Here is a 222,792-nt window from a genome sequence, read left to right on the forward strand (position 1 = left end):
GCCCTGATCCCCCTCTCACCTCGCCGCGGCCGGCCTGCGCCCCGGGTGGCGGGCGGTCCACGGCGGCCGTGACCGGTCCCGGACCTTGACGTATCCGTTAAGAGTCCTTACTTTTCCTTCAAGTTAGGAAACTTTCCTAATTTGGAGGAGCCGCCGTGTCCGTGCCCGTCCCCGGAACGCCCAGCCTGCTGCGGGCGATCAACGACCGCGCGGCCCTGGAGGCGCTGCTGGCCCGGGGGCCGCTGACCCGCCCGCAGATCTCCGGCCTCACCGGCATCTCCAAGCCGACCGCCTCGCAGCTGCTCGCCCGGCTGGAGCAGGGCGGGCTCGTCGTCCGCGACGGCGTCCGCGAAGGCCTGCCCGGCCGCACCGCCGAGCTGTACCGGATCAACGGCGCCGCCGCCCACGTGGCGGGCGCCGACGTCACCCCCGCGCGGATCCGCGCCAGCGTCGCCGACCTCGCCGGGACGGTCGTCGGCGAGCACACGCTGCCGACCCCCGGACGCACCGGCGTGGACGTCGTCGCCCGGATGGCCGCCGCGCTCGACGGGGCCGCCGCCGCGGCCGGGCTCACCCGGGACCGCCTCGACCGGGCCGTCGTCGGCATCCAGGGCGCCGTCGACCCCGCCACCGGCCGCCTCGGGTACGCCTCGCACATCCCCGGCTGGCACATCCCCGACCTGGTGGAGACGCTGAGCGGCGGGCTCGGCGTCCGCGTCGCGATCGAGAACGACGTCAACCTCGCCGCGCTCGCCGAGCGGTCCGGCGGGCGGGCCGCGGGCGCGGCGGACTTCGTCCTGCTGTGGGTCGCCGACGGTGTCGGGATGGCCGTCGTGCTGAACGGGACGCTCCATCGGGGCGCGACCGGCGGCGCCGGCGAGATCGGCTACATGCCCGCCGCGGGCGCCCCGCTCATGCGGGACGTGCGCCGCACCCGCACCGGCGGCGTGCACAGCCTCACCGGCGGCGCGGCCGTGCTGAGGCTGATGCGCGAGCACGGCTTCCGCGGCCGGGACGCCGCCGCCGCGCTCGGCCGCGCCGCCGCCGACGTGGAGACCGAGGGGAGGCGCACCGCCACCGGCGCGGGCGCCCGCGCGGAACGCGCCCTCACCGAGCTCGCCACCAGGCTCGGCGCCACGCTCGCCACCGTCGTCGCGGTCGTCGACCCCGCGCTCGTCGTCCTCACCGGCGACGTCCTGCTCGCCGGCGGGGAACCGCTCCGCGCGCGCGTCGAACAGCACCTGCACAGCCTCACGATCCCGCGCCCCGAGGTGCGGCTCAGCGCCGTCCAGGGCAACCCCGTCCTGGCCGGGGCGCTCCAGCAGGCGCTCCGGGAGACCCGCGACGAGGTCTTCACCACCACCGTCCCCTGACCCGCCGGCCCGGACCGCGCCTCCCCCTACCACGCCGTTCCCCACCCCTAAGGAGAACCGGAGTGCCCCCCACCACTACGCGCCGGCTCGCGGCGGCCACGGCCGCCGCCGGGCTCGGTCTCGCGACCGCGTGCACGGCCGGCGGCGACCCGTCGGGCAAGGGCCCGGCGTCCGACGAGAGGCAGACCATCGAGGTCTGGCACGGCTGGAGCGCCCCGCACGAGGTGAAGGCCTTCCAGGACGCCGTGGCCGGCTTCAACAAGGCCCACCCCAACATCACCGTCAAGCTCGTCAACGGCCAGACCGACGACCGCATCACCAACGCCATCCGCGGCGGGAACCCCCCGGACGTGGTGTCGTCCTTCACCACCGACGGCGTCGGGCAGTGGTGCCGGAGCGGCGCCTGGCAGAACCTCGCGCCCTACATCGCCGAGTCCAGGCTGGACCTGGGCCAGTTCCCGCCGGCGGTGCGGAGCTACACCGAGTACAAGGGCACCCGCTGCGCGATGCCGCTGCTGGCCGACGCCTACGGCCTCTACTACAACAAGAAGCTCATGAAGGGCGAGCAGCCGCCCAGGACGATGGGCGAGCTGACCCGCCTGGCCAAGAAGCTCACCGTCCGCGACCCCGACGGGACCATCAAGGTCGCGGGCTTCATACCGTCCGTCCAGTACTACGAGCACCAGGTCCAGCATCTGGCGCCCCAGTTCGGCGTCACATGGCTGACCCGTGAGGGCAGGGCCGACTTCTCCGGCGACCCCGCCTTCCAGGCCTACCTGAAGTGGAACAAGAGCCTCATCGACTGGTACGGCTACGGCAACGTCAAGAAGTTCCTGCGCTCGATGGGCCAGGAGTTCGAGTCGTCCAACCCGTTCCAGAAGGGGAGGACGGCGATGGCCGTGGACGGCGAGTGGCGCACCAGGTTCATCCAGGAGGAGGCGCCGAGGCTCGACTACGGCACGGCGCCCGTCCCCGTCTCCGACGAGCGCGCGAGCGCCTATGGCGGCGGGTTCGTCACCGGAACCGTCATCGGCGTCCCGCGCGGCGCCAGGCACGCCCCGGCCGCATGGGAGTTCGTCCGGTACCTCACCACGGACACCGGCGCTCTGGTCACGTTCGCCAACGCGCTCGGCAACGTGCCCTCCACGATCCCGGCGCTGTCGTCGCCGGGGCTGAGGCTGCCGCCGCAGTTCCGGACGTTCCTCGACGTCTTCCGGAACCCGCACAGCTCCACCACGCCGCCGACCCCGAACGGCAACGACTACGTCGTCCGGTTCGAGAAGTTCGTCCAGGACGAGTGGGAGCCCGGCAAGGTGAAGGACCTCGGCGCGGCGCTGGAGAGGCTCGACGGCGAGGTCGACGACTCCCTCGAACTCGCCGGAGGCTGACCGTGGCATCCGGATCACTCCGCCTCCCGCTCACCGGGGCGCGGGGCGGGACGGCGGCGCGGGCGCGGCTGCGCCGGCGGCTCCGGGTCCTGGCGTTCCTGTCCCCCTGGCTCGCCGGATTCGGCCTGTTCTTCGCCTACCCCCTCACCGCCACCGTCTACTTCTCCTTCACCCGCTACAACCTGTTCACCCTGGAGTACGCGGGGCTGGACAACTACACCTACCTGCTGCACGACCGCGACGCCCGCACGGCGATGCGCAACACGCTGTGGCTGGTCGCCGTGCTCGTCCCGCTGCGGGTGCTGTTCGGCCTCGGCGCCGCCCAGCTGCTCACCGGGATCAAGCGGGGCGCAGGCGTGCTGCGCTCGATCCTCTACCTGCCCTACCTCGTGCCGCCGGTCTCGGCCACGGTCGCGTTCGTGTTCCTGCTGAACCCCGGCACCGGCCCCTTCCACACGGTCTCGGCGCGGCTCGGGATCCCGCTGCCCGACTTCTTCAACGACCCCGGCTGGGCCAAGCCCGGCCTGACCCTGCTCGGGCTGTGGGCGGCCGGCGACGTCATGATCATCATGCTGGCCGCGCTGCTGAACGTGCCCGCGTCGCTGTACGAGGCGGCCGCGATCGACGGCGCCGGCGCCTGGGCCCGGTTCCGGCACATCACGCTGCCGACCGTGTCCCCCGTCCTGGCGTTCTCCGCCGTCACCGGCGTCATCGAGACGCTGCAGTACTTCACGCAGCCGATGGTGGCGGGCAAGGTCGCCTCCGGGCGCGCCGACCTGCCCGGCGTCCAGTACTCCCCCGGCTACCCCGACGGCTCCACTCTGACGTTCCCGCAGTGGCTGTACGACCAGGGGTTCCGCCAGTTCAACATGGGCTACGCGTGCGTGCTGGCGCTCGTCATGTTCGCCACCGCGATGGCGTTCACCGTGGTCCTGCTCCGAAGGTTCCGCGCGTTCGCCGGAGAGGAGGCGGGATGACCCGGGAAGGGCGCGCCCGCCGGGCGCTGCTGTGGCTCGCCGTGCACGCCACCGCCGTCGCGATCGGCGTGATGTTCCTGGCACCGCCGGCGTTCATCGCGCTGACCGCCGTGATGACCGACCGGCAGGCGCTCGGCGGCGACCTGTGGCCGCGCGACTGGCGGTTCGGCAACTTCGCCGAGGTGTTCGGCGGCGACATGGTCCGCTGGACCGTCAACAGCACCGTGTACGCGGGGCTGTCGACGCTGTTCATGCTCGTCTCCAGCGTCCCGGTCGCCTACGCGCTGGCCCGCTTCCGGTTCCGCGGCCGGGGCCTCGCGCTCGTCGTGGTGGTCTCGGCGATGATGCTGCCGCCGCAGGTCACCATGGTGCCGCTGTACATCGTCTGGGCCCGCCTCGGGCTGACCGGCACCCTGTGGCCGCTGATCATCCCGCAGCTGTTCGGGGACGCGTTCTCCATCTTCCTGCTCCGCCAGTTCCTGGTGACGATCCCCCGCGAATACGCCGACGCCGCCCGCGTCGACGGCTGCGGCGAGCTGCGCACGATGCTGCGGGTCGTCCTGCCCATGGCGAAGCCCGCCCTGGCCGCGGTGGCGCTGTTCCAGTTCTTCTACTGCTGGAACGACTACTTCCGGCCGCTGGTCTACGCCGACCCCGACCACTGGACGCTGGCCATCGGCGTCGCCACGTTCCGCGCCGCCCACCACGTCGAGTGGAACCTCACCATGGCCGCGACGCTGCTGACGATCCTGCCGGTGCTGGTGGTGTTCTTCCTCGCCCAGCGCGTGTTCGTCCAGGGCGTGACCCTGACGGGGGTGAAGGGGTGAAGCTGACGGTCATCGGAGGCGGGTCCACCTACACGCCGGAGCTGGTGGACGGGCTCGCGCGGGCGCACGCGTCCCTGCCGGTGTCGGAGCTGGTGCTGGCCGACCCCGACGCCCGGCGGCTGGAGCTCCTCGGCGGGCTCGCCGCGCGGATGCTCTCCCGCGCCGGCCACCCCGCCCGGGTCGTCACCACCGGCGACCTGGACGAGGCGGTCACGGACGCGACGATCGTCCTGCTCCAGCTGCGCGTCGGCGGGCAGGCGGCCCGCCACCTCGACGAGACCCTGCCGCTGGCCTGCGGCTGCGTCGGGCAGGAGACGACCGGCGCCGGCGGCCTCGCCAAGGCGCTGCGCACCGTCCCGGTCGTGCTGGACATCGCCGCGCGCGTCGCCGCCCGCGCCCCGCGCGCCTGGATCATCGACTTCACCAACCCGGTCGGCATCGTCACCCGCGCCCTGCTGGACGCCGGGCACCGCGCGGTCGGCCTGTGCAACGTCGCGATCGGGTTCCAGCGGCGCGCCGCGGCGCTGCTGGACGTCCCGCCGGACCGGGTGGGCCTCGGCCACGCCGGCCTCAACCACCTCACGTGGGTGCGGTCGGTCCTGCTCGACGGGCGCGACGTCCTGCCGGACCTGCTCGACCGGCACCCCGCCGAGCTCGCCGCGGTCTCCGGACTTCCCGGCCCCTTCCTGCGGGCCCTCGGCGCCGTCCCGTCCTACTACCTGCGCTACTTCTACGAGCACGACCGCGTCGTCCGGGAGCAGCGCGGCGCGCCGTCGCGGGCCGAGGAGGTCGCCGCGCTCGAACGCGACCTCCTGGAGGCCTACGCCGACCCCGCCCTGGACACCAAGCCCGCCCGGCTCGCCGAGCGCGGCGGCGCGTTCTACTCCGAGGCCGCCGTGCGGCTGGCCGCGTCGCTGCTGGGCGGGCGCGGCGACGCACAGGTCGTCAACGTGCGCAACCACCGCACGCTGCCGTTCCTGGACGACCGCGCGGTCGTCGAGGTCCCGGCGCGGATCACCGCCTCCGGGGCGGTGCCGCTTCCCGTCCCGCCCATGGAGCCGCTTTTCGCCGGGCTGATCGCGCACGTGGCCGCGTATGAGGAACTGGCCCTGGACGCCGCCCTGCGCGGCGGCCTCGACCGCGTCACCACCGCGCTGCTCGCGCACCCGCTCGTGGGGCGGATCGGGACGGCCGAGCGCCTCGCCCGCGACCTCGTCGCCGCCAACCGCGCCCACCTGCCGTGGGCCGCCTGATGGGGACGGGCGTCCTCGTCGCCGTCGACGGCGGCAACAGCAAGACCGACGCGGCCGTCGCCACCACCGCCGGGGAGTTGCTCGCCACCGCGCGCGGCGCGGGCTTCCGCCCGCAGACCGCGGGTCTCGACGCCGCGCTGGACGCGTTGACGGCGGACCTCGGCGGCGCGCTCCGGAAGGCCGGGGTCCCGGCCGGCGACGTCGTCCACCTCGCCGCCTACATGGCCAACGTCGACCTGCCGGGCGAGGAGGAGCGCCTGGAGAAGCTCCTGCTCGCCCGGGATGCCGCGCCGAGCGTGACCGTCGGAAACGACACGTTCGCGCTGCTGCGCAGCGCAGCCACCGAGGGCTGGGGCGTCGCGGTGGTCTGCGGCGCCGGCATCAACTGCGCAGGTGTCGCCCCCGACGGGCGCACCGCCCGGTTCCCGTCCCTCGGCCCCCACACCGGCGACTGGGGCGGCGGCGCGGAACTGGGCCGCGCGGCCCTGTGGCACGCCGTCCGCGGCGAGGACGGACGGGGACCGGAGACGGCGCTGACCGCCGCTGTCGCCGCCCACTTCGGCGTGACCCGCGCCGTCGACGTCGGCCTCGCCCTCCACCTCGGCGAGATCGACCAGGGCCGCCTCACCGGCCTCGCCCCCGTCCTGCTCGACGCCGCCGAGGCCGGCGACGCGGCGGCGCGCGGCACGGTGCTCCGGCTCGCCGAGGAGGTGGCGGTCCTCGGCTCGGTCGCCCTGCGCCGCCTGGACCTGCTGCACTCCCCCGCCGACGTCGTCCTCGGCGGCGGCGTCCTGGCCGCCCGCCGGCCCCTGCTGATGGACGCGGTCGCGGACCGCTACGCCGCCCTCGCCCCCCGCGCGCGCCTGCTCGTCCCCGAGGACCCTCCGCTCCTCGGCGCCGCGCTCCTCGCCCTCGACCACGTCGGCGCCCCGCCGTCCGCTCATGAGGCCCTGCGCGTCGCCTTCCGCCGCCGCCCTTGACGTTGTAAGGTCACGCCGGAGCGGGTAAGGGGGACGCCGTGGAGATCGGGTTCGCGGTTCCGGGGTCGGGCGCGTGGGCGACCCCGCGCAACCAGGTCGCGGTGGCGCGGCGGGCCGAGGAGCTCGGCTACCGCTCGCTGTGGACGCTCCAGCGGGTCCTCAACCCCGCCGGGTCGCGGGACCTCACCTACCGGAACGTCCCCGACCCCCTGATCACCCTGGCCTACCTCGCCGCCCACACCGCCCGCGCCCGCCTGGGCGTCGCGGTCGTGAACCTGCCGTTCTACGCGCCGCCGATCCTCGCCAAGCAGGCCGCCACCCTCGACCACGTCAGCGGCGGGCGCCTGGACCTCGGCCTCGGGATCGGCTGGATGCCCGAGGAGTTCGCCGCGGTCGGCGCCCCCATGGAGCGGCGCGGCGCCCGCGCGGAGGAGTTCATCGGCGCGCTGCGCGCCCTGTGGGCGGGCGGGCCCGGGGACGCGGCGCGGTTCCATGGCGAGTTCTACGACATCCCGCCGGTGACCATGGACCCGCGGCCGCTCCAGCCGTCCGGTCCGCCGATCCTGCTGGGCGGCGGCGCCGAGCCCGCGCTGCGGCGCGCCGGCCGGCTGGCGGAGGGCTGGGTCAGCTCCAGCCGCGCCGACCTCGCCGCGATCGGGCGCTCCATCGACATCGTGCGGGAGGCCGCCGAGGGCGCCGGGCGGGACGCGTCCGCGCTGCGGTTCGTGTGCCGGGGCGCGGTTCGGGTCCGGCCCGCGGGACGGGAGGGCAGGCGCCCGCTCACCGGCTCCTACGAGGAGATCCGCGGCGACTTCGGGGCGCTCGCGCGGCAGGGCGTCACCGAGCTGTTCGTCGACCTGAACTTCGATCCCGAGATCACCGGGCCGGACGCCGACCCGGAGGCGTCGCTGGAGCGCGCCCAGGAGGCGCTGGACGCGTTCGCGCCCGGCACCTGACTACAGGGGCGGGCGCCGCGCCTCCCAGGGGGTGCTGAGGACGACCGTGGTGCGCGTCGCGACGTTCGCGGCGGCGCGGATCTTCTGGAGCAGGTCCTCCAGCTCGTTCGGGGAGGCGACCCGGACCTTCAGGATGTAGCTCTCGTCCCCCGCCACCGAGTGGCACGCCTCGATCGCCTGGAGGTGCGCCAGCCGCTCGGGGGCGTCGTCGGGGGCGGCCGGGTCGATCGGTTTGATCGACACGAACGCGGTCAGCGGCAGGCCGATCTGCCGGGTGTCGAGCTGCGCGGCGAAGCCGGTGATGACGCCGCGCTTCTGCAGCCGCCGGACGCGCTGGTGCACCGCCGACACCGACAGCCCCGTCTCCTTGGCCAGGTCGGTGAAACTCATCCGCCCGTCGTCGGCCAGCAGCGCCATGATCTGACGATCGATCTCCTCCACGCGGGAAATCTAGCGCGCCGGAGCCGGTGCGCGGGCCCGCACGGGATCACGGATCGGCCTTGCCCGCCGGGGCCGAGGCCCGCGCGGGGCCCCGGTGGGGGCGTAGATCAGCGGCGCACGGCGCGCAGCGGTCCGCAGCTGCCGCGCACCACCAGCTCCGTCGGCAGCAGGACCGGGCCTCCCCGGCCGCGCCGGGCGGGCTCGCGCAGCAGCAGCTCGCAGGCGCGGTAGCCGATGTCGTGGCCGGGCCTGGCCACGGCGGTGAGCGGCGGATCGCACAGCTCGGCCCACGCGACGTCGTCCACCATCGCGATGGACACGTCGGCGGGCACCCGCAGGTCCAGCTCGCGGGCGACCAGGACGGCGGCCTCGCCGAGCAGGTGGCCGGCGGCCAGCACGGCGGTGGCGTCCGCGCGGCGCTGCAGCAGCCCGGCGGCGGCGGCGTAGGCGGCGTCGCGGGCGGGCCGGGCGGCCACGATCAGATCCTCCTCCACGGGCACCCCGAGCTGGGCCAGCGTCTCGCGGAACGCGCGCTCGCGCACCCCCGAGGGGCGGCCCGGCGCCCCGCCGAGGAACCCGATGCGGCGGTGCCCGAGCCCGACGAGGTACTCGGCGAGGGACCGGACGCCGCCCGCGTCGTCGGCGAGGACGGACGGGACGTCCGGCAGCCCGGGCAGGACGCGGTCGGCGAACACGACGCTGGAGCACACCCGGGCCGCGGCGCGCCAGTCGGCCTCGTCCCCGGCGGGCAGCGCGATGATCCCGTCGACCCGCTGCTCGACGAGCCGGTCGACGATCTCGGCCTCGCGGGCCGGGTCGCCGTGCGCGGCGTCCACGATGACGTGCTCGCCGAGGGTGCGGGCGCAGGCCAGCACGCCCGCGACCAGCTCGGCGCAGAACGGGTCGGTGACGTCGGGGACGACCAGGCCGATGCCGCCGCTGCGGCGCAGCTTCAGCCCCCGGCCGAGTGCGCTCGGCCGGTAGTCCAGCTCGCGGGCCGCCGCCAGCACCCGCTCGCGGGTCGCGGCGCTCGCCGAGCCCGTCCCGGAGAACACCCGCGAGACGGTGGCGATGCCGACGCCCGCCGCCGCGGCCACGTCCTTGATCGTCGCCGACCGCCGCTCCGCCATGACCCGCCGCCCCTGTCGCCCGTTTCGATCATCTTCTCACGATGAGTCTCCCCTGGAAACGATTCCATGATGTTTACTCCAGCCATTACGACATATCCCCTGCTCGGCAGGGGAACGGCGGAAACGTTTCCACAAGGGGTTCGGATGGCCAAGATCGTGCTGGACCGGGTCGACAAGGTGTACGGCGGCGGCGTCAAAGCCGTCGACGGGCTCGACCTGGAGATCCGCGACGGGGAGTTCATGGTGCTGGTCGGGCCGTCCGGCTGCGGCAAGTCCACCGCGCTGCGGATGATCGCCGGCCTGGAGGAGATCAGCGGCGGGAAGATCTCCATCGGCGACCAGGTCGTCAACGACCTCGCGCCGAAGGACCGCGACATCGCGATGGTCTTCCAGAACTACGCCCTGTACCCGCACATGACGGTGGAGCAGAACCTCGCGTTCGGCCTCAAGCTGCGCGGCACGCCGAAGGCGGAGATCAAGCAGAAGGTCCGCGACGCCGCCAAGATGCTCGGGCTCGAGCAGTACCTGTCCCGCAAGCCGGCCGCACTGTCGGGCGGCCAGCGCCAGCGCGTCGCGATGGGCCGCGCCATCGTCCGCCAGCCGCAGGCGTTCCTGATGGACGAGCCGCTGTCCAACCTCGACGCCAAGCTCCGCGTGTCCATGCGCGCCTCCCTCAGTCAACTGCACGAGCGGCTCGGCGTCACCACCGTGTACGTCACCCACGACCAGGTCGAGGCGATGACGCTGGGGTCGCGGGTGTGCGTGCTGCGCGAGGGCAAGCTGCAGCAGGTCGACACCCCGCAGCGGCTGTTCGACAACCCCGTCAACCTGTTCGTGGCCGGGTTCATCGGCTCGCCGGCGATGAACTTCGTGCTCGCCGACCTCGACACCGGCGACGGCGGGGCGCGGGTCTCCTTCGCCGGCTACACGCTGCCCGTCCCGGCCGCCGTCCTGGACGGCAGGCCGGGCCTGCGCGACTACCTCGGCCGCAAGATCATCCTCGGCGTCCGCCCGTCGGACTTCGAGGACGCCGCGCACGCCCAGACCGGCTGGGCGCCGATGGCGGTGCGCAGCAGCGTCACCGAGGAGCTCGGCAGCGAGATCAACGTGATCTTCACGATCGACGCGCCGCCGGTCGAGCACAAGGACACCGCCGACCTCGCCGAGGACGCCGCCGAGGGCGAGGGCGACATGGCGATCCCGCTGATCGAGAACAAGGCGCTGTGGACGGCCCGCGTCAACTCCCGCTCGCACGTGCGCCCGGGGCAGGACGTGGACCTCGCCGTCGACACGCGCCGCCTGCACTTCTTCGACCCGTCCAGCGGCCTGGCCATCGGGCACCCCGACGTCGCCGGAGCGCACGGCGCCGCGGACCTGAGCAAGTCCGGCTGACCCTGCTCCTACCGGAACAGATCGGTGCCCACGGCCTCGGAGAGGCCGTGGGCACCGACGCGTGAGGGGATCGTCTCGTCCCCCGAGGTCACTTCACCGAGCCCGCGAGGACTCCCTGGACGAAGTAGCGCTGGAAGGCGAAGAAGACCGCCAGCGGGACGACCAGCGACAGGAACGCGCCGGGCGCGAGGATGTCGATGTTGCCGGTGAACTGCCGCATCTGCGACTGCAGCCACTTGGTCATCGGCTGCGACTCGGTGTCGGCGAACACCAGCGCGACCAGCAGGTCGTTCCACACCCACAGGAACTGGAAGATGCCCAGCGAGGCGATCGCCGGCCCGCCCAGCGGGAAGATCACCCGGCGGAAGATCGTCCACTCCGAGCCGCCGTCCATCCGCGCCGCCTCGAGCAGGTCCCGGGGGATCGCCGCGAAGAAGTTGCGGAGCAGGAAGATGGCGAACGGCAGCCCGAACGCGACGTGGAACAGCACCACGCCGGTGACCGAGCCGAACATCTGGAACCCGCCGAACTCGATCTTGCCGTAGAGCTTGGCGACCGGGATCAGCGCGACCTGGATCGGCACCACCAGCAGCGCCACGACGAGCAGGAACAGCCAGTCCCGCCCGGGGAACTCCATCCAGGCGAACGCGTAGGCGGCCAGCGAGGCGATCGCGACCACCAGCAGCGTCGCCGGAACGGTGATCAGCACCGTGTTCCAGAACGAGTCGACGAAGTCGCCCTTGTCCAGCAGCGCGCTGTAGGACTCGGTCGTCAGCTGCGCCGGCTTGGCGAACACGTTCCACCAGCCGTCGGCGTTGTTGTCCTCGTTGGAGCGCAGCGAGGCGACCAGCAGGCCGAGGGTCGGCACCAGCCAGAACACCGCGATGAGGACCAGCAGCGCCTGGGCGGCGGTCCCACCGACCTTCCCTACGACGCGGGCGGCCACACCCCGGCGCGGCGCTCCCGCCGCGCCGTTGCCGCCGCCGGCCCCGGCCCCGGAGGGCGCCGGGGCGTCCTTCTCCGCGGTGCTCATTTGCGCTCCTGCCGCATTCGCCGGACGTTGAACAGCATGGCGGGCAGCACGAGCAGGAACAGCAGCACGGCGATGGCGCTGCCGGAGCCCTGGTCGTTGCCGCCGCCGAACGACTCGGTCCACATCTGCAGGGCCAGCACGCTGGCGTTCGGATCGCCGCCGCCGATGATGTAGACGAGGTCGAAGACCTTCAGGACGTTGATGACGAGCGTCACCAGCACCACCATCAGCACGGGCGCGAGCAGCGGGATCGTCACCCGCCGGAACACCTGCCACTCGGTGGCGCCGTCCACCCGCGCCGCCTCCAGCGCGTCGCGCGGAATGGCGGCGAGCCCCGCGGCGATCAGCACCATCGCGAAGCCCGACCACACCCACAGGTACGACACGATGATCGCCGGGGTGATGAGCGTGTCGCCCAGCCACTCGGCGCCCTGGTAGGCGGTGGTGAAGTTGTCCTTGGGCAGCCGGATCGTGTACGTCCCGGCCGGCACCTTCTTCATGGTGAAGGTGCCGTCGGCGTTCGTGGTCGCCTTGGCGACCACCTTGCCGCCCTGGACCGCCTCGACCCGGATGCCCGGCAGACCGGACTCCCCGGAGTTCGGGGCGTTCTGCTGCCCGCCGCCGCCCCGGGTGAAGTCGAACCAGACCGTGCCGGTCAGCTGGCCCGGCCTGGCGGCCGGGGGCTGCGCCGCGGGCTCGGCGGACTTCGGCAGGTACTCGGGCTTGACCCTCAGCAGCGGGACGAGCGCGCTCTGCCCGGCCGAGACGGGCTGCACCGTGACCACGGCGCCGCCCTCCTGGCGGACCGGGGCGCTCCCGCCGCCGCGGGGCGCGGCGCCCGGGTAGGTGGTGTCCTGCCGGAACATGTCGTGCACCGCGACCATCGCCGCGTTCGCCACGCCCTTGTCCGGGTCCTGCTGGTACACCAGCCGGAAGATCACGCCGGAGGCGAGGAAGGAGATCGCCATCGGCATGAACACCACGAGCTTGAACACCGTCGCCCACCGGATCCGCTCGGTGAGGACGGCGAACAGCAGGCCGACGATGGTCACCACGGTCGGCGCCACGACGACCCAGATCGCGGTGTTGCGCACCGCCACGAGGTTGTCGTGCCCCTTGAAGATCCCGGTGTAGTTGTCGACGCCGACGAACGAGCCGCCCGAGGCGTCGAAGAAACTGCGGATCACCGAGTAGACGATCGGGTAGACGACCAGGAAGCCGAGCAGCAGCAGCGCCGGCAGCAGGAACATCAGGGCCAGCCACGAGGGCGGGGTCAGCCGCTCGCGCGCCCCGCGGCGGCCCTGGGGGGCGGCCGGAGCGGCGACGGCGGCGGCGCCGCCGGCCGTCGCGGCCGGCGGCACCTCCTCATTCGGAGCCTTCATTCAGGGGTTCCCTACTTGTGGGCCCTACTTGTACGCCTTGGCCGCCTCGGCCTCGAGCTTGGCCTGCGTGCCCTTGACGTCGGTCGGGTTCTGCACGAACTGGCGCAGCGCCTCCCACTCGCCCTTGCCGGGGGTCGCGCCGAACGCGGCGGGCGCCAGGTCGGACATGTCGTAGCGGGCGGCGTCGCCGGACTGCTGGAGCTGGGTGACCAGCTGCTTGGCGATCGGGTCGGAGTAGGCGTCGGGCTTGACGTTCTTGTTCGGCGTCAGGTAGCCGCCGAGCCCGGCCCACACCGTGCCCGCCTCGGGCGAGGCGAGGTACTTCATGAGCTCCTGCGCGCCCTTGCCGTCCTTCAGCGCGACCGCGACGTCGCCGCCGAGGATCGCCGGGGCGGTGTCGCCGGCCTTCGGGAACGCGAACACCTTGGCGTCCGTGCCGACCTTGGCCTTGGTGGTGGCGATGTTGGCGGCGGCGAAGTCGCCGCCGTACACCATGGCGGCCTTCTGCTGGCCGAACACCTGGGTGACCGACTCGTCGAACTTGGTCTTGGTCGCGGTCGCGACGCCGCCGTTCAGGTAGTCGCCCTTGCCCCAGATCTCGGCGAGCGCCTCCAGCGCCTTGCCCACGCTGGGGTCGGTCCACTTGATCTCGTGCTTGGCGAGCTTGTCGTAGTTCTCGGGCCCGGCCTGCGACAGGTAGACGTTCTCGAACCAGTCGGTCAGCGTCCAGGAGTCCTGCGGCCCCGCGGCGAGCGTGAACGGGGTGGTGCCCGCGTCCTGCAGCGTGCCCGCCGCCTTGGTCAGGTCGGCCCACGCCGCGGGCGGCTGGACGCCGGCCTCGTCGAGCGCCTCCGGCCGGTACCAGAGGATCGACTTGTAGGCGGCCTTGACGATGACGCCGTAGGTCTTGCCGTCGGAGGAGCCGAGCTCCTTCCAGTACGGCGCGAAGTTCTGGCCGACCTGCGTCACCACGTCGTCGCCGAGGGGCTTCAGCGCGCCCTTGCCGGCGTACTGCTGCATCAGGCCCGGCTGCGGCAGGATCGCCACGTCCGGCGGGTTCTTGGCCTCGATGCGCGGGCCGAGGTAGGCGTCGGTGTTCTCACCGGTGGAGGCGTAGTTGACCTTCGCCCCGGTCTTCTTCTCGAACGCCTGCAGGACCTTGCGGAAGTTCGCCTCCTCCGGACCGGTCCACTTGGCCGCGACCTCGATGGTGGTGCCCTTCAGCTCACCCCCGCCCGCGGGCCCGGAGTCGTCGCCCTTGTCGTCGCCGCCGCACGCGGCGGCCGCCGACAGCAGCAGGCCCGCCGCGACGGCGGCTCCCGTCACCCGCCTGCCGAAGCCGGACCGGGGTGTGCGGGGGGAGGTCCCCCCGCCGGCAAAGCTGACCGTCATTCCTCATCCTCCCTGGCCGGAGCGGCGTCGCCTGGTCCCCAGATCGACGCGCCCGTCTCGATATCGAAGAAGTGCAGGCGGCCGGTGTCGACGCGGATCGTCACCGGGTCGCCCACCTTCACGCGGGTGCGCGGGCTGAACCGCGCGACCAGGTCCGTGCGGGGCTTCTCCAGGTGCCCCAGCACGTCGGTCCCCGCGTCGCGCGCGAGCTCCTTGGTGTCCTCGGTGACGACCTGGGACGCCTCGATCGCGAAGTGCACCAGCACGTCCGAGCCCATCGCCTCCACGAGGTCGGCGGTGGAGGTCAGCCCGGACCCCTCGGGCGTCTCCACGAGCTCGGAGTCCTCCATGTCCTCGGGGCGGATGCCGACGACGACATCGCTCCCGAGGTGGGACGCCAGGGCCGGGCGCTCGGTCAGCACCTCGGCCGGGAGCGTCAGGGTCTGGCCGCCGATCTCCAGGCGCGGGTTCGCCGCGTCGCCGGACAGCGTGCCCTGGATCAGGTTCATGGCCGGTGAGCCGATGAAGCCGGCGACGAACAGGTTCGCCGGCCGGTCGTAGAGCTCCTGCGGCGCGGCGACCTGCTGCAGCCGCCCCTTCTTCATCACCGCGACCCGGTCGCCGAGCGTCATCGCCTCGGTCTGGTCGTGGGTGACGTAGATGGTGGTGACGCCGAGGTCGCGCTGGATGCGCGCGATCTCGGCGCGCATCTGGACGCGCAGCTTGGCGTCGAGGTTGGACAGCGGCTCGTCCATCAGGAACGCCTGCGGCTCGCGGACGATCGCGCGGCCCATCGCGACGCGCTGCCGCTGCCCGCCCGAGAGGTTGCGGGGCTTCTTGTCCAGGTAGTCGGTCAGGCCGAGGGTCCGCGCGGCCTTGTCGACCTTCTCCCGGATCTCGGACTTCGGCAGCTTGCGCAGCGACAGCCCGAAGCCGATGTTGTCGCGCACCGACAGGTGCGGGTAGAGGGCGTAGCTCTGGAACACCATCGCGACGTCGCGGTCCCGGGACGGCACCCGGTTGACGACCCGGCCGCCGATCGTGACCTCGCCCTCGGAGATCTCCTCCAGCCCGGCGACCATCCGCAGCGCGGTCGTCTTGCCGCAGCCCGACGGGCCCACCAGGACGAGGAACTCCCCGTCGGCGATGTGGAGGTTCAGGTCGGTCACGGCCCGCGTGCCGTCGGGATAGACCTTCCCGACGCTGGTCAGGTCGACCTCTGCCACGGCGTCTCCTCTTCGTCACGGCACGTTGATGCGGAGGAAGTTCGTTTACCCCCGCGTAACAGTGCAACAAGGAGGTACAGGGCCGGACGCCCGGACCGCAACCGGCAGCGTACGGTCCGGAGCATTTGGTGCAGAGATCGTTACCGTGCCGTTTCCGCCTCAATTTGAGACGTCCAAAAACGGCACGTGGGCATGAACCAAAAACCGTTCATGCCCACGTGCCCGTCGAGGCGTCCCGGCGCGTCCGGGACCGGTGTCAGTCCACGACCACCAGCCCGCGCTCGGTGGTGTTCATCGGCTCGTAGCCGTCCTCGGTGCACACGACGATGTCCTCGATGCGGGCGCCGTGCGGCCCCGGGTAAATGCCGGGCTCGATCGAGAACGCCATTCCCGGCTCCAGCGGCTCGCGGTTGCCGGCGACGATGTAGGGGTCCTCGTGCGACTCCAGTCCGATGCCGTGGCCGGTGCGGTGGAAGAAGTGCTCGCCGTGCCCGGCGGCGGCGATGATGTCGCGGCCCGCCGCGTCCACCGCCTCCGGCGTGGCCCCCGGGCGCACGGCCTCGCACGAGGCCCGCTGCGCCGCCAGCAGCACCGCGAAGTACGCCTGGTAGTCGGCGGGCGGCTCGCCCACGCAGTAGTTGCGGGTCGAGTCCGAGCAGTAGCCGCTCGGCATCGTCCCGCCGATGTCGACCACGACGGGCTCGCCGGGCCGGATGACCCGGTCCGACAGCTCGGCGTGCGGGTTCGCGCCGTTCGGCCCCGAGCCGACGATGACGAAGTCGACCTGGGCGTGCCCCTCGGCGATGATCGCGTCGGCGATGTCGCGGCCGACCTCGCGCTCGGTCCGGCCGGCCTTCAGGAAGCCGGGGACCAGGCGGTGCACGCGGTCGATCGCCTCCCCCGCCTCCCGCAGCGCCGCGACCTCGGCCGCGCTCTTGCGCATCCGCAGCTCCCGCAGCACGGCCCCGGCCGCGGTCTGCTCGGCGCCGGGCATCGCGCCGCGGAACCGCAGCGCCATCACCGCCCACATCCGGTCGGCCAGACCGACGGTCCCCACGTCCCGCGGGAGGCGGTCGGCCACCAGCGCGTACGGGTCGTCGGTCTCGTCCCACGGCACCAGCTCCAGCCCGAGCGAGCCCGCCGGCGACTCCTGCGCGGCGGGCAGCTCCAGCCTCGGGACGACCAGGAACGGCTCGCCGGCGGCCGGGACCACCAGGCAGGTGAGCCGCTCCAGCTGCTTGGCGTCGTACCCGGTGACGTACCGCAGGTCCGGGCCGGGTGTCAGCAGCACGGCCCCGAGGCCCGCCTTCGCCGTCGCCTCGCGCACCAGGCCGACGCGCTCGCGCGGATACAACTCCGTTGTCACATCCGTCTCCATATGTTCGTTCCTCTCCAGTGGCCGGTACCAGGATCCCAGGGGCGTCCGGGCGCCGCCGACCCGGCCCGCGTGGCAGCATGTGGCCCATGAGCGGGCTGATGCTGCTGGACACGCCGTCGTTGTACTTCCGCGCCTTCTTCGGGGTCCCCGAGTCGGTGACGGCGCCGGACGGGACGCCGGTGAACGCCGTGCGCGGGCTGATCGACATGATCGCCCGGCTCGTCCAGGACCGGCGCCCGGACCGGCTCGTCTGCTGCATGGACGCCGACTGGCGGCCGGCGTTCCGGGTGGAGGCGCTGCCCTCCTACAAGGCGCACCGGGTCGCCGAGGACGGCGGCGACCAGACGCCCGACGCGCTGGAGGCCCAGCTCCCGCTCATCGACCGGGTCCTGGACGCCGTCGGGCTGGCCCGCGCGGGAGTTCCCGGCTACGAGGCCGACGACGTGATCGGCACGCTCGCGGTGCGGGGCGCGAAGGACGGGCCGGTCGACATCGTGACGGGCGACCGCGACCTGTTCCAGCTCGTGGACGACCGCGGCCCCGTCACCGTCCTGTACACCGCCCGGGGGATCCGGAACCTGCAGGTGATGGGCGAGAAGGAGGTCGCGGCCAAGTACGGCATCCCGGGCCGCGGCTACGGCGACTACGCCACGCTCCGCGGCGACCCGAGCGACGGGCTGCCCGGCGTGCCCGGCGTCGGCGACAAGACCGCCGCCGCGCTCGTCACCCGGTTCGGGTCGGTCGACGGCATCCTCGCGGCGCTGGACGCGGGCACCGACGAGGGCTTCCCGGCGGGCGCGCGCCGCCGGATGGAGGCGGCCCGCGACTACCTGGCCGCCGCCGAGACGGTGGTGCGGGTCGTCACCGACATCGACGCCCCCGAGCTGGCGGGCCTGGACGACCGGCTGCCCGCCGAGCCGCGCGACGCCGAGGCCCTCGTGGAACTGGCCGACACCTGGAACCTGTCCAGCCCCGTCAACCGCCTGCTGAACGCGCTCTCCCGCTGAACCGCCCCTTTCTCGCTGCAATTTGCGCCGAGAGTGTCAGATGACACAGACGGCGCGGTCTCCGGCGTGCAGCATGCGGAACAGTGAGGGGTTCTCATTGGCACATGCAGGCGACCGGTACCCGCGGCACTTGGGCCTCAACGCCCCACTCCCCCCAGTCGCCGTGGGTACCGGTTCATCCGGGCCCCGGACCTGAGACGGACGTGCCGTGAGCGAGCGGACCGGAACCCGCGGCGGCCTCGCCGCCGACCCCGGCGGCGGATTCTGGGACGCCCTGGACGCACCGGAGCGCGCGGCGCTGCGGAACGCCGGGCGGACCCGGAGCTACCAGCCGAGGGCGCCCCTGTGCTACCAGGGCGACGACTCCGACCACATCATCGTCATCGAGTCGGGCTGGGCGAAGGTCACCTGCGCCGGCGAGGACGGCCGCGCGGTCGTGCTCGCCGTGCGCGGGCCCGGCGACCTGGTCTGCGAGAGCGCGGTGCTCGGCCGCCGCGAGCGGTCGGCGACCGTGCAGGCGCTCGACCACGTCCGGGCGCTGATCGTCCCGGCGACCCGGTTCACCGCCTTCCTGGACGCCCATCCGCGCGTGTGGCGGCTGGTCAGCGGCACGTTCGTGCGGCGGCTCGACGACGCGGACCGCAGGCTGCGGGCGCACGTGTCGGCGCAGGGCGCGCGGCGGCTGGCGATCCTGCTGGCGGACCTGGCCGACCTGTCGGCCCGGCACGCCCCGCCGGCCGGCGGCGGGCCGATCGCGATCGCGCCGCCGCTGTCCCAGGAGGAGCTCGGCAGCTGGATGGACGCCTCCCGGGAGACCGTGGCGCGGGCGCTGTCCGCGCTGCGGCGCGAGGGGCTGGTCAGCACCGGCTGGCGCAGGATCACCGTGGAGGACCCGGCGGGGCTGCGCGCGTTCGCGGACTCCCCCGAGGAGTGAGCGCCCGGCGGCCGGACCGCCGGCGGCCGGCCGATGCCTTTACATTGTAGATTCACAGAGAGATCGACGGATTCGTCCCGTACGCTCGGTTGTGTGCCGCGCCGACCGCTGCGACTGCGTACCGCCCAGGCCGACGCCGAGGTCCGCGCGGGGCTCGACCGGATCCGCGCCGAGTTCTCGGTGCCCGGCGCGTTCCCGCCCGCCGCCCTCGCCGAGGCCGCCGCGTCCGCGCCCCCGTCCAACGGCCGCGTCGACCTGCGCGACGTCCCCTTCTTCACCCTCGACCCGCCCGGCTCGCTCGACCTCGACCAGGCGATGCACCTGGAGCGGCGCGGACCGGGGCACCGGGTGCGGTACGCGATCGCGGACGTGGCCGGGTTCGTCCGCCCGGGCGGCGCGCTCGACACCGAGGCCCGCGCCCGGGGCGTGACGCTGTACCTGCCGGACGCGAACGCGCCGCTGCACCCCCGCCCGCTCTCGGAGGGCAGCGCGAGCCTGCTGCCCGGCCGGGAGCGCCCGGCCGTGGCCTGGACGATCGACATCGACGACGCCGGGCGGATCACCGGCGTCGACGTGCGGCGCGCCGTCGTCCGCAGCCGCGCCCGGCTCGACTACGCCACCGCCCGGCGCGACGGCGGCGACCCGCGGATCGCGCTGCTCGGCGAGATCGGCGAGCGGCTCATCGCGGCGGAGGCCGCGCGCGGCGGCGTGAGCCTGCCGCTGCCCGAGCAGGAGGTCGTGCACGCGGGCGGCGGCTGGGCGCTGAAGCTGCGCGGCGACCTCGCGACCGAGGCGTGGAACGCGCAGATCTCGCTGCTGACCGGGCGGGCCGCGGCCCGGCTGATGCTGGACGGCGGCGTCGGACTGCTGCGCACCATGGCGCCCGCGCCCGCCGAGGCCGTCGAGCGGCTGCGGCTGGCCGCCCGCGCGCTCGGCGTCTCCTGGCCGGGGGACGCCTCGTACGGCGACATCGTCCGCGCCCTGGACCCGGCGCTGCCCCGGCACGCGGCGTTCCTGCACGACGCGGCCGGGCTGATGCGCGGCGCCGGCTACACCGCGTTCGACGGGACGCCGCCCGAGCAGGCCGTGCACGCCGCCGTCGCCGCCCCGTACGCGCACGTCACCGCGCCGATCCGGCGGCTGGCCGACCGGTACGCCACGGAGGTGTGCCTGGCCCTGGCGGCCGGCCGCCCCGTCCCGGGCTGGGCGCGGGAGGCGCTGCCGGAGCTGCCCGAGGCGATGCAGCGGGCGCTGCGCCGGGGCGCGGACATCGACCACGCCTGCGTCGACCTGGTCGAGGCGCTCCTCCTGCGCGACCACGTCGGGGACGTGTTCGACGCGGTGGTCGTGGACGTCAACGGCGACCGCACGGGCGGGCGCGTCCAGCTGGTGGCGCCGCCGGTGTTCGGCCGCTGCGACGGGGAGGGGCTGCCGCTCGGCGAGCAGGTCAAGGTGCGGCTGGAGGAGGCGGACCCGGCGCGCCGCCGGGTCCGCTTCTCCCGCGCTGAGTGAGTCCCGCGCCGCCGTCAGCGGCGGGCGCGGCGGCGCGGCCGCCAGCCCGCCGAGGTGCCGGTGCCGACGCCGCCGAGGTGCAGGGCGAGCAGCAGCAGGCCGAGGACGGTCAGGGTGCCGTTGTTGATGGCGTCCGAGGTGATGTCGGCCAGGTCGAACAGCAGGGCAAGGGCGAAGACGATCGCGGCGACGATCGCGAGCATGTCGGCCTCCGTGGGGGTCGGGGGCCCACCGCGGGCCCCTCGGGTGCCTACCGGATCTCCTCCAGCCCGCCCCCGAAACCGGGCTCCCTTTCCGGCTGTCCGATATCCGGATTAGCACCACAGAACAGCCCGTGCCGGTCACGCCGCGTCGCGGCGCGGCTGCTCACCGGGTTCCCCGGTGGGCGCGGCGCCGGCCCGGCACCCGGCCCGCCGGCCGCCTTACGGGCCGTCCGGAACGTCCCGGCGCTCGGCGAGCGCGGCACGGGCCCGCTCGGTCATGCGGACGACCTCGCGGCGCACCTGGGCGCGCTCGGTGAGCCGCTCGCCGAACGGGATCCGGACGGTGTGCTCGACCCCGCCGTCCGCGACGGCGAACTCGATGCCCTCCGCGTCCAGGCCGGTCATCCGGGCCGCGGTCGCCCCAGGGCGGCCGCCGAGCGCGCGGCAGATCGTCAGGCAGTCGGCGGCGTGGTCCTCGTTCATGTGGCGCGCGATCTGCCCCGCGACCTCGTCGGTGAAGGGGTCGGCGTCGGTCATGGGTGGTCCTTTCGCGTGGGCGCCGGCGGGAGGGCCAGGTCCTTGTAGATCCGGAGGGCGTTGCCGCCGAGGACGAGCCCGAGGGTCTCCTCGTCCAGGTCGAGGGCGGCGCCGACGGCGCGGGCGTTGCGGGCGACGCCGGGCACGCCCGGCCAGTCGGTGCCGAAGACGAACTTGCGGGCCAGGCGCCGCAGGTCGTGCCGGGCGTAGTACTCGGGGAGCCGCCGGGGCGGCAGCCCCGACAGCTCGATCCACACCTCCTCGCGCGACAGCGCGAGGAACGCGGCGGCGTCGTACCACCAGCCGCGGCCGCCGTGGGCGAGGACGAAGGTGAGGCCGGGGAACAGCCGCAGCACGTCGTCGACCGGCGTCGGGTCGGCGTACCGGTTGGCCGAGCCGGGGAACGAGCTCGTCCCGCAGTGCACGACGACGGGGACCCCGGCGTCACGGCACACCTGGTAGGCGGGGTAGAGCTCGGGGTCGGCGACGCTGAACCCGCCGTGCACCGGGTGGAGCTTGAGCGCGGCGGCGCCGAACCCGAGCTGCCGCTCGACCTCGGCGTCGACCGGGTAGTGCAGGTGCGGGTTCACGTTGGCGATCGGCCTGAAGCGCCGCGGGTTGTGCTCCAGGAGCGGCCGCAGGTCCTCGATGGGCTGCGTGCCGGTGGTCCGCGGGCTGTACTCGCACAGCAGCAGGGCGATGTCGACGCCCTCGGCCTCGAAGTAGGCGTCGACCCGCTCGGGGACGAGGGCGCCCTCGTCGTCGTAGAGGTCCTGCCACGGGTGGGACGAGCCGAACTCCTCGGCCCAGCGCCGCCAGGCCGGGCGGAGCGTGGGCAGCCGGGCGGCGTGCACGTGCGCGTCGATCAGCGGGCGTCCGTCGAGCATGCGGCGGAGCCTACCCGCCGCCCCTCACGCGGCGCCGACGGTGTCCTGCTCGTCCAGCCAGGCGAGGATGCCCTCCACGGCGGAGCGGCAGCTCCCGCAGCCGGTGCTCGCCCGGGTCTCCCGCGCGACGGCGTCGGCCGTGCGGGCGCCGCCCTGCCAGCAGGCGCGGATCCGGCCCTTGCTGACGTTGTTGCACTGGCAGACGGTCGCCGCGTCCGGCATCCGCAGCGGCGACTCGGCCTCGGCGGCGCCGCCGGCGCCGGGGAACAGCAGGCCGAGGCGCTCGGCGGGCAGCGGCGCGGCCCGGTCGTAGAGCTGGGTGAGCGTCCCGGCGGTGGAGGTCTCCCCGAGCAGGATCGCGCCGATCAGGCGCCCGTCCCTGATCACCGCCTTCTTGTAGGTGCCGCGCGCGGCGTCGGTGAATCGCACGACCTCCACGTCCTCGTCGTCGTCGCCGAAGTGCGTCTCGCCCATCGACGCCAGCTCGATCCCGGCGGCCTTTAGCCGGGTGATCTGGCGGGCGCCGGTGAACCGCGCCGCGGGCTCGGTGCCGGCGAGCAGGCCCGCGAGCACCGCCGCCTGCTCCCACGCGGGCGCCACCAGCCCGTACACCTCGTCGCGGTGCTCGGAGCACTCGCCGATGGCGCGCACGGACGGGTCGGTGACCGACCGCAGCTCGTCGTCGACGACCACGGCCCGGCCGACCGCCAGGCCCGCCTCCCGGGCGAGCGACACCTCGGGCCGCACGCCGCAGGCCAGGATGACCAGGTCGGTGTCGATGACCTCCGTCCCGCCGCCGGGCAGGCCCAGCTCGACGCCGGTCACCGCGCCGCCGGCGGTGCGCAGCCCCGCCACCTCGGCCTGCAGCCGGGTGCCGATGCCGAGGGCCGCCAGCGTGCGGGCCAGGACCTTCCCGGCGGCGGGGTCGAGCTGGCGCTCCATGAGGTGCCCGGCCAGGTGCAGGACGGTCACCTCCAGCCCGCGCCCCATGAGCCCGCGCGCGGCCTCGATGCCGAGCAGGCCGCCGCCGATGACGACCGCCCGGCGCGCCGACTCGGCCAGCTCGGAGATGCGGCGGCAGTCCTCCAGGGTGCGGAAGACCTGCGCGCCGCGCGGCAGGCCGTCCCGCAGGCCCGGCATCGGCGGGATGAACGCGGTGCTGCCGGTCGCGAGGACGAGCGTCCCGTAGGGGGTGACGGTCCCGTCCGAGGCGTGGACGGTCCGCGCCTCGCGGTCGATGCGGGTGACCTCGACGCCGAGCCGGGCGTCCACGCCGTGGGAGGCGTACCAGGCGGCGTCGACCAGGCTGATGTGGTCGGGCCGCGTCATCCCGGCCAGGACGTTCGACAGCAGGATCCGGTTGTAGGGGCGCTGCGCCTCCGCGCCGAACACCGTCACCGGCGTGGCGGCGTCCCGGGCCCGCAGCTCGTCCACGAACCGCGAGCCGGCCATGCCGTTGCCGACGACGACGATGCCGGCGGCGTCTGCGGGACTCACCGCTTCACCTCCAGGGGCAGGGGTCGGATCTGGTCGCGCTCGGTCCCGAAGGCGATGCTCGGGTCGGGGGTCTGCGGCGCGTTCACGAACGAGACGAACCGGCGGAGCCGCTCGGGGTCGTCGAGGGTGTCGCGCCACTCGTCGGAGTAGGACGCGACGTGGCGGGCCATGGCGGCGTCGAGGTCGGCGCAGATGCCGAGCCGGTCGTCCACGATGACCTCGCGCAGGTAGTCCAGGCCGCCGTCGAGGGACTCCAGCCAGGTCGCGGTGCGCTGCAGCCGGTCGGCGGTGCGGATGTAGAACATCAGGAACCGGTCGATGAGGGTGATCAGCTCGTCGTCGGCGAGGTCGGTGGCGAACAGGTCGGCGTGCCGGGGCCGCATGCCGCCGTTCCCGCCGAGGTAGAGGTTCCAGCCGTTCTCGGTGGCGATGACGCCGAAGTCCTTGCTCTGCGCCTCGGCGCACTCGCGGGCGCAGCCGGACACGGCCGACTTCAGCTTGTGCGGGGCGCGCAGCCCCCGGTACCGCAGCTCCAGCCGGATCGCCATCGCGGCCGAGTCCTGGACGCCGTAGCGGCACCAGGTTGACCCGACGCACGACTTCACCGTGCGCAGCGCCTTGCCGTAGGCGTGGCCGGACTCGAACCCGGCCTCGACGAGCCGCCGCCAGATCTCGGGCAGCTGCTCGACGCGGGCGCCGAACAGGTCGATCCGCTGCCCGCCGGTGATCTTGGTGTAGAGGCCGAAGTCGCGCGCCACCTCCCCGATCACGATGAGCCGCTCGGGGGTGATCTCCCCGCCGGGGACCCGCGGGACCACCGAGTAGGTGCCGTTCTTCTGCAGGTTGGCGAGGAAGTGGTCGTTGGTGTCCTGCAGCGCCGCCTGCTCGCCCTCCAGGATGTGGCCGTTGCCGAGGCTGGCGAGGATGGAGGCGACGACGGGCCTGCAGATGTCGCAGCCGCGGCCCGTCCCGTGCTCCTCGACGAGCTGCGTGAAGCTCGTGACCCGCCCCGCCCGGACGATGTCGAACAGCTCGGCGCGGCTGTAGGCGAAGTGCTCGCAGAGCGCCTTGCTGACCTCGATCCCGGCGGCGGTCAGCTCGGCGTCCAGGATCCGCTTCACCAGCGGGACGCAGCTGCCGCAGCTCGTCCCGGCCCGGGTGCAGTCCTTCACGCCCGGCACGTCGGTGAGGGAGTGCTCGGCGATCGCGCAGCGGATGCCCTCGGCGGTGACGTTGTTGCAGGAGCAGATGACGGTCGCGCCGGGCAGGTCGCCGCCCGCGGCCTCGGTCCCGCCGAACAGCATCTGCTCGGGCGCGCCCGGAAGGCTCCCGCCGACGTGGGCGCGCAGCGTTCCGTAGGACTCGGCGTCGCCGACGAGGACGCCGCCGAGCAGGGTCCGCGCGTCGTCGCTGACGACGAGCCTCTTGTAGACGCCGGCGACGGGGTCGGTGTAGGTGACGCCGAGGGCGCCCTGCTCGGGGCCGGCGAACGGGTCGCCGAAGCTGGCGACGTCGACGCCCATCAGCTTGAGCTTGGTCGACATGTCGGCGCCCTCGAACACCGCGGTGCTCGCCTCGGACAGCAGCCGGTCGGCGACCACCTCGGCCATGGAGAAGCAGGGCCCGACCAGCCCGTACACCGCGCCGCCGACCAGGGCGCACTCGCCGATCGCGAAGACGGCGGGGTCCTCGGTGCGGCAGGAGGCGTCCACCACGATCCCGCCGCGCTCCCCCACCGGCAGGCCGCAGCCGCGTGCCAGCTCGTCGCGCGGGCGGATCCCGGCGGAGAACACCACGACCTCCGCGTCGACCACCGTGCCGTCCTCCAGGACGACGCGGCGGACGGAGCCGTCCTCCCCCGCCTCCAGGGCGCGCATCGGGGTGCCCGCGTGCACGGCCATGCCGAGCGCCTCGATGTGGCGGCGCAGCATCGCGCCGCCGCCCTCGTCCAGCTGGCGCGGCATCAGCCAGGGCGCCACCTCAACGACGCCGCTGCGCAGGCCGAGGCCCTGGATCGCGCGGGCCGCCTCCAGGCCCAGCAGTCCGCCGCCGACGACGGCCCCGGTCTCCTTGCCGCGCGCGTAGGCGCGGATCGCGTCCAGGTCGTCGATCGTTCGGTAGACGAACACCCCCGGCAGGTCCCTGCCCTCGACCGGGGGCACGAACGGCGACGACCCGGTGGCCAGGACGAGCGCGTCGTAGGCGACGGCGCCCCCCGCCGAGGTCGTGACGGTCCGGGCGGCGCGGTCGATCCCGGTGACCCGTTCGCCCGTCCGCACGGTGACCGCGCCGTCGTGCGCCGGGTAGGCGAGGTCGGCGCCCTCCAGATGCGTCGTCAACGCCACCCGGTCGTAGGCGGTCCTGGGCTCCTCGCCGATCACCGTGATCGTCCACGTGCCGGCGGTGTCGCGCTCGCGCACCGCCTCCACCAGGCGGTGCGCGGCCGGCCCGTGGCCGGCGACGACCAGGCGCTTGTCCGGTCTGCTGTCGGCTCCCATGGCCCCGATCGTCGGCGGCCCGTATTTCCCGGAGGCATCGCCGCCGTCATCCCCGCGTTAACTGGGCCTCACAACCGACATGCCCGGCATGTGGGGACGCGGGAACGGGCGCGCTCCTCCCCGCCGCCGCTTCGCCCCCGGGGGGCGCACCGTGCCGCACCCGTCCCGGTCGTGCACCATGGAAGGGTGACGGAGGCTGTGGAGAGCGGGACGCGGACCGGACTGCGGATGCTGGCCGACCTCGTCTCGGACGGCGACGTGGTGGTGCTGAGCGGGGCGGGCCTGTCGACCGAGTCGGGCATCCCCGACTACCGCGGGGAGACGGGCCGCCGGCGGCGCGCGGCGCCGATGACCTACCAGGCCTTCACCGGGAGCGAGGCGGCGCGCCGCCGCTACTGGGCGCGCAGCCACATCGGCTGGCGGCACATCGCGCGGGCCCGCCCGAACGCGGGGCACCGCGCGGTCGCCGAACTGCAGCGGCGCGGCCTGCTGGCCGGGATCATCACCCAGAACGTCGACGGGCTCCAGCAGGCCGCCGGGGCGCGCGAGGTGATCGAGCTGCACGGCGCGCTGGACCGCGTCCTCTGCCTGGCCTGCGGGGAGCGGTCCGCGCGCGAGCGGCTGGACGAGCGGCTGCGCGAGGCCAACCCCGGCTGGGCGGCCGGCGCCGAGGCGGTCAACCCCGACGGCGACGCCGTCCTGCCCGACGAGGCCGTCGAGGCGTTCCGGATCGTGGGCTGCGAGCGGTGCGGCGGCGCACTCAAGCCCGACGTGATCTTCTTCGGGGAGAACGTGCCGCCGGCCCGCGTCCGGGACTGCTACGCGCTGACCGAGCGGGCGGGCGCGCTGGTGGTGCTCGGGTCGTCGCTGACCGTGCTGTCGGGCTACCGGTTCGTCCGGCACGCGGCGCGGCACGGCGTGCCGGTGGCCATCGTCAACCGGGGCGCGACCCGCGGCGACCCGCACGCCCTGGTCACCCTGGACGCCCCGCTCGGCGCGACCCTGGACGAGCTGCTCGCCGAGCTGCCCGCCTGACCGGGGCGCCCTCGCACGGCTCCCCGGCCCGGCCTACTGCCCGCCGCCGAGCAGCGAGGTCGCGGGCGGAGCCGGGCTGTGCGGCTGGCCCGGGCTCCCGGCGGGGGGCGCTCCCGTGGCCTGCGGCGGATCGGGCAGCATGTCGCCGGTGACGAAGCCCGTGCCCTCCAGCAGCCGCATGTGAGTGCGCACGAACGTCTCGCACTGCTCGGAGAAGTCCCGCACGAGAGTGTTGCGGGTGCTGCCGCGGACCGCTCCGATCGCCGGGTAGATCTGCCCGTGCGCCATCCGCAGCCGGGCGACGGCGGTCCGGTCGTAGTCGTTGCCGGACTTGCCGGTGATCTCCGACATCCAGCTCTGCTGGTCGGGGGTGGGCTGGTTCGGCAGCGGTACGTTCAGCTTCGCGGCGACGGCCCGGTCCAGCGCGTCCAGGCGCACGTGCTGGCGGGCGATCTCGCCGAGGTTGCGCCGGGTCGCGGCCCGGGCGGCGCGGCGCTCGGCCTCCCGGCCGACGGGGATCTCCCACAGCCCCGCCTGCCGGACCTTCACGATCAGCTCGCGGTCGGCGGGGCCGAGCGGCCCCCACGGGGTGTCGACGGTCGACTGCGCCGCGTCCGCGGCGCCCGCCTGCGGCGCCACGGCGCCGCCGTCGGAGGCCTGGCGGCCGATCGGCGCGCAGGCGCCGAGCAGCAGCGCCGCGGCGAGGCCGCACAGCGCCGCGACGACCGGTCGGGGTTCTCGCATCCGCCGCCGCCTTTCGGTCTGGGGGGAAGGGGCGTCGATGCGCAGTACGCGCGTCCGGGCGCGGCGGTTCGACGGGATCTCGGCCGGACGCGGACCGGTTCGGCCCCGCGCTCAGGTCCAGCCGAGCTGCGACAGCGAGGTCAGCGGCGGCTCGCCGCCGGCCTCGGTGAAGGCGCGCAGGGCGTCGACGAGGGCGCGCCGCTGCCCGGCCGGCATCCGGGACACCACCGCGGCGATGTCGGCGCGGCGGCGGGCGGTCACGTCGTCGACGATGCCGCGCCCGGCCGGGGTGAGCTGGATGCGGACCTCGCGGCCGCTGTCGGGGCTCGCCTGCCGGTCCACCAGCCCGGCGGCGGCCAGCCGGTCCACCATGCGCAGCGCCGTCGAGGGGTTGACCTCCAGGAGGCCGGCGAGCGTCACGAGCTTGGCCGGCCCCTGCGAGGACAGCACCACCAGGAGACGGAACTGCGGCAGCGTGACGGCGCCCTCCGCGGCCGCCAGGGAGCGCACCGAGACCGCCACCAGCAGCCGGGACGCCGTCAGGAGCGCCGAGGTCACCGCGTCGACGCCGTCGTCGTCCAGCGCGTTCATGACGACTTTCTACAGGGGCCGGTCACGCGCGCGCCAACGCGGCCCGGGACCGCTCCACCGCCGGTCACGGACCGTCGTCCTGGGGTAGCAGATCGGCGAGGAGTTCGGCGAGATGGCGCGGCCGGGCGCCGGTCCCCGCCTCGATCTGCGTCCGGCAGGAGAACCCGTCGGCCAGGACTTCCGTCCCGGGCGCGGCGTCCCGGACCTCGGGCCAGACGCCCTGCTCGGCTATCGCGGTGGAGACCTCGTAGTGGCCGGCCTCGAAGCCGAAGTTCCCCGCGAGACCGCAGCAGCCGACGTCGAGCGTCCGCACGTCCACCCCGGCGCGCGACAGCACCCGCTGGTCGGCGCCGAAGCCCATCACGGCGTGCTGGTGGCAGTGCGGCTGGGCGATCGCGCCGACCTTCGGCGTGTCGAGCCCGGCGACCACGTCGTGGGACGCGCCGGGCGAGGCGCCGCCGGACTCCTCCTGGTGCTCGTCGAGCAGCTCGGCGAGGGTGCGGGTCTGGTCGCGGAGCCGCTTGACGTCGTCCTCGACCGCGTCGCCCTCCATCAGCTCGGGGGCGTCGGCGCGGAACACCGCCGTGCAGCTCGGCTCCAGCCCGACCACCGGGACGCCGTCGCGCAGCCTGGGCGCGAGCGCCCGGACGGTGCGGCGCAGCACGCGGGCCGCCACGCCGAGCTGCCCCGTGGAGATCCAGGTCAGGCCGCAGCACAGCGGGACCGGCGGGACCTCGACCCGGTGGCCGGTCGCCTCCAGGACCCGGACGGCGGCCTTGCCGATGTGCGGGTGGAAGTTGTTCGTGAAGGTGTCGGGCCACAGCACGACCCGCCTGCCCCCGCCGCGCGGGGGCCGGCGCCTGAACCAGTCGGTGAACCGCTCGCCGGCGAACCGGGGCATCTCGCGGCGCGGGTCGATCCCGCCGGCCCGCTTGGCGATCCCGCCCAGGCCGGGGGCGTTCAGCGCTGCGTTGGCGGCGCCCGGCGCGAGCGCCGCGATCCGGGCCCACAGGGGCAGCCAGCCCATCGTGTAGTGGGCGGGCGGACGGATCCGGCCCTTGTAGTGGTGGGCGAGGAACTCGGCCTTGTAGGTGGCCATGTCCACGTTGACCGGGCAGTCGCTGCGGCAGCCCTTGCACGCCAGGCACAGGTCCAGGGCGTCGCGGACGTCCTCGGACCGCCAGCCGTCGGTGATGACGGCGGCGCCGCCCGGCCCCGGCACCGACGGGTTCGGCGTGCCGCCGCCGGGCATCCCGCGCATCATCTCCATCAGGACGCGGGCCCGGCCGCGGGTGGAGTGCTCCTCCTCCCCCGTCACCCGGTAGCTCGGGCACATGACGCCGCCCGACGACGCCCGGCACTTGCCGATCCCGACGCAGCGGGACGCGGCGTGGGTGAAGCGGTGGTGGTCGTCGGGGAACGAGAAGTAGGTGTCCGGCTCGGCTGGGTCGTAGGCGAGGTGGTCGAGGTCGTCGTCCAGCCGGTACGGGTGGACGATCTTGCCGGGGTTCATCCGGTTGCCCGGGTCGAAGACCGCCTTGAACCGCTCGAACAGCCGGACCACCTCGTCCCCGAACATGATCGGCAGGAGTTCGCCGCGGGCCTGGCCGTCGCCGTGCTCGCCCGACAGCGACCCGCCGTAGTCCGCGACGAGGCGGGCGGCGCGCTCGACGAAGCGGCGGTACCGGGAGGTCCCGCGCTCGTCCTCCAGGTCGAACGGGATGCGGGTGTGCACGCACCCCTGCCCGAAGTGCCCGTAGAGGGAGACGGGGCCGTAGCCGAACTCCTCGACGAGGGCGCGGAAGTCGCGCAGGTAGTCGCCGAGCCGGTCGGGCGGGACCGCGGAGTCCTCCCAGCCCTCGTGCGTGTCGGGCTGCCCGGGCGGGTAGGCGGTCGCGCCCAGCCCCGCCTCGCGCACCTTCCAGAGCAGCTCCTCCTCGTGCGGGTCGTGCACGAACGTGCAGCGCGGCGGGTTCGGCCCGTTCTCGATCTCCTCGAGAAGGGCGCGGGCCCTGCCGTCGGCCTCGTCCTCGGTGTCGCCGCCGAAGCGGACCATGAGCCAGCCCGCTCCCTCCGGCATGTCCTCCACCACCCGGGGCGCGGCGAGGTGGTCGCGCTTGGCCAGGTCGAGGAGCTGCTCGTCCATGCCCTCCAGCGCGAGCGGATCCGAGGGCAGGACGCGCGGCACGGCGTCCCCGGCGGCCGCGATGTCGTCGTAGCCGAGGACGGCGAGCGACTCGAACGCCGGGACCGGCACAAGGCAGATCTCCGCGCGCAGGACGGTGACGAGCGTGCCCTCCGAGCCGACGAGGGCGCGGGCCACGTCGAAGCCCTTCTCCGGCAGCAGCGAGTCCAGGTTGTAGCCGGACACCCGGCGCGGGATGTCGGGGTAGCGGGTGCGGATCAGCTCCATGCCGTCGTCGCGCAGGTCGCGCAGCGCCCGGTAGATCTCGGCGCGCCGGCCGCCCTCGGCGAGGATCCGCTCGTACTCCCCGTCCGAGGTCTCGCCGACCCACATCCGCAGCCCGTCGTAGGTCAGCACCTCCAGCCGCACGACGGAGTCGACCATCTTCCCGTACGCCTGCGCGGACGCGCCGCACGAGTTGTTGCCGATCATCCCGCCGATCGTGCAGGTGTCGTGGGTGGAGGGCTTCGGGCCGACCATCAGCCGGTGCTCCGACAGCCGCTCGTTCAGGTCGTCCAGGCACGCGCCGGGCTCGACGACGGCGCGGCGCGCCTCCGGGTCGACCGAGACCAGCGCGCGGCAGTACTTGGACCAGTCGACGACCACGGCGTCGTTGACGCACTGCCCCGCCAGGCTCGTCCCGCCGCCGCGGGACAGGACCGGGACGTCGTGCTCGGCGCAGACCCGGACGGCCTCCGCGCCGGCCTCGACCGTCCGCGGGACCACCACCCCGATGGGCGGCTGCTGGTAGTTGGACGAGTCGTGGGAGTAGGCGGCCCGCGAGCCGGGATCGAACCGGACCTCGCCGTCCACCCGCTCGGTGAGCGCGCGCCGCAGCGCGTCCCGCCCGCGGGACGCCGCGGCGTCCCGCCTCTGCTCCTGCCTGGTGCCCTCCGCCGATACAGCCATGTCGAAGCGACTATCCCGGAAACCGCGCTTCAATCGCGGCGCCCGGATTTCCGGCCCGGCCTCCCCGGGGATCAGTGCGCCAGGCGGTGGGCGGCCTCCAGCAGGAGGGCGTGCACGAACGCCTGGGGCATGTTGCCGCGCAGCTGCCGCTGCCTGACGTCGTACTCCTCGGAGAACAGGCCGCTGGTCGCGCAGCCCGACCGGGTCCGCTCGAAGGTCGCGAGGGCGCGGGCGGTGTGGCCCTGGCGGTCCTCGGCGAGCGCGAGGAAGAAGCCGCAGAGGATGAAGGCGCCCTCGGCCACGCCGAGCGGCCGGTCCCCGACCCGGTAGCGGTAGACGAACCCCTCCTCGACGAGGTCCTCGCGCACCGCCCGCAGCGTCGCGGCGGTGCGCGGGTCGTCGCTCGGGAGCGCGCCCCGCAGCGGCGGGATCAGCAGCGCCGCGTCCACGCGGTCGTCATCGGGCGCGCGCTTCCAGCGGCCCTGGGGGGTGAGCGAGGTGCGGGAGGTCTCGGCGAGGATGGCGTCGGCGAGCGCGGTCCACCGGCCGGCCTCGGCGCGGCCCGCCAGCGTCCGGGCCGCCTGGCGCAGGCCGGCGACGCAGGTCAGGCGCGAATGCGTCCACAGGTCGTCGTGGATCTCCCAGATCCCCGCCTCGGGCCGGGTCCAGCTGCGGGCGACCGCGTCGGCCGCGACGCGGGCGGCCTCCACCGCCTCCGGCTCGCGGCGGTCGTGCTCGGCGGCGGCGGACAGCAGCAGCAGGGCCTCCCCCAGCGCGTCGAGCTGGAACTGGTCGCCGGCCTTGTTCCCGACGACCGCCTGGGCGCCGGGGTAGCCGGGCAGGCCGCTGGCGCTCTCGTCCGGCACCTTCCCGCCGCTGACGGTGTAGGCGGGTTTCAGCCGGTCCCCGTCGGCGAGGACGCGGGCGGACACGAACCCCACGGCGTCGCGCAGGAGTCCGGGCGGCCCGCCGTGGACGGCGACGGCCCGCCCCGCGAAGCACTGGTCGCGGATCCAGGCGTAGCGGTAGTCGAAGTTGCGGCCCTCGTTCGAGCGCTCCGGCAGCGCCGTCGTGGCGGCGGCGACCATCCCGCCGCCGGAGGCGGTGAGGCCGGTGAGGACGGAGTAGGCGAGACGGGCGTCGCGCGGCGCGATCGTGTCGCGGCAGTGCGGCACGGCCTCGTGCCAGTCCCGCTCGGTGGCCTCCCAGAGCGCGGCGGCGTCCAGCGGTCCGCCGCCCCCGCCCGCCGCGATCTCGAGGACGAGGTGGCGGGTCTCGCCCTCCTCCAGGTCGAAGGCGAGGTCGAGCACGGGCGCGCCGTCGCCGCCCGCCCGCACGACGGCCTCCTCCGCGCCCAGCCAGCGCAGCGCCGCGCCGCCGCCGCGGGCCGTCCACTCAGCGCCGGCGCGGCGCGGGTCCCGCATCCGGGCGGCGCCCGGGCCGGTGCGCACGTCCAGCAGGGCGCGGACGCGGGACCGGCCCCGCACGGCCCGGCAGCTCCGCAGGACGACCGCCCGGTCGGAGACCGCCGGGCGCGCGAGGGCCTCGCGGCACTCCAGGATGGCGCCGTCGCCGGTCACCCACCGGCTGTGCCAGATGAGCCCGCGGTCGGCGTAGTAGCCGCCCCAGACCCACCGCCGGGCCGCGGGCTGGACCACGTAGGCGCCGGGGCCGCCGAGGAGGCCCCCGAAGGCGGGCGGCGAGTCCCACGCCGGGAAGCACATCCACGCGTAGTCCCCGTCCGGGCCCACGAGGGCACCGCGCTCCCCGTCGGCTATGAGGGCGTAGTCGCGGAGCGCGTTCGGCCGTGACTCCCTCTCCTCGGGCTGGTCCAGCATGCCCTTCCCGTACCCGGCGACCAGCCGGTACTCCCCCGATGCCGCGGGCCGGGACCGAGAAACACCGCTAGGCGTCGCGGCGCTTGAGCAGGACGGCGGCGACGGCGAGCAGCGCGGCCGTCCAGAGCGCGAAGACCCCGTACCCCTGCCAGGGGGTCAGCAGGTCGTTCTGGCCCTGGCGGGCCTGGGCGATGAGATGGCCCGCCTCGGACGGCAGGTAGGCGTGGATGTGGTCGCCGATGCTGCCCGGCAGCAGTTGCGCGAGCGGCGCCAGCACCAGCACGAACCCGATGACGCCGGTGATGCCGCCGGCGGTGTGCCGCACGATCGCGCCGATCGCCAGGGCGAACAGCCCGAGCATCGCCAGGTAGAGGCCGCCGCCGACGACGGCGCGCAGCACGCCCTCGTCGGCGAGCGAGACCTCGGCCTTGTCGCCGATGAGCGCCGAGCCGATGAAGAACGAGGCGAACGAGACCGCGACGCCGAGGACGAGGACGACCGCCGCGAACACCAGGGACTTGGCCCACAGCACGGGCAGCCGCCGCGGCACCGCGAGCAGGCTCGCGCGGATCATGCCGGTGGAGTACTCCGAGGCGATGACCAGCACGCCGAGCACGCAGATGGTCAGCTGGCTGAGGAAGAACCCGCTGCCGAGGATGAAGCCGGTCGGGTCGGCGACGACCTGGGCGCGGTCGGCGGGATCGGTCTTGTCCCACTGCGCGACGGTGAGGCCGACGAACAGCGCGGTGAAGCCGAGGTCGAGGAGGACGAGCAGGATCAGCGTCCAGAGCGTGGACCGGACGGTGCGGATCTTCGTCCACTCGGAGAGCAGCAGCCGCCCGAAGCCCGGCCGGGGGTGCTCGGCGGGGTCGGCGGCGGGCGTGGTGGCCGTGGTCATCGGGTCTCCCCCTCCTGGGCGGGGACGGCGGCCGGCACGGGCGCGCCCGCGCCCGCCGCGCCGTATTCGACGCTGTCGCGGGTCAGCTCCATGAACGCCGACTCCAGCGAGCCGCGGGTCGGGGTGAGCTCGTGCAGGACGATCCCCTCGGCGGCGGCCAGCTCCCCGACGCGGGGCGCCTCCATGTGCGTCACGGTGAGCAGCCCGTCGCCGTCCGGGACGGCGCTGCCCCCTTCGGCGGTGACGAGGGCGGCGAGGCGGGCGGCGTCCGGGCTGCGCACGATCACCGTCTTCTCGGTACTGCGCTCGATGAACTCCTCGGTGGAGCAGTCCGCGATCAGCCGGCCGCGGCCGATGACGATGAGGTGCTCGGCGGTGACGGCCATCTCGTTCATCAGGTGGCTGGAGACGAACACCGTGCGGCCCTCGGCGGCGAGGTGCTGCATGAGCGTGCGGATCCAGACGATGCCCTCGGGGTCGAGGCCGTTGACGGGCTCGTCCAGGATGAGCACGGACGGGTCGCCGAGCAGCGCGGCGGCGATGCCGAGCCGCTGCCCCATGCCGAGTGAGAAGCCGCCGGCGCGCTTGCGGGCGGCGCCGGTGAGGCCGACGAGCTCGACCACCTCGTCGACGCGCTTCCTGCCGATGCCCTGCGTCTGGGCGAGGCACAGCAGGTGGTTGTAGGCGCTGCGGCCGGTGTGCACGGCCCGCGCCTCCAGCAGCGCGCCGACGACGCGCATCGGGGCGTTCAGGTCGCGGTAGTGGCGGCCGTGGATCCGGGCGTCCCCGCGGTCCGGCCGGTCGAGGCCGAGCAGCAGCCGCATGGTCGTCGACTTCCCGGCGCCGTTCGGGCCGAGGAACCCGGTGACCCGCCCGGGGGCGACCGTGAAGGTCAGGTCGTCCACGGCGGTCTTGTCGCCGTAGCGCTTGGTGAGGTTCTCCGCCTCGATCATGCCTCTCCCGGCTCGCTCTCTCGCGGTTGGTCCGTGATCAGGATCACACTAGCGCCCCGGAACGGGAGCCATCTCCTCCTGGAAGCCGATCCGACCTGGGCCGAGAGGACGAGCGCCAGAGGCGGAGACGACGAGACGCCCTGCCCGGGGACCGGGCAGGGCGTCGGGCCGGGGAGGGCGTCAGGCGGCGACGCCGTCGGCGGCGTTGACGTCCTTGTGGAACCGCTTGTGGATGTAGAGGCGCTCGCCGAGCGTCTCGCAGCGCCACCACAGCCCGCTCGGCGGGCCGATCCGGGTGCCGCGGGGCAGCTCCCGCAGGACCTCGTTGACCGGCGTCATGCGCAGCCGCCCGGACCGGCACACGAGGATGCGCCGGTCGGTCACCACGACGACCCGGTAGGCGTTGCTGAAGATGATGATCCAGTACGAGAGCAGAGCGAAGTACTGGCTGGTGGTCTGGGCGCCGAACACCGCCTGGATGTTCTCGCCCGGCTGCAGGACGTGGGCCGCGTTGGCGCGCATCTTGTCGCGGATGGCCACGGTCGGGGCCTTTCTCGTGTTCCGGTGAAGCGCCTGATTGTGCCACCGAGAACAGGGCTGTACGAGGTCTTTCACAGCCTTGGTCGTTATTGCAGTCTTCAACGGGGTTCGTCCGGGTCTTTCCCGCGGGCGCCGGGGTGTTATTGACCATCTGCCAATAGGTGCGCGAGGATGACCCGGCAGGATCCGACCCCCGGGAGGCGCCGTGACCGCCCCGTCCGAGATCACGACCGACCGCCTCGGAGAGCGCGACGTACTGCGGAGCCTGGCCGCCGAGCCGCTGGTCGGCCTCGCGGCCGGCCGGGCCCTGCTCATGCAGCTCGCCCACCCGGCCGTGGCGCGCGGCGTCGCCGAGCACAGCGACTTCGCCGACCGCCCCCTGGCGCGGCTGTTCGGCACCCTCGACTTCCTGCTCGTCGTCACCTTCGGCACGCCGGAGCAGGTGGCGCGCATCGCGGCCAAGGTCCGCGGCATCCACACGACGGTGCGCGGCGAGGGCTACTCCGGCAACGACCCCGACCTCCAGATGTGGGTCAACGCGACCCTCATCGACTCGGCCCTGCACGTCTACGAGCACGTCATGCGGGGCGACGACCCCGGCCTGGCCGAGGCGTACTACCGGCAGTCGAGGCTCGTCGCCGAGGTCCTCGGCTGCCCACTGGAGTCGCAGCCGCCCGACCTCGCCGCGTTCCGCGCCTACATGGCCGACGCGCTCGCCGCGCTGGAGGTCACCGACACCGCCCGCGAGGTCGCCGCCGCCGTCCTGTGGCCCCGCCGTCTGCGGATCCTCTTCCCCGGGCTCGCGGTGTTCCGGCTCGTCACGGCCGCGCTCCTGCCGGACGAGCTGCGCGAGCGGTTCGGCCTGCCGTGGACCCCGGCCCGCCGGCGGGCGGCCGGCGCGCTGCTGCGGACGGCCGGCCTCACCTACCGCCTGACGCCGGGGTGGCTGAGGCGCCCGCCGGAGCCGCTCCTGGTGCGCCTGGCCGCCTACCGCGTCGACCGGACCCTCTCGGCGCGGCGGGCCCGGCGCCGCACCGCCTAGGCGACCGAGGAGTAGGCGACGACGCCGCGGCGCATGGCGTCCATGGCGCGGCGGGCGGTCTTGCGGATGTGGCTGTTCGGCGGCGCGGCGTCGGTGACCTGCCCGAGCAGGTCGAGCAGCTGCTTGACGGCCCGCACGAAGTCGCCCGCGGTGAGGTCGCTCTCCAGCAGCACCTCGTCGAGGTCGTCGCCCTTGGCCCACCGGTAGGCGGTCCACGCGAAGCCGAGGTCGGGCTCGCGCAGGAACGAGACCCGGTTGTCGTGCTCGACCGACTCCAGCTGGCCCCAAAGCCGCACCATCGCGGCCAGCGCGTCCTGCGCGGGGCCGGGGGGCGTGCGGGGCGGAGCGGCGTCGTCGGGCTGCCGCGACTCGTAGACGAGGGCGGACACGCACGCCGCCAGCTCGGCCGGGCCGAGCTTCTCCCACAGGCCCTCGCGCAGGCTCTCGGCGGTGAGCAGGTCGAGCTCGTTGTAGATGCGGCCGAGGCGGCGCCCCTCGGCGGTGACGGAGTCGCCCTCGAGGTAGCCGAGCTGCTGCAGGACGGCGCAGACGCGGTCGAACGTGCGGGCGATGACCTGGGAGCGGCCCTCGACGCGGCGCCGGAGCTGCTCGGTCTCGCGCTCCAGGCGGTGGTAGCGCTCGGCCCAGCGGGCGTGCTCCTCGCGCTTGTCGCAGCCGTGCACCGGGTGCCGGCGCAGCTCGGCGCGCAGCCCGGTGATCTCGGCGTCGTCGGTGGCGGGCGAGTCGCCGCGCGTGCGCCTGCGCTCGCGGACGTCGTCCGGGACCTTGTTGCGCAGCGTGGAGGCGAGGTCGCGGCGGTCCTGCGGGTTGCGGGGGCTGAAGGACTTCGGGATGCGGATCCGCTCGACGGGCTCGACGGCGCGCGGGAAGTCCTGGATCGACAGCCGCTGCACGGACCGGTTCACCGTCAGCACGAGCGGCGCGGGCCCGTCGGAGCGGCGGCCGACGCCCGGGTCCAGGACGACGGCGAGGCCCGAGCGCCGCCCGGACGGGACGAGGATGACGTCGCCGGGCCGCAGCCGCTCCAGCGACCGGGCCGCCTCGGCGCGGCGGGCGCCCGCGCGCTCGCGCGACAGCTCCGACTCGCGGTCCGACAGCCGCCGCCGCATCGCGGCGTACTCCATGAAGTCGCCGAGGTGGCACTCGGCCGCCTTGGCGTAGCCCTCGAGGGCCTGCTCGTTCTTGTGCACCTGCCGGGCCAGGCCGACCACGGCGCGGTCGGCCTGGAACTGCGCGAACGACTCCTCGAGGAGCGTGCGGGCGCGTTCGATGCCGACGGCGCCGACGAGGTTGACGGCCATGTTGTAGGACGGCCGGAAGCTGGAGTTCAGCGGGTACGTGCGGGTGCCCGCCAGCCCGGCCACGGACGCGGGCTCGACGTTCGGGCCCCACACCACGACGGCGTGGCCCTCGACGTCGATGCCGCGCCGCCCGGCGCGCCCGGTGAGCTGGGTGTACTCGCCCGGGGTGAGGTCGACGTGGGCCTCGCCGTTCCACTTGTCCAGCTTCTCGATCACCACGGTGCGGGCGGGCATGTTGATGCCGAGCGCGAGCGTCTCGGTGGCGAACACCGCCTTGATCAGCCCGCGGGTGAACAGCTCCTCGACGACCTCCTTGAACGTGGGGAGCATCCCGGCGTGGTGGGCGGCGACGCCGCGCTCCAGGGCGGCCAGGAAGTCGCCGTAGCCGAGGATCCGCAGGTCCTCCGGCGCGATGTCGGCGGTGCGCAGCTCGGCGTGCGCGCGGATCTCCTCGGCCTCCTCCTTGGAGGTCAGCCGGATCCCGGCGTGCAGGCACTGCAGGACGGCGGCGTCGCAGCCGGCCCGGCTGAAGATGAACGTGATCGCCGGGAGCAGCCCGGCGCGCTCCAGCCGCTCGATCACGTCCGGCCGGGCGGGCGGCCGGAACCGCTGCGGGCGCGGCGCGCGGCGGCGGCCGGTGCGGCGCCCCTGGTTGACCTTGGCGCGCCGGACCTCCTCCACGGCCATGCGCGTCAGCTGCGGGTTCAGCCTGGCCTGCCGGTCGCCGCTCCTGCCGGTGTCGACGAACAGGTCGTACAGCCGCGTCCCCACCAGCATGTGCTGGAACAGCGGGACGGGGCGGTGCTCGTCCACGATCACCGCCGTGTCGCCGCGGACCTCGTGCAGCCACTCGCCGAACTCCTCGGCGTTGCTGACGGTCGCCGACAGCGCCACGATCCGCACCGAGTCCGGGACGTGGATGATCACCTCTTCCCAGACGGCGCCGCGGAACCGGTCGGCGAGGTAGTGCACCTCGTCCATCACGACGAACGCCAGCCCGGCGAGGGTCTGCGAGCCCGCGTACAGCATGTTCCGCAGGACCTCGGTCGTCATGACGACGATCGGCGCCTCCCCGTTGACGCTGTTGTCGCCGGTGAGCAGGCCCACCTTCTCCGGGCCGTACCGGCGGACGAGGTCGGCGTACTTCTGGTTCGACAGCGCCTTGATCGGCGTGGTGTAGAAGCACTTGGTGCCGCCGGTCAGGGCGAGGTGGACGGCGAACTCCCCCACCACCGTCTTCCCGGAACCGGTGGGGGCGGCGACGAGCACGCCGCTGCCGTCCTCCAGGGCCTGGCACGCCTCGAGCTGGAACGCGTCGAGCTCGAAGTCGTAGAGCGTCCGGAAGTCCAGCAGGGCCGGGCCGTGCCCCGCGGTCCGCCTGCGATAGGCGGCGTACCGCTGAGCCGGGCTCTCGCCGGCCGACGTGGTGTCGGGGGAGGTCATACCTTCGAGCCTACGGTTTCGACCGGCCCGATACCCAATCAGCGGGCCCGGTCGCCTTTCTCCAGCTCGGCGTCGATCGCCTCGAGGTCGAGGGGCGAGGCCTCGTCGTCGGACAGGCCCGCGTACGGGTCGGGACGGCGGGCGCGCCTGCGGTCGTTGAGGAAGGCGAGCAGCGCGGCGATCTCGAACAGCGCCACGGTCGGCAGCGCGAGCGCGAGCATCGTGAACGGGTCGGCGCTCGGCGTGGCGACCGCCGCGAAGACGAAGATGCCGAAGAGGATCAGCCGCTGGGACCGGCGGATCCGCGACGAGCTCAGCACGCCCGCCATGTTCAGCACGACCACGAACAGCGGCAGCTCGAACGTCAGCCCGAACACCAGCAGCATCGTCAGCACGTAGCTGAGGTAGCTGTCGACCGTGATGAGGGGCTTCACGTCGTCGGCGACGAACCCCAGGAAGATCGCCAGCCCCTTGTCGACGGTCAGGTAGGCCAGGGCCGTGCCGACGAAGAACAGCGGGACCGCGGCGCCGAGGAACACGTACGTCCAGCGCCGCTCGCGCTGGTACAGGCCGGGCGCCACGAAGGCCCAGAGCTGGTACAGCCAGAACGGCGCGGAGATGACCCCGCCGATGATGCAGGAGATCTTCAGCTTCAGGAAGAACGAGGAGAAGATCCCGTTGACGAACAGGGAGCACTGGTCCTTGTCGACCACGTGGGACTGGGGCAGCGAGCAGTACGGCTGCTTGAGGAAGTCCCAGACCGGGTCGAACAGGAGCCAGCCGATGACCGCGCCGACCGCGAAGGCCAGCACGGCCTTGATGAGCCGGTTCCGCAACTCACGGAGGTGGTCCATGAGGGGCATGCGGCCGTCGGGGGCGGCGTCGCGGCTGTTCAGCTTCATCGTCGGCATTCGGCTCGGGGGTCGGGGTGGACGGGGGCGCGGGCCGGATCAGCCCTTGCGCGCCTGACCGGGGTCCGACACCGGCACGCCCTGGATCGGCTCGCCCGACCCCAGCGCGCCGCGGGGACGCTGCCCGCCCTCGCCCGCGGCCGCCTCGCGCTCCAGCCGGGCCGCCTCCTCGCGCAGCCGCGCCGCCTTCTCGCGCGCGTCCTCGCCCTGGGAGGCGGGCATGGTCTTCGCGGGGCGGTCGGCGGGCGCGTCGTCATCGTCCTCGCGCAGGCCCTTGGTCTCGGCCTTCAGGATGCGCGCCGACTTGCCCAGCGACCGGGCCAGCTGGGGCAGCTTCGCCGACCCGAAGATCAGGACGACGACCAGCAGGATGATGAGCAGTTCGGGAGTCCCGATGTTCGGCATGGGCAATCCTCTTCAACAGGTGACACTCAGCACGATCGTACGCCGTCCCCGGGCGGTTGTGGCGACCGAGCGTCCTCGAGCCGGGAGAGTTCATCGCGCAGCGCCGACCGTTTCGGTTCCAGCCGCCGCCGGGTGCGTTCCAGTTCACGTCCGAAACGCCGGACGCCGAGCCACACCTTGACCGCGCACCAGGCGAGCACGGCCAGCCCGGCGAAACCGAGCGACACCGAAACCGAGACCCACGCCACGACCGCCACGCTATCCGATCGCTCAGGCCAGGCCGTACCGGGCCAGCGCGCGCGCCGCGTCCTCCCGCACCCCGGCCGCGACCGCCTCCGGGGCGACGACGCGGCCCTGGTCGCCGAGCCGCAGCGCCAGGCCCCGCACCCAGCGGGCGTCCGGGGTGCGCAGGACGACCCGGAGCCGCCCCTCCCCCAGCTCCTCCACGCTCTCGCACGGGTAGTAGTCGGCGACCCACCGGCCGCGCGGGGACAGCTCCAGGGTGACCGCCTCGTCCTGCGGCGAGGGGCGGAACAGGCCGGCGTCCACGTCGATCGGCTCCGCGTCGTCCGGCACCTCGGCGGGCACGTCGAGCACCGACAGGTCGGCGATCCGGTCCAGCTTGAACAGCCGCACCCCCTCAGCCCGGCGGCACCAGCCCTCAAGGTAGGTGTTGCCCTCCACGACCAGCAGCCGCATCGGGTCGACGTCGCGCTCGGTGTTCTCGTCCCGCGCGGGGACGTAGTACGTCAGGTGGACGCGGCGGCCCGCCGCGATCGCGTCGCGCAGGGCCCCGACCGCGGTGCGGGCCGAGTCGCCCGTCCCGCCCCGGGCGTCCACCTCCACGGCGACCTTGCTGGACACCGCCGCCGCGGCGCCCGCCGCGGTCTCCAGCTTGGCGATCACCCGGCTGAGCGCGTCCCGGTCGTCCAGGTCGGGGATCCCGGCCAGCATCCGCAGCGCCACCAGCAGCGCGCTCGCCTCGTCGACCTTCAGCCGCAGCGGCCGGGCGATCGACTCGGCCTCCGCGACCGTGATCTCGCCGCCCTCGTAGGACAGGTCGATCGGGCAGTAGGGGTCGGGCGCGCGCAGCTCCACGCACCACAGCAGGTTCAGGTCGTCGATCAGCTGCTTCTCGGTGACCCCGAACGCGGCGGCCGCCTCGCCGAGCATCACCGAGTCGCGGTTCACCACGTACGGCACGAGCGCCAGCAGGCGCGCGAGCCTGTCCGTGGACGTCGTCGCCGCCGTCTTCGCGGCCGTCTTCGCGGGCGTCTTCGCCGCCGTCCTCGCCGTCATCGGCCGTCCGTCCCCCCGTGCTCTCCCCGCCCGTCCGCCGGATGCGGCCCGGCCGCGGCCAGCACCGACTTCAGGTGCTGGATCACCGCCTCGCGCAGGTCCGGCGGATCGAGCACCACCACGTCGTCGGCGAACCGCGCCAGGTAGGGCGCGAAGCGGTCGACGTCCCGGAAGGTCAGGACCGCCTCGTCCCACTCCCCGTCCCAGCCCGGCTCCTCGACCGGCCGGACGTCGCGGGCCCACCGCCGCGGGCCCTGCGCCGCGCCCCGCCGCAGCCGGACGGCCGCCGGGCGGGGCTCGCCGAGCGGCTCGCTCCAGTCGAACGCGATGCGCCGCACGTCCACCCCGTCGGGGACCGTCACCGACCCGGGCGGGCCGTCCGGGGCCACCTCCCCGACGATGCGGCTCAGCCGGAACACCCGCTGCTCGTCGCGGTCGCGGTCGAACCCGACCACGTACCAGCGGCCCCGCCGGCTCACCACGCCCCACGGGTCGAGGTGCCGGCGCGCCACCGACGTCCGCCCGATGCCCTGGTAGTCGAACGCGACCGGGCGGCCGTCGCGGACCGCCTCCCACAGCGCGGGGAAGGACGGGTCCTGGGTGTTGACCCGCGGCTCGATCCCGGCGGCGGTGGTCACGTCGGTCTCCACGCCGGCCGCGCGCAGCTTCAGCAGCGCGCCCGAGGCCGCCTCGGCCATGCTGGCGCGCTGCCACACCCGCGCCGCGAGGCCGAGCACCGCCGCCTCGTCGGGCGTCAGGTGGATGTCGGGCAGCTCGTAGTCCTGCGGGGGGATCCGGTAGCCGATCTCCTCGCCGCCGCCGCCCTGCTGGTCGCTGCCGACCTCCAGCGGGACGCCGAGCTCGCGCAGCTCCTCCTTGTCCCGCTCGAACATGCGCTTGAACGCCTCGTCGGAGTCGGGATAGCCGGGCACCGCCCGGCGGATCTGCTCGGCCGTCAGATAGCGCCGGGTGGCGAGCAGGCAGACCACCAGGTTCAGCAGCCGCTCGGTCTTGCGCCGCGACACTTCGCCACCACCTCGTTCCTCCGTGAGCCCCGTACCCCGGCCGGCGTGCCGATCGGCCCCACGTGCCGTCGCCCAGGACGCTACCGTTTCCCGGTGTGATCCGATGGCGCAAAGGCACAGTTGAGGACATCCGCCGCGAATGGCCCGGGGCGGTCGAGCTGGACGTCTCGATCGGGGGCGACGGGACGCACCGGGCCCTGGCCTACCCCGCCCTGGTGGGGAGGCCCGAACCGGGCGACACCGTCCTGCTCAACACTACGGCCTTGGCGATGGGTCTCGGCACCGGCGGCTACGCCATGGTCGTCGCCCTACCCGACAGGCTCCCGCCCGACCCGGAGGGGCCCGGCCACCTGGTCAAGGCCCGCTACACCCCGCTCCAGGCCACCGTCCTCGGCGCCGACGAGCAGGACTCGCCCCACCACGCGGCCCTGCGCGAGGCCGACTCGCTGGACGGCATGCCCGTCGTCGTCGCCGACCTGCACTCGGCGCTGCCGCCGATCCTGGCCGCCCTGCTGGCCGAGCGCCCGGCCGCGCGGGTCGTCTACGTCATGCCGGACGGCGGGGCGCTGCCCGCGTGGTTCTCGATGTCGATCGCCAGGCTGAAGGACGCCGGGGCCCTCGCCGCGACCGTCACCGTGGGGCAGGCGTTCGGCGGCGACCTGGAGGCCGTCACCGTCCACACCGGCCTGCTGGCCGCGCGGCTCGTCCTGGAGGCCGACGTCGCCGTCCTCGCCCAGGGCCCGGGCAACCTGGGGACGGGCACCCGGTGGGGCTTCTCCGGCGTCTCGGCGGGCGAGGCCGTCAACGCCGCGTCCGTGCTGGGCGGGCGGCCGGTGGGGTCGCTGCGGGTGAGCGAGGGCGACAGGCGCGAGCGCCACATCGGCGTGTCGCACCACTCCCTGACCGCCTACGGGCGCGTGGCGCTGGCCCCCGCCGACATCCCCGTCCCCGAACTCGGGGGCCCCTTCGGCGCCCGCGTCGCCGCCGAGGCCGCGCCGCTGGGCGACCGGCACCGGCTCGTCCCCGTCCCCGTCGACGGCCTCCACGAGGCCCTCAGGGCCGCCGAGAAGGACTGGGGCGTCCGGCTGTCCACCATGGGCCGACGCCTGGACGAGGACCTCCCCTACTTCCTCACGGCCGCCGCCGCGGGCCGCCACACGGCCGCCCTGCTCGGCTGACGCTCACAGCGCCGCGGCTTCGGCGTCCGCCGTGCGGGCGCCGGCCCCGTCGGCGCCCGCGGTCTCGCCGGCGCCCGTGGCCTCGCCGCCGCCGGCGCTCGCGGCCTCGTCGGCGGTGTAGGACGAGGTGAACGTGAACGCCCGCGGCGACGGGCCGTTCTCGCGCAGCAGCGCGAGGCGCTCCAGGGCCTCCCCGACGGTCGGGATGTGGCCCGCCGGCACCCACCACAGCACGAGGTGCGCCTCGACGTGCCGCTGGAACCACTCGCGGCGGCGCCGCATCGTCTCGAGGTGGCCGCTGCGGTAGACGAAGTCCCACAGCGCCTCGGCCGACTCCCACACCGAGAAGTTGACGATCACGTTCTCGCCCGCGGGGCGCATCCCGGTGGCGTCCTCCTCCCCCTCCTCCACCAGCCGCCAGACGAACCCCGGCGTGGCGTCGGCGAGCGCGTTGACGGGCTCCACGAGCGCCATGAAGTCGGCCATGCGCGGGTCGTCGAGGGGGTGGCGGAGCGTGCCGACGTTGAACTGGGCGAGGTGGTACCGGGTCCGTGTGCTCATGGGCTCACCCCACCACGGGGTCCGCTTCTATGTCAATCCTCATTGTTTTTAGAAGGGGCGGCCGCGACGCAGCACCAGCCGGGCCGCGGATCCATGCGGACCCGGACCGGCGAACCCTCCACCAGGCCCTCCAGCAGCGCCAGGTTCATCCCGCACACGAGCGGGGGGAACTGCTCGGCCACCGCGTGGAACGGGCAGTTGCGCATGCGCAGGACCTCGCCGTCCACGACGGGCTCGTAGCCGCGGTCGGCCAGCGTCTTCGCCAGATCGTCCAGGCCGCCGCAGGGACCGCTCCCGCAGCGCAGGTCCCTGCCCTTGCGGCGGGCCGCGTCCTGGAGCTCCATGTCGAGCCCGGCCGTCTCGGCCGCCTCGGCCAGCAGGCCCGCCGCCGTCCGGTAGTCGCGGGCGGGCACCGAGACGTCCCGCTCCGCCGCCGAGCGGCGGTACACCTTCGCCGGCCGCCCCGCCCCGGGCCCCGACCGGCCCGTCAACCGCCTGCTGGCGGCCTCCAGGAGGCCCGCGTCGACCAGCTTGTCGAGGTGGAAGGCCGCCAGGGTCCGCGCGACGCCGACGGCCTCGGCGGCCTCGCCCCGCCCCACGTCGCGGCCCTGCGCCGCGACGAACTCGTACAGCCGCCGCCGCAGCGGGTCCTGCAGCAGCGCGATCGCGTCGATGTCCTCCATCCCGCCATTCTAAGAACAACGGGGGTTCGACTTAGAGGGTAGGCCGGGAGGCCGGGGTCAGTGCGCGCCCAGCAGGTCCACGACGAACACCAGCGTGTCGTTCCCCTTGATCCCGAACTGCGCCAGGCCCTTCGGCCCGTACCCGAGGGCCGGCGGCACCACCAGCAGCACCCGGCTGCCCACCCGCCGGCCGACGAGGCCCTGGTCCCAGCCCGTCATGACCTGGCCCGTCCCGATCATCGCCGCGAACGGGTGGCCCTCCGACCAGGACGAGTTGAACACCTTGCCGTCGCGCCAGAAGTAGCCGCCGTACTGCAGCGCCACCAGCTGGCCCTTCCGCACGGCCGGGCCGTCCCCCTTGACCAGGGTGCGCACCTGGAGCCTCTTGGGCGGGGCCGTGCGCGGCATCGTCACCGCCGGCGCCTGCCCCGGCGCCGCGTCCGCCACCTTCGGCAGCCCGGGCTCGGACGGCGGGTCCTGCCGCGCGCCGTGCGGGCCGGCCGTCCGCGGGTACACCGCGCGGACGTCCAGGACGTACAGCAGCGTGTCGCCGCCGCCCACCTGGTGCTTCGGGTCGCCCTTGTCGCCGAAGCCGTCCTTCGGCGGGATCCTGGCCACCACCCGCGATCCCGGCCGGACCCCGTCGAACGCCTTGGTCAGGCCCGGCACCAGCCGGCCCGTGGGGAACGCGCCCGGCTCGCCCTTGGAGTAGCTGCTGGCCAGCAGCTTGCGCCCGCCCTTGTTCCACCGGTAGCCCACGTAGTCGGCCACGACGAGGTCGCCCTTGCGCGCCGCCGTGCCCTTGCCCGCCTTGACGGTCTTCACCGCGAAGGACCCGCCGGGCTCCCCCTTGGGGAACTTCACCTGCGGCAGCTTGCCGAAGTCACCGGTCACCTCGACGTCCACGCCGCCGCCCCAGCAGGCGGCGGACAGGGCGAGCGGCGCGGCGAGCACGACGGCCGCGGGCAGGAACCGAAGACGACGGCGCATACGGGGTCCTTCGGGGGGTGGTGAGCGCTACTGGGCGCTCACCCTACCGCCCAGGTGACCTACCGGTAACCTGCCGTGCGCGTGTCGCCCCGGCCGGTCCGCGGGGCGCGCCGGCCGGCGCCGCACCCCGCGTCCGCACGCCGCCGGGACGTCCGCCTACATGCCCGCGATGAGCTTGTCCACGCGCTCGTCGACGGAGCGGAACGGGTCCTTGCACAGCACCGTCCGCTGCGCCTGGTCGTTCAGCTTCAGATGGACCCAGTCGACCGTGAAGTCGCGCCGCTTCTCCTGCGCCTTGCGGATGAACTCGCCCCGCAGCCGCGCCCGCGTCGTCTGCGGCGGCACCGACTTGGCCTCGAAGATGTCGAGGTCGCGCGACACCCGGTCGACCGAGCCCCGCTTCTCCAGCAGGTAGTACAGGCCGCGGTCGCGGTGCACGTCGTGGTAGGTGAGGTCGAGCTGCGCCACGCGCGGCGACGACAGCGGGAGGTCGTACTTGCGCCGGTACCGCTCGATCAGCTTGTACTTGATCACCCAGTCGATCTCGCGGGACACCAGGTCCAGGTCGCCGGTCTCCACCGCGCGCAGCGTCCGCTCCCACAGCTCCAGCACCCGCTTGGCCGTGGCGTCGCCGCCCCGCGCGTCCACGAAGTCGCGGGCCTTGCCGTAGTACTCCTTCTGGATCTCCAGCGAGCTGGCCTCGCGGCCGTTGGCCAGCCGCACCTTCCGGCGCCCCGTCATGTCGTGGCTGACCTCGCGGATCGCCCGGATGGGGTTCTCCAGGGTGAGGTCGCGCATCACCACGCCGGCCTCGATCATCCGCAGCACCAGGTCGGTCGCCCCGACCTTCAGCAGCATCGTCGTCTCGCTCATGTTCGAGTCGCCGACGATCACGTGCAGGCGGCGGAACCGCTCGGCGTCCGCGTGCGGCTCGTCGCGGGTGTTGATGATGGGACGGGACCGCGTCGTCGCCGACGACACGCCCTCCCAGATGTGCTCGGCCCGCTGCGACACGCAGTACACCGCGCCGCGCGGGGTCTGCAGGACCTTGCCGGCGCCGCAGATGATCTGCCGCGTCACCAGGTACGGGATGAGGACGTCCGCGAGCCGCCCGAACTCGCCGTGCCGCCCCACCAGGTAGTTCTCGTGGCAGCCGTAGGAGTTGCCGGCCGAGTCGGTGTTGTTCTTGAACAGGTAGATGTCGCCGGCGATGCCCTCCTCGCGGAGCCGCCGCTCGGCGTCGACCAGGAGCCCCTCCAGGATCCGCTCGCCCGCCTTGTCGTGCGTCACCAGGTCGACGACGCTGTCGCACTCCGGCGTCGCGTACTCAGGATGGCTCCCCACGTCCAGGTAGAGCCGGGCACCGTTGCGAAGGAACACGTTGCTGCTGCGGCCCCACGACACGACCCTGCGGAACAGATAGCGCGCCACCTCGTCCGGTGACAACCGCCGCTGCCCGCGGAAGGTGCAGGTGACGCCGTACTCGTTCTCAAGCCCGAAGATGCGCCTGTCCACACCAAGACCCTATGCGGCGCGGCCGTCACTTGGCAGTCTCTCGACCCACCGTTTCCGGCGAACCCGCCCGCCGCCCCGCAAGCCGCCCGGCACGCCGCGGGCCCGCGGGGCGGGGCGGTGTGGCCCGCCCCGCCCCGCGGGCCCGTCTCGGTCCTGTACGGCGCCGCCGGGCGGCGGGCGCGTCAGTCCTCGTCAGCGCCGGTTCCGGTGGAGCCGCCGGCGTCCTCGCCGCCGGAGGCGGTGCCCGGTCCGGACTCCTCAGCCGACAGCAGCTCGCCGATCCGCGCCGCCGACAGCCGCTTGAACAGCCGGTGCTCGCGGTTGCGGTCCAGCACCGCGACCTCCAGCGAGGTCGCCTCCAGGTGCCGGTCGGAGTCCTGCGCCTCCAGCGCCCGCACCGCCGTCCGCAGCGCCTCCTCCAGCGAGGAGCCCTCCCGGTAGCCGTCCTTCAGCGACTGCGCCACCGCCTCGGCCTGCCCGCCCATGGCGACGTAGCCGTGCTCGTCGGCGACCGAGCCGTCGAACGTCAGCCGGTAGATCTGGTCGGTCTCGGCGTCTTCGCCCACCTCCGCGACGACCAGCTCCACCTCGTACGGCTTGTTGGTCTCGGTGAAGATCGTCCCGAGCGACTGCGCGTACACGTTCGCCAGGCCCCGCGCCGTCACGTCCCGGCGGTCGTACTGGTAGCCGTTGATGTCGGCGTAGCGGACGCCCCCGAGCCGCAGGTTCTCGAACTCGTTGTACTTCCCCACCGCCGCGAACGCGATCCGGTCGTAGATCTCACTGATCTTGTGCAGCGCCCGCGACGGGTTGTCCGCCACGAACAGGATGCCGTCGTCGTACTGCAGCACCACGACACTGCGGCCGCGCGCGATGCCCTTGCGCGCGTAGTCCGCCTTGTCCTTCATCTGCTGTTCGGGCGACACGTAGAACGGCATGGACACCGGTCTGGATCCCTTCTATCGCAGCGGGGCGGTCGGGCCGCCCGGCGAGTCGTAACGTCCGTCGACGACGGCCTGCGCCAGCGCGCCCACCTCGTCCTCGCCGAGCCGGCGGTACCCGTCCGCCGTCACCGACGCCACCACGGGGAAGATCCGGCGGGTCAGGTCGGGGCCGCCCGTCGCCGAGTCGTCGTCGGCCGCGTCGTACAGCGACTGGACGCACGCCAGCGCCGCGTCCTGCGCCGACAGGTCCGGCCGGTACAGCTTCTTGAGGGCGCCCCGCGCGAAGACCGACCCCGAGCCGATCGAGTGGAAGTCGCGCTCCTCGTAGCGGCCGCCCGCGGGGTCGTAGGAGAAGATCCGCCCCTCGTTCCGCTCCTCGTCGTAGCCCGCGAACAGCGGCACCACCGCCAGGCCCTGCATCGCCATCCCGAGGTTCTGCCGCACCATCGTCGCCAGGCGGTTCGCCTTGCCCTCGACCGACAGGGTGCGGCCCTCGCGCTTCTCGTAGTGCTCCAGCTCCACCTGGAACAGCCGCACCATCTCGATCCCGATCCCGGCCGTGCCGGCGATCGCGATCGCGGAGAACTCGTCGGCGCGGAAGACCTTCTCGATGTCGCGCTGCGCGATGACGTTGCCCGCCGTCGCCCGCCGGTCACCCGCCATCACCACCCCGCCGGGGAAGGCGACCGCGACGATCGTCGTCCCGTGCGGGATGTCGTCGCCCGCCCGCGACGCCGGCGGCGTCCGCCTTCCGGGCAGCAGGTCCGGGGAGTACGCCCCGAGGAACTCCGTGAACGACGACGTATCCGGGCTCGCGAACAACCCCGGCAGACGTCCGGTGTGCGAATCGTGGGACGCCACGCGACTCCCTTCCCCTCCACCATTGCGCCGGCTCCGGTGATCTCACCGGCGCGGACTCTACGACCCTACTGTTCAAGGTCGCCCGCGCGCATGCCGCCCGATCACCGGTCCGGTCAGCCCACGGCGAACCCGGCCCCCGCCCGGCCGGCCCTCGTCCGCCCCTGGACGCACGAACATGGGCGGGCCCCTGCCGGGCCCACCCATGTCCTCACTGCCGTGTCAGGTCGGAGTTCCGCCCCCGGAGAAACGGCGATTCGCTATGTGGCCGATCCGCCAGGACCGGGGATCACTGCCCGCCCTTTTGGATATAGGCGCGGACGAAGTCTTCGGCGTTCTCTTCCAGCACCTCGTCAATTTCGTCCAGGATCGAGTCCACGTCGTCGGTGAGCTTCTCCTGGCGCTCCTGCACGTCCTCGGTGGTCGTGGCCTCGGTCTCCTCGACCTCTTCCGTGCGCCGGGTGGTCTGCTTCTGACCGCCGGTGTCCTTCGTGGCCATTCCGTACCTCCGCTCTGCCGGTGCCTCCGACCCTATCTCCGATCTTCGACGGTGCGCGGAACTCTCGGCTCCGTTTCGCCGTCTCCGGCCGGGGACCGGGGGCATGCTCGGGTTATCGCCGGTCCGCCGCCCAGCGAAACGGGCAAACCGGCCAGGAAACCGAGCCCTTCACCGTCGCGCCAGGTCAGCGGTACCGATCGCGCTCGATAGTCCCGCTATCCAACGCACGCGCGAGCGGACCCGTCCCGGGGCCGTTCAGGACGCCCGTGCCGGGGGCTCAGCTCTGTCCGGTCAGGGTGGCCACGAGGTCGGCGGCGGTGCGGCAGCGGTCCAGGAGGGCGCCCACGTGCTGCTTGGTGCCGCGCAGGGGCTCCAGGGTGGGGACGCGCTGCAGCGACTCGCGGCCGGGGACGTCGAAGATGACCGAGTCCCAGGAGGCCGCGGCGACCGACTCGGCGTACTGGCGCAGGCAGCGGCCCCGGAAGTAGGCCCGCGTGTCCTCGGGCGGGTCCTCGACGGCGGCCTGGACCTGGGCCTCGGTGACGACCCGGTCGATGCGGCCGCGCTCCACCAGGCGGTTGTACAGGCCCTTCTCGGGCCGGATGTCGGTGTACTGCAGGTCGACGAGCTGCAGGCGCGGGTGGGACCAGTCGAGCCCGTCGCGGCTGCGGTAGCCCTCCAGCAGGGACAGCTTGGCGACCCAGTCGAGCTCCCGGGACAGCTGCATCGGGTCGTCGCCGAGGCGGTGCAGGACCGACTCCCAGCGGTCGAGGACGTCCCGGGTCATCTCGTCGACGTCCGAGCCGAACCGGTCCTCGACGTACTTGCGCGACTGCTCCAGGTACTCCATCTGGAGCTGGACCGCGGTCATCTTCCGGCCGTCGCGCAGCGTGAGCAGGTGCTTGCAGGACGGGTCGTGGGACACGGCGCGCAGCGCGGCGACGGGCATGTCGACCGACAGGTCGACGGTGAGGAAGCCGTCCTCGATCATGGCGAGCACGAGCGAGGTGGTGCCGAGCTTGAGGTAGGTGGACAGCTCGGCCATGTTGGCGTCGCCGATGATGACGTGCAGCCGCCGGTACTTCTCGGGGTCGGCGTGCGGCTCGTCGCGGGTGTTGATGATCGGCCGCTTGAGGGTGGTCTCCAGCCCCACCTCGACCTCGAAGAAGTCGGCCCGCTGGCTGATCTGGAAGCCGTCGCCGCGGCCGTCCACGCCGATGCCGACGCGGCCGGCGCCGCAGACCACCTGGCGGGAGACGAAGAACGGGGTGAGGTGCCGGACGATGTCGGCGAAGGGCGTCTCGCGGCGCATGAGGTAGTTCTCATGGCAGCCGTAGGAGGCGCCCTTGTTGTCGGTGTTGTTCTTGTAGAGCTGGATGGGGTGGGTGCCCGGCACGAGCGCGGCGCGCCGCGCGGCGTCGGCCATCACGCGCTCGCCGGCCTTGTCCCAGATGACGGCGTCGAGCGGGTTGGTGCACTCGGGCGCCGAGTACTCGGGGTGGGCGTGGTCCACGTACAGCCGGGCGCCGTTGGTGAGGATGACGTTGGCGAGCCCGAGGTCCTCGTCGGTGAGCTGCGTGGGGTCGGCGACCTCGCGCGCCAGGTCGAAGCCGCGGGCGTCCCGGAGGGGGTTCTCCTCCTCGAAGTCCCAGCGGGCCCTGCGGGCCCGTGCCGCCGACGCCGCCAGGTAGGCGTTGACGACCTGGGAGGAGGTCACCATCGCGTTGGCCCCTGGCTGCCCGGGTACGGAGATGCCGTACTCGGTCTCGATGCCCATCACCCGCCGAACACTCATATCGTCGAGCCTATCGGGGCCGGGAGGGTGGAGCCATGGGGCCCGCTGTTAGCGGCGGGCGTGGCGGGGCACGCCGCGCGGCGGCCCCCGTCTTGAGGGGCCGCCGCGCGCATGCGCCGGGTCGGGGCTACAGGTACTGGCCGGTGTTGGCGACGGTGTCGATGGAGCGCCCGGCCTCGGAGCCCTTGGTTCCGGAGACGAGCGTGCGGATGTAGACGATCCGCTCGCCCTTCTTGCCGGAGATGCGGGCCCAGTCGTCCGGGTTGGTGGTGTTGGGCAGGTCCTCGTTCTCGCTGAACTCGTCGACGCAGGCGGCCAGCAGGTGGCTGACCCGCATGCCCTTCTGGCCGGTGTCGAGGAACTGCTTGATGGCCATCTTCTTGGCCCGGTCGACGATGTTCTGGATCATCGCGCCGGAGTTGAAGTCCTTGAAGTACAGGACCTCCTTGTCACCGTTGGCGTAGGTGACCTCCAGGAAGCGGTTCTCCTCGCTCTCGGTGTACATGCGCTCGACGGTGCGCTGGATCATCGCCTCGACGGTGGCCTCGGCGGAGCCGCCGTGCTCCTTGACGTCGTCGGGGTGCAGCGGCAGTCCGTCGAGGATGTACTTGGAGAAGATGTCCTTGGCGGCCTCGGCGTCCGGCCGCTCGATCTTGATCTTGACGTCCAGCCGGCCGGGGCGCAGGATCGCGGGGTCGATCATGTCCTCGCGGTTGGACGCGCCGATCACGATGACGTTCTCCAGCCCCTCGACGCCGTCGATCTCGCTGAGCAGCTGGGGGACGATGGTGTTCTCGACGTCGGAGGAGACCCCGGACCCGCGGGTGCGGAAGATGGAGTCCATCTCGTCGAAGAACACGATGACCGGCGTTCCGGCGGACGCCTTCTCGCGCGCCCGCTGGAAGACCAGGCGGATGTGCCGCTCGGTCTCGCCGACGTACTTGTTCAGCAGCTCGGGGCCCTTGATGTTCAGGAAGAAGCTCTTGCCCTCCTGGCCCGTCTTCTCCGCGACCTGCTTGGCGAGCGAGTTCGCGACGGCCTTGGCGATGAGCGTCTTGCCGCAGCCGGGCGGGCCGTAGAGCAGCACGCCCTTGGGCGGCCGGAGCTGGTGCTCGCGGAACAGGTCGGCGTGCAGGTAGGGCAGCTCCACGGCGTCGCGGATCATCTCGATCTGCGATCCGAGGCCGCCGATCTCGTCGTAGGAGATGTCGGGGACCTCTTCGAGGACGAGCTCCTCGACCTCCGCCTTGTGGATCTTCTCGTAGACGTAGCCGGACCTCGGCTCGAGCATGAGGGAGTCGCCCGCCCGCAGCGCCACGCCGCGCAGCGGCTCGGCCAGCTTGACGATGCGCTCCTCGTCGGCGTGCGCGATGACCAGGGCGCGCTCGCCGTCGTCGAAGAGCTCCTTGAGCATGACGACCTCGCCCTGCTCCTCGAACTTCAGCGCCTCGACGACGTTGAGGGCCTCGTTGAGCATGACCTCCTGGCCGCGCTGCAGATCGTCGATCTCGACGGCCGGGCTGACGTTCACGCGGAGCTTGCGCCCCCCGGTGAAGATGTCGACCGTCCCGTCGTCGCGCGCGTCCAGGAAGACGCCGAACCCGGAGGGTGGTTGTGCGAGCCTGTCGACCTCCTCCTTGAGCGCCACGATCTGTTCGCGAGCCTCTTTGAGGGTCGCTACGAGACGCTCGTTCTGACCGGTTACGGCGGCCAGGTTGGCCTGTGCCTCATGGAGGCGTTCTTCCAGCACACGTACTTGGCGCGGGGATTCCGCGAGCTTGCGGCGCAGCACGGAGATCTCCTCCTCCAGGAAGGAGATCTGCGTCTGGAGGTCCTTGACCTCCTTTTCGTGCTGCGCCCTGCGCGCCCCAGCATCGTCACGAGCGGCCACGCCCCGCCACCTCCTCACGAAGAGAGCCGACGACCTACTGAGACCCTACCTATCTGGAGGGCTTCCGTAACCTGCCCATTCGGTGTTCGTGTCGTGGGGGGGTCTTCCGGGAGGGTTGGCAGAGGTGCCGTGGAGGTGTCGCGGGGCGGGGGCTTACGACGCCTGGACCTGCGGGTTCGTGATCCCGGGCGTGTCGTGGCACGGCGTTTGCCGAGTCCGGTGGATGGGCGCGGAGCGAATGTGATCTAGGCCTCGGCGGGACCGCCGGGCGCGGCGTCCGGGGCGGGTGCGGCGTCCTCGGAGGCGGTGCGGGCCTCGCCGGAGGCGGTGCGGGCCTCGCCGGAGGCCTTGCGGGCCTCGTCCGCGGCGGGGTGGGCGCCCTTCGCGGGGCGCCGGCGGCGGGCGGGCGGCGTGACGCCGTCGGCGAGGCGGCGGGCGGTCACGAGGAAGCCGGTGTGGCCGACCATGCGGTGGTCGGGGCGGACGGCGAGCCCGTCGACGTGCCAGGAGCGCAGCATCGTCTCGAAGGCGTAGGGCTCGGCGAAGCTGCCGTGGGAGCGCAGGTCCTCGACGACGCGCGACATCTGGGTGGTGGTGGCGATGTAGGCGCAGACCATGCCGCCCGGGACGAGGGCCTTGGCGACGGCGTCGAGGGTCTCCCAGGGCGCGAGCATGTCCAGGACGACGCGGTCGACGTCGGTCTCGGCGAGGGCGTCCTCCAGGGAGCCGACCGTGAGGCGCCAGGAGGGGTGGGGGCCGCCGAAGAACTTCTCGACGTTGGCGCGCGCGATGTCGGCGAAGTCGGGCCGGCGCTCGTAGGAGGAGACGAGGCCGTGCTCGCCGACGGCCCGCAGCAGGAAGCACGTCAGGGCCCCGGACCCGGCGCCGGCCTCCACGACGCGGGCGCCGGGGAAGATGTCGGCCATCGCGATGATCTGGGCGGCGTCCTTGGGGTAGACGACGGCGGCGCCGCGCGGCATGCGGAGGGTGAAGTCGGCGAGCAGCGGCCGGAAGGCCAGGTACTCGGTGCCGCCGCTGGAGCGGAAGACGCTCCCCTCGGGGCTGCCGATCATCTCGTCGTGGGGGACCGAGCCCTTGTGCGAGTGGTAGACCTTGCCCGGCTGGAGGGTGATGGTGTTGATCCGGCCCTTGGGGTCGGTGAGCTGAACCTGGTCGCCGGGGCGGAAGGGGCCGTGCGGGATGCGGCCGGGCGACGGTGCGGAGCCGTTCGGCTGGGGTTCGCTCATGGAGGTCAAGGCTAGCGGCGGCCGCGGGCAGGTCTGTCCGTCGCGCGGGCGGTCTGAGCACCGCCCGGGCGGGGCGGGACGGGTCAGATGCCTGCGAAGGCGCGGTCGACGTCGGCGACCGCGAGGACGCCGTAGACGCGGCCGTCGGGCTCCACGAGGAGGTACTCCGAGGCGGGCGCCTTGCGCAGCGCCTCCACGAGCTCCTCGCCGGAGAGGTCGGCGGGCAGGGTGAGGCCGTCGTCGACGCCGCGCGACAGGTCGCCCGCGCTGACCCAGGGGCGGCGGTGCTCGGGGGTGGCGGTGACGGCCTTCTCGCTGACGAGGCCGAGGGGCCTGCCGTCGTGGTCGGCGATGACGATCGCGCCGGCGTGGTCCTCGCGGGCGCGGCGGACGGCCTCGGCGAGCGGCACGTCGGCGGTGACGAGGGTGGCGCGGCGGGCGAGGCGGCGCGCGGACAGCAGCGGGATGCGGTCGCGGACGCGCTCCGCGCGGATGGACTGCGTGGCGCCCACCCAGATGAAGGAGGCGACGAGGGCCGACCAGAGCAGGGCGAGCCAGCCGATGCCGCCGCCCTCTCCGGTGTTGTAGGTGGCGAGGTAGGCGCCGGCGAAGAGGCAGGCGATCGCGACGCCGCGGCCCACCCAGCCGGCGAAGACGGCGCCGTTGCGGCTGCGGCCGGTGACCTTCCAGACGACCGCGCGCACCAGCCGGCCGCCGTCGAGCGGGAGGCCGGGCAGCAGGTTGAACAGCCCCACGAGGAGGTTGGCGAAGGTGAGTGCCTCGACGAGCAGCAGCGCGACGTCCGGCATCGGGAGGACGGCGTGGGCGAGCAGGCCGAGCCCGGCGAGGACGAGGTTGACCAGCGGCCCGGCGAAGGCGATGAGGAACTCGCGGCCGGGCGTGGGGGCCTCGCGCTCGATGGAGGTCTCGCCGCCGAGGATGTGGAGGGTGACGGAGCGGACGGGCAGCCCGAACGCGCGCGCCGTGACGGCGTGGCTCAGTTCGTGCACGAACACCGACCCGTACAGGAGGACGGCGTAGGTGAAGGCGACGAGGTAGCTGAGCGGGCGGCTGACGACGCCGTCGACCTGGCCCTCGAACATCACGGTGACCAGGACCGCGACCAGGAACCAGCTGGGCGAGACGTAGACGGGCACGCCGAACGGCCGGCCCATGAGGAGGCCGGGGCGTCCGGCGCGGTCGTCGTCGGGACCGCGGCCGCCGGCCGGGGTCCGGTCCTCGGTCGGGGGCGCGCTGTGTGTCACGCCCTCGATGCTACGGCCCCGCCGGTGCAGGTCGCCCGCGGGCGGCGCGGGTCCGCCGGCGCCGCGAGGCCGGGCACGGCGGCGGGTGCGGGATTTCCGTCGGGGGTGTCGCCTAGTCTGCTGTGCCATGACGACGACCGAGACGACCGGGACGGGCGGCACCGAGGCCGGCGGCAGGACGTCCGTTCCGTCCGCGCGCAGGGCGGACGAGGGCGGCGGCGCGGGGGGCGGCGCGGGGGGCGGCGCGGGGGGCGCGGTGGTGGTCGGGTCGTTGTCGCCGTCGCGTGCGGGCGACTTCATGACGTGCCCGCTGCTGTACCGGTTCCGGGTGATCGACCGGATCCCGGAGCGGCCGAGCGCGGCGGCCGTGCGGGGGACGCTGGTGCACGCGGTGCTGGAGCGGCTGTTCGACCTGCCGACCGGGGCGCGCACGCCGGAGGCGGCGCTGGAGATGCTGGCGCCCGAGTGGGACCGGCTGCTCGAGGCCGAGCCGGAGCTGGCCGAGCTGTTCGAGGACGGCGCCGACGGCGAGGCCGAGCACGCGGAGTGGCTGGCGCAGGCGCGGCGGATGGTGGAGCGGTACTTCACCCTCGAGGACCCGCGGCGCCTGGAGCCGGCCGAGCGCGAGCTGTTCGTCGAGACGGTGCTGGACTCCGGGCTGAAGCTGCGCGGCTACATCGACCGGGTGGACGTGGCGCCCAGCGGCGACGTGCGGATCGTCGACTACAAGACCGGGACGGCGCCCCGGGCCGACTTCGAGGCGCGCGCGCTGTTCCAGATGAAGTTCTACGCGCTGGTGCTGTGGCGGCTGCGCGGCCGGGTGCCGCGGCTGCTGCAGCTGATGTACCTGGGCAACGGCGAGATCCTGCGCTACGAGCCGGACGAGGCCGACCTGCGCGCCACGCAGCGCAAGGTGGAGGCGCTGTGGCAGGCGATCCGGCGGGCGATGGAGACCGGCGAGTGGCGGGCGCGCGCGGGCCGGCTGTGCGACTGGTGCGACCACAAGGAGCGCTGCCCGGAGTTCGGCGGCACTCCCCCGCCGCTGCCCTCGGCCCCGGTGGACCGCCCCTCCCCCGCCGACCTGGAGGGGGCCGGCCGGGCCGACCCCCGCGCGGGGGTCGGCGCGCGCGAGCACGACGATCTCTAGTAGCGCCCCCGGAGCGGCCGGGTCATCCTTGGGGAGGACCGCGGATCCGCGTTCAGGAGGGCTCGGGACCTGCCGCGGCCTCCTAGGGTGAGTGTCGTGTCACCCCGCATCCGTGGTCTCCACGCCTTCCGCGCCTGGCTGCAGGCGCGTCCGATGGCGGCCGACGCGCTGCTCGCGGTGGGCCTGCTGGCGGTGGGGTTGCCGCAGCTGTTCCTGGAGGAGCTGCCCGCCGGCGACAGCTCCGAGGGCTTCCGGTCGCCGGACGTCTGGGACGGGCTGCTCGTCACCGCGGTGACGATGGCGCTGACGTGGCGCCGCCGCCACCCGATGCCCGTGCTGCTTTTCATCATCAGCGGCGAGCTGGTGATGGCGGTGGCGCACTACCCGCCGTCGGTGCCGGAGGTCGTGGCGTTCCTGATGGCCGTCTACAACGTGGCGGCGCACCGGGGGCTGGCGCAGAGCGCGCTCGGCGGCGTGACGGCGTTCGTCTACTTCCTCACGTACCTGCTGGTGCTGCCGGTGTCGGCGGCGCCGGAGGTGGTGATCACCGACTGCGCGCTGGTGATCGGCGTGTGGGTGCTGGGCCGCAACCTGCGGCTGCGCCGGGCCTACTTCGCCGAGCTCGAGGACCGGGCCGCCCGGCTGGAGCGGGCGCGCGGCACCGACGCGCGGGCCGCCCGGGTCGAGGAGCGGTCCCGGATCGCCCGGGAGCTGCACGACGTCGTGGCGCACCACGTGAGCGTGATGACCGTGCAGGCGGGCGCCGCGCGGCGGATCATCGACCGGGACCCGGGCAGCGCGCGCGAGGCGATGTCGACGATCGAGGAGGTCGGGCGGACCGCGCTGAGCGAGATGCGGCGGATCGTCGGCGTGCTGCGCACCGACCGCGACACCGAGCGGCCGGGCCGGGAGCTGGCGCCGCAGCCGGGCCTGGGCGACCTCGGCGAGCTGCTGGAGCACGTGCGGGAGACGGGCCTGTCGGTGCAGCTGTGGATGGAGGGCGAGGCGCGGCCGCCGTCACCGGGCGTGGACGTGGCGGCGTTCCGGCTGATCCAGGAGGCGCTGACGAACACGCTGAAGCACGCGGGCCCGCAGGCGCGGGCCTGGGTGCGGCTGTACTACGGCGACCGCGACCTGACGGTGGAGATCGAGGACGACGGGCGCGGAACCGCGACGTTCATGGCCGGCAACGGCGACAATCCGGGCCACGGCCTGGTCGGCATGTACGAGCGGGTCGCGCTGTACGGTGGCGAATTGAAGATCGGGCCGCGGGTCGGCGGCGGATTCGGCGTGCGGGCCCGGTTCCCGCTGGAGCCGTGAGCCGTGGCCGCGCGAGGCCGTAGGTTGGGCAGGAGCGCCGCGGACGCGGCGGTCCGGTGAGGGCGAGGAGCAGGGCGATGAACGGTCCGGGACGGCGGCCGGCGGTGGCGGCCCGATGACCACGGTACGAGTGCTGCTCGTCGACGACCAGCCGCTGCTGCGGACGGGTTTCCGGCTCATCCTGGAGGCGGAGGCCGACATCGCCGTCGTCGGCGAGGCGGGGGACGGCGCGGCGGCGGTGGAGATGACCCGGTCGCTGCTGCCTGACGTGGTGCTGATGGACATCCGGATGCCGGGTGTGGACGGCATCGAGGCGACCCGCCGGATCATCCGGGAGGGCGCGGCCTCGCACGACCCCAAGGTGCTGATCCTCACCACGTTCGACCTGGACGAGTACGTGATCGAGGCGGTCCGGGCGGGCGCGAGCGGGTTCCTGCTCAAGGACTCGCCGCCGGAGGACCTCGTGCAGGCGATCCGGATCGTGGCGGAGGGCGACGCGATCGTGGCGCCGTCGGTGACGCGGCGCCTGCTGGACAAGTTCGCCAACCGGCTCCCGTCCGTCCGCGACTCGGCGCCCCCGCCGGGGCTGGACACCCTGACCCAGCGGGAGCGCGAGGTGCTGTCGCACGTGGCCCGCGGCCAGTCCAACGCCGAGATCGCGGCCGAGCTCGTGGTGAGCGAGACGACGGTGAAGACGCACGTCGGGAACGTCCTGGCGAAGCTGGGCCTGCGGGACCGCGTGCAGGCCGTGGTGTACGCCTACGAGACGGGGCTGAGCAGGCCCGGCCAGAGCTGACGCGCCGGGCGGGCGGCCGGTTTCAGGGGCAATCCCTGAGGCTCCCCTGACCTTCGGCGGCGGAGGCCTACTCCGGTAGGACGACGGCGGGGTACTTTCTCCTGCCGTGGGTGGACGGGCAAGTCAGTTCCTGAGGTCCAGGAAACGGGTTTGTCCGCCTTCTAGTGTTTTGGACGTCGGATCGCCGGGGGCACGGCGCGGTCCGGACGTTTCCTGCTCACTCACCCACAGGAGTTTCCCGTGACGAACACCGCCCCATCGACCGCCGGCGCGGCACACGCGTCCGGGGCGGGCGACTTCGCCGCTCGGACCCAGCGGATCGCGAAGGTGTACGGGCGCGGCGACGCTCAGGTCGTCGCGCTCGACGGGGTCACCGTAGGCATCCCCCGCGGCCGCTTCACCGCCATCATGGGCCCCTCCGGGTCCGGCAAGTCCACCCTGATGCACTGCATGGCGGGCCTGGACTCGGTGGACTCCGGGGAGGTCTTCATCGGCGACACCGAGCTGACCCGCCTCAAGGACAAGCAGCTCACCCGGCTGCGCCGCGACAAGATCGGCTTCATCTTCCAGGCGTTCAACCTGGTGCCGACGCTGACGGCGCTGGAGAACATCACGCTGCCGATGGACATCGCCGGGCGCAGGCCCGACGGGAAGTGGCTGGACGAGGTGATCGAGACGGTGGGGCTGCGGTCGCGGCTCAAGCACCGTCCCACCGAGCTGTCGGGCGGGCAGCAGCAGCGGGTGGCGTGCGCGCGCGCCCTGGCCTCCCGCCCTGAGATCATCTTCGCGGACGAGCCGACCGGGAACCTGGACTCGCGCTCGGGCGCCGAGGTCCTCGGCTTCCTGCGCGACTCGGTGCGGCGGATGGGGCAGACCATCGTGATGGTCACCCACGACCCGTCCGCGGCCGCCTACGCCGACCAGGTGCTGTTCCTGTCCGACGGGCAGATCGTCGACACGATGGCCGAGCCGACCGCCGAGCGGGTGCTGGAGCGCATGAAGGGCTTCGACGCCGGCGGCCACGACACCCGTTCCGCGGGCGCGCCCGAATCCGGGGTGTCGGCGCGATGATGGGCAAGGTCACGCTCCGCAACCTCGCGGCGCACAAGATCAGGCTGGTGCTGACGGCCGTCGCGGTGATCCTCGGCGTGGCGTTCGTGGCCGGCACGCTGATCTTCACCGACAGCATGAACAAGCAGTTCGACGAGCTGTTCAGCCGGATCGGCACGAACGTGGCCGTCGACGTGCGGGCCAAGAAGGTCGTCGAGGGCGACGACGACGGCATGGCGGCCCAGCCGGTGCCGGCGACCGTCCTGAAGACCCTGCAGGGCATCGACGGCGTCAAGGACCCCAAGGGCAACGTCAACGGGTACGCGGCCGTCGTCGGCAAGGACGGGAAGATCATCGGGACGGCGCAGGACGGACCGCCTCAGATCGGAACGAACTGGTCGACGGGCGGCACCTACGACCTGGCGGCGGGCCGCGCCCCCCAGGGGCCGGACGAGGTCGTCATCGACTCCAAGACCGCGGAGAAGGGCAAGCTGAAGGTCGGCGACACCACCCGCGTCGTCACGGCGGGGCCGCCCGCCCGCATGCGGATCGTCGGGCTGGTCGACGCCGGGAACCTGATGGGCGCGACCCTCACCGGCTTCGACACCCCGACGGCGCAGCGGCTGATGCTGAAGCCCGGCTACTTCAGCGACATCGAGATGGGCTCCACCGGCCCGTCCCAGGCCGAGCTGCGCGACCGGGTCGCCAGGGCGCTGCCGCAGAACCTGGAGGCCGTCACCGGCGAGAAGCTCCGCGAGGAGTCCAAGAGCGACATCGCGGCGATGATGAGCTTCTTCCGCACGTTCCTGCTCGTGTTCGCGCTGATCTCGATCTTCGTCGGGTCCTTCATCATCTTCAACACGTTCTCGATGCTGGTCGCGCAGCGGACCCGCGAGCTGGCGCTGCTGCGCGCGATCGGCGCGGCCCGCGCCCAGGTCACGCGCGCGGTGATCGGCGAGGCCGTCGCGGTCGGCGTGGTCGGCTCCACCCTCGGCCTCGCGGCCGGCGCCGGCCTGGCGGCCCTGCTGCAGTCCCAGATGGGCGACGCGGGGCAGGGCGGGCTGACGTTCACCGCGACCCCGGTGATCTGGTCGTACGCGGTGGGCATCGTGGTGACGGTCGTGTCGGCCTACTTCCCGGCCCGCCGCGCCGCGAAGATCCCGCCGGTGGCGGCGATGCGCGACGACGTGGCGCTGCCGCAGCGGTCGCTGCGGATCCGCGTCGCGCTCGGCTCGCTGCTCACCCTCGTCGGCGCCGGCCTCATCGCCGCCGGGCTCGCCGGCAACGGCGGCAACCCGGCGATCCCGGTGGGCGCGGGCGCGTTCGCGGTGTTCATCGGCGTCACGATGCTCGCCCCGGTGATCAGCGTCCCGGTGATGAAGGTGCTCGGCGCGCCGTTCGCGCGGCTGCTGGGCTCGCCGGGCCGGCTCGCGCGGCAGAACGCGCTGCGCAACCCGCGCCGTACCGCCGCGACGGCGTCGGCCCTGATGATCGGCCTGGCGCTGATCACCACGGTCAACGTGCTGGGCGCGACGATGCGCGCCTCGATCGACGAGCAGGTCGACGCGCAGTTCGGCGCCGACTACCTCGTCGAGGTCGAGGGCGCGGGCGGCATCAGCACCGAGGCCGTGCAGAAGATCGGGGCGACGCCCGGAGTGGCCTCCGCGTCCTCGACCTACGAGGGCGACGCCAAGATCGACAACAAGAAGGCCTGGTACATGTCCGGCGACGTGGCGGTGATCGCCAAGGCCGCCAGGCTGAAGATCACCTCCGGTGGCACCGCCATCGGCGACGCCGGGATCATGGTGGACGAGGCCACCGCCAAGGCACGCGGCTGGAAGGTCGGGACCGCGGTCCCGGTGCAGTTCACCGACGGACGGACCGAGCGGCTGACGGTGGCGGGGGTGTACGCCAGGAGCGATCTGGTCGGTCCCCGGCTCATCTCCCAGCAGGCGCACCTGCGGCACACGGTGAAGCCGACCGTGGCCGCGGTCGTGGTGGACGCCTCGGCGCCGTCGGCGGCGACGAAGAGCGCGCTGGAGTCGACGCTGAAGGACTACCCGAACCTGAAGGTGTCCGACCAGGCGTCGCTGAAGGCCGATGCCCGCAAGCAGGTCGACGGGTTCGTGACGTTCCTGACGATCCTGCTGGTGATGTCCGTCATCATCGCGGCCGTCGGGGTCATCAACACGCTGGCGCTGTCGGTGATCGAGCGCACCCGGGAGATCGGGCTGCTGCGCGCGATCGGGATCTCCCGGCGGCAGCTGCGCCGCATGGTCCGGCTGGAGTCCATCATGATCGCGGTCTTCGGCGCGGTGCTCGGCATGGGCATCGGGGTGGCGTTCGGCGCGGCGCTGCAGAACGCCCTCGCCGACAAGGGCCTCGGGGTCCTCGCCGTGCCGTACGGGACCCTGGTGGTCTACCTGCTGGTCGCCGCGGTCATCGGCGTCCTGGCGGCGCTCTGGCCGGCGTGGCGCGCGGGCCGCATGGACGTCCTCAAGGCGATCTCCACCGAGTAGTCCGGAGCGGGCGCCCGTGAAGAAGGCCCGGTCCCCCTCGCGGGGGCCGGGCCTTTCCTCGTGCGCGGGGCGCGCTCGCGCGCCCGGCGGCGCTACTCCGCGGGCTCCGGGTCCTCGGCCGGGGCGGCGGGCGCCACCGCGGCCTTGGCGACCGCGTCGGTCGCGCTGACCGTGGTGTTCTCCGGGAAGTGGCAGGCGGCCTGGTGTCCCGGGCTGAGCTCGACCAGCGGCGGCTCGACCTGCTTGCAGATGTCCTGCGCCTTCCAGCACCGGGTGTGGAACCGGCAGGCGGGCGGCGGGTCGAGCGGGCTCGGCACGTCGCCCTGAAGCCGGATCCGCTTGCGCTCGGCGCGCTGGCTCGGGTCCGGGATCGGAACCGCGGACAGCAGCGCGTTGGTGTAGGGGTGCATGGGCCGCTCGTACAGGTCCGAGCGGTCCGCCAACTCGACGATCTTGCCGAGGTACATGACCGCGACGCGGTCGGAGATGTGCCGGACCACCGAGAGGTCGTGCGCGATCACCACGTAGGTGAGGTCGAGCTCGTTCTGCAGGTCCTCCAGCAGGTTGACGACCTGCGCCTGCACCGACACGTCCAGGGCCGAGACCGGCTCGTCCGCGATGATCAGCTTCGGCTTCAGGGCCAGGGTGCGGGCGATGCCGATGCGCTGCCGCTGCCCGCCGGAGAACTCGTGCGGGTAGCGGTTGTAGTGCTCGGGGCTCAGCCCGACCAGCTCCAGGATCTCCTGGACCGCCTTCTTGACGCCCTGCTTGGCCTCGATGTTCTGCAGCCGGAAGGGCGCCCCGACGATCGCGCCGACCGTCTTGCGCGGGTTCAGCGACGAGTAGGGGTCCTGGAAGATCATCTGGAGGTCGCGCCGGAGCGGCCGGAGCCGCCCCTGCGACATCGTGGTGATGTCCTCGCCCTCAAAGGTGATCTTGCCGAAGCTGGGGTCCAGCAGCCGCATGATCATCCGGCCGGTGGTGGACTTGCCGCAGCCCGACTCGCCCACCAGTCCGAGCGTCTCGCCCTTGCGGACCGAGAACGACACGCCGTCGACGGCCTTCACCGCCGCGACCTGCCGGCGCAGCAGCCCCGCGGTGACGGGGAAGTGCTTGCCGAGGTTGTCCACCTCCAGCAGCGGCTCGCCCTCCCGTACGGGGCGGGCCTCCGCGGCCGGACGGGTCTCGTCGGCCGGGGTCTTGGTCGTATTCACAGTCTCGTTCCCACCCGTGCTCGTCACAGCTTCGGCCGGATCTCGTCGTTCCAGATCTGCCGCTTCTTCTCCAGCGGGAGATGGCACGCCGCCTTGTGGCCGGGCTCGACCTCGACCAGTTCGGGCCGCTCGGTCGTGCTCTTGTCACCGTTGAGGTCACTGTAAGGGCAGCGCGGATGGAACGCGCACCCCGACGGCACGTTGATCAGGCTGGGCGGCGACCCCTCGATCGGCATCAGCCGCTCCGAGCGCTCCCGGTCCAGACGCGGCATCGAGCCGAGCAGCCCCCAGGTGTAGGGGTGCAGCGGCCGGTGGAAGGCGTCGTCGACGGAGGCGTACTCCACGGCGCGGCCCGCGTACATCACCAGGATGTCGTCCGACAGCTCCGCGACCACCCCGAGGTCGTGGGTGATCATGATGACCGCGGAGTTGAACTCCTGCTGCAGGTCGCGGATGAGGTCGAGGATCTGCGCCTGGACGGTCACGTCCAGCGCCGTGGTCGGCTCGTCGGCGATCAGCAGCTCGGGGTCGCAGGACAGCGCCATCGCGATCATCGCGCGCTGGCGCATGCCGCCGGAGAACTGGTGCGGGTAGTCGTCCACCCGCCGGTCCGGCTTGGGGATGCCGACCTTGCCGAGCATGTCGATGGCGTGCTTGCGGGCCACCGCCTTGGACACGTCGTTGTGCACCCGGTAGGCCTCGATGATCTGGTGGCCGATCGTGTAGAAGGGGTGCATCGAGGACAGCGGGTCCTGGAAGATCATGGCCATCTCGCGGCCGCGGAGCCGGCGCACCTCGTTCTGCGAGGCGCCGACGATCTCCTTGCCGTTCAGCCAGATCTCCCCGGACACGTCGGCGTTGCGCCGGTTGTGCAGGCCGAGGATGCCGAGGCTGGTCACGCTCTTGCCGGAGCCCGACTCGCCCACGATCCCGAGCGTGCGGCCGCGCTCCAGCTGGAACGACAGGCCGTCGACGGACTTGACCAGGCCGTCGTCGGTCGGGAAGTGGATCTTGAGGTCGCGGACCTCGAGGAACGCGCTCGGGGCCTCGCCGGTGCCCGCGGTGTCCGCGGCGGGCGCGGTGCCGGTCATCAGCCAAGCCTCACTCTCGGGTCGACGATCGCGTACAGCATGTCGACGATCAGGTTGATCACGATGATGGACGTCGCCGTGAGCAGCGTCACGCCGAGCACCATGGGCAGGTCGCCGCCCCTGATCGAACTGATCGCCAGCTGGCCCAGCCCCGGGATGCCGAAGGTGTTCTCGGTCAGCACGGCGCCGCCGAGCAGCAGCCCGATGTCGAGACCGAAGATCGTGAGGATCGGCGTCAGCGAGGCGCGCAGCGCGTGCTTGGTGACGACGGTCTTCTCCGGCAGGCCCTTGGCGCGGGCGGTGCGGATGTAGTCCTCGTTCATCGTCTCAAGCATGCCCGCTCTGGTGAGCCGCGCGTACATCGCGGCGTAGAGGAACGCCAGCGTGATCCAGGGCAGCACCAGCGACTGGAACCAGGTCACCGGATTGGAGGTCAGCGGAACGTAGCTGCCGCCGCCCGGGAAGATCTTGAGGCTGTAGGAGAACAGCGCGAGGGAGACCAGGCCGGTGAAGTAGATCGGCAGGGACACGCCGGCAAGGGCGATGATCATCGCCCCCCGGTCCCAGACCGAGCCTCTGCGCAGCGCCGACACCACCCCGGTGGCGATGCCGCTGATGAGCCAGACCACGGCGGCGCCGAGTGACAGCGACAGGGTCGCCGGGGCCCGGTCGATCAGCGTCTCCAGCACCGGCTGGCTGCTGCGGAACGAGTAGCCGAGGCACGGCGCCGGGCAGTGGTCGGTCACGGGGCCGGCCTTGTAGTCCTTGCCGACCACGATGGCCTTGACGTAGTTGCCGTACTGCACCACGACCGGCTTGTCGAGGCCGAGCCGCTCCTTGGTGTCCTGGATGGCCTCGGCGGTCGGCGCCTTGCCCACGTAGGACGCCGCGATCTGGTCGGTCGTCTGACCGGCGATCTTGGGCAGCCAGAAGAAGATGCCGAAGGTCACCATGCTGACCAGCAGCAACATGACGACGGCACCGATGAGGCGCCGGATGAGATATGCGAACACAATGCTCGGCCCGACCCGCCGGCCGGCGGGACCTGTGGGTCCCGGACCGGCCGGCGGGCGTCGCCTTCACCTGCCTTCAGCTGTACGCACGGACGAAGCGGAGTGTCACTCCACGCCCATGTTCAGGTAGTCGTACATTCCGCCGTAGTAGTACGTGATCCCCGCGTTCGTCACGCGCTTCGGCCGGTACATCAGGGCCTTGGCGTAGATCAGCGGGACCTCGGCGGCGGTCCCCATGACCGCCTTGTCGACCTCGCCGTACATCTTCGTGCGAGCGGCCTTGTCCTGCGTGGAGATCGCGTCGTCGAGACCCTTGTTGACCTTCGGGTCGTTGAGCTCGGCGAGGTTGTTGCCGCCGGACGGCTTGATCGCCGAACCGTGCACGATCTGCGACAGGAAGCCGTAGCCGGTCGGCCAGTCGGCCGCCCACGCCATGATCATCATGCCGATCTCGTGGTCGTGCACGTACTTCGGCACGCCGACGTACTTGTTGAAGTAGTCACCGGCCGGGAACTGGACGATGCTGACCTTGATGCCGACCTTGGCGAGGCTCTGCTGGATCGCCTCGGCCATCGCGACTTCCTTCGGCCGGTCGGACCGCGCCGAGATCTTGCTCGTGAAGCCGTTCGGCTTGCCGCACGCCTGCAGCTCCGACTTGGCCTTGGCGAGCGTGGCCTGGTCGAGCCCGCCGCCCTCGGCCTGCTTCTGCGGGTACAGGTCGAACTTGGTGTAGCCGTCCACCGACGGGGGGATCACGGTGGTGGCGATGTCGCCGCCGGCCAGCGGGCCTCCGTAGGCGGTCTGCGCGGCGACCTTGTCGGTCGCGTACTGCACGGCCATGCGGCAGTGGATGTTGTCGAGGGGCTTGACGTTCACGTTCAGCGACATGAACCGCAGGAAGCCCTGGATCGGGTTGTCCACGTACGGCTTCTGCTCGGGGGTCAGCACCTTCGGCTGGGTCCCCGCCTGGACGCCGACGCCGGTGATGTCCATGTCCAGCGAGCCGGCGAGCAGCCGCTGGTCGATGTCATCGGCGTTCTGCTTGATCTGGACTTCGATCTTGTCCGGCAGCGCCTTGCGGAGCGGGTCGGTGCTCTGGTTCCAGTTCGGGTTGCGCGACAGCGACATCGACTTGCCGCGCGTGTAGTTGTCGATCTTGTACGGACCGCTGGAGACGATCGAGGTCTCGTACTTCGTGCCGGTGTCCTTGGCCTTCGGCACAGGGATGGACTGCGACATCGAGACCAGGTAGTCGAACTCCTGGAACGGCTCGTTCAGGTGGAAGATGATCGTCTGGTCGTCGGGGGTCTCGATCGACTTCAGACCCTCGTCGCTCTTGTCCTCGTACGGGCCCTTGTAGGCGGGCTTGTTGTCGACGAGGTACTGCTTGAAGTACTTCGGCCCGAGCTGCAGCTCCTTGGTGTAGTTGCTGCGCTCGATCGCGTACTTGACGTCCTTGGACGTGACCGTGGTGCCGTCGTCGTACTTGACGCCGGTCCGCAGCTTGTACGTCCAGGTCTTGCCGCCGTCGCTGGGCTGGCCCATGTCGGTGGCCAGGTCAGGGACGATCTCGAGGCTCTCCTTGCCCGCCGCCGCCTTGGCCGTGGTCAGACCGCGGCCGTAGAGGCGGGCGAAGTTCTGGGAGAACGCGTAGTAGGTGTTGCCGGGGTCCGGCGAGTCCCAGTCGTCGGAGTCGGCCAGCTTGAGCGTGCCGCCCTTCTTGTCCGACTTGTTGACGACCTCGTTCACGCCGGCGTTGTACCCGGGGCCGCTCCCCGAGCCTCCGGATTCACCGCCGCCGCAGGCGGCGAGCCCTGCGGCCGCGACCACACCGGCCGCGAAGACCGCAAATGGTCTCATCTTGTTCATGTGCAGGCGCACCCCTTCAATTAGACGGGTCGGTTGAACCCGAGTCACTTGGCCCGAGGGTCGAGAGCGTCCCGCAGCCCGTCACCGAAGAGGTTGAAGGCGAGGACGGTGATGAAGATGGCCATACCGGGGATGATCATGTAGGCCGGGTCCGAGGAGTAGATCGGCACCGCGAGCGTCAGCATGGCGCCCCAGGACGGCGTCGGCGGGATCACTCCGACGCCGAGGAACGACAGCGCCGCCTCGAACAGGATGTTGGTCGGGATCAGCAGGGTCGAGTAGACCAGGATCGGGGCGACCAGGTTCGGCAGGACCTCTTTGAAGAGCACGTAGGAGTTGCGGGCTCCCAGGCTGCGGGCGGCGTCGACGAACTCGCGCTCGCGCAGCGACAGCGTCTGGCCGCGGATGATGCGGCCGATGTAGGGCCAGTTGAAGAAGCCGATGACCACGACCAGCACGGAGATCCGCAGCCCGTTGCCGTTCATGCCGAACGCGCCGTCGGAGACGACGCCCACCAGCGCGATCGCGAACAGCAGCAGGGGGAAGGCCAGGAAGGCGTCCATGGCCCGGCTGATCAGGTAGTCGACCCAGCCGCCGAAGTAGCCGGCGGTGATGCCCATGACCGTCCCGATGACCACCGACAGCAGGGTGGCCAGGAAGGAGACCAGGAGCGAGATCCGGGCTCCGTGCACGATGCGGGCCAGCAGGTCGCGGCCGGTGCCCGGCTCCACGCCGAGCAGGTGGTCGCCGCTGATGCCGGTGTGCCAGATCCCGCCCTTCGGCCGGTTGTAGGTCGGGTCGATCAGGTTCTGGTGGTACGTCAGCGGGTTCTGCACGAAGAACGGACCGAAGATCGCGATCAGGATGAGCACGAAGACGATGACCGCGCCGGTGAGAGCGACCTTGTCCCGCTTGAGCCGCATCCAGGCGATCTGCCCGAGGGAGCGTCCCTGGATCTTCTTCTTGTCGACGCCGACAAGTACCGCTTCCGGCTGCGCCTCGCTGTCGGACCCGGTCACCTCTATGGGTGCGGCCACGCTCGTTACCTCCTACCGTCCGGCCACTGGTTCTGCCTGCCGCCGGCGAGTGACCGGCGGTCGCGGAGATCATCCGCTGCCCCCGTGCCCGTTACGCCGCGTTTGCTGAAGGGAAACGTAGTCCTTCGGGCACGACTGTCCATCCGTGAGACGTACTTCGGAAGTACCCGTATCTGACTTGTGATCTCGTCGTCATCTGGCAAACACGCGCCCGTACGCCACTTCGGACAAATCGCCCGAATAGTACGTTCAGCCACGAGTGGCCCCGCAACGCCAGGGGGGTCCGGAACGACAAGCTTTACCGTACTGAGTCCGTTCTGAGACTGATCGTCCGCAGGTCAGGCCCCGGACGCGCAGAAACGGCGGGCCGGAACGCCCGCGATCGGGACGTCCCGGCCCGCCGTCACGTCGCGTGCGGGGGCCGCGGGCTCAGGAGATGCCGCGGTCGCGGAGGATCTTCTCGATCTCCGCCAGCTCCGGGTCTCCCCCGCCCGGCGCGGGCCCCTCGACACCGCGCCTCGGCTTGCCGCCGCGCCCGGCGGAGCGGTGCCCCTCCCCGCCTCCCGCGGCCTTGCCGCCGCCGGCGTCCCCGCGCCGGCTCAGCATCGCGCCGGAGGCCAGGTAGAGCAGCACGGCCAGGCCCCCCACGGCGATGCCCGCCCACTTCACCGGACTGAACGCCAGGTCGACGAAGAACTCGGTCACGCCCGTCATCGCCGCCGCGAGCGGCACCAGGGACAGGGCCGCGCCGCGCAGCCCGGTGGCCGCGCCCCGGCGGCGGTAGGCGCCCCAGCTGATCACCAGCCCGACCAGGGTCACCCCGAGACTGATCGCGAAAATGGCTGCGTCGCTCATGCCGGCCCCTCACTCCGTGCGTCGGTGCTCTCTCCATCGTCACACGTGGAATGCCGGTTCTGCTCCTCCCGGCGGACGGTTTGCGGCCGGACCGGTCTCCTCCCCCGGCGGGACCCTCCCCTAGGGGGCCGCCCCCCGAGGTACCGCCCCGCGGGTATCAGGCCGGCGGGGTGCCGCGCCCTGAGGTGCCGCGGTCGGACGACGGACGCGCCGCCGCACTCGTCGCACGACCGGCGAGTGTCACACGACCAGGGAGCGCAGCCGCTCCAGGTCCACCTCGAGCAGCGAGGCGACCACCGTCCGCCCCGGCGCGGGCGGGATCGGCAGGACGCCGGGGACGGCGACGGTGACGCAGCCCGCCGCCTCGGCCGCCGCGACGCCGTTCGGGGAGTCCTCCAGCACCACGCAGCGGGCCGGGTCGGCGCCGAGCCGGGCGGCGGCGGTCAGGTAGGGCTCGGGGTGCGGCTTGGTCCGGGCCACCTCGTCCCCGGCGACGCTGAGCGCGAAGTGCTCGCGGCCGACGGCGTCCAGCACCGGCTCGATCAGCCGCCGGTGGCTGGAGGACACCAGGGCCGCCGTCACCCCGGCGGCGCGGACCTCGGCGAGCAGGTCCTTGGCGCCGGGCATCATCGGGACGCACGCGCCGAGCCGCTCGACCATGCCGTCCAGCATCCGCCGGCCGACCTCCTCGCGGGGGGCGTCGGCCCCGGTCAGCTCCAGCATGTAGTCGACGGCGAGGTAGAGGGAGCCGCCGACCAGGCGCTCCTGGTGCGCGGGGCTCCACTCGCCGCCGAGCCACGCCATGACCTCCGACTCGACCTCGAGCCAGACGCGCTCGGAGTCGATGAGCAGGCCGTCCATGTCGAACAGCACGGCCTGCGGGCCCCCAGCAGTCACAGCTCTCCTCACATGTCGCACGAACCGGAGAACCACCCTATCCGGGTGATCACCGGACACTCCGGGCCGTCCCCGCGCCGAGCGGGCCCGCGCCTCTTGGACGGGGTGTGCAAAGAGACGGTGACGGATGGGTCACCGGACCGATAGCGTGCCACCAGTGACTACTAACGGGTAAGGAACGGCATGAGCGCGTACCGCATCATCCTCGTCGGCACCGACGGCTCTGACTCCTCGTTCCGCGCGGTCGACAGGGCCGCGCAGCTGGCCGCCGCCACGGGCGCCACCCTCCTGCTCGCCTCCGCCTACAGCCCCATGCCGGAGCGCGAGCGCGCCACCGCCGCCGACCGGCTGGGCGACCTGGCCTACAAGGTGCAGGGGTCCACCCCCGCCGACGACGCGCTGCGGGCCGCGCGGGAGCGGGCCGTCGCCGCGGGCGCCACCGACATCGAGCAGGAGGCCGTCGAGGGCGACGCCGTGGACGTGCTGTCGAAGCTCGCGAAGGAGCGCCCCGTGGACCTCATGGTGATCGGCAACCGCGGCCTCAACAGCCTCGCGGGCCGCATCCTCGGGTCCGTCCCGGCGAACCTGTCCCACCGCGCCCCCTGCGACGTGCTGATCGTGCACACCACGCCCCGCGGCAAGTGACCCGATCGTGACCCGGGTTCCGCCGCGGGCGTACACGGCGGGGTCTGGCCTCCGGAGGGGTGGGGTAGGTCACCGTCAGGACGTAGGCTGACAGCCACCGATCATGAGCGGGGCCCCCGACCCCCGGGAATGACGGCCCCCGTCGGTGACGCTGTACCTGGGCGTCGGAAGGAGGCAGCGCGTGGTCGAACTCGAAAGCGTGCCGGAACTCGTCGATCCGGTGGTCGTGGCCGCCTTTGAGGGGTGGAACGACGCCGGGGAGGCCGCCAGCGGGGTGATCGCGCATCTGGAGTCGACGTGGGAGGCGGTGCCCATCGCCGAGCTCGACCCGGACGACTACTACGACTTCCAGGTCACCCGCCCCATCGTCGAGATGACCGACGGGGAGACCCGCGGCATCACCTGGCCGACGACCCGCGTGTCGTGGGCGCGGCTCCCGAACGGCAAGGACGTCGTGCTGCTGCACGGGATCGAGCCCAACATGCGGTGGCGGTCGTTCTGCCGCGAGCTGGTCGGGCTGATGCTGGAGCTCGAGGTCCGCAACGTCGTGCTCCTCGGCGCGCTGCTCGCCGACGCCCCCCACACCCGCCCGGTGCCGGTCACCGGCGCCGCCTCCGAGGCCGGCCTGGTCAACACCCTGAACCTGGAGCCGGCCCGCTACGAGGGCCCGACCGGCATCCTCGGCGTGCTCCAGGACGCCTGCGCCAAGGCCGACCTCGACACCGTCTCGCTGTGGGCGGCCGTCCCGCACTACGTCGCCCAGCCGCCGTCCCCCAAGGCCACCCTCGCCCTGCTGCGCCGCGTCGAGGACCTCCTCGACGTCACCGTCCCGCTCGGCGAGCTGCCCGAGGAGGCCCGCGCCTGGGAGCACGGCGTCAACGAGCTCGCCGAGGAGGACTCGGAGGTCGCCGAGTACGTCCGCACCCTCGAGGAGCAGAAGGACGCCACCGAGCTGCCGGAGGCGAGCGGCGACGCCATCGCCCGCGAGTTCGAGCGCTACCTGCGCCGCCGCGATCCGGGCTGAGGGCCGCGGCGGGGCTAGACTCGATCACGTCGATTCCCCGTCGATGGCCCGCGCACGCCGCGAAGTGCGCCCGACATGACGTCTTCTCCCTCGGAGGGCGGTAGCGCCCGGGGCCGGTGAGCCCCCGCCAGGCGGCGATCCGCGTCCGCCCGCCCCGCGAGCTCCGGCGCCAGCGGCGCCGCCGCTCCCACACCTGCTGGGACCATCTCCTCGCCGCGCCGCTGTGGCCGCTGCACGGCGCCAATCTCGGGACGCTCCTGCGGACCTGCGACGCGGTGGGCGCATGCATGGCCGTCCCCCGCTTCCCCTGGGTGCCCGAGGCCCTCGCCCGGGGCAACACGCTGCGCCGCCCCGTCTGCGTCCACTGGGTGGGCGACCCGCTCGGCTGGCTGGAGCGGCAGCGGGCGTCCGGAAGCCGGGTCGTCGGCGTCGAGCTGGCCGACGAGGCCGTGCGGCTAGCGGACCTGCCCGCCGCGCGCACCCGGACGGTGGCGGTGCTGGGCCACGAGCAGTCCGGCATCCCCGCCGAGGCGCTCGACCTGCTCGACCTGGCCGTGGAGATCCCCATGGTGGGCGCCGGCAGCAGCCTGAACGTCGCGGTGGCCGGCTCGCTGGTGCTGTACAAGCTCGCGGGCCTGCTGTGACGCGCGGGGCCCACCGGCCGCGCCGTGCCGGGACCGGCCGGGACCGCCGCGGCCGAGGGCAGGGCGGGCCCGGCCGGTCAGAGCTCGACGCCGAGGAGGGCGTCGACGACGGCGGCGGCCTGGGCCGGCGCGGCCTCGTCGGCGCCGTCGGCGGCCGCCCAGGCGTCGACGGCCGCCAGCGCGGCCGGCGCGTTCAGGTCGTCGGCCAGGCTTTCGCGGACCGCGGCGGCCAGCGGGGCTGCGGGCGGACCGGACGGGCGCGCCGCCGCGGCCCGCCAGCGGCCGAGGCGCGCCGCCGCCTTGTCGAGCTCGGCCGGCGTCCACTCCCAGTCCGAGCGGTAGTGGTGGGCCAGCAGCGCCAGCCGGATCGCCATCGGGTCGGCGCCGGACCGCCGGAGCTTCGAGACGAACACGAGGTTGCCGCGCGACTTGGACATCTTCTCGCCGTCCAGGCCGACCATGCCGGCGTGCACGTAGGCGCGGGCGTGGGGGCGCTCCCCCGTGGCGACCTGCGCGTGCGAGGCGCCCATCTCGTGGTGCGGGAACGCCAGGTCCGAGCCGCCGCCCTCCACGTCGAACCCCATGCCGAGGTACTCGATGGAGATCGCCGAGCACTCCACGTGCCAGCCGGGGCGGCCCTCCCCGAACGGCGAGTCCCAGCCGGGCTCGCCGGGCCGCCGCGCCATCCACAGCAGCGCGTCGAGCGGGTCGCGCTTGCCGGGCCGGTCGGGGTCGCCGCCGCGCTCGGCGAACAGCGGCGCCATCTCCTCCCGCGTGAGCCGGCTGACCTGCCCGAAGGCCGGGTCGGAGGCGATCGGGAAGTAGACGTCGCCGGCCACCTCGTAGGCGGCGTCCCGGCCGCGCAGCTTCTCGATCATCTCGATGATCATCGGGATCGCCTCGACCGCGCCGATGTACCGGTCGGGCGGCAGGACGCGCAGCGCGGTCATATCGTCGCGGAAGAGCTGGATCTCCCGGTCGGCGAGCTCGCGCCAGTCCTCGCCCGTCTGCCGGGCACGTTCCAGAAGGGGGTCGTCGACGTCGGTGGCGTTCTGGACGTAGCAGACCTGATGGCCGAGATCCCGCCACACCCGGTTGACCAGGTCGAAGGCCAGGTACGTGTTGGCGTGGCCCAGATGCGTCGCGTCGTACGGGGTGATCCCGCACACGTACATCCGGGCCGTGTCGCCGGGCGAGGTGGGGCGCGTCGTCCCCGTCCCGGTGTCGTGCAGGCTCAGGGGCCGGGTCGCGGCGGGCAGTCCCGCATCGGACAGGCGGGGGACTTCGGAGGCGGGCCACGATCGCATACGGAAAGCTTATCCATGCGCACTTCGCGGCATGAATCCGAGATCGCGGCATCCGACCGGACGGCCCGCCCGGCGCCCCTCAGCCCAGCCGGACGCGCGGGTCCAGCACCGAGTAGCCGATGTCGACCAGCAGGTTCGCGGCGACCACGAACGACGTCACCAGCAGCGTCACCCCGATGATGACCGGGGTGTCGCCCAGCGCGATGGACTGGTAGACGAGCTGGCCCACGCCCTGCAGCCCGAACACCTTCTCGGTGACGACCGTGGAGCCGATCAGGGCGCCGAGGTCGATGCCGAGCTGGGTGACGACCGGGGTCAGCGCCGTGCGCAGCCCGTGCCGGCCGACGACGCGGCGCTCCGGCAGGCCCTTGGCCCGCGCCGTGCGCACGTAGTCCTCGCCGAGCACGTCCAGCATCGCCCCGCGGGTGAGGCGCGTGTAGGTGGCGATCATGAGGAACGCCAGCGCGATCCACGGCAGGACCATCCGCCGCAGGAAGTGCTCCTGCAGGGGCGGCCCGGCCTCGAAGAGGTGGACGGCGCCCCGGCCGAACCCGGCGGAGGCCACCTGCAGCAGCACGAGCGCCATCACGAACGGCGGGGTGGACAGGCCGACCAGCACGAGCACGGTCGCGGCCCGGTCCCACAGGCCGCGCGCCCGCACCGCGCTGAGGACGCCGAGCAGGACGCCGCCGGCGAACCACAGGATCGCGGCGCCCGCCACCAGGAGCAGCGTCGTGGGGAGGCGCTCGCCGATCAGGGCGGTGACCGGCATGCCGTTGATGTAGGAGTCGCCGAGGTCCCCGCGCAGCAGCCGCGCGGCGAACCGCCAGTACTGGACGAGGACGGGGCGGTCCAGCCCGAGGTTGCGGCGGATCTGGCCGAGGGTGTCCGCGGTGGCGCGCGGCCCGCCGATGACGCGCTCCACCGGGACGGGCGAGACGTGCAGGAAGACGAACACCAGGGTGGCCACCAGCCACAGCACCACGACCGCGTACAGCAGCCGGCGGAGGACGAACCGCGCCACGCGCCTCACCGCCCCCCGTGGGCGCGGTCGCCGCGCGGGTCGAACGCGTCGCGGACGCCCTCGCCGAGCACGTTGAACGCCAGCGTGGTCAGCAGCAGCAGGACTCCCGGGACGGCGAGCAGCCACCAGGCGGTCTGGAACACGTCGCCTCCCTCGCCGAGCATCGACCCCCAGCTCGGCATCGGCGGGCGCACCCCGACGCCGAGGAACGACAGCGTCGCCTCGAAGACGATCGAGGCCGGGATCAGCAGCGAGGTCAGCACGGTGATCTGCGCGGACAGGTTCGGCAGGATCTCGCCGAACATGATCCGGACGTCGGAGGCGCCGAGGGCGCGGGCCGCCTCGATGAACTCCCGCCTCCGGATCATGATCACCTGGCCGCGGATCACCCGGGCGACCGCCGCGAACGAGAAGAACGCGATCATCAGGATCGTCATGGTCAGGCCGGCGGCGACCGAGCCGATCTGGAACGTGGTGGCCAGCATGATGGCCACCAGCAGGTACGGCAGGGCGAGCAGCATGTCCATGAGCCGGGCGAGCAGGCCGTCGACGAGGCCGCCCGCGAACCCGGCGAGGGTCCCCACCGCGGTCCCGGCGGCGGAGGCGAGCAGGGCCGACAGGATGCCGACGGCCAGCGAGATCCGCGCGCCGTAGGCGGCGCGGACGAGGACGTCGCGGCCGAGCTGGTCGGCGCCGAGGGGGAAGCGGCCGCCCGGTCCGCGCGGCTGCCCTCCGGCGTCCAGCCCGGTCTCCGGGAAGGTCGCGTCGTAGGGGTGGCCGGTCAGGTGCGCCCACAGCGGCGCCAGCGCGGCGAACGCCAGGATCAGCGCCAGGACGGCGAGCGCCGCGACCGCGAACCGGTCGCGGCGGAACCGGGCCCACGCGAGCTGGCACGGGGTGCGGCCCGCCACGGGCCGGGCCCCGTCCGGCGCCGTCCTGCGCCGGCGGGTCTCCACCTCGGCGCAACTGCTCATCGCGCCGCCGCCGCGGCCGCCGCCCGCCCGGGCACGCGGGCCCGGTGCCCGGTCGTGGACGCCGCGCGCCGCGCCACCGCCGCCATCCGCACTCCCCGTCCGCCGATGACCCTGCGCGGGCGGCCCCGCTCCGACGAAGATCGCATCAGGTAGTCAAACTAGCACCGAGCGTCACGTCCCGCAGGCGGAGCCGGCAAGAGGTCCGGGGCGGCGGTCCCGGCCGCCGCCCCTCAGCGGACGCGGGTCCAGGCCCGCTCGTCCCCCGGGGTGGCGGAGAAGTCGTACCGGACGCCGGTCCGGCCGAGCGCGACGAGGCTGACGGAGGTGGTGCCCCACACCCGGCCGTCGCCAAGGTCGAGCAGGGGGAGCAGGGCGCGGTGGTCGGCGCGGGGCAGCCCGGCGCCGTTCACCAGCGGCAGCCACGCGCCCCAGGCCCGCTCCACGGGGTCCCCGGGGCTCGGCTGGGGGCGCGGCGCGGCGGCCAGGAGCGGCCGGAAGTGCGCGAGCCGCGCGGCCATGTAGGCGTCCTCGGTCTCGCCCTCGAGCTGGCCCTCCCCCTCCAGCCCGCTGTTGACGATCATGTGCAGGCCGGGGCCGAGGTCCCGCTCGGTGAGGGCCGCGCCGTCCCAGCTCCACAGCCGGACCCGGTCGGGTTCGGCGCCGACGAGATGGAACGGGTCGAAGGCGGCGAGGTCGGGCAGGCCGAGCTTGCCGTCGGCGGCGACCCGCAGCGGCAGTTCGCCGCGCGAGACGCGGCCCGCCTCGGGCGCCGCCCGGCCGCGGCCGTTCAGCACGACGGCGACCCGCGGGGCGCCGGGGTCCACCGCCAGCCAGGTGCCGCCCGCGCGCAGGTCGCGGCCGCCGAGGAGGCCGGGGCGGTCCGGCCAGTGCCGGCCGGGCGGCTCCCAGGCGCGGGCGACGAACTCGTCGCGCACGCCCGCGAGGAGCACCGGGACCGGAGAGGCGGGGTCGACACTGATGATCGCCGTGCACATGCCCCAATTGGAGCATTTCCCGGAAATGCCGCACCCGGCGGGGCCGACCTACAGCGGCGGCCAGGGGATGGCGGGCCAGTCCTCGGGCGGGTAGGGGTGGATGCGGTGCTTGAGCATCAGCTCGACGCGGCGCCGGGTGGCGTCGACCTCCTCGGCCGTGAGCAGCTCGGCCAGCCGCGCGCCGAGGGCGCCGCGCAGCTCGGCGTGGACCCGGCCGAGCGCGTCGACGGCCTCGGCGGTGAGGGGCTTGCCGCGCCACTGCCACAGGACGGTGCGGAGCTTGTACTCGGTGGAGAAGCAGACGCCGTGGTCGCAGCCGTACACGTGGCCGTCGCCGGGCGGCAGCAGGTGGCCGATCTTGCGGTCGGCGTTGTTGACGACGGCGTCGAAGACCGCCATCCGGCGGACGGCCTCGTCGTCGGAGCGGGACAGCGCGACGAGGTCGATGTCGGGGTCGGGCTCCACCCACAGCTGCACCATGCCGGGCCCGTAGGGGCCGTCGCGGTGGACGGTGGGCGGGACGGTGTTCCAGCCCATGGCCTTGGAGACCTCGTAGGCGGCGACCTCCCGCTCGGCGAGCGTGCCGTCGGGGAAGTCCCACAGGGGCCGCTCCCCCGCGACCGGCTTGTAGACGCAGTTGGCCGTCGCCCCGTCGTGCTCGATCGAGCAGTAGAGGGTGGCGTTGGAGGCCTGGACGAGCCGGCCCTCCACGGCGATGCGCCCGGCCGACAGCAGCCGCTCGGCGGCGTCCGCGTCGCGCGGCGGGACCGGGCGCCCGGCCCCGGCCCGCCCGCCTGCGTCGCCGGCGGGCGCCCGCCCGCGCGAGGACTGCGTCATGCGCTCATTCTCCCGGCCACGTCGTCCATGATCCAGCACAGCGGGGTGTCATCTCAGCCGAGGTACCCGTTCTGGCGGGGGCACACGTGCCCCTCGCTGTCGAGCGGCAGGCCGCACAGCGGGCACGGCGGCCGGCCGGCCGCCACCACCTGCAGGGCGCGCTCGGCGAAGGCCCGGGCCTGGGCCGCGCTGATCCGCACCCGGAGCACCGCGACGGCCGGGTCGTCCTCGCCGACCTCGGGCTCCTCGTCGGACTCGGTGACCTCCTGGGCCTCGATCACCACCTGCTCGTCCTCGGGGTCCCAGGCCAGCGCCATCGTGCCGACCTTGAACTCCTCCTCGACGGGCTGGTCGAGGGGGCCGTCGTCCTTGAGCTCGGACGGGGCGACCGCGGGCACGGCCGCCTCCCCGCCGCTGCGCCGCAGGACCTCGTCCAGCAGCTCCTCGAGCCGCTCGGCCAGCAGCGTCACCTGGAACTTCTCCAGTCCGACGCTGGTGACACGGCGGCCCGAGCGCGCCTGCAGGTAGAAGGCGCGGTCGCCGGGGCGCCCGACGGCGCCGGCGACGAAGCGCTCCGGCGGGTCGTAGGAGATGACGGGCATGCCAATGACCCTACGCGCCGCCGCCGACGACCGCGTCACTCGACCCGAGTCCGTCTTTCCCGGAACGTTCCTCCGGCGGTTCCGGGACCAGGCCGGCGACGTCGCCTCCGGTGTCGTTGAGCCGGACGACGAACGGGCGCGTCTCGGTGTACCGGATCACGGTGAGCGAGGCCGGGTCGGCCTGGATGCGCTGGAACTGGTCCAGGTGGAGGCCGAGGGCGTCGGCGACCACGGACTTGATGATGTCGCCGTGGCTGCACACCGCGTAGAGCGCGTCCGGCCCGTGCGCGGCGGCGATCCGCTCGTTCCAGTCGCGGACGGCGGCGACGGCGCGGTGCTGCGCGTCCGCCAGCGCCTCCCCCGCCTCGCCGGGGAACCGGGCGGCGCTCGGGTGCGCCTGCACGACGCGCCAGAGCGGCTCCTCCGCCAGCTCCTTGAGGGGGCGCCCCGTCCAGTCGCCGTAGCGGACCTCGCCGAACCGCTCGTCGGTCTCGATCTTCCCGGCGGGCTCGGCGCGCGCCGCGACGATGGCCTCCGCGGTCTCGGCGCAGCGTTCGAGGGGGCTGGACACGACGGCGGCGAGCGGCAGCGGCGCCAGGCGGGCGGCCAGCGCGGCCGCCTGCGCGCGGCCGCGCTCGTCCAGGCGCACGCCGGGCGTCCATCCGGCCAGCACGGGGCCGGTCATCGCGGTCAGGCCATGCCGAACCAGGAGAAGCATCGTCACACCGGCCACTCTAGGAGATCACCGGAACGCCCCGACGCCCCGGATGCGCGACAATGCGTGGCGTGATCGTCGACAAGGCCATCTACGCCGGCGGCAAGCGCCGCGACATCGAGGGCGACATCAGCGACGCGTTCGACCTCGCCCGGGAGGACGGCGACTGCTTTTTGTGGATCGGCCTCTTCGAACCCGACGAGGACGAGTTCGAGCTGGTCAAGGACGAGCTGAACCTGCACCCCCTCGCGGCCGAGGACGCGGTGTCCGCGCACCAGCGGCCCAAGATGGAGCGCTACGACGACACGCTGTTCGTGGTGCTGAAGACCCTCGCCTACATCGACAAGACCTCCGACATCGAGGTCGGCGAGATCATGGTCTTCCTCGGCCGGGACTTCGTGGTGACCGTCCGGCACGGCGCCGGCAACCCGCTCGGGCCGGTCCGCAGGCGGCTGGAGGAGAGCCCGGAGCTGCTCGGGCACGGCGCCACCGCGGTCCTGTACGCGGTGTGCGACGAGGTCGTCGACCGGTACGGCGTCGTCGCCCACGAGGTCGAGGTCGACATCATCGGGCTGGAGCGGGCCGTGTTCGACCCGAACGCCCGGGACGTCACCGCCGACATCTACTCGCTCAAGCGGGAGGTGCTCGAGTTCCGCAGCGCCGAGGACCCGCTCGTGCCCGTCCTCCAGGAGATCGTGAAGGGCCGCGTCGCCGAGTGCGGCTCCACCCGCGAGTACTTCCGCGACGTCCTGGACCACCTGCTGCGCGTCGACGGGCAGGTCGACTCCCACAACGAACTGCTCAACAGCGTGCTGACCGCGCACCTGGCGCTGCTCGGCAAGCGGCAGAACGAGGACATGCGGAAGATCTCCGCGTGGGCCGCGATCATCGCCGTGCCCACCGCGATCGCCGGGATCTACGGCATGAACTTCGACCACATGCCCGAGCTGCACTGGACGATCGGCTACCCGCTCGTCATCGCGGTCATGGCCGTGGTGTGCGTGCTGCTGTTCCGCCGACTGCGCAAGAGCGGCTGGCTCTAGCCGTCCATGACGTGGGGCGACGGCGGCGCGGCGAGCAGCACCGCCCACAGGTGCGACTCGGCGCCCCGCGCCTCCAGGCGCCTGCGCATCCGCTCCACACCGGAGCGCGTGGGCAGCGCCAGCCACACCAGCAGCGGGTAGCCGAGGACGAACCCGACGACGAAGACGAGCTCGCTGTGGGCCACCATCGCCAGCGGCAGACCGAGCAGGATCACGCCCTCGGCCAGCGCGAACCGCAGCAGGACCGCCTGCCGGAACATCATCAGCGCGGTCAGCGCCGCCGCGCCCGGCTCGGCGCCCGGCGCCATCGGGCGCGGCGCGCGGGGTCCGGCGATCAGGGCCAGCAGCGCGGCCGCCGCGAGCGGGAGGTGGATCCACGGCGGTGCGTCGCGGCGGCCGTCCTCGACGATCAGCGGCATGATCGCCAGGATCAGCACGGGGGCGGCCAGCAGCGCCAGCATCATCAGGCGCATCCGGCCGAGCTCGGTGCCGGCGCGCAGCGAGGCGAGGTAGCCGGGGTCGTCGCCGGGGCCGGCGCCGAACACCGGCGCCACGCTCGGCCCGCCATCGCCCTCCGGCGTCTTCGGCGAGTACATCGAGAACGGGGGTGGCGCCATGGCTGCGAACTCTAGCCCGGCGGGACCCGGCCGCAATAGATCTCACCAGGATCTTCACGCCGCGGGCGCGTCCCGCCGGAGCCGCCGCTCGCTTTCCGCGCGGCCTGCGCGGACCGCTAGATTGACCGCCTATGAAGGAGCGTCACCTCGGGCGGAGCGGGCTGCTGGTGTCCCGGCTGGGCCTAGGCACCATGACCTGGGGCCAGGACACCGATCCGAACGAGGCGGCGGCCCAGCTCACCGCGTTCGTGGAGGCGGGGGGGACCCTGGTCGACACCGCCGACGTCTACAGCGACGGCGACAGCGAGCGCATCCTCGGCCACCTGCTGCGCGAGCTGGTCGACCGCGACGACCTCGTCGTCGCGACCAAGGCCGCCATCCGGCCGAACGGGCGCTACGACGGATCCCGCAGGCACCTGCTGCGCGCGCTCGACGCCTCACTCGACCGCATGGACCTGGACCACGTCGACCTGTGGCAGCTGAACGTCTACGACCCGGCCACGCCCCTGGAGGAGACGCTGTCGGCGCTGGACGAGGCGGTCGCGTCCGGCAGGGCCCGCTACGTCGGGGTCTCCAACTACGCCGGCTGGCAGGTCGCCAAGGCCGCCGCCTGGCAGCGCGCATGGCCGGGCCGCGCGCCCATCGTGTCCGCGCAGCTGGAGTACTCGCTGCTGAGCCGCGACATCGAGCGGGAGGTCGTGCCCGCCGCCCTGGACGCCGGGGCGGGCCTGCTGCCGTGGTCCCCGCTCGGCCGGGGCGTCCTCACCGGCAAGTACCGCACGGGCATCCCCGCCGGGTCGCGCGCCGCCGCCCCGCACTTCGCCGAGTTCGTCCAGCCGTACCTGGACGAGGAGTGCGCCCGCATCGTGGAGTCGGTGGTGACCGCCGCCGAGGGCCTCGGGTGCTCCCCGCTCGCCGTGGCGCTCGCGTGGGTCCGCGACCGGGAGGGCGTCGCCGCGCCGATCGTCGGCGCCCGGACCGCCGCGCAGCTCCGCGCGATCCTGGAGAGCGAGGAGGTCACGCTGCCGAACGAGATCCGCGGCGCGCTGGACGACGTCTCCGACGCCTCGGACACGACCTCCCACCCGTGATGCGTCCGTGCGCGATTCATCCGTGAAGCCCGGGGCCGTCCGTGGCACGCTCTGGACGGTCCACCGCCAACCGCGATCAGCCGTGACGGGAAGCCCGTGACCGACACCCCTGACCAGACGCCCTCCCCCGCCGAGCGCAAGGCCCGCGCCGAGGCCGCCATGCGCGCCGCCGAGGCCGCCGCCGGAGCGCTCGTCGAGAGGGACGCCCCCGCCCCCGACTCCGCGCCCGCACCCGCGCCGGCGCCCGAGCCCGGACGCACCCCGGAGGAGGGCCTGCGCGCCCTCGCCGAGCTGTTCGCCGAGACGGGCGTGCCCGCGGCCCTCGCCGCCCGGGCCGCGGCGCGGCTCGGGCCGGGCGCCGCCGGGCGGCTGCGCGACGACCCGTGGCGGCTGCTGAGCGTCCCCGGCGTCCGCCCCGGTCAGGCCGACCACTTCGCCCGCGCCGTCCTCGGCGACGGCGCCCGCCCCGACGACCCCCGCCGCGGCGGCGCCCTCGTCCTGCACCTGCTGACGGAGGCGGCGCGCCAGGGCCACACGGTCACGCCCGCCGCCGACGTGCTGTCCGCACTGGAGCGCCTGCGCTTCCCCGACCCCGGGCGCGCCATCGAGGCGGCGCTGGACGAGGCGGAGGTGCTGTCGCTCACCGAGGAGCCCGAGTTCGACGAGGAGGCGTTCGAGGAGGACGCCGAGCCGCCGGAGCCGGAGGAGACGCTCGGCCCGGCGCGGTGGGCGCTCGCCGAGGAGGCGGCGGCCGAGGGCTTCCAGCGCCTGACGCTCACCGCGGCGCCGCTGCTGGACGACGCGGCCCTGAAGGGCCTGCGCGACGGGCTCCCCGAAGACCGCTCCCTCGCCCTCACCGCCGCGCTGCGCACCGGCGTGAGCATCCTGCGCGGCACGCCGGACGGTCTCGCCCGCACGGTCGCCGCGATCGCCTCCGCCGCCGCGTCGCAGGGCCTCCGGACCGCGGTGGCGGCGCCCACCGACCGCGCCGCCGCCGATCTCGCCGCCGCCCTTGCCGGCGGGGCCGCAGAAGGCGTCGAGGTCACCAGCCTGCACCGGCTGCTGGAGCCGCGAGAGGACCCGTCCGCCGCGCCCGGGGCCGTCGTCTACGGGCGCGGCGAGCAGCGGCCCTTCGAGCTCGACCTGGTCATCGTGGCGGACGGCGCGGCGCTCGACGTCGAGCTGTGCGCGGTGCTGACCGAGGCGTGCCCGGACGGCGCCCACCTCGTGCTGTGCTGCGAGCCGGGCGCCGCGCCGCCCGCCGGGCCCGGCCGGCCGCTGGACGACCTGGAGGCGTCGGAGACCGTGCCCGTGGTGGAGCTGGACGCCGAGCCGCCGTCCGGCCCCGTCGGCGCGCTGACCGAGGCGGTGCGCGGCGGCGAGCTGGCCGCCGTGGACGCCCCCGGCCGCGAGGTCGTGATCGTGCCCGCCGAGGGCGCCGCGGAGGCGGTGCACCGGGCCGTCCAGCTCGTCACCGACTCGATCCCGCGCGCCCTCGGCATCCCCGTCGAGGACGTCCAGGTCGTCGCCCCGGCGGCGGGCGGGGACGCGGGCGCCGGCGCCCTCAACGCCGCGCTCAAGGCCCGCCTGAACCCCGGCCCCGGCGCGTTCGGCGGCATGGACCCCGGCGACCGCGTGGTCGTCGCCGCGCCCCTCCCGCAGGCCCCGCTCGGCGAGACGGGCGTGGTGACCGGCGGCGGCCCGCACGGACTGGAGGTCGACTTCCCGGGCGGCGCCGCGGTCGTCGCCCCGGCGGACGTGTCCCGGCTGCGGCACGGCTGGGCGGTGCCGGTGGCGCTCGCACGCGGGACCCGGCGTCCCGGCGTGGTCGCGGTGCTGGCGGCGGACGGCCTGTCGCGGCCGCTGGTGGCCACCGCGTTCGGCCTCGCGCGCCGCCACCTGTCCGTCGTGCAGGCGGCCGGACCCGCGCTGGCCAGGGCCGTCCGCGAGGACGGGGCCCCGGCGCGGCGCACCAGGCTCGCGCGGCTGGTGGCCCAGTGAGGTACTGACGGGTAAAGAAACCCCCGTGTCGCGGTTTACGGACGACCCCGTATGGGACACGATGTCAACAAGGGTCAGGGACGGCACCGGGTGGAGGAACGACATGCCCCAGCGGCTCAGGCGGCTCGGTACGGCGTCGGCGGCGGTCTCGGCGGGGGCGCTCGTCGTCGTCCTCGCCGCCCCGGCGGCCGAGGCGGAGACGTGCAAGAAGGGCGTCGATCCCCAGAGCACGATCGAGAACTGGAAGTGCAACCTCGGCAACCTGCGCGAGGGCCTCACCCCGAAGCCCACGCCGACGCCCACGCCGACGAAGACCGCGAAGCCGGTTCCGGAGAAGTCCACCAAGAAGACGAGGACGCCGGCCAAGGCGCCGGCCAAGGCCCCGCGCAAGCCGGCCTCGGCGCCGAGCGGCGGGCAGGGGGCCGCGTCCGGGCCCGCCCCGATGACGGGAGCCCTCAAGCCGTACAAGGGGCAGGCCCCGGTCACCGCGCCGGGGCTTCCCGGCGTGCTGCCCACGCCTGAGATCGCGGCCGACCCGAACGCCTACACGAACGCGTCCGGCGGGACGGCCGCCGTGCCGCAGACCCGGCTCATCTCCCCCGTCGCCGCGTCCGGCCAGGACAACGGCCAGATGCTGCTGGTCGCCGCCGCGGCCGGGGCCGCCGGGGCCGTGGGCGCCCTCCACATCAGCGTCGCGGGCCGCGCCCTCCGCCGCCGCCGCGAGGCGCGCTGAGGGTTCCGCGGGCCGCGGGCAGCCGCGGCCCGCCGGGCGTCACGCGGACGCGGCGCCGATGGAGTGCAGGCCGCCGTCGACGTGGACGATCTCGCCCGTCGTCGCGGGGAACCAGTCCGACAGCAGCGCCGCGCAGGCGCGGGCCGTGGGCTCGCTGTCCTTGATGTCCCAGCCGAGCGGGGCCGCCTTCGGCCACATGTCCGTCATGCCCTCGAAGCCGGGGATGCTCTTGGCCGCCATCGTCGCGAGCGGCCCCGCGGCGACGAGGTTCACCCGGATGCCCTGCGGGCCCAGGTACTTGGCCAGGTAGCGGGCGCACGACTCCAGGCCGGCCTTCGCCACGCCCATCCAGTCGTACACCGGCCACGCCTTGGTGGCGTCGAAGTCGAGGCCGACGACGGAGCCGCCGTCCTTCATCAGCGGCAGGCACGCCATCGTCAGCGACTTCAGCGAGTACGTGGACGCGTGCACGGCCGTCGCGACGTCCTCCCAGGGCGTCTCGAGGAAGTTGCCGCCGAGCGCGGTCTGCGGCGCGAAGCCGATCGCGTGGACCACGCCGTCGAGGCGGTCGAAGCCGCAGTCGCGCAGGTTCCCGGCCAGGGCGCCGAGCTGGTCGGCGTCGGTGACGTCGAGCTCCAGCACCGGCGGCGGGTCGTCGGGGCCGGACGGCAGCCGCTTGGCGGTCCGCTGCGTCAGGGTCGGCCGCGGGTAGGCGGTCAGCACCACCTCGGCGCCCTGCTCCTGCGCGATCCGCGCGACGTGGAAGCCGATGGAGGCGTCGGTGAGGACGCCGGTGACCAGGATGCGCTTGCCTTCGAGGATTCCCATGACTGTCAGTGCCCCATTCCCAGGCCGCCGTCGACCGGGATCACGGCCCCGGTGATGTAGGCGGCGTCCTCACTGGCCACGAACCGCACGGCCTTGGCGATCTCCTCCGGCTTCGCGATGCGGCCGAGCGGCACCGCGGCCGTGATGGCCTTCTGCTGGTCCTCGCTGAGCACCGCCGTCATGTCGGTGTCGACGAAGCCGGGGGCCACCACGTTGACCGTGATGCCCCGCGACCCGAGCTCGCGGGCGAGCGAGCGCGCGAAGCCGACCATGCCGGCCTTGGACGCGGCGTAGTTGGACTGCCCCGGCGAGCCCATCAGCCCCACGACCGAGGAGACCAGCACGATCCGCCCCGCGCGCTTGCGCATCATGCTCTTCACCGCGCGCTTGGCCACCCGGAACGAGCCGGTCAGGTTGGTGTCCAGGACGGAGGTGAACGACTCCTCGCTCATGATCGCGAGAAGCGTGTCCTTGGTGATCCCCGCGTTGGCGACGACCACCTCGACCGGGCCCTGCTCCGCCTCCACCTTGCCGAAGGCGGCGTCGACGTCCTCGGCGCTCGTCACGTCGCACCGGACGCCGAACAGCCCCTCGGGCGGCTCTCCCGACCGGTAGGTGACCGCGACCGCGTCGCCCGCCGCGGCGAGCTCGCGGGCGATGGCGAGGCCGATGCCCCGGTTACCGCCGGTCACGAGGACAGAGCGACTCATCAGGACCCTCTCGTTGTGCTGCTCGTTGGCTGGTGCCCGACACTAGCGGCCCCGGCGCCCGCTGCGGATGTCCCCAACCGACAAGATCCGCTCACCTCCCTTTGTTCGGTCGGCGCGCGGGCCCCGGCGGGACGGGCGCGGGCGGTAGGTTGCGGAGGGTGCATGACATCGATCCCGCCTTCACCGCGCTGCCGCTCCGCGCGCTGGCCGACGCGGCGCTGTCCCGTGCCAGGGAGCTGGGCGCCGAGCACGCCGACTTCCGCCTGGAGCGCATCCGCAGCCAGACACTCCGCCTGCACGACGCCGCCCTGGAGACCGCACTGGACGCCGACGACGTCGGGCTGTCGGTCCGGGTCGTCAAGGACGGCACCTGGGGCTTCGCCGCGGGCATCGACCTGACGCCTGGGGGCGCGGCCCGCGTCGCCGCGCAGGCCGTCGAGGTCGCCGCCGTCGCCCGGGCCGTCAACCGCGAGCCGATCGAGCTGGCGCCCGAGCCCGTCCACGGCGAGCGCACCTGGGTCTCCGCGTACGAGACCGACCCCTTCGAGGTGCCGACCGCCGACAAGGTGGCGCTGCTGGCGGGGTGGAGCCGGCGGCTGCTCGGCGACGACCGCGTCGACCACGTCGACGCCGCCCTGCTGCAGGTCAAGGAGAACAAGTTCTTCGCCGACCTCGCCGGGACGGTCACCACCCAGCAGCGCGTCCGGCTGCATCCGGTCGTGACCGCCGTGGGCATCGCCGACGGCCTGTTCGACACGATGCGCACGCTCGCGCCGCCCGCCGGGTACGGCTGGGAGTGGCTGTCGGGCCGGCACTGGGACTGGGACGGCGAGCTCGCCCGCATCCCCGAGCTGCTCGCCGAGAAGCTCGCGGCGCCGTCGGTGGAGCCGGGCGTGTACGACGTCGTCGTCGACCCGTCCAACCTGTGGCTGACGATCCACGAGTCGATCGGGCACGCCACCGAGCTGGACCGGGCGCTCGGCTACGAGGCCGCTTACGCGGGCACCTCGTTCGCCACGCCGGACAAACTCGGGGCCCTGCGGTACGGCTCCAAGGTCATGAACATCACCGGGGACCGGACCACCGAGCACGGCCTGGCCACGATCGGCTACGACGACGAGGGCGTGGAGGCCCAGTCGTTCGACATCGTCTCCGAGGGCCTGTTCACCGGCTACCAGACCGACCGGCGCATCGCCCGCCTCACCGGCGCCGAGCGCTCCAACGGCTGCGCCTTCGCCGACTCCGCGTCCAGCATGCCGATCCAGCGGATGGCGAACGTCTCGCTCAGGCCCGCCGAGGGCGGCCCGTCCACCGAGGAGCTGATCTCGGGGGTCGAGCGCGGCATCTACATCCTCGGCGACAAGAGCTGGTCGATCGACATGCAGCGCCAGAACTTCCAGTTCACCGGGCAGCGGTTCTTCCGGATCGAGAACGGGCGCCTGGCCGGGCAGCTGCGCGACGTCGCCTACCAGGCGACGACCACCGACTTCTGGAACTCGATGGAGGCCGTCGGCGGTCCGCAGACCTACGTGCTCGGCGGCGCGTTCAACTGCGGCAAGGGCCAGCCGGGGCAGGTCGCGCCGGTCAGCCACGGCTGCCCGTCGGCGCTGTTCCGGGGCGTCAACATCCTCAACGCGGTGAAGGAGGCCGGCCAGTGAGCACGATCAGGCCGCAGGAGGCCGTCGAGCGGGCCCTGTCGCTGTCCCGCGCGGACGACTGCGTCGTCATCGCAGACGAGGCGAGCACCGCGAACCTGCGGTGGGCGGGCAACACCCTCACCACCAACGGCGTGACCCGCTCCAACCGCCTCACGGTCATCGCGCTGCGGAACACGGCGGACGGGGTCGCGGCGGGCGTGGTGTCGCGGTCGGCCGTCGGCGCCGACGGCATCGAGGACCTGGTGCGCGCCGCCGAGGCCGACGCCGCGGGCAACGAGCCCGCCGAGGACGCCCGGCCGCTGGTCGCCGAGGCGCCGCCCGCGGGCGGCGCCGGATGGGACGACGACCCCGCCGAGACCGGCATCGGGGTCTTCGAGGGCTTCGCGCCCGCGCTCGGCGAGGCGTTCGCCGCCGCGCAGGCCGGCGGCCGGCGCCTGTACGGGTTCGCCAACCACATGGTCACCTCGACGTTCCTCGGCAGCTCGGCGGGGCTGCGGCTGCGGCACGACCAGCCGACCGGGCTGGTGGAGCTGAACGCCAAGGGCGCGGGCGGCTCGGCGTGGGCGGGCGTCGGCACCCGCGACTTCACCGACGTGGACGTCGCCGCCCTCACCGCCGGCCTCGCGCGGCGGCTGGAGTGGGGCGAGCGGCGCGTGGAGCTGCCGGCCGGGCGGTACGAGACGATCCTGCCGCCCTCCGCCGTCGCCGACCTGATGATCTACCTGTACTGGTCGGCGGGCGCCCAGGACGCGCAGGACGGCCGGACGGTGTTCAGCGCCCCCGGCGGCGGCACCCGCGTCGGGGAGCGGCTCGCGAACCTGCCCGTCACCCTGTCCAGCGACCCGGCCGCCCCGGGCATGGAGTGCGCCCCGTTCGTCATCGCGCACGCCTCCGGCCGCGAGTCGTCGGTGTTCGACAACGGGCTCGCGCTGGGCGCCACCGACTGGATCGGCGACGGGACCCTCGCGTCCCTCACCCAGACCCGGCACTCCGCCGAGCGGACCGGGCTGCCGGTCACGCCCGCCGTCGACAACCTGGCGATGCGCGGGCCGGACGGCGGCGCCTCCCTGGAGGAGATGATCGCCCGCACCGAGCGCGGGCTGCTGCTGACGTGCCTGTGGTACATCCGGGAGGTCGACCCGCAGAGCCTGCTGCTGACCGGCCTCACCCGCGACGGCGTCTACCTCGTCGAGGACGGCGAGGTCGTCGGGGCCGTGAACAACTTCCGGTTCAACGAGAGCCCGGTCGACCTGCTGTCGCGGCTCGCCGAGGTCGGCGAGACCGGGCCGACGCTGCCGCGCGAGTGGTCCGACTACTTCACCCGCACCGCCATGCCGGCGATCCGGGTGCCCGACTTCCACATGTCGACGGTGAGCCAGGCCACCTGACCCGCCGCGGACGGCGGGAACGCCGCGCCCGGGCCCTGAGCCGGACCCGGCGCGGCGTTCCCGCCCTCCCCCGGCCGTGACGGTCCGGGCGCCGGGCGCCCCCGGCGCTAAGCCCACCGCGGGCTCACGCGTCCTCCAGGCGGAAGCCCACCTTCATGGTCACCTGGAAGTGGGCCACATCACCGTCCTCGATGTGGCCGCGGACCTCGGTCACCTCGAACCAGTCGAGATGGCGCAGGGTCTGCGAGGCGCGCCGGACGCCGTTGCGGATCGCGGCCTCGACGGTGTCCGGCGAGGTCCCCACGATCTCGGTCACGCGGTACGTGCGATCGGTCATCGACTCCTCCAGATGTTTTGCCCAGTACTGCCGGTGCAGGTCGGACTCCATGGGCTTACCGTGGAATGGTGAAGGTCAATCCCCGCCACCACCGCGAGCCGGCGGTCTACACGGTCACCGACGCTCCCCGTCCCATGTCGGAGGACATCGGCCACCGCCAGCGGCGGTACCTCGTGTCCATGGGCGTCCGCACGATCTGCTTCGTGGGGGCGGTGGTGGCCGCGGTCGCGGGCGCGCCGTGGTGGCTCGCGCTGCTCATGGTGGTCGGAGCCGTGGTGCTCCCCTATGTCGCCGTCATCTTCGCGAACGGAGGGCGCGAACCGACCGCCCCGGCGGCCTTCGACGACCGCGCGCACAGGGAACAGAAGCCGGTTTCCGGACAGCGTCCGGAAATCCGGTCGTGACATTCTCTTGACTAACCGCAGGGGGTTTCGGTGTACGATTTGTACCGGCGCTCTGGTCCCCCGTCGGAGCGCCCGTGCCGGTGTTCCGGGCCCCCGTCGGAACACCGATGATGCGGCGCCGGGTGGATTGCCCCCGTATCCACCCGGCGCCGCTTTTCAATGTCCTGGGTGTCTCTTGAAGCCGCGCGGCGCCGCGGACGACCCTCCGCGGACCTCTCCTTGACCGCCCTTCCCGGATGAGGCACATCCCCGCCGGAACGCAAGCCCTCCGGGCTGGCCTGGTCCGGCCACGACCCGAAACCCGGACCCCTCACGCCCTCCCCGCCCAGATCCGCGGGGATCGCGGCGCTTCCACCCGGACACCCTCCCCCAGGACGTCCTGGTCGCGAACCGATCCTCTTCCCGGGCCCGCCGCGTACTGCTGAGCGACGCCGACGCCCCGCACCGGAGGGGAGGCTTCGCGGGAGCCCGGGGCCCCGCCACCCCTTGACGGAGGCGGCCGTTGAGACGAACATCACAGCTGCCCCCTTTGAGACACATCCCCCATGTGTCTCACCGGCGGGCCGTCGACCCACGGCGCGACACGGCCCGCACCCCCGCCCGGGAAACGGAGATCGGCCATGAGCGCACACGACGACGTTCCTGAGTGGGCACCCCGGACCCCGCCGGAGTCGGGCGGCCCGGAGTCCCCCTACCTCTTCCTCGGCGCCTCCCGCCCGGGCGGGCTCCCGCCCTCCGGCGCGGGCGAGTCCTCCGGCGAGCCGTTCGACGCCTTCACGCGGCCGCATCGCACGCCCCGGCCTCCGGGTCCGGCGCACGCCGCCGCCCGGCCGGCTCGCGGGCCGTGGGGCCTCGGCGGGGGGCGGCCGCCGCGGCGCGTCGGCGGCGTCCTGCTCGGGCCGCTGGCGGGCGCGGTCGGCCTGGTGCTGCTCACCGGGTTAGGCGCCTACGCCCTCGCCTCGACCGGGGGCGGGTGCTCCGGCGACGGCGCGGTGACGCTCGACGTGGCGGCGGCGCCGGACGTCGCGTCCGCGGTGGCGCGGGCGGCGGGCCGCTTCAACGACGCCGGGCACAAGGTGGACGGGCGGTGCGCCCGCGCGCGGGTGCGCGCCGCCGACCCCGCCGCGGTCACGACGCTGCTGTCCGGCAAGGGCGTGGCCGGGGTCGCCCAGAAGCCGGACGTCTGGATCCCCGACTCCTCGCTGTGGACCAAGCTCGTCGAGGGCCCCGGTCGGGTCCCGGCCCCCGGGGACCCGGACCGGCTGGGCGGGATCGCCTCGACCCCGATCGTGCTGGCGATGCCGCGCGGCCTCGCGACCCGGTTGCGCGATCTCGGCGCGCCGGAGCGGCCGTCCTGGAAGGACCTGCTCGCGGCGGCCGGGACGGCATCGAACGCCGAGCCGGGCCCGGCGGCGGGGGCGATCCCGCCGCGGCTGCTCCGCCTCCAGGTCCCCGACCCGGACCGCAGCGCGACCGGCATGGGCTCGCTGATCCTGGCCGGCGCGCTGCTGGCGGACGCCCCGGGCGGAGAGGCGTCGTTCACCGGCGTGGTCCGGACGATCCGGGAGGGCGTCGCCCCATCGGTCCAGGCCGAGTTCGCCGCGTTCGGCGCGTCCGGCCAGGGCAAGCCCGACCGCTACCCGGTCGCGCTGGCGCCCGAGCAGGCGGTGTACGCCTACAACGCGCGGCGTCCGGCGGAGCCGGCGGTGGCGGTGCACCCGGCGGAGGGCACGGTCTACCTCGACCACCCCGTCACCGTGTTGGCGGAGGACCGGGCCAAGGCGCGCGCGGCGCGGCTGCTGGGAACGGCGCTCGTGGACAGGGCCACCCGCGACGACCTCCAGCGGCTGGGCTTCCGGGCGCCCGGCGGGGCGGCGCCCGCGTCGTTCTCGCCGCGGACCGGCCTGGACCCGCGCCCGCCGCGGGCGCTCCCGGACACGCCCGCCGCCGACGTGCGGCGCACCATGCAGTCGTGGGCGCAGCTGTCGCTGAGCATCCGGATGCTGAGCGTGATCGACGTGTCGGGGTCCATGGACGAGCCGGTCGCGCCGGGGGTGACGCGGCTGCAGTCCACGGTCCGCACCGCCCAGGGCGGGCTCTCGCTGCTGCCGGACGACAGCGAGCTCGGCCAGTGGGTCTTCTCCACGAAGCTGGAGGGCGACCGGGACTGGCGGGAGCTCGTGAGCGTGGGCCCCCTCAACGAGCGGCTGGGGTCGGCCACCCGGCGGCAGCTCGTGCTGAGCGCGTTCGCGCGGATCCAGGTGAAGAAGCACGGCGACACCGGGCTGTACGACACGGTCATGGCCGCGTTCGACTACATGAAGCGGACCTACAAGCCGGAGTACGTGAACTCGGTCCTGCTGTGGACGGACGGCAGGAACGAGGACCCCCGCGGCCCGTCCCTGGAGGAGACCCTCGACCACATGCGCCGCGAGTACGACCCGGAGCGCCCCGTCCAGGTCAACATGCTGGGCTACGGCTCGGGCGTGGACGTCAACGAGCTGCGGCGGATCGCGGAGGTGACGCACGGCGACGCGTACGTGGCCGAGACGCCCGGGCAGATCCAGGGGATCTTCCTCAAGGCCGTCTCGCGCCGGGTCTGCGAGCCCGACTGCTGACCCGCGGAGCGCCGGGCCGCGCCCGGAGGCCGCGCACGAACCCTCTCGTATTTGATTCTAGAACTCGGTTCGAGTTAACTTAGCGTTCTGTTAGTAACGCAGGCGAGAGGGGCACGGCGTGCGCCGCACCGTATTCAACGAGGACCACGAGGCCTTCCGGGACACGATCCGGGACTTCATCGAGGCCGAGGTGGCCCCGGTCTACGAGGAGTGGGAGGACGCGGGCCACCCGCCGCGCGACTTCTACCGCAAGCTCGGCGAGCTGGGCGTGTTCGGCATCCAGGTGCCGGAGGAGTACGGCGGCGCGGGCGAGACCAGCTTCAAGTACCAGGCCGTGATCTCCGAGGAGTGCGCCCGCGCCGGCGTGAGCTTCGGCGGCTACGGGGTGCACGTCAACCTCGTCCTGCCGTACCTGCTGAAGTACGGCTCGGAGGAGCAGAAGAAGCGCTGGCTGCCGCCGTTCGTGTCCGGCGAGATGATGACGGCCATCGCGATGACCGAGCCCGGCACCGGCTCCGACCTCGCCGGCATGCAGACCACGGCGAAGCGGGACGGCGACCACTACGTCCTGAACGGCGCCAAGACGTTCATCACCGGCGGCGTCCTCGCCGACCGGGTGCTCGTGGTGGCGCGGACGTCCCCGGCCACGCCGGAGAACCGCCGGGCGGGCCTGTCGATCCTCGCGGTGGACACCAAGAGCGAGGGCTACGCGGTCGGCCGCAAGCTGGAGAAGATCGGGCTGCGCAGCTCCGACACCGCCGAACTGTCGTTCACCGACGTCCGGGTCCCCGTGGAGGACCTGCTCGGCGAGGAGGGCCGAGGGTTCGAGTACCTGACGCACAACCTCGCCGAGGAGCGCCTCGGCATCGCGACCAGCTCCTACGCCTCGGCGGCCGCCGCCGTGGAGTTCGCCCGCAGGTACGTGCAGGAGCGCACCGTCTTCGGCAAGACCGTGTCGTCGTTCCAGAACACCAAGTTCGTGCTGGCCGAGTGCGCCACCGAGGTGGAGGCCGCCCGCTCGCTCGTCGACCGCTGCATCGAGGCGCTGGACGCCGGCGAGCTCACCCCCGCCGACGCGGCCGTCTGCAAGCTGTTCTGCACCGAGGTGCAGGCCCGCGTCGTCGACAAGTGCCTCCAGCTGCACGGCGGCTACGGCTACATCCTGGAGTACCCGATCGCGCGCCTGTACGCCGACGCCCGGGTCACCCGGATCTACGGCGGCACCAGCGAGGTGCTCAAGACCATCATCGCCAAGGACATCCAGGTCTGACGGAAGGGCTGGGCACATGACCGAAACCCGGGTGGCCATCGTCACCGGCGCCGCGCGCGGCATCGGCGCCGCCACCGCCGTCCGCCTCGCCAGGGAGGGCTTCGCCGTCGCCGTCTGCGACCTCGACGAGGCCGCCTGCGCCGGCACGGTCGAGACGATCACCAAGGACGGCGGCACCGCGCTCGCCGTCGGCGTGGACGTCGCCGACACCGCGCGGGTGAACGCCGCCGTCGCGCGCGTCGCCGCCGAGCTGGGTCCTCCCGTCGTCCTGGTGAACAACGCCGGCATCACCCGCGACAACCTGCTGTTCAAGATGTCCGACGACGACTGGGACTCGGTCATGTCGGTGCACCTGCGGGGCTCGTTCCTGATGACCCGCGCCGCGCAGGAGCACATGACCAAGGCCGGATGGGGCCGGATCGTGAACCTGTCGTCGGTGTCGGCCCTCGGCAACCGCGGCCAGGTCAACTACTCCGCGGCCAAGGCGGGCCTCCAGGGCTTCACCAAGACGCTGGCGATCGAGCTGGGCAAGTTCGGGGTGACGGCCAACGCCATCGCGCCGGGGTTCATCGCCACCGAGATGACGGCCGCGACCGCCGCCCGCGTCGGCGTGGACTTCGAGGACTTCAAGGCCGCCGCGGCCAAGGAGATCCCGGTCCGGCGCGTCGGCGTCCCCGAGGACATCGCCGGGACCGTCGCGTTTTTGGTCAGCGACGACGCCTCGTTCGTGTCCGGCCAGGTCATCTACGTGGCCGGTGGTCCCCGCGCGTGACGGGGCGGCCCGGGCGCGGGACCGGGAGGGGACGGAGGAGTCGCTGCGCGCCGCGGCGGTCGCGCTGCTGCGGCGCGGCGGCGTCCTCGCCGGCCTGAACCTGCGCCAGGTCGCCGACGAGGCCGGGGTCAACCGCGGGCTGGTCTACCAGTACTTCGGGTCGCGCCGGGCGCTGCTGCGCTCGGCGCTGTTCCACCGGTCGCGCCCGAACGCCGAGGACGCGGTGGACGCGGCCGGGCTGCCGCTGCGCGAGCGGCTGGCCCGGCTGTTCTGGACGAGCCTGCGCCATCCCGAGCCGGTCCGGCTGGCGACGCTGCTGGTGCTGGACGGCGACGACCGGCCCCGCGTCCTGCTCAACCGGGGCGCGGGCCGGGAGGACCTCGCCGCGGAGGCGGCGCGGGGCGACCTGCCGGTCGAGGACGTGGCGGCCGTGCAGGCGGCCATCGCGTCCACGATCTACGGGTACACGCTGCTGCGCGAGCATCTGGCGCGGGAGATCGACGTGCCGGCCGAGGAACTCGACGAGCGCATGGCCCGCTGCCTGGAGGCGATGTTCGTGCGCCGTCCCGGCTAGCGTCCGTGCGCCGTCCCGGCTAGCGCGGGCGGGCCGCGGCGAGCCGTTCGGCCAGCGCGGCCGGGGCCTCGACGAGGGACGGGCCGTACCAGGTGAGGAGCCGGCCGCTGACGAGCGCGACGTCGAGCCCGGGGAAGCACTCCGGGCCGTCGTCCTCGGTGAAGCGGTACGGCTCGTCCGGCAGGACGACGAGGTCGGCGCCGGCCGCGGTCAGCTCGTCCAGGGGGATCTTCGGGTAGCGGTCGGAGTGCCCGGCGTAGACGTTGGACACGCCCAGGCGGGCCAGGACGTCGCCGGTGAAGGTGTCGCGCCCGACGACCATCCACGGCCGCCGCCAGATCGGGATCACCGCCGCCCGGGGCTCACCCGGCGCGACGCCCGCCCAGACGCGGGACGCCTCCTCCAGCCAGCCGGGCACCGGCACCCGGCACGCCTCGGTGAGCATGCGGCGCAGCGAGGCCAGCGCCTCCTCGACCGTGCGGATCCGCGTCATCCACACCGGGACGCCGGCCGCGCGCAGCGCCTCGACGTCGGCGGGGCGGTTCTCCTCGGTGTTGCCGACCACGACGTCCGGCCGCAGCGCGACGATCCGCTCGAGGTCGGGGTTCTTGGTGCCCCGCACGCGCGGCACGTCCAGGCCCTCCGGGTGGGTGCACCAGTCGGTGGCGCCGGCGAGGAGTTCGGGCGCGGTCGCCGCGACCGTCTCGGTCAGGGACGGGACGATCGACACGACGCGGCGCACCCGGCCGGGGACGGCGGCCGGGGCGCCGGTGTCGTCGCGGACGGCCATCGGCGCGCGGGCCTCAGACGTTGCGGCGGTACTGGCCGCCGACCTCGAAGAACGCGTCGGTGATCTGCTGGAGGCTGCACACGCGCGCCGCGTCCATCAGCACCGCGAACACGTTCCCGCCGGACCGGGCCGCGTCCTTGAGCGCGGCGAGGGCGGCCCGCGCCTCCTCGCCGTGCGCGTCCTGGTAGCCGCGGACCCGGTCGAGCTGGGACCGCTTCTCCTCCTCGGTGGCGCGGGCGAGCTCGATCGTCTGCGGCGTCCCGTCGTCGGCGCCCGGCGCGCGGAACGTGTTGACGCCGATGATCGGCAGCGAGCCGTCGTGCTTGCGCTGCTCGTACAGCATCGACTCGTCCTGGATGCGGCCGCGCTGGTAGCCGGTCTCCATCGCGCCGAGGACGCCGCCGCGCTCGCTGATGCGGTCGAACTCCGCGAGCACGGCCTCCTCGACCAGGTCGGTGAGCTCGTCGATGACGAACGACCCCTGCAGCGGGTTCTCGTTCATCGCCAGGCCCCACTCCCGGTTGATGATGAGCTGGATCGCCAGGGCCCGCCGCACCGACTCGGCCGTCGGCGTGGTGACCGCCTCATCGTAGGCGTTGGTGTGCAGGCTGTTGCAGTTGTCGTAGATGGCGATGAGCGCCTGCAGCGTCGTGCGGATGTCGTTGAAGTGCATCTCCTGCGCGTGCAGGGAGCGCCCGGACGTCTGCACGTGGTACTTGAGCTTCTGGCTGCGCTCGTTGGCCCCGTACCGGTCGCGCATGGCCACGGCCCAGATACGGCGGGCCACGCGTCCCAGCACGTTGTACTCGGGGTCCATGCCGTTGGAGAAGAAGAACGACAGGTTGGGCGCGAAGTCGTCGATGTCCATGCCGCGCGCCAGGTAGGACTCCACGTAGGTGAAGCCGTTGGCGAGGGTGAACGCGAGCTGGCTGATGGGGTTCGCGCCGGCCTCGGCGATGTGGTAGCCGGAGATGGACACCGAGTAGAAGTTGCGGACCTTGTTGGCGATGAACCACTCCTGGATGTCGCCCATCATCCGCAGCGAGAACTCGGTGGAGAAGATGCAGGTGTTCTGCCCCTGGTCCTCCTTGAGGATGTCGGCCTGCACGGTGCCGCGCACGGTGGACAGCACGCGCGCGCGGATCTGCGCGGCCTCCTCCTCGGACGGCTCGCGGCCGTTCTTCTCGTAGAAGGCGTCCAGCCCCTGGTCGACGGCGGTGTTGAGGAAGAACGCCAGGATCGTGGGCGCGGGGCCGTTGATCGTCATCGACACCGAGGTGGTCGGCGACGACAGGTCGAACCCGTCGTAGAGCGCCTTCATGTCGTCGAGCGTGGCGATCGAGACCCCGGACGTGCCGACCTTGCCGTACACGTCGGGACGCTCGTCGGGGTCGCGCCCGTACAGGGTGACCGAGTCGAACGCGGTGGACAGGCGCGTCGCGGGCTGGCCCTCCGACAGCAGCTTGAAGCGGCGGTTGGTGCGGAAGGGGTCGCCCTCCCCCGCGAACATGCGGGCGGGGTCCTCGTTGTCGCGCTTGAACGGGAACACCCCGGCGGTGAACGGGAACCGGCCGGGCAGGTTCTCGCTGCGGAGGAACCGCAGCAGCTCGCCGTGGTCGGTGTAGCGCGGCAGGGCGACGCGGGGGATCCGGGTGCCCGACAGCGACTCGCGCGTGAGCCGGGTGTGCAGCTCCCGGTCGCGGATCCTCACGACCTGCTCGTCGCCGGAGTAGGACTCCACGACGGCGGGCCAGCTCTCGACCAGTTCGGCGTTCTCCGGCTCCACCTCGCGGCGCGCCTTCTCCAGCAGGGCCTCGACCTCGGCGGCGTCGGTCAGCTCGGCGCGCACCTCGTCCAGCCGCTGGACGCGCCGCACCGCCTCCATCTGCTTCACCGTGTCGGCGTGGTAGGCCCGCACGGTCTCGGCGATGTCGGACAGGTAGCGCACCCGGTTCGGCGGGATGATCGTCGCGGCGCCGGTCGACACCTTGGTGGCGACCTCGGGCAGGGCGCCCGGCTCCAGGCGCAGGCCGTGCTCGCCCAGCAGCCCGCCGAGGTGCCGGTAGAGCGCCGTGACGCCGTCGTCATTGAACGTGGCGGCGCTGGTGCCGAACACCGGCATGTCGTCGGGCCGCTGCCCGAACGCCTCCCGGTTGCGCACGAGCTGGCGGCTCACGTCGCGCAGCGCGTCCGCCGCGCCGCGCCGCTCGAACTTGTTGATCGCGACCACGTCGGCGAAGTCGAGCATGTCGATCTTCTCGAGCTGGGACGCGGCGCCGAACTCCGGCGTCATCACGTAGAGCGACACGTCCACCAGCGGGACGATCGCGGCGTCGCCCTGCCCGATGCCGGGCGTCTCCAGGACCACCAGGTCGTACCCGGCGGCCTTGCAGGCGGTGACGATGTCCTCGATGTTGTCCGGCAGCTCCCGTGCGCCCCGGGTCGCCAGCGAGCGGAAGAACACGCGGTCGCCGTCCAGGGAGTTCATCCTGATCCGGTCGCCGAGCAGCGCGCCGCCGCCGCGCCGCCGGGTCGGGTCCACGGCCAGCACCGCGACGCGCAGCCGGTCGCCCTGGTCGACGCGCAGCCGCCGCACCAGCTCGTCGGTGAGCGACGACTTGCCGGACCCGCCCGTCCCGGTGATCCCGAGCACGGGGACCCGCCGCCCGGCCGCCGCCTCGCCGAGCCGCGCGCGGGCGTCACCGGGCAGGCTCCCGGCCTGCAGGCACGTGATGGCCCGGGCGAGGGCGCGCCGCTCCCCCGCCAGCACGGCGTCGGCCGGCACCGGCTCCGCGGCCAGGTCGACGTCGCACTCGCGCACCAGCTCGTTGATCATGCCGGGGAGGCCGAGCCGCTGCCCGTCCTCCGGGGAGAAGATCCGCACGCCGGCGCCGGACAGCCGGGCGATCTCCTCGTGCACGATGACGCCGCCGCCCCCGCCGAACACCTTCACGTGCTCGGCGCCGGCCTCCTTCAGGCTGCGCGAGAGGTACTCGAAGTACTCGACGTGGCCGCCCTGGTAGGAGCTGACCGCCACGCCCTGCGCGTCCTCCTCCAGGACGGCGTCGACGACCTCCCGCACGGAGCGGTCGTGCCCGAGGTGCACCACCTCGGCGCCCTGGGACTGCAGGATGCGCCGCATGATGTTGATGGCCGCGTCATGGCCGTCGAACAGCGCCGCCGCCGTCACGAAGCGCACCGGGTGCACCGGCGCGTGCAGCTCCCCCGTCACCGTCTCCACCTCAACCCTTGGACATCCAATATTTGGAAGTTAAAATAGTTTCCGTGCGCGACGCAGTCAAGACCGAATACGGTGGCCCGGTGCCCGACATGCCCGACCCCATCGCCGAGGCCCACCGCCAGTGGAGCGGCCGCTGGCCCGAGCACGCCGACCACATGGCGGCCGTGACGTCGGTGATGCGGGCCCAGCAGATCCTGCTCAGCCGGATCGAGGCCGTCCTCAAGCCGTTCGGGCTGACGTTCGCCGCCTACGAGGCCCTGCGCCTGCTCGCCTTCGCCCGCACCGGGACCCTTCCCATGGGCAAGATGGGCACGCGCCTCATGGTGCACCCGGCGTCGGTCACCAACGTGATCGGCCGCCTGGAGCAGCGGGGCCTCGTCGGCCGCCGCCCCTCCCCCGACGACCGCCGCGTCGTCCTCGCCACCATCACCCCGGCGGGCCGCGACCTCGCAGAGGAGGCCACGCACGCCCTCAACGAGGCGGGCTTCGGCATCGCCGGCCTCCCGGCCGCCGAGGCCGCCGAGATCACCACCGCGCTCCGCCGGGTCCGCCTGGCGACCGGCGACCTCGACTGATCCCGCTCGCCCGATCCCGCTCGATCAGGTCCCGGGGGGCTCGCCGCTCTGGAACGGCCGGGGTCTGTGACACCTTGGGGGCATGACGAGCGAGACGGTCTTCACGTACGGGGCGCCGCAGCTGAAGTTCGGGAGCGGGGCGGCGGACGAGATCGGGTTCGATCTCGCGCAGTTCGGGGCGCGGAGGGTGCTGGTCGTCACCGACGCCGGGATCGCCGCGACGGGCGCGCCGCAGCGGATCGCGGAGGCGATGGCGGCCTACGGGATCGAGGCCGCGGTGTTCGACGGCGTCCGCGTCGAGCCGACGGACGCGAGCATGCGGCAGGCGGTCGAGCACGCCCGGGAGACCGGGCCCTACGACGCGTACGTGGCGGTCGGCGGCGGGTCGAGCATCGACACCGCGAAGGCCGTCGACCTCCTCACCACCAACGAGGGCGATCTCGCCGAGTACCTGAACCCGCCGGTGGGGGCCGGAAGGGCGCTGGAGCGGCCGCTGCTGCCGCTGGTGGCCGTCCCCACCACGACGGGCACGGGCGCCGAGAGCACCACGGTGTGCGTCCTGGACGTCCTGGACCTGCGGGTCAAGACCGGCATCAGCCATCCGCGGCTGCGGCCCGCGCTGGCCGTGGTGGACCCGGACCTGACGATGACGCAGCCGTCCGGGGTGACCGCGTCCGCGGGGATGGACATCCTCTGCCACGCCCTGGAGAGCTACACCGCGCGCCCCTACGACGCGTACGAGCGCAAGAGGCCCGAGCAGCGGGTCCCGTACTGCGGGGCCAACCCGGTGTCGGACATGTGGGCGGAGAAGTCGCTGAGCCTGCTGTCGCGGTCGTTCCGCAGGGCGGTCCAGGACGGGGAGGACCGGGAGGCGCGCACCGACATGGCGCTCGCCGCGACGTTCGCGGGGCTCGGGTTCGGCAACGCCGGAGTGCACATCCCGCATGCCAACGCCTACCCGATCGCCGGGCAGGTCAGGGACTTCAGGCCGGACGGCTACCCGGACGGAGAGGCGATGGTCCCGCACGGCATGTCGGTGGCGCTCACCGCGCCCGAGGCGTTCCGGTTCACCTTCGAGGCGTGCCCCGAGCGGCACGTCCGGGCCGCGGAGCTGCTCGACCCGCGGATGGACCGGCCCGACGACGCGTCCGAGCGCCTGCCGCTGGCGGTGCTGCGGCTGATGCGCGACGTCGGCATCCCGGCGGGGATCGGCGGCGTCGGGTACGCGGAGGGCGACGTCCCCGCGCTGGTGGAGGGCGCGATGAAGCAGCAGCGGCTGCTCGCGACCTCGCCGCGCCCGGTGGACGAGGAGGCCGTCGCCGGGATCTTCACGCGGTCGCTGAGCCTGTGGTGAGACCGCCCGTGTGAAGGTGAGGCCCCTCAGCGGGCCCGGACCCAGGCATCGATCAGGTCGGCGGCCTCGGGCCGGGAGTCCGGCAGGTAGTGCGTGTCCTTGATGCGGTGGAAGGTCTTGTCGGACGCGGCGAGCGCGTCGAGGACCGCGCGGGCGTCGCTGTCGTAGACGCCCTCGTCCGCGGTCGCGTGCACCACCAGGGACGGGGCGGTGATGCGCGCCAGGTGCGGGGCGGCGACGCACTGCGAGGTGCGCAGGCTCCACATCGACAGCCACGAGCGGAGCGTGCACAGCGAGCCGAGGCCGAACACGCCGTAGTTGGCCTTGGCGGGCTCGCCGAGGTAGCAGCGGTTCGGCGGGCGGTCGGACGGCTCGATCGCGGGGTCGATCATCCGCAGGTCGGCCCAGGTGCGGTGCACGGTGAACAGGGCGTCCCGGGCGCGGGTGCCCCGCAGGGCGTCCAGGCGGGCGAGGACCCGGTCGGTGATCCGCTCGTTGCGGGCGCGCTGGGCGGCGCGGTACCGGGCCTGGAACTCCGCGCCGTACGGGGGGCCGTTGCCGGGGTCGAAGGGGTCGAGGGACGGGTCGACCGACAGCGGGTCGGCCTCGTCGGTGACCGACGGGTCCATCCAGGCGGTGAGGACCTCCGGGCGGCCGGAGTGGGCGGCGAGCGCGACGAACAGGTCCCCGGCGGGCAGGTCCTCGATCGCCGGGACGGGGCGCATCCCCGCGACGGGCGTGACGTTGGGCTCGACGGCCTGGGACTGGTAGGCGGCCATCAGCGAGCCGCCGCCGGAGTTGCCGAGCAGGACGATCCGCTCGGCGCCCGCGTGCTCTCGGAGCCAGCGGACGCCGGCGCCGATCTCGGCGAGCGCGTGGTCGAGCAGGAAGTACGCCTCGTTGCCGCGGAAGCGGGTGTTCCAGCCGAGGAAGCCGTGGCCGCGGGCCGCGAGGTGCTCGGCGAGGTAGTGCTCGGAGAAGTCGACGTTGTAGTGGGTCGCGATGAACGCGGTCTTCGGCGCGGCCCCGGCGGGCCGGTGGTAGACGCCCTGGCACGGGTGGCCGCCCGCGCCCGCCCGGCCCCCCGCCACCGGCGACGGCAGCCCCACGAACTCCCTGGCGGTCCCGCCCATCCGGCGCCTCCCGGCTCGATACCGAATCAGGTTCTGATCGTAGGGGGTTATGGAGGCCGCACGACCACCCCCTGCCTGGTCGTGCTGGTCCATCCCATATGCTGCGGATCACATCCGTTGTGTCGCAAGGAGGCGTGATGGCGGATTCGCCGACGATGACGTACGGCGGCTATCTGAGGCTCGACGACCTGCTGTCCTGCCAGGAGCCGAAGACCCGGGCGCACGACGAGCTGCTCTTCGTGATCATCCACCAGGTCTACGAACTGTGGTTCAAGCAGATCCTGCACGAGGCCGCGCTGCTCCAGGCACGCCTGGAGGAGGGCAACAGCGCCGGGTCGCTGCACACCGCCCGCCGCATCGCCAAGATCCTCAAGACCGTCGTCGGGCAGCTGGACGTGCTGGAGACGATGACGCCCCGGCAGTTCGCCGCGTTCCGCGACGCGCTCGGCAACTCCAGCGGCTTCCAGAGCGAGCAGTTCCGCGAGATCGAGGCCGTCCTCGGGCGGCGCACCTTCCCCACCTCGGACCTGCGCGGCGACGAGCGGCTCCAGGCCGCCGTGTCCCGCCCGTCGGTGTTCGACTCGCTGCTGCGCTACCTCGCCGGCCGCGGCCACCCCGTCCCGAGGGAGGCCCTGGAGCGCGACTTCTCCCGGCAGTGGGAGCCGGACGCCGGCGTGCAGAAGGTCCTGCTCACCGTCTACGCGGACGAGTCGAGCCCGGCCGCCGAGGTCTGCGAGGCGCTCGTCGACGTGGACGAGGGCATCCAGGAGTGGCGGTACCGGCACCTGAAGATGGTCGAGCGGACGATCGGCGCGAAGATCGGCACGGGCGGGTCGGCCGGCGCCGACTACCTGCGCCGCACCCTGTTCGCCCCGGCGTTCCCCGACCTGTGGGAGGTCCGCTCCCAGACCGAGGAGGTCCCCGTCCATGGCGGCTGACGGCGGCGAGCGGGTCGCGATCGTCGGCGCGGGCCTGGCGGGCTGCCTGCTCGCGGTGCTGCTCGGCCGCCGCGGCATCCCGGTGACGGTGTACGAGCGGCGCCCCGACCCGCGCGTCGCGGGCGCCGAGCGGGGACGCTCGATCAACCTGGCGATCTCGGCCCGCGGCCTGGCGGCGCTGGAGCAGGTGGGGCTGCGCGACCAGTCCCTCAAGCAGGCGCTGCCCATGCACGGCCGCATGGTGCACCCCCTCTCGGGCGCGCAGAACTTCCAGCCCTACAGCGCCGACGGCAGGCGCGCCATCAACTCCATCAGCCGCGCCGAGCTGAACCGGTCGCTGCTGGACACCGCCGAGGGCACGCCGGGCGTCACGCTGCGGTTCTCCCAGCGCGTCACCGGAGTGGACGCCGAGGCCGGCGCCGTCCTGCTGGAGGACGCCGCCCCGGAGCCCGCCGACGTCGTCCTGGCCGGGGACGGCGCGTACAGCGCCGTCCGCCGGTCGCTGCGCCTGGACGAGGACGCCGACTTCCTGGAGCACGGCTACAAGGAGCTGACCGTCCCGCCCAAGGACGGCGAGTTCGCGCTCGACCCCGACGCGCTGCACATCTGGCCGCGCGGCACCTCGATGATGATCGCGCTGCCCAACCTGGACCGCTCGTTCACCTGCACGCTGTTCTGGCCGAAGGAGGACTTCGCCGCCCTCGACACCCCGGCGAAGGTCACCGCGTACTTCGAGCGGCACTACCCCGACGTGGCGGGGCTGATGCCGGACCTGGCCGACGACTACGAGCGCAACCCGGTCGGGTCGCTGGTGACCGTCCGGTGCTGGCCGTGGACGCGGTACGGCAGGGGCGCCCTCGTGGCGCTGCTGGGCGACGCCGCGCACGCGATCGTGCCGTTCTTCGGGCAGGGCGCGAACTGCGCGTTCGAGGACTGCATCGAGATCGACCGGTGCCTCACCGAGACCGGCGGCGACTGGGCCCGCGCGCTGTCGCTCTACCAGGAGCGGCGCAAGGCCAACACCGACGCGATCGCCGAGATGGCGCTGGACAACTTCATCGAGATGCGCGACCGGGTGTCGTCCCCGGTGTACCGGATGAAGCAGGCCGCGACGCACGCGCTGGAGCGGCGCCTGGCCGGGCGCTACGTCTCCCGCTACGAGCTGGTGTCGTTCTCGACGGTCCCGTACGCGCGGATCCCGGCGCGGATCAGGCGCCAGAACCAGGTGCTAGCCGCGGCCGCCGCGGGCTCCGCGGCCGTCCTCGGCCTGGGCCTGCGCGCCCTCGTCCGGAGGCGCTGACCCCCGGCGGCCGGCGGCCAGGTCGGCCACGGCCGCCGCCAGCGCCGCCAGCACGAACCCCAGGACGACGATCAGCCCGTGCCGGAACGCGGCCGCCCAGTCCCCGCGCGTCCCGGCGATCGTGGCGAAGAACACCGACCCGACGGCGGCGACGCCCATCGCGGTGCCGACCCGCTGGCCGGTCTGCAGGACGCCCGCCGCGCTGCCGCCCTCGGTGTAGTGCACCTGCGACAGCGTGATCGTCTGGTTCGGCGAGATCACCAGGCCGCTGCCGAGCCCGGCCAGCAGCAGCGGCGCCGCGGTCGCCCAGGCCACCCCGGCGCCGGGCCTCAGCTCGACGGCGAGCCACGCCGCGCCGAGCCCGGCCAGCACCAGGCACAGGCCCGCGGCGACGAGGTGGCGGCCGTAGCGCGCCACGGCCCGGCCGCCGAGCGCGGACCCGACGGCCGAGCCGACCGCGAACGGCGTGATCGCCAGGCCCGCCTCCAGCGCGCTGAGCCCCAGCCCGGCCTGGAGGTAGAGGGTGAAGATGAAGAACACCGCGGTGAACCCGGCGAAGTACAGCAGGGCGATCGCCGTGCCCAGCGAGTAGGAGCGGAGCCGGAACAGCGCGAGGTCGACCATCGGCGCCCGGGCCCGGCGCTCCCAGGCGGCGAAGACCGCCAGCAGCACGGCGCCCGCCGGGATCAGCAGCCACTTGAGGCCGCCGTGCCACTGCTGCTCCTGGACGAGCGGCAGCAGCACGCAGAGGACGCCCGCGCCCAGCAGGAGCACCCCGAGCGGGTCCAGCCCCTGCCGCTCCCCGTAGACCGGGGCGGGCAGCAGCCGCCACGCCAGGAACAGCGCCGCGACGCCGACCGGGATGTTCACGTAGAACACCCACCGCCAGCCCTCCGCCGACCCGGCGATCGCGATCAGCCCCCCGCCGAGCAGCGGGCCGACGGCGGTGGCGATCCCGATGACGGCGCCGAGCGCCCCGAAGGCCCGTCCCCGCTCCGCGCCCCGGAACAGCTGCTGGATGAGCCCGGCGACCTGCGGGTTGAGGATGCCGCCCGCGACGCCCTGCACGAGCCGGGCGAAGACGAGGAACAGGATCGTCGGGGCGATGCCCGCCCCGGCGCTAGCCGCCGTGAACAGCGCGAGCCCGGACATGAACACCGCCCGCCGGCTGCGGGCGTCGCCGAGCCGCCCGGCCGGGACGAGGACGAGCCCGAACGTCAGCGCGTACCCCGAAAGGATCCACTGCAGCTGCGCGTCGGACGCGTGCAGCCCCGCCCGGATCGACGGCAGCGCCACGTTGACGATGCTGACGTCCAGCAGCGTCATGAACGCCGAGACCAAGCAGACCGAGAGAGCCTTCCAGCGCGTGTCCATTGCCTTTGCTCCTCCTGCGGGCCCGGGGGGCCCTCCATCGTCGGCAAAGGCGGGCGATCGCTGGCATCGCTCCGGCTCGCCTTGCGGCTCGCTGCGCGATCAGATTCTCGCTTCGCTCGAATCTGCCTTCGGACGCGATCGCAATCGTGAGGGTTGTTGCGTGGTTGCGGTGATGGCTTATGGAGGTGTCTAAGCTCGCCTCATGACCGACGCCGATCTGGGGAACGGACCCGAAGAGTTGCAGTGCTCCGCCAAGGGGTGCCGTGCGGACGCCGTGTGGGCGCTGCGGTGGAACAACCCGAAGATCCACACGCCGGACCGGCGGAAGGTCTGGCTGGCCTGCGACGAGCACCGCGAGAGCCTCTCGGCCTTCCTGTCCCGCCGCGACTTCCTGAAGGACGTGGTGCCGGTCGCCGAGCGCGACGAGCCCGCCGGGCGGGATTAGGCCTCGTCGAGGACCGGCTCGCCGGCCTGCTCGGGCACCTCGGCCCGCCAGCCCTCGGCCATCTCGGTGAGCCGCGCGGCACCGTCCCGCGCGGGCACGCCGCGGCCGACCGCGAGGCCGAGCAGGTAGGCCGTCAGCGGCGCGCCGGGCCGCGCGACGTTGTGGGCGACGTCGCGGGCGAGGTCGAGCACCAGTCCCTGGTCGACGTCGCCGGGCTCCAGGCCCAGTTCGAGGCAGGCCGCGTTGATCCAGTCCTCGAGGACAGACATGGGTTCCCCCTTCGAGCATGGTGCCGGTGGTGTGCCCACTCTCGCACGATCAAAGCAGGCGCTCGGCGGCGGCCAGCTGTTCGGGGGTGTCGCAGTCGTACCACGCGGGACGCGTCCCCGCCGGTAGCGTGACCGGCACGGGATCCAGGGGGCCGAGGAGGCCGCGCAGGGACGCGCCGTCGTAGCCGGCCAGCGCCGTCCGCAGGGCGTCCGCCCGCCAGCAGCCGGCGAGCCACTGCTCGCGGCCGTCCTCGTCCACCAGGACGGCCCCGTCCCCCTCCGCCATCGCCGCCAGGAGCGCGGCGACGTGGGCGGGGCGCAGGAACGGCAGGTCGGCGGCCAGCAGCGCCAGGCGCGGCGCGCGGACCTCGGCGAGCCCGGCGCGCAGCGCGGGCACCGGCCCGGCGCCCGGCGGGTCCTCGCGGACGACGACGGCGCCCGCGAGGACGTCGCGGCGCGGCCCCACCACGATCAGCCGGGACGCTCCGGACGCGGCGGCCGCCGACCACTCGATCAGCCGGCGTCCCCCCACGGGGGCGGCGGGCTTGTCGGCGCCGAACCTCCGCGCGCGCCCGCCCGCGAGCAGCACGGCGTCGAAGGCCGCGCCGGCGTCCACCGGCTCAGCCGCCGATCGCCGACATGGGCCGGGCGGGCTGGAGGAACGACGGGTCGTCGATGCCGTGCCCGGCGCGCTTGGTCCGCACCGCCGCGCGCCAGCGGTCGGCCAGTTCGGCGTCGGTGGCGCCGGCGCGCATCGCGTCCCGCAGGTTGGACTCCTCGGTGGCGAACAGGCAGTTGCGGACCTGTCCGTCGGCGGTGAGCCGCACCCGGTCGCAGGCGCCGCAGAACGGCCGGGTCACCGAGCCGATCACACCGACCGTCTCGGGGCCGCCGCCGACCAGGAACGACTCGGCGGGGGCGCTGCCGCGGTCGTGCCCGGTGTCGGGCACGAGGTCGAACTCGGCGGACAGCCGGTCCAGGATCTCGTCCGCGGTGATCATGTTCTCGCGGGTCCAGCCGTGCTGGGCGTCCAGCGGCATCTGCTCGATGAACCGCAGCCGGTAGCCGTGCTCCAGGCAGTAGCGCAGCAGCGGGACGGCCTCGTGGTCGTTGATCCCGCGCATCAGCACCGTGTTGATCTTGACCGGCGCGAGACCGGCCCGGCGCGCCGCCGCCAGCCCCGCCAGCACGTCGTCCAGCCGGTCGCGGTGCGCGAGGCGCCGGAACGTCTCCCGGTCGAGGGTGTCGAGGGAGACGTTCACCCGGTCGAGCCCGGCCTCGGCCAGCGGCGCGGCCAGCCGGTCGAGCCCGATCCCGTTGGTGGTCAGCGAGATCTGCGGGCGCGGCGCCTGCTCCGCCGTCCGCCGCACGAGGTCCGGGAGCCCGCGCCGCAGCAGCGGCTCCCCGCCGGTGTAGCGGACCTCCGTGACGCCGAGGTCGCGCACGGCGAGGCCGACCAGCCGGACCACCTCGTCGTCGGTGAGCAGTTCCGGCTTGGGCAGCCAGTCCAGCCCCTCAGGCGGCATGCAGTACGAGCACCGGAGGTTGCACCGGTCGGTGAGGGAGACCCGCAGGTCCGTCGCGATACGGCCGAAGGTGTCGACCAGCACGGGCACCCCTTCCTGTTGCGGTCTTGCACTCCAGCCTATTCCGGTGGTTGACGATTTGATCCACCGCGGGAGACGGTGGCGTCGGACGAAGATCAAGGAGGGCGGAGTGGCGACGTCGCGGGAGTGGGAGTTCGCGGGCACGCGGGGGGCGGTCACCGCCCGGATCTGGGCGGACGGCGAGCCGCGCTACGTCGCGGTGCTCGTGCACGGCTACGGCGAGCACCTCGGCCGGTACGACCACGTCGCGGACGTCCTGGGCCGGCACGGGGCCGTCGTCTGCGGCCCGGACCACCTGGGCCACGGCCGCTCGGCCGGCGAGCGGGTGCTGGTCGAGGACTTCGAGGACGTCGTCGCCGACGTGCACACGGTCGTGGAGGCGGCCCGCGGCGACCACCCGGGACTGCCCATAGTCATGATCGGCCATTCCATGGGCGGCCTGATCGCCACCCGCTACGCCCAGCTCCACGGCGGCGGCCTCGCCGCTCTGGTGCTGTCCGGCCCGGTCCTCGGCCGCTGGCACGTCGTCGAGGAGCTGCTCCCCCGCGACGAGATGCCGGACGAGCCGATCGACACCGCCACGCTCTCGCGCGACCCGGCCGTCGGCAAGGCCTACACCGAGGACCCCCTGATCTGGCACGGGCCGTTCAAGAAGCCCACCGTCCGGGCGTTCGACACCGCGCTCCGCCGCGTCAACGAGCACGGCTCGCTGGGCGCGCTGCCCACCTTCTACGTCCACGGCGACGCCGACGAGCTCGTCCGGCCGCGCGACACCCGCGTCGGCATCGACGCGGTCCGCGGGGACGACCTCACCGAACGGCTCTACCCGGGCGCCCGCCACGAGGTCTTCAACGAGACCAACCGCGACGAGGTCCTCGCCGACGTCACCGCCTTCATCGACCGGGTGCTGGCGCAGGGTTGAGGGCCTGCCCGTGACGCGGCCGAGCCCGTAGCAGCTCCCCGGCCCGCTTCCCCACCGCGATCGCCGCACCCGTACCGACCTGCGGCGATGCCGTGGCATGCCCGCCGTTCTGGTCCGGCCACCAAGCCCTGGCCAGGACGGCCACAAATACCAGGCCACCGGGCCTATGGTCGCCCTTCGTAATTGCGAATTTACTGAAAGACACTATTTCGCTGTCCAAGGGGGGACGTGCACATGAACCGGATCAGGAGCGGGAACCGGGCGACCACGGCAGAGGACCGCGATCGCGCGGTCCCCCGCGAGGGGGGCGGAGCATGACGCTCGTGGGGGCGGCCGTCACCCCGCTGAGCGGCCAGACGTGGACGGCGGCGATCAGCTCGTTCGAGACGCTCACCGGACGCCCCCTGCCCGTCCGCCGCTGCTACGACGGAGCCCCGCCGTCCTCGGTGAGCGCCTCGCAGCTCCGCCACGACCTGGGCGTGCGCAAGAGCATCTACAGCATCAAGCCGACGATGTCGACGCCGCTGTCGACGCTGCAGGCGCTCGCGGCCGACATCGTCGCCAAGGGCGCCCAGTGCGATCTGATCATCTACCACGAGCCGGTCGACAACATGTCCGGCGACGCCTTCATCAGCCTCTACAAGCGGTCGGCACCGCCGTTCCGCGCGGCCGGGGTGAAGGTGGGGGTGTGCTTCACCAACTACTCGTGCAACCTGCCCTACTCCAACCCGCAGTCGGCGCTGCACCACTACTGGCCGGACGCGGGCATGGTGGACTTCATCGCGATCGACGAGTACCCGGTCGGCGAGATCACCTCCAGCACCGACGCCGCCCCGATGGACGTCCGCACGCGACGGGTCTGCCAGTTCGCCGACGCCCGCGGCCTCCCCCTGGGCCTGGCCGAGTACGGCGTGGACGCCTCGTGGGACGTCACCAAGTCCGACCGGTGGATGCGGTCGGTCACCGACTGGGGCCGGATCCGCGCAAGACTCGGCTTCCCGCTGCGGTGGGCGTCCTACTTCCACTCCGACGTCGGCGGGAACTACCGGCTGACGCATCCCGAGCACCTGGACGCCTACAGCGACACCGTCCAGCTGCTGAAGTAGGACCCGGCGCCCCGCGCTGAGCGGAGCGCCGGGGACCGGCTGTCTCGGGGCGGTCAGCCCTTGACGCAGATGAGCTGGCGGAGGTGCGCCACGACCTCGACGAGGTCGGACTGGGCCTCGATCACCGTCTCCAGGTCCTTGTAGGCGCCGGGGATCTCGTCGATGACGCCGCTGTCCTTGCGGCACTCGACGCCCCGGGTCTGCTCGACGAGGTCGTCCACGGTGAAGCTCTTGCGCGCCTTGTTGCGGCTCATCCGGCGGCCCGCGCCGTGCGAGGCCGAGTTGTAGGCCGTCTCGTTGCCGAGGCCGCGGACGATGTAGGTGCCGGTCGCCATGGAGCCCGGGATGATCCCGAGGTCGCCGGCGCCCGCGCGGATCGCGCCCTTGCGGGTGACGAGCAGCTCGACACCGCCGTACTCCTCCTCCGCCACGTAGTTGTGGTGGCAGGAGATGACCTGGTCCCACCGGCAGCGCTTCTCCCCGAACCGCTTCGTCACGACGTTCTGCGCGAGGGCCAGCATGACGGCGCGGTTGCGGCGCGCGTACTCCTGCGCCCAGAACAGGTCGTGCCGGTAGGCGTCCATCTTGGCGGTGCCGGTGAGGAACACGGCGAGGTCGTTGTCCGGCAGGTCCTGGTTGTGCGGGAGCCTGCGGGCGGCCTCGATGTGCTGCTCGGCCAGCTCGTTGCCGATGTTGCGCGACCCCGAGTGCAGGACGAGCCAGATCGCGCCGTCGTCGTCCGCGCACAGCTCCAGGAAGTGGTTCCCGCCGCCGAGCGTGCCCATCTGGGAGCGGGCGCGGCCGAGGCGGGCCCGCACCGCCGGGTGCAGGTCGTCGAACGCCTTCCAGAAGTCGTACCAGCCGCGCTCCTTCAGGCCCGGCAGCGCGGACGGGTCGACGGCGGTCTTGTGCGAGCCGCGCCCGACGGGGATCGCCTTCTCCAGCCGGGAGCGCAGCCCGGACAGGTCGTCGGGCATGTCCTCGACGGTGAGCGACGACTTCGCGGCGGTCATCCCGCAGCCGATGTCGACGCCGACGGCGGCCGGGGACACCGCGTCCCTCATCGCGATCACCGAGCCGACGGTGGCGCCCTTGCCGTAGTGGACGTCGGGCATCACCGCGAGGCCCTCCACCCACGGCAGGGCGGAGACGTTGCGGAGCTGGTCGAGGGCGAGGTCCTCGACGGTGGCGGGGTCGGTCCACATCCGGATCGGGACGCGGCCGCCCTTCAGGGTCTGGTACGGCATTCCCTCTCCTTGATCGACGGAACCGGACCGCGATCTATGACGCCAGAGTCACCCGTCCCGGTTCAACCGGTTTTCGCCCTGGCGGCGCTCGGTCAGCCCGAGGCGGTCGAGGTGGCGCAGCAGGGCGACGGCGGCGTCGCGGCCGGTCCCGAGGGCCTCGCCGGCCTGGGCGGGTGTGAACGGCTGCGGCAGGGCGGACAGGACCCGCAGCGCCTCCCGGTCGGCGCCCGGGAGCAGCACGAGGCCGTCGCCGATTTTCAGGACGGCGCCCGCGTTCTGCGCGCCGGCGAGCACGTCGCCCGTGAGGCCCAGCTCTTCGAGGCGCTCGGCGCTGGGCGGCCGGAAGGGGGCGTCGGCGAGGTCGGCGCGGAGCCGCTCCACGGCCGCGGCCCAGGGCGGCGGCGGTTCCGCGGCGACCGCCGCGGGCGGCGGCTCGGCCACCCGCTCCGGTGCGGGGTCGGGGGCGGGCCCGTAGACGCGTCCGGCGTCCACGCGCAGCGGCGGCCGGACGAGCGCGGCGACGAGCTGCCGGGCGGGCAGTCCGAGGCGCAGCCGGACGGTCTCCAGCGGGATCCCGGGGGCGCGGGGGCTCGCGGCGGCGTGCCGGGACGTCTCCTCGGCGAGCCGCTCGAACAGCGACCGCCAGTGCGCCGGGTCGGCGACCCATTCGCCGTTCAGGGCGACGGCGTCCGCCGGCGGCGCGCAGCCCATGAGGGACAGCTCCGACCGGCGGAGCACGCCGTGCCGCCGGAGCACGAGGGCGCCGTCCGGGCGGTCCGGCCAGGACGCCAGCTCCCGCGCGCGGGCGGCGCCCGCGCCGCGCCGCACGAGGGTCGGCGGCCGGACGTCCAGGACGCTCACCCCGGCGATCGAGCGGCGCTCGGGGTCGCGCAGGAGCCCGGTGTCGCCGAGGTGCAGGGCGAGCCGGGTGTTCAGGGTCAGGCGCGCGGTGTCGGGGCCGAGGGGCCGCAGCCGGACCGGGACGGCCGCCGACCCGATGTGCAGCGTCATCCGCCGCGCGAGCCTGCCGGACGCCTCGCCGAAGCGGGTGCGGACGTCGACGCTGGTGGTGTGCGTCCAGGCGCCGGGGGTGACCAGGGCCATGCCCGGCTCGACGCGCCCGGCGTCCCGCAGCGTCAGCACGACGCGGGAGACGCCGCCGACCGATTCGCGCGGCTCGCCGGCGCACCCGATCGTCCGGACGCGGACGCGCTCGCCCGCGGGCATGAGGAGCAGCTCGTCGCCCACGGCGACGGTCCCGGCGGTGAGGGTGCCGGCGATGACGGTCTGCCGCCCGGCGGTGAACGCCCGGTCCGCCCAGAGCCGCACCGGGGCGGCCGGGTCGGGCACGGGAAGCCGGCCGGTGAGGCGGTCGAGCGCGGCGGCCAGCTCGACCATCCCGGCGCCGGTGTCGGCGCTGACGGCGACGGCCTCCGCGCCCTTCAGGGCCGTCTCGGCGAGCCGCTCGCGGATCTGGCGCAGCGCGGGCTTCGGGTCGGCGGCGTCGGCCTTGGTCACCGCGACGACCCCGAACCGGGCGCCGAGCGCGCCGAGGGCCTCCAGGTGCTCCCGCGTCTGCGGCATCCACCCCTCGTCGGCGGCGACGGCGAGCAGGACGGCGGACGCGGACGCCGCCCCGGCGAGCATCTCCGGGACGGACCGCTCGTCTCCCGGGGCGTCGACGAACGCGACGCGCCGCCCCGAGGGCAGCTCCGTCCAGGCGCCGGGCTCGCCGGGCTCGCTGCCGGTGAGGGCGCGCACGAGCGCGGACTTGCCGTGCCCACCGTGACCGGCGGTGGTGACGACCTGCATCAGCGTCCTTTCCGGGCCTGAACGCCGATGGCCTCACAAGGACGGGCCGTGCGGGGGAAGGAGAAGCGGGGGTTGCGCAGACGAAGGTCCACGAAAGCCAAGCCTATGGACGCCGGGGCCCGCGGCAAACGCGACGCGCGGGCGCGCGGGCGGGTTCCGGGCCGCGGCCGGTTCCCCGGCGCCGGCTCAGGTGAACCGGTGGAGGGCCGGGAGGCCGGCCGCGGGCGTCGCGGGGTGAATCCGCCGCTCTACACTTATTTAGGTTAAGTAAGTACATGCCGCGCGCCGGGCTCCGGTGGCCGGCCGATGCGGGAGGTTCGCATGACCGGCGCCCCGGCGGCACGCGGGACAGGCGCCCCGGCGGTGCGCGGGGCCCCCGCCCCGCCGCTGCGCGGAGCCGGCGCCCCGGCCGCCGGGAACACCGGCCCGACCCTGCTCGCGCTCTCCGTCGCCGGGATGGTCGTCTCGGTGCAGCAGACGCTCGTGCTGCCGCTGCTGCCGCAGCTCATGGTCCGCTTCGACGCCCCCATCACCGACGTGACGTGGGTGTTCACCGCGTCCCTGCTGGCCGGCGCCGTCGCCACCCCGCTGCTGACCCGGTTCGGCGACATGTACGGCAAGAAGCGCATGATCATGCTTGCGCTGGTGCTGCTGGTGGCGGGCTCGGTGGTGTGCGCGGTGTCCGGCACGCTGCCGGTGCTGATCGCCGGACGCGCCCTGCAGGGCGTCTCGGCGGCGATGATCCCCCTCGCCATCGGCATGATCCGCGACACGTTCCCGCCCGAGCGGGTCACCACGGCGATCGGCATCGTCAGCGCGACCATGGGCGTCGGCGGCAGCGCGGGGATGATCGTGACCGGGCTGATCGCCGCCCGCACCGCGAGCCACCACCCGGTCTTCTGGATCGCCGCCGCGCTGGCGGCGGCGGGCCTGGTGCTCGTCGCCGCGACGGCGCGCGACGTCGGCGTCCGGGCCGGCGGCCGGCCGGACCTGCCGGGCGCGGCGGTGCTCGCCTGCTGGCTGGTCTGCCTGCTGCTCGCCATCAGCCAGGGCAACGCGTGGGGCTGGGCGTCCGGCGGCGTCCTCGGCCTGTTCGGCGCCGCGGCCGCGCTGTGCGCGGTGTGGGTCGCGATCGAACTGCGGGTCCGCGCGCCGCTGGTGCGGCTGAACCTGCTCGTCGGCGCCCGGTCGCTGTCGGCCAACGTCGTCTCGGCGCTGCTCGGCTTCTCGATGTTCGCCGCGTTCACGCTGATCGCCGGGTTCGTACAGGCGCGGCCGGAGGAGGTCGGGTACGGCCTCGGCGGCTCGGTGCTGGACGTCGGGCTCTACATGCTGCCGAGCACCCTGACGATGCTGGTGTTCTCGGCGATGGCCGGGCGGATCGCGGCCCGGCTCGGCCCCGCGTACACGCTCGCGATCGGATCGGCGTTCGCCGGGCTGTGCTACGCCTGGCTCGCGGTGTCGAACACGCACGTGTACGACATGCTGGCGTTCAGCGCCATCCAGGGGATCGGGTTCGGGATCGCCTACGCGGCGCTCGGCACCCTCGCCGTCCGGCACGTCCCGATGGACCAGAGCGGGATCGCCAGCGGGATCAACTCGCTCGTCCGCACCACGGGAGGCAGCGTCGCGGGCGCCGTCACCGCGTCGATCCTGGCCGGAGGGGCCGCGGGCGCCGGCGCGCCCTCCCTCGACGCCTACGAGCTGTGCTTCTGGATCGTCTCGGCGGGTGCGGCGCTGGCCGCCCTCATCGCCGTCGCGCACGCCCTGCGCCACCCCCGGTAGACCCCGCCCGGCGGCGCGGGCTCTTGACGAACCGGCCCCGCGCCATGCCCTATAGGGGTGCGGCCCGAATCGCGGAGACGCCCGGTCCGGGCCTCCGCGCAGATCCGGGCCAGGGACCCGTCACCGGGAGGACGACATGGGCGCCTACGCGGCCGCGTACGAACGCAGCATCGCCGATCCGACCCGCTTCTGGGGGCTGGCGGCGCGGGACGTCCGGTGGCTCGTGCCCCCCGACCGGGTGCTGGACGACGGGGCGCCGCCCTTCTACCGGTGGTTCACCGGCGGTGAGCTCAACACCTGCGACAACGCGCTGGACCGGCATGTCGAGGAGGGCCGCGGCGAGCAGGCCGCGCTCATCTACGACAGCCCCGTCACCGGGACCGTGCGGACCTACACCTACCGGGAGCTGACCGGGCTCGTCGCGCGGTTCGCCGGAGCGCTGCGGGCGCAGGGCGTCGAACGCGGCGACCGCGTCGTCATCTACCTGCCGATGGTGCCCGAGGCGGTCATCGCGATGCTGGCGTGCGCGCGGCTCGGCGCGGTGCACTCGGTGGTCTTCGGCGGGTTCGCGGCGCGGGAGCTGGCGGTCCGCATCGACGACGCCCGCCCGAAGGCGGTCGTGTCGGCGTCCTGCGGCATCGAGGGGGGCCGGATCGTCCCCTACAAGCCGCTGCTGGACCGGGCGCTGGAGCTCGCCCGGCACAAGGTCGAGCGGTGCGTGATCCGGCAGCGCGAGCAGCTGCACGCCGACCTCGTCCGGCCGCGGGACGTGGAGTGGGACGAGGCGGTCGCGGCCGCCGAGCCCGCCGGGTGCGTGCCGGTCGCCGCCACCGACCCGCTCTACATCCTCTACACCTCGGGCACGACCGGGCGGCCGAAGGGCGTCGTCCGCGACAACGGCGGCCACGCGGTGGCGCTGCGCTGGTCGATGGAGAACGTCTTCGACGTGGGGCCGGGCGACGTCTTCTGGGCGGCGTCCGACGTCGGCTGGGTCGTCGGGCACTCCTACATCGTGTACGCGCCGCTGCTCACCGGGTGCGCGACCGTGCTGTACGAGGGCAAGCCGGTCGGGACGCCGGACGCGGGCGCGTTCTGGCGGGTCGCCGCGCAGCACCGGGTCAAGGCGCTGTTCACCGCGCCGACCGCGATCCGGGCGATCAAGAAGGAGGACCCCGAGGGCGCGCTGCTCGCCGGGCACGACCTGTCCGCCCTGAACGCGCTCTTCCTCGCCGGCGAGCGCCTCGACCCCGACACCTACCGGTGGGCCTCGCGCGTCCTGGACCGGCCGGTCGTCGACCACTGGTGGCAGACCGAGACCGGCTGGCCGATCGTGGCGAACCTGCGCGGGCTGGAGCCGATGCCGGTGAAGGCGGGGTCCCCGTCGGTGCCGGTCCCCGGGTACGACGTGCGGATCCTCGGTCCGGACGGCTCGCCCGTCCCGCCGGGCGCCGACGGCGACATCGCGATCCGGCTGCCGCTGCCGCCGGGCACGCTGCCCACGCTGTGGCAGGACGACGAGCGGTTCGTCGAGTCGTACCTGACGAAGTACCCCGGCCACTACCTGACCGGCGACGGCGGGCACATCGACGAGGACGGCTACGTCTGGGTGATGGGCCGCACCGACGACGTGATCAACGTCGCCGGGCACCGGCTGTCCACCGGGACGATGGAGGAGGTCATCTCCGCCCATCCGGCCGTCGCCGAGTGCGCGGTCATCGGCGTCCAGGACGCGCTGAAGGGGCAGGTGCCGCGCGGGCTCGTCGTGCTCAAGAGCGGCGTCCTGGCCGAGCCCGAGGAGGTGTGCGCCGAGTTGGTCGCGATGGTGCGCGAGCAGGTCGGGCCGGTGGCCGCGCTCAAGGAGATCTCCGTCGTGCCCGCGCTGCCGAAGACGCGGTCGGGCAAGATCCTGCGCGGCGTGATGCGGGGCATCGCGGACGGGCAGGAGGTGTCCGTCCCGTCCACGATCGAGGACCCCGAGGTCCTGGACGGCCTGCGCCCGGTCCTGCGCCGGCCCTAGGGCCCTTCCGGGGGGCGGCGGTCGGTGTCGCGGGGGGCGGCCCTGCGCTTGGGCCAGAACGCCGCCACCAGGAGGACGGCGGCCACCGGCAGGACGATCTGGAACAGCGCCTCCCACACGTTCCAGCCGCCGTTGCCGAGGTCGGACAGGTGCACCAGGCCCGTCCCCGCGAACGCCGCGACGACGCCGACCGTGGTCAGCAGCCATCCGGGCATGCGCCTGCGGCCCCGCAGCGCGAGCCTGCTCAGGATTCCGATGGCCGCGCCCAGGACGACGGCGGCCACGAGTCCCCCGATGGTCATGCCTCGCCTCCCCCGTCCCCGTGGGGCCTGCCGGGAACCTACCCGCGTCCTTGATCGGTGACACGGGGCGGCGCCCGGCGGAGGGTCAGCGGATGACGAGGGTGTGGCGCCCCCGGCCGACGAGCTCCCCGATGACGGGCGCGCCGGGGATCTCCCCGGCGACCAGCAGCCCGCCGGAGGTCTGCGCGTCGGCGAGCAGGAGCCGCTCCTCCTCGGCGATCCGGCGGAAGTCGGTGTGCGGGGACACCCATCTGAGGTTGCGGCGGGTGCCGCCGGGCACGAACCCGTCCCGCACCGCGGCGCGCGCGCCGTCCAGATAGGGGACGGCGGAGGAGTCCACGACGGCGGTGACGCCGCTCGCCCGCGCCAGCTTGTACAGGTGGCCGAGCAGCCCGGAGCCGGCGACGCCGGTGGCGCAGGCGGCGCCGCCGTCGAGGGCGGCCCGGCCCGCCGCCGCGTTCAGCTCCGTCATGGCCGCGACCGCGTGCGCGAACACCTCGCCGGTCGCCCGGTGCCGGGCGTTGAGGACGCCGACGCCGAGCGGCTTGGTCAGCGTGAGCGGGACGCCGGGGCGGCCCGCGTCGAGCCGCAGCAGCCGGTCCGGGTCGGCGACGCCGGTGACCGCGAGGCCGTACTTCGGCTCGGGGTCGTCGATGGTGTGCCCGCCGGCGATCGCGACGCCGGCGCGGGCCGCCATGTCCCGGCCGCCGCGCAGCACCTCGCGGGCCAGTTCGGCGGGCAGCGCGTCGGCGGGCCAGCCGAGCAGGTTGAGGGCCATCAGCGGCTCGCCGCCGACGGCGTACACGTCCGAGAGCGCGTTGGCGGCCGCGATGCGGCCCCAGTCGTAGGCGTCGTCGACGACGGGGGTGAAGAAGTCGGCGGCCGACACCACGGCCCGGCCGCCCTCGATCCGCAGCACGGCGGCGTCGTCGCCGTCGGGGCCGCCGACGAGGAGCGCGTCGCCGCCGCCGGTGAGGCCGGCCACGACCCGCTCCAGCTCCCCCGGCGGGAGCTTGCACGAGCCGCCGCCGCGCGCGTACTGCGTCAGGCGGGCCACGGGGGCGAGTCGGGTCACCGCAGAATTTAACGCACAACTACCTCAAATGATCAACAAACGGACGGTACGCGCCCGGTCACCGATCGCCCACCGGACCCCGCGACCAGCGGGGAAAAGCCCCCGAAACCCTTGTCCGAACCCGGTTCGGCATGATGCGATCTCCCCTCTGCAAGTCATCACTTACTAGGCTCACAACGACCACGAGGGGCGACATGGGGATCCAGGAACAGCGGGCCGACCTCGACCGGGCCGTCGCGGGGCAGACGATCTGCACCGCCCTCGCCGCGACCGCCGCACGGCACGGCGGCAGGCCCGCCTACTCCGACCGGACCGGCGGCGGGTGGCGGACCCTCACCTGGGCGGACACGAGGACCCGCGCGCTGGAGACGGCCGCCGGGTTCGCCGCCCTCGGTCTGGAGCCGGGCGAGGTCGTCGCGCTGATGATGCCGAACCGCTCCGAGCACGTCCTGGCCGACCTCGGCGCGGTGCACGCCGGCGGGGTCCCCACCACCGTGTACGCGACGCTCGCGCCCGACCAGGTCGCGTTCGTGGCCGGCCACTGCTCGGCGAAGTACGCCGTGCTGGACGGGATCGACCAGCTCGGCCGCTGGCTGCCCGTCCTGGACCGCCTCCCCGACCTCCGCAAGATCATCGTGGTGGACGCCGAGGCCTGCCCGCCCGGCGACCGCTTCCTCACCTGGGACGCCTTCACCGAGCTCGGCCGCCGGGAGCTGGCCGCCGACCCGCTCGCGATCGACCGGCGCTGGCAGGCGGTCAGTCCCGAGGACACCGTCACCCTGCTCTACACCTCCGGCACCACCGGCGACCCCAAGGGCGTGCTGATCACGCACTCGATGGTGCTGCACGAGGCGGAGATGGTCGAGCGCAGCTCCGTCCTGCCCGAGCACCCGGCCGGCATCTCCTACCTGCCGTTCGCGCACATCGCCGACCGCGTGCTCAGCTACTACCTGCCGGTCCGGCTGGCCTCCCACGTCCACTTCTGCCCCGACCCGGCCCAGCTGACGACGATCCTCGGCGAGGTGCGGCCGCACTCCTTCTTCGGCGTCCCGCGCGTCTGGGAGAAGATCATGGCCGGCATCCAGGCCGTGCTGTCGGCCGAGCAGGACGAGGCCAGGAAGCGGGCGGTCGCCGCCGCCCTCGACGCCGGCCGCGCCCACGTGACGGCGCAGGAGCACGGCAACGCCCTCACCCCGGAGATCGCCGAGGCCTTCGAGCGCGCCGACCAGGCCGTCCTCACCCCGATGCGCGCCCTGCTCGGCCTGGACCGCGTCCGCCAGGCCTCCAGCGCCGCCGCGCCGCTGCCGGTGGAGGTGGCCCGGTTCTTCGCCGGCCTCGGCCTGAAGATCTTCGACGCCTACGGGATGACGGAGACGACCGGCGCCATCACCGCCAACCTGGCCGACTCCTTCAAGCTCGGCACCGTCGGCCGCCCCTTCCCCGGCGTCGAGCTGAAGCTCGCTGAGGACGGCGAGATCCTCGTCCGCGGCGCGACCTGCACCCCCGGCTACCTGAACCGCCCCGACGCCACCGCCGACCTCATCGACGCCGACGGCTGGGTGCACACCGGCGACGTCGGCCGCCTCGACGCCGACGGCTTCCTCACCGTCGTCGACCGCAAGAAGGAACTGATCATCACCGCCGGCGGCGAGAACATCGCGCCGTCCCTGGTCGAGAACCGGCTCAAGGAGCACCCGCTCATCGGCCAGGCGCTCGCCTTCGGCGACCGCCGCCCCTACGTCGTCGCGCTCATCACCCTCGACGGCGAGGTCGCGCCCGTCTGGGCGGCGGCCCACGGCATCGACACCACCGACCTCGCCGCGCTCGCCGACCACCCCCTCGTCCTGGAGGAGGTCGCCCGGGCCGTCGAGGACGCCAACGCCCGGCTCGCCCGCGTCCAGCAGGTCAAGAGGTGGCGGCTGCTCACCGCCGAGTGGACCGCCGAGAGCGAGGAGCTCACCCCGACCCTCAAGCTGAAGCGGCGCGTCGTGCACACCAAGTACGCCGCCGACCTCGACTCCCTCTACCTCGGCTAAGATCGCCGCCGGAGGCGTGCGAGTGCCTGGTGGCCTCCCCGGCCTTCAAAGCCGACGGTCCCGAGGATCTCGGGACGGCGGGTTCGATTCCCGTACGCCTCCGCCACCCCGCCCTCGGGCGGGGCGCGGAGGGCGGGGCGTCGTAACGTGAGGGCATGAGGCGTCGCAAGCTGGCCTACGGGATCATGATGGGCACCTGCCTCACCCTGTTCGTGCTGGCCTGGGCGGTGGTCCGGCTGTACTCGCACCCGGCCGCGATCGCGATGTCGGTGGTCGCGCTGGTCATCCCGCCGTTCGCGGCGGTGGTGGCGAACTGGAACATCGACCGGAGGGACCGGGACGAGTGAGCGGCCACGGGGTCGCGTGGCTGCTGGACCTCGCAGGGATCTTCGTGTTCGCGGTGTCGGGCGCGCTCGCGGCCGTCCGGCAGCGGCTGGACGTCGTCGGGATGGTGGTGCTGGCCGAGATCACCGCGCTCGGCGGCGGGATCCTGCGCGACCTGCTCATCGGGGCCGTCCCGCCCGCGGCGTTCACCGACCTCGGGTACGTGCTGGTGCCGATGGCGGCGTCGGCGCTGGTGTTCTTCTGGCATCCGCAGGTGACGCGGCTGCTGCCCGCCGTGCTGCTGTTCGACGCCGCCGGGCTCGGGCTGTTCTGCGCGACCGGGACGGTCAAGGCGCTGGAGTACGGGCTCTCGCCGGTGCACGCGGTGCTGCTCGGGATCGTGACGGCGGTGGGCGGCGGCATCCTGCGCGACGTGCTGGCCGGGCGGATCCCGGCGGTGCTGTACGACCGGCAGCTCTACGCGGTGCCCGCGCTGCTCGGCGCCACGGCGACCGCCGCGGCGGACGCCGCGGGCCTGCACGGCGGCGCCGTCACCGCGGGCGCCGCCGTGGCGGCGTTCGGGCTGCGCGTCCTCGCCATGCGCCAGGGATGGCGGGCGCCCAGGCCCCGCGGAGTGCCCGACTAGCGGGCGGGGCCCGCCCGCCACTCGTTTGGGACGGTTTCCCGGGGTACCGTCAACGGTCATGGGGCGGATCACCGTGCGCAGGCCCGTACTGCGGCTGAGCGCGTCCGGGACGCAGGTGCGGCGGCCCGACACGCTGGCGGCGGAGGAGCCGCTGGAGATCCGCGTCGCCGGCAAGCCGCTCACGATCACGATGCGCACCCCCGGGCACGACTTCGACCTGGTCGCCGGGTTCCTGGCGGCCGAGGGCGTGGTCGGGCGGGCCGGCGACATCGCGACGATGCGGTACTGCGCGGACACCGAGGAGCAGAACACGCTGGACGTCGTGCTGTCCCCGGGAGTGCCGCCGCCGGACGACTCCATGACGCGGGCGTTCGCCACGACCAGCGCCTGCGGGGTGTGCGGGAAGTCGAGCATCGAGGCGCTGCGCGCCGACCGGCCCTACGAGGTGGCCGAGGACGCGGTGCGGCTCACGCCGGACGTGCTGGCGGCCATGCCGGAGCGGCTGCGCGGCGGGCAGCGGGTGTTCGACCGGACGGGCGGCCTGCACGCCGCCGGGCTGTTCGACGCCGCCGGCGGGCTCCTCGCCCTGCGCGAGGACGTCGGCCGCCACAACGCCGTCGACAAGGTGATCGGGTGGGCCCTGCGGCAGGAGCGGCTGCCGCTGACCGGGACGGTCCTCATGGTGAGCGGGCGGGCGTCGTTCGAGCTGACGCAGAAGGCGATGACGGCGGGCGTGCCGGTGCTGGCGGCGGTGTCGGCGCCGTCCTCGCTGGCGGTGGACCTCGCCGAGGACGCCGGGATGACGCTCGTGGGCTTCCTGCGCGGCGAGACCATGAACGTCTACACCGGGGCGCAGCGTATCGCCCTGTGAGCGGCGCCACTTGTCATAAAGGACCGAAAACCAAGCGGTAACTTGTTGGCTTCGCCTCAAGAAACCACGGGCCTCGCAGGAGTTGACTGCTCTGCCAATGACCACCGCGGCATCGGGGGCACGCCGCGCCCGGCCCGGACGCGTGGAAGGCGAGGACCGAATGACGAGGCCCCAGGTGAGCGGCGGAGCGGCGCCCATCGACGAGCGCCATCCGCCGATCAAGCCGCGGCGCGTCGCCTTCGACTGGTCGGGGACCCCGCTGCACTGGGTGCCGGGCGACCCGGTCGCCACCCACATCATCAACTCGTTCCACATCGTCCTGCCCGAGGGCGAGAAGTGGTTCATCCAGTGCGTCAAGGACGCCCGCCCGCACATCCGGGACGAGCGGCTGCAGGAGGAGATCAAGGGCTTCATCGGGCAGGAGATGGTGCACGCCCGCTCCCACCAGGGCGTCCTCGACCAGATCCTGAAGCGCAACGGGATCGACGTCTCCAAGATCACCGACGCCGCGGGCCGGGGGAACGCCGAGCGCCCCGCGCAGATGGCGGCGCTGAAGGAGCGCAACCCGCGGGCCTGGCGGCGCAGGCTGCGCTTCGAGCTGGCCGCGGTCGCCTCGATCGAGCACTACACCGCCGTGCTCGGCCAGTGGATCATGGACAACGACCGGCTCGACAAGGCCGGCGTGGACCCGACGATGCTGGACCTGCTGCGCTGGCACGGCGCCGAGGAGGTCGAGCACCGCTCGGTGGTGTTCGACGTTTACAAGGCCATGGGCGGCCGGTACCCGACCCGCGTCGCGGCGTGGGTGGTGTCGCTGTTCTTCCTCTACTGGGCGCTGATCGGCGGCTCGCTCTACCTGCTCAAGCAGGACCCGACGATCAAGAAGCGGGTGACCCCGCTGCGCGTCTACCGCTCCTACCGGCGGTCCGTCCGGCTCGGCCACGTGCCCGGCATCTTCAGGCTCCTGCTCGGCGAGGCGCCCGTCTACCTCAAGCCGAACCACCACCCGTCGAAGGTGTGCTCCACGCCCCGCGCGCTGGAGTACCTCCTCCAGTCGCCGGCCGCGAAGGCCGCGGGCTACGACCCCTACTAGACCTCCCCTCCCCGGGCCCCGCGCCGTCGCGCCATCCGCTTCCGCGCGGTGGCGGGCATCACTCCGCGAGCCCTTGACCCGGACGCGGATCGGCGATTTATTAACGACGTGTCCAATAAAACCGCGCTCGCCCGCGTGCACGACGAGGCGGAGCTCGAGCGGTTCCGTGCCGTCCAGCGCCTGAGCTACCGGTGCGCCGAGGAGGTCGCCCGCACGCTCGAACCGGGGGTGACCGAGCGGGAGGCGTGCCGCCGCATGCGGCGGTGGCTGCGCGAGCGCGGCGTGGACGACTGGCTCCACACCCCGTTCGCCTGGTTCGGCGACCGGTCGGCGTTCCGCGGCTTCAAGGTGCCCACCCAGTTCCTGCCCGGCGGGACGCGCCTGGAGGAGGGCATGCCCTACATCCTGGACATGGCCCCGGTGAGGGACGGCTACTCCGCCGACATCGGGTACGGGGGCGTGCTCGGCGAGAACAGGATCTGGGAGAGGCTCGACGCCGACCTCGCCGGCTACCGGGACCTCATCCTCCGCCTCGTCCGCGAGCGCCGCACGTTCGCCGACGTCTACGCCGAGGTCGACGCCCTCATCGAGCGGCAGGGCCATGACAGCCGGCACCGCCGGTATCCGGGTCGCGTCATCGGCCACCAGGTCGGCGTCATCGGCGGGATCCTCCCGAAGCGCGTGGGATTCCCATTCGGTGTACGGTTCCTCCAGACCATCGGCCGCGAACTGGTCAAGGAGCGCCTGGAGGGGCGCTCCCCGCTCTGGAACGGGGCCGCGCAGTCCCAGCACCCCCCGACGCCCGGGCTGTGGGCGGTCGAGCCCCACATCGGGTTCCGCGGCGTCGGCGTGAAGTTCGAGGAGATCCTCGTGGTCACCGAGGACGACGCGTACTGGCTCGACGACGACCTGCCCCACGTGCACCGGTGGGCCCGACGGGAGACGACGACCGCATGACTCAGCCCGCCCCACCCGTCACCCGGCGGCGCGTCCGCGGCGACGGCGTCGACCTCGCCGTCTACGAGCAGGGCGACCGGTCCCGCCCGACCGTCCTGCTGGTCCACGGCTACCCCGACACCCACGCCGTGTGGGACGAGGTGGCCGCGCGGCTCGCCGTCCGGTTCCACGTCGTCCGGTACGACGTGCGCGGCGCGGGCGCCTCGTCCCGGCCGTCCGGGCGCAGGCGCTACACGTTCGAGTACCTGATGGCCGACATGGAGGCCGTCCTGGACGCGACCGCGCCCGAGCGCAAGGTGCACCTGGTGGGGCACGACTGGGGCTCGATCCAGTCGTGGGAGGCGGCCTGCACGATGCCGGACCGCTTCGCCTCGTTCACCTCGATCTCCGGGCCGTGCCTCGACCACGTCGCGCACTGGACGCGCCGGAACCTGGCGCGCCCCACCCCCGCCAACCTGCGGCGGGCGGCCGGGCAGGCCGTCCGGTCCTGGTACATCTACTTCTTCCAGACGCCGGTGCTGCCGGAGCTGCTGTGGCGGGCCGGGATGGCGAAGCCGTTCGCCAAGGCGCTGGAACTGGGCGAGGGCGTCCCGCCCCGGCACGGCCACCCGGCCGGGACGATGGCGCGCGACGCCGCGGCCGGGGTCGGGCTGTACCGGGCCAACATGCTCCAGCGGCTCCGCCGCCCGCGCGACCGGCGCACGGACGTCCCGACGCAGGTCATCGTCCCGACGAAGGACCTGTTCGTCTCGCCGCACCTGGTGGGCGGGCTGGCCGGCCGGGTCCCGAACCTGTCGCTGCGGCCGGTCAGGGCCGGGCACTGGGTGCCGCGCAGCCACCCGGACGTCGTCGCGCGCTGGATCGGCGAGCACATCGCCGGCGTCCAGGGCGGCCCGCTCGGCGCGGCCGAGTCGCGGGCGCTCAGGCGGGCCAGGGTCGCCCGGAACCGCCGGCCCTTCGACGGGGCGCTCGTCGTCGTCACCGGCGCGGGCAGCGGGATCGGCCGCGCCACCGCGCTCGCCTTCGCCGAACGCGGCGCCGAGGTGGTCGCCGCCGACATCGACCGGGCCGCCGCCGAGCGCACCGCGGAACTCGCCGGCCTCCTCGGCCCCGCGGGCCACGCCGTCCAGGTGGACGTGTCCGACCGCGGCGCGATGGAGGACTTCGCCAAGTCGGTCATGCACGAGCACGGGGTGCCGGACGTCGTCGTCAACAACGCCGGGATCGGCGTGGCCGGGCCGTTCCTGGAGCATGGAGCCGACGACTGGCGCCGGGTCCTGGACGTCAACCTGTGGGGCGTCGTCCACGGCTCGCGGCTCTTCGCCAAGCAGATGGTGGAGCGGGGGCAGGGCGGCCACATCGTCAACACCTCGTCTGCCGCCGCGTTCACGCCGTCCCGCGCGCTGCCCGCCTACGCGACGAGCAAGGCGGCCGTGCTGATGCTGTCGGAGTGCCTGCGCGCCGAACTGAAGGGCAAGGGCATCGGGGTCAGCGCCGTCTGCCCGGGGGTCGTCAACACCAACATCACCCGCACGTCCCGCTTCGTCGGCCAGAGCAAGGAGGACGAGGCGCGCAAACGGGAACGGGTCGTGCGCGCCTACGCGCGCCGCAACTACGGCCCGGACCGCGTGGCCGAGCAGATCGTCGCGGCCGTCCGCGACGACCGCGCTGTCGTCCCGGTGACGCCGGAGGCGCGGCTGGGCTACCTCGGGTCGCGCGTGGCGCCGGGCGTGATGCGGCTGCTGGCCCGCCTCGACGTGGGCTGACCGCGGCGCCGCCGCCGGGTCCCCGTAGGGTGACCGGCGGGAGGGGATGCCGCATGGCTGAAGCCGTGGTCGTCGGCGCGGGGCCCAACGGGCTCGTCGCCGCCAACATGCTCGCCGACGCCGGGTGGGACGTGGAGGTCCTCGAAGCGCAGCCCGAACCCGGCGGCGCGGTGCGCAGCGACGAGGGCGTCCGGCCCGGCTACGTGAGCGACCTGTGCAGCGCGTTCTACCCGCTCGGCGTCGCGTCGCCCGCGATGCGGGCGCTGGAGCTGGAGCGGCACGGGCTGCGCTGGCGGCACGCGCCCGCCGTCCTCGCCCACCCGCTCCCCGACGGGCGCTGCGCCGTCATCGAACGCGACGCGGACGCGACCGCCGCGGGCCTGGACGCGCTCGGCGCGGGCGACGGCGAGGCGTGGCTGCGGCTCTGGCGCCTGTGGGACGCCATGGGAGAGGACCTCCTGCGCGCCATGCTCGGCCCGGTCCCGCCGGTGCGGGCCGCGCTCCCGCTGCTGGCGTCGACCCGCCGCGCGGGCGGCCTGCGCGCCCTGCGGACCCTGCTGGCCCCCGTCCGCATGCTCGGGGAGCAGGAGTTCGGCGGGCCCGGCGGCCCGCTGCTGCTCGCCGGATCGGCGCTGCACACCGACGTGTTCCCCGAGTCGACCGCCGGGGCCATGTTCGGCTGGCTCCTCGCCATGGCCGGCCAGCGGTACGGGTGGCCGGTCCCCGAGGGCGGCGCGGGCGAGCTGACGGCGGCGCTCGTGCGGCGGCTGGAGTCGCGCGGCGGGCGCCTCCGCTGCGACACCCCGGTCGCGTCCGTCGTCGTGCGGGACGGGCGCGCGCTCGGCGTCCGCACCGCGGCGGGCGAACCGGTGCGCGCCGCGAAGGCCGTCCTCGCCGACGTCTCGGCACCCGCCCTCTACGGGGGCCTGGTCGGCTGGTCCGACCTGCCCGCCTCGCTCCGCGCGGACATGCGCCGCTTCGTCTGGGACCACGCCACCTTCAAGGTCGACTGGGCGCTGTCGGGGCCGATCCCCTGGGCGTCGGACGGCGCCCGGCGCGCCGGGACCGTCCACCTGTCCCCCGGCATGGACGCGATGACCGACTACAGCGCGCAGCTCGCCACCGGCCGCGTCCCGGCCGAGCCGTTCGCGCTCCTCGGCCAGATGACGACCGCCGACCCCACCCGCTCCCCCGCCGGGACCGAGTCGGTGTGGGCCTACACGCACGTCCCGCACCGGGTGAAGGCCGACGCGGGCCCGGACGGCATCACGGGCGCCTGGGACGAGCGCGAGCGCGACGCGATGGCGGCCCGCGTCGAGGACGTGGTGGAACGCCTGGCCCCCGGCTTCCGCTCCCGCGTCCTCGACCGGCGCGTCACCGCCCCGCCCGCCTTCCAGGACCACAACGCCAACCTGCGCAACGGGGCGCTCAACGGCGGCACGGCGATGCTCCACCAGCAGCTGGTGTTCCGGCCCGTCCCCGGCCTCGGGCGCGCCGAGACGCCGGTCGCGGGCCTGTACCTGGCGTCGGCGTCCGCGCATCCGGGCGGCGGGGTGCACGGCGCGTGCGGCGCCAACGCGGCCCGGGCCGCCCTCGCCCACGCCGGACCGGCGGGACGCCTGCTCACCCCGGCCCTCGGCGCGCTGTCGCGCCTCCTCGCCCCCTGACCGGGGCGGGGAGGCGCGACCGGAACTCCGTCAGGCCGCCGCGGCCTGCTCCGCCGACAGGGGCTCGGCCACGTCCTCCAGGGACCGCTGCGCGGCCTCGACGCCGATGGCCAGCTCCACCAGCCCGGCGGCGATCATCAGCGCGGCGCCCAGGTAGTAGCCGTTCACGACGTTCGCCACCTTCTCGGTCTCCACCAGGCGGCCGAACAGCGCGGGGCCGATCACGCCGCCGAGCCCCGTCCCGACCGCGTAGAACGCCGCGATCGCCATCGCCCGGGTCTCCATCGGGAAGATCTCGCTGACCGTGAGGTAGGCCGACGACGCCCCGGCCGAGGCGAAGAAGAACACCGCGCACCAGCAGGCCGTCAGCGTCCAGGCGTCGAGCAGGTCCGCGCGGAACAGCAGCCCGGTGCCGATCAGCAGCACGCCGGAGAGGACGTAGGAGGCCGTGACCATCGTTCTGCGTCCGACCGTGTCGAACAGCTTGCCTAGGAAGAACGCGCCCAGGAAGTTCCCGATGCCGATCGGGATCAGGTAGTAGCCGACCTTGGCGTCGGGGACGTCGAAGAACGTGCTCAGCACGAGCGCGTAGGTGAAGTAGACGGCGTTGTAGAGGAACGCCTGCCCGATGAACAGCGAGAGGCCGAGGACGGTCCGGCGCGGGTAGCGGCGGACGGCCGTCGAGGCGATCTCCCGGAACGACACGACCTTGCGCTGGCGCACCCGGATGCTCTCGCGGGGCTCCTCCAGCGCCTCGCCGGTCTCCTCGGTTATCTCGCGCTCGATGCCGCCCACCACGCGCTCGGCCTGGTCCTCGCGCCCGTGGATGAACAGCCAGCGCGGGCTCTCCGGCACCGTCCGGCGCACGAACAGCACGCCGAGGCCGAGGACCGCGCCGAGCGCGAACAGGGCCCGCCAGCCGAGGTCCTCGGGGACGAGGTCGCCGTTCAGCACCGGGATCGACAGCGCCGCCGCGATGGACGTGCCGATCCAGAACGAGCCGTTCACCACCACGTCCACCCGGCCGCGCACCCGCGCCGGGATCAGCTCGTCGATCGCCGAGTTGATGGCGGCGTACTCGCCGCCGATGCCGGCACCCGTGAGGAACCGGCAGGCGTAGAACCACATCGGGTTGAACGAGAACGCCGTCGCGACGGTCGCCGCCAGGTACAGCGCGAGCGTGGCGATGAAGAGCTTCATGCGCCCGAACCGGTCGGTCAGGTGCCCGAAGAACAGCGCGCCGAGGCACGCCCCGATCACGTAGACGGACGCGGCCAGCCCGACCTGGCCGTCGGTCAGCCCGAGCCCGCCGGAGGCGTCGGTGAGCCGCGGGCCGATGACGCCGACGACTGTCACCTCCAGCCCGTCCAAAATCCAGACCGCGCCGAGACCGAGCAGGACCGTCCAGTGCCAGCGCGACCACGGCAGCCGGTCGAGCCGCCCGGGGATGTTCGTTTCGATGGTTCGCTGCGCCGTCATCGCCATGCACCCCTTGGTTCCCGATCTACGGCATTTATTCGGCCTTTGTGCCGTCACCTGACCGGGGCGTTTCCCGGACCGGGGGTTTCGCTGGACGCCGGAACATGCGATTTTGGCAGGACCAAGGCCCGGCGAGCGGCCCCGCCCCCGGCGGCCGCCGCCCCGCGGGCCCGAAACCGGCACCGGGAGCGTGAGGCATGCGGATTCGCGACATCCTGCGGAGGAAGGGAGACGCGGTGGCCACGGTGCGGCCCGACGCCACCGTGCGGCAGCTCCTCGCCGTCCTGGCGGAGCACAACATCGGCGCCGCGGTGGTCTCGCCCGACGGCGCGTCGATCGCCGGCATCGTCTCCGAGCGGGACGTGGTGCGGCGGCTGCACGAGCACGGCGCGGCGCTGCTCGACCACCCCGTCTCGGAGATCATGACGGCCGAGGTCCGCAGCTGCGGGCCCGGCGACCGGGTGGAGGACCTGCGCCGCGCCATGACCGAGCACCGGTTCCGGCACGTGCCCGTCGTCGAGGACGGCAGGCTCGCCGGCATCGTCAGCATCGGCGACGTCGTCAAGAGCGCCATCGACGAGCTGGAGAGCGAGCGCGAGCACCTCGTCGACTACATCCAGCGCGCTCCCTGACGCCGCTCGGGCGCGCCCCCGCCGGGCGGGGGCGCGTCAGACGTAGGCGGGCAGGGGCCGGGCCGCCGGCGCCGCCTCGGCCTCCCGGTGGGCGAGGGCCAGGCGCCGCACGGCCAGGCGGAGCGTGTCCGGCGGGAGCACGTACGGCAGCCGGACGTAGTCCTCCAGCACGCCGTCGGCCCCGAACACCGGGCCGGCGACGACCCGGACGCCGAGCCGCTCGGACGCCTCGGCGACCCGGGAGGCGATGGGGGCGCCGATCCTCGCCCACAGCGACATGCCCCCGTCGGGGAGCCGGAACTCCCAGCCGGGCAGGTGCTCGCGCAGCGCCCCGGCGAGCGCGTCGCGGCCGCGCAGCAGGCTCGCGGCGCGTTCGGCGCGGACCTCCTCCACGCGCAGCAGCAGCTCCTTGACGATCAGCTGGTCCAGGGTCGGGCTCGCCATGTCGAACGGCTCGCGGGCCAGCACGATCCGGCGGGCCAGCGGGGCGGTGGCGCGGATCCAGCCGATCCTCAGCCCGCCCCACAGCAGCTTGGAGGCCGACCCGATCGTGACCACCCGGCCGCCGGAGTCGAACGCCGCGAGCGGCGGCTCGCGCGGCGCCTCGGGGTCGTGGGCGAGCTCGGCGAAGGTCTCGTCGGTGACGAGGAACGCGTCCGCGCGGCGCGCGGCGTCGACGAGCGCGGCCCGGTCGCCCGGCCCCATCAGGTGCCCGGTCGGGTTCTGGAAGTCGGGGATCAGGTAGGCCATCCGGACGGCGGCCTGCCGCATGGCCCCGGCGGCGAGCTCGATGTCCCAGCCCTCGTTGACCCCGACGGGGACGAGCCGGGCGCCGCGGCGGCGCAGCGCCCCGAGCGCGTGCGGGTAGGTGGGGCGCTCGACCAGCACGGCGTCGCCCGGCTCCACCAGCAGCTGGGTCAGCAGCGTGAAAGCGTGCTGCGCGCCCGTGGTCACGACGATCTGGTCGGCGCGGGTCGGGACGCCGCGCGCGGTGTAGCCGTCCGCGATGACCTGCCGCAGCTCTGCGAGCCCCGCGGGCGCGTAGCCCGGACCCGAGCTGTAGCGGGGCAGCTCGTCGACGGCGGCGGCGACGGCCTCCTGGAAGATCTCGGGTGCGCCGGGAGCCGCACAGCCGAGGTCGATGAACGAGGGGTCGTCCGGCGCGGGGTGGGCCTTGCCGTACCGGTGGCCCGCGGGGACGGCGTCGCCCGAGGCCTCGCGGAGCCCTCCGTGCGGCTCGGCCGACGCCATCCGCACCGTGGGCAGCGCCGTCCAGCTTCCCGCGCCCTGCCTGCTCTGGACGTAGCCCTCGTCGCGGAGCCGGTCGTAGGCGGCCGTCACGGTGGTGCGGCTGACGCCGAGGGCGGCGGCCAGGTCGCGCTCGGCGGGCAGCCGCGTGCGCAGCGCGAGCCTGCCGTCCAGGACGAGGGCGCGCAGCGACCGGGCCACCGCCGCGTAGACGGGGCGCTCCTCCGAGACGCCCCCCAGCAGCCGGGCCAGATTCGGGCCGCTCACGTAGCGCGTGCTCATACAGGCCACTTTCGCACATTGGCTCTACTGACACCAGTCCACTTCCGTAACAGTGGTGCGGGATGATGGTGACCAGTGGAGGGAAATCCCGATAATGGCCTTGATGGCACGTCGCTTGGTACAGCTCTACGTTGGATTGGCCTTGTACGGGCTGGGCATCGCCCTCCAGGTGGCGTCCGGGCTCGGCAACGACCCCTGGGACGTCTTCCACCAGGGGCTCTCCCGGCGCTTCGGCCTGTCGATCGGCGCCTGGATCATCATCGCGGGCGCCCTCGTGATGCTCGCGTGGATCCCGCTGCGGCAGCGGCCCGGCATCGGGACGATCAGCAACGTCGTGCTCGTGGGCGTGTTCGCCGACCTGTTCCTGTGGCTGCTGCCCGCCCCGGACGCGCTCGCCGGGCGCTGGGCCTACCTGATCGCCGCCGTGCTGGTGGGCGGCTTCGCCACCGGCTGCTACATCGGCGCCGGCCTCGGCCCGGGCCCCCGGGACGGGCTGATGACGGGGCTCGCGGCGCGCGGCCACTCGATCCGGGTGGTCCGGACGGCAATCGAGCTGACCGTGCTGGCCGCCGGATGGCTGCTCGGCGGCACCGTCGGCGTGGGAACGGTCCTCTACGCCGTGGCGATCGGGCCGCTGGCCCACGTCCTGCTGCCCCGGTTGACCGTCCGGGCCCCCGTCCCCGCGCCCGCTCCGGAACCCGAGCCCGCCTGCGTGCCCTAGCTGAGGAAGGCTCCCTAGCGGAGGAAGAGGCGCACCGCCTGCTCGGCGACGGCCGCGAGCAGGGGCGCGGCGCCCGCCTTCAGCTCGTCCAGGGTGCGGGGCCCGTCGGCGAGGCTGAACGCGGCGGTCAGGCCGAGCGCGTGCAGCTCGTCGAGCGGCCCGGCGACGCCGCCGGCCAGGGCGACGCACGGGACGCCGCGGTCCCGGGCGAGCGCCGCGACCGCGGACACCACCTTGCCGCCGGCGCTCTGCCCGTCCACGCGGCCCTCGCCCGTGACGACCAGGTCGGCGCCGTCGAGTGCGGCGGGCAGGCCGACGGCCTCGGCGACGAGGCCGGCGCCGCCCGACGGCTCGGCGCCCAGCAGCCCGACCAGGCCGCCGCAGGTGCCGCCGGCCGCGCCCGCTCCCGGCAGGTCGTGGACGCGCGGGCCGCCGCGCGCGGCCACGGCGTCGGCGAAGACGGTGAGGGCGGCGTCCAGCTCCGCGACCTGGGCGGGCGAGGCGCCCTTCTGCGGGCCGAACACGGCGGCCGCGCCGGCGGGCCCGACGAGCGGGTTGGTCACGTCGCAGGCCACCCGGAACCGGGTCGCGCGGACCTCCTCCGGCACTGCGGAGTCGTCGATCGAGGCCAGCCGGGCGAGCGCGGCGCCGCCCGGGGGCAGCTCCGCGCCGGCGGCGTCCAGGAACCGGACGCCGAGCGCGCTCAGCAGCCCGGCGCCGCCGTCGGTGCTGGCGCTGCCGCCGATGCAGACCAGGACGTCGCGGGCGCCGCGCCGCACGGCGTCGGCGATCAGCTCGCCGGTGCCGGTGGTGGCGGCGTCCATCGGGGCGGGCGCGACGTCCTCGACCAGCGGCAGCCCGGAGGCCGCGGCCAGTTCGACGACCGCGGAGCGCCCGTCGCCGGACAGCGCGTAGCGCGCCTTGACCGGACGCCCCACCGGGTCGGTGGCGGCGACCTCGACGGCGTCGCCGCCGCGGGCGCTGAGGAAGCAGTCGAGGGTGCCCTCGCCGCCGTCGGCCATCGGCACCGCGGCGACCTCCGCGTCCGGCGCGGCGCGCCGGACGCCCGCCGCGACGGCGGCGCAGACCTCCGCCGCGGAGAGGCTGCCCTTGAACGAGTCGGGCGCGACGACGATCCGCGTCATCGCTCCGCAGCCAGCGTCGCGAGCACGGAGGCGAACTCCTCCGGCAGGACCAGCGTGTCGCCCTCGTAGCGGGTCTCCAGGCACGTCAGCTCGCCGGCCCGCCACCAGTACAGGTACGGGCTGAGCGACCCGGGGCCCTCCTCGTAGGCGCGGTGCGCCTGCGCCTGGAGCTCGGTCGCCGCCGCCACGGCCTCGCGGTAGCGCGCTCTCGGATGGCCCTCGGCGATCCGGAGCGGGTGCGCGACGATGAGGCTGCGGTTGGGCGCGATGACCAGCGCCCCGTACGGGCCGATCGGCAGGTACTCCTCCAGCCACGCCAGGTGCGTGACGGCGTAGAACGTCCACCCGTGCAGGACGGAGACGCGGACGCCGCCGAGGTCCTGCTCGTCGAGCTGGAGCGGGCCGTCGGCGCGGACGTTGGCGCGGCCGAGCATGAACAGGGCGTCGCCCGACACCGGCCAGCCGCCCATCTCCTCGGTGGTGACCGTCCGGACGGTGGTCGGCGTGTCGACCACCACCACCTCGATCAGTCCGGGTGCGAACGGCCGCGCCGCGAGCACCCCGTTGTCGGCCTCCGCCGGGTAGATGCGGGTGCGCAGCAGGTGCTGGGCGAGGTCGAAGTCGCTGAGGTCCAGCGGCTCCTCGATCGCGGTGACGATCGTGGTGACGTGGTCGGAGACCAGCGCGGGCCAGTCGTCGCGCGGCACGAGCCGGGCGAGCTGCCGCAGGTCGCGCAGGCTGACGTGCAGCCGGTTCGCGCCCTCCAGCAGCATGACCTCGCCGGGCGCGCGGCTGCACCGGTAGCCGAGGCTCTCGGCCACGAGGACGAGCAGCGAGTCGAGGGTCCCCTCGTCCCATGAGTCGGGACGGGCGTGGCGGCCGCTCATCGCGCACCTCCCGGGGGCGCTTCGAGGGTGAGCGCGCCGGTGTCCGGCACGGCGGGGTGCGGATCTGCGGGGTCGTGGCCCGGCGGGGCCGGGGCGTGCAGCACGGCGGGTGCGCCGAGTTCCAGGGTGTGCTGGCGCGGCCCGTGCCCGGCGGGGAGGCCGGCGAGGACGGGGACGCCGAGCGGGCCGAGCCGCGCGGCGAACACCGCGTCGAGCTCGGCGGGGTCGCCGCAGTCCTTCCAGGAGCCGAGCGCCACCCCCGCCGCGCCGTCGAACCAGCCGGCCTGGAGCAGCTGGACGAGCATCCGGTCGACCCGGTAGGGCGCCTCGGTGACGTCCTCCAGGAAGACGATGCGGCCCGCGGCGGGCGGCGGCGCGTACGGGGTGCCGAGCAGCGCCGTCAGGAGCGAGAGGGTGCCGCCGGTCAGCGGGCCCTCCGCGCGGCCGGGCCGCAGCGTGCGGGTGCCGGGCAGGGTGGCGGCCCCGCCGAACAGGGCCGCGCGCAGGGCGTCCAGGGAGTCGTCGGGGGCCGCGGGATCGAGGTCGGCGATCACTCCGGCGGGCATGGGGCCGAAGGAGGTCGTGACGCCCAGGCGCGTTCCAAAGGCGGCGTGCAGCGCGGTGATGTCGCTGGAGCCGTGCAGGATCTTCGGCCCGCCGGAGGCCGGGGACGCCTCGGTCGCGGCGCGCAGGGCGTCCCAGTCGAGGAGGTCGAGCACGCGGGTGGCGCCGTAGCCGCCCCGCGCGCAGACCACCGCGCGGACGCTCGGGTCGCACCAGGCGGCCTGGAGGTCGGCGGCGCGGTCGGCGTCGGCTCCGGCCAGCCGGTGCCAGTCGCCGCGCACCGGCTCGGCGGAACCGAGGTTGACCTGGTCGAGGGCGTGCTTCCCGACCACGGTGTCAAGGCCGAGGTCGCGCAGGACCGCGCAGCCGGCCTCCAGCCGGGCGGGCTCGGCAGGACCGCTGGGCGCGACCACCGCGACGCGGTCGCCGGGCACCAGACGCCGGTACCTGCGGGCCTTGCGCGCGCGCTCCGGACCGCCGGGCGTGCCGACGGCGGGCGCGTCAGGCGGCCCGCCGGCCGCCACCGCGCGGGCGCCCCCGCTGTTCAACCCGATCCCTCCTCGCACCGCGACGGATAGAGCTTGTCAGGATCCGGACGCCAGTGGAAGGGGCGACCGGTCACGACCCGCCAACAGATCATCGCCCCGTGCCGAGCGCGAGGCCGGCGAGACGCGGCAGCGTCTCGCCGATCGGCCGGCGCAGCACCGCGTCGGCCAGCCCATCGTACGGTGTCTCCTCCGCGTTGATGATCACCAGGCGGGCGCCGTGGTCGACGGCCTCCAGGCACAGCCCGGCGGCGGGCTGCACGGTGAGCGAGGTGCCGACGGCCAGGAACAGGTCGCAGGACCGCGCGGCGGAGATCGCCGCGTCCAGGACGTCCTGGTCCAGCGCCTGGCCGAAGGAGATCGTCGCGGACTTCTGGATGCCGCCGCACTCGGCGCAGAGCGGGTCGGCCTCCCCGGCCTCGACGCGCGCGATGATCTCCGGCATCGGGGTGCGCAGCCCGCAGGACAGGCACACGGCCTCGCGCGCGGTGCCGTGGATCTCGATGACGGCGCGCTCGGAGGATCCGGCGCGCTGGTGCAGGCCGTCGATGTTCTGGGTGATCAGGGCGCGGAGCCGTCCGGCCCGCTCCAGCTCGACCAGCGCGGCGTGCGCGGCGTTCGGCTCGGCCTCCCAGAAGGGGGCGTCGCACCGGGCCCGCCAGGCGCGGCGCCGGACCTCGGGGTCGGCGAGGTAGGAGCCGATCGTGGACATCGCCTCCGCCGAGGGGTCGCGCGTCCAGACGCCCTTCGGGCCGCGGAAGTCGGGGATCCCGCTGTCGGTGGAGATGCCGGCGCCGGTGAGCACCGTGATCGCCTCGGCCTCCGGCAGAAGCCGGGCGAGCGTCAGGGGAGCGTCCACCTCACCATCGTAGGTCCGGGTCGGACCCGCGCGTCCCGGTGACGGTGCGGTCCGCGGCGGTTAACGGATGGGTATCGGGCGGGCCTCACGGAGGGTCACGGGCCGCCCCGCCCTCAAAAGGTGACAAACTTGGCCCGGTATGAGGTCGACGCCGCACATCCTGGTGATCAACGGCACCAAGGTCCGCCGCCCGGTGTTCATCCTGGGCGCTCCGCACTCGGGTGCGGAGCTGCTGGCGCGCGCGGTCAAGCGCTCCCCCGGCTTCCACCTGACCACCGGCCGGCCGGGTGTCCTGCGCGTCACCTACGCCTTCGCCCGGCAGCCCTCGATCGCCGAGCGCGGGGAGGGCGCCGCCCGCGTGCTGCGCGACGCCTTCGCGCAGGCGTGGCAGGTGTCGGCGCGGGCCTGCGCGGAGTGCCCGGACGAGTGCCGGGAGATGGGCGGGCTGCCGCCGCGCCCGCCCGGCCGCCCGGAGGGGCCCGCGCCCGGCACCGAGCTGCCCGGCCCGTGCGTGCGGGCGCAGGGGCTCGCCCGGTTCGCCGACGCCTCCCCCGACCTGATCTACAGCGCCGACGTGCTGCTGGACGCCTTCCCCGACGCCCAGCTCGTCCAGGTGATCCGGGACGGCCGGGACGTGGTCGCCGACATGCTGGCCGACGAGCGCTGCCTGGCCTGGTTCAAGCCGGGGCTGGCCAACCTCGACACGGTGTTCCCCAACCCGTTCTTCGGCGTGGAGGACCACACGGACCGCAGCCGGTGGCCGCGCGCGGCGACCGCCGTGAAGTGCGCCCTGCGGTGGCGGGGCTCGGTGCGGCTCAGCGCCAGGCTCCGCCTCCAGGTGCCGGAGGAGCAGCTGGTCACGGTCCGGTTCGAGGAGCTCGTCGCCCGGCCGCGCCGGGTCGGGGCCGAGCTGGCGGAGTACCTCGACGCGCCGCTGTCGAAGTCGGCGCTGTCGGGGCTGGTGCGGGCCGGCGCGCAGGACGCCGCGGAGCCGGGCGTCGGGGTGTGGCGCGAGCGCCTCACCCCGCGGCAGGCCGCCCAGGTCGAGAAGGTCGCGGGCACCGAGCTGCGGCGGCTCGGCTACCCGGTCGGCCCGGACGCCTGAGCGGCCGCCGCCCGGCCCTCGGCTACTCGGCCCCCAGCGGCTCGGCCCGCAGCTCCTCCCCGGGACCGGAATCGCGCTGGTGCGAGAACTGCGTGCGGTAGAGCTCGGCGTACAGGCCGCCCTCCAGCAGCAGCTCCTCGTGCCGGCCCCGCTCGGCGACCCGGCCGCCGTCGATCACCAGGATCTGGTCGGCCTCCCGGATCGTGGACAGCCGGTGCGCGATCACCAGGGACGTCCGGCCGGCCAGGGCGGTGCGCAGGGCCCGCTGGACGGCCGCCTCGGACTCGGAGTCCAGGTGCGCGGTCGCCTCGTCCAGCACGACCACCGACGGCGCCTTGAGCAGCAGCCGGGCGATGGCCAGCCGCTGCTTCTCCCCGCCCGACAGCCGGTAGCCGCGGTCGCCGACGACGGTGTCCAGCCCCTCGGGCATCGCGGCGACGAGTTCGCCGATGTGCGCCGCCTCCAGCGCGGCGAGGATCTCCTCGTCGGAGGCGTCGGGGCGGGCGTAGCGCATGTTCTCGCGGATCGTGTCGTGGAACAGGTGCGCGTCCTGGCTGACGACGCCGATCTCGGCGCGCAGCGACTCCAGCGTGACGTCGCGGACGTCGACGCCGCCGATCCGGACCGCGCCGTCCGACACGTCGTACAGCCGCGACACCAGGTGCGTGATCGTCGACTTGCCCGCGCCGGACGGCCCGACGAGCGCGACGAGCCGCCCCGGCGCGGCGGTGAAGTCGACGTCGTGCAGCACCTCCCGGCCGGGCGCGGTGTCGGTGCGCGCGATCGACTCCAGCGAGGCGAGCGACACCTCCTCCGCCGACGGGTAGGCGAACCGGACGTGGTCGAACTCGATCGACGGGGCCTTCGAGAGCGCCGGGCCCGAGCCGTTGCCGGACGGCGCGCGGGCCTCGGCCAGCTCCCGGGCGTCCTCGCGGTCGCGGACCAGCGGCTTCAGGTCGAGCACCTCGAACACCCGGTCGAAGCTGACGAGCGCGGTCATCACGTCCACGTGGACGTTGGACAGCGCGGTCAGCGGGCCGTACATCCGCGTCAGCAGGGTGGCGAGCGCGACGAGCGTGCCGAGCTGGAAGGCGCCGTCCACCACCAGGTAGCCGCCGACGCCGTAGACCATGGCGGTGGCGAGCGCGGCGACCAGCGTCAGCGCGGTGAAGAAGACCCGCCCGTACATGGCGGCGACGACCCCGATGTCGCGGACGCGGGCGGCGCGGCCGGAGAAGTTCTCCTCCTCCTCGTCGGGTCGCCCGTAGAGCTTGGCGAGCATGGCGCCGGCGACGTTGAACCGCTCGGTCATCAGGGAGCCCATCTCGGCGTCCAGCACCATCTGCTCGCGGCTGATCCGGCTCAGCCGCTTGCCGACCCACTTGGCCGGCAAAATGAAGATCGGGAGCAGCAGCAGCGCGATCACCGTGACCTGCCAGGACAGCACGAGCATCGTCACCAGCACCAGGATCAGGCTGATCACGTTGGACACCACCGACGACAGGGTGGTGGTGAGGGCCCGCTGCGCGCCGATGACGTCGTTGTTGAGGCGGCTGACGAGCGAGCCCGTCTGCGCCCGCATGAAGAACGCGACGGGCTGCCGCTGGACGTGCGCGAACACCTGGCTGCGCAGGTCGTAGATCAGCCCCTCGCCGATGCGCGCCGAGTACCAGCGCTGCGCGAGGCCGAGCACGGCCTCCACCAGGGCGAGCCCGGCGACGGCGGCGGCGAGCCAGAGGACGACGCCCGACCGGCCCGGCACGATGCCGCGGTCGATGATCGATTTGAGCAGCAGGGGGTTGGCGACGACGATCAGCGCGGCCAGCGCGTTCAGCCCCAGGAACAGCGACAGCTCGCGGACATAGGGGCGGGCGTAGCCCGCGATCCGCCCCACGGTGCCGGGCGCCAGCTTCTGGTGGGTGACGGAGCTGTCCTTGCGGAACGAGGCCATCACCTGCCAGCCGTTGCCCGGCATTCCCGGCATTCCCACGAGCGCCTCCCGGAGAGCCTCGACGTGACCAAGTACGTAATCAAGTAAGCATCTCAGTATCCGCCGGACACAACGCGGACGCGCGCACCGCTCTTCCCGGCTCCGCTCACGGCGTAACGCGGCTCTGGACAAGCCGCTCCCGGGGTGTAAGCGTGATCTCCGTTCCAGGCTCACATCCCCCAGGAGCCCCTATGAGACGACGCCTCACCGGCGGCGCCGGCGTGATCACCCTCACCGCCGCGCTCGCCGCCACCACCGCGCTGCCCGCGGCGGCGGCCGGGCCCACGAGGTCCGCGCCCCGGCCTTCCCACGCCGACGCGGGAACCCACCAGGTCACGGTGCGGAACGGGGAGACGCAGCCGGTCTTCTCCCGGGCCGACGCCGTCACCCAGACCGTGAACATCGAGACAACGGCCGACAGCGACCGCGACGGCGTGCGGGACCGCGTGCAGTTGCGGATCATGCGCCCCAGGGAGACCGACACGGCCGGCCTCAGGGTCCCGACGATCCTGGAGCCGAGCCCGTACTGGGCCGGGATCAACGACGTCCCGAACCACCCGGTCGACATCGGCGACGCCGGGGCCCGCGCGCTGACCACGACGCAGCGCAACCTCGCCGAGATCTTCCCCGGCTACTACGACAACTACTTCCTGCCGCGCGGCTACGCCGTGGCCGACCTCGACAGCATCGGGACGGGCGGCTCGACCGGCTGCCCGACCTCCGGGGACCGCAGCGAGCAGGCGGGCGCCAAGGCCGCCGTCGACTGGCTGAACGGGCGGGCCCGGGGCTGGGCGCCGGACGGCACGCCGGTGGCGGCGACCTGGTCCACCGGGAACGTCGGCATGATCGGCCAGTCCTACAACGGGACGCTGCCGAACATGGCCGCCGCCACCGGGGTCGAGGGCCTGAAGGCCATCGTGCCGATCGCGGGCATCTCCAGCTGGTACGACTACTACCGCGCGGGCGGCGGCGTGGTCGCACCCGGCGGCTACCAGGGCGAGGACCTGGACGTCCTGGCCAAGGCGGTGCTGACCCGCAAGGACCCCGAGGTCTGCGCGAAGGTCATCGACGACATCGAGGCGACCCAGGACCGCGAGACCGGCGACTACTCCAAGGTGTGGGCGGAGCGCGACTACGTCGGGCAGGCGCGCAGGGTGCGCGCCGCCGTCATGGTCGTGCACGGGCTCAACGACTGGAACGTCAAGACCAAGAACTCCGTGCAGTGGTGGAACGCCCTGAAGGAGGCGGGCGTGCCGCGCAAGCTCTGGCTGCACCAGGGCAACCACTCCACGCCGTTCCGCTGGCGGGTCGAGGAGTGGCTGCGCCAGACGCTGCACTGGTTCGACCGCTACCTGTACGGCGTCCGCAACGGCATCGAGCGCGAGCCGCGGGTCGACGTCCAGCACGCGGACGGGACGTGGGAGACGGCGAAGGACTGGCCCGTCCCCGGCACCCGCACCGTGCCGCTCAGCCTCAACGCCGGCCCCTCCGGGCAGCCGGGCGCCCTCGGCCTCGCGCCCCGCCCCGGCGCGGCGCAGTCGTTCGCGGACGCGGGCAGGACCCGCACCGCCGAGCAGCTCCTCGTGAACGAGGACCGCGCCGACCCGAACCGGCTCGCCTACCTGACCGGCCCGCTGGCGGCGCCCGTCCGGGTGGACGGCATCCCGTCGGTGTCGCTGCGGGCCTCGCTGGACGGCCGGTCGCCGTACCTGACGGCGCTGCTGGTCGACTACGGCACCGACACCCGTCCCACGGGCGCGCGGGTCACCACGGGCGAGCAGGTCTGCTACGGCGAGAGCGTGCCGGGCGATCCCGGCTGCACGACCCGGCAGGTGCTGCAGACCGAGACCGCCCCCTACAAGATCATCACGCGGGGGTGGCTGGACGCGCGGAACCGGCACGACTTCGCCAGGACCGAACCGATCGAGGCGGGCAGGACCTACGCCTTCACGTGGGACCTCGAACCGACCGACTACACGGTGAAGGCCGGCCACCGGCTCGGCGTGGTGCTGCTGTCGACCGACTACGACTACACGCTCCGCTACCCGGCGGGGACCGAGGTCGCCGTGCGGCCGGGCGTCAGCAAGGTGCTGCTCCCGCTGGCGCGGGGCGGCCGCGAGTCGCTCCGCTAGAGCGGCGCGGCGGGCCGGGGGCCTCCCCCGGCCCGCCGGCCGTCACTTTCCGAAGACCTCGCGGAGGCGGCCGATCTGCTCGCGGCGCTCGGCGGCGCACTGCTCGTCCAGGGTGTTCTCGGCGGCCTGCCACAGCAACCGCTTGGTCGCGACGGCCGCACCCGGGTTCACCGCGAGCAGGGCGCCGGCGAGGTCGCGGACGGCGCCGTCCAGGCCGTCGCGCGGGACCACGGTCTCGGCCAGCCCGATCCGGGCCGCCTCGTCGGCGAGGACCGTCCGGGCGGTGAGGCACAGCTCCAGGGCGCGCCCGATCCCCACGATCTCGACCAGCGGCTTGGTGCCGGTCAGGTCGGGGACGAGCCCGAGCGCGGGCTCCTTCATGCAGAACTTGGCGTCGTCGGCGACCACGCGGATGTCGCAGGCCAGCGCGAGCTGGAAGCCGGCGCCGATGGCGTGGCCGTGCACCGCCGCGACGGAGACGATGTCGGGGCGCCGCAGCCAGGTGTAGCCCTCCTGGAGCTCGGCGATGAAGCGGTCGGTGCCCTCGGCGTCGGAGCCGTCGGTGAACCCCTCGCCGCCTCCGCCGCCGGAGAACATGCCGAGGTCGATGCCGGCCGAGAACGAGGGGCCCGCGCCCTTCAGGACGACGACGCGCACGTCCGAGGGCAGGGAGCGCCCGATCGCGGCGAGGCCGCGCCAGGTCGCGAACGTCATGGCGTTGCGCCGCTCGGGCCGGTTCAGGGTGACGGTCGCGACCGCGCCGTCCACGTCGAGCCGGAGGCCCGCCTCGTCGAGGCCGGGCGGGACGTGCCGAGCCGCCTCCGCCGCCGTGGCCGTTTCCGGCCTGCCGGCCGTGGTCGCGTCCCCCATGGGTCTTCCTTCCGATGAGCGTTTCGGGTCCCGTCCCGCCGTCCACGGGGCGGGACCCGAGATCCTGTCCGCCGCCGCGACCGAACCTTACTCGGTCGGTCGCGGCGCCGGGTCAGGCGGTGCGCTCATCCGGGGGCCGGTGTCCGGTCAGGACTTCTTGCCCCGGGTCGCGCCACCGCGACCGCGCAGGTTGACGCCGGACTCGGTCAGAATCCGGTGGATGAAACCGTACGAGCGGCCGGTGGCGGCTGCCAGGGCGCGGATGCTCTCGCCGGAGTCGTACCTCTTCTTCAGGTCCGCCGCCAGCTTGTCGCGCTCGGCACCGGTCACGCGGGTGCCCTTCTTCAGGGTCTCGGCCACGAGTACCTCCCGTAGTGATGTGGTGACCGCTGCGTTATCCCCCGCCATGATCAGTCATTCCCGCCGGTTCGGCTACCCACTCGGCCAGAAAAGATCTGCGGAAGTCATCCCGCAGGTCACGCGAGCGCCACCAGATCGGCAAACTCGTCACTCCAGATGTCTTCCACACCATCTGGGAGCAAAATCACTCTTTCCGGTGCCAGCGCCTCGACCGCGCCCTCGTCGTGGGTCACCAGGACGATCGCCCCGGCGAACGTCCGCAGCGCCGCGAGGATCTCCTCCCGGCTCGCCGGGTCGAGGTTGTTGGTGGGCTCGTCCAGCAGCAGCACGTTCGCGCTGGACACCACGAGCATCGCCAGCGCCAGCCGGGTCTTCTCCCCGCCGGACAGCACCCCTGCGGGCTTGTCGACGTCGTCGCCGGAGAACAGGAACGAGCCCAGGATCTTGCGGACCTCGACCGGTGCCAGCCCGGGGGCGGCCGACTGCATGTTCTCCAGGACGGACCGCTCGACCTCCAGGGTCTCGTGCTCCTGGGCGTAGTAGCCGATCCGCAGCCCGTGCCCGGCCACGACCGTCCCGGTGTCGGGCTTGTCGACCCCCGCCAGCATCCGCAGCAGGGTCGTCTTGCCCGCGCCGTTCAGGCCGAGCACGACCACGCGGCTGCCGCGGTCGATGGCCAGGTCCACGTCGGTGAATATCTCCAAAGATCCGTACGATTTCGACAAACCCTCCGCGGTGAGGGGGGTTTTGCCACAGGGTGCCGGGTCCGGGAAGCGAATTTTGGCCACCTTGTCGGCCTGCCGCTCGCCCTCGACGCCCGCCAGCAGCTGCCGGGCCCGCCGGTCCATCTGCTGGGCGGCCTTGGCCTTGGTGGCCTTGGCGCGCATCTTGTCGGCCTGCGACAGCAGCGCGGACGCCTGCCGCTGGGCGTTCGCCGTCTCGCGCTTGCGCCGCCGCTCGTCGGTCTCGCGCTGGTCGAGGTACTTCTTCCAGCCGACGTTGTAGATGTCGATCACGCAGCGGTTGGCGTCCAGGTGGAACACCCGGTTGACCACCGCGTCCAGCAGCTCCACGTCGTGGCTGATGACGACGAGGCCGCCCTGGTGGCCCTTCAGGAAGTCGCGCAGCCAGACGATCGAGTCGGCGTCCAGGTGGTTGGTGGGCTCGTCCAGCAGCAGGGTGTCGGCGCCGGAGAACAGGATGCGGGCCAGCTCGACGCGCCGCCGCTGGCCGCCCGACAGCGTGCCGAGCGGCTGGCTCATCACCCGGTCGGGCAGGCCGAGGCTGGAGGCGATCGAGGCGGCCTCGGCCTCGGCGCTGTAGCCGCCGAGGACGTGCAGCCGCTCCTCCAGCCGCCCGTACCGGCGGACGGCCTTGTCGCGGCCGGCGTCCGTGGCGGTCGCCATCGCCTCCTCGGCGGCGCGCAGGTCGCGGATCACCTCGTCCAGCCCCCGGGCCGAGAGGATCCGGTCGCGGGCCAGCTCGTCCAGGTCGACGCCGCGGGGGTCCTGCGGGAGGTAGCCGATCGTCCCGGAGGACGTCACGGCGCCCTGCGCGGGCTGCGCCTCGCCCGCCAGGACCTTGGTGAGCGTGGTCTTGCCGGCGCCGTTGCGGCCGACGAAGCCGACCCGGTCGCCGGGGTTGACCCGGAAGGTGGCGGCCTCGATCAGCAGCCGGGACCCGGCGCGCAGCTCGATGTCTTTCGCAATGATCACAGTGACAGGGCTCCCCTGACGGACGGCTCGGTGGACAGGCACGAAGAAGCGCGCCGCGCGGTCCTGTGACCGGGGCGCGCTGGGCGGCCTGTCAGTTCGGGAGCGGAACCATCCGCCCAGTGTACGTGAAGCCGGGCCGGTCCCGGCCATCCCGGAGCCCGCCGGGAGCCGATGTGTAGACGCGGAGGGCGGGGCCAGGATGGAAGTGGCGGCGCGTGCGACGGGACGGCATCGGGGCCGTGGTCCCCGGCACGAAGGAGTGTGAGGCAGATGACCCAGGTCACGAGCAACGCGCCTGACGGGACGCCCACCTGGCTGGACATCGGCATCCCCGACCTCGACCGCGCCAAGACGTTCTACGGGACCCTCATGGGCTGGCAGTTCGAGGACACGGGGGCGGAGGCGGAGCATTACCACCTGTGCAACCTGCGCGGCGAGCCCGTCGCCGGGATGATGCGTCACCCCGAGGGCGAGCCGGAGGTGTACTGGTGGGAGGTCTACTTCGCCGCCGACGACTGCGACGGGCTCGTCAAGCGGGTCACCGACGCGGGCGGCGAGGTGGTCGTCCCTGCCATGGACGTGATGGACCGCGGGCGCATGGCGATCGTCCGCGACCCGCAGGGCGCGCAGTTCGGCCTGTGGCAGGGCCGCGCCCACCCGGGCTCGCGGATCGTCAACGTCCCGGGGTCGTTCGTGTGGAACGAGCTGGTCACGCGCGACTCGGCCGCGGCCGGGGAGTTCTACCGGGCGGTGTTCGGCTACGAGCTCGAACCGATGCCGGGCGACATGGACTACACCGTCCTGCGGCGGGCGGGCGACGGCCGCTACGTCGGCGGCATCCTCGGCGGCTCCGGCATCGCGCTCGGCGGCGACGACCGCCCGGCCTCGTCCTGGACGACGTACTTCGCGGTCGACGACGCCGACGAGGCGGTCCGCAGGGTCCGCGCGGGCGGCGGGACCGTCGACTCCGAGCCGCAGGACAGCCCGTACGGGCGGTCGGCCGCCGTCCGCGACCCCTTCGGGGTCCCGTTCCACGTGATGAAGCCGGCGCCCGAGCAGTCCTGACCCGGCGGCCCCGCGCGGGGGCCGGACTCGCCCGTCCGGCCCCCGGGGGGGTCAGCCCTGGCGCTCGGCGGCGAGCCGCTGCGTGATCGTGTGCTGGAGCCGCTGGAGGCCGGACGTGCCGACCAGCCCGATCTGGCCTTCGAGGTCGCGCAGCAGGACGTCCTCGTTCATCACGACCTCCGACGACTGCATCATCACGGTGCCCTGGCCGGTGAAGTCGAACTGGTGCTCCTCGCCGGACGAGCCGCCGATCCCGAAGATCATCCGGGCGGCGCCGAACGCGCCGCGCATGTAGGAGTGGTCGTAGTGGTGGCAGGGCGAGGGGCAGTCGGCCCAGCCGAGCAGCGCCTGCGGGTCGACGCGGATCGGCGGTTCGACGAAGTGCACGGGCCCGTTGGACGCGGCGACGAACCGGCCCGTGCCGATCAGGGTCAGGAACCCCGGGATGATCGACTGCTTGAGCTCCAGCCCCGGCTCGAAGGCGAGCAGGTTCCCGGCCCGGACGGTGAGGTTGCCCTCCTCCAGGTCGAAGGAGTTGACGTCGAACCCGCGGTCGGCGAGGACGAGCTTGCCCTGCCCCTGCGCGACGATCCAGTCCTGCGCGTACAGCGGGGAGTTGAACGTGTGCGCGACGAGGGAGTCCAGCGGGCCGGCCGACAGCGCCTCGAACCTGATCTGCCCGTAGTAGGCGATCATCTTGCCCTTCTGCGCGAACCACTGGCCGTTGAGGTCGACGCTGAAGGCGTAGGGGTTGACGTTGTCGTTGGACGGCAGGGTCGTGGGGTTCCAGGTCTGCGTGCCGAACGTGCTCACGGTCAGATCTTCCTCTCGCTGGCCTGGACGTAGACGACGCCGGAGCCGCTCAGCTCCAGCTGGAAGCCCTCGCCGGAGCCGCGCCCGATCAGGTCGCGCAGCCCCACCGCCGTGGTGAGCTTGTTCTGCACCTGGCCGCGGTGGGCCACGTACGCCTGGGGGTCGACGTGGACGGGGCGCTGCGGGGTGATCGGCAGCTCCATCACGCCGCCGTGCGACAGCAGGGCGCACGCGCCGTGCCCGGTGAGCGTCGTGGTGAACAGGCCCTGCCCGGTGACCGCGCCGCGCACGATGCCGCGCACTCCGCCCTGCTCGCCCATGAACATGGTCCCGACCTGCAGGGTCGCGTCGTGCACCAGCAGCCGGTCGGCCTCGGCGTACAGGGTGTCGGCGCCGTTCAGCTCGACGACGGACACGTGCAGCCCGCCGTGGCCGAACATGACGCTGCCCTGGCCGGTCACGTGCATCATCGCGCTGTGCTCGCCGGCGACGGCGCGCCCGAGCGCGCCGCCGATGCCCTGCCCCGCCGTGGTGGACGGGGCGAACGACACCGGGCCGGTGTAGGCCAGCATGGCCCCGCGCTTGCTGTAGACCTCCTGCCCGGGCCCGATCTGGACCTGGAGCATCTTGGAGTTGATCGACTGGTAGCCGGGCATCAGATCTCCAGAATCCCGCCGCGTTCGGCCGGCTGGACGTAGACCAGCCCGTGCCCCTGGTACCGGAACTGCACGCTCTCCCCCGATCCCTGGCCGATCACCGTCCGCCAGTTGACGTCGGTGACCACGTCCTGCTGCAGCTGCCCGTGATGGCAGACGTAGGCGTGCGGGTCGACGCACAGCGGCGTCTGCGGCGTCACCTCCAGCGCGATGGCCGGGCCCTGCGAGAGGATCGCGACCGTCCCGTGCCCGTCGACCTTGGTGGTGGCGAGGCCCTGGCCCGTGCCCATCCCCCGCAGCCCCACGAACTGGACGCCCGTCTGGAGGCTCCCGTCGAGCGCCAGCAGGCTCTCCGACTCCACGAACAGGGTGTCGCCGGTGAGCTGGACGAGGGTCACCTCCGTCGCCTCGCTCGCCAGGTAGACCGTCCCCTGCCCGGTGATCTCCATGAGGGTCATGCCCTCGCCGGCGATCCTGCGCTTGAGGGCGCCCCGCAGCCCCTCGCCGCCCGTCATGCCCTGCCGCTTGAACGACATCTGGCCCTCGTAGGCCACCATCGAGCCGTTCAGCGCCCGGATCGTCTCGCCGCCGAGGTCGACGGCGAGCATCTTCGAGCCGTTCATTCGAAATTGCGCCACGAAGCGGAAAGATACAGCCCGGCGCGTTGCCGGTCCCCCGCGTGCGCCGATCCGCAAGGATGAGCACATGTGGATCGCTCCCGAACGCCGCAGTCTCAGCCGGTGGGCCGTCCCAGGGCTCGTCCTGGGCGCCGGTGTGGTGGTCGGGGCCGTGCTGGCCGCCGACGGGCGGTCGGGCACGGCCCTCATCGCACTGGCCGCACTGGCCGGGTACGCGGCGTATCTCGCCTACCGGCGCAACGAGCCGGCGCTGCCGCTCAGCGAGGGGTTCGGGTCGGGCACCCGGGCCCGTGCGCACCTGCGGGCCGCCGCGATGACCGGCGACGTGCTGACCGTCGCGGTCGTCGGCGGCCTCGTGGTGCAGGCGCTGCGCGGCGCCGACATCACCGCCTACGTGTGGCTGGCGGCCGTCGCCGGCGTGACGTACCTGCTGTCGGCCGTGGCCGGCCGCGGGCTGTGACCGGACGCCGGGCGGCCGCGTGACCTCGGGAACTGTGGGTTAACTTCTCCCGACAAGTCTGGTTTGGCCGGGCCGCGGGCGGCATGATGCGCCTGTGTCCGCCACCGACACCCTCGATGCGCTCGTCCCGGCCCGGGCTGTGTTCCATCCCGTGGTCGACCTCGGCACGGGCGCCGTCGTCGCCGTGGAGGCGCACTCCGCACCGTCCGCCCCGTCCGCCCCGTCCGGCGGACCGGTGCGGCCCGACCCGGCGTCCGGGGACGTGCGGCGCGCGGTCGAGGCGGCCCGCGCGGCCGCCGGGCTCGGCACGCCGCTGCCGATCCAGATCGGCCTGCGCGCCGAGACCCTCGCGAGCGGCGAGGACCTGCTGGCCGAGCTGCACCGCGGCCTCGGCGACACCGGACGGCGCCCGCAGGAGATCATCCTGTGCGTCGGCGGGGGCTTCCCGCCCGCGCGCCGCCCGGCCCTCGCCGCCGCGCTGTCCGCGCTGCGCCGCGCCGGCTACCTCGTCGGGCTCTCCGGCCTCGGCTCGGCGCACACGCCGCTCGACCTGCTCGTGGAAGGCGCCTCCTACCTGCTCAAGCTCGATCCCGGGCTGGCCCGGACGGCGGCCGCCGATCCGCGCCGCGCGGCGCTCGTGGCGAGCCTCGTCGAGCTTGCCCACCGGCTGGAGACGCACGTCCTGGCGCCCGGCATGGCCGCCCGCGACCAGGTGCTGCACATGCGCGAGACCGGCGTCCGGCTCGTCCAGGGGCCGGCCCTCGCCCCGCCGGAGTGGCGCCCGGGGATGCCGGTCACCATCCCGGTCACCGGGGAGGCCGCGGCGCCCGTCCGGCCCGGCGCCGGGCTGGGACCGCGCGTGTCGGAGTTCACCCTCCCCGCCGTGACGCTGCCGCGGACGGCGACCGCCGGCGAGGTGCTCAACGCGCTCACCGCCGAGACCGGCGCCACCAGCGTCGTCCTGGTGGACGAGCGGCAGCGGCCGAGCTTCACCGTGGACCGGACGCGCTTCCTGCTCCAGCTGTCGGGCGCCTACGGCCACGCCCTGCACGCGCGCCGGCCCGCCGCGCGGCTCGCCGACCCGCCGCGCCCGGTCCCGCGCACCGTGCCGGCGATCGCCGCGCTGCGGGCCGCCGGAACCGCGGACGAGCGCGTCTACGACGACCTGGTCGTGGTCGACGAGGTCGGCCGCTGCCTCGGCATCGTCCGGGTGGCCGACCTGATCCGCGCCATGTCGCGCTGAGATCGCCGCTGCGGGCCTAGTCCGCCCCGGTTGATCCCCTATGTGGATCAAGGCCGGAAAGCCCGGTGACGGCCGTCTCCTGGGCGAGGATGGCCGCCTGGACGCGGCTGGCGAGCCCGAGCTTGCCGAGGATGCGGCTCACGTGCGTCTTGGTGGTCGTCTCGGCCATGGCGAGCCGGGCGGCGATCTGCCCGTTCGACAGGCCCTCCCCGAGGCAGGCGAACACCTCGCGCTCGCGCGGCGTCAGCTCGGCCAGCCCCGGCACCTCGGCGGGCGCCGCGGGCCGGGCGGCGAAGGCCCCGATCAGCCGCCGGGTGACCTTGGGGGCGATGATGCCCTCGCCCGCCGCGACCGTCCGCACCGCCTCCACCAGCTTGTCGGCGTCGACGTCCTTGAGCAGGAACCCGGCCGCGCCCGCCCGCAGCGCGCCGAACACGTACTCGTCCATGTCGAACGTCGTCAGCACCAGGACGTCGGTGAACCCGGCGATCCGCCGGGTGGCGGCGATGCCGTCCAGGACGGGCATACGGACGTCCATGAGCACGACGTCGGGGCGCAGCTCGCGGGCCAGCTCCACCGCCCGCGCCCCGTCGGCGGCCTCGCCGACCACCCGGACGTCCGGCGCGGCGCCGAGGATCAGCACCAGCCCCGCCCGGACGGCGGCCTGGTCATCGGCCACCAGCACCTCGATCGGGCGGCCCGGCCCGCCGCCCACGCGGCCCTGCGCAGCGCTCGTCCCGCTCGGCTCGCCGCTCATGCCGCCCCGCTCAGCGAGTCGACGGGCAGCTCGGCGTGCACCCGCCACCGGCCGCCGTCCGGCCCGGCGTCGAACCTGCCGGCGAGCATCACGGCGCGCTCGCGCATCCCCACCAGGCCGCTGCCGGTGCCCGGCAGCCGGGAGCCGTCCGGGCCGAGCGGGCTCAGCACGTCGATCACCACGTGCCCGCCCGCGTACTCCACCCGCACGTCGGCGTACCCGGACCCGGCGTGCTTCAGCGCGTTCGTCAGCGCCTCCTGGACGATCCGGTAGGCGGCCAGCTCGACCGCCGCCGGCAGGTCCGGCTGCTCGCCGGCGACCTCCAGCCGCGCCGACAGGTCGGGCCGCGCGGTGTGCCGGACGAGCCGGTCCAGCTCCGCCAGCCGCGGCCGGGCCGCCGGGTCCTCGGCGCCGCCCTCGCGCAGCAGCCCGATCATCCGCCGCATCTCCGCCAGCCCCCGCACGCTGTTCTCCCGGATCACCTCCATGGCCCGGTTCACCTCCTCCCGGTCGAGGCCCTGCACCTTCAGGACGGCCGAGGAGTGCAGCGCGACCGCGCTCAGATGGTTGGCGATCACGTCGTGCAGCTCACGGGCCATCCGGGCGCGCTCGGCGGTCACCGCGGCCCGCCGGTCCATCTCGGCCAGCCGCGCGACCTGCTCGGCGCGCTGGCGCTCGGCCTCGGCCCGGGAGCGGTGCTCCCGGACCGCCATCGCGGTCAGCACGGGGGTCACCCACACCACCCCGGTGAGCGACGCCGCGAGCACGCCGACCGCGACGCCGCGCAGCGCGAACGCGACGGCGGCCGCCACCGCCAGGCTCGCCGCGAGCGTCGTCCCGAGCAGCCACTCGGCCGTCCGGCGCCGCCCGTACAGGCTCGCCGCGTACAGCGCGTCCCCGTAGATCATCGCGGTGGCGAGGCTCGGCCCGAACGCGACGTCGACGAAGTTGAACGGGGTCCCCAGCAGCAGCCAGGTGAGCGGCGCCGTCCGCCTCAGCGGCATCGCCGCGCACAGCCCGGCCAGCGGGACGAGCCGCACCGCGAACGGCGGGTTCCAGCTCTCGGACCAGACCGTGTGGCCGTGCGCCGCGAGCACCACGAGCCCTCCCGCGAACGCGGCCGCGGCGATCAGCGCGTCCTGGGGGGTGGTGAGACGTCGGAGGCTGTGCACGCGTCCATCTCAGCATCCCGGCCGGGGTCTCCACTTCCGCCCGGGTGAGGAGCGCCCGTACATCCTTCGGACGACCCCCGAAACCTCACCGCAGACGACGATCGGCGGCCGTCCGGAGCAGACGATGGAAACCCGCGTCGAGAAGGGATTCCACGTGCTCCTGGCGGTCATCGCCGCATGCGAGATCGGCTTCTGGGTCGTCCTCGCCGCCGGCCTCCTCGCCCGCTACGCGCTGCGCCTGCGCCGCACCGGCGCGGCGCTCCTGCTGTGCGTCCCGCTGCTCGACCTGGTCCTGCTGGCGGCGACGGTCGTCGACCTGCGCGGCGGCGCGAGCGCCGGCACCGGCCACGGGCTGGCGGCCGCCTACCTCGGCTACTCGGTCGCGTTCGGCCACAGCATGGTGCGCTGGGCGGACGAGCGCTTCGCCCACCGCTTCGCGGGCGGCCCGCCGCCCACGCGCAGCCCCAGGTACGGGGCGGCCCGCGCGCGCCACGAGTGGCGCGAGTTCGGCAAGGCGGCCCTCGCCACGGCCATCGCGTGCGGCCTGCTCCTGGCGATGATCGCGCTGGTCGGCGACGCGGACCGCACGCGGGCCCTCGACGCCTGGCTGGGACGCCTCGGATTCGTCCTGGCGGTCTGGTCGCTGTGGCCGATCACCACCACCGTCTGGCCGCCCAGGCCGCCCGGGGACGCTACCCGCGACCCCGCGGAGCACGCGCGGCAGGAGTGATCCCGGCGCCGAGATCCAGGACCCGGAGCCGCCCGCGCCCGGCGACCGGCTCCAGTGCCCACCGCACGGCCGCGTCCGGATGGTCGGGACGCTCCTTCGCGTAGGCCGCCGCCTCGCCGCCGAACGACGCGGCCCGGCGGGGCGACCGGCGCCGGATCGCTCTCGGGGAACGCATCTCTCACAGTTGCCACCGCAGAAGCGGCCCGCCCGCGGCGGCCGACCGCGGCCAGGTCGGCGGTCCCGCTTGCCCGCCGCCGCGCGGCGGTGTCCCATGGCGTTGATCGAGTGGAAGGGACCGGGACGGCATGCCGACCCAGCGCGCCTCGGCGGGGCCGTTCGGCCGGGTCTTCCAGGCGGGCCGCGACATGGTCGTGTACGAGGCCGAGGACCCGTACCGCCTCAGGGGGTGGCGGCCGCGGGGTTCCCCGCCCTCGGCGGCCGAGGCCAGGGCCCAGCCGAGCCGGCTGCTCCGCGTGTCGAGCGAGGCCGTGCCGTTCACCGGGCGCGAGGCCGAACTGGCGGGCCTGCGCGAGTGGCGCGACGGGCGGGCGGCACTGTCCGTGCGGCTCGTGCACGGGCCGGGAGGGCAGGGCAAGTCCCGCCTGGCCGCCCAGGCGGCGCGGCTCTGGAGCGCCGACGGCTGGACGGTCCTCACCGCGCTGCACCGCCACGATCCGGCCGCGCCGCCGGAGTTCGCGCCGGGCGACCTGCGCGCCGCACGGGGGCTCCTGGTCGTCGCCGACTACGCCGAACGCTGGGACGTCGCCGACCTGCTCAGGATGCTCTCCGACCTGCGCGGCGCGGAAGGGCCCAAGGTGCGGGTGCTGCTGCTGGCGCGCCCGGCCGGCACCTGGTGGCAGACCCTCGCGCACAGGCTGGACGCCGATCTCGGGCTGGAAGCCGGGGCGAGCGCCCTGGACGCCCTCGAAGCGGGCGCGCACGGCCGCGGCAGGCTGTTCGAGGAGGCGCGCGACCGGTACGCGGCGCTGCTGGACGTGCCCGGGGCGCGCCTCGTCCCGGCCCCCGAGGCGGTCATGGCGGACGACGGCTACGCGCAGGTGCTCGCGGTGCACATGGCCGCCCTCGCCGCGGTGCTCGCCCATGAGGAGGGCGCCCGGGCGCCGCGGTTGCCCGTGGAGGTCTCGATGTTCCTCCTGTCGCGCGAGCGCGTCCATTGGGAGGAGCTCCACCGCGGCCTGCTGAGCACGGGCGCGGACGTGATGGGCCAGGCCGTCTACACGGCCACCCTGACCGGCGGCCTTCCGCGTGCGGAGGCGGTCGAGGCGCTGGTCCTGGCCGAGGTGGAGTCCGTTCTGCACCCCGGTCAGATCATCAAGGACCACGCCGTCTGCTACCCGCCGCCGCCCGGGTCCGCCGGCGTCCTGCGGCCGCTGTACCCGGACCGGCTCGGCGAGGACTTCGTCGCGCTGACGACCCCGGGCCACGGCCACCCGTACCCGAGCGACCCCTGGGCCGCCGACGCGGCCGAACGCCTGCTCGGGGCGGGCGGGAAGGCGTGGACCCGCTCCGCCATGACCGTGCTCGTCGAGACCGCGCGGCGCTGGCCGCACGTCAGGGACGGGCGGCTCTACCCCCTGCTCAGTGCGCGGCCCGAACTGGCGGTCCAGGCCGGCGGCGCCGCGCTCACCGCCCTGGCCGAGCTGCCGGACCTCGATCCCGCGCTGCTGGACGCGGTGGAGGCCCTGCTGCCGGAGCGGCGAGACGTCGACCTGGACCCCGGCGTCGCCGCCATCACCCGCCGCTGAGCTGAGCAGCGGCTCGGCCGGGCGCCGCGGGAAGGAGACGGCGTGCTCGAGGACCGCGCCCTCACCCACACCAAGCTCACCGGCCGGCTGATCAAGGCCGGGCTCTACGGGGAGGCCATGGAGTCCGCGCGGGAGGCGGTCGGCGCCTACCGGCGGCTGGCGGAACAGCGTCCGGGCGAATACCTGTCCGACCTCTCCGGCGCTCTGGTCAACCTCGGCATCTGCCAGGCGCGCCTTGGCATGCGCCAGGAGGCGCTGGAGGTCACCGAGGAAGGAGTGGAGCTCGACCGGCGCCTCGCCGAGAGCGGTTCGGCCGCGAGGCTGGAGAACCTCGCCTCCTCGCTCAACAACCTGGGCAACCGCCTCGCCGAACTGGGGCACCGGGACCGCGCCTTGGAGGCCTCCTGGGAGTCGGTGCGGATCCGGCGGCGACTCGCCGAGACCGCTCCGCCCCGCTACCTCGCGAAGCTGGCCGGGGCGCTCGACAACCTGGGGAACCGCCTCGCCGCGCTCGGGGACCCCGAGGACGCCCTCGCGGCCACGGGCGAGGCGGTCGAGCTGTACCGGCGCCTCACCACCGTCGACCGCGCCGCCCATCTGGCCGACCTCGGCATCGCGCTCACCAACCTCAGCGCCCTGCTGGAGCAGACGGGGAAGGCGGAGGAGGCGCTGAAGGCAGGCGACGACGCCGTCCGCGTCCGCCGGGAGCTCGCCGAGACCAACCCGGTCGCGTTCCGCGCCGACCTGGCCGGGGCGCTGTGCACCCGGTCCGACGCCCTGGCCGCGCTCCGGCGGCACAGCGAGGCCCTGCGGGACCTCCAGGAGGGCGTGGAGCTGTTCCGATCGGCCGCGCTCGGCAACCCGGGCGCGGTCCGGCGCGACCTCGCGGCCTCCCTGTGCAAGCTCGGTGCGCGGCTGCGGGAAAGGACCGCCACGCGGACGCCGCGAGAGCCCTCGATGAGGGGGTGGAGCTGTACCGGTCGATCGCCGCGACGCAACCCGGCGCGTTCGGGGAAGAGTTCACCATGGCCCTGCGCATGCGCCTCGCCCCCCCCATCTGGACGGCGGCGCGGACGAGGAGGCGCTCCGCTGCACCGCCGAGTACGCGGAGCATCTGCTGCCTCTCGCGCGGCGGCTCCCCTGGCGGTACCGCCGCGAGCTGGACGAGACCCTGGCGACCGCCGTCCTCCTTCTCGGCCGGTCCGGGCGGCTGCGCGAGACCGTCACGATGCGGCAGCGGCTCGGCAAGGCCAGGCGCACCGGCGACCACGCCCAGGCGGTCGAGATGCTCAGGCGGGTCGCCGGGCCCGGGGACGCGTGAGGCCGCGCCCCGGACGGGGCGCGGCCTCATCGTTCACGTCGACCGGTGCCCGGTCGGCCCGGCGGACCGGCTCCGCGGAGCCGTCAGACGTTGAACCCGAGGGCGCGGAGCTGGTCGCGGCCCTCGTCGGTGATCTTGTCGGGGCCCCACGGCGGAAGCCAGACCCAGTTGATCTTGACGTCCTTGACGAGGCCCTCCAGCGCGCTGTGCGCCTGGTCCTCGATCACGTCGGTGAGCGGGCAGGCGGCGCTGGTCAGCGTCATGTCCAGGGTGGCGACCTCGTCGGACAGGTCGACGCCGTACACCAGGCCGAGGTCGACGACGTTGATACCGAGCTCGGGGTCGACGACGTCCTTGAGGGCCTCCAGGATCTCCTCCTCCTGCTCGGAGGCGGGAGCCGCGGGGACCTCGGCGTCGGTGGCCTCGGCGGCGGGCGTGTCGGTCGCGGGCGTGTCGGTCATGGTGCCTCTCCGAGTGCGCGGGCGGTCGCGTCCTTCCACGCCATCCAGGCGAGCAGGGCGCATTTGATCCGGGCGGGGTACTTCGAGACCCCGGCGAAGGCGACGGCGTCCTCCAGGACGTCCTCGTCCGGCGCGACGTCCTGGCCGCGGGACTGCATCAGCGCCAGGAACTCCTCGCCGACGGCCATCCCCTCCTTCACGGACTTGCCGATCAGCAGGTCGGACATCACCGACGCGCTCGCCTGGCTGATCGAGCAGCCCATGGCGTCGTACGACACGTCGGCGACCGTGGCGTCCTGGCCCTCGCCCTCCAGGTGGACGCGGAGCGTCACCTCGTCGCCGCACGTGGGGTTGACATGGTGCGCCTCCCCCTCGAACGGCTCCCGCAGCCCCTTGTGCAGGGGATTGCGGTAGTGGTCCAGGATGACCTCCTGGTACATCGCCTCCAACTGCATGGCGTCCCTTCCAAGCCTTTCTCGCTACAACCCGGGCACCACTCAGCGTGTTCCTCAGGCGGTGCCGAAGAACTTCTGAGCGTGCCGTACCCCGTCGGCGAGCGCGTCCACGTCGGCGAGGGTGTTGTAGAGGTAGAACGTCGCGCGGGTGGTCGCCGGGATGCCGAAGCGGCGGCAGATCGGCCACGCGCAGTGGTGGCCGACGCGCACCTCGACGCCCTGGTCGTCCAGGACCTGGCCGACGTCGTGCGGGTGGATGCCGTCGACGGTGAACGACACGGCGCCGCCGCGGGCCTCGGTGGTGCCGGGGCCGATGACGCGGACGCCGGGGATCTCGCCGAGCCGCTCCAGCGAGTAGCCGACCAGGGCCTCCTCGTGGGCGTGCACGCGGTCCATGCCGATCTCGGCGAGGTAGTCGCACGCCACGCCGAGCCCGACGGCCTGGGCGGTCATCGGGACGCCCGCCTCGAACCGCTGCGGCGGCGGCATGAACGTGGACTCCTCCATGTGGACGACCTCGATCATGGAGCCGCCGGTGATGAACGGCGGCATGGCCTCCAGCAGCTCGCCGCGGCCCCACAGCACGCCGATGCCGGTCGGGCCGAGCATCTTGTGGCCGGAGAACACCAGGAAGTCGGCGCCGAGCCGGGCCACGTCCACGGGCTGGTGCGGCACCGACTGCGCGGCGTCCAGCAGGACGAGCGCGCCGACCGCGTGGGCGCGCGCCACGATCCGCTCGATCGGCGGGACGGTGCCGAGCACGTTCGACTGGTGCGTCAGCGCGACGATCTTCGTGCGCTCGTTGACGATGCCGTCCAGGTCGTCCAGGTCGAGGCGGCCCTCGTCGGTGATGCCGAACCAGCGCAGGGTGGCGCCCGTCCGCCGGCACAGCTGCTGCCACGGGACGAGGTTGGCGTGGTGCTCCATCTCCGACACCACGACCTCGTCGCCGGGGCCCACGGCGAACCGCTCGGCCTCGGGGCCGGCGGTGGCCGCGTTGCTCATCGCGTAGGCGACCAGGTTGATGCCCTCGGTGGCGTTCTTGGTGAACACGATCTCGGCGGGCGTCGCGCCGACGAACCGGGCGATGGACGCGCGGGCGCTCTCGTAGGCCTCCGTCGCCTCCTCGGCGAGCAGGTGCGCCCCGCGGTGCGGCGCCGCGTTGTGCCGCTCGTAGAACTCCCGTTCCGCGTCCAGCACCCGGACGGGCTTCTGCGACGTCGCCCCCGAGTCGAGGTACACGAGCGGCCGCCCGCCGCGGACCGTGCGCCCCAGCAGCGGGAAGTCCTTCTTCAGCTCCTCGGGCAGAAGGCTCCCGGTTCCACTGGCGCGCTGCCCCGGTGGGGGGGCGCCCCCCCACGCCCCCCGGTTCGCTTCGCTCATAGAGACGCGCCCGCCTTCACGTACTTCTCGTACCCCTCGTTCTCCAGCTCGTCGGCCAGCTCGGGGCCGCCCTCGGCCACGACGCGGCCGCCGGCGAACACGTGCACGAAGTCGGGCTTCACGTACCGCAGGATGCGCGTGTAGTGGGTGATGAGCAGGACGCCGGTGTCGCCGGAAGCGAACCGGTTGACGCCCTCGGAGACGACCTTGAGCGCGTCGACGTCGAGGCCGGAGTCGGTCTCGTCCAGGACGGCGACCTTCGGCTTCAGCATCTCCAGCTGCAGGATCTCGTGCCGCTTCTTCTCACCGCCGGAGAAGCCCTCGTTCAGGCTGCGCTGCGCGAACGCCGGGTCGATGGACAGGGCGTCCATCGCCGCCTTCATCTCCTTGGAGAACTCGCGCAGCTTCGGGGCCTCGCCGCGCACGGCGGTGACGGCCGAGCGCAGGAAGTTGGAGACTGAGACGCCGGGCACCTCGACCGGGTACTGCATCGCCAGGAAGAGCCCGGCGCGGGCGCGCTCGTCGACCGACATGGCCAGGACGTCCTCGCCGTCCAGCGTGACGGAGCCCGAGGTCACCTCGTACTTCGGGTGGCCCGCGACCGCGTAGGCGAGGGTGGACTTGCCGGAGCCGTTCGGCCCCATGATCGCGTGGGTCTCGCCGGCCTTCACGGTCAGGTCGACCCCGCGCAGGATCTCCTTCGCGCCGTCGGAGCCGTCGCCGACGGAGACGTGGAGGTCGCGGATCTCAAGGGTGGCCATAGTGCGTACAGTCCTTCGTCGTGCGGTCAGTCGTCGCCGGCGAGCGAGACGTAGACGTCGCCGTCCTCGACCTTGACCTTGTAGGTGGCGACCGGCTGCGTGGCCGGCGGGTTGGTGGGCTTGCCGCTGCGCAGGTCGAAGCAGGACCCGTGCAGCCAGCACTCGATGGTGCCGTTGTAGACCTCGCCCTCGGAGAGCGAGACCTCGGCGTGCGAGCAGATGTCGTTCAGCGCGAACACGTCGTCGCCGCTGCGCGCGATGACGACGGGCTCGCCGTCGACCTCGGCGCCGAGCGCCCCGTCGGCGGGGACCTCGTCCAGCGCGCACACCTTCACGTAGGTCACTTCGCCGCTCCCTGGTCGAGCTCGGCCTCGATCGCCTCGCGCACCTTCTCGCGCACCTCGGCGACCTCGATGCGCTCGACGAGCTGGCCGAGGAAGCCCCGGACCACCATGCGCCGCGCCTCGTCGAAGGTGATGCCGCGCGCCTGGAGGTAGAACAGGTGCTCGTCGTCCAGCCGCCCGGACGCCGAGGCGTGCCCCGCGCCGGCGACCTCGCCGGTGAGGATCTCCAGGTTCGGCACGGAGTCGACCCGCGTGCCGTCGGTGAGCACGAGGTTGCGGTTCAGCTCGTAGGTGTCGGTGCCCTCGGCCTCGGCGCGGATGATCACGTCGCCGATCCAGACGGCGTGCGCGTCCTGGTCCTGCAGGGCGCCGCGGTAGTCGACGCGGCTGCGGCAGTGCGGGACGGCGTGGTCGACGAGGAGGCGGTGCTCCAGGTGCTGGCCGCCGTCGACGAAGTACACCCCGTACAGCTCGGCGTCGCCGCCGGGCCCCTCGTAGGCGACCGACGGGGAGATCCGCACGACGTCGCCGCCGAGCGAGACGTTGTGCGAGACGAACCGGGCGTCGCGGCCGAGCCTGGCGTGCTGGTGGGAGACGTGGACGCCGTCGTCCGCCCAGTCCTGCAGGCTGATCACCGACAGCCGGGCGCCGTCGCCGACGACGAACTCGACGTTGTCGGCGTAGGTCGCCGAGCCCCGGTGCGTCAGCACGACGGTGGCCTCGGCGAACGGCTCGAGGACGACCGTGGTGTGCCCGTAGGCGGCGGCCGAGGCGTCCTCGCCGCGCAGCCGCAGCACGGTCGGCGCTGAGGCGGCGGTCTCCTTCGGGACGGTCACGACCGTGGCCTGGGCGAAGGAGCTCCACGCCTGGGCGCTGACGCGGTCGGCGGGGACATAGGCCCTGCCGAGGCGATCGTCGTCGCGTCCGACGGTCTCGACGGTCACCTCGGGCGCCGCCTCGACCTCCACCAGGACCTTGCCGCCGTCCTCGGCGGTGCCGTTGTGCAGGCCGCGCAGGCGGCGCAGCGGGGTGAACCGCCACTCCTCCTCGCGGCCCGTGGGCACCTCGAAGTCGGCGACCTCGTAGGACGCCTTCTCGTGCAGCGTCGAGAGAGGCTTCTGCTCCAGCCCCATCAGCCGACGGCTCCTTCCATCTGCAGCTCGATGAGCCGGTTCAGCTCGAGGGCGTACTCCATGGGCAGCTCGCGCGCGATCGGCTCGACGAAGCCGCGCACGATCATCGCCATCGCCTCGTCCTCGGTGAGGCCGCGGCTCATCAGGTAGAACAGCTGCTGCTCCGACACCTTGGAGACGGTCGCCTCGTGGCCCATCTCCACGTCGTCCTCGCGGACGTCGACGTAGGGGTAGGTGTCGGACCGGCTGATCTGGTCGACGAGCAGCGCGTCGCACTTGACCGTGGACTTGCTGTGCTCGGCGCCCTCCTGGATCTGCACCAGCCCGCGGTAGGACGTGCGGCCCCCGCCGCGCGCCACCGACTTGGAGATGATGCTGCTGGAGGTGTTCGGCGCCGCGTGCACCATCTTCGCGCCGGCGTCCTGGTGCTGGTCCGCGCCCGCGAACGCGATCGACAGGGTCTCGCCCTTGGCGTGCTCGCCGAGCAGGTACACCGCCGGGTACTTCATGGTGACCTTGGAGCCGATGTTGCCGTCGACCCACTCCATGGTGGCGCCCTCGTAGGCGACGGCGCGCTTGGTCACCAGGTTGTAGACGTTGTTGGACCAGTTCTGGATCGTCGTGTACCGGACGCGGGCGTCCTTCTTCACGACGATCTCCACCACGGCGGAGTGCAGCGAGTCGGACTTGTAGATCGGCGCGGTGCAGCCCTCGACGTAGTGGACGTAGGAGCCCTCGTCGGCGATGATCAGCGTCCGCTCGAACTGGCCCATGTTCTCGGTGTTGATCCGGAAGTAGGCCTGGAGCGGGATCTCCACGTGCACGCCCGGCGGGACGTAGATGAACGAGCCGCCCGACCACACGGCGGTGTTGAGCGCGGCGAACTTGTTGTCGCCGACCGGGATCACCGAGCCGAAGTACTCCTGGAAGATCTCCGGGTGCTCGCGCAGGCCGGTGTCGGTGTCGACGAAGATGACGCCCTTCTCCTCAAGGTCCTCACGGATCTTGTGGTAGACGACCTCCGACTCGTACTGGGCGGCGACACCGGCGACGAGGCGCTGCTTCTCGGCCTCGGGGATGCCGAGCTTGTCGTAGGTGTTCTTGATGTCCTCCGGGAGCTCCTCCCAGGAGGCGGCCTGCGCCTCGGTGGAGCGCACGAAGTACTTGATGTTCTCGAAGTCGATGTCCGACAGGTCGGAGCCCCAGGTGGGCATCGGCTTCTTGCTGAACAGCCGCAGCCCCTTGAGGCGCAGGTCGAGCATCCAGTCGGGCTCGTTCTTCTTGGCCGAGATGTCGCGGACGACGTCCTCGTTCAGGCCGCGGCGCGCCGAGGCGCCGGCCTCGTCCGAGTCGGCCCAGCCGAACTTGTACTTGTCGAGCCCTTCGAGCTCCGGGTGGGCAGCCGTAGTCATAGGGAGGTCCCTCCGGACTCCTCGTCACTGGTCAGATGCTTTGCGGCGGACGCCCCCGCGTCCGCCTCGCCCCCGCCGGGGGCGGCGTGCGCGGCGCGTGCGCCGCCGTCGCCGGTCTCGCCCGGCCCGCACAGCGAGCGCGAGCTGACGTGGGTGGTGCAGATGCCGTCGCCGTGCGCGATCGTCGCGAGCCGCTGCACCGGAGTGCCGAGCAGCCGGCTGAACGCCTCGGTCTCGGCCTCGCACAGCTGCGGGAACTCCGCGGCGACGTGCGCGACCGGGCAGTGGTGCTGGCAGAGCTGCTCGCCGCCGCCCGGCTGCGGCGCCTTGGCGGCGGCCGCCGCGTAGCCGTCGCCCGACAGGGCCTCGGCGAGCGTGCGGACCCGCTGGTGGGGCGGCGCGTCCTGCACGACGGGCCGGTACCGCCGCTCCAGGTCGGCGATCTGCCGCCGGGCGAACTCGGCGACCGCGCGGTCGCCGGCCGTCTCGGCGAGGAACCGCAGGGCGCTGGTCGCCAGGTCGTCGTAGGCGTGCACGAAGGCGCTGCGCCCGGCGTCGGTGATGGCGAACCACTTGGCGGGCCGGCCCCGGCCGCGCCGGGACTGCGGGACCCGCGCCTTGCGGACCTCGATCATGCCCTCGGCCAGCAGCGCGTCCAGGTGCCGGCGGACGGCCGCCGGCGTGAGGCCGACGCGCTCGCCGAGCGTGGACGCGGTGACCGGGCCGTGTTCCAGGATCAGGCGGGCGACCCGGGCGCGGGTGTCGCGCTCGGTGCGGCCGGACGGCGCGCCGAAGGAGCGCGTAGCTGCGCCTCCGGTGCTCGTCTGATCCTCGCCCACGTTTTTCACAACATCAGTGTGCCGTAATTACTTCCCGCGAAACACCGGAATCCCGATGTCGTAGCTCACGCAGGTAAGCCTTACCTAATTCGGGCCTCCTCGCCGGCGAAGGGCGCGCCCGCCCCGCGCGGCAGCACCACCACCGGGCACGGCGCGGCCCGGACGATCTTGCCGGACCGCTCCCCGAGGAACACCCTGAGCAGCGGGCCGTGGTGGCCGGACAGGCAGGCGAGGACCTCGCCCGGCAGCATATCGACGGCGCCGAGGGTCCCGGCGACCCCGCTGCCGACCTCCGCGAGCCGCTCCACCGGCATCCCGTCCCCGAAGCGCGCGCCGAGCAGGCCCGCGGCCTCCCGCAGGTCCTCGTCGGCCTGGGCGGCCTGGCGGCCCAGCGCGCGCTCGACGCCGCCGAGCCTGGCCGCGGGGCCGGGCGGGCGCAGTACCAGCGTCAGCAGCCGCACCGGCAGCCCGAGCCGCGCCGCGAGGTCGGCCGCGGCCGTCAGGTCCTCCAGGCCGCGGGGCGGCCAGTAGGCCACGGTCATCCGCTCCAGCCGCCGCGCGGGATGGTGGGGGTGCACCACCCGCGTGTGGTGCGGCGAGTCCTCCGCGTACCCGCGCGGAGCCAGCATCACCGGCACGGGCGAGTCGTGCAGGAGCCGGTCGGCGGTGCTGCCGAGGGCGATCCGGTGGGGGTTCCCGCCCGGCGCCGAGCCGATGACCACGAGGTCGGCGCCGGTCTCGCGGGCGGCCTCCATGAGGCCGCGCCCGCTCCCCCGGTGGGCGTGCACGCGCAGGTCGAGCTCCTGGCTCGGCACCCCGAGCTCGCCGAGCCGCGCGGCGGCCCTGGCCAGGGCCTCCTCGGCCTGCTCCCTGAGGTAGGCGACCCATTCGGCGTCCACGGAACCGGGGCCGTGCGCGGGCCAGGCGGGCGGATGGACGTGGACGACGGTCAGCGGCGCGCTCCGGTCCGACCGGGCCGCCGACCAGACCAGTGCGGCCAGGGCGAGGGCGTCGTCACCGCGCTCGTCGGGCGAGTACCCGACCAGCACGCGCGGGCCGCCGGGCTCGCCCCTGCCCTGTTCGGCGCCGCCCTGTTCGGCGCCGCCCTGTTCGGCGCCGCCCTGTTCCGTCGTGCTCGGTTCGTTCATGCGGGCTCCCCTCCGTGCCCCGTGTGCCGGGCCGCCAGGCGCGAGTGGCGGCGGCCGTACAGGAAGTAGGCCGCCAGGCCGACGGCGATCCAGATCGCGAAGACGGTCCAGGTGGCGCCGCCGAGGCCGACCATCAGGTACACGCACAGGGCGACGCCGAGCAGCGGCGTGAGGGGGTACAGCGGCGCGCGGAAGCTGCGCGGGAGGTCGGGCCGGGTGCGGCGCAGCACGATCACGCCGACGCTGACCAGCGCGAACGCGAAGAGCGTGCCGATGCTGGTGGCGTCGACGAGCCGGCCGAGCGGGATCACCGCGGCGAGGATCCCGATGAACGCCGCCACGATGACCGTGTTGGCGACCGGCACGCGGCGCCGGGGGCTCACCTTCCGGAAGACGTCCGGGACGAGCCCGTCGCGCGACATCGCGAACAGGATGCGGGTCTGGCCGTACATGACGGTGAGCACGACGCTGGCGATCGCGACCACGGCGCCGAGGGACAGGACCATCGACGGCCACGTCCGCCCGCTCACGCTGTCCAGCACCTGCGCCAGCGAGGCCTCCGAACCGCTCAGCGAGAACCGCGTCCAGTTCATGGCGGCGACCGCGGCGAGCCCCACCAGGACGTACAGGGCGGTCACGATGGCCAGCGACAGGATGATCGCCATCGGCAGGTCGCGGCGCGGGTTCCTGGCCTCCTCGCCCGCCGTGGAGGCGGCGTCGAACCCGATGTAGGAGAAGAACACCTTGGAGCCCGCAGCGCTGATGCCCGCCCATCCCATCGGGGCGAACGGGGCCATGTTCCCGGTCCGGAACGCCGTGAAGGCGACCGCGCAGAAGAACAGCAGCACGCCGATCTTCAGGAAGACCATGACCGTGTTCGCCGCGGCGCTCTCGGAGGTGCCCCGCAGCAGCAGCACCGTCGCGAACAGCACCACGACCACGGCGGGGAGGTTGACCACCCCGCCCTCCCCCGGCGGGTTCCCGACCTGCGCCGGGATCGTGAAGCCCAGCGCCGAGTCGAGGAAGGCGTTGAGGTAGGAGCCCCAGCCGACCGCCACGGCCGACACCGACACCGCGTACTCCAGGAGCAGGCACCAGCCGCAGACCCACGCGACCAGCTCGCCCAGCGTCGCGTAGGCGTAGGAGTAGGACGAGCCGGAGACGGGGATCGTCCCGGCCAGCTCGGCGTACGACAGCGCCGAGAACAGGGCGGTGACGGCGGCGAGGACGAACGAGAGCACGACGGCGGGCCCGGCCAGCGGGACCGCCTCGCCGAGGACCACGAAGATCCCGGTGCCGAGGGTCGCGCCGACGCTGAACAGGGTGAGCTGCAGGAGGCTCATCGTGCGCTTCAGCTCGCCGCCCGCGCCGTACCCGCCCTCGGCGACGATCCTGTCGACCGGCTTCGTCCGCAGCAGGCTGTGCGCGAAGGTCTCCGGCGCGGTCCCGGTGGTCACAGCGTGCTCGCCAGCGGCCAGGTCGCGTTGGGGGTGACGATCGTCCCCGCGGTGCCCTCCAGGATGCGCTCGCACTGGTCCAGCAGCCCGATCGCGGCCATGTCGCCCGTGCGCTCCACGAAGCTCACCGCCGCCTCGACCTTCGGGCCCATCGACCCGGCGGGGAACTCCTCGCCGCGCAGCTCGTGCGGCGTCGTGTGGGTGATCTCCTCCTGCCGCGGGGTCCCGAAGTGCCGCAGCACGCGCGGCACGTCGGTGAGGATCAGCAGCGCGTCGGCGTCCATGCTCTCGGCCAGGACGGACGCGGTGAGGTCCTTGTCGACCACCGCCTCGACGCCCTCCAGCCGCCCCACGTCGTTGCGGAAGACGGGGATGCCGCCGCCGCCCGCGCACACCACCACCGTGCCGAGCCGGACCAGCTCCCTGATCAGCCGGGTCTCGATCACCCGCTGCGGCCGCGGGGACGGCACCACGCGGCGCCAGCGGTCCCCGTCCTGCCGGACGGTCCAGCCGTACTCGGCGGCGAGCTTCTCCGCCTCCTCCCGCCCGTAGACCTGGCCGACGAACTTGCTGGGCTCGTCGAACGCCGGGTCCACCGCCGAGACCAGCGTCTGGTTGATCATCGCCACGACCTGGCGGCCGGGCAGCGCGTTCTGCAGCGCCTGCAGCATCCAGTACCCGATCATGCCCTGGGTCTCGGCGCCGATCGTGTCCAGCGGGTAGGGCCGGGTCAGGTTCGGGTCGTTGACGCTCTCCAGCGCCAGCACCCCGACCTGCGGGCCGTTCCCGTGCGTGATGATCAGCTCGTGCCGCTCGGCGAGCGGCGCCAGCGACCGCACGGCCCGGTCCACGTTGGCGCGCTGCGGCTCGGCGTCGGGCGTCTCCCCCCGCTCGACCAGCGCGTTCCCTCCGAGCGCGACGACCACGCGCATGCTGCCTCCCCCTCCCCGGCGGTCCGCTCAGCCGAGCGTCGCCACCATGACCGCCTTGATGGTGTGCACCCGGTTCTCGGCCTCGTCGAAGACGATCGACGCCTCGGACTCGAAGACCTCGTCGGTGACCTCCAGGGCGTCCAGGCCGGTCTTGCGGAAGACCTCCTCGCCCACGGCGGTCGCCCGGTCGTGGAAGGCCGGCAGGCAGTGCATGAACCGGGCGGCGGGGTTGCCCGTCGCCCGCATGACCTCCGCGTTGACCTGGTAGGGCCGCAGCAGCGCGACGCGCTCGTCCCACACCTCGGCCGGCTCCCCCATCGACACCCACACGTCGGTGATCACGAAGTCGGCGCCGCGCACGCCCTCCCCGACGTCCTCGGTGAGGGCGATCTCGGCGCCGGTCCCGGCCGCGACCGCGCGCGCCGGCCCGACGACCGCCTCCTCGTCGGGCCAGAGGCTCCGCGGGGCGACGATGCGGACGTTCATGCCGAGGAGCGCACCGGCCGCCACGTAGGAGTTCCCCATGTTGTTGCGCGCGTCGCCCAGGTACGCGTAGGTGATCTCGTGGAGCGGCCTGCCGCCGTGCTCGCGCATGGTCAGCATGTCGGCGAGCATCTGCGTCGGGTGCCACTCGTCGGTCAGCCCGTTCCACACCGGGACGCCCGCGTGCTCGGCCAGCTCCTCGACGAGCCGCTGGCCGGCCCCCCGGTACTCGATGCCGTCGTACATCCGCCCGAGGACGCGCGCCGTGTCCTTCATCGACTCCTTGTGGCCGATCTGCGTCCCGCTGGGGCCGAGGTAGGTGACGTGGGCGCCCTGGTCGTGCGCGGCGACCTCGAACGCGCAGCGGGTCCGCGTGGAGTCCTTCTCGAAGATCAGCGCGATGTTCCGGCCCGCCAGCGCCCGCACCTCCGTCCCGCCGTACTTGGCGGCCTTCAGCTCGGCCGCCAGGTCGACGAGGTACCCGAACTCGCCCGGGGTGAGGTCGAGCTCCCTGACGAGGCTGCGCCCGCGAAGGTCGAAGGCCATCAGGCGTCCCGGACGAGCGGGCAGCTCATGCAGCGCGGGCCGCCGCGCCCCCGGCCGAGCTCGCTGCCGCGGATCGTGATGACCTCGATCCCGTTGCGGCTCAGGTGGTTGTTGCTCGTGGCGTTGCGCTCGTAGGCGACGACGACGCCGGGCGAGACGGCCAGGACGTTCGCGCCGTCGTCCCACTGCTCGCGCTCGGCGGCGAACACGTCCTGGGTCGGGGTGAGGACCTTGATGTCGTCGGTGCCGAGCGCGGCGGCGATCGCCCGGTGCATGTCCTCCGGCGGATGGTCGGTGATCTTGAGTTCCTTCTCGTTGTCGCCGGGCTCGACGGTGTGCGACGGCAGCATGCCCATCCCCGCGTACTTGGTGAACACGCCGTGGTCGACCATGGTCATGACCGTGTCCAGGTGCATGAACGCCCGCTTGCGCGGCATCCGCAGCGCGACGATCCGCTCGCAGGAGCCGGCGGCGAACAGCGACTGGGCCAGCATCTCCACCGCCTGCGGCTGCGTCCGCTCGCTCATCCCGACCAGCACGCTGCGGTTCCCGAGGACCAGCACGTCGCCGCCCTCCAGCGTCGCCGGCGCCATCGCGGTGCCGCGGTTCCACACGTGGTACCCGCCCTCGGCCGGCCGGTCGTGCCCGGGGGCGAACAGCGGATGCCAGCGGTAGATCGCCTCCATGTTCACCGTCTCGCGCATCCTGGCCTTCATGCGCATCGTGTTGATGGAGACGCCGTCGTAGATCCAGCAGGACGTGTCGCGGGTGAACAGGTGGTTCGGCAGCGGCGGCAGGACGAACCCGTCCGCCTCGACGGAGTGGAACGCGATGGACGCCGGCTCGGGCATCCGCTCCAGCATCTCCCGCTTGGTGATGCCGCCGACCAGGAACGCGGCCAGGTCCGCGACGTCCATCGCGTCGAAGCAGTTGCGGATCGCGTCGGTGGCGAGGGGACCGAACCAGTGCGGATCGACGATCCGGTCGAGGATGTGGCGGCGCGCCTCGGGGATCGTGACGGTCTCGGTCAGCAGGTCCATCAGCAGGTGCGTCCGCACGCCCTGGGCGCGCAGCACGTCCTCGAACTCCTCGTGCTCCTCGACCGCACGCCTGACCCACAGGACGTCGTCGAACAGCAGCCCGGCGGCGTTGGAGGGGGTGAGCCGCTTCAGCGACAGCTCGGGCCGGTGCAGCAGCACCTCCCTGAGCCGGCCGACCTCCGAATCGACGTGGAACGCCATCCCACCTCCCCGGGGACCCCGGCAGCGGCGCCGCGGCTCCCCTGATCGCGGATTCCCCGGCGCGGGGCGGCGAAACTAGATCGACTTCCACCGGACGGCTTTACCGCGCCTTCACGCGGCCGGGGCCGGGTCCGGGCGCGGAGCTGTCCTCCCCCGGACCTAAACTCGTCAGCATGACACCCCCCGGAGACGGCGCGGTCGAACTGCGCTCCCTCGCCAAGCGCTACGGCGCGGTGACGGCCGTGGACGGCCTGTCGCTCAGCGCCGCCCGGGGAGCGGTCACCGCGCTGCTCGGCCCGAACGGCGCCGGCAAGACCACCACGATCGAGATCTGCGAGGGGTTCCGGCGGGCCGACTCGGGCACCGTCCGCGTCCTCGGCCTCGACCCCGCCTCCGACGGGCGCGCGCTGCGGCCGCGGGTCGGCGTGATGCCGCAGTCCGGCGGCGTGCCGGGCACGGCCCGCGCGGGCGAGTTCCTGCGGCTGGTCGCCTCGTTCCACGCCGCCCCGCTCGACGCCTCCGCCCTGCTGGAGCGGCTCGGCCTCGCCGAGCACGCCCGCACCCCGTTCCGGCGCATGTCGGGCGGGCAGCAGCAGCGGCTCTCGCTGGCCGTCGCCGTGGTCGGGCGCCCCGAGCTGGTCTTCCTCGACGAGCCCACCACCGGGCTCGACCCGCAGGCCAGGCACGCCACCTGGGACCTGATCGGCGAGCTGCGCGCCGCCGGGGTGTCGGTCGTGCTCACCACGCACAACATGGAGGAGGCCGAGCGCCTCTCCGACCACGTCATGATCGTCGACGGCGGCAGGGTCGTCGCCGAGGGCGCCCCCGAGGAGCTGACCGGCGCCGAGCGGCAGCTGCGGTTCCGCGCCCGTCCCGGCCTCGGCCTGGAGGAGCTGCTGGCGGCGCTGCCCGCCGGGAGCGCCGCCAAGGAGTCGCCCGCCGGGCACTACCTGATCGAGGCGGAGGTCAGGCCCGAGCTGCTGGCCACGGTCACCGCCTGGTGCGCCTCGCACGGCGTCCTCACCGAGGACCTGCGCATCGAGCGCCGCACGCTGGAGGACGTCTTCCTGGAACTCACCGGAAGGGAGCTGCGCTCGTGACGACCCCGCTCGACCTGGCCCCCGCGCCGGGCGCCGCGCCGCTGCCGCGGATGATCCTGTCCCAGGCCGGATACGAGTTCCGCGCCGTGCTGCGCAACGGCGAGCAGCTGCTGCTCACGCTGATCATCCCGGTGGTGCTGCTCACCCTGTTCAGCGCCACGTCCCTGCTCGACCTCGGCTCGGGCCGCCGCGTCGACTTCCTCACGCCCGGGATCCTCGCGCTCGCGGTGATGTCCACCGCGTTCACCGGCCAGGCCATCGGCACCGGGTTCGAGCGGCGCTACGGCGTCCTCAAGCGGCTCGGCGCGACCCCGCTGCCGCGCGGCGGGCTCATCGCGGCCAAGACGCTCAGCGTGGTCGCGGTCGAGGCCGTGCAGGCCGCGGTGGTCTGCGCGGTGGCGCTGGCGCTCGGCTGGCACCCGCACGGCGACCCCGGCTCCGTGGTCGTCCTGCTGCTGCTCGGCACCGCCGCGTTCAGCGGCTTCGGGCTGCTGATGGCGGGGACGCTGCGCGCCGAGGCCACCCTCGCCGCCGCCAACCTCGTCTACATCCTGTTGCTCGCCCTCGGCGGCGTCGTCTTCCCGCTGGACAGGTTCCCCGCGGCGGTGCGGTCGGCCCTGGAGCTGCTGCCGATCTCGGCGCTGGCCGACGGGCTGCGCCAGGTCCTCCAGCACGGCGCCGCGCTGCCCGGCAAGCCGCTGGCCGTCCTCGCCGTCTGGGCCGTCGCGGGCCTCGTCCTGGCCGCCCGCTTCTTCCGGTGGGAGTAGCGCATGGCCCTGTCTGAGGCGCCCGGCTCCCTCGGCGGCGCGTCCCGCCGCGCCCGGCCCCTGCGGCCGCGGGCGGGCTGGTCGCGGACGCTGTCGCTCGGCTCGGTGCCGCCGCCCGCGCTGATCCTGCTCGGCATCATCTCCCTGCAGGTCGGGGCGGGCCTGGCCAAGCACCTGTTCGACCGGCTGCCGCCGAGCGCCGTGGTGACGATGCGGCTGCTGACCTCGGCGGTCGTGCTGGGGTTCCTCGCCCGCAAGGCGCTGCGGACCGTCCTGCGCGACCACTCGCGCTCCAGCCTCGCCATCGCCGCCGGGTTCGGGCTGGCGCTGGCGCTGATGAACTTCTCGATCTACCAGTCGTTCTCGCGGATCCCGCTCGGCGTCGCGGTCACGATCGAGTTCCTCGGGCCGCTCGCGGTCTCCATCGCGGCCTCCCGGCGCCCCCGGGACGCGCTGTGGGTCGTGCTCGCGGGGGCCGGGGTCGTCCTGCTGGCGAGGGGCGGCAGCGGCGCCCTCGACCCGGTCGGCATCGCGTTCGCCCTGCTGGCGGGGGTCTGCTGGGCGGGCTACATCGTGCTCACCGCCGCGACCGGCAAGCGGTTCTCCGGCACCACCGGCCTGGCGCTCGCGAGCATCGTCGGGACGGTCGCGATCCTCCCGCTCGGCGTGGCGTCGGCCGGCTCCGCCCTGCTCGACCCGAGGCTCCTGCTGATCGGCCTCGGGGTCGGGCTGCTGTCGTCGGTGATCCCGTACTCGCTGGAACTGGAGGCGCTGCGGCGGATGCCCGCCCGCGTGTTCGGGATCCTCATGAGCCTGGAGCCCGCCGTGGCGGCGCTCGTCGGGGTGGCGCTGCTCGGCGAGGTCCTCACCGTGCGGCAGTGGGTCGCGATCTGCTGCGTCATCGTCGCCTGCGCGGGCGCCACCAGGGGCCAGAAAGAGCCGCCCGAGGCCCCCGAGGCGTGATCGGTGGCGGCCCCGTGTGGCAGCGTGGAAGGATCGGAACGTCGCGATCATCGAGCCGGAGAGGAGCCGCCGTGATCGGCCGGAGCGAGGACCAGGGGATTCCGCCCGAGTTCTTCGAGGCGGGGTCGGCGTCGTTCGTCGACTTCCTGCGCCTGCACTCCCCTGAGCTGCTGCCCGTGAACCGGGTGCCCGAGGGGGACGCGCCCGAGCTGCCGCACGGGACGACGGTCCTGGCGCTGACGTTCCCCGGCGGCGTGATGATGGCCGGCGACCGGCGCGCCACCCAGGGCAACCGCATCGCCTACCGCGAGCTCGACAAGGTGCAGCGCGCCGACGAGTACTCCGCCGTCGCCTTCGCCGGAACGGTCGGGCTGGCGCTGGAGATGGTCCGCCTGTTCCAGGTGGAGCTGGAGCACTACGAGAAGATGGAGACCGTCCCGCTGTCGCTGCCGGGCAAGGCCCGCCGCCTCGGCGCCGTGATCCAGGCGAACCTCGCGCAGGCCCTCCAGGGGCTGGCGGTCGTCCCGCTGTTCGCCGGCCTCGACCCCGACTCCGGCGAGGGCCGCATCTACACCTACGACATCACCGGCGCCCCGCAGGAGGCCCGCGGCTTCCACGCCGACGGCTCCGGCTCCCCCTACGCGACCGGCGCGCTGAAGAAGCTCTACCGCGACGACCTGTCCCTAGAGGACGCCGCCACCGCGTGCGTCCAGGCCCTCTACGACGCGGCCGACGACGACACCGCCACCGGCGGCCCCGACCCGACCCGGCGCATCTACCCGACCATCGCGGTCGTCACCGCCGACGGCTACCGGCGGCTGCCCGACGAGCAGGTGGCGGCGATCGCCGACGAGGTCGTGCGCGGCCGGACGGAGCGCCCCGGCGGCCCCGTCGCGCCGCTGCGCTGAGCGCCGGAAGCGTCGTACCCGGCTTCTAGACTCGGCCGCATGGCACGGGCGAACGACGAGGCTGCGGCCCTCATCCAGGAACTGGCCGACCTGCTGTCCATCACGGGCGGGGACGCGTTCAAGATCAGGGCGTACGAGAAGGCGGCGCGCGCGGTCGCGGGCCATCCGGGCGACATCTCCGGCCTCGACCTGGCCGGGCTGCGCAAGATCTCCGGGGTGGGCGACGCGATCGCCAAGAAGCTCCTCGACTACAACACCACCGGCACGATCCGGCAGGTCGAGGAGCTGCGCACGCAGATCCCGTCCGGGGTCAGGGCCCTGACCGCCATCCCCACGCTCGGCCCGAAGAAGGCCCTCGCCGTCTACGAGGCGCTCGGCGTCTCCTCGGTGGACGAGCTCGCGGCCGCCATCGGCGAGGGCCGCCTGCGCGGCCTCAAGGGCTTCGGCGCCAAGACCGAGGAGAACATCCTCCGCGGCATCGAGCTGATGCGCAGCTCCGGCGACCGCGTCCTGGTCGACGCGGCCGCGGGCGTCGCCGACGAGATCGTCGCGGCCCTGTCCGAGCTGCCCCAGGTGGAGCGCTGCGCCCACGCCGGCTCGCTGCGCCGCATGCGCGAGACGATCGGCGACGTCGACGTCCTCGCGGCCTCCCGCGACCCGCGTCCGATCATGGAGGCGTTCACCGCGCTGCCGTTCGTCGCGGAGGTGATCGCGGGCGGCGACAAGAAGACCTCGGTGCGCACCGCCACCGGCCTGCAGGTCGACCTGCGGGTCGTCCCGCCCGAGTCGTGGGGCGCCGCGCTCCAGTACTTCACCGGCTCGCAGGCGCACAACATCCGCACCCGCGAGATCGCCGTCAAGGCGGGCCTCAAGCTTTCGGAGTACGGGCTGTTCGACGCCGGCAGCGGCGAGCTGATCGTGTCGAAGACCGAGGAGGAGGTCTACGAGCGCCTCGGCCTGCCGTGGGTCCACCCCGCCCTGCGCGAGGACACCGGCGAGATCGAGGCCGCGCTCAAGGACGAGCTGCCCCGCCTGGTGACGGTCGAGGACCTGCGCGGCGACCTGCACAGCCACACCGACCTGACCGACGGCGTCGCCTCCCTGGAGGACATGGTCGCCGCGGCGCGGGCCCGCGGCCTGGAGTACTACGCGATCACCGACCACGCGCCGAACCTGGTCATGCAGCGCATGACCGACGAGAAGATGCTCGCCCAGCGCGCGCAGATCGCCGAGTTGCAGGAGCGGTTCCCCGGCCTCACCCTCCTGCACGGCACCGAGCTCAACATCGACCCCGACGGCGGCGTCGACTGGGACGCCGACTTCCTGTCCGGCTTCGACGTCTGCGTCGCCTCCGTCCACTCCCACTTCACGCAGGACGAGGCCGACATGACCCGGCGGCTGGTCCGCGCGTGCGAGAACCCCCACGTCCACGTGATCGGGCACCCCACCGCCCGCAGCATCGGCCGCCGCCCGCCGGTGAACGCCGACTGGGACGAGGTGTTCCGCGCCGCCGCCCGCACCGGTACCGCGATGGAGATCGACTCCTTCCCCGACCGCCTCGACCTGCCCGCCGACCTGGTCCGGCGCGCGAAGCGGTTCGGCGTGAGGTTCTCCGTCGACACCGACGCCCACTCGGTCGGCCACCACCGCAACATCCGCTACGGCGTCGGCACCGCCCAGCGGGGCTGGCTGACCCCGGACGACGTCATCAACACCTGGCCGCTGGAGCGGCTGCGCGCGTTCCTGCGCAAGGGCTGAGCGCGGGTCGGGCGGGCTCGGGTCAGGCGGGCTGGGGCGCCCCGGCGGCGTGCGGGGCGGCCGGGGCCGGCTCCGCGGTCGCGGGGCCCGGCGCCGGCCCCCGGTCGCGCAGGGCGAAGAAGAGGCGGAACGCCGCGATCCACATCAGCACCGAGCCGAGCATGTGCAGCAGCACCAGGCCGGCGGGGACGCCGAGGAAGTACTGCGTGTAGCCCACGGCGCCCTGGAGGACGATCAGCCCGGCCAGCTCGTGGGCGCGGCGGCGGGCGGCCGCGGGCGCGCCGGTGCGGTGCAGGGCCGCGATGGCGAGCACCGTCAGCGCGATGGTGAGCCAAGCCAGCTCGCCGTGGATCCGGGCGACGTCGGTGATGTCGAAGCCGTAGCGGCGCGACTCGGCGTCGCCCGCGTGCGGGCCGGTGCCGGTGACGACGGTGCCCGCGACCATCACGGCGGCGGAGGAGACCAGCAGCGCGGCGGCGAGGCGGCGCGTCCAGGACCCGGCGAGCGGGCGGGGCGGCGCGTCGCCCTCCCCCGCGCGGATCCACAGCGCGACGCAGAAGACCAGCAGGGCGGGCGAGACCAGGAAGTGCAGGGACACGGCGGCCGGGTGCAGCTTGGTCAGCACGACGACGCCGCCGATGACCGCCTGGGCGACCACGCTCATCGGCTGGGCCAGCGCCCACCACACCAGGCTCCGGCGGCGCGGCCGCAGCCGCAGCGCGGCGACGAACACCAGGACGCCGACGCCGAGCACCACGAAGGTGATCAGCCGGTTGCCGAACTCGATCGACATGTTGAGCACGTGGTGCTCGGGGTTGTGGGTGGGCACGAGGCTGTCGCCGGAGCAGCGCGGCCAGTCGGGGCAGCCGAGGCCGGACTTGGTGACGCGGACGGCGCCGCCGCTGACGACGATCACCACGTTGCCGATGACGCCGAGCAGCGCGAGCAGCCGCAGCGACCCGGGCGTCGGGCGCCACACGGCGTTCCAGGTCCGGACCAGGGGGTTCGACGACTCTCGCTCTGCCACGGCACCAATCGTATGGCCGGGCCCCCGTGACCGTGACGCGCCCCCCGCCCACGCCCGTCCGCGTGGCCGGGGTCAGGCGCCGTACGGGCCGGGTGGTCGGGGCGGCAGGAACCCCGACGGGCCCTGGCGCGCCCACGGCGGCCCGGCCGCCGGCGGGGCCGCTCCGGGGCGCGGCGCGGTGCGCAGGAACGCCTGCCTGGCCAGCGCCATCAGTTCGAGCAGGGAGTCGCGGCGGGTGGCGAACCAGCCCGGGTCGGCGACGCCCCGGTCGGCGCGCTTGTGCAGCAGCGCCAGCTCGGTCGCGGCGAGCTGGTAGTCGACCATGGCGCGCCCGGCGGGCGCGCCGCCGACCGAGCGGGCCCAGCGGCGGGCGGCGCGGCGGGAGGGGATGGAGCGCAGCATCCGCACGTCCTGCGGCGTCACCAGGCCCGTCCCGGCGTACATCGGCAGGTACGCCTCGATCCGGCGCACGGTGCCGCGGCGCTCGACGAACACGATGACGATCAGCGTGACCAGGACGGAGAAGTCGAGCACGTAGACGGCGCCGATGCCGCCGAGCCCGAAGGCGGCGGCGCCGTTCCACAGCCCGTGCAGGACCATCGCGCCGAGCAGCCCGGCCAGCGGCGCGGCGAGCTGGCCGCGCCGGTGGGTGGCGGCGTAGGCGACGCCGAGGCCGGTCATCGCGGTGAACAGCGGGTGGCTGAGCGGCGCGATCAGGCCGCGCAGGATGAACACCGCCTGGAGCTGCTGGGCGCCGCCGTCCTCGAACGCCCGCATGTAGTACGTGATGTTCTCCATCATGGCGAAGCCGAGGCCGACCATGGCGGCGTAGATGATCCCGTCCGCGAACCCGTCGATCTCGTTGCGGCGGAACCACAGCATGCCGAACAGGACGGCGCCCTTCAGCGTCTCCTCGATGACCGGGGCGCCGAAGGCGGCGCTGACGAAGTGGCCCTCCGTCTCGCCGAAGATGGGCACGGTCACGTACAGCATCCCGAGGGTGTTGAGCACGAGGGCGCCCAGCACGGCGACCCCGGCGCCCCACATGAACGAGAAGGCGAGCGCGCGGGGCGGCTCGGGCTCCAGCCGGTCGAGGGTGAGCGCGAGGGCGACCAGCACCGGGATCGGCAGGATCGCGAGGAGCGCCCCGACCCAGAAGGCGGCCCCGCCCAGCACGGCGTACGTGCCGAGCGCGATGACGGCGCACAGCCCGGACACGGTCATGCCGAGGATCAGGCCGACCGGAGGCCGTCCGGGGACGCGGCCCTCGAGCACCGCCTTGGGATCCATGGTCGCCATACCGCGAAGGGTAACGGCAGGTGGGACCGATCGGTAAAGCGCCGGAAGCGCCGCCTCCGGCCGGACGCGCCGTCAGTACAGGAGCGGGTCGACCGCCACGGCGGTGAACAGCAGCGCCAGGTAGACGTTCGACAGGTGGAAGAAGCGCATCGGCCGCAGGTGGACGCCGGTCACCCCGGCGCGCACGGCCTTCAGCAGGCGGTGCCCCTCGGCGAGGAAGACCAGGCCCAGGACGACGGCGACGGCCCCGTACACCGGGCCCATCCCGGCGACGGGCCACAGCACCAGCGAGCAGGCGACGGTCGCGTAGGTGTACACCAGGCTCTCGACGACCACGCGGCGCTCGGAGGCGACGACCGGCAGCATCGGGACCTTGGCGACGGCGTAGTCCTCGCGGTAGCGCATCGCGAGCGTCCAGGTGTGCGGCGGCGTCCAGAGGAACACGACGCCGAACAGGACGAACGGCGTCCAGGCGACGCCCCCGGTGACGGCGGCCCAACCGATGAGGACGGGCATGCACCCGGCGATGCCGCCCCACACGACGTTCTGCGACGTGCGCCGCTTGAGCAGGAGCGAGTAGACGAAGACGTAGAACAGGATCGCGAACAGCGACCCGGCCGCGGCGACCGGGTTCACCGTGAGCAGGAACCCGGCGGTGGACAGCACGGCCAGCGTCACCCCGAAGACCAGGGCGCGGGCCGGGGTGACCTGGTGGCGGGCCAGCGGGCGGCGCCGGGTGCGGCGCATCTTCGCGTCGATGTCGCGGTCGATGTAGCAGTTGATCGCGTTGGCGGCGCCGGCGGACATGGTGCCGAACGCCAGCGTCAGCAGGACGGTGGGCAGCGGCGGCACGCCCCGGGCCGCCAGGAACATCACCGGGATGGTGGTGATCAAGAGCAGCTCGATGACGCGCGGCTTGGTCAGCGCCACGTAGGCGCGCACGCTCGCACCGAGCGTGCGCCGTTCGGCCCGCTCGGCGGGGGGCGGGGCGAACGCGGACGGTGGCGCCTCGGGCACCTGCTCGTCCAGCTCGATCCCGCGCTTGTTACTGAGCACCGTCACAATCGGGTCCACGTCTGACTAGGGATGAGAAATCGGTACCACCTCGGCGGTGCCCCCGCGATCCGGGTCGGCCTCGGCTGGCTGCGACTTCGGCTTGGTCGTCTTGCCGCGGCCGCTGGCGTCAGCCGCGCAATCACTGTAGTCCGCCCCCTCCCGGGACCGCGCACCGGGTCGCCGGACGCGCCGTGCGCGGCGGTCCGGCGCTCCCGTGGACCGAGGCGGCCGCGGATCACCCGCCGGATCACCCGTGCGGGGGGTTAGTCCGCGGAGCGTTCGGGCAAGGGTGCATGAAGCGTCGCGGCCCGGTGCCCGGCGTGCGGCCCCGCACCCCCCTCGCCCCAGCCTGCGGCGGCCCTCCCGCGCGATAGGCTCGCGGCTGGGCGCGGCACGATCTCCACCAGGCCGCTCCCGTGCGGCCCGGGCGGGGGAAGAGGGGCCGCACCGCCGGACGTTGTCCTGTGTGCGGGGGCCGTCCGCGACGCCGCCGACGCACAACATTACAGAGTGTTCTTAGACACCGGTTCGAGAGGAGCCTGTCGTTTCCGTGAGCAGGGACAACAGCACGTTTGAGTGGTCCGACCAGGACCGGCGCGCGGTGGACGTGATCCGCGCCCTCGCCATGGACGCGGTCGAGGAGGCGGGCTCCGGTCACCCCGGGACGGCGATGAGCCTCGCACCGGCCGCCTACCTTCTCTTCCAGCGGTTCCTGCGGCACGACCCGACGGACCCGCAGTGGCCCGGGCGGGACAGGTTCGTGTTGTCCTGCGGCCACTCCAGCCTGACCCTTTACATCCAGCTGTACCTGTCGGGTTACCCGATGACGCTGGACGACCTGAAGTCGCTGCGCAAGTGGGGCAGCCTCACCCCCGGCCACCCCGAGTACGGGCACACCGCGGGCGTGGAGACCACGACCGGGCCGCTCGGCCAGGGCATCGCGAACGCCGTGGGCATGGCGATGGCGGCCCGCCGCGAGCGCGGCCTGTTCGACCCGGACGCGCCCGAGGGCGAGTCCCCCTTCGACCACACCGTCTGGGCGTTCGCGTCCGACGGCGACATCGAGGAGGGCATCAGCCACGAGGCGAGCGCGCTGGCGGCGCACCAGCGCCTCGGCAACCTGGTGCTGCTCTACGACGACAACCACATCTCGATCGAGGACGACACGGCCATCGCCCTGTCGGAGGACGTGCGCGCCCGGTACGCGGCCTACGGCTGGGACGTCCACCACGTCGACTGGACCGAGAACGGCGACTACGAGGAGAACGTCGCCGCGTTGGCCGCGGCGTTCGCCGCGGCGAAGGCCGAGACCTCCCGCCCGTCCTTCATCGCGCTGCGCACGATCATCGGCTGGCCGGCGCCGAACAAGAAGAACACCGGCAAGATCCACGGTTCGGCGCTCGGCGCCGACGAGGTCGCCGCGACCAAGCAGGTCCTCGGCATGGACCCGGCCGAGAGCTTCCAGGTCCCCGAGGAGGTGCTGGCCCACGCCCGCGCCGTGTCCGACCGGGGCCGCGCGAAGCACGCCGAGTGGAACCGGACGTTCGAGGCGTGGCGGGCGGCGAACCCCGAGCGGGCCGCCGAGTTCGACCGGATCTCCTCCCGCACGCTGCCCGCCGGCTGGGAGGAGGCGCTCCCGGCGTTCGAGGCCGGCAAGGACATCGCCACCCGCGCCGCGTCCGGCGAGGTGCTGGCGTCGCTGGCGCCCGCGCTGCCGGAGCTGTGGGGCGGCTCGGCCGACCTCGCGGAGAGCAACAACACGACGATGAAGGGCGAGCCGTCCTTCATCCCGGAGGAGTTCCAGACCAAGGAGTTCCCCGGCCACCGCTACGGCCGCACGCTGCACTTCGGCGTCCGCGAGCACGCGATGGCCGCCATCTGCAACGGCATCGCGCTGCACGGCGGCACCCGCCCCTACGGCGGCACGTTCCTGATCTTCAGCGACTACATGCGCCCGGCGGTCCGGCTGGCGGCGCTGATGAAGCTGCCGGTCACCTTCGTCTGGACGCACGACTCGATCGGCCTCGGCGAGGACGGCCCGACCCACCAGCCGGTCGAGCACCTGTGGGCGCTGCGGGCCATCCCCGGCCTGGACGTCGTCCGCCCGGCCGACGCCAACGAGACCGCGGTGGCGTGGCGGACCGTCCTGCAGCACACCGACCGCCCGGCCGGCCTCGCGCTCACCCGGCAGAAGCTGCCGACGCTGGAGCGCGGCGGCGGGCTCGCGTCCGCGGAGGGCGTCGCCAAGGGCGGCTACGTGCTGGCCGACGCCGACGGCGGGCGGCCGGAAGTGATCATCATCGCGACCGGCAGCGAGGTGGCGCTGGCGCTCCAGGCGCGCGAGTCGCTGCAGTCCGAGGGCACCCCGACCCGCGTCGTGTCGATGCCGTGCGTGGAGTGGTTCGAGGAGCAGTCCGACGCCTACCGGCAGGAGGTCCTGCCGCCCGGCGTGCGCGCCCGGGTGTCGGTCGAGGCCGGCGTGGCGCTCGGCTGGCGCACCTACGTCGGCGACGCCGGCGAGTCGGTGAGCCTGGAGCACTTCGGCGCCTCGGCCGACTACAAGACGCTGTTCCAGCAGTTCGGCATCACCTCCGAGCGCGTGGTGGCGGCGGCCAAGGCCAGCCTCATCAAGGCCGGCGTGCGGAACGCCGGCCAGGGCGAGACGACCGGCAACTGAGCGAGGCCCACGAGGCAGGCGGCGCCCGCGCACCCCTGGGCGCCGCCCCCCGCCCCCGGGCCGACGGTGACGACGACGTGAAGACGACGAGGAGAAAGCGATGAGCGACATTCTGAAGGAGCTCTCGGGCGAGGGCGTGTCGATCTGGCTGGACGACATCAGCCGGGAGCGGCTGCGCACGGGCAACCTGGCGGAGCTGGTCAAGGACAAGCACGTCGTCGGCGTCACGTCCAACCCGACGATCTTCGCGAAGGCGCTGAGCAAGGGCGACGCCTACGACGAGCAGGTCCGCGACCTCGCGGTGCGCGGCGTGGACGTCGAGGAGGCGTCCCGGGCGATCACCACCTACGACATCCGGTGGGGCTGCGACGTCCTGCGCCCGGTCTACGACCGGACCGAGGGCCTGGACGGCCGCGTGTCGATCGAGGTCGACCCGCGCGTGGCCCGCGACACCCGCCGGACGGTCGCCGAGGCGCGGGCGCTGTGGTGGATGGTGGACCGGCCCAACCTGCTCATCAAGATCCCGGCGACCGAGGAGGGCCTGCCGGCGATCACGGCGGCGCTGGCCGAGGGCATCAGCGTGAACGTCACGCTGATCTTCTCGCTGGAGCGCTACGGCAAGGTCATCGACGCGTTCTTCGCCGGCCTGGAGAAGGCCAGGGAGAACGGCCACGACCTGTCGACGATCGCCTCGGTGGCCTCGTTCTTCGTCAGCCGGGTGGACACCGAGATCGACAAGCGGCTCGACAAGATCGGCTCGGACGAGGCGAAGGCGCTGCGCTCCAAGGCGGGCCTCGCCAACGCCCGGCTCGCCTACGCGCTGTTCGAGGAGAAGTCCGCCACCGACCGGTGGAAGGCGCTCAAGGACGCCGGGGCCCGTCCCCAGCGGCCGCTGTGGGCCTCGACCGGCGTGAAGGACCCCGACCTCAACGACACGCTGTACGTGGACGAGCTGGTCGCGCCGGGCACCGTCAACACGATGCCGGAGGCGACGCTGGTGGCGGAGGCCGACCACGGCCAGGTCCGCGGTGACACCGTCCGGGGCGCCTACGACGACGCCCGTGCGCACATGGCGGCGCTGAAGGACGCCGGCGTCGACTACGACGACGTCGTGCGGGTGCTGGAGGAGGAGGGCGTCGAGAAGTTCGAGGCGTCCTGGAAGGAGCTCCTCGACACCATCACCGGCGAGCTGGAGTCCAAGAGGGCCGGCGCGTGACCTCGGTGGTGACCGCCGGGGGGATCTCGGTCACCATCCGCGGCGCCGTCGTCGACGAGAGCGAGACGGTCCTCGACCGTCTCGTCTCCGACGGCGTGCCGGGCTCGCTGGCGTCCCGCAGCGCCAAGCTGTGGGGGCCGGACGCGGCCCCGCTCGCCGCCCGCCGGCTCGGCTGGCTCGGCCTGCCGGAGACGTCCCGCTACCTGAGGGACCGGCTGGCCGGCCTCGCGCGCGAGGTCCGCTCCGCCGGCCTCGACCGGGTCGTGCTGGCCGCGTCCGGCGGCCCCGCCCTGGCCGCCGAGACGATCTGCCGGACGGCGGGCGCCGAGCTGACCGTCCTCGACACCACCGACCCGCACGAGGTGTCCGCCGTCCTGGCGTCCGGCCTCGACCGGACGCTCGTGGTCGTGGCGGACGACGGCGTCGAGGCCGATGCGCTGCGACGCGTGTTCGGCCGCGCCTTCGCCGAGGCGGGGCTGGAGGGCGCGGACCTGGCGGGCCGGTTCGTCGTCGTGGCCGAGGAGGGCTCCGACCTCCAGCGCATGGCCGAGGAGGCCGGACACCGCTTCGTCCCGGCCGAACCCGACGTCGACGGCCGGTTCGGCGCGCTCGGCGCGCGGGCGCTGGCCCCCGCCATGCTCGCGGGCGCGGACGCCGAGCCCCTGCTGGACGAGGCGTCCCGGCTCGCGGCGGTGCTGCGGCAGCCCTACGACAACCCGGCGCTGGCGCTCGGCGCGGCGCTCGCGTCCTCGGCCCTCGGCACTCGCGACAAGCTGGTCATCGCCGACCTCGGCTCCGGGCTGGACGGCTTCGCCGCGTGGGCGGAGCAGCTGGTCGCCGGGACGATGGGCAAGGACGGCAAGGGCCTGCTCCCGGTCGTGGTGGAGGGCGTCGACGCGGCCGGTTTCGAGCTGACCGGGGACCTGCGGCGCGTCATCCTCGGCCGCCGCCCGGACGAGCCGGGCCCCGGACGCGAGGCGGGGGTGAGCGTCGCCGGGCCGCTCGGCGCGCAGTTCCTGCTGTGGGAGTACGCGGTCGCGGTGGCGTGCCGGGTGATCGGGGCCGACCCGTTCGCCGAGCCCGACACCGGAGAGTCGCGCGAGAGCACCGCGGCGCTGCTGCGCTCCGAGGAGGGCGCGGCGCCCACCGTGGTGCACCGGCCCCCGGAGCTGGTCGAGGGCGCGGTCGAGGTGCACGCCCCCGAGGACGCGCTGCGCGGTGCGCAGACCCTCACCGAGGCGCTCGCCACCGTCCTGGAGGACGTCGAGGACGGCGGCTACCTCGCCCTCCTGGCCTACCTGGACCGGTCCGGCGACGCCGTGGCGGCGGGGCTGCGGCCGCTGCTCGCGGCGCGGGGCGCCAAGGTGCGCAAGCATCCGGTCCCGGTGACGTTCGGGTGGGGGCCCCGCTACCTGCACACGGCCGGGCAGTACCACAAGGGCGGCCCGGCGAACGGCGCGTTCCTGCAGATCACCGGTGCCGTCACCCGCGACGTCCCGGTGCCGGGCATGCCCTACAGCCTGGGCGAGCTCCAGCTCGCGCAGGCGTTCGGCGACCTGCGGGTGCTGCGCTCGCTCGGCCGCCCCGCCTACCGGATCCACCTGCGCGACCGCGCCGAGGGGCTCGCGCAGCTCGCCGCGGCGCTCGGCTGACCGGACCCGGATCCGGCCGCGGCGACGCGCGGCGACCGGCCGGATCCGGGACGCGGCGCAGAAGATCGATGGAGATGGTCGCGGATGCCCTTTCTCTCCTGAAACGATGGGGGGCGGGAGGGAACGGTGTCCGGATTTGACGTACTGACGCGCGGCGACGTGCTGGACTCGGCGCTGCAGGCGCGGGACTACCTCGTGAGCTGCGGCGTTCCCGGCGCGCTGGCCGCCAAGGACCCCCGGCTGTGGGGGCGGCGGGCGGTCGACCACAGCCGGCTCGGCTGGCTCGACCTGCCGTTCGCCTCCCGCGGCCTGCTGAACCAGGTGAGCGGCCTGGTGTCGGAGGCGCGGTACTCGGGCCTCGACCACATCGTGCTGATCGGCGTCGGCGCCGAGAGCCTCGCCGCGCAGGCCGTCATGGAGGCGCACGCGCCCGCTCTCGCGGGGTCAGGCGGCGCGCCCGAGCGGCCGTCCGGTGAGCTGACCGTGCTCGACGGCGGCGACACCGCCGCGCTCGCGTTCGCGCTGGAGCGGCTCGACCGCACCCTGGTGGTGCTGGCCAGCAAGGCGGGCGTGTCCCTGGAGGGCGACGCCTATCGCCGGATCTTCGCCGCGGCGTTCCGGGAGCGGGGCCTGTCGGAGCGGGAGATCGCGAGCCGGTTCCTCGTGATCACCGACCACGGCAGCCCGCTGCACGACTTCGCCCGCCAGTGCGGCTACCGGATCGGGCTCACCGACCCGTACCTGCCCGGGCACTACGGCGCGCTGTCCGCGTACGGGCTCGTCCCGGCCGTGCTGGCGGGCGCGGACGCCGACCGGCTGCTGGAGGAGGCGGCCTCCCTGGTGCCCTCGCTGTCCAAGGACGAGGACAACCCGGGGCTGCTGCTCGGCGCCGTCATCGGCGGCTGCGCGCAGCAGGGGCCGGGCGGCCTCGCCCGCGACAAGGTGCTGCTGCGCGAGCCGGGCGGGCCGGGCGCGCTGAGCGCGTGGATCTCCCAGCTGCTCGCGGTCGGCACCGGCAAGCGGGGCCGCGGCGTGCTGGCCTTCGAGCCGCCCGGCGCGCGGGGCGACTTCCCCGACGTGCACGGCATCTCGGTCAACCCGCGGTCCGCGGCGCAGGACGAGTCCGACACCTCGGTGTGGGCACCGCTGGGCGCGCAGTTCCTGCTGTGGGAGTACGCGACGGCGGTCGCCGGATGGCTTCTCGGGGTGAACCCGTTCGAGGCGGGGAGCACGGTCGTCCAGGAGGCCGAGGACGACGCCGCCACCCTGCTGCGCACGGTCGCGAGCGGGTCGCTCACGCAGGAGCGGCCGGTGTACGTCGAGGACGACATCGAGGTCCACGCCGACTTCCCGTGGCCGCCCGGCGCCGAACTCCAGACCGTCCTCGGCGGCCTGGTCGCCTCGGTGCCGTCCGACGGCTACCTGGCGGTGATGACGTACCTGTCGGGCGACTTCTCCGGCCGCTACCTCGCGCCGTCGCTGGCCCGCGCGTCCGGCCGCCCGGTCGCCTACGGGCCGGGCCCCGGCTACCCGCACGCGACGGGGCCGGTGCACAAGGACGGGCCGGGCAACGGCGCGTTCCTGATCATCACGGGCGAGCCCGCGCCGGGCGACGCGCTCGCCGCGCACCCCGTCCCCGGCCGCCCCTACAGCCTGGCGCAGCTGCAGATCGCGCGCGCCCTCGGCGAGCTGCGGGCGCTGCGCGCGCGACGGCTGCCGGTGATCCGGCTGCACCTGCGCAACCCGGTCGAGGGCGCGGGCCGCCTGACCGAGGCGGTCCGCGCGGTGGCGGGGGCGCGCAGGCCGTGAGCTTCACCGCCGTCGTCTCGGGGGAGACGGCCATCACCGCCCGCGGGCCCCTGAAGGAGTCCGCCGAGCGGGTGCTGGGCCGGTTGTGGATCGACCAGGTGCCCGTCCGGCTCGCCTCCGAGGACGCGTCGCTGTGGCCGTCGGCCGTCACCGCCGGCGTGGAGGGGCGGCCGCTGTGCTGGCCCGGCCAGCCCGGCCCCGGCCGCGCGGTGTTGGACCGTGCCGGAGAGCTGCGCGCGCGGGCCCGCGCGGACGGGCTGACCGAGGTGGCGCTGCTCGGCGGCGGCCCCCCGGCCCGCGCCGCCGAGCTGATCGTGCGCGCCCACGGGCTCGCGGCGCCGGACGGCCGCGGTGCGCTGGCGGTGCTGGACGGCCCCGACCCCGGACCGCCGCTGCGCGTCCGGGACGACCCGGACCGGCTGCACCGGACGGCGTTCGTGGTGACCGGCGACGACCAGGCGACCGAGGTGCTGCGGCAGGTGTTCGCCGAGGCCCTGCGGGAGGCGGGCCTGTCCCCCGCCGAGGTCGCGCGGCGGTTCGTCACGGTCGCCGAGCCGCGCGCGGCGGCGGCCAAGCACGCGACGGAGGCGGGGCACGCGCTGGTGGAGGCGCCGGCGCCCACCGCGTTCGGCGCGCTGTCCCCCTACGCGCTGGTGCCCGCCGCGCTCGCGGGCGCCGACGTCGCGGCGCTGCTGGAGGAGGCCACCGCCGTCCTGCCGTCGCTGACGCGGCCGGAGAACAACCCGGGGCTCGTGCTCGGCGCCGTCCTCGGCGGCGCGGCCAGGGCGGGGCGGCGGACGGCCGTGCTCGGCGGCTACCCGGCGGCGCTGCCGGGCATCGCCCGGTGGGCGGCGCTGCTGCTGGAGGAGTCCGCCCGCGGCCGGCTGACGCCGGTCGTCCAGGACGGCGGCATGCCGCTGCAGCCCGCCGACGACCTGTTCCTGCTGACGTTCGACGGCCGCCCGCACCAGGACGACGCCACGGTGGCCGGGCCGCTCGCCGCACAGCTGGTCGTGTGGGAGTACGCGGCCGCGGTGGCGTCCTACCTGCTGGGGGCCGACCCGCTGGCGCCCGCGGAGCGGCCCGCCCCGATGACGCTGGACGACGGGACCGGCGAGCCGCTGTTCGCCGACGGCGACCCCGGCCGGGCGGTCGAGGCGCACACGACCGTCCCGGCGCTGGCGGGCGCGGCCGGGCTCACCGAGCTGCTGGACGCGCTGACCGGCCTGGTCGGGCGGGGCGAGCACCTCGCGCTCGTCGCCTACCTCGACTCGGACGAGGCCCGCGGCCAGGGCCCGCAGGTCCGCCGGCTCGCCGCGCTGCTCGCGGCCCGCTGCGGGCGCCCGGTGCGGGTGGGCTGGGGCGCGCGGCCGCCCGCGGGCGGAAATGATCACCCGGACGGATGCGTTTACCTTCTGGTGACCGGGAACGTCGTCCGCGACGTGCCGGTCCCCGGCCGGCACCACAGGCTCGGCATGCTGCAGCTCGCGCGGGCGCTCGGCGACGCCCGCGACGCGCGCGCGGCGGGCCGCCCGGTGGTACGGCTCCATCTGCAGAACCGCTGGGCGGGGCTGAACCGGCTGCTCGACTCCGCCAGAGGAGACATATGAGGGCTCACGCCGGAGACCGGAGACCGTGGCCGGCCGGGGGGCGAAACCGAGTTGGGGCCCGCGATACGAGTTGGGGCAGGATGCTTGCAGCAGTAGTCGGACAAGGCGCAGTGCGAACAGAGGCAGTGCGATCAGAGGGGGCCACGTGACCAACCCAGCCAATCCGCTCCGCGACCCGCGGGACAAGCGCCTGCCGCGGGTGGCCGGGCCGTGCGTGCTCGTGCTGTTCGGGGTCACCGGGGACCTGTCGCGCAAGAAGCTCCTCCCGGCCATCTACGACCTGGCGAACCGAGGGCTGCTGCCGCCGGGCTTCTCCCTGGTGGGCTTCGCCAGGCGCGACTGGGAGAACGAGGACTTCCGCCAGATCGCCTACGAGTCGGTGAAGGCCCACGCGCGGACCCCGTTCCGCGAGGACGTGTGGACGCACCTGTCGGAGGGCATGCACTTCGTCCCCGGCGAGTTCAGCGACCCGGGCGCGTTCGACGCGCTGGCGATGGCGGTCAAGGAGCTGGACGAGAGCCGCGGCACGGGCGGCAACTACGCGTTCTACCTGTCGATCCCGCCGAAGTTCTTCCCGGAGGTCGTCGAGCAGCTGCAGCGCAGCGGGCTCGCCGACCGCGAGGAGGGCTCGTGGCGCCGGGTCGTCATCGAGAAGCCGTTCGGCCGCGACCTGAAGACCGCGGTGGAGCTGAACGACACCGTGCACCGCGTGTTCCCCGAGGAGGCGATCTTCCGGATCGACCACTACCTCGGCAAGGAGACGGTGCAGAACATCCTGGCCCTGCGGTTCGCCAACACGATGTTCGAGCCGATCTGGAACCGCTCCTTCGTCGACCACGTGCAGATCACGATGGCCGAGGACATCGGGATCGGCGGCCGGGCCGGCTACTACGACGGCATCGGCGCCGCCCGCGACGTCATCCAGAACCACCTGCTGCAGCTGCTGGCGCTCACGGCGATGGAGGAGCCGACGTCGTTCAGCGCCGACGCCGTCCGCGCCGAGAAGGCCAAGATCCTTTCCGCGGTGCGGGTGCCCGGCGACCTGGCCCAGTCCACCGCGCGCGGGCAGTACGCGGCGGGCTGGCAGGGCGGCGTGAGTGTCCAGGGGTACCTGGAGGAGGACGGCATCCCCGCCGACTCCCGCACCGAGACCTACGCCGCGGTCAAGCTGGAGATCGACAACCGCCGCTGGGCGGGCGTGCCGTTCTACCTGCGCACCGGCAAGCGGCTGAGCCGCCGGGTGACGGAGGTGGCGATGGTGTTCCAGCAGGCGCCGCACCTGCCGTTCTCGCACACCGACACCGAGGAGCTGGGGCAGAACGCCCTGGTGATGCGGGTGCAGCCGGACGAGGGCATCACGGTCCGGTTCGGCTCGAAGGTGCCCGGCACCTCGATGGAGATCCGCGACGTCAACATGGACTTCGCCTACGGCGAGTCGTTCACCGAGGCCTCCCCCGAGGCGTACGAGCGGCTGCTGCTGGACGTGCTGATCGGTGATCCGCCGCTGTTCCCGCGGCAGGAGGAGGTCGAGCTGTCCTGGAAGATCCTCGACCCGATCGAGGAGTACTGGGCAAGCCGCGGCGGCCTCGACCAGTACAAGTCCGGCGGCTACGGGCCCGACAGCGCCGACGAGCTGATGGCGCGGGACGGCCGAACCTGGAGGCGGCTCTAGATGAACATCGATCTGACCGGCACGACGACCCGCAAGATCCAGGACGCGCTCACGCAGTCGCGGCACCTGATGGGCGGCCCCGCCGTCGGCATGGTGCTCACGCTGATCATCGTGACGGACGAGTCGGCGCAGTACGACGCGGTGCGCGCCGCGACCGAGGCGGCGCGCGAGCACCCCTGCCGGGTGCTGACCGTCATCTCCCGCGACCCGCGCGGCGGCTCGTCCCGGCTCGACGCCGAGATCCGCATGGGCGAGACCGGCCCCGGCGAGACGGTGCTGCTGCGCATGTACGGCCCGCTCGCCGAGCACGCCGACTCCGTCGTGGTCCCGCTGCTGATGCCCGACACCCCGGTGGTGACGTGGTGGCCCGGCGGCAAGGTGCCGAAGGTGCCCGCCAAGGACCCGCTCGGCCGGCTGGCGCAGCGCCGGGTGACCGACTCCTACGCGGCGCGCGACCGGCTCGGCACCCTCGCCCAGCTCGCCGAGGGCTACCGGCCGGGCGACACCGACTTCACGTGGACCCGGCTGACCTCCTGGCGGTCGCTGCTGGCCGCCGCGCTCGACCAGGACCACGAGGAGATCACCGCCGGCGAGGTGATGGCCGAGCCGGACTCCCCGAGCGCGGAGCTGCTGGCCGCGTGGCTGTCGGTCCGGCTCGGCGTCCCGGTGGGCCGGTCGGTCTCCGAGGGCCCCGGCATCACCGGCGTCCGGCTGGCGACGACGGGCGGCGACATCGTCATCGACCGCCCGGACGGGCGGGTCGCGACGCTGTCCCGTCCCGGCCAGCCCGACCGGCAGGTGTCGCTGATGCGGCGGCCGATGGCCGAGCTGCTGGCCGAGGAGCTGCGGCGCCTCGACCCCGACGAGGTCTACCGCGAGGCCGCCGCCCGGTTCGCCAAGGACCTCGCGGGCGGGACGCAGAAGCCGGGCGTGGCGAGCGAGCCGGTGTCGGCGACGCCCGACGCCGCCAAGACCGGGCCCGCCAGGAAGCAGGCCGAGTCCAAGCAGGGCGAGTCCAAGCAGGGCGAGTCCAAGCCGCCGGCGCGCAAGGGGCGCGGCAAGTCGGGGGACGCGTGACTCCCCCGGCCGTCCTGGTCCACCGCGACCAGTCCCTGCTCGCCGAGGCGGCCGCGGCCCGGCTGGTGACGCGGATCGCCGACGTCCAGGCGGCGCGGGGCTCGGCGTCGGTCGTGCTGACCGGCGGCGGCGTCGGCACGGCGGTGCTCGCCGCGCTGGCCGCCTCCGGCGCCCGCGACGCGGTCGACTGGGGCCGGCTGGACGTGTGGTGGGGCGACGAGCGGTTCCTGCCCGCGGGCGACTTGGAGCGCAACGAGACCGGGGCGCGGGAGGCGCTGCTCGACCGCGTCCCGCTCGACCCGGCCCGGGTGCACGCGATGCCGGCGGCGGACGGCCCGGACGGCGACGACCCCGACGCCGCGGCCGAGCGGTACGCCGCCGAGCTGCGGGCCGCCGCGGGGGCGGGGGGCGGCCCCGTGCCGTCCTTCGACGTGCTGATGCTGGGCGTCGGCCCCGACGCGCACGTGGCGTCGCTGTTCCCGGAGATGCCGGCGCTGCGCGACGAGGGCGCGGTCGCGGCGGTGCGCGGCGCCCCGAAGCCGCCGCCGACCCGGATCTCGCTCACGTTCCCGTCCCTGCGCGCCGCGGACGAGGTGTGGGTGCTGGCGGCGGGCGAGTCCAAGGCGAAGGCCGTCGGGCGCGGGCTGGCCCCGGACGCGGACCCGTTCCAGGTCCCGTGCGCCGGGGCACGCGGCCGGAGCCGGACCCTCTTCCTGCTGGACCGCGCCGCCGCGTCCGAGCTGCCGCCGGGGAGCTTCACCTCCCCGTGAACCCGGCATGAAGATAGGCCCGTACACCTGGGAGAAGACTGAACGGTAGCGGAGCTTCCGCATGCCTCGCCCGAAAGCGTGCATACCCTAACCAAGGGAAAACCCGCGTCGAGCGTGAGGAGTTCTCAGGTGCTCAAGGGTCGGACCGGGACGGCGAGTGCGGCGATCATCGGAGCGGCGGTGATCGCCGCCGCGGGCTGCTCGTCCGGCGGCGGCGGTGGCGGCGACGGCGGTGGCGGCGACGGCAAGGCCGAGGACGCGGTGAAGCTCGCCATCACGCCCGCGACCGGGACGAAGCAGGCCGCCCCCGACAAGCCCGTCACCGTCACGGCGGACAAGGGAAAGCTGACCAGCGTCACCCTCACCTACGGCAAGAAGGGCGCCAAGGCCGAGGGGAAGCTCGCCTCCGACGGCAGGTCGTGGACGTCGTCGTGGACCCTGCAGCCCTCCACGACGTACACCGTCACGGCGAAGGGCACCGGGGACGGCGGCAAGGAGGTCACCGCGACGTCCACGTTCACGACCCTGACGCCGCAGAAGAAACTGGAGAGCGGCATGTCGCCGCTGGACGGCGAGACCGTCGGCGTCGGCATGCCGGTGCAGCTGCTGCTGTCCAAGCCGGTGAGCACCAAGGCGGGCAAGGTCGCGGTGGAGAAGGCCCTCGAGGTCCGCATGTCCAAGCCGGTCGAGGGCGCCTGGTACTGGGTCAGCGACAAGGAGGTCGACTTCCGGCCCCGCGACTACTGGCCGTCCGGGCAGAAGGTGAAGGTCGTCGCGCATCTGGCCGGGCTGAAGGCCGGCGAGGGCATGTACGGCATGAAGGACCGCAGCGTCGGGTTCACCGTGGGGCCGCGGCACATCACCACCATCGACGCCAAGAAGCACCGGGCGACGGTGACCGACGGCGGCCGGACGGTGCGGACGATGAAGGTGAGCCTCGGCAAGCCGGGGCACGACAGCTACAGCGGCACGATGATCGCGCAGGAGAAGGCGGCGCACATCATCATGGACTCGGCCACCACCGGCGACCCCGGCGAGTACCGCATCCCGACGAAGTGGAACGTCCGCCTCACCTACAGCGGGACGTTCGTGCACTCGGCCCCGTGGTCGACCGACGCGCAGGGCAACGACAACGTCAGCCACGGGTGCGTGAACGCCGCTCCCGGGGACGCCAAGTGGTTCTACGACTTCACCAACCGGGGCGACGTGGTGAAGGTGACGGGCACGTCGCGGCAGCTCCAGTTCGGGAACGGGCCGACGCCGTGGGCGAAGTCCTGGGACGGCTGGCTCGCGGGCAGCGCCGTCGGCAAGCCCGTGACGGGCGCGCCCCTCACGTGACCCGGGCCCCGGGACCCGTCCCGGACCTCACTGGCACACTTGGTGCCATGCAGAAGCTCTCGTTGGACGCACGGGTACGGGACCTGATGAAGCGCGCCGCCGCGGCCTCGACCGGGCGCAGCGCCGACACGGTGTACGGCGGGCACGAGCACGTCCTGCGGCAGACGCTGATCACCATGACGGCGGGCACGTCGCTGGCGGAGCACGAGAACCCGGGCGAGGCGACGGTCCTGGTGATGCGGGGGCGGGTCCGGCTGGTGGCCGGGGAGGACTCCTGGGACGGCATCGCCGGCGACCTGCTGATCATCCCGGACGCCCGGCACGGCCTGGAGGCGCTGGAGGACGCCGCGGTGCTGCTCACCGTGGCCAAGACCAAGAACGGCTGACCGGGCCGCCCGGGCCGCGGCACGAGGCGCGGAAGGGGCCCGGGGCGGGCCGCCCGGTCGTCGGGCGGCCCGCCCCATGGCCTCCGCCAGGAGTGCGCGCCGACTCAGGCGCAGGTGAAGTCCCGCGCGGGCAGGCGGCCGGTCAGCAGGTAGTCGTTGACGGTGTCCATGACGCACGCGTTCGGATAGCCGCGCTGGTAGGGCGCGTGGACGTCGGCGTCCAGCGTGACCATCCGCGAGCCGCGCAGCAGCCGGTGCAGCGCCTCGTTGTTCGCGTAGGTGGTCCGCGTGTCACCGGTCGCGGCCACCATCAGCGCGGGCACGCGCCCGCCGACCTGCGTCGGCCGCTCGGCGGGCCGCGCCGGCCAGAACGCGCACGGGTTCACGTCGCGGGTCAGCGGCGCGAACAGCGGGCTGGCCGACCGGTTCCGCTCGATGTCGCGCCGGTAGAACTCCGGGTCGCGCGGCGCGGCCGCGTCCCCGCAGATGATCGCGGTCTGCCCGCTCCCGTACACCGACTCGGCGCCGGTGAGCAGGAACGCCAGCTCCTCGTCCAGTTCCTTGGTCGGCTGGACGCTCTCCCCCGCCGCGGCCTTGGCGAGGACGCGCAGCGACCGCGCGAGCACGGCCCTGGGCTCGTCCTCGTCGGTGCCGAGGTTGTCGAACAGCACGACCGGCAGCACCGTGTCGTCCACGCGGTACCGGCCGACCGCGAGGGGCTTCTCGGCGGACGCCTTGACGAGCGAGCGCACGGTACCGAGGACTTCGGCGCGGGTGCCGCCGAGGCCGTAGGCCGCGTCGCGCCTCGCCGCCCACTCCGCCCACGCGCCGAGCGCGTGCTCGTTGGCGCCTTCGGCGCCGGCCAGCAGCCGCGGGCCGAAGCGGGTCGGGTCGACCGAGCTGTCGAGGACGACGCGGTCGAGGCGGCCGGGGAACATCGTCGCGTACACCGACCCGAGGTAGGTGCCGTAGGACGCGCCGTTGTAGGAGACCTTCCGCTCACCGAGGGCGGCCCGGACGATGTCCATGTCGCGGGCGATGTTGCGCGTGCTGACGTGCGGCAGGACGCCGCCGTTCGTCCGCGCGCACCGCGCCGCCAGGTCCTTGGCGAAGGCGGTGGCCCGGTCGAACGAGCGGCGGCTCTCCCCCGCCGACCTGATCCAGGTCCCGGAGGGCCAGCCGCAGTCGACCGCGGCGCTGCGGCCGAGCGAGCGCGGGTCCATGCCGACCAGGTCGTAGCGCGGCCCGGCCTTCCCCATGATGGAGCGCATGTAGGGCGGCATGTCGATGGCCGGTCCCGGACCGCCGCCGTTGAGGATCATCGTCCCGATGCGGTGGCCGGGGTCGGACGCCTTCAGCCGCGAGATCGCGACCGTGATGGTGCGGCCGTCCGGGTGGCGGTAGTCGAGCGGGACGGTCACGTCCGCGCACCGGGCGCCCGCCTTGTCGAGCTCCTTGCCGGTCTCGTCGCCGGATCCGAGCGTGCACGCCTTCCAGTTCAGCCGCTGGCCGTAGAAGCGGGCGAGGCCCCCGCGCCCGCCCGTGGCGGCGGCCGGACCGGCGGCCGCCGGTCCGGCGGCGCGCGCGGCGGCCGGCGCGGCGGCGGCCTTGCCGCCGGCCCCGTCGCAGAACGCCGTCTCGACGAGCTTCATCTGGTCGTCGAACGCCTCCCTGGTGGACGGGTTCTCGTTGAGGTCGACGGTGACGCGGCGCCCCGACGGCGCGACGCCCGAGACGGTGATGTAGCTCTCGAGGCCGCCGGCGTGCCCCCACCAGGTGCCGCCGCAGCGCAGCGGGGTCCCGATCAGCCCGAGGCCGTAGGCCGCGCCCTCCCAGACGCGGTCGGGGTCGGCGGGGACGGTCCGCCGCATCTGCGCGAGCATCTCCGGCGGCAGCAGGCGGCCGCCCATCAGCGCACCGAAGAAGGCGTTCAGGTCCCGCGGGCTGGAGATGAGGGCTCCGCCGGCCCAGGCCACCGTCGTGTTCATCGCGGTGAAGTCCTCCCAGCGGACGGCCCCGTCGCGCTCCTCCCGCACGTAGCCGTGCGCGTGCGCTCCCCTGATCCGGGTCCCGTCGCCCGGCCAGTAGGTGTCGCTCAGCCGCAGGGGCCGGATGATGCGGCGCCGGACCTCCTCCTCGAGGGAGTGGCCGCTCGCCTTCTCGGCGATGAGCCCGGCGATGACATAGTTGGTGGTCGAGTAGTGCCAGCCGGGGCCCGGCGGCGGGAGCGTCAGCGCCCGCTCGACCAGTTCCTCCGGCTCGAAGTGCCGGAAGCGGTACCCGTCCGGCCTCGCGAAGGTGTCCATGTGGTCGGGCAGGCCGCTGGTGTGCCGCAGCAGGCTCCGCACGGTGATCTTGCGGCCGTCGTAGCCGCCCCGGTCGAGCAGGCCGGGCAGGTAGCGCTCGACCGGGGCGTCCAGCGAGATCCGGCCCTCCCGGGCCAGCTGGAGCACGGTGACGGCCGTGAACGTCTTGGTGACGCTGGCGACCCGCACCCGCAGGTCCGCCCGCATCGGGCGCCCCGTGCGGCGGTCGGCCACTCCGCTCCCGGCCGTCCAGGTCCCGCAGGCGGGGTCGTCGACGCGTACGGCCGCGCCGGTGAGTCCGTGTGTCCCGGTCATGCGTTCCAGGGCCTGCCGCGTCGCCGTGCGGTCGGTGCAGCCCGCCCGCGCCGGCTCGGCCCGCGCGGGCGCCGGGACGGCGGCGGTCACGGCGACCGCGGCCACCGCCGCCAGCACCGCGACCGCCCGCCTGGCGGCCCGGCTCCGCCTCGCCTGTGTGGTCGTCATGGTCTCCGACGCTAGGCAGCGGCGGGCGCGGGCACACTGCGGGCAGCGGGCGGCCGCGAGGTGGGGACAACCCGAGCACGCGCGTCGACCAAAGTCGATGCCGCGGCCGACCTGCGGCCGCTGACCGGGGCGGTCGGCATGGCTACCGTGGCCGCATGGACCTCCTGCGGCGATCGTGGCGCGACTGGCTCGGCGACCTCGGCGCCGCCGCCGCCGCGATGGCGCTCGGCTGGGTGCTGCTCCAGGGCACGATCGACGACCTGCCTCCCGGAGAGACGATCGCGGTCCGGCGGGACGTGCTCCTCGGCGCCGCCGCCTGCGTGCTCCTCGTGCTCTTCCGGCGGCGCCGTCCGGTGGGCCTCGCGGTCGTGATGGTGTTCGCGCAGTGGACGGCGACGATGACGCTCGGCACGGCGGCGATCGCGATGTACTCGCTGGCCATGCTGCGCCCCTGGCGGATCGCCCTGCCGATCGCCGGCGCGAACCTGGCGCTGATCATCGGGCTGTTCTGGGCGTCGGCCTCCGGGACCGACTTCCGCGAGGGCAGCGTCATCTTCGCGCTGATCTACGCGGTCCTCATCACGACGGGGATGCTGGTGCGGTCCCGCCGGCAGCTCATCGCGTCGCTGGAGGAGCGGGCCCGCGCCGCGGAGACCGAGCAGCGGCTGCGGGTCGAGGAGGCCCGGCTGCTGGAGCGCGAGCGGCTCGCCCGCGAGATGCACGACGTCCTGGCGCACCGCATCTCGCTGCTGGCCGTGCACGCGGGGGCGCTGGAGTTCGGCCCGGGGACGCCCGAGGGCCAGCGGGAGGCCGCCGGGGTCATCCGGCGGAGCGCCTACGAGGCGATGGAGGACCTGCGCGAGGTGATCGGCGTGCTGCGCGACGACTCGCCCGGCGCCGATCCCGAGCGCCCGCAGCCGACGCTCGCCGACGTCCCCGGGCTCGTGGCGGAGTCGAGGCGCGCCGGGGGCCGCGTCAGCCTGGAGCAGAACGTCCCCGACCCCGGCCAGATCCCCTCCCGCGTCGGGCGGCACGCCTACCGGATCGTCCAGGAGGGGCTGACGAACGCCCGCAAGCACGCACCGGGCGCGCACGTCCGGGTCCGCCTGGACGCGGGGGCCGAACTGGACATCGAGATCGTGAACGCGCTGCCGGCCGTCCCGCCGCCCCGGCCCCTTCCCGGTTCTGGCACGGGCCTGGTCGGCCTCGCCGAGCGGGTGGCGCTCCTCGGCGGGACGCTGGAGCACGGCCGCACCGGCGACGGCCGGTTCCGCCTGCGCGCCCGCCTTCCGCTACGGTCGGCGCATGGCGCAGGGACCGGTGGGAAAGGTGATACGCATGGCAGCGAACTCCTCTGACGGGCCCGTCCTGGAAGAACTCGACCGCGACGAGTGCATGAAGCTCCTCGCGGGCGGCACCATCGGCCGGGTGGCGTTCGACGACGGCGAGGGACCGACGGTCGTCCCGGTGAACTACGCCGTCGAGGGCGACGCGGTGATCTTCCGCACGTCGGCCTCGGGCCGGCTGAACCGCAACCTGCTGACGGCGGTGGCCGGCGGGGAGGTCCGGGCGGCCTTCGAGGTCGACAGGTTCGACGAGGCCGACCACGCGGGCTGGAGCGTGCTGCTGCGCGGCGGCGCGCATCCCCTGTCCGAGGCGGAGAAGGCCGAGGTCGCGCAGGTCCGCCCCTGGCCGGGCGGCGACCGGGAGGCGTGGTTCCGGCTGGCGGCGTCGAGCGTCACCGGGCGCCGCCTGCGCCGTCCCTGAGACGCCCGTAGGGTGGCGGAATGGACTCCCCTCCCGTCCGTGTCCTGATCGTGGACGACGACGCGCTCGTCCGGGCCGGCCTGTCGATGATGCTGGCGAGCGCCGGCGACCTGGAGGTGGTCGCCGACGTCTCCGACGGCGCCGAGGTCGTCGCCGCCGTCAACCAGCACCGGCCCGACGTCGTGCTGATGGACATCCGGATGCCGCGGCTGGACGGGCTCGCGGCGACCGAGCTGCTGCGCGCCCGCCGCGAGCCGCCCGAGATCATCATCCTGACCACGTTCGACTCCGACGACCACATCCTGCGGGCGATGCGCGCGGGGGCGAGCGGCTTCCTGCTGAAGCACACCCCGCCGCCGGAGATCGTCGCGGCGATCCGGCGGGTCGCGGCCGGCGAGCCGATGATGTCGCCCGCGGTGCTGCGCAAGATGATGGCGTACGTGGCCGAGAGCGGCGCGGACCCGCGCCGGGCCCGCGCCCGCGAGCTGCTCGCCCGGCTCAGCGAGGGCGAGCGGGCCGTGGCCGCGCTGGTCGGGCGCGGCCGGACCAACAGCGAGATCGGCAGGGAGCTGTCGCTCAGCGTCGCCACCGTGAAGGCGTACGTGTCGCGGCTGCTGACCAAGCTGGAGCTGAACAACCGCGTCCAGGTCGCGCTCCTCGTCCACGACGCCGCCCTCGACGACGCCGCTCGCGACTAGCGCTCCGGGCCCCGCCGCGCCAGGGGGACGTGGCGGAGCAGCAGCGCCGCCGCCAGGCCCACCGCGGCGGCGGGCAGCGCGGCGACGAACAGGGCGGAGAACGCGTCCGCGAAGGCCTCGGAGACGCCGTCGCGCACCGGCGCCGGGAGGGTCTCCAGGACCTCGGGGCGGACGGCGTCCTCGAACGCGGGCACCCGCCCGTCCGGGACCCGCCGGACGATCTCCTCGGCGAACCGGTTCGCCACGACTGCGCCGAACACCGCCATCCCGGCGGCGGTGCCGAGCATCCGGCTCGCGAAGACGCCCGAGCTCGCCGCGCCGAGGTCGCGGCGCGGCGCGGCCTGCTGCGCGATGAGCATGACGACCTGCTGGGACAGGCCGGCCCCGAAGCCGAGGACGGCCATGTAGCAGCCCGCGGTGACCAGGCCGGTGCGAGCGTCCATGGTCGCCAGCAGCGCGATCCCCGCCGCGCTGACCGCCATGCTCGCCGCGGGCAGCCGGTGGTAGCGGCCGGTCCGGTGGATGTACCGGCCGGCGGCCACGGACGCGACCAGCAGGGCGGCCATCATGGGGAGCAGCAGCAGGCCCGACCTGGTGGCGCCCACTCCCCCGACGACCTGGAAGAACATCGGCAGGTAGGTGGCGAGCCCGAAGCCCGTGGCGCCTCCGACGGCCGCGACGACGCAGGCCACGCTGAACGAGCGGTCGCGGAACAGGCGCGGCGGGACGACCGGCTCGGCGGCCGTCCGCTCGGCCAGCACCCACGCGGTGAACAGCACGGCCGACGCCGCCGCCAGCGCGAGGACGGCGGGCGAGCCCCACGCGTAGCGCGTCCCGGCCCAGCTGGTGAACAGGGTGAAGCAGGTGACGGCCGCGCCGAGCAGGACGATCCCGGCGTAGTCGATCCGCGGTCTGCCCTCCGGCGCGGGCAGCCGCAGGAACAGCACGATGACGGCGGTCGCGGCGATGCCGAGCGGCAGGTTGAGGTAGAAGACCCACCGCCAGGACGCGTGGTCGGTGAGCACCCCGCCGGCCAGCGGTCCCGCGATGCTGGACACCGCGAAGACCAGCGCCGAGTACCCCTGGTACCGGGCGCGCTCGCGCGGCTCGAACAGCTCGCCGGTGAGCGCGAACATCGAGCTCATCAGGCAGCCGGCGGCGGCGCCCTGGCCTGCGCGGAACACGATCAGCCAGGTCATGCCGGGCGCCGCGCCGCACGCCGCCGATCCGGCGAGGAAGCCGAGCAGCCCGATCAGCAGGACGCGGCGGCGGCCGAACAGGTCCCCGAGCCGTCCCGACAGCGGGACGGTGACGCTGGTGGCCAGCACGTACGCCGTCGACACCCAGGCGAGCCGGTCCAGCCCGCCGAGGTCGCCGACGATCGTCGGCAGCGCGGTGCCGAGCACCGTCGCGTCCAGCGAGGACATCAGCCCGGCGAGCATCAGCCCGCCGAACACCAGCAGCCGGTGCCGGTCGGTCATCGGCGCGGTCGCGGAAACCATCTGCACCTCACATGTGACTGCTTTGAACACTTAGATGCTACGAGCAACTATATGAGCTGCGCAACCTGGTTACACTGTCGCCATGAGCGAGGAGGCACTGGACGCCGTCGAACGGAGCATGGTCAAGCTGCGGCGCGGGATGTCGCGGCAGCGGCTGGGCAAGGCGGCGGTGCGGGAGCACAACCTCCCCGTGGACGTGCAGGTCCTGCACGTCGTGGACATCGTCGACGAGGGCCCCGACCGGCCCGGCGAGGAGATGAGCGTCGGCCTGGTCGCCGCCCGCCTCGGCGTGGACGCCTCACGCGGCAGCCGCATCGTCGCCGAGGCGGTCAAGTCGGGCTATGTCCGGCGGGTCGCGTCCCAGGAGGACGGCCGCCGCATCCATCTGGAACTCACCGACGCCGGGCGGTCCGTCGTCGAGGCGACCCGCCGCACCCGCCAGGAGCACTTCGCCAAGGCCATGAGCGACTGGACGGACGAGGAGCGCGCCGAGTTCGCCCGCCTGCTGTCCAGGTTCGTCCACACCTACGACGCCTGACGGCCTCCGGCCGCGGCGCTCGGACCGCCGGGCGAGGGCCGGCGCATCCACCCCGGGTTGCGGCCCGCAGGCGTCCGGCTGCGCCTCAGGTTGCAGGTCCGGCCCGCCGGGTGCGGCCGAGAGGAGGAAAGCACCGCGGGCGCCGCCGCCTAGGCTGTGCGCATGGGTCGTCGCCGTGGTCCCGTTCCGCTGCGCGGCCGCGCACGGGACGCGGCCCTGGCCGGCGCCGTGCTGCTGGTCGTGGCCGCCAGCAGCGTGGGCTCGCTCGTCGGCGACCGCGCGGAGCCCTGGGGCGTCACCGCCCTGGGCTGGGCGCTCATCGCGGCGGCCTGCGGAGCGCTGTACCTCACCCCCCGCCACCCGGTGGCCGTCGGGTCGCTCGTCCTGGTGCTCACGTTCGGCTACTACGTCCTCTCCGCCTACGACGGAGCGCTGATGATCGCGCTCACCGTCGCGCTGTACCAGGTCGCGGCGGCGGGCAGGCTCCAGGCTGCGGTCGCCCTCGGCGCGCTGACGGTGATCGGCACCGGGGCCGGCACGCTCCTCGGCAACAGGGACGTCAACAGCGTCGCGCTGTTCATGCTGTCCGGGTGGGTGGTGGCCATGGTCGCGCTGGGCTGGGTACGGCACAGCCGCCTGGCCTACCTGCGCGAGGCCGAGCGGCGCGCCGCCGGGGAGGAGCGGCTGCGCATCGCCCGCGAGCTCCACGACGTCGTCGGCCACCACATCTCCCTCATCAACGTCCAGGCGGGGACTGCCCTGCACCGGTTCCACCGGGACCCGGCGAACGGCGAGGCCGCCCTCGCGGCGATCAAGGAGTCGAGCCGGGAGGCGCTGCGCGAGCTCCGCGCGACGCTCGGGGTGCTGCGGCAGGCCGACGAGGAGGCGCCGACCGCGCCCGCTCCCGGTCTGGACCGGATCGGCGAGCTGGTGGCGCCGGCGCGGTCGGCGGGCCTCACGGTGCACGTCAGCGTCGGCGACGCGGCGGACCCGCCGGCCGAGGTCGGCCTGGCCGCGTACCGGATCGTCCAGGAGTCCCTCACCAACGTGGTGCGGCACGCCGCCGCCCGCGAGGTGACCGTCAGCGTCGAGCCCGGCCGCCGGGAACTGCTCGTCGAGGTCGCCGACGACGGCCGCGGCCCGGCCGCCGCGGGCGGCGCGCCCGGCAGCGGCGTCGGCGGCATGCGCGAGCGCGCCCGCGCTCTCGGCGGCGAGCTCACCGCGGGCGGCCGGCCCGGCGGCGGCTACCTCGTCCGCGCCCGCCTTCCGTACCGGAACGAGGCACCCCTGTGATGATCAAGGTTCTGCTCGCCGACGACCAGGGGCTCGTGCGGGCCGGGTTCCGGTCCATCCTCGACGACGAGGACGACATCACGGTGGTCGGCGAGGCCGCCGACGGCGAGCAGGCGGTGGCGGCCTGCCGCGAACTGCGCCCGGACGTGGCGCTGCTGGACGTGCGGATGCCCCGGATGGACGGCCTGGAGGCCGCCCGCCGGATCACCTCCGACGCCCGGCTCGACGCGGTCAGGGTCGTCATCCTGACCACCTTCGACCTCGACGAGTACGTCTACGGCGCGCTGCGCGCCGGCGCCACCGGCTTCCTGCTCAAGGACACCGAGCCGGCGGAGATGATCCACGCCGTGCGCGTCGCGGCGCGCGGCGACGCGCTGATCACGCCGTCCGTCACCCGCAGGCTGATCGGCGAGTTCGCCGGGCGCGTCGAGGCGCCGAGGCCCGGCCCACGGCTGCGGGCCCTCACCGACCGCGAGCGCGAGGTCATGGTCCTCGTCGCGGGCGGGCTGAGCAACAACGAGATCGCCGACAGGCTCGTGCTCAGCCCCGCCACCGTCAAGTCGCACGTCAGCCGCATCATGACCAAGCTGGACGCGCGGGACCGCTCGCAGCTCGTCGTCCTGGCCTACGAGTCCGGGATGGTCAACCCCGCCTGGATGCGACCGGAGCGGTAACCGGCCCGCCGCACCCGCAACCGGTGGGGTGCCCCGAGTGCACACCGGGGGCCGATGCCGCGCGGCGTACCGCGTCCCGATGCTGGCGCCATGAATCTCACGGGTGCCGTGCTCGGGTTCCTGGTCGGAGGGGCCGCGGGCTTCATGCTGACCGAGGCCGTCGGCGTGTTCTTCCATTTCGTCCTCGACCGGACGCTCGACGTGGGCGGGACGCCCGCCCTGCTCGCCGCCTTCATCTCCGTGCCGATCCTGTGCGCCGTCGCGGGCGCCTTCGTCGGCACCCGCTTCAAGACCCGAGGTTGACGTCTGCATGTCCACTCCACACGCGGGGCCCGCGCACGCCGGCCCCACTCCCCCCGCGGGCCGGTTCGGGCGCCTGGCCGCCTGGTCGCAGCGCCGCCGCTGGGCCGCCCTCGCCCTGTGGGTGCTGGTGGTCGCGGCGATCACGGTCGGCTCGCAGGCCGCCGGCGCCGCCTACCACAACGACTTCTCGCTGCCCGGAACCGAGTCGCAGGCCGCCGCCGACCTGATGGAGGAGCACGGCTCCCGCCAGGCCGGCGCCACGGTCCAGATCGTCGCCGAGGCCCCGGCGGGCCTGCGGGCCGAGCGGCAGGACGTCGGGCGGATGCTCGACGAGGTGCGCCGGCTGCCCGCGGTCGCCGACGTCGGCGACCTGTCGGTCTCCAGGTCCGGCACCGTCGGCTACGCGACCGTCACGCTCGACGGCGCGGCGGAGGACGTGCCGAAGGAGCGGGTCACCAAGATCATCGATACCGCGCAGGCGGCCTCCGGGGACGGGCTGCGCGTCGAACTCGGCGGCGACGCCGTCCGCGGCGCCGAGGAGGGCGGGGGCGGCGGCGCCGAGGGCGCCGGGATGCTGGCCGCCCTGGTCATCCTCGTGTTCCTGTTCGGCTCCCTCGTGGCGGCGGCGCTGCCCCTGGTCACCGCCGTGTTCGCGGTCGGCGGCGCGGTCGGGCTGATCGCGCTCGCCTCGCACGCGTTCACGGTCGCCGACTTCACCCCGCCGATCATGATGCTGATCGGGCTGGGCGTCGGCGTGGACTACGCCCTGCTGATCTTCTACCGCTACCGGCACGAGCTGCGGAACGGGGCCGACTCCCCGGCCGCGACCCGCATGGCGCTGGACGCCGCCGGGCGCACCGTCTTCTTCGCCGGCTGCACCGTCATCATCGCGCTGCTGGGCCTGATCGCCCTCGGGCTCGGCTCCCTCCAGGGGGTGGCGCTCGCCGTCGCGCTGACCGTGCTGGTCACGATGGCCGCGTCGCTGACGCTGCTGCCCGCGCTGCTGGGCGTCTTCGGCGGCCGCATCCAGCGGCAGGTCCGCAAGCGGGCCGCGAAGTCCCGGCCGCGCGAGGACGGCTGGCGCCGGCTGGCCGCGGCCGTCCAGCGCCGCCCCGTTCCGGCGCTGCTCGCCGCGGTCGCCGCGCTGCTCGCCCTCTCGGCGCCGGCGCTGGACATGCGGCTCGGTTTCGCCGACTCCGGCAACGACGCCCCGGCCTCGACCAGCCGGCAGGCCTACGACCTGCTGGCGAAGGGGTTCGGCCCCGGTTTCAACGGCCCGCTGATCGTGGTGGCCAAGGGCGACGCGGGGCCGCTCCGCGAGGCCCTCGCGCGGACCGAGGGCATCGCCGCCGCGACCCCGCCGTTCCCGTCCGAGGACGGCGAGGTGTCGGCCGTCATCGCCTACCCGACGACCGCGCCGCAGGACGCGAGGACCACGGACCTCGTGCACGAGCTGCGCGGCGACGTGCTCCCGGCCCTGTCCGAGCGCACCGGCGTGCAATACCTGGTGGGCGGGACGACGGCCGCCACCCAGGACTTCGCGGACTCGGTGTCGGCGCGGATGCCGCTGTTCGTCGCGGTCGTGGTGGGACTGTCGGCCCTGCTGCTGATGGCGGTGTTCCGATCGGTCCTGATCCCGGTCAAGGCCGCGCTGCTCAACCTGCTGTCCATCGCCGCGGCGCTCGGCGCGATCGTCCTGGTCTTCCAGGACGGCCGGTTCGGTGCGCAGAGCGGCCCCATCGAGGCGTTCATCCCCGTGATGATCTTCGCGATCGTGTTCGGCCTCTCCATGGACTACGAGGTGTTCCTGGTCGCGCGCATCCACGAGGAGTGGGAGCGCACCCGGGACCCGTCCCGCGCCGTCCGCGAGGGCCTGGCCGCCACCGGCAAGGTCATCACGGCGGCGGCCGCCATCATGATCGTGGTGTTCGCCGCGTTCATTCTCAGCCCGGACCGGATGCTCCAGCAGTTCGGCCTCGGCCTGGCGGTGGCGGTCCTCCTCGACGCGCTGATCATCCGCTGCCTGATCGTCCCGGCGGTCATGCAGCTCCTCGGCAGGCACGCCTGGTGGCTCCCCGCGCCCCTCGCGAAGCGCCTCCCGAGGATGGCACTGGAACGGCCCACCGCCTGAGGCCCCCTGCGGCACCGCCCGGCGACCCGCGGGGCGGTGCCGGCCCACGGGCCCCGGCACCGAACGGACGTGCGGGTCAGGTCACGCGGGACCGGAGCAGGCAGAACTCGTTGCCCTCCGGATCGGCCAGGACGACCCAGCTCTCCTCCCCCGTCTGCCCGACGTCGGCGTGCCGCGCCCCCGCGGCCAGGAGCCGCTCCAGCTCCGCGTCCTGGTCGCGGTCGGTCGCGTTCACGTCGAAGTGCAGCGGCAGCTTGCCGTTCCGCGGATCGTCGCTGCGGCTGAGGACCAGCGTCGGCTGGAGGCCGCCGAACCCCTCCGGCGGGCCGATCTCGACGTCGTCGCCCTCCTTGCCCAGCACCGCGTACCCGAGCACCTCGCACCAGAACTCCGCGAGCCTCTCCGGGTCGCGGCAGTCGAGCACCAGCTCGGTGATCCGGCATGCCACGGTCGGCCCCCATCACGTCGAACGAAGATCGGACATCCGTCCGCCACGGTGCCAGACGCCCGCGCGGGACGTCGAGCGGATTCGCCGGACCTGACCGGCCCGGCTCCCGAAGGCCCGCCCTAGAGGCGCAGCCGGAGGCGGCCGGAGGCGAGGGCCTCGGCGACCCGTGCCTCGGTGCCGGCGACGTCCTCGTCCGAGGTGTCGAGCACGTGGCGCTCCAGTTCGCCGAGGTCGGCGAACTGGTCCCACATCGCCAGGACAGGACGGCGGTCCACCAGCGCGCCGGGCGCGGTCCGGGCCTGGGCCCGTGCGAGCGTGACGTCGCGGTGCGGGCGGAGGGCCGCGTAGTGGACCGGCACCGAGGGGCGCACCCGCGCCTGCTCGCGGAAGTGGTGGAGCATCCACGGGCCGACGATCCCGTCGACGACCGTGACGAAGCCCCCGTCGGCATACGCGAACGCCGCGCCGGCGATGACGTTCATGACCGTCTCGTTCTGGGAGTGCGACGCCGGCTCGTACGGCGGGATCGCACCGGCCGCGATGCAGTGCCAGAAGTCGTCGGTGTGCAGGTGGACGGCCCTCAGGTGCCGGCGGGCGACCCGAGCCGCCACCGTCGACTTCCCCGCTCCGGGCGGGCCCGTCAGGATCAGGACGCTGCCGGCCATGCGATCAGCCTAGAGCCGTCCCCGTGGGACGCCCGCCGCCGTGCCGGAGGTGACGAAGGTGACGCCTTCGGCAGAAGTGGGTCGCGGTGACGCAAGGAGGCCGCCGCTTCACGGTGAGCAATCAGGCCATCGCGTTCGGGAATGGAGGCTCGTGAAGTCATCACCCTTCCGTCCGGGAGCATCGACGAGGAGGTCGCGTGAGCGGGCGGGTCACGGCCGGGCGAGTACGGCGCAGAGGGCGTCCAGGGCGGCGGGGTAGGCGGCGCCGACCGGGGTGCTGTAGCCGACGATGAGGCCCTGCGGGCGGCCGTCCGGCTCCTGCCAGTGGTCGCGGAGAGGCATGAGGGCGAGGTCGTGGAACGCGGCGCGGCGCACGGCCTCGCCCTCACCCTGCCCGTCCGGGAGCAGGACGAGGGCGTGCAGCCCGGCGGCGACCCCCTGGACCCGGACGTGCGGGACGCGTTCGCGGAGCGCGGCGACCAGCAGGTCGCGGCGGCGCCGGTAGCGCAGGCGGGCGGCGCGGACGTGCCGGTCGTAGGCGTGGGTGTCGATGAGGTCGGCCAGTGTGAGCTGGGCGAGCGACTGGGTGTGGGCGTCGGCGAGGCGTTTGGCCTCGGCGAAGGGCTCGACCAGGCGCTCGGGCAGGACCAGCCAGGCCAGGCGCAGCGCCGGGGCGAGGGTCTTGGACGCGGTTCCGCCGTAGACGACGTGGTCGGGCGCCGTCCCCTGCAACGCCCCGACCGGCTGGCGGTCGTAGCGGAACTCGCCGTCGTAGTCGTCCTCGACGATGGGCCCGCCCGTGTCGCGGGCCCAGGCGGCGAAGGCCAGGCGGCGGTCCGGGCGGAGGGTCGCCCCGGTCGGGTACTGGTGGGCGGGGGTGAGCACGGCCGCGCCCACCCGGTCGAGCGAGTCCGGGCGCGCGCCCCGGTCGTCCACCGGCAGGGGGACGACGCCGAGCCCGGCGTGCCGGACGATCTCGCGGTGGAAGAAGTGCCCCGGCTCCTCCATTCCGACCGCCGCCGTCCCGAGGTCCCGCAGGACGGCGGCCAGGAGGCCGAGGGACTGGGCGTAGCCGGACGTGACCACGATCCGGGCCGGGTCGGCGTGCACGCCCCGGGCCCGGCCGAGGTATCCGGCCAGCGCCTCGCGCAGTTCGGGGCGTCCGCGCGGGTCGCCGAGCGCGTGCGCGTCGGGCGGGGCGGACGCCAGCACGCGGCGCGTCGAGCGCAGCCACGCCGCGGACGGGAACGTGCTCAGGTCGGGCCGTCCGGGCAGCAGGTCATGTACCGGTGTCCTGGCGGGCGCCGGTTCCGCGGGCGCCGGTCCGGGTCCGGCGGGCCCGGCCGCGGGGCCTGCCGCGACCCGCGTGCGGGAGCCGGGGACGGCCGTGAGGTAGCCCTCGGCCGTGAGCTGGTCGTAGGCGGCGGTGACCGTCCCGCGCGCCACGCCCAGCTCGGCGGCCAGCGCGCGGGTCGACGGGACGACGTCGCCGGGAGCCAGCCGCCGCGACCTGATGGCCTCGCGGAGGGCGCGTTCGAGGCCTGCCCGGCGGCCCCCGGAGGAGTCGACGTCCAGATGCAGATCGACCGAACCGGTCCAGTCTCCGCGCATGGAACTGGATCTTAATCCTGGTCCGGTCGGCCCCTAGATTCGCGGCATGATTGTTTTCGCGCAGCTCAGCGACACCCATCTGGACGGCGGCGCCCAGCGCGCCGAACGCGCGGCACGCGTCATGGACCACCTGAACGGCGTGCCGCTCGACGCCGTGCTCGTCACCGGGGACGTCGCCGACCACGGCGAGCCCGCCGAGTACGAGCAGGCCCGCAAGGTGCTGGCGTCGCCGCATCCGGTGCTCACCTGCCCCGGCAACCACGACGTGCGCGGTCCCTACCGGGAGGTCCTGCTGGACGAGCCGCCGGACGGCGGCCCGGTCAACCGCGTCCACGAGGTCGGCGGGGCCACGTTCCTGATGTGCGACTCGACCGTCCCCGGCGAGGACCACGGGCACCTCGACGACGAGACGATCGGGTGGCTCGACCGGCGGCTCGCCGCGGCTCCGGACGCGCCGGCGTTCGTCTGCTTCCACCACCCGCCGGTGGAGCTCCAGATCCCCTACGTCGACGGGATCCGGCAGTTCGGCGAGCAGCGCCTCGCCGAGGTGGTCCGGCGCCATCCGCAGGTCGTGGCGCTGCTGTGCGGCCACGCCCACACGGCGGCGGCCACGACCTTCGCGGGACGGCCCCTGCTCGTCGCGCCCGGCGTCGTGTCCACCCTCCGGCTGCCGTGGCAGGAAGGCGACATCGCCGACACGGACGCTCCCCCGGGCGTCGCGTTCCACGTCCTGGACGACGAGGGCCGCCTCAGCACGCACTACCGCACCTTCTAGGGGTGCGCCGGAGCGCCGGCGCGGCGAACGCTTCGACGTGCGCCGAAACGACCCGCCCGTAGGTTCTAGGCATGGACTTCGGAGGCGCGGAGAAGGCGGACCGGTTCAGGCGGCTGCACCACGGCGACGGTCCGCTGGTGCTGCCGAACGCGTGGGACTTCGCGAGCGGCGCGGCGCTGGCCGAGGCCGGGTTCCCGGCGATCGGGACGACGAGCCTCGGCGTCGCCGCGGCGGCCGGGAAGGCCGACGCGGCCGGCGGCACGCGCGCCGAGACCCTCGCGCTGGGCCGGGCGCTGGCGCGGCTGCCCGTGCCGGTGACCGTCGACGTCGAGGGCGGGTTCTCCGCCCGCCCGGGCGAGGTGGCCGCGCTGGCCGCCGAACTCGCGTCGTCCGGGATCGCCGGGATCAACCTGGAGGACGGGCGTCCCGACGGGACCCTCGCTCCCGCCGGTCACCAGGCGGCCGTCATCGCCGCCGTCAAGGAGGCCGCGCCGGGGCTGTTCGTGAACGCCCGCACCGACACGTTCTGGCTGGGCTCCCCCGACCTGGACGAGACGCTCCGGCGGGCGCGGGCGTTCGCCGCGGCCGGAGCGGACGGACTCTTCGTCCCGGGGATCGCGGACGACGCCGACATCCGGGCCGTGCTGGACGCCACGGACCTGCCGCTGAACGTGCTGCACCTCCCGGGCAGGACCGAGTACCGGTGCCTCGCGCGGCTCGGCGTGCACCGGGTGAGCACCGGGTCGCTGCTCTTCCGCACGGCGCTGGGGGCGGCGGTCGCCGCGGCGCTCGAGGTGACCGGGGCGGGCGAGGCCCCTGCCGTGCCGTCGTACGGGGAGGTCCAGCGGCTCGTCAATGGCCGGTGATCCGGTCGGCGAGGCGGGCCAGGCCCGAGGTGGCCGCGGAGGGCGCGGACGCCTCGCGGGCGTCGGCGGCGCGGTAGAGGGCGTACATCGCGTGCACGCCGAGCCAGCGCAGGGGTTCGGGCTCCCAGCGCCGGACGCGCCGGTCCACCCACGGCAGCGCGGTCAGCTCGGTGTCGCGGCGCAGGACCAGGTCGCGGAGGGTGCGCCCGGCGAGGTTCGCGGTGGCGACGCCGTGGCCGGTGTAGCCGCCGGCGTGGCCGAGCCCCGTCTCGTGGTCGAGGACCACCGTCGCGCACCAGTCGCGGGGGACGCCGAGGACGCCCGACCAGGCGTGCTCCACCTCCACCTCCCCTTCGTCGGCGACGGCGGGGAACATCCGGGTGAGCATCCGCCAGAGCGCGTCCACGGTGGACGGCTCGGTCCGGCCGCCGTCGTCGAAGCGCGACCCGTACCGGTAGGGGCGGCCCCGGCCGCCGAAGGCGATGCGGTCGTCGGCGGTGCGCTGCGCGTACATGTAGTAGTGCGCCATGTCGCCGAGCAGTTCGCGGCGCTCCCACCCGATCGCCTTCCAGGCCCGGGCGGGCAGCGGCGTTGTGACGATCATGGAGCTGTTCATCGGGAGCCAGTCGCGCCGGTGGCCGGGCAGCGCGGCGGTGAAGCCCTCGGTGCCCCGCAGGACGTACTCGGCGGTGACGGTCCCGAACGGGGTGACGGCGCGGGCCGGGGCGGCGCCCCGGCGCGGGTCGATCCGGACGACGGGCGTGCCCTCGTAGACCTCCACGCCGAGCCGCCGGACCGCCCCGGCGAGGCCCCGGACGAGCGCGGCGGGCTGCGCCCGCGCGGCGTGCGGGCTCCACGCCGCGCCGGTCGCGCCCTCGACGCGCAGCCGGTCGTCGCGTTCGGCGGCGGGCAGCGGGACGAGGTCGTCGTCGCTCCAGCCCCACTCGCGGGCCTCGCCGACCAGGGCGGCGAGGCGGGCGCGCTGGGCGGCGTTGCGGGCCACGTGCAGGACGCCGCCCTTCACCAGCCCGGCGTCGATCTCCTCGGCTCCGGCGACGCGGACGACCTCGTCCACCGCCTGGAACATGGCCTGCTGCAGCGCGATCGCGGCGGGGCGCCCGTGCCGGGCGGCGTAGCGCTCCCGGGATCCCGCGATCTCCCCCAGTACCCAGCCGCCGTTGCGGCCGGACGCGCCGAACCCCGCGAACTCGCGCTCCAGCACGACGACGCGCAGTTCCGGGCGGGCGCGCTTGAGGTAGTAGGCCGTCCAGAGCCCGGTGTAGCCGGCGCCGACGACGCACACGTCGGCGGTGCGCGGGCCGGGCAGGCGGGGACCGGGGGCGGGGCGTCCGGCCGCCCGGTACCAGTAGGAGACGCCGCCGTTGGCGAAGCCGGAGGCCAGGGGCGCCCGGCCCGGGGAGGAGCTCATGCGCTCATCCTGCTGCATTCCGCAGCAAAAGCAACAGGCGGCAACGGATTCTAGGGTACGGCGTCCACAATTCGACGGGATCCGATCCAGCGCGAGCGTTCGGCCGCATAGTAGGCGGCGCCGTCGGGGCCGCTCGGGCCGTCCCGCCACCGGCGCATCCCGAGCTGCAGCGCGATCTCCGACGACGCGGGGTTGGCCGTGTCGATCTCGGCGGTGATCCGGCGCACGCCGACCACCCCGAACGCGTAGTCCAGGACGGCCCGGGACGCCTCGGCGGCCAGCCCCCGGCCCCAGTGGTCGGGCTCCAGGCTGTAGAGGATCTCGACGTCCACGCCGTGGCCGAGCGGCCCCTCGTGGTGGCTGAGCCCGGCCACGCCGACCAGCGGGTCGCCCGGCGCCGCCGCGCCGGCGCCCGGGGACCAGGGCGCGGGGCGCAGCGCCCACAGCCCGTAGCCCTCGGTCGCGAAGTCCCGCTCGCTGGCCTCGATGATCTCGCTGACCTGCACGGGGGTGACCACCCGGTCGTCGAACAGGTGCCGGCGGACGAGGGGGCCCGTCCAGTGCGTCAGCAGGGCGCCGTGGTCGCGCATCGACACCGGGTGCAGGGCCAGCCGCACCGTGCGCAGGACCTCACTCATCCCCGTCCCCCGAAGGGGGCCACTCGGGCGCGGCCTCGCCGTCCGGGACCCCGACCCGGAACACGCGCAGCTGCAGCGCGAGCGCCTGGTAGTAGCCGACGAGCGCGACCAGCTCGACCAGGGCGGTGCGGCCGAGCGTCGCCACCGCCTCGGTGTACACGGCGTCGGCGAGGTCGCCCTCGGCCACGAGCTGCCGCGCCGCCTCGTGCACGACGCGCTCGCGGACGTCGGCGAGCATCGGCGCCCGGCCCTCGCGCAGCGCGTCCATCTCCTCGTCGGCGAGCCCCTGCCGGCGCCCGATGCGCTCGTGGGCGTACCACTCGAAGTCGGAGCGCAGGTGCGCGGCCACGACGAGCGTCGCGATCTCCCGCTCGCGCTTGGTGAACCCGGTGCGGAAGCGCAGCGCCGCGCCGAGGTCCTGGAGCGGCAGGCCGACGGGAGGGCTGTAGAGCATCGCGTTGAACGGGCCCTGGAGCCGCCCGATGTCGTCGGCCAGGGCGAAGGGCGGGTTGCGGTCGCCGGCGCGGGGCCCGCCCGTCACCGCCTCGTAGACGGCCCGCTGCTCGTCGCTGAGCGAACCGGGGAGGAGCAGCGGGAGCCGCGTCGGGGACGGGCCGCGCCGCGGTCGGTCGTTGACGTGCTCACCGCTCACGGGGTCGATCACTCCCCGCACGCTAGGCGCTCGGGGCGGGCGGCTCAACCCCCGTCCGAAATGTGAAACCCCTGGCACACGATGACGTAGCGGCCGCGTAACACGCGTCGGCGAGCCTGGTCCGCGACCGCACCGGACACGAGCGGGGCGCCCGGGCCCCGGAGGGAACGTCCCATGCCGCTGCTCCGCATCCGCACCGAGATCGAGGACCGGCCCGGCCGCCTCGCCTCCCTCACGGCCGCGCTGGCCCGGCGCGGCGCCAACATCCTCGGGCTGTCCGTCCAGCTCGACTCCGGCGGGGTGGTGGACGAGTTCGTCGTCGACGTCCCGCCCGGCGGCCCGGACGCGCGCGCCCTCGCCGAGGCGCTGGGCGCGGCGGGCGGGACCCGGACCGCCGTCCTGCCCGCCCGCCCCCACGAGCTGGTGGACGAGCCGACCCGCGTCCTCGTCCTGGCGTCGCGCCTCCGCGCCGAACCGCACGCGGTGCCCGAGATCCTCGGGGAGCTGCTGCGCGCCGACGACGCCCGCTGGAGCGCGCCGGACGGCGAGGACGGGAAGCCCGACCGGTGCGACCTCCTCGTTCCGGTGCGCGGCCGCTCGGTCCGGCTCCGCCGCGTGGGCCTGCCGTTCACCGCGACCGAGGCGGCGCGGGCGGACGCGCTGGTTCGCGCCGCGCTCCCCACCGTGCCGCGTCCCTGCGCGTCCCGGCGGATCGCGCTGCGCGACGGCACGCAGGTGGTCGTCCGGCCGATCGAGCGGCGCGACGCGGACGCCGTGCGGGCGCTGCACGAGCGCTGCTCCCTCGACAGCCGCCGGATGCGCTACTTCAGCCCCAAGCCGTATCCGCCGCGGCGGGCGTTCGAGCGGTTCTGCGATCCCTCGCGCGGCATGACGCTGGTCGCCGAGGGCCCGGACGGGTCGCTGCTGGCGCTCGCGCACCTGGTCCTCGTCCGCGATCCGGGCGCCGCGGAGGTGGCGTTCCTGGTCGAGGACGCCTGGCAGGGCCGCGGGCTCGGCCGCGGCCTCGCCGTGCTGCTCCTCGCGCTGGCCCGGGACCGCGGCCTGGTGGAGGTGCGCGCGACCGCGCTGAGCGAGAACGCCCGGATGCGGCGGCTGCTGACCTCGCTCGGCGGGCGGACCCGGCGCACCGAGGACACCGCGATCGTGGAGATCAGGCTGCGCCTGGACGGCCGTCCCGCCGAGCCGGGGGCGCTGGCAGGATGGGCGGGTGAGCGGCGTATATGACGACCCCTGGGCGTACGAGCTGGCGTGCTCGTTCCGCGACGTGCCGGCCGAGGTGGAGGTGCTCCTCGGCTGGTGCGCCGAGCAGGGCCTCGACCCCCGCACAGCGCTGGAGCTGGCCGCCGGCCCCGCCGAGCACGCCCGCGAGTTCGCCCGCCGCGGCCTGGCGGCGACGGCGCTCGACCTCAACCCGCGGATGTGCGCCTACGCCGCCCGCGAGGCCGCGAAGGCCGGCGTCGGGCTGGAGGTCGTCGAGGGCGACATGACGCGGTTCGCGCTGGGGCGCCGGTTCGACCTCATCGCGACCATGCTGGACTCCACGTCCCACCTCATGACGCTGGACGCGTTCGTGGCGCACCTGCGCCGCGCCGCCGCGCACCTGTCCCCCGGCGGCCTCTACGTCATCGAGATGTCGCATCCCCGCGACCGGCTGGGCGGCGACCCGAGCGTCAGCACCGGGTGGACGGTCGAGCGGGACGGCGTGCGGGCGAGCGTGCGCTGGGGCGAGCCGTCCGACCGGCTGGACCCGGTCACCCAGATCGCCGACGACCACGTCACGATGACCATCACCGGGGAGGGCGCGGAGTCGCGGGTCGTCCGCGACGTCGTGCCCTACCGGTTCTGGACGGCCACCGAGCTGGACGCCGCGATCCGCCTCGCGGGCGGTCTGGAGGTGGCGGCGCAGTACGGCGACTTCGGGGCCGGCGAGGACGCGGTGCCCCTCGCCGACCCCGAGGCCTGGCGCATGATCACGCTGCTGCGCCCGCGCTGAGCGTCAGGGCGCGGACCGCCAGCCCGGCATCGGGTAGGCGGCGAGCAGCTCGCGGACCTGCCCGGCGACCCGGTCCAGGACCGTCTCGTCCTCCTTGGCGGCGGCCTGGACGACCTCGTCGATCCACGCCGCGACCTGAGGCATGTGCTCCTCGCCGAGCCCCCGGGTGGTGATCGCGGCGGTGCCGAGCCGCAGCCCCGACGGGTCGAACGGCTTGCGCGGGTCGAAGGGGACGGCGTTGTAGTTGAGCTCGATGCCGGCGCGGTCGAGCGCCTGCGCGGCGGGCTTGCCCGCCACGCCCTTGGTCGTCAGGTCGATGAGGATGAGGTGGTTGTCGGTGCCGCCGGAGATCAGGTCGTAGCCGCGGTCCAGCAGCGCGGCGGCCAGCACCTTGGCGTTGGCGACGACCTGCCGGGCGTACCCGGCGAAGTCCGGCCGCGCCGCCTCCTTCAGCGCGACGGCGATCGCGGCCGTCGTGTGGTTGTGCGGCCCGCCCTGCAGGCCGGGGAAGACGGCCTTGTCGACCGCCTTCGCGTGCTCCGCAGTCGACATGATCATGGCGCCGCGCGGGCCGCGCAGCGTCTTGTGCGTGGTCGTGGTGATGACGTCCGCGTGCCCGACCGGGGACGGGTGCGCGCCGCCGGCGACCAGGCCCGCGATGTGCGCGATGTCGGCGGCCAGCACCGCGCCGGCCTCCCGGGCGATCTCGGCGAACGCCGGGAAGTCGATCGTGCGCGGGATCGCGGTGCCGCCGCACCAGATCAGCTTCGGCCGCTCCTTGAGCGCGAGGTCGCGCACCTGGTCCATGTCGATCCGGCCGGTGTCGGCCCGCACGTCGTAGCGGACGGGCCGGAACCACTTGCCGGTGGCCGACACCGACCAGCCGTGCGTGAGGTGGCCGCCCATCGGCAGCGACAGGCCCATGACCGCGTCGCCCGGCTCCAGGAACGCCATGTAGACCGCGAGGTTGGCGGGCGAGCCCGAGTAGGGCTGGACGTTGGCGTGCTCGACGCCGAACACGCCCTTCGCCCGCTCGATGGCGAGCAGCTCGACGGGGTCGACGTTCTGCTGGCCCTCGTAGTAGCGCTTGCCCGCGTAGCCCTCGGAGTACTTGTTGGTCAGGACCGTGCCCGCGGCCTCCAGCACCGCCTCCGACACGTAGTTCTCCGAGGCGATCAGCCGGATCTTCTCGTACTGGCGCCGGGCCTCGGCCTCCACCAGCTCCGCGATCTCGGGGTCCTGGCCCTGCAGATGGGGTACGGCCGGTTCGTGCATCGTGAGCCTCCGCGCTGTTCGCGCCAGGGCTTCGGGCGCCCCGGCGAAGGGGACCCGTACACCCAGGCGCGCGGTGTGCGGACTACTTTCGCTCCCCGGTGGTCGTCTCCACCTTGACTGCGCCAGTCGCGTGGGCGCCATCATACCGGGCCGCCGCGCGCCCGCGCCGAGCGCGCTCGGGCACCGAGACCAGGAACAGACCGCCCATCAGCAGCAGCGACCCGGCCGCGACGGGCGGCGGCATCCGCTCGCCGAGGACGGCGACGGCGAGGCCGGTGGCGACGAGCGGCTCGGCGAGGCTGAGCGTCCCGGCGGTCGCGGCGGCCACCCGCCCGAGGCCGGTGACGAAGAACATGTACGCGGCGGCGGTGGCGGCGAGCCCGAGCCAGGCCACCAGCGCGGCCGAGCGCGGCGCGGCGAGCGCCGGCAGCTCCGGCAGCGTCCAGGGCAGCAGGGCCGCTCCCCCGGCGAGCAGCGTCACCGACACCGCGGCCGCCATCCCCATGCCGGACGTCCCCGCGCCGCGGCCCGTCAGGACCTTGGCCGACACCGTGTAGACGCCGAAGCACGTCCCGCCGACGAGGCTCAGCGCGATCCCGGAGGGGTCGGCGTGGACGGCCTGCCCCGGCACCATCAGCAGGGCCACGCCGCCGACCGCGCAGGCCGTCCCGGCCCACCAGCGGCGGCTGAGCCCGGCCCGCAGGACGAGCCGTTCGCAGAGACCGGTCGAGACGGACGCGAGCCCGAAGACCACGGCGGTCGCGACGGCGGCGCCCGTCCGGTCGACCGCGCTGAAGAACGACGCCTGGAAGGTGCCGGTCGCGGCGGAGGCCGCCGCGATCGGCGCCCAGGCCGGCCGGGTCAGCGCGCGGAACGCCCGGCGGTCCGCCGCGAGGACGAGGACGGCGAGCACGAGCCCGCCCGAGAGGATCCGGGCGCCGCCGACCGCGACCGGGCTCGCGGACGGCCCGGCCAGCACCTGCGCCGGCCCGACCGTCCCCCAGAGCACACCGGCGGCGAGCACCAGCAGCGCGCCGGATGAATGGTTTCGTCGCTCCATGCCGCCGAAGCTAGGCGAACGTGCGGGAGATGGCGCGTGCAGCCGTCGTTCATTCGACTCAGAAGCGTGGACCCGTCAATCCTTCGACCACACGGGAGAACGCTGCCCGTCAGGTGTAGGCCGTTCGCCCTTCCGGCCGGTGCGCCGACGGAAGTTCGGACTGCTCCACCGGCTGGACGTAGTCGTACACGACGATGGTGCGGACGTCCACGTACTCCTTGCGGCGCGCCAGCCGGTCGAGGACGAAGTCGCGGAGGTAGGCGGTGCTCGGCACGGCCACGTGGACGAGCAGGTCCTCGTTCCCGGTCACCACGAAGACCCCGATCGTCTCGGGCATCGAGGCCATGCTGTCGCGGGCGGACTCGATGGCCTCGCGCGACTGGGGCCGGATCCTGATGGAGATCAGGGCCTGCACCCCGCGCCCCAGCCGCTCCAGGTCGGCCGCCGCGTGGAACCCGGTGATGACGCCCCGCGCGCGCAGCGCCCGCGTCCGCTCCAGGGCCGTGGACGGCGCGATCCCCACCGCCTCGGCCAGTTCGCGGTTGGTCTGCCGCCCGTCCCGCTGCAGGCGCCGCAGGATCGCCTGGTCGACCGCGTCCATGAGGTTCCTCCGAACTGCCCGGCGGACACCGAACTCCCGCGCGGGAACCGCGCCCTTGTGTCCCGTTCCCCGAAGATTATTCGACCCGGGCCGTGCCCGCCACGGCCACGAGCGCGCAGGCGCCGACCCCGGCGAGGGCCCAGACCGCGCCCGCCGGTCCCAGGTCGAAGAGGCGGCCGATCACCAGGTCGCCCGCGAAGGAGAACATGCCGGCGCAGAACGCCAGGACGCCGTAGTACGAGCCGAAGCGCTCCACCGGGGCGTGCCGCGCGGTGCGCTGGAAGACCGCCGGCTGGACGAGGCCGTTCGCCACCCCGTTGAGGACGGCCGCGGCCATCAGCGGGCCGGCCTGCGTGCCGTCCAGCGCCGCGAGCACGAAGAACGCCGCCGCGGCGCACAGCAGGCCGAGGCGCAGCACCCACGGCCGCTCCCCCCGCCGCCGGACGGCGACGAAGGGCTGGACCGCCGCCGCCACCATGGCCAGGAGGGAGAAGGACAGCGTCGCCACCGCGGGCCTGAAGCCGAGGAGGGGCGCGGCCGTCATGATGTGGGTCGCGAGCAGCGTCGTCGGCGCGGTCAGCAGCGCGAAGTACAGGAACCTCCGGTCGCCGAGCACCGCCCGGACGCCCGCGAGGACGTCGCGGAGGCCCGCGGCGGCGCGCTTCGCGCCGGACCGGGGCACGACCAGGAACAGGGCGCCCGCGACCGTCCAGAGAGCGGCGGCGGTGCCCGTCAGGAGGGGGAACCCGGCCCCCGTCCCCAGGAGGAGCAGGCCCATCGGCGGGCCCGCGACGGTCGCCAGGTGCTGGGCGACGTAGGCGGCGAAGCCGCCGGACCTTCCGCCGGGGCCGACGGCCGCGAGCAGGCTGTGGGCCGCGGGGTTGTAGAGCGCGCCGCCCACCGCGAGGACGACGGCCGCGCAGAGCAGCGCGCCCAGGCCCTCGGCGTACCCGAGCATCGCGAACCCCAGCGCGCGCACGGCGCAGGAGAGCATCCCGGTCCGGCGCGCGCCGAGCAGGTCGGTGACCGTGCCGACCGGGAGGAGCAGCGCGAACTGGAGCCCCACCCGCACGCCGAGGACCAGGCCGACCGTGCCGGCCAGCAGTCCCAGGTCGTGCCGGAGGTGCGCGACGAGGTGCGCCATCACCGAGAAGAAGCCGAGGCTCGCGGCCAGCTGGATCGCCACGACCGCCGCGATCACGCGGCGCCCGGACGGGTCCGCCGCGGGAGCGGGCGGGGCGGGGGCGGGCGCGGTTCCCGACGCGGGGGCGGAGACCGTCACAGCCCCGCCCGCGACAGGCCGGAGACGACCAGCTTCGCGGCCTCCGCGATCAGGGCGTTCTTGGGCGGGGTGTCGTACCCCGGACGGTCGGTCATGACGGCCACCATCAGCGGAGCTCCCCGGGGAGGCCACACGACGGCGATGTCGTTGGCCCTGCCGTAGTCGCCGGTCCCGGTCTTGCTCGCCGTCCGCCAGCCCCGGGGCAGCCCGGCCTTGATGCGTTCGGCCCCGACGGCGGTGGCGCTGCGTTCGAGCCAGCCGCGGACCAGGGCGCGCTTTCCCGGCTCCAGCGCGTCCCCGAGGACGATCGCACGGTAGTCGGCGGCGATCGCCCTTGGGCTCGTCGTGTCCCGGGGATCGTCCGGGCGGACCCTGTTCAGTTCGGGTTCGTAGTCGTCCATGCGGCTGACGGTGTCGCCGAGCCCGCGCAGGTAGGCGGTCAGCCCTTCCGGGCCGCCGGCGTCGCGCATCAGCAGGTTCCCCGCCGTGCCGTCGCTGTAGCGGACGGCGGCGTCGCACAGCTCCCGGATCGTCATGCCGGTGGCGACGCGGTCCTTGGTGATCGGTGAGATGGAGTTCACGTCGGCCCGGGTGTAGGTGACGCGCTCGTCGAGGTGGGCGAGCGGATTGCCGTGCAGGACCGCCGCCGCGGCGAGCGCCTTGAAGGTGGAGCAGAACGCGAAGCGCTCGTCGGCGCGGTAGGCCACCTCGGCTCCGGTCCGGGTCGCCACCGCGTACACGCCGAGGCGGGCGCCGTTCCGGCGTTCGAGCGCCGCGAACCGCGACGCGTCCGGCTGCACGGCCGGCGAGACGTCCGGGGACCGTGCGGACGGCGATGCCGCCGCGGCGGACGGTCGTTCCCTCTCCGCGCATCCGGCCAGCGGCAGGAGGGCCGCGGCGGCCAGCAGCGCCCGCCGGGAAGAGCCGGACTGCTCGAACGGCATGCGGAGGCACCTGCTTTCCCGGGGGCGGAGGGCGGACGCCGCCCAGCAGACCAGAGCCGCACTCGCGGCGTCCAATATGGATATCGCTCGTGCCGCCATACACGCGCGCATATCGACGCTGGTCAGAGGGGCCCGCCGAGGCGCCGCCGGGGAGACCGGCGATTCTGCCGATGCCGGTGTGACCGGTGGGTCCGACAATGGGCGGCTCACAGAGGCCGGCCGCGCGAGTCGCCGCCGGTGCGGGTGCCAGGGTCGGCGGGAGTCGAGGTCGGACGTGGGCGGAGCGCATCGAGGGAGCGGCCGGCGGGGGCGCCGGCGTGCGTTGACGGCGGGCGCGGCGGTGAGCGGGGCGGTCGTCGCGGCCGTGCTCGGCACCTCGGTGTACGCGCTGTCGGAGACCCCGGGCTGCTCCGGACCCGTGCGGGGGCTCGACGTCGCCGCCGCACCCGAGATCGCCGGAGCGGTCTCGGCGGTGGGCGCCGGATTCAACCGCCGGGGGCACCGGGTCCGGGGCCGCTGCGTGCGGGTCGCCGTGCGGGCGGCGGGGCCCGCCGGCGTGCGGGCGCTGCTGGCGGGCGAGATCCCGCCGGGCGCGGGCGTCCGCCGCCCGGACGTGTGGGTCCCCGACTCGTCGCTGTGGCTGCGCCTGCTGGAGGCGCCGCCGCCCGCCGCCGGGTCCCTCGCCCGCTCCCCGCTGGTGGCGGCGCTGCCCCGCGCCGAGGCCGGCCGCGCGGCCGGGCCGTGGCGGAAGGTGCTGGACGCGGCCGTGCCCGGGACGCGGGAGTCCCGGTCGTTCCGGCTGACGGTGGCCGACCCGGCGCGCACCGGCACGGGCCTGGCGTCGCTGCTCATGGTCGACGCACGGTACGGGAAGGCCTCCGCGCCGTTCGCGGCGTTCGCGCGGGACGTGCGCCAGCACGTCGCGCCCGACGCCTCGGCGCAGTTCTCCGCCCTCGCCCGCCGCGAGTCCGGCCGCGTCCCCGTCCTGGTGACGTCGGAGCAGGCCGTGTGGGCGCACGACCGCGCGGACCCGTCCGAGCCGGCGGAGGCCGTCTACCCGCCCGACGGCACCCTCTTCCTGGACTATCCGGTCACGCTGCCGTCCGCCGATCCGGCCGCGCGGCTGTTCGCGCGGGCGCTGCGGTCCGGCGCCGCCCGCGAGGCGTTCCGGTCGCGCGGCTTCCGGGACCCGGACGGAGCCCCTCCCGCGGCGTTCGCCGACGCCGCCGGCGTGGCGGCGGCGCGCCCGCCGGAGCTGCCCGCCCCGGAGGGGGCCGACGTCGAGCGGGTCGCGCAGGCGTGGGCGCGGCTGGCGCTCGCCTCGCGGATGCTGTCGCTGATCGACGTGTCCGGGTCGATGGCGCAGCGCGTGCCCGGCACCGGCCTCACCCGGATGCAGGCGATCGCGCAGGCGTCGCGGCAGGGCCTCGCGCTCCAGCCGGACGACACCGAGCTCGCCCAGTGGATCTTCTCGACGCGGCTGGACGGCGCACGGGACTGGCACGAGAACGTGCCGATGGGCCCGCTCGGAGGCCGGATCGGGTCCGCGACCCGCCGGCAGCGGATCCTCGGCGCGCTGGCGGCGCTGCGCCCGCGGCCGGACGGCGGCACGGGCCTGTACGACACGCTGCTGGCCGCCGTCCGGTACATGCGCCGCACGTACCGGCCGGAGATGGTCAACACCGTGCTGGTGTTCACCGACGGCCGCGACGACGACCCGGACGGCCCGACGCTCCCCGCGACGCTGGCGGCCCTGCGCGCGGAGCGCGACCCGGCCCGGCCGGTGCAGATCATCGTGGTCGGGTTCGGCCCGGACGTGGACACCGCCGAACTGCGCGGGATCGCGGACGCGACCGGCGGCAGCGTCTACACCGCGCACGCCCCGCAGGACATCCTGCGGATCTTCGGGCAGGCCACCGCCCGCCGCCTCTGCGCGCCCGACTGCTGACTCCGCGGGAGCGGCCTCGGTCCGGAAAGACGTGCGGCCGGCGTCAGCGGGCCGCGGCCTCCATGGCCTGCTTCACGGCGGCGCGCTTCTGCCGGAGCTTGGCGAGCGCCTCCTCGAGGATGGCCTCGCCGTCCTCGTCGCTGCGCCGCTCCTTCACGTACGCGAGGTGGGTCTTGTAGGGCTCCGTCTTCGGCGGGGCCGGGGGGTTCTCGGAGTCCTGGCCGGCGGGGAACCCGCAGCGCGGGCAGTCCCAGGTCTCGGGCACCGCGACGTCCGTCGCGAAGCTGGGGCGGGTCTCGTGCCGGTTGGCGCAGTAGAAGGTCACCCAGACGCGGGGGGCGGCGTCGCCGCGCTCCGCCTCTCCCATCGGACCGGCCCCGACACGGCTGCCCCGAATCGCGTTGCCACTACCCACGGATTACTCCTCGCTTGGTGTTCCGCCGCCGCCCGTGACCTTCGAGGACGGCGCGGCGCTCGCATGTGTTGAACGGGCGGCTCAGCCGACGCCCTTGTGCTTGAACAGCAGTCCGAGCACGATGACCGCGGCGAACCAGACCACGCCGACGCCGATGGTCAGCCGGTCGAGGTTGCGCTCGACCACCGAGGACCCTCCGAGGGACGACGAGACGCCGCCGCCGAACATGTCGGACAGGCCGCCGCCCTTGCCCTTGTGCATCAGGACGAGGACCACCATCAGCAGGCTCGTGACGATGAGCACGATGGACGTTGCGATGATCACGTTTCTTCAGCGCCTTGTCTGTAGTTCAGGACGGAGGGTCGGGCCGGACCGGGCGTTTACCCGTCAGCTACGAAGGGTACGACGAAGTCTTCGCTGGTTCGGCAAGAACCCCTGGTTCACACGGAATTGATCAGTTTTGATCAGACCGGCAGATCCCGGTACCGGCAGATTTTGACGAACTCGCCCGGGTCCAGGCTGGCACCACCGACCAAGGCGCCGTCCACATCGGCCTGCGCCATGATCCCGGCGACGTTGCCGCCCTTGACCGAGCCGCCGTACAGGATACGCGTCTCGTCGGCCACTCCGCCGTCGTACAGCTCGGCGAGCCGCGTACGGATGGCGGCGCAGACCTCCTGCGCGTCCTGCGGGGTGGCGACCTCGCCGGTGCCGATCGCCCAGACCGGCTCGTAGGCGATCACCGTGCGCCGCACCTGGTCGGCGGGGATCTTCTCCAGCCCGCCGTCGACCTGCGCGAGCACGTGCGGGACGTGCTCGCCGGCCTTGCGGACCTCCAGGCCCTCGCCGACGCACAGGATCGGGGTGAGGTCGGCGGCGAGCGCGGCCTTGGCCTTGGCGTTGACGACCGCGTCGTCCTCGGCGTGGTACTGGCGCCGCTCGGAGTGCCCGACGACGGCGTAGGTGCAGCCGAGCTTGGCGAGCATCGCCGCGGAGATCTCGCCGGTGTAGGCGCCGGACGCGTGCTGGGAGACGTCCTGCGCGCCGTACTGGATCGCGTACTTGTCGGCCTCGATCAGCGTCTGCACCGAGCGCAGCGCCGTGAACGGCGGGATCACGGCCACGTCGACGGCGTCGTGGTCGGCGTCCTTGAGCGCGAACGCCATCTTCTGGACGAGCGCGATCGCCTCGAGGTGGTTGTTGTTCATCTTCCAGTTGCCGGCCATGAGCGGCTTGCGGCCGGTCTGCGGGGTCGCGGGGGCCATCGGTCAGTCCTCCAGGGCTTGCAGGCCGGGCAGCGTCTTGCCTTCGAGGTACTCCAGGCTGGCGCCGCCGCCGGTCGAGATGTGGGAGAAGGCCGCCTCGTCGAAGCCGAGCCGCCGGACGGCCGCGGCGGAGTCGCCGCCGCCGACCACGGTGAACGCGCCGGAGTCGATGAGGCCCTGCGCGACGGCGCGGGTGCCGTGCGAGTAGGGCTCCATCTCGAACACGCCCATGGGGCCGTTCCAGAACACCGTCCTGGCGTCGGCGAGGCGGGAGGCGAACAGCTTGCCGGACTCGGGCCCGATGTCCAGGCCCAGCCGGTCGGCCGGGATCGCGTCGGCGGGGACCACGTCGTGGTCGGCGTCGGCGGCGAACGCGGCGGCCGCGACGATGTCGACCGGCAGCACGAACTCGACGCCGGACTCCTCGGCCCGCCGCAGGTACTCGCGGACGGTGCCGAGCTGGTCCTCCTCCAGGAGGCTCTTGCCGACCTCGTGGCCCTGCGCCTTGAGGAAGGTGAACACCATGCCGCCGCCGATCAGGATGCGGTCGGCCTTGCCGAGCAGGTTGTCGATGACCCCGAGCTTGTCGGACACCTTGGACCCGCCGAGCGCGACCGCGTAGGGGCGCGCGACGTCCTCGGTGAGCTTGCGCAGCACCTCGACCTCGGCGGCGATCAGCCCGCCCGCGGCGTGCGGGAGCCGCTTCGGCACGTCGTAGACCGACGCGTGCTTGCGGTGCACGGCGCCGAAGCCGTCCCCGACGTAGACCTCGGCGAGGGCGGCCAGCCGGTCGGCGAGGGCGCCGCGCTCGGCGTCGTCCTTGCTGGTCTCGCCCGGCTCGAAGCGCAGGTTCTCCAGCAGGGCGACGCCGCCGTCCGCGAGGCCGCCCGCGACGGCCTGGGCCGACTCGCCGACGACGTCGGAGGCGAACGCCACCTCCGCGCCCAGCAGCTCGCCCAGGCGGGCGGCGACCGGCGCGAGCGAGAACTCGGGCTTGACCTCCCCCTTGGGGCGGCCGAGGTGGGCGCAGACGATGACCTTGGCGCCCCGGGCCCGCAGCGCCTCGATCGTCGGCAGGCTGGCCCGGATCCGCCCGTCGTCGGTGATCTGGCCGTCCTCCAGCGGGACGTTGAGGTCCGCCCGCAGCAAGACTCGCCGGCCGGCGACGTCGAGATCGTCAATGGTGCGCATCGGGATGCGGTGTCCTTCCGTACACGGCCGCGGGGGGGGGGGGGGGGGGGGGCGGGGGGCGGGGGGGGGGGGGGGGGGCGGGGGGGGGCGGCCGGCCGGGAGGCGTGAGATGCAGTCGGATGGCTGGGGACGCCGACGCGAGA

At 73.9% G+C, this 222,792-nt stretch carries 201 protein-coding genes, 1 tRNA gene, 2 pseudogenes and 1 riboswitch (1 of these 205 running past the window's edge); of the genes and pseudogenes, 90 read left to right on the forward strand and 114 right to left on the reverse strand.

From position 1 onward, the window contains the following. The 8 genes from AB0C21_RS18575 to AB0C21_RS18610 all read left to right on the forward strand — a co-directional run. On the forward strand, positions 1 to 7 hold the final stretch of the coding sequence (locus AB0C21_RS18575) for a DUF1707 and FHA domain-containing protein (protein ID WP_149258301.1). The gene continues 533 nt to the left of window position 1, outside the view; 7 of the gene's 540 nt are visible here — the last part of the coding sequence; its start codon lies off the left edge, out of view; the stop codon is at positions 5 to 7. Between the two features lie 148 nt (positions 8 to 155). Beyond that, entirely contained in the window at positions 156 to 1,373 is a 1,218-nt protein-coding gene (locus tag AB0C21_RS18580) for an ROK family transcriptional regulator (RefSeq protein ID WP_500205510.1), read from the forward strand. 62 nt (positions 1,374 to 1,435) lie between these two features. Then, positions 1,436 to 2,761 carry an ABC transporter substrate-binding protein gene (locus tag AB0C21_RS18585; RefSeq protein ID WP_500205512.1) on the forward strand — a complete coding sequence of 442 codons (1,326 nt, stop codon included), beginning with the start codon at positions 1,436 to 1,438 and terminating at the stop codon, positions 2,759 to 2,761. 2 nt (positions 2,762 to 2,763) lie between these two features. Then, entirely contained in the window at positions 2,764 to 3,738 is a 975-nt protein-coding gene (locus tag AB0C21_RS18590) for a carbohydrate ABC transporter permease (protein WP_500205513.1), read from the forward strand. Then, positions 3,735 to 4,565 carry a carbohydrate ABC transporter permease gene (locus AB0C21_RS18595; protein WP_500205515.1) on the forward strand — a complete coding sequence of 277 codons (831 nt, stop codon included), beginning with the start codon at positions 3,735 to 3,737 and terminating at the stop codon, positions 4,563 to 4,565. The genes AB0C21_RS18590 and AB0C21_RS18595 overlap by 4 nt, the downstream gene beginning before the upstream one ends. Beyond that, positions 4,562 to 5,818, forward strand: a complete 1,257-nt coding sequence (locus tag AB0C21_RS18600) for a 6-phospho-beta-glucosidase (RefSeq protein ID WP_500205517.1) — start codon at positions 4,562 to 4,564, stop codon at positions 5,816 to 5,818. The genes AB0C21_RS18595 and AB0C21_RS18600 overlap by 4 nt, the downstream gene beginning before the upstream one ends. Further along, entirely contained in the window at positions 5,818 to 6,798 is a 981-nt protein-coding gene (locus tag AB0C21_RS18605) for an N-acetylglucosamine kinase (protein WP_500205519.1), read from the forward strand. Before AB0C21_RS18600 ends, AB0C21_RS18605 begins: the two co-directional genes overlap by 1 nt. A 38-nt stretch (positions 6,799 to 6,836) precedes the next feature. Further along, positions 6,837 to 7,754 (forward strand): TIGR03619 family F420-dependent LLM class oxidoreductase, encoded by a 918-nt coding sequence (locus AB0C21_RS18610; protein ID WP_500205521.1) that lies wholly within the window; start codon positions 6,837 to 6,839, stop codon positions 7,752 to 7,754. On the opposite strand, the gene AB0C21_RS18615 is transcribed toward AB0C21_RS18610, so the two are convergent. Then, positions 7,755 to 8,195 carry an Lrp/AsnC family transcriptional regulator gene (locus AB0C21_RS18615; RefSeq protein ID WP_149258295.1) on the reverse strand — a complete coding sequence of 147 codons (441 nt, stop codon included), beginning with the start codon at positions 8,193 to 8,195 and terminating at the stop codon, positions 7,755 to 7,757. A gap of 107 nt (positions 8,196 to 8,302) precedes the next feature. Next, positions 8,303 to 9,325: a LacI family DNA-binding transcriptional regulator gene (locus tag AB0C21_RS18620; protein WP_500205523.1), complete on the reverse strand. Its 1,023-nt coding sequence runs from the start codon at positions 9,323 to 9,325 to the stop codon at positions 8,303 to 8,305. A 144-nt stretch (positions 9,326 to 9,469) separates the two neighbouring features. On the opposite strand from AB0C21_RS18620, the gene AB0C21_RS18625 reads away from it, so the two are divergent. Next, positions 9,470 to 10,717 (forward strand): ABC transporter ATP-binding protein, encoded by a 1,248-nt coding sequence (locus AB0C21_RS18625; RefSeq protein WP_500205525.1) that lies wholly within the window; start codon positions 9,470 to 9,472, stop codon positions 10,715 to 10,717. Between the two features lie 88 nt (positions 10,718 to 10,805). Here AB0C21_RS18625 and AB0C21_RS18630 read toward each other — a convergent pair whose 3' ends face one another. From AB0C21_RS18630 to AB0C21_RS18650, 5 genes are all read right to left on the reverse strand, one after another. Further along, positions 10,806 to 11,750, reverse strand: a complete 945-nt coding sequence (locus AB0C21_RS18630) for a carbohydrate ABC transporter permease (protein ID WP_500205527.1) — start codon at positions 11,748 to 11,750, stop codon at positions 10,806 to 10,808. Next, entirely contained in the window at positions 11,747 to 13,132 is a 1,386-nt protein-coding gene (locus AB0C21_RS18635) for an ABC transporter permease (protein WP_500205529.1), read from the reverse strand. Before AB0C21_RS18635 ends, AB0C21_RS18630 begins: the two co-directional genes overlap by 4 nt. A 24-nt stretch (positions 13,133 to 13,156) precedes the next feature. Beyond that, on the reverse strand, positions 13,157 to 14,524 hold the full coding sequence (locus tag AB0C21_RS18640; RefSeq protein WP_500205531.1) for an ABC transporter substrate-binding protein: 1,368 nt from the start codon (positions 14,522 to 14,524) through the stop codon (positions 13,157 to 13,159). Next, positions 14,521 to 15,750, reverse strand: a complete 1,230-nt coding sequence (locus AB0C21_RS18645) for an ABC transporter ATP-binding protein (RefSeq protein WP_149258290.1) — start codon at positions 15,748 to 15,750, stop codon at positions 14,521 to 14,523. Before AB0C21_RS18645 ends, AB0C21_RS18640 begins: the two co-directional genes overlap by 4 nt. 256 nt (positions 15,751 to 16,006) lie before the next feature. Further along, the gene (locus AB0C21_RS18650) at positions 16,007 to 17,116 is read right to left on the reverse strand and encodes a M24 family metallopeptidase (RefSeq protein WP_500205533.1); all 1,110 of its coding nucleotides are present in this window, start codon (positions 17,114 to 17,116) and stop codon (positions 16,007 to 16,009) included. Positions 17,117 to 17,214: 98 nt separating this feature from the next. On the opposite strand from AB0C21_RS18650, the gene AB0C21_RS18655 reads away from it, so the two are divergent. The 3 genes from AB0C21_RS18655 to AB0C21_RS18665 all read left to right on the forward strand — a co-directional run bounded on the left by AB0C21_RS18655 (position 17,215) and on the right by AB0C21_RS18665 (position 20,581). Continuing rightward, entirely contained in the window at positions 17,215 to 18,135 is a 921-nt protein-coding gene (locus AB0C21_RS18655; protein WP_149258288.1) for a 5'-3' exonuclease, read from the forward strand. A gap of 208 nt (positions 18,136 to 18,343) precedes the next feature. Continuing rightward, on the forward strand, positions 18,344 to 19,069 hold the full coding sequence (locus AB0C21_RS18660) for a Crp/Fnr family transcriptional regulator (RefSeq protein ID WP_500205535.1): 726 nt from the start codon (positions 18,344 to 18,346) through the stop codon (positions 19,067 to 19,069). A gap of 93 nt (positions 19,070 to 19,162) precedes the next feature. Then, a complete protein-coding gene (locus AB0C21_RS18665; RefSeq protein ID WP_500205537.1) occupies positions 19,163 to 20,581 on the forward strand; it encodes an RNB domain-containing ribonuclease in 1,419 nt (472 codons plus the stop codon). A gap of 14 nt (positions 20,582 to 20,595) precedes the next feature. Here the strand turns inward: AB0C21_RS18665 and AB0C21_RS18670 are convergent, their stop codons facing one another. From AB0C21_RS18670 to nirB, 5 genes are all read right to left on the reverse strand, one after another. Further along, entirely contained in the window at positions 20,596 to 20,784 is a 189-nt protein-coding gene (locus AB0C21_RS18670) for a hypothetical protein (RefSeq protein WP_149258285.1), read from the reverse strand. A gap of 219 nt (positions 20,785 to 21,003) precedes the next feature. Then, positions 21,004 to 21,321 carry a DUF2470 domain-containing protein gene (locus tag AB0C21_RS18675; protein WP_500205538.1) on the reverse strand — a complete coding sequence of 106 codons (318 nt, stop codon included), beginning with the start codon at positions 21,319 to 21,321 and terminating at the stop codon, positions 21,004 to 21,006. Further along, the gene (locus tag AB0C21_RS18680) at positions 21,318 to 22,208 is read right to left on the reverse strand and encodes an amidohydrolase family protein (RefSeq protein ID WP_500205540.1); all 891 of its coding nucleotides are present in this window, start codon (positions 22,206 to 22,208) and stop codon (positions 21,318 to 21,320) included. The genes AB0C21_RS18675 and AB0C21_RS18680 overlap by 4 nt, the downstream gene beginning before the upstream one ends. A 24-nt stretch (positions 22,209 to 22,232) precedes the next feature. After that, positions 22,233 to 23,705 (reverse strand): FAD-dependent oxidoreductase, encoded by a 1,473-nt coding sequence (locus AB0C21_RS18685; RefSeq protein WP_500205542.1) that lies wholly within the window; start codon positions 23,703 to 23,705, stop codon positions 22,233 to 22,235. After that, positions 23,702 to 26,203 carry a nitrite reductase large subunit NirB gene (gene nirB, locus AB0C21_RS18690; protein ID WP_500205544.1) on the reverse strand — a complete coding sequence of 834 codons (2,502 nt, stop codon included), beginning with the start codon at positions 26,201 to 26,203 and terminating at the stop codon, positions 23,702 to 23,704. The genes AB0C21_RS18685 and nirB overlap by 4 nt, the downstream gene beginning before the upstream one ends. 228 nt (positions 26,204 to 26,431) lie before the next feature. Here nirB and AB0C21_RS18695 point away from each other — a divergent pair, with 228 nt between their 5' ends. After that, complete coding sequence (locus AB0C21_RS18695) at positions 26,432 to 27,238, forward strand: NAD-dependent protein deacetylase (RefSeq protein ID WP_500205773.1); 807 nt, start codon at positions 26,432 to 26,434, stop codon at positions 27,236 to 27,238. A gap of 33 nt (positions 27,239 to 27,271) precedes the next feature. Here AB0C21_RS18695 and AB0C21_RS18700 read toward each other — a convergent pair whose 3' ends face one another. The 7 genes from AB0C21_RS18700 to AB0C21_RS18730 form a co-directional block, all read right to left on the reverse strand. Continuing rightward, entirely contained in the window at positions 27,272 to 27,982 is a 711-nt protein-coding gene (locus tag AB0C21_RS18700) for a DUF4142 domain-containing protein (protein ID WP_500205546.1), read from the reverse strand. Positions 27,983 to 28,093: 111 nt separating this feature from the next. Continuing rightward, positions 28,094 to 28,573 (reverse strand): MarR family winged helix-turn-helix transcriptional regulator, encoded by a 480-nt coding sequence (locus tag AB0C21_RS18705; protein ID WP_353819687.1) that lies wholly within the window; start codon positions 28,571 to 28,573, stop codon positions 28,094 to 28,096. A 64-nt stretch (positions 28,574 to 28,637) separates the two neighbouring features. Then, positions 28,638 to 31,667: an FAD-binding and (Fe-S)-binding domain-containing protein gene (locus AB0C21_RS18710; protein ID WP_500205548.1), complete on the reverse strand. Its 3,030-nt coding sequence runs from the start codon at positions 31,665 to 31,667 to the stop codon at positions 28,638 to 28,640. Positions 31,668 to 31,738: 71 nt separating this feature from the next. Beyond that, positions 31,739 to 33,505, reverse strand: a complete 1,767-nt coding sequence (locus tag AB0C21_RS18715; RefSeq protein WP_500205550.1) for a glycoside hydrolase family 15 protein — start codon at positions 33,503 to 33,505, stop codon at positions 31,739 to 31,741. 67 nt (positions 33,506 to 33,572) lie between these two features. Then, positions 33,573 to 34,403 (reverse strand): ABC transporter permease subunit, encoded by an 831-nt coding sequence (locus tag AB0C21_RS18720; protein ID WP_500205552.1) that lies wholly within the window; start codon positions 34,401 to 34,403, stop codon positions 33,573 to 33,575. Next, entirely contained in the window at positions 34,400 to 35,356 is a 957-nt protein-coding gene (locus tag AB0C21_RS18725) for an ABC transporter ATP-binding protein (protein ID WP_500205554.1), read from the reverse strand. The genes AB0C21_RS18720 and AB0C21_RS18725 overlap by 4 nt, the downstream gene beginning before the upstream one ends. Positions 35,357 to 35,536: 180 nt before the next feature. Beyond that, on the reverse strand, positions 35,537 to 35,896 hold the full coding sequence (locus AB0C21_RS18730; protein ID WP_149258275.1) for a hypothetical protein: 360 nt from the start codon (positions 35,894 to 35,896) through the stop codon (positions 35,537 to 35,539). A gap of 205 nt (positions 35,897 to 36,101) precedes the next feature. Between AB0C21_RS18730 and AB0C21_RS18735 the strand changes: the two genes are divergently transcribed. Further along, positions 36,102 to 36,938, forward strand: a complete 837-nt coding sequence (locus tag AB0C21_RS18735; RefSeq protein WP_500205555.1) for an oxygenase MpaB family protein — start codon at positions 36,102 to 36,104, stop codon at positions 36,936 to 36,938. Here the strand turns inward: AB0C21_RS18735 and AB0C21_RS18740 are convergent. From AB0C21_RS18740 to AB0C21_RS18765, 6 genes are read right to left on the reverse strand one after another with little or no spacing between them, the layout of a single operon-like run. Beyond that, positions 36,935 to 39,703, reverse strand: coding sequence for a DEAD/DEAH box helicase (locus AB0C21_RS18740; protein ID WP_500205556.1), 2,769 nt, complete (start codon positions 39,701 to 39,703; stop codon positions 36,935 to 36,937). The two genes, AB0C21_RS18735 and AB0C21_RS18740, sit on opposite strands and share 4 nt — an antisense overlap. A 38-nt stretch (positions 39,704 to 39,741) precedes the next feature. Then, on the reverse strand, positions 39,742 to 40,605 hold the full coding sequence (gene tatC, locus AB0C21_RS18745) for a twin-arginine translocase subunit TatC (protein WP_308800785.1): 864 nt from the start codon (positions 40,603 to 40,605) through the stop codon (positions 39,742 to 39,744). 48 nt (positions 40,606 to 40,653) lie between these two features. Then, entirely contained in the window at positions 40,654 to 41,019 is a 366-nt protein-coding gene (tatA, locus tag AB0C21_RS18750; RefSeq protein ID WP_500205558.1) for a twin-arginine translocase TatA/TatE family subunit, read from the reverse strand. Between the two features lie 26 nt (positions 41,020 to 41,045). Further along, positions 41,046 to 41,267 carry a hypothetical protein gene (locus AB0C21_RS18755; protein ID WP_235036653.1) on the reverse strand — a complete coding sequence of 74 codons (222 nt, stop codon included), beginning with the start codon at positions 41,265 to 41,267 and terminating at the stop codon, positions 41,046 to 41,048. Positions 41,268 to 41,289: 22 nt separating this feature from the next. Further along, positions 41,290 to 42,318 (reverse strand): helix-turn-helix transcriptional regulator, encoded by a 1,029-nt coding sequence (locus AB0C21_RS18760; RefSeq protein ID WP_500205560.1) that lies wholly within the window; start codon positions 42,316 to 42,318, stop codon positions 41,290 to 41,292. Next, positions 42,315 to 43,343, reverse strand: a complete 1,029-nt coding sequence (locus tag AB0C21_RS18765; RefSeq protein ID WP_149258269.1) for a helix-turn-helix transcriptional regulator — start codon at positions 43,341 to 43,343, stop codon at positions 42,315 to 42,317. The genes AB0C21_RS18760 and AB0C21_RS18765 overlap by 4 nt, the downstream gene beginning before the upstream one ends. A 95-nt stretch (positions 43,344 to 43,438) precedes the next feature. Between AB0C21_RS18765 and AB0C21_RS18770 the strand changes: the two genes are divergently transcribed. Next, a complete protein-coding gene (locus tag AB0C21_RS18770) occupies positions 43,439 to 44,521 on the forward strand; it encodes a DUF3866 family protein (protein ID WP_500205562.1) in 1,083 nt (360 codons plus the stop codon). A gap of 3 nt (positions 44,522 to 44,524) precedes the next feature. Here the strand turns inward: AB0C21_RS18770 and AB0C21_RS18775 are convergent, their stop codons facing one another. The 11 genes from AB0C21_RS18775 to AB0C21_RS18825 form a co-directional block, all read right to left on the reverse strand. After that, positions 44,525 to 45,082, reverse strand: a complete 558-nt coding sequence (locus tag AB0C21_RS18775) for a DUF3291 domain-containing protein (protein ID WP_500205564.1) — start codon at positions 45,080 to 45,082, stop codon at positions 44,525 to 44,527. A gap of 32 nt (positions 45,083 to 45,114) precedes the next feature. Beyond that, positions 45,115 to 45,765: a helix-turn-helix transcriptional regulator gene (locus AB0C21_RS18780; protein ID WP_500205566.1), complete on the reverse strand. Its 651-nt coding sequence runs from the start codon at positions 45,763 to 45,765 to the stop codon at positions 45,115 to 45,117. Positions 45,766 to 45,822: 57 nt separating this feature from the next. Further along, complete coding sequence (locus AB0C21_RS18785) at positions 45,823 to 46,755, reverse strand: FKBP-type peptidyl-prolyl cis-trans isomerase (protein WP_500205568.1); 933 nt, start codon at positions 46,753 to 46,755, stop codon at positions 45,823 to 45,825. 156 nt (positions 46,756 to 46,911) lie between these two features. Continuing rightward, entirely contained in the window at positions 46,912 to 48,270 is a 1,359-nt protein-coding gene (gene pafA / locus AB0C21_RS18790) for a Pup--protein ligase (protein ID WP_089313247.1), read from the reverse strand. Positions 48,271 to 48,452: 182 nt separating this feature from the next. Beyond that, positions 48,453 to 49,208: a proteasome subunit alpha gene (gene prcA / locus AB0C21_RS18795; protein ID WP_500205775.1), complete on the reverse strand. Its 756-nt coding sequence runs from the start codon at positions 49,206 to 49,208 to the stop codon at positions 48,453 to 48,455. Between the two features lie 21 nt (positions 49,209 to 49,229). Next, on the reverse strand, positions 49,230 to 50,075 hold the full coding sequence (gene prcB, locus AB0C21_RS18800; protein ID WP_149258264.1) for a proteasome subunit beta: 846 nt from the start codon (positions 50,073 to 50,075) through the stop codon (positions 49,230 to 49,232). A 286-nt stretch (positions 50,076 to 50,361) separates the two neighbouring features. Further along, the gene (locus AB0C21_RS18805) at positions 50,362 to 50,571 is read right to left on the reverse strand and encodes a ubiquitin-like protein Pup (protein ID WP_021593619.1); all 210 of its coding nucleotides are present in this window, start codon (positions 50,569 to 50,571) and stop codon (positions 50,362 to 50,364) included. Positions 50,572 to 50,848: 277 nt separating this feature from the next. After that, a complete protein-coding gene (gene dop / locus AB0C21_RS18810; RefSeq protein ID WP_149258263.1) occupies positions 50,849 to 52,366 on the reverse strand; it encodes a depupylase/deamidase Dop in 1,518 nt (505 codons plus the stop codon). Positions 52,367 to 52,493: 127 nt separating this feature from the next. Further along, on the reverse strand, positions 52,494 to 54,257 hold the full coding sequence (gene arc, locus AB0C21_RS18815; RefSeq protein ID WP_149258262.1) for a proteasome ATPase: 1,764 nt from the start codon (positions 54,255 to 54,257) through the stop codon (positions 52,494 to 52,496). Positions 54,258 to 54,502: 245 nt separating this feature from the next. Next, positions 54,503 to 55,504 (reverse strand): tRNA (adenine-N1)-methyltransferase, encoded by a 1,002-nt coding sequence (locus AB0C21_RS18820; RefSeq protein ID WP_500205574.1) that lies wholly within the window; start codon positions 55,502 to 55,504, stop codon positions 54,503 to 54,505. 83 nt (positions 55,505 to 55,587) lie between these two features. Then, positions 55,588 to 56,769 carry a site-2 protease family protein gene (locus tag AB0C21_RS18825; RefSeq protein WP_500205576.1) on the reverse strand — a complete coding sequence of 394 codons (1,182 nt, stop codon included), beginning with the start codon at positions 56,767 to 56,769 and terminating at the stop codon, positions 55,588 to 55,590. A gap of 127 nt (positions 56,770 to 56,896) precedes the next feature. On the opposite strand from AB0C21_RS18825, the gene AB0C21_RS18830 reads away from it, so the two are divergent. The 5 genes from AB0C21_RS18830 to AB0C21_RS18850 all read left to right on the forward strand — a co-directional run bounded on the left by AB0C21_RS18830 (position 56,897) and on the right by AB0C21_RS18850 (position 63,601). Continuing rightward, positions 56,897 to 57,916: a RecB family exonuclease gene (locus AB0C21_RS18830; RefSeq protein ID WP_500205578.1), complete on the forward strand. Its 1,020-nt coding sequence runs from the start codon at positions 56,897 to 56,899 to the stop codon at positions 57,914 to 57,916. Positions 57,917 to 58,012: 96 nt separating this feature from the next. Then, the gene (locus tag AB0C21_RS18835) at positions 58,013 to 59,236 is read left to right on the forward strand and encodes a sensor histidine kinase (protein ID WP_500205579.1); all 1,224 of its coding nucleotides are present in this window, start codon (positions 58,013 to 58,015) and stop codon (positions 59,234 to 59,236) included. A 115-nt stretch (positions 59,237 to 59,351) separates the two neighbouring features. After that, positions 59,352 to 60,032 carry a response regulator gene (locus AB0C21_RS18840; protein ID WP_149258257.1) on the forward strand — a complete coding sequence of 227 codons (681 nt, stop codon included), beginning with the start codon at positions 59,352 to 59,354 and terminating at the stop codon, positions 60,030 to 60,032. A 240-nt stretch (positions 60,033 to 60,272) separates the two neighbouring features. Then, positions 60,273 to 61,103, forward strand: coding sequence for an ABC transporter ATP-binding protein (locus AB0C21_RS18845; protein WP_500205581.1), 831 nt, complete (start codon positions 60,273 to 60,275; stop codon positions 61,101 to 61,103). After that, on the forward strand, positions 61,100 to 63,601 hold the full coding sequence (locus AB0C21_RS18850) for an ABC transporter permease (protein WP_500205583.1): 2,502 nt from the start codon (positions 61,100 to 61,102) through the stop codon (positions 63,599 to 63,601). The genes AB0C21_RS18845 and AB0C21_RS18850 overlap by 4 nt, the downstream gene beginning before the upstream one ends. 92 nt (positions 63,602 to 63,693) lie before the next feature. On the opposite strand, the gene AB0C21_RS18855 is transcribed toward AB0C21_RS18850, so the two are convergent. From AB0C21_RS18855 to AB0C21_RS18885, 7 genes are all read right to left on the reverse strand, one after another. After that, positions 63,694 to 64,815 carry an ABC transporter ATP-binding protein gene (locus tag AB0C21_RS18855; protein ID WP_375708325.1) on the reverse strand — a complete coding sequence of 374 codons (1,122 nt, stop codon included), beginning with the start codon at positions 64,813 to 64,815 and terminating at the stop codon, positions 63,694 to 63,696. Positions 64,816 to 64,838: 23 nt separating this feature from the next. After that, positions 64,839 to 65,906 carry an ABC transporter ATP-binding protein gene (locus AB0C21_RS18860; protein WP_149258255.1) on the reverse strand — a complete coding sequence of 356 codons (1,068 nt, stop codon included), beginning with the start codon at positions 65,904 to 65,906 and terminating at the stop codon, positions 64,839 to 64,841. Further along, complete coding sequence (locus AB0C21_RS18865; protein ID WP_149258254.1) at positions 65,906 to 66,919, reverse strand: ABC transporter permease; 1,014 nt, start codon at positions 66,917 to 66,919, stop codon at positions 65,906 to 65,908. The genes AB0C21_RS18860 and AB0C21_RS18865 overlap by 1 nt, the downstream gene beginning before the upstream one ends. A 105-nt stretch (positions 66,920 to 67,024) precedes the next feature. Further along, complete coding sequence (locus AB0C21_RS18870) at positions 67,025 to 68,788, reverse strand: ABC transporter substrate-binding protein (protein WP_500205587.1); 1,764 nt, start codon at positions 68,786 to 68,788, stop codon at positions 67,025 to 67,027. A 44-nt stretch (positions 68,789 to 68,832) separates the two neighbouring features. Further along, complete coding sequence (locus AB0C21_RS18875; RefSeq protein ID WP_149258252.1) at positions 68,833 to 69,825, reverse strand: ABC transporter permease; 993 nt, start codon at positions 69,823 to 69,825, stop codon at positions 68,833 to 68,835. A gap of 429 nt (positions 69,826 to 70,254) precedes the next feature. Continuing rightward, positions 70,255 to 70,680: a hypothetical protein gene (locus AB0C21_RS18880; protein WP_500205590.1), complete on the reverse strand. Its 426-nt coding sequence runs from the start codon at positions 70,678 to 70,680 to the stop codon at positions 70,255 to 70,257. 240 nt (positions 70,681 to 70,920) lie between these two features. Then, positions 70,921 to 71,577, reverse strand: a complete 657-nt coding sequence (locus AB0C21_RS18885) for an HAD family hydrolase (protein ID WP_235036651.1) — start codon at positions 71,575 to 71,577, stop codon at positions 70,921 to 70,923. Between the two features lie 183 nt (positions 71,578 to 71,760). Here AB0C21_RS18885 and AB0C21_RS18890 point away from each other — a divergent pair, with 183 nt between their 5' ends. The 3 genes from AB0C21_RS18890 to AB0C21_RS18900 all read left to right on the forward strand — a co-directional run bounded on the left by AB0C21_RS18890 (position 71,761) and on the right by AB0C21_RS18900 (position 73,890). Then, entirely contained in the window at positions 71,761 to 72,222 is a 462-nt protein-coding gene (locus tag AB0C21_RS18890; protein WP_149258250.1) for a universal stress protein, read from the forward strand. Between the two features lie 181 nt (positions 72,223 to 72,403). Next, positions 72,404 to 73,246: a PAC2 family protein gene (locus AB0C21_RS18895; RefSeq protein WP_149258249.1), complete on the forward strand. Its 843-nt coding sequence runs from the start codon at positions 72,404 to 72,406 to the stop codon at positions 73,244 to 73,246. Positions 73,247 to 73,362: 116 nt separating this feature from the next. Then, positions 73,363 to 73,890, forward strand: coding sequence for a TrmH family RNA methyltransferase (locus AB0C21_RS18900; RefSeq protein WP_500205594.1), 528 nt, complete (start codon positions 73,363 to 73,365; stop codon positions 73,888 to 73,890). A gap of 77 nt (positions 73,891 to 73,967) precedes the next feature. Here AB0C21_RS18900 and mshC read toward each other — a convergent pair whose 3' ends face one another. The 8 genes from mshC to AB0C21_RS18940 form a co-directional block, all read right to left on the reverse strand. Then, the gene (gene mshC, locus AB0C21_RS18905; RefSeq protein WP_500205596.1) at positions 73,968 to 75,197 is read right to left on the reverse strand and encodes a cysteine--1-D-myo-inosityl 2-amino-2-deoxy-alpha-D-glucopyranoside ligase; all 1,230 of its coding nucleotides are present in this window, start codon (positions 75,195 to 75,197) and stop codon (positions 73,968 to 73,970) included. A 79-nt stretch (positions 75,198 to 75,276) separates the two neighbouring features. Next, entirely contained in the window at positions 75,277 to 76,221 is a 945-nt protein-coding gene (locus AB0C21_RS18910) for an ABC transporter permease (RefSeq protein ID WP_500205598.1), read from the reverse strand. Positions 76,222 to 76,226: 5 nt separating this feature from the next. Then, on the reverse strand, positions 76,227 to 77,195 hold the full coding sequence (locus tag AB0C21_RS18915) for an ABC transporter permease (protein WP_500205600.1): 969 nt from the start codon (positions 77,193 to 77,195) through the stop codon (positions 76,227 to 76,229). Beyond that, positions 77,192 to 77,341: a hypothetical protein gene (locus AB0C21_RS18920; protein ID WP_500205601.1), complete on the reverse strand. Its 150-nt coding sequence runs from the start codon at positions 77,339 to 77,341 to the stop codon at positions 77,192 to 77,194. Before AB0C21_RS18920 ends, AB0C21_RS18915 begins: the two co-directional genes overlap by 4 nt. An 84-nt stretch (positions 77,342 to 77,425) precedes the next feature. Continuing rightward, a complete protein-coding gene (locus tag AB0C21_RS18925) occupies positions 77,426 to 78,190 on the reverse strand; it encodes an NRDE family protein (protein WP_500205602.1) in 765 nt (254 codons plus the stop codon). 48 nt (positions 78,191 to 78,238) lie between these two features. Then, positions 78,239 to 79,027: an SCO1664 family protein gene (locus AB0C21_RS18930; protein WP_149258243.1), complete on the reverse strand. Its 789-nt coding sequence runs from the start codon at positions 79,025 to 79,027 to the stop codon at positions 78,239 to 78,241. A 53-nt stretch (positions 79,028 to 79,080) separates the two neighbouring features. Next, positions 79,081 to 79,629, reverse strand: a complete 549-nt coding sequence (locus tag AB0C21_RS18935) for a DUF3090 domain-containing protein (RefSeq protein ID WP_149258242.1) — start codon at positions 79,627 to 79,629, stop codon at positions 79,081 to 79,083. A gap of 10 nt (positions 79,630 to 79,639) precedes the next feature. Next, positions 79,640 to 80,353: an MSMEG_4193 family putative phosphomutase gene (locus AB0C21_RS18940; protein WP_500205604.1), complete on the reverse strand. Its 714-nt coding sequence runs from the start codon at positions 80,351 to 80,353 to the stop codon at positions 79,640 to 79,642. Between the two features lie 62 nt (positions 80,354 to 80,415). Between AB0C21_RS18940 and corA the strand changes: the two genes are divergently transcribed. Further along, entirely contained in the window at positions 80,416 to 81,387 is a 972-nt protein-coding gene (gene corA / locus AB0C21_RS18945; RefSeq protein ID WP_500205606.1) for a magnesium/cobalt transporter CorA, read from the forward strand. On the opposite strand, the gene AB0C21_RS18950 is transcribed toward corA, so the two are convergent. After that, positions 81,384 to 82,004 (reverse strand): hypothetical protein, encoded by a 621-nt coding sequence (locus AB0C21_RS18950; protein WP_500205609.1) that lies wholly within the window; start codon positions 82,002 to 82,004, stop codon positions 81,384 to 81,386. The genes corA and AB0C21_RS18950 overlap by 4 nt on opposite strands. A 131-nt stretch (positions 82,005 to 82,135) precedes the next feature. On the opposite strand from AB0C21_RS18950, the gene AB0C21_RS18955 reads away from it, so the two are divergent. The 3 genes from AB0C21_RS18955 (at position 82,136) to AB0C21_RS18965 (ending at position 85,829) form a co-directional block, all read left to right on the forward strand. Continuing rightward, on the forward strand, positions 82,136 to 83,095 hold the full coding sequence (locus AB0C21_RS18955) for an aldo/keto reductase (protein WP_500205611.1): 960 nt from the start codon (positions 82,136 to 82,138) through the stop codon (positions 83,093 to 83,095). Positions 83,096 to 83,191: 96 nt separating this feature from the next. Continuing rightward, on the forward strand, positions 83,192 to 85,096 hold the full coding sequence (locus tag AB0C21_RS18960; protein WP_500205613.1) for a helix-hairpin-helix domain-containing protein: 1,905 nt from the start codon (positions 83,192 to 83,194) through the stop codon (positions 85,094 to 85,096). 103 nt (positions 85,097 to 85,199) lie between these two features. After that, positions 85,200 to 85,829, forward strand: coding sequence for a hypothetical protein (locus tag AB0C21_RS18965; protein WP_500205614.1), 630 nt, complete (start codon positions 85,200 to 85,202; stop codon positions 85,827 to 85,829). 39 nt (positions 85,830 to 85,868) lie between these two features. Here the strand turns inward: AB0C21_RS18965 and fabI are convergent, their stop codons facing one another. Beyond that, positions 85,869 to 86,657: an enoyl-ACP reductase FabI gene (fabI, locus tag AB0C21_RS18970; protein WP_149258237.1), complete on the reverse strand. Its 789-nt coding sequence runs from the start codon at positions 86,655 to 86,657 to the stop codon at positions 85,869 to 85,871. 5 nt (positions 86,658 to 86,662) lie between these two features. Continuing rightward, positions 86,663 to 87,367, reverse strand: coding sequence for a beta-ketoacyl-ACP reductase (locus AB0C21_RS18975; RefSeq protein WP_149258236.1), 705 nt, complete (start codon positions 87,365 to 87,367; stop codon positions 86,663 to 86,665). A 158-nt stretch (positions 87,368 to 87,525) separates the two neighbouring features. On the opposite strand from AB0C21_RS18975, the gene AB0C21_RS18980 reads away from it, so the two are divergent. After that, positions 87,526 to 89,025 (forward strand): TldD/PmbA family protein, encoded by a 1,500-nt coding sequence (locus tag AB0C21_RS18980; RefSeq protein WP_500205617.1) that lies wholly within the window; start codon positions 87,526 to 87,528, stop codon positions 89,023 to 89,025. 5 nt (positions 89,026 to 89,030) lie between these two features. Continuing rightward, positions 89,031 to 90,413, forward strand: a complete 1,383-nt coding sequence (locus AB0C21_RS18985) for a metallopeptidase TldD-related protein (protein WP_500205776.1) — start codon at positions 89,031 to 89,033, stop codon at positions 90,411 to 90,413. Between the two features lie 124 nt (positions 90,414 to 90,537). On the opposite strand, the gene AB0C21_RS18990 is transcribed toward AB0C21_RS18985, so the two are convergent. After that, the gene (locus AB0C21_RS18990; RefSeq protein ID WP_149258808.1) at positions 90,538 to 90,750 is read right to left on the reverse strand and encodes a dodecin; all 213 of its coding nucleotides are present in this window, start codon (positions 90,748 to 90,750) and stop codon (positions 90,538 to 90,540) included. 65 nt (positions 90,751 to 90,815) lie between these two features. Between AB0C21_RS18990 and AB0C21_RS18995 the strand changes: the two genes are divergently transcribed. The 5 genes from AB0C21_RS18995 to AB0C21_RS19015 all read left to right on the forward strand — a co-directional run bounded on the left by AB0C21_RS18995 (position 90,816) and on the right by AB0C21_RS19015 (position 96,388). Continuing rightward, on the forward strand, positions 90,816 to 91,154 hold the full coding sequence (locus AB0C21_RS18995; RefSeq protein WP_500205619.1) for a DUF3099 domain-containing protein: 339 nt from the start codon (positions 90,816 to 90,818) through the stop codon (positions 91,152 to 91,154). 620 nt (positions 91,155 to 91,774) lie between these two features. After that, positions 91,775 to 93,772 carry a substrate-binding domain-containing protein gene (locus tag AB0C21_RS19000; protein ID WP_500205621.1) on the forward strand — a complete coding sequence of 666 codons (1,998 nt, stop codon included), beginning with the start codon at positions 91,775 to 91,777 and terminating at the stop codon, positions 93,770 to 93,772. A 118-nt stretch (positions 93,773 to 93,890) separates the two neighbouring features. Continuing rightward, on the forward strand, positions 93,891 to 95,042 hold the full coding sequence (locus AB0C21_RS19005) for an acyl-CoA dehydrogenase family protein (protein WP_500205622.1): 1,152 nt from the start codon (positions 93,891 to 93,893) through the stop codon (positions 95,040 to 95,042). Between the two features lie 16 nt (positions 95,043 to 95,058). Next, positions 95,059 to 95,814: a 3-oxoacyl-ACP reductase FabG gene (gene fabG, locus AB0C21_RS19010; RefSeq protein WP_500205624.1), complete on the forward strand. Its 756-nt coding sequence runs from the start codon at positions 95,059 to 95,061 to the stop codon at positions 95,812 to 95,814. After that, on the forward strand, positions 95,798 to 96,388 hold the full coding sequence (locus AB0C21_RS19015; RefSeq protein ID WP_149258229.1) for a TetR/AcrR family transcriptional regulator: 591 nt from the start codon (positions 95,798 to 95,800) through the stop codon (positions 96,386 to 96,388). Before fabG ends, AB0C21_RS19015 begins: the two co-directional genes overlap by 17 nt. Positions 96,389 to 96,407: 19 nt before the next feature. On the opposite strand, the gene AB0C21_RS19020 is transcribed toward AB0C21_RS19015, so the two are convergent. Together AB0C21_RS19020 and icmF are read right to left on the reverse strand one after the other, a co-directional pair. Beyond that, complete coding sequence (locus AB0C21_RS19020) at positions 96,408 to 97,178, reverse strand: helical backbone metal receptor (RefSeq protein ID WP_500205627.1); 771 nt, start codon at positions 97,176 to 97,178, stop codon at positions 96,408 to 96,410. A 13-nt stretch (positions 97,179 to 97,191) separates the two neighbouring features. Then, positions 97,192 to 100,419, reverse strand: a complete 3,228-nt coding sequence (gene icmF / locus AB0C21_RS19025) for a fused isobutyryl-CoA mutase/GTPase IcmF (protein ID WP_500205629.1) — start codon at positions 100,417 to 100,419, stop codon at positions 97,192 to 97,194. An 89-nt stretch (positions 100,420 to 100,508) separates the two neighbouring features. Here icmF and AB0C21_RS19030 point away from each other — a divergent pair, with 89 nt between their 5' ends. Both AB0C21_RS19030 and AB0C21_RS19035 read left to right on the forward strand, forming a co-directional pair. Beyond that, positions 100,509 to 100,994 (forward strand): MarR family transcriptional regulator, encoded by a 486-nt coding sequence (locus tag AB0C21_RS19030; RefSeq protein WP_500205778.1) that lies wholly within the window; start codon positions 100,509 to 100,511, stop codon positions 100,992 to 100,994. An 82-nt stretch (positions 100,995 to 101,076) separates the two neighbouring features. Then, complete coding sequence (locus AB0C21_RS19035) at positions 101,077 to 102,348, forward strand: hydroxyacid-oxoacid transhydrogenase (protein WP_500205631.1); 1,272 nt, start codon at positions 101,077 to 101,079, stop codon at positions 102,346 to 102,348. Positions 102,349 to 102,374: 26 nt separating this feature from the next. Here AB0C21_RS19035 and AB0C21_RS19040 read toward each other — a convergent pair whose 3' ends face one another. Continuing rightward, positions 102,375 to 103,481, reverse strand: a complete 1,107-nt coding sequence (locus AB0C21_RS19040) for an alpha/beta hydrolase family protein (RefSeq protein ID WP_500205633.1) — start codon at positions 103,479 to 103,481, stop codon at positions 102,375 to 102,377. Between the two features lie 137 nt (positions 103,482 to 103,618). Here AB0C21_RS19040 and AB0C21_RS19045 point away from each other — a divergent pair, with 137 nt between their 5' ends. Together AB0C21_RS19045 and AB0C21_RS19050 are read left to right on the forward strand one after the other, a co-directional pair. Further along, a complete protein-coding gene (locus AB0C21_RS19045) occupies positions 103,619 to 104,419 on the forward strand; it encodes a tryptophan 2,3-dioxygenase (protein ID WP_500205635.1) in 801 nt (266 codons plus the stop codon). Further along, entirely contained in the window at positions 104,409 to 105,719 is a 1,311-nt protein-coding gene (locus AB0C21_RS19050) for an FAD-dependent oxidoreductase (protein WP_500205637.1), read from the forward strand. The genes AB0C21_RS19045 and AB0C21_RS19050 overlap by 11 nt, the downstream gene beginning before the upstream one ends. Here AB0C21_RS19050 and AB0C21_RS19055 read toward each other — a convergent pair. Beyond that, positions 105,648 to 107,093, reverse strand: coding sequence for an MFS transporter (locus tag AB0C21_RS19055; protein WP_500205639.1), 1,446 nt, complete (start codon positions 107,091 to 107,093; stop codon positions 105,648 to 105,650). The two genes, AB0C21_RS19050 and AB0C21_RS19055, sit on opposite strands and share 72 nt — an antisense overlap. Positions 107,094 to 107,295: 202 nt before the next feature. On the opposite strand from AB0C21_RS19055, the gene AB0C21_RS19060 reads away from it, so the two are divergent. Next, complete coding sequence (locus tag AB0C21_RS19060; protein ID WP_500205641.1) at positions 107,296 to 107,538, forward strand: hypothetical protein; 243 nt, start codon at positions 107,296 to 107,298, stop codon at positions 107,536 to 107,538. Here the strand turns inward: AB0C21_RS19060 and AB0C21_RS19065 are convergent. Genes AB0C21_RS19065 through moaA form a run of 3 tightly spaced genes read right to left on the reverse strand, consistent with a single transcriptional unit; the run spans position 107,535 to position 109,417 of the window. Then, positions 107,535 to 107,807 (reverse strand): DUF6457 domain-containing protein, encoded by a 273-nt coding sequence (locus AB0C21_RS19065; RefSeq protein ID WP_200841747.1) that lies wholly within the window; start codon positions 107,805 to 107,807, stop codon positions 107,535 to 107,537. The genes AB0C21_RS19060 and AB0C21_RS19065 overlap by 4 nt on opposite strands. A 49-nt stretch (positions 107,808 to 107,856) precedes the next feature. Then, entirely contained in the window at positions 107,857 to 108,423 is a 567-nt protein-coding gene (gene mobA / locus AB0C21_RS19070) for a molybdenum cofactor guanylyltransferase (RefSeq protein WP_500205643.1), read from the reverse strand. Positions 108,424 to 108,427: 4 nt separating this feature from the next. Beyond that, on the reverse strand, positions 108,428 to 109,417 hold the full coding sequence (gene moaA / locus AB0C21_RS19075) for a GTP 3',8-cyclase MoaA (RefSeq protein ID WP_500205645.1): 990 nt from the start codon (positions 109,415 to 109,417) through the stop codon (positions 108,428 to 108,430). A gap of 106 nt (positions 109,418 to 109,523) precedes the next feature. Here moaA and AB0C21_RS19080 point away from each other — a divergent pair, with 106 nt between their 5' ends. Next, positions 109,524 to 110,336: an alpha/beta hydrolase gene (locus AB0C21_RS19080; RefSeq protein WP_500205646.1), complete on the forward strand. Its 813-nt coding sequence runs from the start codon at positions 109,524 to 109,526 to the stop codon at positions 110,334 to 110,336. A gap of 314 nt (positions 110,337 to 110,650) precedes the next feature. Further along, positions 110,651 to 111,442, forward strand: coding sequence for a hypothetical protein (locus tag AB0C21_RS19085; RefSeq protein ID WP_500205648.1), 792 nt, complete (start codon positions 110,651 to 110,653; stop codon positions 111,440 to 111,442). 53 nt (positions 111,443 to 111,495) lie between these two features. Here AB0C21_RS19085 and AB0C21_RS19090 read toward each other — a convergent pair whose 3' ends face one another. Both AB0C21_RS19090 and AB0C21_RS19095 read right to left on the reverse strand, forming a co-directional pair. Further along, entirely contained in the window at positions 111,496 to 112,689 is a 1,194-nt protein-coding gene (locus AB0C21_RS19090; protein ID WP_500205650.1) for an RtcB family protein, read from the reverse strand. Between the two features lie 48 nt (positions 112,690 to 112,737). Next, complete coding sequence (locus AB0C21_RS19095) at positions 112,738 to 114,501, reverse strand: SelB domain-containing protein (RefSeq protein WP_500205652.1); 1,764 nt, start codon at positions 114,499 to 114,501, stop codon at positions 112,738 to 112,740. Positions 114,502 to 114,822: 321 nt separating this feature from the next. On the opposite strand from AB0C21_RS19095, the gene AB0C21_RS19100 reads away from it, so the two are divergent. Together AB0C21_RS19100 and AB0C21_RS19105 are read left to right on the forward strand one after the other, a co-directional pair. Next, positions 114,823 to 116,286, forward strand: coding sequence for an MFS transporter (locus tag AB0C21_RS19100; protein WP_500205653.1), 1,464 nt, complete (start codon positions 114,823 to 114,825; stop codon positions 116,284 to 116,286). 136 nt (positions 116,287 to 116,422) lie between these two features. Then, positions 116,423 to 118,303, forward strand: a complete 1,881-nt coding sequence (locus AB0C21_RS19105) for a propionyl-CoA synthetase (protein ID WP_500205655.1) — start codon at positions 116,423 to 116,425, stop codon at positions 118,301 to 118,303. Here the strand turns inward: AB0C21_RS19105 and AB0C21_RS19110 are convergent. Then, positions 118,300 to 118,605 carry a GlsB/YeaQ/YmgE family stress response membrane protein gene (locus tag AB0C21_RS19110; RefSeq protein ID WP_500205657.1) on the reverse strand — a complete coding sequence of 102 codons (306 nt, stop codon included), beginning with the start codon at positions 118,603 to 118,605 and terminating at the stop codon, positions 118,300 to 118,302. The two genes, AB0C21_RS19105 and AB0C21_RS19110, sit on opposite strands and share 4 nt — an antisense overlap. Positions 118,606 to 118,690: 85 nt before the next feature. After that, positions 118,691 to 119,680 carry a selenide, water dikinase SelD gene (selD, locus tag AB0C21_RS19115; protein ID WP_149258212.1) on the reverse strand — a complete coding sequence of 330 codons (990 nt, stop codon included), beginning with the start codon at positions 119,678 to 119,680 and terminating at the stop codon, positions 118,691 to 118,693. Positions 119,681 to 119,874: 194 nt separating this feature from the next. On the opposite strand from selD, the gene AB0C21_RS19120 reads away from it, so the two are divergent. The 9 genes from AB0C21_RS19120 (at position 119,875) to AB0C21_RS19160 (ending at position 129,040) form a co-directional block, all read left to right on the forward strand. Further along, entirely contained in the window at positions 119,875 to 121,716 is a 1,842-nt protein-coding gene (locus AB0C21_RS19120) for an AMP-dependent synthetase/ligase (RefSeq protein ID WP_500205658.1), read from the forward strand. 10 nt (positions 121,717 to 121,726) lie between these two features. After that, a tRNA-Sec gene (locus tag AB0C21_RS19125) sits at positions 121,727 to 121,822 on the forward strand. A gap of 49 nt (positions 121,823 to 121,871) precedes the next feature. Further along, positions 121,872 to 122,063 carry a DUF3099 domain-containing protein gene (locus tag AB0C21_RS19130; RefSeq protein ID WP_149258210.1) on the forward strand — a complete coding sequence of 64 codons (192 nt, stop codon included), beginning with the start codon at positions 121,872 to 121,874 and terminating at the stop codon, positions 122,061 to 122,063. Continuing rightward, the gene (locus AB0C21_RS19135) at positions 122,060 to 122,686 is read left to right on the forward strand and encodes a trimeric intracellular cation channel family protein (RefSeq protein ID WP_500205660.1); all 627 of its coding nucleotides are present in this window, start codon (positions 122,060 to 122,062) and stop codon (positions 122,684 to 122,686) included. Before AB0C21_RS19130 ends, AB0C21_RS19135 begins: the two co-directional genes overlap by 4 nt. Before the next feature lie 58 nt (positions 122,687 to 122,744). Continuing rightward, on the forward strand, positions 122,745 to 123,557 hold the full coding sequence (fdhD, locus tag AB0C21_RS19140) for a formate dehydrogenase accessory sulfurtransferase FdhD (protein WP_500205661.1): 813 nt from the start codon (positions 122,745 to 122,747) through the stop codon (positions 123,555 to 123,557). Between the two features lie 160 nt (positions 123,558 to 123,717). Then, positions 123,718 to 124,650, forward strand: a complete 933-nt coding sequence (locus AB0C21_RS19145; RefSeq protein ID WP_500205663.1) for a metal-dependent hydrolase — start codon at positions 123,718 to 123,720, stop codon at positions 124,648 to 124,650. Between the two features lie 108 nt (positions 124,651 to 124,758). Next, the gene (locus AB0C21_RS19150) at positions 124,759 to 125,607 is read left to right on the forward strand and encodes a M24 family metallopeptidase (RefSeq protein ID WP_500205665.1); all 849 of its coding nucleotides are present in this window, start codon (positions 124,759 to 124,761) and stop codon (positions 125,605 to 125,607) included. Next, positions 125,604 to 127,373, forward strand: coding sequence for an SDR family oxidoreductase (locus tag AB0C21_RS19155; protein ID WP_500205666.1), 1,770 nt, complete (start codon positions 125,604 to 125,606; stop codon positions 127,371 to 127,373). Before AB0C21_RS19150 ends, AB0C21_RS19155 begins: the two co-directional genes overlap by 4 nt. A 53-nt stretch (positions 127,374 to 127,426) precedes the next feature. Next, entirely contained in the window at positions 127,427 to 129,040 is a 1,614-nt protein-coding gene (locus AB0C21_RS19160) for a phytoene desaturase family protein (protein ID WP_500205668.1), read from the forward strand. A 30-nt stretch (positions 129,041 to 129,070) separates the two neighbouring features. On the opposite strand, the gene AB0C21_RS19165 is transcribed toward AB0C21_RS19160, so the two are convergent. Next, positions 129,071 to 130,519, reverse strand: coding sequence for an MFS transporter (locus AB0C21_RS19165; RefSeq protein WP_500205670.1), 1,449 nt, complete (start codon positions 130,517 to 130,519; stop codon positions 129,071 to 129,073). A gap of 197 nt (positions 130,520 to 130,716) precedes the next feature. On the opposite strand from AB0C21_RS19165, the gene AB0C21_RS19170 reads away from it, so the two are divergent. After that, positions 130,717 to 131,151 carry a CBS domain-containing protein gene (locus tag AB0C21_RS19170; RefSeq protein ID WP_500205671.1) on the forward strand — a complete coding sequence of 145 codons (435 nt, stop codon included), beginning with the start codon at positions 130,717 to 130,719 and terminating at the stop codon, positions 131,149 to 131,151. Between the two features lie 36 nt (positions 131,152 to 131,187). On the opposite strand, the gene yczR is transcribed toward AB0C21_RS19170, so the two are convergent. Then, a complete protein-coding gene (yczR, locus tag AB0C21_RS19175) occupies positions 131,188 to 132,681 on the reverse strand; it encodes a MocR-like transcription factor YczR (protein WP_500205672.1) in 1,494 nt (497 codons plus the stop codon). 94 nt (positions 132,682 to 132,775) lie between these two features. Between yczR and yczE the strand changes: the two genes are divergently transcribed. After that, on the forward strand, positions 132,776 to 133,402 hold the full coding sequence (gene yczE / locus AB0C21_RS19180) for a membrane protein YczE (RefSeq protein ID WP_500205674.1): 627 nt from the start codon (positions 132,776 to 132,778) through the stop codon (positions 133,400 to 133,402). Between the two features lie 14 nt (positions 133,403 to 133,416). On the opposite strand, the gene AB0C21_RS19185 is transcribed toward yczE, so the two are convergent. The 4 genes from AB0C21_RS19185 to AB0C21_RS19200 form a co-directional block, all read right to left on the reverse strand. Further along, the gene (locus AB0C21_RS19185) at positions 133,417 to 134,547 is read right to left on the reverse strand and encodes a glycerate kinase (protein WP_500205676.1); all 1,131 of its coding nucleotides are present in this window, start codon (positions 134,545 to 134,547) and stop codon (positions 133,417 to 133,419) included. Continuing rightward, positions 134,544 to 135,434: a hypothetical protein gene (locus AB0C21_RS19190; RefSeq protein WP_500205677.1), complete on the reverse strand. Its 891-nt coding sequence runs from the start codon at positions 135,432 to 135,434 to the stop codon at positions 134,544 to 134,546. The genes AB0C21_RS19185 and AB0C21_RS19190 overlap by 4 nt, the downstream gene beginning before the upstream one ends. Then, positions 135,431 to 136,546 carry a S66 peptidase family protein gene (locus AB0C21_RS19195; RefSeq protein ID WP_500205679.1) on the reverse strand — a complete coding sequence of 372 codons (1,116 nt, stop codon included), beginning with the start codon at positions 136,544 to 136,546 and terminating at the stop codon, positions 135,431 to 135,433. Before AB0C21_RS19195 ends, AB0C21_RS19190 begins: the two co-directional genes overlap by 4 nt. An 88-nt stretch (positions 136,547 to 136,634) precedes the next feature. Next, a complete protein-coding gene (locus AB0C21_RS19200; protein ID WP_500205680.1) occupies positions 136,635 to 137,402 on the reverse strand; it encodes an SIR2 family NAD-dependent protein deacylase in 768 nt (255 codons plus the stop codon). 139 nt (positions 137,403 to 137,541) lie between these two features. Between AB0C21_RS19200 and AB0C21_RS19205 the strand changes: the two genes are divergently transcribed. Further along, positions 137,542 to 138,507 carry a sulfotransferase family protein gene (locus tag AB0C21_RS19205; protein ID WP_500205682.1) on the forward strand — a complete coding sequence of 322 codons (966 nt, stop codon included), beginning with the start codon at positions 137,542 to 137,544 and terminating at the stop codon, positions 138,505 to 138,507. Between the two features lie 22 nt (positions 138,508 to 138,529). On the opposite strand, the gene AB0C21_RS19210 is transcribed toward AB0C21_RS19205, so the two are convergent. After that, positions 138,530 to 140,491, reverse strand: coding sequence for an ABC transporter ATP-binding protein (locus AB0C21_RS19210; RefSeq protein ID WP_500205780.1), 1,962 nt, complete (start codon positions 140,489 to 140,491; stop codon positions 138,530 to 138,532). A gap of 197 nt (positions 140,492 to 140,688) precedes the next feature. Here AB0C21_RS19210 and AB0C21_RS19215 point away from each other — a divergent pair, with 197 nt between their 5' ends. Continuing rightward, a complete protein-coding gene (locus AB0C21_RS19215) occupies positions 140,689 to 142,629 on the forward strand; it encodes a Xaa-Pro dipeptidyl-peptidase (RefSeq protein WP_500205684.1) in 1,941 nt (646 codons plus the stop codon). A gap of 42 nt (positions 142,630 to 142,671) precedes the next feature. Here AB0C21_RS19215 and AB0C21_RS19220 read toward each other — a convergent pair whose 3' ends face one another. The 3 genes from AB0C21_RS19220 to AB0C21_RS19230 all read right to left on the reverse strand — a co-directional run bounded on the left by AB0C21_RS19220 (position 142,672) and on the right by AB0C21_RS19230 (position 145,574). Further along, on the reverse strand, positions 142,672 to 143,499 hold the full coding sequence (locus AB0C21_RS19220) for an enoyl-CoA hydratase/isomerase family protein (protein WP_149258194.1): 828 nt from the start codon (positions 143,497 to 143,499) through the stop codon (positions 142,672 to 142,674). A 147-nt stretch (positions 143,500 to 143,646) separates the two neighbouring features. After that, a complete protein-coding gene (locus tag AB0C21_RS19225; protein ID WP_021596738.1) occupies positions 143,647 to 143,859 on the reverse strand; it encodes a helix-turn-helix domain-containing protein in 213 nt (70 codons plus the stop codon). A gap of 116 nt (positions 143,860 to 143,975) precedes the next feature. Beyond that, complete coding sequence (locus AB0C21_RS19230) at positions 143,976 to 145,574, reverse strand: ABC-F family ATP-binding cassette domain-containing protein (protein ID WP_149258193.1); 1,599 nt, start codon at positions 145,572 to 145,574, stop codon at positions 143,976 to 143,978. Positions 145,575 to 145,844: 270 nt separating this feature from the next. Between AB0C21_RS19230 and AB0C21_RS19235 the strand changes: the two genes are divergently transcribed. Then, the gene (locus AB0C21_RS19235) at positions 145,845 to 146,639 is read left to right on the forward strand and encodes a VOC family protein (protein ID WP_500205685.1); all 795 of its coding nucleotides are present in this window, start codon (positions 145,845 to 145,847) and stop codon (positions 146,637 to 146,639) included. 51 nt (positions 146,640 to 146,690) lie between these two features. On the opposite strand, the gene AB0C21_RS19240 is transcribed toward AB0C21_RS19235, so the two are convergent. The 3 genes from AB0C21_RS19240 to AB0C21_RS19250 are packed head-to-tail and all read right to left on the reverse strand — an operon-like array spanning position 146,691 to position 148,746. Continuing rightward, positions 146,691 to 147,452 carry an AIM24 family protein gene (locus AB0C21_RS19240; RefSeq protein WP_149258191.1) on the reverse strand — a complete coding sequence of 254 codons (762 nt, stop codon included), beginning with the start codon at positions 147,450 to 147,452 and terminating at the stop codon, positions 146,691 to 146,693. A 2-nt stretch (positions 147,453 to 147,454) separates the two neighbouring features. Then, positions 147,455 to 148,108: an AIM24 family protein gene (locus AB0C21_RS19245; protein ID WP_500205687.1), complete on the reverse strand. Its 654-nt coding sequence runs from the start codon at positions 148,106 to 148,108 to the stop codon at positions 147,455 to 147,457. Then, positions 148,108 to 148,746: an AIM24 family protein gene (locus tag AB0C21_RS19250; protein ID WP_235036646.1), complete on the reverse strand. Its 639-nt coding sequence runs from the start codon at positions 148,744 to 148,746 to the stop codon at positions 148,108 to 148,110. The genes AB0C21_RS19245 and AB0C21_RS19250 overlap by 1 nt, the downstream gene beginning before the upstream one ends. Positions 148,747 to 148,813: 67 nt before the next feature. Here AB0C21_RS19250 and AB0C21_RS19255 point away from each other — a divergent pair, with 67 nt between their 5' ends. Together AB0C21_RS19255 and AB0C21_RS19260 are read left to right on the forward strand one after the other, a co-directional pair. Continuing rightward, positions 148,814 to 149,206, forward strand: a complete 393-nt coding sequence (locus AB0C21_RS19255) for an ABC transporter permease (protein WP_149258189.1) — start codon at positions 148,814 to 148,816, stop codon at positions 149,204 to 149,206. A gap of 94 nt (positions 149,207 to 149,300) precedes the next feature. After that, positions 149,301 to 150,449: an EAL domain-containing protein gene (locus AB0C21_RS19260; protein ID WP_500205689.1), complete on the forward strand. Its 1,149-nt coding sequence runs from the start codon at positions 149,301 to 149,303 to the stop codon at positions 150,447 to 150,449. Positions 150,450 to 150,465: 16 nt separating this feature from the next. Here AB0C21_RS19260 and AB0C21_RS19265 read toward each other — a convergent pair whose 3' ends face one another. After that, positions 150,466 to 151,206 carry a response regulator gene (locus tag AB0C21_RS19265; protein WP_500205691.1) on the reverse strand — a complete coding sequence of 247 codons (741 nt, stop codon included), beginning with the start codon at positions 151,204 to 151,206 and terminating at the stop codon, positions 150,466 to 150,468. Beyond that, positions 151,203 to 152,378 (reverse strand): sensor histidine kinase, encoded by a 1,176-nt coding sequence (locus tag AB0C21_RS19270; protein ID WP_500205692.1) that lies wholly within the window; start codon positions 152,376 to 152,378, stop codon positions 151,203 to 151,205. The genes AB0C21_RS19265 and AB0C21_RS19270 overlap by 4 nt, the downstream gene beginning before the upstream one ends. A gap of 124 nt (positions 152,379 to 152,502) precedes the next feature. Between AB0C21_RS19270 and AB0C21_RS19275 the strand changes: the two genes are divergently transcribed. From AB0C21_RS19275 to AB0C21_RS19285, 3 genes and pseudogenes are all read left to right on the forward strand, one after another. Next, complete coding sequence (locus AB0C21_RS19275; RefSeq protein ID WP_500205694.1) at positions 152,503 to 153,108, forward strand: hypothetical protein; 606 nt, start codon at positions 152,503 to 152,505, stop codon at positions 153,106 to 153,108. A gap of 305 nt (positions 153,109 to 153,413) precedes the next feature. Next, positions 153,414 to 154,874 carry a hypothetical protein gene (locus AB0C21_RS19280; RefSeq protein WP_500205696.1) on the forward strand — a complete coding sequence of 487 codons (1,461 nt, stop codon included), beginning with the start codon at positions 153,414 to 153,416 and terminating at the stop codon, positions 154,872 to 154,874. A gap of 240 nt (positions 154,875 to 155,114) precedes the next feature. Beyond that, a pseudogene (locus AB0C21_RS19285) lies at positions 155,115 to 155,576 on the forward strand (tetratricopeptide repeat protein); the annotation flags it as partial. 702 nt (positions 155,577 to 156,278) lie between these two features. Here the strand turns inward: AB0C21_RS19285 and AB0C21_RS19290 are convergent. The 13 genes from AB0C21_RS19290 to AB0C21_RS19350 form a co-directional block, all read right to left on the reverse strand. Beyond that, positions 156,279 to 156,656, reverse strand: a complete 378-nt coding sequence (locus tag AB0C21_RS19290) for a metal-sulfur cluster assembly factor (protein ID WP_149258183.1) — start codon at positions 156,654 to 156,656, stop codon at positions 156,279 to 156,281. After that, positions 156,653 to 157,111: a Fe-S cluster assembly sulfur transfer protein SufU gene (sufU, locus tag AB0C21_RS19295; protein WP_149258182.1), complete on the reverse strand. Its 459-nt coding sequence runs from the start codon at positions 157,109 to 157,111 to the stop codon at positions 156,653 to 156,655. The genes AB0C21_RS19290 and sufU overlap by 4 nt, the downstream gene beginning before the upstream one ends. A gap of 54 nt (positions 157,112 to 157,165) precedes the next feature. Beyond that, on the reverse strand, positions 157,166 to 158,494 hold the full coding sequence (locus tag AB0C21_RS19300) for a cysteine desulfurase (RefSeq protein WP_500205698.1): 1,329 nt from the start codon (positions 158,492 to 158,494) through the stop codon (positions 157,166 to 157,168). Beyond that, on the reverse strand, positions 158,491 to 159,255 hold the full coding sequence (sufC, locus tag AB0C21_RS19305; protein WP_149258180.1) for a Fe-S cluster assembly ATPase SufC: 765 nt from the start codon (positions 159,253 to 159,255) through the stop codon (positions 158,491 to 158,493). Before sufC ends, AB0C21_RS19300 begins: the two co-directional genes overlap by 4 nt. Before the next feature lie 26 nt (positions 159,256 to 159,281). Next, the gene (locus tag AB0C21_RS19310) at positions 159,282 to 159,599 is read right to left on the reverse strand and encodes a non-heme iron oxygenase ferredoxin subunit (protein WP_149258179.1); all 318 of its coding nucleotides are present in this window, start codon (positions 159,597 to 159,599) and stop codon (positions 159,282 to 159,284) included. Further along, positions 159,596 to 160,732: a Fe-S cluster assembly protein SufD gene (gene sufD / locus AB0C21_RS19315; protein WP_500205700.1), complete on the reverse strand. Its 1,137-nt coding sequence runs from the start codon at positions 160,730 to 160,732 to the stop codon at positions 159,596 to 159,598. The genes AB0C21_RS19310 and sufD overlap by 4 nt, the downstream gene beginning before the upstream one ends. Further along, positions 160,732 to 162,144 (reverse strand): Fe-S cluster assembly protein SufB, encoded by a 1,413-nt coding sequence (gene sufB, locus AB0C21_RS19320; protein ID WP_149258177.1) that lies wholly within the window; start codon positions 162,142 to 162,144, stop codon positions 160,732 to 160,734. Before sufB ends, sufD begins: the two co-directional genes overlap by 1 nt. After that, on the reverse strand, positions 162,141 to 162,983 hold the full coding sequence (locus tag AB0C21_RS19325; RefSeq protein ID WP_268843218.1) for a helix-turn-helix transcriptional regulator: 843 nt from the start codon (positions 162,981 to 162,983) through the stop codon (positions 162,141 to 162,143). Before AB0C21_RS19325 ends, sufB begins: the two co-directional genes overlap by 4 nt. Before the next feature lie 80 nt (positions 162,984 to 163,063). Beyond that, positions 163,064 to 164,131, reverse strand: coding sequence for a universal stress protein (locus AB0C21_RS19330; RefSeq protein WP_500205702.1), 1,068 nt, complete (start codon positions 164,129 to 164,131; stop codon positions 163,064 to 163,066). Further along, positions 164,128 to 165,588 (reverse strand): amino acid permease, encoded by a 1,461-nt coding sequence (locus tag AB0C21_RS19335; RefSeq protein WP_500205704.1) that lies wholly within the window; start codon positions 165,586 to 165,588, stop codon positions 164,128 to 164,130. Before AB0C21_RS19335 ends, AB0C21_RS19330 begins: the two co-directional genes overlap by 4 nt. Beyond that, positions 165,585 to 166,520: a carbamate kinase gene (gene arcC, locus AB0C21_RS19340; RefSeq protein WP_500205706.1), complete on the reverse strand. Its 936-nt coding sequence runs from the start codon at positions 166,518 to 166,520 to the stop codon at positions 165,585 to 165,587. Before arcC ends, AB0C21_RS19335 begins: the two co-directional genes overlap by 4 nt. A 27-nt stretch (positions 166,521 to 166,547) precedes the next feature. Next, positions 166,548 to 167,549, reverse strand: coding sequence for an ornithine carbamoyltransferase (gene argF / locus AB0C21_RS19345; RefSeq protein ID WP_500205707.1), 1,002 nt, complete (start codon positions 167,547 to 167,549; stop codon positions 166,548 to 166,550). Further along, positions 167,549 to 168,790 (reverse strand): arginine deiminase, encoded by a 1,242-nt coding sequence (locus AB0C21_RS19350; protein ID WP_500205709.1) that lies wholly within the window; start codon positions 168,788 to 168,790, stop codon positions 167,549 to 167,551. Before AB0C21_RS19350 ends, argF begins: the two co-directional genes overlap by 1 nt. Positions 168,791 to 168,963: 173 nt before the next feature. Here AB0C21_RS19350 and AB0C21_RS19355 point away from each other — a divergent pair, with 173 nt between their 5' ends. From AB0C21_RS19355 to polX, 5 genes are all read left to right on the forward strand, one after another. Further along, positions 168,964 to 169,890 carry an ABC transporter ATP-binding protein gene (locus AB0C21_RS19355; RefSeq protein ID WP_500205710.1) on the forward strand — a complete coding sequence of 309 codons (927 nt, stop codon included), beginning with the start codon at positions 168,964 to 168,966 and terminating at the stop codon, positions 169,888 to 169,890. A 50-nt stretch (positions 169,891 to 169,940) separates the two neighbouring features. Further along, positions 169,941 to 170,657, forward strand: coding sequence for an ABC transporter permease (locus AB0C21_RS19360; RefSeq protein ID WP_500205782.1), 717 nt, complete (start codon positions 169,941 to 169,943; stop codon positions 170,655 to 170,657). A gap of 3 nt (positions 170,658 to 170,660) precedes the next feature. Continuing rightward, positions 170,661 to 171,620, forward strand: coding sequence for an EamA family transporter (locus AB0C21_RS19365; RefSeq protein WP_500205712.1), 960 nt, complete (start codon positions 170,661 to 170,663; stop codon positions 171,618 to 171,620). 71 nt (positions 171,621 to 171,691) lie between these two features. Next, positions 171,692 to 172,528 (forward strand): proteasome subunit beta, encoded by an 837-nt coding sequence (gene prcB / locus AB0C21_RS19370; RefSeq protein WP_149258170.1) that lies wholly within the window; start codon positions 171,692 to 171,694, stop codon positions 172,526 to 172,528. A 39-nt stretch (positions 172,529 to 172,567) separates the two neighbouring features. Beyond that, on the forward strand, positions 172,568 to 174,286 hold the full coding sequence (gene polX, locus AB0C21_RS19375; RefSeq protein WP_500205713.1) for a DNA polymerase/3'-5' exonuclease PolX: 1,719 nt from the start codon (positions 172,568 to 172,570) through the stop codon (positions 174,284 to 174,286). A gap of 22 nt (positions 174,287 to 174,308) precedes the next feature. Here polX and AB0C21_RS19380 read toward each other — a convergent pair whose 3' ends face one another. The 3 genes from AB0C21_RS19380 to AB0C21_RS19390 form a co-directional block, all read right to left on the reverse strand. Beyond that, entirely contained in the window at positions 174,309 to 175,313 is a 1,005-nt protein-coding gene (locus AB0C21_RS19380) for a COX15/CtaA family protein (RefSeq protein ID WP_500205715.1), read from the reverse strand. A gap of 72 nt (positions 175,314 to 175,385) precedes the next feature. Continuing rightward, positions 175,386 to 176,612: a PrsW family intramembrane metalloprotease gene (locus AB0C21_RS19385; protein WP_149258168.1), complete on the reverse strand. Its 1,227-nt coding sequence runs from the start codon at positions 176,610 to 176,612 to the stop codon at positions 175,386 to 175,388. Positions 176,613 to 176,684: 72 nt separating this feature from the next. Then, complete coding sequence (locus tag AB0C21_RS19390) at positions 176,685 to 177,674, reverse strand: heme o synthase (protein WP_500205717.1); 990 nt, start codon at positions 177,672 to 177,674, stop codon at positions 176,685 to 176,687. A 544-nt stretch (positions 177,675 to 178,218) separates the two neighbouring features. On the opposite strand from AB0C21_RS19390, the gene tkt reads away from it, so the two are divergent. The 10 genes from tkt (at position 178,219) to AB0C21_RS19440 (ending at position 191,875) form a co-directional block, all read left to right on the forward strand. Next, a complete protein-coding gene (gene tkt / locus AB0C21_RS19395; RefSeq protein ID WP_500205719.1) occupies positions 178,219 to 180,345 on the forward strand; it encodes a transketolase in 2,127 nt (708 codons plus the stop codon). 100 nt (positions 180,346 to 180,445) lie between these two features. Further along, complete coding sequence (tal, locus tag AB0C21_RS19400; protein ID WP_500205720.1) at positions 180,446 to 181,561, forward strand: transaldolase; 1,116 nt, start codon at positions 180,446 to 180,448, stop codon at positions 181,559 to 181,561. Next, positions 181,558 to 183,213, forward strand: a complete 1,656-nt coding sequence (locus tag AB0C21_RS19405) for a glucose-6-phosphate isomerase (protein WP_500205722.1) — start codon at positions 181,558 to 181,560, stop codon at positions 183,211 to 183,213. The genes tal and AB0C21_RS19405 overlap by 4 nt, the downstream gene beginning before the upstream one ends. A gap of 126 nt (positions 183,214 to 183,339) precedes the next feature. Beyond that, on the forward strand, positions 183,340 to 185,022 hold the full coding sequence (locus AB0C21_RS19410; protein WP_500205723.1) for a phosphoheptose isomerase: 1,683 nt from the start codon (positions 183,340 to 183,342) through the stop codon (positions 185,020 to 185,022). Then, a complete protein-coding gene (locus AB0C21_RS19415; RefSeq protein ID WP_500205725.1) occupies positions 185,019 to 186,632 on the forward strand; it encodes a glucose-6-phosphate isomerase in 1,614 nt (537 codons plus the stop codon). Before AB0C21_RS19410 ends, AB0C21_RS19415 begins: the two co-directional genes overlap by 4 nt. A 145-nt stretch (positions 186,633 to 186,777) precedes the next feature. After that, complete coding sequence (zwf, locus tag AB0C21_RS19420; RefSeq protein ID WP_353819733.1) at positions 186,778 to 188,304, forward strand: glucose-6-phosphate dehydrogenase; 1,527 nt, start codon at positions 186,778 to 186,780, stop codon at positions 188,302 to 188,304. Continuing rightward, positions 188,305 to 189,381 carry a glucose-6-phosphate dehydrogenase assembly protein OpcA gene (locus tag AB0C21_RS19425; protein WP_500205727.1) on the forward strand — a complete coding sequence of 359 codons (1,077 nt, stop codon included), beginning with the start codon at positions 188,305 to 188,307 and terminating at the stop codon, positions 189,379 to 189,381. Further along, positions 189,378 to 190,151, forward strand: coding sequence for a 6-phosphogluconolactonase (gene pgl / locus AB0C21_RS19430; RefSeq protein ID WP_500205728.1), 774 nt, complete (start codon positions 189,378 to 189,380; stop codon positions 190,149 to 190,151). Before AB0C21_RS19425 ends, pgl begins: the two co-directional genes overlap by 4 nt. Before the next feature lie 129 nt (positions 190,152 to 190,280). Then, positions 190,281 to 191,489 carry a L,D-transpeptidase gene (locus tag AB0C21_RS19435; protein WP_500205730.1) on the forward strand — a complete coding sequence of 403 codons (1,209 nt, stop codon included), beginning with the start codon at positions 190,281 to 190,283 and terminating at the stop codon, positions 191,487 to 191,489. Positions 191,490 to 191,536: 47 nt separating this feature from the next. Then, a complete protein-coding gene (locus AB0C21_RS19440; RefSeq protein WP_500205732.1) occupies positions 191,537 to 191,875 on the forward strand; it encodes a cupin domain-containing protein in 339 nt (112 codons plus the stop codon). Positions 191,876 to 191,979: 104 nt separating this feature from the next. Here AB0C21_RS19440 and AB0C21_RS19445 read toward each other — a convergent pair whose 3' ends face one another. After that, positions 191,980 to 194,664 (reverse strand): alpha/beta fold hydrolase, encoded by a 2,685-nt coding sequence (locus tag AB0C21_RS19445; protein WP_500205734.1) that lies wholly within the window; start codon positions 194,662 to 194,664, stop codon positions 191,980 to 191,982. A 155-nt stretch (positions 194,665 to 194,819) separates the two neighbouring features. Here AB0C21_RS19445 and AB0C21_RS19450 point away from each other — a divergent pair, with 155 nt between their 5' ends. From AB0C21_RS19450 to AB0C21_RS19460, 3 genes are read left to right on the forward strand one after another with little or no spacing between them, the layout of a single operon-like run. Beyond that, positions 194,820 to 196,022 (forward strand): sensor histidine kinase, encoded by a 1,203-nt coding sequence (locus AB0C21_RS19450; protein WP_500205735.1) that lies wholly within the window; start codon positions 194,820 to 194,822, stop codon positions 196,020 to 196,022. Further along, on the forward strand, positions 196,003 to 196,431 hold the full coding sequence (locus AB0C21_RS19455) for a pyridoxamine 5'-phosphate oxidase family protein (RefSeq protein WP_149258154.1): 429 nt from the start codon (positions 196,003 to 196,005) through the stop codon (positions 196,429 to 196,431). The genes AB0C21_RS19450 and AB0C21_RS19455 overlap by 20 nt, the downstream gene beginning before the upstream one ends. A 20-nt stretch (positions 196,432 to 196,451) precedes the next feature. Then, positions 196,452 to 197,129, forward strand: coding sequence for a response regulator transcription factor (locus AB0C21_RS19460; protein WP_500205737.1), 678 nt, complete (start codon positions 196,452 to 196,454; stop codon positions 197,127 to 197,129). On the opposite strand, the gene AB0C21_RS19465 is transcribed toward AB0C21_RS19460, so the two are convergent. Continuing rightward, positions 197,126 to 198,631, reverse strand: a complete 1,506-nt coding sequence (locus AB0C21_RS19465) for an MDR family MFS transporter (protein WP_500205739.1) — start codon at positions 198,629 to 198,631, stop codon at positions 197,126 to 197,128. The two genes, AB0C21_RS19460 and AB0C21_RS19465, sit on opposite strands and share 4 nt — an antisense overlap. 82 nt (positions 198,632 to 198,713) lie before the next feature. Between AB0C21_RS19465 and AB0C21_RS19470 the strand changes: the two genes are divergently transcribed. From AB0C21_RS19470 to AB0C21_RS19490, 5 genes are all read left to right on the forward strand, one after another. Further along, on the forward strand, positions 198,714 to 199,169 hold the full coding sequence (locus AB0C21_RS19470; RefSeq protein WP_149258151.1) for a MarR family winged helix-turn-helix transcriptional regulator: 456 nt from the start codon (positions 198,714 to 198,716) through the stop codon (positions 199,167 to 199,169). A 162-nt stretch (positions 199,170 to 199,331) separates the two neighbouring features. Continuing rightward, positions 199,332 to 200,462, forward strand: a complete 1,131-nt coding sequence (locus AB0C21_RS19475) for a sensor histidine kinase (RefSeq protein ID WP_500205741.1) — start codon at positions 199,332 to 199,334, stop codon at positions 200,460 to 200,462. Then, positions 200,462 to 201,136, forward strand: coding sequence for a response regulator (locus tag AB0C21_RS19480; RefSeq protein WP_500205742.1), 675 nt, complete (start codon positions 200,462 to 200,464; stop codon positions 201,134 to 201,136). The genes AB0C21_RS19475 and AB0C21_RS19480 overlap by 1 nt, the downstream gene beginning before the upstream one ends. Positions 201,137 to 201,226: 90 nt before the next feature. Further along, positions 201,227 to 201,439 (forward strand): hypothetical protein, encoded by a 213-nt coding sequence (locus tag AB0C21_RS19485; protein WP_149258148.1) that lies wholly within the window; start codon positions 201,227 to 201,229, stop codon positions 201,437 to 201,439. Positions 201,440 to 201,446: 7 nt separating this feature from the next. Beyond that, positions 201,447 to 203,570, forward strand: coding sequence for an MMPL family transporter (locus tag AB0C21_RS19490; RefSeq protein ID WP_500205745.1), 2,124 nt, complete (start codon positions 201,447 to 201,449; stop codon positions 203,568 to 203,570). Between the two features lie 76 nt (positions 203,571 to 203,646). On the opposite strand, the gene AB0C21_RS19495 is transcribed toward AB0C21_RS19490, so the two are convergent. The 3 genes from AB0C21_RS19495 to pdxR all read right to left on the reverse strand — a co-directional run bounded on the left by AB0C21_RS19495 (position 203,647) and on the right by pdxR (position 206,294). Next, on the reverse strand, positions 203,647 to 204,018 hold the full coding sequence (locus AB0C21_RS19495) for a VOC family protein (protein WP_500205746.1): 372 nt from the start codon (positions 204,016 to 204,018) through the stop codon (positions 203,647 to 203,649). A gap of 119 nt (positions 204,019 to 204,137) precedes the next feature. Then, on the reverse strand, positions 204,138 to 204,683 hold the full coding sequence (locus AB0C21_RS19500; RefSeq protein ID WP_500205748.1) for an AAA family ATPase: 546 nt from the start codon (positions 204,681 to 204,683) through the stop codon (positions 204,138 to 204,140). A 210-nt stretch (positions 204,684 to 204,893) separates the two neighbouring features. After that, on the reverse strand, positions 204,894 to 206,294 hold the full coding sequence (pdxR, locus tag AB0C21_RS19505) for a MocR-like pyridoxine biosynthesis transcription factor PdxR (RefSeq protein WP_500205749.1): 1,401 nt from the start codon (positions 206,292 to 206,294) through the stop codon (positions 204,894 to 204,896). Positions 206,295 to 206,340: 46 nt separating this feature from the next. On the opposite strand from pdxR, the gene AB0C21_RS19510 reads away from it, so the two are divergent. Both AB0C21_RS19510 and AB0C21_RS19515 read left to right on the forward strand, forming a co-directional pair. Further along, positions 206,341 to 207,069 (forward strand): phosphodiesterase, encoded by a 729-nt coding sequence (locus AB0C21_RS19510; protein ID WP_500205750.1) that lies wholly within the window; start codon positions 206,341 to 206,343, stop codon positions 207,067 to 207,069. A 71-nt stretch (positions 207,070 to 207,140) separates the two neighbouring features. Then, positions 207,141 to 207,935, forward strand: a complete 795-nt coding sequence (locus AB0C21_RS19515; protein ID WP_500205752.1) for an isocitrate lyase/PEP mutase family protein — start codon at positions 207,141 to 207,143, stop codon at positions 207,933 to 207,935. On the opposite strand, the gene AB0C21_RS19520 is transcribed toward AB0C21_RS19515, so the two are convergent. Genes AB0C21_RS19520 through AB0C21_RS19530 form a run of 3 tightly spaced genes read right to left on the reverse strand, consistent with a single transcriptional unit; the run spans position 207,922 to position 210,666 of the window. Continuing rightward, positions 207,922 to 209,364, reverse strand: a complete 1,443-nt coding sequence (locus AB0C21_RS19520; protein ID WP_500205753.1) for an NAD(P)/FAD-dependent oxidoreductase — start codon at positions 209,362 to 209,364, stop codon at positions 207,922 to 207,924. The two genes, AB0C21_RS19515 and AB0C21_RS19520, sit on opposite strands and share 14 nt — an antisense overlap. A 50-nt stretch (positions 209,365 to 209,414) precedes the next feature. Further along, positions 209,415 to 210,002 carry a GNAT family N-acetyltransferase gene (locus AB0C21_RS19525; protein WP_149258142.1) on the reverse strand — a complete coding sequence of 196 codons (588 nt, stop codon included), beginning with the start codon at positions 210,000 to 210,002 and terminating at the stop codon, positions 209,415 to 209,417. After that, a complete protein-coding gene (locus AB0C21_RS19530) occupies positions 209,995 to 210,666 on the reverse strand; it encodes a carboxymuconolactone decarboxylase family protein (RefSeq protein WP_149258141.1) in 672 nt (223 codons plus the stop codon). Before AB0C21_RS19530 ends, AB0C21_RS19525 begins: the two co-directional genes overlap by 8 nt. A gap of 162 nt (positions 210,667 to 210,828) precedes the next feature. Here AB0C21_RS19530 and AB0C21_RS19535 point away from each other — a divergent pair, with 162 nt between their 5' ends. After that, positions 210,829 to 211,899 (forward strand): GNAT family N-acetyltransferase, encoded by a 1,071-nt coding sequence (locus AB0C21_RS19535; RefSeq protein WP_500205756.1) that lies wholly within the window; start codon positions 210,829 to 210,831, stop codon positions 211,897 to 211,899. Continuing rightward, the gene (locus tag AB0C21_RS19540) at positions 211,883 to 212,668 is read left to right on the forward strand and encodes a class I SAM-dependent methyltransferase (protein ID WP_500205758.1); all 786 of its coding nucleotides are present in this window, start codon (positions 211,883 to 211,885) and stop codon (positions 212,666 to 212,668) included. Before AB0C21_RS19535 ends, AB0C21_RS19540 begins: the two co-directional genes overlap by 17 nt. A gap of 3 nt (positions 212,669 to 212,671) precedes the next feature. Here the strand turns inward: AB0C21_RS19540 and glyA are convergent, their stop codons facing one another. The 5 genes and pseudogenes from glyA to bla all read right to left on the reverse strand — a co-directional run bounded on the left by glyA (position 212,672) and on the right by bla (position 217,830). Beyond that, positions 212,672 to 213,943, reverse strand: coding sequence for a serine hydroxymethyltransferase (gene glyA, locus AB0C21_RS19545; protein ID WP_500205760.1), 1,272 nt, complete (start codon positions 213,941 to 213,943; stop codon positions 212,672 to 212,674). A gap of 53 nt (positions 213,944 to 213,996) precedes the next feature. After that, positions 213,997 to 214,083, reverse strand: a riboswitch (ZMP/ZTP riboswitch). A 104-nt stretch (positions 214,084 to 214,187) separates the two neighbouring features. After that, a pseudogene (locus AB0C21_RS19550) lies at positions 214,188 to 215,003 on the reverse strand (DMT family transporter); the annotation flags it as partial. A gap of 109 nt (positions 215,004 to 215,112) precedes the next feature. Next, positions 215,113 to 215,604 carry an Lrp/AsnC family transcriptional regulator gene (locus AB0C21_RS19555; protein ID WP_149258136.1) on the reverse strand — a complete coding sequence of 164 codons (492 nt, stop codon included), beginning with the start codon at positions 215,602 to 215,604 and terminating at the stop codon, positions 215,113 to 215,115. Between the two features lie 76 nt (positions 215,605 to 215,680). Next, positions 215,681 to 216,886, reverse strand: coding sequence for an MFS transporter (locus AB0C21_RS19560; protein ID WP_500205761.1), 1,206 nt, complete (start codon positions 216,884 to 216,886; stop codon positions 215,681 to 215,683). Then, complete coding sequence (bla, locus tag AB0C21_RS19565; RefSeq protein ID WP_500205763.1) at positions 216,883 to 217,830, reverse strand: class A beta-lactamase; 948 nt, start codon at positions 217,828 to 217,830, stop codon at positions 216,883 to 216,885. Before bla ends, AB0C21_RS19560 begins: the two co-directional genes overlap by 4 nt. A 340-nt stretch (positions 217,831 to 218,170) precedes the next feature. On the opposite strand from bla, the gene AB0C21_RS19570 reads away from it, so the two are divergent. Continuing rightward, on the forward strand, positions 218,171 to 219,778 hold the full coding sequence (locus AB0C21_RS19570; RefSeq protein ID WP_500205765.1) for a substrate-binding and VWA domain-containing protein: 1,608 nt from the start codon (positions 218,171 to 218,173) through the stop codon (positions 219,776 to 219,778). Positions 219,779 to 219,821: 43 nt separating this feature from the next. On the opposite strand, the gene AB0C21_RS19575 is transcribed toward AB0C21_RS19570, so the two are convergent. The 4 genes from AB0C21_RS19575 to AB0C21_RS19590 form a co-directional block, all read right to left on the reverse strand. Beyond that, positions 219,822 to 220,193 carry an RNA polymerase-binding protein RbpA gene (locus tag AB0C21_RS19575; RefSeq protein ID WP_149258133.1) on the reverse strand — a complete coding sequence of 124 codons (372 nt, stop codon included), beginning with the start codon at positions 220,191 to 220,193 and terminating at the stop codon, positions 219,822 to 219,824. An 81-nt stretch (positions 220,194 to 220,274) separates the two neighbouring features. After that, positions 220,275 to 220,517, reverse strand: a complete 243-nt coding sequence (gene secG, locus AB0C21_RS19580) for a preprotein translocase subunit SecG (protein ID WP_149258132.1) — start codon at positions 220,515 to 220,517, stop codon at positions 220,275 to 220,277. Positions 220,518 to 220,657: 140 nt separating this feature from the next. Then, positions 220,658 to 221,458: a triose-phosphate isomerase gene (gene tpiA, locus AB0C21_RS19585; RefSeq protein ID WP_500205766.1), complete on the reverse strand. Its 801-nt coding sequence runs from the start codon at positions 221,456 to 221,458 to the stop codon at positions 220,658 to 220,660. A 3-nt stretch (positions 221,459 to 221,461) separates the two neighbouring features. Then, positions 221,462 to 222,649 (reverse strand): phosphoglycerate kinase, encoded by a 1,188-nt coding sequence (locus AB0C21_RS19590; RefSeq protein ID WP_500205768.1) that lies wholly within the window; start codon positions 222,647 to 222,649, stop codon positions 221,462 to 221,464. Positions 222,650 to 222,792 lie beyond the last annotated feature (143 nt).

The sequence above is a fragment of the Spirillospora sp. NPDC049024 genome (genome assembly GCF_040649235.1).
Lineage (GTDB): Bacteria > Actinomycetota > Actinomycetes > Streptosporangiales > Streptosporangiaceae > Spirillospora.

Bases quoted from the DNA above. Each gene is read 5' to 3' on its own strand.
- sufU (WP_149258182.1), bottom strand. From the start codon at position 157,111: ATGCAGTTGGAGGCGATGTACCAGGAGGTCATCCTGGACCACTACCGC.
- AB0C21_RS19440 (WP_500205732.1), top strand. From the start codon at position 191,537: ATGCAGAAGCTCTCGTTGGACGCACGGGTACGGGACCTGATGAAGCGC.
- AB0C21_RS19350 (WP_500205709.1), bottom strand. From the start codon at position 168,790: ATGGCGTTCCACGTCGATTCGGAGGTCGGCCGGCTCAGGGAGGTGCTG.
- AB0C21_RS18715 (WP_500205550.1), bottom strand. From the start codon at position 33,505: ATGCTGGACCAGCCCGAGGAGAGGGAGTCACGGCCGAACGCGCTCCGC.
- AB0C21_RS19515 (WP_500205752.1), top strand. From the start codon at position 207,141: ATGGACTTCGGAGGCGCGGAGAAGGCGGACCGGTTCAGGCGGCTGCAC.
- AB0C21_RS19465 (WP_500205739.1), bottom strand. From the start codon at position 198,631: ATGGTTTCCGCGACCGCGCCGATGACCGACCGGCACCGGCTGCTGGTG.
- AB0C21_RS19385 (WP_149258168.1), bottom strand. From the start codon at position 176,612: ATGGCGACCATGGATCCCAAGGCGGTGCTCGAGGGCCGCGTCCCCGGA.
- AB0C21_RS19060 (WP_500205641.1), top strand. From the start codon at position 107,296: ATGACCGACGCCGATCTGGGGAACGGACCCGAAGAGTTGCAGTGCTCC.
- AB0C21_RS19040 (WP_500205633.1), bottom strand. From the start codon at position 103,481: ATGGGCGGGACCGCCAGGGAGTTCGTGGGGCTGCCGTCGCCGGTGGCG.
- AB0C21_RS18995 (WP_500205619.1), top strand. From the start codon at position 90,816: ATGGTGAAGGTCAATCCCCGCCACCACCGCGAGCCGGCGGTCTACACG.
- AB0C21_RS19510 (WP_500205750.1), top strand. From the start codon at position 206,341: ATGATTGTTTTCGCGCAGCTCAGCGACACCCATCTGGACGGCGGCGCC.
- AB0C21_RS19190 (WP_500205677.1), bottom strand. From the start codon at position 135,434: ATGAGCGGCCGCCACGCCCGTCCCGACTCATGGGACGAGGGGACCCTC.
- AB0C21_RS18700 (WP_500205546.1), bottom strand. From the start codon at position 27,982: ATGCGAGAACCCCGACCGGTCGTCGCGGCGCTGTGCGGCCTCGCCGCG.
- AB0C21_RS19130 (WP_149258210.1), top strand. From the start codon at position 121,872: ATGAGGCGTCGCAAGCTGGCCTACGGGATCATGATGGGCACCTGCCTC.
- AB0C21_RS19520 (WP_500205753.1), bottom strand. From the start codon at position 209,364: ATGAGCTCCTCCCCGGGCCGGGCGCCCCTGGCCTCCGGCTTCGCCAAC.
- pdxR (WP_500205749.1), bottom strand. From the start codon at position 206,294: ATGCGCGGAGACTGGACCGGTTCGGTCGATCTGCATCTGGACGTCGAC.
- AB0C21_RS18935 (WP_149258242.1), bottom strand. From the start codon at position 79,629: ATGCCCGTCATCTCCTACGACCCGCCGGAGCGCTTCGTCGCCGGCGCC.
- AB0C21_RS18915 (WP_500205600.1), bottom strand. From the start codon at position 77,195: ATGAGCAGTTGCGCCGAGGTGGAGACCCGCCGGCGCAGGACGGCGCCG.
- AB0C21_RS18680 (WP_500205540.1), bottom strand. From the start codon at position 22,208: ATGCTCGACGGACGCCCGCTGATCGACGCGCACGTGCACGCCGCCCGG.
- AB0C21_RS18655 (WP_149258288.1), top strand. From the start codon at position 17,215: ATGAGCGGGCTGATGCTGCTGGACACGCCGTCGTTGTACTTCCGCGCC.
- AB0C21_RS18860 (WP_149258255.1), bottom strand. From the start codon at position 65,906: ATGACCGGCACCGCGCCCGCCGCGGACACCGCGGGCACCGGCGAGGCC.
- AB0C21_RS19030 (WP_500205778.1), top strand. From the start codon at position 100,509: ATGCCCGACCCCATCGCCGAGGCCCACCGCCAGTGGAGCGGCCGCTGG.
- AB0C21_RS18850 (WP_500205583.1), top strand. From the start codon at position 61,100: ATGATGGGCAAGGTCACGCTCCGCAACCTCGCGGCGCACAAGATCAGG.
- AB0C21_RS19210 (WP_500205780.1), bottom strand. From the start codon at position 140,491: ATGCCGGGAATGCCGGGCAACGGCTGGCAGGTGATGGCCTCGTTCCGC.
- AB0C21_RS18975 (WP_149258236.1), bottom strand. From the start codon at position 87,367: ATGAGTCGCTCTGTCCTCGTGACCGGCGGTAACCGGGGCATCGGCCTC.
- sufD (WP_500205700.1), bottom strand. From the start codon at position 160,732: ATGGGGCTGGAGCAGAAGCCTCTCTCGACGCTGCACGAGAAGGCGTCC.
- fabI (WP_149258237.1), bottom strand. From the start codon at position 86,657: ATGGGAATCCTCGAAGGCAAGCGCATCCTGGTCACCGGCGTCCTCACC.
- AB0C21_RS19425 (WP_500205727.1), top strand. From the start codon at position 188,305: ATGAACATCGATCTGACCGGCACGACGACCCGCAAGATCCAGGACGCG.
- AB0C21_RS19185 (WP_500205676.1), bottom strand. From the start codon at position 134,547: ATGACGCGGATCGTCGTCGCGCCCGACTCGTTCAAGGGCAGCCTCTCC.
- AB0C21_RS19365 (WP_500205712.1), top strand. From the start codon at position 170,661: ATGGCCCTGTCTGAGGCGCCCGGCTCCCTCGGCGGCGCGTCCCGCCGC.
- AB0C21_RS19170 (WP_500205671.1), top strand. From the start codon at position 130,717: ATGCGGATTCGCGACATCCTGCGGAGGAAGGGAGACGCGGTGGCCACG.
- AB0C21_RS18725 (WP_500205554.1), bottom strand. From the start codon at position 35,356: ATGATCGAGGCGGAGAACCTCACCAAGCGCTACGGCGACAAGACCGCC.
- AB0C21_RS19535 (WP_500205756.1), top strand. From the start codon at position 210,829: ATGCCGCTGCTCCGCATCCGCACCGAGATCGAGGACCGGCCCGGCCGC.
- AB0C21_RS19480 (WP_500205742.1), top strand. From the start codon at position 200,462: ATGATCAAGGTTCTGCTCGCCGACGACCAGGGGCTCGTGCGGGCCGGG.
- AB0C21_RS18920 (WP_500205601.1), bottom strand. From the start codon at position 77,341: ATGCGATCTTCGTCGGAGCGGGGCCGCCCGCGCAGGGTCATCGGCGGA.
- AB0C21_RS19055 (WP_500205639.1), bottom strand. From the start codon at position 107,093: ATGGACACGCGCTGGAAGGCTCTCTCGGTCTGCTTGGTCTCGGCGTTC.
- AB0C21_RS18720 (WP_500205552.1), bottom strand. From the start codon at position 34,403: ATGACCACGGCCACCACGCCCGCCGCCGACCCCGCCGAGCACCCCCGG.
- AB0C21_RS18640 (WP_500205531.1), bottom strand. From the start codon at position 14,524: ATGACGGTCAGCTTTGCCGGCGGGGGGACCTCCCCCCGCACACCCCGG.
- AB0C21_RS18625 (WP_500205525.1), top strand. From the start codon at position 9,470: ATGGCCAAGATCGTGCTGGACCGGGTCGACAAGGTGTACGGCGGCGGC.
- AB0C21_RS18820 (WP_500205574.1), bottom strand. From the start codon at position 55,504: ATGAGCGAACCCCAGCCGAACGGCTCCGCACCGTCGCCCGGCCGCATC.
- nirB (WP_500205544.1), bottom strand. From the start codon at position 26,203: ATGGGAGCCGACAGCAGACCGGACAAGCGCCTGGTCGTCGCCGGCCAC.
- AB0C21_RS19445 (WP_500205734.1), bottom strand. From the start codon at position 194,664: ATGACGACCACACAGGCGAGGCGGAGCCGGGCCGCCAGGCGGGCGGTC.
- AB0C21_RS19475 (WP_500205741.1), top strand. From the start codon at position 199,332: ATGGGTCGTCGCCGTGGTCCCGTTCCGCTGCGCGGCCGCGCACGGGAC.
- AB0C21_RS18785 (WP_500205568.1), bottom strand. From the start codon at position 46,755: ATGCGCCGTCGTCTTCGGTTCCTGCCCGCGGCCGTCGTGCTCGCCGCG.
- prcA (WP_500205775.1), bottom strand. From the start codon at position 49,208: ATGCCGTTCTACGTGTCGCCCGAACAGCAGATGAAGGACAAGGCGGAC.
- AB0C21_RS19120 (WP_500205658.1), top strand. From the start codon at position 119,875: ATGGGGATCCAGGAACAGCGGGCCGACCTCGACCGGGCCGTCGCGGGG.
- AB0C21_RS18775 (WP_500205564.1), bottom strand. From the start codon at position 45,082: ATGAGCACACGGACCCGGTACCACCTCGCCCAGTTCAACGTCGGCACG.
- AB0C21_RS19290 (WP_149258183.1), bottom strand. From the start codon at position 156,656: ATGACCGACACGCCCGCGACCGACACGCCCGCCGCCGAGGCCACCGAC.
- AB0C21_RS18955 (WP_500205611.1), top strand. From the start codon at position 82,136: ATGAAGGAGCGTCACCTCGGGCGGAGCGGGCTGCTGGTGTCCCGGCTG.
- AB0C21_RS18880 (WP_500205590.1), bottom strand. From the start codon at position 70,680: ATGAGCGACGCAGCCATTTTCGCGATCAGTCTCGGGGTGACCCTGGTC.
- glyA (WP_500205760.1), bottom strand. From the start codon at position 213,943: ATGCACGAACCGGCCGTACCCCATCTGCAGGGCCAGGACCCCGAGATC.
- bla (WP_500205763.1), bottom strand. From the start codon at position 217,830: ATGCCGTTCGAGCAGTCCGGCTCTTCCCGGCGGGCGCTGCTGGCCGCC.
- tatC (WP_308800785.1), bottom strand. From the start codon at position 40,605: ATGAAGCTGAACAGCCGCGACGCCGCCCCCGACGGCCGCATGCCCCTC.
- AB0C21_RS19145 (WP_500205663.1), top strand. From the start codon at position 123,718: ATGACGAGGCCCCAGGTGAGCGGCGGAGCGGCGCCCATCGACGAGCGC.
- AB0C21_RS19220 (WP_149258194.1), bottom strand. From the start codon at position 143,499: ATGGGGGACGCGACCACGGCCGGCAGGCCGGAAACGGCCACGGCGGCG.
- AB0C21_RS18965 (WP_500205614.1), top strand. From the start codon at position 85,200: ATGCCCCAGCGGCTCAGGCGGCTCGGTACGGCGTCGGCGGCGGTCTCG.
- AB0C21_RS19095 (WP_500205652.1), bottom strand. From the start codon at position 114,501: ATGCAGGTCGTCACCACCGCCGGTCACGGTGGGCACGGCAAGTCCGCG.
- AB0C21_RS18890 (WP_149258250.1), top strand. From the start codon at position 71,761: ATGAGCGCGTACCGCATCATCCTCGTCGGCACCGACGGCTCTGACTCC.
- AB0C21_RS19020 (WP_500205627.1), bottom strand. From the start codon at position 97,178: ATGGCCGTCCGCGACGACACCGGCGCCCCGGCCGCCGTCCCCGGCCGG.
- AB0C21_RS19555 (WP_149258136.1), bottom strand. From the start codon at position 215,604: ATGGACGCGGTCGACCAGGCGATCCTGCGGCGCCTGCAGCGGGACGGG.
- AB0C21_RS19050 (WP_500205637.1), top strand. From the start codon at position 104,409: ATGGCGGCTGACGGCGGCGAGCGGGTCGCGATCGTCGGCGCGGGCCTG.
- yczR (WP_500205672.1), bottom strand. From the start codon at position 132,681: ATGAGCACGCGCTACGTGAGCGGCCCGAATCTGGCCCGGCTGCTGGGG.
- AB0C21_RS19490 (WP_500205745.1), top strand. From the start codon at position 201,447: ATGTCCACTCCACACGCGGGGCCCGCGCACGCCGGCCCCACTCCCCCC.
- AB0C21_RS18595 (WP_500205515.1), top strand. From the start codon at position 3,735: ATGACCCGGGAAGGGCGCGCCCGCCGGGCGCTGCTGTGGCTCGCCGTG.
- AB0C21_RS19330 (WP_500205702.1), bottom strand. From the start codon at position 164,131: ATGAACGAACCGAGCACGACGGAACAGGGCGGCGCCGAACAGGGCGGC.
- fabG (WP_500205624.1), top strand. From the start codon at position 95,059: ATGACCGAAACCCGGGTGGCCATCGTCACCGGCGCCGCGCGCGGCATC.
- AB0C21_RS18705 (WP_353819687.1), bottom strand. From the start codon at position 28,573: ATGAACGCGCTGGACGACGACGGCGTCGACGCGGTGACCTCGGCGCTC.
- AB0C21_RS19100 (WP_500205653.1), top strand. From the start codon at position 114,823: ATGACCGGCGCCCCGGCGGCACGCGGGACAGGCGCCCCGGCGGTGCGC.
- AB0C21_RS18710 (WP_500205548.1), bottom strand. From the start codon at position 31,667: ATGGCTGTATCGGCGGAGGGCACCAGGCAGGAGCAGAGGCGGGACGCC.
- AB0C21_RS19160 (WP_500205668.1), top strand. From the start codon at position 127,427: ATGGCTGAAGCCGTGGTCGTCGGCGCGGGGCCCAACGGGCTCGTCGCC.
- AB0C21_RS18805 (WP_021593619.1), bottom strand. From the start codon at position 50,571: ATGGCCACGAAGGACACCGGCGGTCAGAAGCAGACCACCCGGCGCACG.
- AB0C21_RS19035 (WP_500205631.1), top strand. From the start codon at position 101,077: ATGACGAGCGAGACGGTCTTCACGTACGGGGCGCCGCAGCTGAAGTTC.
- AB0C21_RS19215 (WP_500205684.1), top strand. From the start codon at position 140,689: ATGAGACGACGCCTCACCGGCGGCGCCGGCGTGATCACCCTCACCGCC.
- arcC (WP_500205706.1), bottom strand. From the start codon at position 166,520: ATGCGCGTGGTCGTCGCGCTCGGAGGGAACGCGCTGGTCGAGCGGGGG.
- AB0C21_RS19105 (WP_500205655.1), top strand. From the start codon at position 116,423: ATGGGCGCCTACGCGGCCGCGTACGAACGCAGCATCGCCGATCCGACC.
- AB0C21_RS19470 (WP_149258151.1), top strand. From the start codon at position 198,714: ATGAGCGAGGAGGCACTGGACGCCGTCGAACGGAGCATGGTCAAGCTG.
- AB0C21_RS18605 (WP_500205519.1), top strand. From the start codon at position 5,818: ATGGGGACGGGCGTCCTCGTCGCCGTCGACGGCGGCAACAGCAAGACC.
- AB0C21_RS19525 (WP_149258142.1), bottom strand. From the start codon at position 210,002: ATGAGTGAGGTCCTGCGCACGGTGCGGCTGGCCCTGCACCCGGTGTCG.
- AB0C21_RS19455 (WP_149258154.1), top strand. From the start codon at position 196,003: ATGGCAGCGAACTCCTCTGACGGGCCCGTCCTGGAAGAACTCGACCGC.
- AB0C21_RS18990 (WP_149258808.1), bottom strand. From the start codon at position 90,750: ATGACCGATCGCACGTACCGCGTGACCGAGATCGTGGGGACCTCGCCG.
- polX (WP_500205713.1), top strand. From the start codon at position 172,568: ATGGCACGGGCGAACGACGAGGCTGCGGCCCTCATCCAGGAACTGGCC.
- AB0C21_RS18635 (WP_500205529.1), bottom strand. From the start codon at position 13,132: ATGAAGGCTCCGAATGAGGAGGTGCCGCCGGCCGCGACGGCCGGCGGC.
- yczE (WP_500205674.1), top strand. From the start codon at position 132,776: ATGGCCTTGATGGCACGTCGCTTGGTACAGCTCTACGTTGGATTGGCC.
- AB0C21_RS19355 (WP_500205710.1), top strand. From the start codon at position 168,964: ATGACACCCCCCGGAGACGGCGCGGTCGAACTGCGCTCCCTCGCCAAG.
- AB0C21_RS19450 (WP_500205735.1), top strand. From the start codon at position 194,820: ATGGACCTCCTGCGGCGATCGTGGCGCGACTGGCTCGGCGACCTCGGC.
- AB0C21_RS19065 (WP_200841747.1), bottom strand. From the start codon at position 107,807: ATGTCTGTCCTCGAGGACTGGATCAACGCGGCCTGCCTCGAACTGGGC.
- AB0C21_RS19300 (WP_500205698.1), bottom strand. From the start codon at position 158,494: ATGAGCGAAGCGAACCGGGGGGCGTGGGGGGGCGCCCCCCCACCGGGG.
- AB0C21_RS19235 (WP_500205685.1), top strand. From the start codon at position 145,845: ATGACCCAGGTCACGAGCAACGCGCCTGACGGGACGCCCACCTGGCTG.
- tpiA (WP_500205766.1), bottom strand. From the start codon at position 221,458: ATGGCCCCCGCGACCCCGCAGACCGGCCGCAAGCCGCTCATGGCCGGC.
- AB0C21_RS18675 (WP_500205538.1), bottom strand. From the start codon at position 21,321: ATGACCGACGCCGACCCCTTCACCGACGAGGTCGCGGGGCAGATCGCG.
- AB0C21_RS19280 (WP_500205696.1), top strand. From the start codon at position 153,414: ATGCCGACCCAGCGCGCCTCGGCGGGGCCGTTCGGCCGGGTCTTCCAG.
- AB0C21_RS19085 (WP_500205648.1), top strand. From the start codon at position 110,651: ATGACGCTCGTGGGGGCGGCCGTCACCCCGCTGAGCGGCCAGACGTGG.
- AB0C21_RS19265 (WP_500205691.1), bottom strand. From the start codon at position 151,206: ATGAGCGGCGAGCCGAGCGGGACGAGCGCTGCGCAGGGCCGCGTGGGC.
- AB0C21_RS18740 (WP_500205556.1), bottom strand. From the start codon at position 39,703: ATGACCTCCCCCGACACCACGTCGGCCGGCGAGAGCCCGGCTCAGCGG.
- AB0C21_RS19045 (WP_500205635.1), top strand. From the start codon at position 103,619: ATGGCGGATTCGCCGACGATGACGTACGGCGGCTATCTGAGGCTCGAC.
- mshC (WP_500205596.1), bottom strand. From the start codon at position 75,197: ATGCGATCGTGGCCCGCCTCCGAAGTCCCCCGCCTGTCCGATGCGGGA.
- AB0C21_RS19485 (WP_149258148.1), top strand. From the start codon at position 201,227: ATGAATCTCACGGGTGCCGTGCTCGGGTTCCTGGTCGGAGGGGCCGCG.
- AB0C21_RS18630 (WP_500205527.1), bottom strand. From the start codon at position 11,750: ATGAGCACCGCGGAGAAGGACGCCCCGGCGCCCTCCGGGGCCGGGGCC.
- AB0C21_RS19590 (WP_500205768.1), bottom strand. From the start codon at position 222,649: ATGCGCACCATTGACGATCTCGACGTCGCCGGCCGGCGAGTCTTGCTG.
- AB0C21_RS18950 (WP_500205609.1), bottom strand. From the start codon at position 82,004: ATGGCGCCACCCCCGTTCTCGATGTACTCGCCGAAGACGCCGGAGGGC.
- AB0C21_RS18780 (WP_500205566.1), bottom strand. From the start codon at position 45,765: ATGGAGGACATCGACGCGATCGCGCTGCTGCAGGACCCGCTGCGGCGG.
- AB0C21_RS19500 (WP_500205748.1), bottom strand. From the start codon at position 204,683: ATGGCCGGCAGCGTCCTGATCCTGACGGGCCCGCCCGGAGCGGGGAAG.
- AB0C21_RS19460 (WP_500205737.1), top strand. From the start codon at position 196,452: ATGGACTCCCCTCCCGTCCGTGTCCTGATCGTGGACGACGACGCGCTC.
- tal (WP_500205720.1), top strand. From the start codon at position 180,446: ATGAGCGACATTCTGAAGGAGCTCTCGGGCGAGGGCGTGTCGATCTGG.
- AB0C21_RS18670 (WP_149258285.1), bottom strand. From the start codon at position 20,784: ATGCTCGCGATCGTCGCCGCGATCGTCTTCGCCCTTGCCCTGCTGTTC.
- AB0C21_RS18870 (WP_500205587.1), bottom strand. From the start codon at position 68,788: ATGAACAAGATGAGACCATTTGCGGTCTTCGCGGCCGGTGTGGTCGCG.
- AB0C21_RS18830 (WP_500205578.1), top strand. From the start codon at position 56,897: ATGACGACGACCGAGACGACCGGGACGGGCGGCACCGAGGCCGGCGGC.
- AB0C21_RS19360 (WP_500205782.1), top strand. From the start codon at position 169,941: ATGATCCTGTCCCAGGCCGGATACGAGTTCCGCGCCGTGCTGCGCAAC.
- AB0C21_RS19255 (WP_149258189.1), top strand. From the start codon at position 148,814: ATGTGGATCGCTCCCGAACGCCGCAGTCTCAGCCGGTGGGCCGTCCCA.
- AB0C21_RS19275 (WP_500205694.1), top strand. From the start codon at position 152,503: ATGGAAACCCGCGTCGAGAAGGGATTCCACGTGCTCCTGGCGGTCATC.
- AB0C21_RS19155 (WP_500205666.1), top strand. From the start codon at position 125,604: ATGACTCAGCCCGCCCCACCCGTCACCCGGCGGCGCGTCCGCGGCGAC.
- AB0C21_RS18620 (WP_500205523.1), bottom strand. From the start codon at position 9,325: ATGGCGGAGCGGCGGTCGGCGACGATCAAGGACGTGGCCGCGGCGGCG.
- AB0C21_RS19205 (WP_500205682.1), top strand. From the start codon at position 137,542: ATGAGGTCGACGCCGCACATCCTGGTGATCAACGGCACCAAGGTCCGC.
- tatA (WP_500205558.1), bottom strand. From the start codon at position 41,019: ATGCCGAACATCGGGACTCCCGAACTGCTCATCATCCTGCTGGTCGTC.
- argF (WP_500205707.1), bottom strand. From the start codon at position 167,549: ATGGCCTTCGACCTTCGCGGGCGCAGCCTCGTCAGGGAGCTCGACCTC.
- sufB (WP_149258177.1), bottom strand. From the start codon at position 162,144: ATGACTACGGCTGCCCACCCGGAGCTCGAAGGGCTCGACAAGTACAAG.
- AB0C21_RS18925 (WP_500205602.1), bottom strand. From the start codon at position 78,190: ATGTGCACGGCGATCATCAGTGTCGACCCCGCCTCTCCGGTCCCGGTG.
- AB0C21_RS19110 (WP_500205657.1), bottom strand. From the start codon at position 118,605: ATGACCATCGGGGGACTCGTGGCCGCCGTCGTCCTGGGCGCGGCCATC.
- AB0C21_RS18760 (WP_500205560.1), bottom strand. From the start codon at position 42,318: ATGACGGCGAGGACGGCGGCGAAGACGCCCGCGAAGACGGCCGCGAAG.
- dop (WP_149258263.1), bottom strand. From the start codon at position 52,366: ATGAGTGTTCGGCGGGTGATGGGCATCGAGACCGAGTACGGCATCTCC.
- AB0C21_RS18840 (WP_149258257.1), top strand. From the start codon at position 59,352: ATGACCACGGTACGAGTGCTGCTCGTCGACGACCAGCCGCTGCTGCGG.
- AB0C21_RS18695 (WP_500205773.1), top strand. From the start codon at position 26,432: ATGCTGGCCGACCTCGTCTCGGACGGCGACGTGGTGGTGCTGAGCGGG.
- AB0C21_RS19000 (WP_500205621.1), top strand. From the start codon at position 91,775: ATGAGCGCACACGACGACGTTCCTGAGTGGGCACCCCGGACCCCGCCG.
- AB0C21_RS18930 (WP_149258243.1), bottom strand. From the start codon at position 79,027: ATGACGCAGTCCTCGCGCGGGCGGGCGCCCGCCGGCGACGCAGGCGGG.
- AB0C21_RS19245 (WP_500205687.1), bottom strand. From the start codon at position 148,108: ATGCCCGGCTACCAGTCGATCAACTCCAAGATGCTCCAGGTCCAGATC.
- sufC (WP_149258180.1), bottom strand. From the start codon at position 159,255: ATGGCCACCCTTGAGATCCGCGACCTCCACGTCTCCGTCGGCGACGGC.
- fdhD (WP_500205661.1), top strand. From the start codon at position 122,745: ATGGGGCGGATCACCGTGCGCAGGCCCGTACTGCGGCTGAGCGCGTCC.
- AB0C21_RS19165 (WP_500205670.1), bottom strand. From the start codon at position 130,519: ATGACGGCGCAGCGAACCATCGAAACGAACATCCCCGGGCGGCTCGAC.
- AB0C21_RS19090 (WP_500205650.1), bottom strand. From the start codon at position 112,689: ATGCCGTACCAGACCCTGAAGGGCGGCCGCGTCCCGATCCGGATGTGG.